Source organism: Desulfocastanea catecholica, assembly GCF_054657295.1.
Genome location: NZ_BAAHYZ010000007.1, coordinates 1 through 198,184 on the forward strand (window position 1 = coordinate 1; position 198,184 = coordinate 198,184).

Genomic DNA, 198,184 nt, shown 5'->3' on the forward strand with positions numbered 1-198,184 from the left:
GACACTTTCGTGTCCGAGGCTTTTGTCGTTTACGGCTTTGCTTTTATGGTTGTACTGTTTGATAAATTCCCATCAAATAGTCTACTCTCCGGCCGGTTTGACTGCTACTCTCCTTCAAATTCCATAATGGAGAAAATGGCACAATTTGCGATCTGCTCCCTGCCCTTCAAATCCGGCAACTCGATGAGGAAAGCACACTCAACGATTTCTCCACCAAGCTTTTCAACCAGTTTTACGGTCGCGCCAATCGTGCCGCCGGTGGCAATCAGATCATCGATAATAACGACCTTTTCACCGTGACTTATCGCATCACTGTGAATTTCCATTACTCCGGCGCCATATTCAAGACTATATATCTCTTCTATCGTGTCATGCGGCAGTTTACCTTTTTTTCGTACCGGTACGAAACCAAGACCCAATTTATAGGCCAACACAGCACCGAAGACAAACCCTCTGGCATCAATGCCGACAATCTTATCAATATGCTGGTCACGGTAACGTTCGTATAAAATATCACACGATTCCTTCAGTGCCAGCGGATTTTTCATCAACGTCGTCAAGTCTCGAAAAATTACCCCTTCTATAGGCCAGTCAACAATGCTGCGTACGCATTTTTTCAAATCCATGTCTGCCCTCTATTTGCTCTCTTTGTTAAATTTTTCTATTACTTTCACAAGCAGTAGTTTGACATTATCAGCATTTTTCTGAAAAACTTCGAGAATCTCATCCCAACTGACAGGTCCCTCATCAACTTTCCAACAATCGTAATCTGTGGACATTGCCACAGCGGCATAAGGGATCTTTAATTCGTTCGCAAGCATAGCCTCAGGTGCCGTCGACATGTTTATAACATCCGCCCCCCAAAGCCGAAACATTTTTGATTCGGCAACGGTTGAAAAGCGCGGGCCTTCAATAGTAACAACACATCCATCAGGATGCAGTGTCAAGCCAAGCTCCAGCCCAACCTCAACCAAAGTCCGACGCAGTACCTCGTCAAAAGGATACGCCATAGATACGTGGTGAATACCATTATCGAAGGAATCAAAGAAAGTATTTTTTCTAAAACGGGTAAAATCAAGAAACTGATCAATAATAACCAGATGCCCTCGTTCAATTTCCGTCCTGAGGCTGCCACAGGCGGTCGTCGCGATGATATGGCTTACCCCGAGCTGTTTCAGAGCCATAATATTCGCCCGGTTGTTCACCTGGGTCGGGCTATATTGATGCCTGTGTCCATGCCGTGCCAAAATCACCGTCTCCACCCCAGCAATCTTGCCGATCGTCAGTGTAGACGATGGTTTACCAAAAGTCGTATCGACATCGACAGTCTGTGGTTCCTGCAAAATATCAGGATCGTCAAGTCCCGATCCACCTATGATACCGATTTTCATTATGTAATTCTCCTGACTGCTACCCAAAAATATTCTAAAAAAACCTTTGCATAAAATTTCTGTAAATGTTTACTAGCGCATCACTCTAGCGAACTCTCTCTTCAGCTTCAACTTTTTTAACACACGCAGGTATGGATAAGAGGAAAGAGAGTTGACATTCAACTCATAACTGTCGATAGTTGGCCGACATGTACCTCTATCTTTTAAGAAAAAAATAAAAATCGACGGGATAAACAATCCTTTCTCTTTTCTTTTTTATGCAAAAAATGTCTTCCTTTCAATTGAAAAAACACTTTGAAAAAGGAGGTGTTTTTCGCTCTGTAACACTGCTTCTTATCATCATTGCTACCGACCAGTACACAAAGCTTCTTGCTGTAAAATATTTACCAACATCTGGTGAGATATCTTTTTGGAATAATTTTTTTCAAATGTCTCTTGTTGTAAACCACGGTGGTTTTCTGGGAATAGTGAGTAGTTTCCCAGAGAATGTCCGATTTTTTTTTCTTAATATCTGTGTATCCTTTCTTCTTATCAGTTGTCTTTTTTACCTTTTTTATTCTAGGAAAAGAACAATTCGTTACGATATGCCTCTGGTATTTGTTACCGGCGGTGGCTTAAGCAATCTTTTGGACAGAGTTCTGCATGGTGGCGGTGTTACCGATTTTTTGAGTCTTGGCATCGGCAATTTCCGGACGGGGATTTTCAATCTCGCCGATATATATATTCTTGTCGGGTCTTTTATTGTGGGTTCTTATCTTTTTTGCAGATCATCCAGATCAAAGTAATTGTTTTTAGCCCTTTCCCGTTCTTTTTTCCCGCGCATTTCTCATTTATTTTATGTATATTTATCTGCTCCAGATTTATTACCCTAATTTGAGGTACCTTTGTCAAAATTACTAAGAAATACATACAATTATACTCATGGAGTCTGCAATGCTTAAGGTAGGATTTATCGGTTGGCGAGGAATGGTCGGTTCTGTTCTCATGGACCGGATGTTGAAGGAGAACGATTTCCAGGGTTTTGAACCGGTATTTTTCACCACATCTCAGGTAGGTCAGGCCGGACCCGATGTCGGCAACGGCTCGACGACTCTAGAAGATGCCATGAATATCAGCCGACTGGCCGAAATGGATATCATCCTCTCTTGCCAGGGCGGAGGATACACCACCAAGGTCTATGAGTCACTCCGCGCCGGCTGGAACGGCTTTTGGATTGACGCTGCATCTACGCTGAGGATGCAGGACGATGCAATCATTGTCCTTGATCCGGTAAACCGGTCGGTCATTGATGCAGGTCTTGAGAAAGGTATCAAAAACTATATCGGAGGTAACTGCACTGTGTCCCTTATGATGATGGCACTTGGCGGTCTCTTCGAAAAAGATCTGGTTGAATGGATCAGCTCAATGACCTACCAGGCAGCAAGTGGCGCCGGTGCAAAAAACATGCGTGAACTCATCTCCCAGATGGGGCAACTGCACGGAGAGGTTAACGGTCTTCTGGCCGATCCCTCTTCGGCTATTTTGGATATCGACAAGAAAATCACCGCCAAATTGAACGACGGCTCCCTCTCAATGGACAACTGGGGCGTTCCTCTTGCCGCCAGTCTTATTCCATGGATCGATGTGCCGGTGGCCAGTGGCCAATCCAAGGAAGAGTGGAAAGGCATCGCAGAGACGAATAAAATCCTCGGTAACAGTGCTGACCGAATAATCCCGATTGATGGACTCTGTGTGCGAATCGGCGCCATGCGTTGCCATTCCCAGGGGCTGACCATCAAACTGAAAAGAGATGTCAGTGTCGAAGAAATCGAGACGATCATTGCTGACCATAATGAGTGGGTACGGGTCATCCCCAACGACAGACAGATCAGTTCCCGGGAATTGACTCCGGTAAAAGTTTCCGGAACACTTACCGTTCCAATCGGCCGAATTCATAAAATGAATATTGGCCCGGAATATTTGACAGCGTTTACAGTCGGCGATCAGCTGCTCTGGGGCGCTGCCGAACCAGTTCGGCGAGCCTTGAAAATTATCTGCAGCCACCTTAAATAATTTTCCGGCACTGCATTGGAAAACAATCGACTACCGGGACAATTTTTCTAAAAAAGATGCCCCGGTGGTCAAATCTCTCATCCCAGCAAACGAGAAAAAGGCTCACCTGGTCTGCAACGAAGCAATTATTGCCTTTGCTCTGTCAATATGCTTAATTACTTCAGCCACCTACCCCACTTTTCTGACAAACAGTGTATAATTTATTCCGTTTTCAAAGCATCTTTATTCCTTAGCTGCCTGTATAATGCAACCAAGCATAAACCAATCACCCTCTTTAGGTTTTTTCCTTTACCCTCGGACATCGAATATGACACACCCTAAAACACAGGCTCTTCTGAAAAAAATTAACTACATTGAAGCAGATCTTGATATCCAAAAACAGATCCTCTTTTCCATCCCCTCTGCCGAAAAAGAAGAAATAGAAAAAGCGATAGTCCGCATTGCTGCCAGAAAAAAGGAGATCGAAACGCTCCGACAGGAGTTACACGAACTTGATCCTGTGGAGTATGAGAGAATACTTGCGTTTGAAGTCGCGGTGGACAAATTTAAAAAGATTGCAGCGGAAAGCCCTTTCCAGTCAATTATCAATAGAAATATCAATGAAGAATGTACCCTGGCCTTAAAAAACGATGAAAAGTTGCAATGCCTGATCAAGGCATGTGATGAGAACAGCAACTGGACGGTCATCACCTTAAATGGAGAAATAAAACAATTCCCCGCGGCGGAAGTGACCGAAAAAGCTCCGCCAAAAACGACTGATTAATGGTATCTTTCCCTGCAGACGGCAGCGCAGTGCCGGAGAAATTTTCCTTTTCCGGTTCTGTTGCATTTCTCAGTGACTTTTGATCGGTCGACACTTACTTCCCCTGACATGCCGACCGTGATTCCAGCTTGCCGGGCCAGCGCCGTATTCAGCCGAACACCGGCGGAGAGGACGACAATATCAGTTGATCGGCGGAGAAACACCACCGCAATTTTATTTTCATGGCAAAGACGATCGACTGGATGTGTCAAGATTGCATGGATTACCCGGTGACAAGGTGGTAATAAAAATTGTCTCTGAATACATCCTGCACAAAAGCGATGTGGGTGGAGTGAGGATTACCGGCAAAAATGGTGAAGACGTACTCTCCACCATCCGGCGGGTGAGTTTTGAAATTCCGTAAGAACTTGAAGTTAACCCTTTTGCCTTCAGTAACTATCTGATGATGCCCCTTGATGGCTTGTGCAAATTCTCCACCGACAAACGGCTGCAGCCAACAAGACCGATTGAAAAAAATCGACAGGCTTCTCCACCCAGCGACGATCTGCGTTGTCGGGATTTCCACAAAAAAGATCAATATCGGCCGCATCATCCTGGATAACATCCTGGCAGCCGGCTTTTCAAGAGAAAACCTGCCCATTATCCATCCCGAGGCCGGTGCGATTGACGGCATCAGCACCATATCGCATCTGATCGCTCTGAAAGAAAAAGTCGATCTGATGATATTGGCGGTAAATGGTGCGCAGGTTCCAATCATGATAGAGGAAATCCTGCAAAATAGTCTTGCGGAAAGCGCCATCCTGATTTCCGGAGGGATCGGAGAACAGCAGGACCAGCAACATCTCGTAAGGCAGATCCAGGAAAATATTCTTGCAGCACGAAAAAAATCTTCCCAGGCACCGATATTTCTTGGAGCCAACAGCTTAGGTATCCTGTCACAGCCAGGCAGGTACCCCCAGTGTCAGGGAAATTGCCGCATGAACTAAAACCCGAGGAACCTATACGCGCACTATCGGACTGGGAGCCAGAGTGGCGCTTATATGATCACCCGGATGAGCACTCTCACCTTTCTCGATCCCGCCTACGCTATTTCCATCGGCAACCAGCTCGATTTGACCGCCGGAGATTTCATGCACTTTCTGTCGCCATTGTGCCCTTAACCCCTCTCCTCCATACGCTGCCGGAAGAATTGGCCAGAAACAATACCTTCAGTTCTGAAAATTCCATAGTCGAACGAATTTCTGTTCTGAATATGGCCTCATCCAAGCCACTGGTCGTCGTTGTCGACAGCGGCAGATTGTACGATCCCATGGCCGACGGCATTCAGAATCATGGCCTGCCGGTGTTTCGATCTGCTGACATCGCTGTTGGTGTTCTCGGAAAATACATACATAACCGCCTGCAAAACCAGAGGGCATAGGCTGAATAAACCTTGCGACGGATGCACTTCTTTCAGGGCAGCACACATTCCCACAAACCGCACAACCAAAAGATACAACATTCTCCTTGAACCTGCATGCTGCATCTCATCCATTATTTAAGTCTAAAAGTAAATACATCCTATATACAACAACATAAAAAAAATAGCTAGACCTAACCTAGAAAATAACTATTTGATCGAATATCTTTTTAACAAAAAAAGATGAACTTTACGTACATTTTGCACAACAATGTTAAGTATAATTGACGATTCAGATAGTCATGAATCTTCTCCAAAAGGGCCTAGCGAAAACAATCGTTAATACAAGCCCTAGTGGCTTGTATTAATAATGTATTTTTTCAGGCCGCTTTCAGCTAAAACCAATTGATAATCATCAAAATTTGTGGTACCAGTTTGCAATTGTTCGAATAGTTAAAGGAGTCGTCTATGACTCACCAGAGACTTGATTTTTCTACAGAGGAAAGATCTTATGACACAGTCAGTTTGTCTTATTTCTTCTCACCGCACTTATGATCGATTCCGGTCTTTAAATTTTTTCGCAGTACTTGTTGTTTCAAGACTTCACCGCACGTTATAATCGCGTTTTTTTAATCGCGTTTTTAAACTTGGCTCATATCGGGCCTCAATCTAACAAAGGAGTGAACAATGGTCTTAGATCCTACCAAACATGCAGATTGGGAGATTGCGCAGGACGCAGAAAAAACGATGTTGACGATCTATGAGATCGGCGAAAAACTTGGGCTGACCAAGGAAGAACTACTCCCTCAGGGTCACTACATTGCGAAAATCGATTTCCGCAAAGTCCTGGATCGTTTAAAAGACAAACCAGATGGCAAGTACATTGATGTTACGGCAATCACCCCGACCCCGCTAGGTGAAGGCAAATCAACCTCTTCCATGGGCCTCGTTCAAGGTCTCGGTAAGATAGGTAAAAGTGTCTGTGCGGCTATTCGTCAGCCATCCGGCGGCCCAACCATGAACATCAAAGGATCGGCGGCTGGTGGTGGACTTGCTCAATGTATTCCACTCACACCTTTTTCTCTGGGATTCACCGGCGACATCAACGCCATCATGAACGCCCACAACCTCGCCATGGTTGCCCTGACCTCACGCCTGCAGCATGAGAGAAACTACGACGATGAGCAGCTGGAAAGACTTTCCGGTATGAAGCGCCTCGATATCGACCCGACTAACGTTGAAATGGGTTGGATCATGGATTTCTGCTGCCAGTCACTGCGAAACATCATCATCGGTATTGATGGCGTCAATGGTAAATCCGATGGTTTCATGATGAAATCAAAGTTCGGTATTGCCGTCTCTTCCGAGGTCATGGCTATCCTTGCTATCGCCACGGATCTCAAGGATATGCGGGAAAGAATGGGCAAGATCGTTGTTGCCTACAACAAAAAAGGCAAACCGGTCACTACTGAAGACCTTCAGGTTGCCGGCGCCATGACCGCATGGATGGTTGATGCTTTGAACCCATCCCTCATGCAGACCCTCGAAGGACAGCCGGTTATCGTTCACGCCGGGCCTTTCGCCAATATCGCTATTGGTCAGAGTTCCATCATCGCCGACCGTATTGGTCTGAAACTGGCCGACTACCATGTCACCGAATCAGGTTTCGGCGCCGATATCGGTTTCGAAAAATTCTGGAACCTCAAATGCCGTTATTCCGGTCTTAAGCCGGACTGTGCGGTTGTCGTTGCGACCATCAGAGCTCTCAAGTGTCACGGCGGCGCACCTGTCCCGGTTCCCGGCAAACCAATGCCCGTCGAATATAGCACGGAAAACGTGGGCTGGGTTGCCGATGGCTGTGCCAACCTTATTCACCACATCAGAAACGTCAGAAAGGCAGGTATCGCCCCAGTTGTCTGTATCAACGCCTTCTACACGGATACTGATGCGGAAATTGCCAAGGTTCGCGAACTGTGCGAAGCCGAAGGTGCCCGGGTCGCCCTGTCCAGGCATTGGGAGAAAGGTGGCGAAGGTGCTATCGAGTTCGCCAAGACCGTTGTCGAGGCCTGCGAAGACAAGAATGATTTCAAATTCCTCTACGAACTGGATATGCCGATCAAAGAGAGAATCGAGCTTATCGCCAAGGAAGTGTACGGGGCAGACGGGGTTGACTATTCGGCAGATGCCAACAAAGCCATTTCCAGAATCCAGAAAGACCCGGTACTCTCCAAGATGGGTATGTGTATGGTGAAAACCCATCTGTCGCTGTCCGACAATCCTACCCTGAAGGGGGTGCCCGTTAACTGGCGCCTGACCATTCGTGAAGTTTTGACCTACGGAGGCGCAGGGTTTATCGTACCTGTTGCCGGAACTATCAGCCTTATGCCTGGCACCAGTTCAAACCCTGCCTTCAAGCGGGTTGATGTCGATGTTGAAACCGGTAAGGTTGAGGGTGTATTTTAGACTCCCCCTCTTAGAAGTCTGCGGGATTGGTAGAGATATGACTCTACCAATCCCGTACCATGTTACGCCTGGCAGCAAAAACTCGTCACTTTCAGCAACAAAATCGGTATGATGTTGTTTCCCTATTCTTCACAGCTCCACTCCCTTATGGCGACCAAGGGGTTGACAGGAAACACACTTTATCCGGAAGAACTACAGTCTCTTTTATATCTTTTGCATGACCGTCAGCAGTTATAAACTATGTTGACTTCTGGATAAATGAGAGCGATAGCCCATCAGAATCCAAAATGTTAAAAACAGCCAACCTGTTAGAAACAGTGGACTATCCTCTGTTTCCTGCCATCTATGGGCCCATTAATTTAATACCTTTTCGCCCGATCTCTTCGTCATACTGGGACTTCTTCAATACCCCTTGAGGAGTAAAAAGCAAATAAAATTATTCTGAATCACTAAAAGACAATAGAGCCCTTCTTTCTAGTCCTTGTTACCGATTGAAGTAACTTTAACAAACGGGTCAATTGTCATCAATTAATCACAGCAAAAAGGAGACCTTAAAAATGTCAATGCTTGACAAAACATGTAAAGATTTCAACGATGTTCTGGCCTCAAAAGCAGCTGTACCTGGTGGCGGAGGCGCTGCCGCAATGGGAGGTGCCATTGGCATGGCACTCTCCAACATGGTTGGAAATCTTACGCTCGGTAAGAAAAAATATGCTGACGTGGAAGAGGAAGTCAAAGAACTCCTTGCAAAAGGTTCAATAATTATCGCAAAACTGGAAAGTCTTGTTGATAAAGATGCTGAAGTTTTTGAACCATTGTCCAAGGCCTACGGACTGCCAAAAAACACTCCGGAAGAGATTGCCTACAAGCAAAAGACAATGGAAGATTGTTGCAAAACAGCCTGTTCAGTACCAATGGAAATCATGAGAAATGCATATGCAGGGATTAAAATCCATGAAAGAATGGGACAGATCGGAACTATGATCGCTATCTCTGACGTGGGCTGTGGTGTAGCATTCATGAAGGCAGCACTCGTCTCTGGAAGCCTCAATGTTATCATTAATTTGAATACCATAAAAGATCAGGAATTTGTGAATAAGACCAAAGAAGAGATGAATACACTGCTCAAAGACGGATCAAGGATTGCGGATGAAACCTTTGAACTTGTAGTTTCCAAATTAACAAAATAGGGAGCGTGAATAAAATGGCAGAAGTTCTAAAAGGAAAACCTGTAGCAGATGCAATAAAGGCAGAACTCACCCAAAAAGTTGAAACCCTCAAGGGCAAAGGAATCACCCCCAAACTTGGCATTATCCGGGTTGGCGCCAGACCTGACGACCTGTTTTATGAGGGCGGAGCAAAAAAAACATGCACAGCTGTAGGAATGGATTCAGAAGTTTTTGAATATCCAGAGGATATCGACCAGGTCTCGTTTGAAAAAGCTGTTGTTGAAGTTGGTGCCAAAAAAGATATCAACGGTATTCTGATGTTTTCTCCGCTTCCCAAAACGCTTGATGAACGTAAAATCAGATCTCTTATACCGGTCGAAAAAGATGTGGACTGCCTCACAATAGGGGGTGCAGCGAAAGTTTTTACAGACGACCCAACGGGATTTCCACCCTGTACTCCAAAAGCCTGCATGGAAATGCTGCATCATTACAATATCCCAATAAAAGGGAAAAAATGTGTGGTGGTGGGCAGGTCACTCGTCGTTGGTAAACCAATGGCAATGCTGCTGTTACGTGAACATGGTACGGTTACAATATGTCACTCAAGAACGGAGAATTTGCCGGAGGTCTGTAAAGATGCCCAGATTCTTATTGCCGCAGTGGGGCGCGCCAAAATGGTGACTGCTGACTTTGTCAAGCCTGGCCAAATTGTAATAGACGTTGGTATCAACGCCGACCCTGATAATCCGGGAAAATACTGTGGTGATGTTGATTTTGCTTCGGCCGAACCTATTGTTGAAAAAATTTCACCAGTTCCGGCAGGGGTTGGGTCAGTCACTACAACCGTGCTTTGCAAGCATACCATTTTGGCCTGTGAAATGCAGAATTCATAACCTTTTTTCTGCCATGAGCACCTAAACAAAGGCATTCGATCTGACCCACATTGAATGCTTTTGTAGATATCTTTTTACTAAGCGGTAAACACCGAGACGGAAGTAACGATACGTTCGTTACTTCCGTCTCGGTTCTTTTCAGTGCCCGGATTTATCTGTCAGAACTCAGCAGATAGCATTTGCCCACCACATGTTATTCATCATGGTGATGATGGGAGTGGCCATGATGATGACCATGGTCGTGTTCATGGTGACCTTGGGAGTTTGGTCCACCAATTTCATGGAGTGCTTTTCCCAGCTGGGCATTGAGGGTGGCCATCGTTTTAACCGCCTCGGTGATGTTCTCGGCCAGCGAGACCTGTCCTTCGTCGGCCATCAGCTTACGCCATTTCTCGAACTCTTCGACATGACCTTTATTATGGTCAATCCAGTGTTGCAGCATTACCCGCAATTTTTCAACATTATCCATTCTCTCTCCATTATATCCAGCTGCTACTGGATCGTTTCAACCTTTGTTGTATAAAAAAACCTTGCCGCCGGCAAAATCAATACGGCGTATGGCAACACCCATAAAATCCCTCGGTCCCTCAAAGAGGGAGGAAATTTTACATCCGTTGTCAAGGACCTCCAGAGTTGTCACGTTTTCCACCAATAATTCTTCTTCACCGTTTTTTTCCAAAAATACGCTTGTCTGACACATTATAAACCTCTTTTTTTCCTACTCCCGTACTGCTATTCTATTACCGGCCTTGGATAGAGTCCTGCTCTCTCAACTATCTCCGGTACTTTTTCTTCCCATTCGATAGCCATGATATGAAAACCACGCACCCCGGTACACTCTTTTAACCTCTCGATAGCCTCGACCGCAATAGTTATTCCCTCCTCGGCCTGTTTATCTTTTGGCACCCCGGATAAACGTTTGATCAGCTCCTGGGGGACATCCATACCGGGCACGGCCCGGGCCATATACTTGGCCATACCTACTGATCGCATGGGGGTAATACCCGCCATTATAAAAACTTTTTCGTGCAGTCCCCGTTCTACCACTCCCTTCATCCACAGTTCAAATTTATCAAGGTTATAGACACACTGGGTCTGAATAAATTCCGCACCGGCAGCTATTTTTTTAGCAAGCCTCGGCACGCGAATCTTAAAAGGATCGGCAAATGGATTGGCCGCAGCACCGACAAATATATTCGGCGGTTCCTTTATGACATCTCCGCCGAGAAACTTTCCTTCATCACGCATGTACCGCACCGTCTGCAGGAGCTGCATGGAATCCAGATCGAAAACATTCTGCGCCTTGGGATGATCACCGAAGCTTTGATGGTCACCGGACAGACAGAGCATACTATTGATACCAAATGACGCCGCGCCCAGGATGTCGCTCTGCAGGGCGATCCGGTTTCTGTCTCTGACCACCATCTGTAAAACCGGTTCGAGACCTTCATTCTTCAGATGTATACAGGAGGCCAGACTGCAGAGCCTGGTAACAGAGGTCTGGTTGTCGGTGATATTGATACAATCGACATGATTTTTAATAAGATGTCCCTTCTTGATAATGCCGGATGCATCACTGGAGCGTGGCGGCCCACATTCACTGGAGACAGCTATATGACCACCTTTCAATACCTTCTCAAGCCTGCTGTTAGTTTTAATTTCCACGATTAAAAGTCCTCCAATTTAAATGACCGAGGGCCACCTGCGCGATCTTTTGACCAATCTTTAATAGGAGCTAACTTCTCGTAATCATCCAACTTGCCAAGGGCTTCCAGGCGATCGACAACCAACTGCCAGGCACAATCTATATCTTTGGAAATTTCACATTTCCCATTCGACGAGCCACCGCACGGGCCGTTAAAGAGACGCTTGCAACAACGACTGACCGGACAAACCCCCCCGGTTACGCCAAGGACGCAATCACCACAGGCCTGGCATTTTTCAGTGAAGTATCCATCCTGTTTAACATCTCCCAAAAATGTCGTATTTAATGCTGGATAGACCGGAGTGCTGAGGTATTTTTCCGCAACGAACTGGACGCCGATACCACAGGCCATACTGAGAACCGCCTCGGATTGATCAAGCAATTCTTTGGCGGACTCAAAAAAGGGGTGTTCGCACTGCCGCTCAATCCCGCCGTTTTTTATTTCAATGTCAAGTCCTTCCTGTGTCGCCCGCATCCGCAGGAGGGAGGCAAGTATTTCCGCCTCTTTATTGCCGCCCTGATGACAGATGGCAACACAGGTATTACAACCAAAGACAGTCAGTTGTTTGTGGCCCTTGACCATCTCCCATATTTCATCAAACGGTTTCTGCTCTCCTACTATCATAGCTCTTCCACTCCTTCATCAGTAGACGGTAGTTCCGCCAAAAGTACTGTCAGGCAACCTGTTTTTCAGCTTGCGCGGATTCTTTTTTTTTCCGAAGTGCAAACCATATGGGTGATGGTCCCATCGCAACAATTTTTTCGGTGAATTTTGTGCAAATCTCCGCCCAGCGTGGCCCCTGGGCGGCCGAGAGATTAAAGAATTCCAGCCGCTCGGGATTTATCCCAAGCATATACAACATTTTTTTGACCCGCCTGACTCTTTTTACCGCATTCAGATTTCCTTCCAGGAAATGACACTGTCCTTCGAGTCAGCCAGCGGCAAAAACGCCGTCAATACCCCGTTCAAAGGCACGCAACAGATAGACATGATCAAGTTTTCCCGTACAGGGTAATCGCACCACCTTAACATTGGGGGGGTAGCGCAACCGCATAACTCCAGCAAGATCGGCTGCCGCAAAGGCACAGTAGTGACAGGCAAAGGCAATGATATTCGCCTGCCAGTCAGCGGGAACCTCCTGGGGCTTTTCCGGACTTTTCGGTTCTTCAATTTTTTCTGTGTCAATCACCATTATTCTTTCCTTCTTGTTGAATTGACCTGTTGAATAATTGCATGCACCAAACTCCGACTTCAGTATTTTACCCCGATTACCAGCAGACCAGTCGAGATTCTTGGCACTACCAGTCTTTCCTGCTATGTCATTTCCGTTACTGAATCGACCATGGCCAGGAGTTGGTCATCACGAAAGTAATTGACCTGGTACGCCTTGGCCGGGCAGACCCCGGCACAGATACCGCACCCCGTACACTTTACCTCATTATGGCTGACCCGTCCGTCTGTATCAATAAAAGGGGCGCCAAAAGGACACTTTTTCACACAGGCCAGGCAGGACATGCAGATATTGCGGTTGTGTTTGGAAATAACTCCGGAAACGGTCAATGTATCATTTGACAGCAACGCGCCGACGCGGCCGGCTGCGGCCAGGGACTGGCTGATGGTTTCCTCCAGATTTTTCGGGGCATGGGCAAGGCCGGCCAGAAAAAAGCCCTCACTCGGAAAATCGACAGGACGCAATTTGACATGCGCCTCAAGGAGAAAGCCGTCGATGTTACAGGTCAGCTTGAATTTCTTGGCAAACTCGTCGCCATCCGGCTGAGGCCTCAAGCCCGTTGACAGCACCAGATAGTCGGCGTCAATGGCCATTTCCATGCCGAGTACTTTTCCAGGCAGAGTGACCTTAACCTTGTCGCCGGCAACATCTACCTGCGGTTTTTCATCCGGGGTGTAGAGGAAAAACAGCACCCCAAGATCCCGTGCCCGACGGTAATAATCTTCTTTTAAACCATAGGCCCGCATATCGCGATAAATGACCACCACCTGGGCGTCGGGCGCCTGTTCTTTGATGGCAATACTGTTTTTCAGTGCATCCTGGCAACAGATACGCGAGCAGTAATTATTCGGCTCCTCGCGTGAACCGACACACTGGATCATGACATAGCACTTGTCATTTTCAGGGCCTTTATCGGCAAGCAATGTTTCCAGTTCGCGCTGGGTGATTATTTTGTCGGATTGCTCATAACCATATTCGATCGGCTGGTATTCCTCACCTCCCGAGGCAATAAGCAGTGCACCGTGACTGACGGTCTCCCGGTTGGTCAGGGTCGTTTGAAAATTGCCAACATAGCCATCAACCTTTTCCACTGTGGTCCCGAGATGCACGGTAATATCCGGATGGTTTTCCACCCGCTGCATCACATCCGCCAGGAAGGCCTGCACGTCATCTCCCTCCAGGTTGGTACGGACATTTCGCAGTAACCCGCCAAGCGTATCAGCTCTTTCAACCAGATGAACACCATAACCCTGTTCAACCAGCGAGAGAGACGCCCGCATCCCGGCAATACCGCCACCCACGACAAGGGCATTGTGCGTCACGCCAACGGAGGCGGAAGTCACCGGCACCAACAGCTTGGTTTTTGCTATGTTCATATTGACAATCTGGATCGCCTTATGGGTGGCGTTTTCATTGTCATGCATATGACACCAGGAACACTGCTCACGAATGTCTGCCAGCTCAAAGAGAAACCTGTTCAGACCGACTTCTCGAATGGTATCCTGAAAGAGAGCCGCATGGGTACGTGGCGTACAGGAGGCGACCACGACCCTGTTGAGATTTTTTTCTTTAATCAGATCTCTGATTTTCTGCTGTCCGTCAGGGGCACAGGCATAGATAATCGTCTCGGCATGGGCAACGCCAGGTTCTTTTGCCGCCATTTCCGCCACTTTTTTGACATCGACGGTTCCGGCAATATTTGTCCCGCAATGGCAGACGATGACACCTATTTTCGATTCTTCACCCTCGATGTCCCTTTCGTCAGGAAGAACAACCTCCTCAACTTCCGTACCCCGGCGATCCCCAAGCAGCGCCATGGCTTCCGCCGCCGCGCCACTGCCCTGAATAACTGTTTCAGGGATATCTTTTGGTCCCTGATAGGTACCGGCTACATAAATTCCTTTGCGTGACGTATCAACCGGCCGCAGTTTCGAGGTTTGGGCAAAACCGTATTCATCGGCGGCAATACCGAAGATTTTTGCAAACTCGGCTGCATCGTTATGCGGTTCGAAGCCGATGGAGAGAATGACCATATCAAACTCTTCTTTAACTAATCTGCCGTCCTCGCCGACCGAATGAATGAGCAGATTCTTCGTCTCGGGGTCTTCGACGATCTCGGCGATCATTGCCCGCTTATAAATAACACCTGCATCGTTTTTTGCTTTTTCGATGTACTTGTCAAAGTCTTTGCCAAAGGCCCGCAGTTCCATGTAAAACACCGTAGACTGCACTTCGTTGTCGTGTTCCTTGGCAATAATTGACTGTTTGGCTGCGTACATGCAGCAGACCGACGAGCACCAGGGATTACCGTTATGGGCGTTTCGGGAACCGACGCACTGCACCCAGGCCAATCGTTTAGGATGGCCACCGTCGGAAGGCCGTGCAATCGTGCCGCTGCATGGACCGGAAGCGGACAGCAACCGCTCGAACTGGAGCGCAGTCACGACATTTTTCAGCTTACCATAGCCCAGTTCCTGGCGAATCTCCGGCTGATAGGTCTTCAGGCCGGGAGTCAGAATGATGGAACCGACCTGAAGATCGATCAGTTTGTCTTCATCGGCAAAATTAATCGCTAAAGCGTCGCAGACTTTCTCGCATTTGCGACAGACATTTTTGGTCAAGTAGAGACAATGGGCCGGATCTATCGCCCGGGTATTGGGAACCGCTTGGGGAAAGAGTGAATAAATGGCTTTTCGCTTGTCTAAGCCGAGGTTAAAAATATTTATAACCTTTGTTGGACATTCGGGCTCACAGGCGCCGCAGCCGGTACAACGTTCAGGATCGACATACCGCGCTTTTTGCTCGATGGTGGCGGTAAAATTGCCTTCATGGCCGGAGACACTGACCACCTTGGCCAGGGTGTGCATTTTGATGTTGTGGTGTCGACTGGATTCGACCATACGTGGAGAAATCATACACATGGCGCAGTCACCGGTCGGGAAGGTTTTGTCCAGTCTGGACATTGTCCCGCCGATGGATGGTTCATCATTGATCAGGTGCACCATCAGACCGCTGTTGGCAAGGTCGAGGGCCGCCTGCATGCCTCCTATGCCTGAGCCAACCACTAAAACTGATCCTATACTGTCTTTATTCTCCTGCTTGGGGGTAATCCTGGTCACTAAAAGATCCTCCATGAGATTGCCCCGACAGATAAACTACTCGTCATATTGTTGCTTCCGGCAGTTTACAGCGGGTACGCACCATATATTCGGGTTAAACAATGTATCGGTAAAGGATTTGACCTATGGCATTATAATAAATAAATAGTCTTATGATAGCTTTTTTTTCTTCGTAACGACCTTTTACATATACAAATGATATTTTCCATAAATATTTCTTCGATTCCACAAGGGAGCTTTTACAATATCGGCCAACATATGGTTTTTTCGTATTTAATTTGATAAATTTCGTTTTTTTTGCACAAGCTGCGCCTCAACCATAAATGAGTGTTTCGGAATTCGCAGGCAATTTCGATGCATGGAGCGACGTATAAGGTATATTGACAATAAGTTGGAATTGCGTGGATCTTTATTTTTTATTACAACGATGCAAGCGAAGCGAGAATCTCTTCTCTGAACGTCGAAACGCAGTTTACCTCCCGTCAAAGGAAAAACAGAGGAACCTAAATGACCACCCCTTCATGTGAACCCAGTCTTCATACCCCAAGAATTCTCGTCATTGATGATGAACCACGAATTCGTGATGCCTGCATGCTTGTCCTTTCCGATAAAGGATTTGACGTGGCCGCAGCCCCGGATGGTGAGCAGGGACTGCAGATGATCAAAGAAAAGCATTACGATATCGTTCTTGTTGATCTGATGATGCCGACCATTTCCGGTTTCGATGTCCTCTCCGAGGTGCGCAACCATCATCCGGATACGGTGGTCATTGTTATTACCGGTTATGCAACCCTGGAACACTCAATCGAAGCCATGAAAAAAGGGGCTTTTGACTTTATTCCCAAGCCGTTCACGCCGGACCAGCTGAGAGCGGTAGTCGAAAAATCGCTGCGCTACACCAGTGCACTGCAGGATATAGCCGATTCGAAATCCCGCCTGGGTGTCATGGTCAACCGCCTTACCGACGGCGTCATGACCACCGATGCTCGAAAGCTTATCGTCCAGGTCAATCCCGCCTTCCTGCATATGATCGGACATCAGGGGGAAGAAGTCGTCGGCCACCATGTCAACGAGGTTATTCACGATGAAACGTTGCTGGAATCTATCGATCAGGCACTCAACATGTCTCCCGATACCTTCGTCGAAATAACCAAAGAGATCCAGCTGAATGACAATAGTGCGGAAAAATTTTTCGGCGCCCGCTGCGCTCCATTTCGTGGACGGACCAACGAAAATATTGGCACTATTACCGTGTTGCACGATATTACCGCACTGAAAAAAATGGACCAGATGAAATCGGATTTCGTCTCTATGGTTTCCCACGAGGTGAGGAGTCCGATGAATTCACTCCTCATGCAATTAAAAAACATCAGTGACGGCCTTGCCGGTCCGGTCACCGAAAAGCAACAGGAGATTCTGCATCGAGCGTCAGAGAAAATCCTTAATCTGAACAATCTGGTAACCGAGCTGCTTGATCTTTCCAGAATCGAATCGGGCCTTATTTCACACGAAAAAGAACAGGTCAACATGGCGCAACTGCTGGCCGAGCAAAAAGCCTTCCATACTGCCTATGCAGAGGAAAAACAGATAACCATTCACCTCAATTGTCCGGATGACCTGCCCTCTATCCTTGCTAATCGGCAGAATATCGAAGAAGTCCTGGCCAACCTCATTACCAATGGCATTAAATATTCGCCTGCCGGAGGCACCATCACCATTTCGGCAACAAAAGAACACGAATATTTGAAATTTCAAGTGGCTGATACAGGCTTTGGTATGACCAGTGAGGATCTGGAAAAGATTTTCACCCGTTTTTATCGGGTAAAAGACTCGAACACCAGACAGATACAGGGAACCGGGCTTGGACTCGCCATCGTCAAAAGTATAATTGAATCTCACCACGGCAAGATTACTGTTGCAAGCGAGGTCGGCAAAGGCACAACCTTTACTGTTCTTCTCCCCCTGGCCGGTAGCTGAAAAATATTTCAAGCTTGCGGCATCTTTTAAGACTTGCTGTGTCCTCCTGACAGCAAATCTTAAAAACCATGGTGTTCCGCAAGCTTTTCAAACATCTTCGCCATCCCGGTTCCGAGAAAAAATGCCGCATCAATTCCGAGATTATCGTCGACACTCTTATCAAAAAAAACATTCAGGCTTGACGCCAGGCCCTCTTCAGGTTTCCAGTAACAGATCATGATCGGCACCAGGGGAAAAGGATGGAGGACAACGGAGACATCGGATTCAAACCGTTCTTCCACTGATTTGCCGCTGAACATGTGGACAATGTCATTAAAGAAATCAGGGTATTTGTCGCCAAGTTGTTTCAGGACGTCTTCTCCCCTTTTCTTAAATAATGCATACTTTTCCTTGCCGCCGCCGATCTCTCGAAAAGAGATCCACTCACCTGTAACCGGCACTCCTTTGCACTTCAAGACATAATCGAGTAAAGGCGATACCACCCAGGGGTTGATATGGATATCGGTGACGAACGTGCCGTTCCGATGTATGCCGAAATTTTTTCCAAGGATCGGCACAATCAAAACGTCTCCATTTACCCGTGCGCCGATTCGTTCGGCAACATGTCGAAAATCCAGATTCACGACCTCCTGGAGCATCTCTGCTATATACTCATCCTGACTATCTTCCCGCCGATCAGCCTGACCAGTTTCTTTTAATACCTTGGCAATATCCTCCCTTCCCAGGTGGGGGCACTCCTCAATGCGCCGTTTCCCCAGATACACTGCACCGGCGAACGCCAGGCAGGTCTTTTCACCACATTCTCTGCAATTGCTTTTATCAAGTACGCTGAAAATCTCCATAGCGTTTTTACCAACTCCCATTTTGCGACCTCCCTGTACGTATTCTTGAGAACAAAAACTCGCTTTTGTATTATTACATTAGTATTACTATATAATCATCCACCAAGAATTTGAAAAGACGGGTAAAGTCCCTCTATATATCTTCAGGTTCCGTACACTGTTTTCAAGGCTTCATAGGAACTTGATTCATTTGTCGGTGGCAAGATTTGCCGGAGACGATTATCTTGTTGCCATACGGTCAGGCAATTGACATTATAGGTGTGCCCCCCGATACAGAGAACCACGTCGGGATTCTTTTTAATACCCCCGTGCGGGGATACGTATCCACAAGGAAAAAATGTGGATTTTCTGGAGCTGCCCCGAAACAACGGGGTCCGCTCCCACGACACTAAAGGAGGAAGCAATGAAGGCAATTATATCAAAAGTGTGCATGGGCGACCGAAACTGCAACAAATTGTGTCCCGAAGTTTTCGAATATGATGAAGACCAACTTCTATCTATCGTCAAGTATGACGTCATCCCAAAACACCTGGAAGCTATAGTTCGCCAGGCTGCTGCTGAGTGTGGGGCAAACGCAATTACCATAGAGGAATAGAGGAGGTTCTGCCAATGGCTGGCTTTCGTGAGAGCAAGACAGCGAAAAATCTTCTTCTTTCCTATTCCGCCGAGGCCCAGGCACGGACGCGCTACAATTTCTTTGCCACCCAGGCGCGTGAGGACGGGTATATTCAGATTGCTAACCTTTTTGACGAAACCGCCCAACAGGAATACGAACATGGCCTGCGTTTTTTTAAATTTTTCAATGGAGGGGAACTTGAGATAACCGGAAAATTTCCAGCCGGTGTCATAAAAGATACCCGTGCCAATCTGCTCAGTTCGGCAGAACTTGAGCTCTACGTGCATGACCACATGTACCAGGTTTTTGCTGAAGAAGCCGAAAAAGAGGGCTTTCAACGCGCAGCAGACACTTTTTATGCTATCAATGTCGCTGAAAAAAACCACGAACTGATGTTTCGCGATCTGGCCGAAAACATAGCTTCCGGTAAGATATTCAAACGAGAACAATTGGTTACCTGGAAATGTCTCAGCTGTGGGTATCTACATGAAGGCTACAGTCCGCCGGACAAATGCCCAGCGTGCGTCAAGCCACCGGGGTATTTTGAAATATTAAAAAAGAACTGGTAAGACCAAGGCCATCGCCGCAAAGCGATGGCCTGCTTTACACCAGGAGGGCGCTACAGAAGCTCGAGTACCTTTGTAATGGCCTTCAGGAGTTGTTTTTCATGGATCTTGCCGGCAAAATGCACCGGACTTTTACCATAAATGGGATCCCAGCCAGCAGGATCCGCATAACAGTAGAACTGCGTTTCAAGGCCGATTTTACGGGCCGCATCATCTGCGGGGTGACCGATCAGCCGTTGTGCCGCTTCCCATGAAGCGCCGCAAGGTGCTCCGCGCAGCACTTTGACAGCCGATATTTTCCCGTCTTCTATCTCAACCTCGAATTCCGGAGCACCGAAACACTCGCCATAGCTGCCGAGACCATCCTGTCGGGGAAGACCGCAGCAGGTCGGCGGCATAATAGCTTTTTTGCCGACTATTTTCTTTCCCGATGCAATCAGAGGAATGTCTTTTTTCATGCACCGTTCAGCTAAATCGGCCGACAGGTCACTGTGGCGAAGAAAATCGAGCACCAGATCACAGGAAATATCATCGGGCAGATAGGCACTGCTGTCATCGAGCACCAGTGGCAGCATTTCATCGATATTGATGACTTCCAGGTCAAAAAGATCCTTGCCGTATTTTCTTAGGCCACTGATTTTTTTTTCGCCGCTTCCATTCTGCTGGAAGACCATAATGTGTTGTCGAGATTTTGTCGTATCTTCTTTCACTCTCTTTTCCTCACTTCAACTGTATCAAATATCCAGACGCACCCAACGAGTACAGTACCGGTAGGCCGCTTCGAGCAGTTTTTTTCTCTTTTGAAAAGCATGCGCCAGTACATGAAAAGAACCGGCCGCATCACGATACAGGACCATACCGCCTGCCATTTCACATACCTCTTCCCCCGAATGTATCGTCAAGGGGGAATCGATCTCCATGATTTCCAGTTCATCATCCTGAAACTGAAAATAGGCCATTTGCGCCAAAGCATGGTATTCGTGCTTGGCGTGACCGCTGTCTTTTACCGTAAATGTTTTGATATACCCAGCTTCCTGCGCGGCAATCTCGGGAACGAGAATAACACTTTCGCAGTCGGTTATCACTGTTTCTGCAAATTGAATAGTTATTGATATACTCATTTTGTCTGGACACTCGAGGTCTGAATTGTAACTCCCCCACCGGTAACCGCGGAAAAAGCCTGCATAAACTACTCCTCAAACTACTCCTTGATCGTAGTGACAAAAACGGGAAGTCGAGCAAACCGCTGCTCAACTTCCCGTGATCAAGAATATTTTGTCGTATTTTATCGACAAGAGCCATTCATACGGCAATGACTACTTCTCAATTCGTACGGCACACACCTTTGCTTCCATAATCTTACAGATCGGATCCATGGCATCGCTGGTGAGCAGGTTTGCCGCGGCCTCACTGTAATGGAAGGGGATAAAGACCACGGTGGGCGGGACAATTTTACTGACCCGTGCCCTTAATTTAATCGATCCCCGACGGGAAGTTACGGTTAAAAATTCCCCCTGCGCTACTCCAAGAACATCGGCATCGGCAGGGTTGACTTCGACAAATGCTTCCGGGGCGATCATATTCAGACCTGATGATCGCCTGGTCATTGTTCCGGTATGATAGTGGAACAGTTCCCGACCGGTTGTCAAGACATAGGGATATTCTTTATCCGGCAACTCTTTTGACGCGACAAACGGTACGGGGGTAAAAAGCGCCTTGCCGCCTTCCCTTGGAAAGGTATCCTGAAACAGAAATTCAGTTCCAGGATGATCCGCACTAGGGCACGGCCACTGCAGACTTTGCTGTTCCAGTCGTTCATAGTTTATGCCGGCCATGGCTGGCCAGAGAGCAGCAGCTTCGTCGAAAATCGCCGCGGCTTTGGGCTTATTGGTTAAATCCCCGGCTACGGCCACGCGTTTAAAAATCTGGTCGATAATGTCCAGATCCGACTGTGCGACACCTGGTGAGGCAATAGCCTTTCTTATCCGCTGCACCCGCCTCTCGGAAGAGGTAAAAGTACCATCTTTCTCCGCAAAGGAGGCACCAGGCAGGACAACATCGGCCAGCCTCGCGGTCTCGGTCATGAAGATATCCTGGACCACCAGGAAATCAAGGGCTGAAAAAGCCTTGACCGAATGGGTCATGTTTGGATCAGAGAGAGCTGGATTCTCGCCAAAAATATACATCCCTTTGAGCGTTCCATCGAGCATGGCACCGGTCATCTCCGTTGCCGCCAACCCTACCTTATCGGATAAGGTCGTCCCCCAGGCCTTCTCAAATTTTTCCTTTATGGCCGGCACATCAACCTTCTGATAGCCGGGATATACATTCGGCAGCCCGCCCATATCACAGGCGCCCTGTACATTGTTCTGGCCCCGGAGCGGATTGACCCCGGCCGCCCGCTTACCGACATTACCGGTCAGCATGGCCAGGTTGCCTACGGCACAGACGTTATAGGTTCCCATGATATGCTGCGTAATACCCATGGCATAGTATATCCCGGCATTGCCCGCTTTTGCATAGATACGCGCCGCTTTTTTGATATCTTCCGCCGGCACACCGGTAATCTCTTCGCCGTATTCCGCAGTAAAGGGTTCGAGGGATTTGACGAAGGCATCATAGCCTTCCGTTCGTGCAGCTATGAAATCTTTATCCTCCAGGCCTTCGTCAAGAATGACATGCATGATCGAATTGAGCAGGGTGGAATCCGTGCCCGGACGATGACGCAGCCAGACAGTGGCAAATTTTACCAGAGGGATCTTTCTTGGATCGGCAACAATCAGCTGAGCCCCCTTGGCCACCGCTTCTTTCATGCGCAAGGCAATGATCGGATGATTTTCCGTAGTGTTTGATCCTATGACAAAAATTGCTTCATTATCGGCTATCTCGGCGACTGAGTTGGTCATTGCCCCGGAACCGAATTTTGTGGCCAGACCGGCCACTGTTGCGCTGTGTCAGTAACGGGCGCAGTGATCAATATTGTTGGTGCCCAATCCTGCCCGAAACATCTTTTGAAAAAGATAATTTTCTTCGTTGGTGCACCTGGCCGAACAAAGCCCGGCCAGAGCGTCCGGACCATTTTTTTCCTTGATATCCGTCAGTTTTTTGGCGACGTAATCAAGTGCCTCGTCCCAGCTGGCTTTCTCAAATTGGCCTCCTTTCTCCCTTCTGATGAGGGGATGGGTCAACCGGTCCGTGCTGTTGATAAACTCAAAGCCAAATCTTCCTTTAACACAGAGCCAGCCACGGTTATGGTTTTTGGCATCAGAATCAACCCGAATGACCTGATCGCCATGGGAGCGCAGGGTAATATTACAACCGCATCCACAGTAGGTACAGGTGGTATCGGTGAATTTAACACCTTCCATACGGGGCTTGCCTGACCAGATGGCACCGGAGAGAGCGCCAGTTGGGCAAACGGAAATACACTGACCGCAGAATACACAGTCCAGATCATGACCGAACGGCGGGATAACTTTTGCCTCAAAGCCCCTTTCAGAAAAACCGATTGCACCAATGCCTTGTACCTCTTCACATACTCGAACACAGAGCCCACACATAACGCATTTGTTCTGATCCCTGGTAACAAAGGGATTATGGTCGACACGTTTATGCTCACGCATTTCACCGGCAAAACGATTTTCACGAATGCCATACTGATAAGCAAGTTCCTGCAATACACATTCTCCGGTCCCAATACAGGTCATACAGTCATTTGGGTGATCGGAAAGCAGGAGTTCTACTGTGGTTTTCCGCAACCTGTAGAGTCTCGCACTTTGAGTCTGCACTGACATACCGGCAGTGGCTGGTGTGGTACAGGAAGTTACAGGTTTAGGCATTCCTTTAATTTCTACAATACAAAGCCGGCAGGCACCAAATGGCTTCAGCCTGTCATCATGACAGAGAGTCGGAATTCTAATCCCCAACTGTTTAGCTGCCTCTAAGACAGTAGTGCCTACAGCAACCTCAATCGACTTACCATCTATAGTTAGATTTATCATAGTTACTACTCCTTTAATACGGCGCTGAATTTACAGGCATCAAAACAAGATCCACATTGGATACACAGCTTATTGTCAACCTTATGCGGCAGTTTTTTCTCACCGGTGATGGCATTGACCGGACAAGCCCGTAAGCACATTCCGCAACCAACGCACATATCCTCACGAATAAAAAATGTCAGCAACTTATTACAGACTTTGGCTGGACATTTTTTGTTCTTGATATGGGCTTCATACTCATGACGAAAGTATTTAATAGTACTAATTACTGGATTCGGTGCCGACATACCAAGACCGCAGAGGCTGGAATCTCTTACGTCCTCGGCCAACTCCTGCAAAAGCTCAATATCGCCTTCTTTGCCCTCTCCTTCGGTAATCCGGGTGAGGATCTCAAGCAGGCGCTTGGTGCCGATCCGACAGGGAACACATTTACCGCAGGATTCTGACTGGGTGAATTCCAGGAAAAACTTGGAAATATTAACCATACAGTCGGTTTCATCGAGAACAACCATACCACCGGAACCCATCATCGAACCAACCGCTGCCAAACCCTCATAGTCAACCGGCAGATCGATATGTTGTTGTGGAATACAGCCCCCAGATGGACCACCTGTCTGCACTGCCTTAAAAAGTCTGTCGCCCTCTATTCCACCACCTATGTTAAATATGATATCTTTGAGGGGTATTCCCATGGGAACTTCAATGAGACCGGTGTTCCTGATCTTTCCTGTCAGAGCAATAACCTTGGTTCCTTTGCTTTTCTCCGAACCTATTGAAGCGAACCAGGCAGCTCCCTTATTGAGAATATGGGGTAAATTTGCAAAGGTCTCGACATTATTAATAATAGTTGGTTTACCCCAAAGACCTTTATTGGCTGGGAACGGTGGCTTAGCTCGCGGCATTCCTCGTTCGCCCTCAATGGAAGCGATAAGGGCAGTTTCCTCGCCGCAAACGAAGGCACCAGCGCCAAGTTTGACCTTAATTTTTAAACTAAAATCCGTTCCAAAAAGATTTTCGCCTAAATAGCCTTTTTCCTTGGCGGCCTTTAGAGCCATATGCAGCCTGTCTACGGCAAGCGGATATTCCGCGCGAATATAGACATAGCCGATACTGGCACCAATTGCGTAAGCGCCAATGATCATCCCTTCGATGACGGCATGGGGATTTCCCTCAACGACCGAACGATCCATGAAGGCACCAGGGTCGCCTTCATCGGCATTACAGATGATATAGTACTGATCCGAATCATTGGCTGCACAAAAACCCCATTTCACCCCTGTTGGGAATCCGCCGCCTCCTCGTCCGCGCAAGCCTGATTCCTTTACCATGGCGATGACTTCCGCAGGAGTCATAGTAGTCAGGGCCTTTTCGGCAGCCTTATAACCATCCACGCCCAAATAATCATCAATAGATTCCGGGTCGATCTTACCCAAATCACCCAGGACTACCTTCGTTTGATTATCATGGAAGGTATGGTAATCATCTCCGACCAGCCATTCCTTGACTGGCCTTCCTCCAACCACATGGTCCTGGATCAGTTTGCTGACCATATCGGGTTGAATATACTGATAGGTGGAGACTGTACCATCCATATTTATATCGACAAGGACGTCACGAGCACAAAAACCGCGACAACCTACCTTATGGACTTTGCATTTCTCTTTGACAGTAGCGTTTTCGATGCCGGCAGCCTCGAACTGCTTGGTGAACTCCTCCATCACCATATCAGCACCAGCAGCGATGCCACCAGTACCCATGCACACATTGACAATTATTTCGCTGCTCATGGTTTATCCCTTATAATCTTTGAGACTCTTAACTATTTTACTTGGAGTTACCTTTCCAAGCACCTTTTCATTAATCAGAACAACCGGGGCGATACTGCAGGCGCCCACACAGTTGACACGCTCAAGGGTGAATTGCATATCCTTGGTTGTATCCTGATCATCTTTTAGTTTAAGATCTTCGCGAACTTTGGCGATGACACGAGGTGCTCCCTTGACGTGACAAACCGTGCCACAGCAGACTGTGACAATATTTTTGCCGCGCGGGTTTTGATGAAACTGGGAATAAAAGGTAACGACTCCGTAATATTTGGAAGGCGGAATGTTTGTGCGTTCGGCAAACCAGTTAACAGCTTCTTCTTGTATGTAGCCTATTTTACTTTGTATTTCTTGCAATATTGTAATAATATTGTCTTCATTGGCGAGACACTTATCATATATCGCCTCCAACGTTTCCGTCATCTGCTTATCCATACACATACCCCTTAAATGATGATTATTCACTCCAGACGGGCAGTGTCGCAACTGGAGTGCGGAGAAACTTCGTTTCCCTTCTTCAAACGATCACTTCTTATCTGATACCTATCAGTATATTGGTTTTCCTCTTGATATTTCTACACTTCCCAGTTTTACACCAGTTAATGCGCCACTATCACTAGTCATCACAAAACGTTCTACTATAACGCAAAAGGGAAAATGTTTCCAACAAGTTTAGACTTTATCCGACCATAAAAATATTTCATTGTTTTTTCGCTGAAAAACCGTAATTTGACAAGAGTTGAACAATCCGGTAAGTAACACAACCGGAATATTTTTTTACAGCTTTCGTTTGTCATAAAGACTTGATACATTATACAAAACAGCATAAAGAGGAAAGCATCGGAAAACGAAATGAGTAACATCTATACATCTGATAAGCTCAAGATAACTCTCGGGAAAACTGGGAGCAGTGTCTACACCAAAATGAGTTTTCCTGTACATTGCGGCCTTTACAACGAAATTGAGACAGCAGATTTTATTTTTCAATTTAATCTCAACGGTGAAATATTTCGCGCAAAAGGCAAAGGAAGAGACTGGGCCCATCCCCACGAATGGCTGAAACGAACCCAGGGAGACGACTGGATCTACTATTCCACTGGTGGCTATACCGGGGTTTTTGAGGCGACAGGGGAATATTACCTGCCAAATTTCCAGTATCCAAGCAACAGTATCCTCGGAGGCCATCCCTTTGCACAGCATGAAATACGGCACATCTCCGAATCATGGTATCAGATACTCCAGGAACTGCTCGACCACACCGTTGGTCTGCCGAACGACTTCAACAGTTTTTTGTTCGACGTCCTCGGTAACAGTCCGGAAATATTAGCGCAAAAAGCACAACGACTGCACGAAACCGTCGGCGGACGAATTTCCGTCCTCCCGCCTGATGCCAGACATGTCGATTATAATTTCATTCCGCTGACAATTTCTCGAGGCTGCCTGTATAAGTGTGCATTCTGCAAGGTGAAGAACGGCACCGTGTTTACCGAAAAAACGGGTCCGGAGATTGATCGGCAGATCGACCGGCTCAAACAGCACTACGGTCAAGATCTTGTTAATTACAACAGCCTGTTTCTTGGCGAGCACGACGCCCTGCAGACCAATGCCGATCGTATTTTGTTGAGCATCGAAACGGCCTACAATGAATTTGGTTTTGCCAAATCATATATTGCAAACAACAGCACATTTCTTTTTGGCTCCGTCACGTCGTTTCTCAACGCACCGGAATATTTTTTCCAGCAATTGAATACATTTCCGGGTATGACCTACATCAACATCGGCCTTGAATCCGCCGACCAGGAAACCCTAGACAGAATCGGCAAGCCAATTACCGAAAAGCAGGTACAAGAATCTTTTAGCCGCAGTCAGGATATCAACGACCGCTATTCATCCATTGAAATAACGGCGAATTTCATCATGGACGACAAGCTCCCGGAAAACCATTATAAAAAAATTCTCGAGTTAATCAGGGAAAAACTGCCTCGTGTTAAACCAAAGGGATCGATTTATTTTTCCCCTTTGACCTTTAACCAACCCTCTCGCAGCCGTCTATTCGAGTTCAATCGAATAAAAATAATGAGCAGACTGCCGACCTACCTCTACATCATTCAACGATTATAACCAGAGAGAAACTTTATCGGAGACCAAACAATGCTTGATAGTGCACAACTGAGAAAAAAAATACTGACGGAACGCAACCGATTGACAGCTGAAGAAATCGACACGAAATCGCTTGCTATCCAGCAGAGACTTTTGGCCCTGGAACAGATTCGCAACCGTCAATCAATTTTTGTTTATGTCAGTTTCAGAAGTGAAGTTGCCACCCTTTCTCTTATTGACACCCTGATCGATATGGGCAAAACCGTTATCGTCCCTATCACCAGAGTTCGGGAGAAACGACTGGACGCCATTCATATCACCAATCGATTGACAGATCTCGAACCGGGATACTGCGACATTCCCGAACCAAAAGAGGAACTCTGTATAAGCAGAGAGATTGCCCCTGAAGAGATCGAAACAATTCTTTTACCCGGTTCTGTTTTTGATTTGCGTGGAGGTCGATTCGGCTATGGCGGCGGTTACTACGACCGCTTCCTGGATAAAGTGCCGACCGCGACTCGAATCGGCCTGGCCTTTGATCTGCAGATCATAGAAAAAGCGCCGCTGCAGGAGCATGACGAGCTCCTTGACTTTGTCGTCACCGAGAGCCGGGTGATTCGCAACCAGAGATAACTTTTTCAAAAAAAAAACTCTGTTGAAATAAAATTATTTCAACAGAGTTGACACAACAGCATGTAAACAGCAAAAATTACTTTACTGTACAGGTTTTTGGATCTACTGCAGCACCGCAAGCCGAACATTTTGCAACTTTAGTAATTTCATCCGAAAACACTTCCCATTCTTTGCCGCATTCAGGGCATTTGACCTTGATTTCTTTCAAAGTTTTATTGCTTTCAAATCCTGGACAATGTTGATCTGTCATGCATATCTCCTTTTTTACTGGTTAAGTAGTTCTCCGACTCCTACTGACACGAAAGATTATAAATCAATATATGCAAAGTGCCAGAAGTAGATGTCATCTCCTGGCTTTTTTTGCTGTCGCACCATAAAAGCCTTCTCGGCTCAGCAAAAACGTGCAGAGGCAATCAGTTTTCCGGTAAGGAGGGTTCCGGTCATGGCCAGACATTCCATATCGAGAAAATAGGCCGCCGAGGAATGATAGAGAACCGAACAGGTCGCGGAAAACAAGTCGTCACGATCGTTGAAATTGACAATGACCGGCACACGCGGAAAAGCAAAAAATTGCATCGACAAGTCATATATATCGGAGTCCAGAAGCTTGCCGCCGATATCCTGCCCCCTCCTTTTCAAGCCTTCGAGGTTGCCGCTAAATGTCGACTCGATGGTTTTATTGGTGTTCGTTGTGAAATAAGAGATAAGCGGTCCGGCATCTTTAAATTCTCTGTAGGTCATCAGGACAGTGTTCATTGCCGGGAGTTGCGGTGGACAGGTCAGAATATACTTGCAGATCATCACCTGCACGGCCGGGGTAAGAACCTCCTGCTCATCGCCGACAATCCCATCGGCCCCAAAACGATACATTTTATCGTAAAGCGGAATTTGCAGAGAATTGTTGTCGATTGTTACGCCGAGTGCCTCGGCTTTTGCCAGGAAATCAATTTTTTGAATCTCTTTGAGGTATCGCCTGTAGGTTTGGTCGAATACCTTTGCCCGCTCTCCACTCATTTCAGTTCACCCAGTTTTTTCACGAGCAGATCGCGCTCATCTTCCAGTTGCAACAGATCCATCATCACCGGCGGCTTTGCCGAATGTGCCGGTAGTCGCCGTAAGGTCTCGGCTATTTCCTCTTCGAGATACTTCAGTCGCTCTTTTATCCGGTCAATTTCAGCACTCATCTTTCCCTCTTCATCGGCAGAGCGAAACACTCACGACGTAAGCTATTATTCGACAGATGCCTCAACCGCTGATAATTCCTGCTCAATCATTTCTACTTCACTCTTGAAAGCCATACGCTTTTGGCTTCGATAAAAAACGGTGTTGCCGATCTTTCCTGATCGGGTAAACATGACAACCTCATATCTGTCCCCATCCTGGAGATTGTCCTCAACCCAAAGCACCCGTTCCATATCAAGCGAAAAATCGTTACAGAGCTGTTTGGCAAATTTCTCCGGGTTCGCGGAAATCGACTGGCCCTCTCCTGTCGAGGCGTACACACAAACGATGGGTTTCAGATACTCTACCTTCAAGGAAGAAGACGCACATCTGAAAATTTTCACATCATACGCACCTGGAGACCAGGCGATGGGATCCTGATTGTTTCGCTTTGTCCCGTCCCAGCGGTATCTTCCATTAAATATTGCCATAGTTCGAACTCCCGCTAATCTCATGTGCAGCAGATCAGGCCTGTACCAAAAAAACAGGAGACGGCAGAAATAATTCCTTCTACCGTCTCCTATATAATAAGGCGTGTTACGCCGTTACGTCAAGAGATCGTCTGTCAGCCATATCAGTCAACACTCTTTCCCTCGCCTTATCAATACCAAGCTGAACACGTTTCTTGTCAATATGGGCAATCATCAGCCTGGCCATTTCTTTCGGGTCATCGGCATGTGCCCATTTGCCGAAACCAAGATTTTCCAGATCCTCAAACAGATGCTTCTCAAATTTGGTCCCTTTGGTCATCGGGAAAGTATGACCAAACACCACATAGACCCCTGAAGCAACAAAATACTGGCCGATGGCAAGGGCTTTTTCGCTCATCCATTCAGGGGCGCAACCAGCGGCCGGCAGGTCGGCAATACAGTCGCCCAGACCGCCAACCTTCACCATTTCAGTGGCGGCAATAAGAATCCTGCTGTTGTCTACACAGGAACCCAAACCAAGAATCGGCGGCATGCCGACAGTCTCGCAAACCTCGGCAAGGCCAGGTCCAGCCAGTGCCGCAGCTCCAGGTCCGGTGAGTCCGGCCTTGGCGAGGGCCATTTGCGAGCAGCCGGTCTGCAGCACCAATACATCATTTCTAATCAACTCTTTGACCAGCTCGACGTGGGAGTAATCCTGCTTTGACCGCGGGTTGGTACAGCCGACAACTCCAGCTACGCCACGAATCCTGCCGTTGATGATATTTTCATTGAGCGGGGTATAACTGCCGCGAAATGATCCACCCAGCATATAATTAATGTATTCGAAGGAAAAACCATGCACTCCAGTTGCTTTATTGCGTGGAATCTGAACCGGCTTTTTACGGTTTTTAAACCTGGTGATTGCCTTAATGACAATCTCATCAGTACATTCCCGCGGCTCGTGCTCTTCCAGCTGAATATGCAGGGCGCCTTCGATTTTTGCTCGATAATTGGTGGTGATAAAAGGTGTGTCATAGAAATCGGCGACCTTCTTCAGATCTTGTTTGATACATTGGATATCGACCGTCATGGCATCAATAGCACCAGTTACCAACACCGCCTCGGTACTGGAAAAATTACCCGCATGAGGCAGCCCATGCCGCGACAGCGCCTCAAGACCGGAACAGCACATCCCGACAAGATTTATTCCTTTTGCTCCGGCATTCTTTGCCGCCTCGAGAAGAGTAGGATCGGCTACGGAAACAACCATGGATTCGAGAAGATTCGGCTCGTGACCATGAACAATAATATTTACCTGATCTTCCTTGAGCACTCCCATGTCAACTTCAACTTCGACCGGAGATGGCGTGCCAAATAAGATATCCGAGATATCCGTCGAGACCATGGATCCACCCCAGCCATCAGCGAGGGCTGTCCTGCTTATCTGCTTGGTGATGTTTTCATAATCCTGGTCGACACCCATGGCACTACGATGCATCATTTCCATAATTTCACGCATTGCACCACGCGGGACAACTCCGGCAGCTCGCCATTGTTCAAGTGTTTTCGGTGGTACCCTCTTCACCATCGGGATTTCCCCATCCACCTGCGTATAAGTTTTTTCCAGTTCATGATACAGATCCAGTGCCACATCTTTTAGCTCTCTGCCCTCGGTTGGAATATCGAGAGAGGTGGCAATTTCCAGCAGTTTAATTGGGTCTTTAATGGAATAATCCTTGATCTTACCATCAATAACGTCACGGAAGAGCTCGAGCATTGCCATTCCGTGATCGGTATGGGCCGCTGTTCCTGCAGCAACCATCCGCCCAAAATTCCTTGCGACAATGGTATCAATCGTTGCCCCGCAGACACCTACCCGATCATAAGGACTGTTGACATTCATCCGACAGGGCCCCATGGAACAGTGTTTACAGCAGGCAGATTTTTCTCCAATGGGACAGGCTTTCATCGCCTGGGCTCGGTCAAAAAAGAGTTCAACACCATCATTTCTTGCCTTGGTTATCATTTGTGCGGTTGATTCGCATATCGTCAGGTCGTTTACGTTGATGAGTTCTAGTGGTTTTGCCATGATGCCTCCGGGAAAAATGAATTACTGGAATATTCCATTTCGCTTGTCTGCAAATCCTCGCAGACCGTTTTAAGAAGAGAGAAGGTCCTGCCCTACAACAAATATGGACAATGATTTTTCAGACATAATCGAAGATTCATTGTCACATGAGAATTTCTAGCTGGTATTCTAGTCATACCACTTCGTGATAGAAGATTATACCACGTCGTGATATTGTCAAGATCAATTTAGGCCATGTGGCACATAATGTCGTTTAAATTTCCACGGTGTCTGTGCGGGCAAAAGGTTCAGGAAGACAAAAGGAGGAGAGATACAATTGTAAAAAATAAATCGGGCGGAATTGCATAAGATCTTATGCCATTCCGCCCGAGGCGTTACGTCCAATTTTCCAGGCCCAGCTTGTCACAGAAGAGGCGCCAGGCTTTGTCTCACCACACCGTCATCGTGGCTTGACAGCTCATGGTCCCAACGCAGAGGAAAGGAATTAATTTTTCTTCAATGCCGTCAGTTTCTCAATTATTTCATGCAGCTCTTTTGGCGCATCGCTAATGATATCAAATGGTCTTCGGCCATCCCTGTCAGCGGTGACAACCTCTTTATGCTCCGGCAGAAATCCCAGTATTTCGAAATCTGCAAGATTTTTACGGATCAATTCCTGGTCTTCGATACCCTGAACTCGATTGCCCAGGACAAAGATTTTCTTTATCCCTATGTCGGTGCCAAGTTTTCGGATCTTTGCTGCTGCAGCCTGGCTTCGTGCACCGGGATTGACAACGATAATCAGTGCATCGACCGACGCCGAGGTTGCACGACCAAGATGTTCCACCCCGGCCTCCATATCCATAATGACAATATCATCACGGACCAAAACCAGATGGTTCATCAATGCTTTCAGAATAGTCGCTTCGGGGCAAATACAGCCTGATCCGCCACTCTGAACCGTTCCCATCACCAGCAGTTTCACCCCATCTCTTGTTAACGAGAACCTCTCCGGGATATCGTCAACCTTGGGATTGAGGGTAAAAAATCCTCCCATCGTCCCAGGCGTAGCCCCTGTTCGTTCAGCAATGAGCTCAGTCAGTTGAGAAATCGGTGTAATCGGTTCATCTTCAGGAATACCGAGACCGGCAGCCAAATTTGCCACCGGATCGGCATCTATGGCAATAACTTTATTGTTTTCATCGGCGGCTAAACATCTTGCCAGGAGTGCGGTTATAGTGGTTTTTCCGACCCCACCTTTGCCACCAATTGCTATTTTCAGACTCACGTTGGGAAATCTCCTTTCACTCAATTGTTACGCTGTCTATCGGGTGCTGAAATTATCAAGGGCACGATTTCTGTGCCGAAACATGCAGCTTACTCTTTAATAACCTGACCATCACTATCGAACAAAGCTACCGTAAAATCATTTTTGCTCGCCGTTTCATGCAGTTCTTCGATATGAATTGCCTGAAGCTCATACTTTTTGCCTTTTTGCCGCGGCATAGTCAGAAAACAGTCATTTGCCTCTTCTTTCGTACGAAAGGCCGGGATAAAGTTGACCTCTTTCTCAGCGTTGTACAATCCGAGAAGACTCTCGTCCTTACCTGGATCGCAAACAAAAACATATACCCAGTTGCCAGCTTCTGCATTTTCTTCTTTCATTCGGTCTCTCTTTTAAAAAGTATCAATTACTACAGTCTCACCAGTACGTTTAGATTAATAACCACTCATTACACAAAAAAAAAGCTCCATCCCGTAAAGGATGGAGCTTTTTTTATCGAACACCATCTTCTCAGATATCCAGATAGGAATCTGAAAAAAGATTTTCACCGGTGATGACTTTGACGGTTTTTACATAGTCGGCCATCTCTTTTGACAAGGTAGAAAGATCAGGAGCGTTGCCGTCCATTGCCTGATGAACAATCTTGACAATCTCAGGACGCTGTCCTTTGGCCACGGCGATAAGTTCACTATCGAGTGGATCGGCGATAACCGATTTCATGCCATAGCGTTCCAGCATGATCATGAAGGTGTTATTCAGGATCGGACGCAGATGGACAGGAGGTCCATTGGAAATGTTGGACAGTCCGCAGGTAGACATTGCACCAGGTGCGATATCTTCAAGCATCATCTGGAAGTTCAACAGGGCGACACTCTGGGCCTGCTGAATGTTCACCGGTGTGACGATACCGTCAACCCAGATTTTCTCATTGGGAATGCCGGCTTCGTTTGCCGCATAAACGAGTTCGACGCAGAGGGCGGCTCGCTCGTTTTCATCACGCGGCAGACCATCCGGTCCCCACATCAAGGCAACGATATCGGCATCATATTTGGCGGCCATCGGCAGCATGACCGTATAGCGCTCGGGGCGGGCCATAATGGAGTTAACAATGTGTGGCTTGCTTGCCGGTTTGAGAACCTTAAGGCCTTCTTCGATAGCGGCAATGTTCGATGTGTCAAGGAGAAGAGGCATGTCGGGCACCACTTCCTGGACGACCTGGCACACCCATGGCATCAGTTCGTGACCGTCTTTTTTTGCCGGCCCGAGGTTGATGTCAATATAGTCCATGCCCAGTTTCTTCTGCTCCAGGCATTCTGCTTGAATTGGTTTTGGGTCACGCTCCCTGTATGCCTTTCCAATTACCTTGGAAATGACATTAAGGCTTTCACCAAAAAGAATCATATTTTCTCTCCTTTATCAAAAATAGGTGGTAAAAAACTTCGAAAATACCGCAATACAGCAATACTCTATAAAAATTTTGCCGGTGTTTCCGTAAAGAAACAACCGGCAATGTCTCTATGACATGTAATTATCTATTTTTCAGAAAGCCGGCAATATGCGCAGCCTCTCTTGGACCGACGACAATGTTCCAGCCCGGCAGTTCTTCTTCAACATCACCGGCAATGGCTGCCGCATACCCCGGAATAATCAATTCTTTGTGCTTCACTTTATCCATAATGCCGCACTTCTTGACGAACAGACCCACGTCATCCCCGCCAAATTTACCGGCAGCCCATGCAGTCAGTACCGAAAGGCCCTCGGAATCCTTGACAAGCAGCCAGGATGGTACTTTGCTTGCCTCGATCTCACCGGAGACAATAAAATATGTCAGGGCAAAGTTGGTGGTTACAAGTACCGGTGAATTCTCATCCGGTGTACCAATTTCAAAAATACCTTCAGTAACCGTCATCGGCCGCTGTGGATCAGTATAAATATTCAGACGTTCGAGCAACAACGGGAAGATAACTTCGGTGGTCAAATCGGACATAACCACGATACCGCCATATTTAGCGACAAACATACTGGCAATGAGGCCTTCCATGGCAATATTGGAGGCCATTTCACATGGAAAGCAAATGGTTGGGAAACCAAGCGAACGGTTGCCGTCTTTTAAGGCAGCCCGACGAATGGCAACCTGGTCTTCCAGAGCCTGCTTGACTTCTCGCGAACCTGGGTCAATGACCAGATCTTTGAGTCCCATACCAACCAGCTTGTCGGTAAGGGCAATAAGGCCCTCAACAGAACCGGCTTTAACCGCCAGTGGAAGCCCATTGTCGAGGGCGATTTTACCGAAGGCATCGACGTTGGCCTCGGTCGCGGCATAGATTAACGGCCGCTTGAAACCGGTAGTAGCAACTGCTCCGCTGATTATCTCGGCACTTTCACTCATAAGAATGAGGTTAAACTCTGAAGTCTCGGCGATAAGTTTTGCCAGAGAAGCAAAAGCGACTCCGTCACCGTTGACATCCTTGAGTGCGACAAGTTCTGGTCTCAAATTCAGACCTACACGCTCGTACTGCAGCGCATTCCAGGACTTCAGTTTTGCCTGGACCTCAGCTTCGGCACTATCCGAGGTGATAATTCCGGCAAACATGGTTGGATTAAAAAATGTCTTCTCATGTCGATAAAGAACTGTCTCCCCACCGGTCTTTGCCGCACGGACACCTTTACCAACAGCTACCGGACGGATTGGCGGAGCAGAAGCTTCGGCAAGCTGCGCCCTGGCCTCATCGGATACGTAGGGGCATTGATCTAGTTCAGCTTTGCTAGACGCGAGGTTCATAGCAAATGCGAGGCATGTTGGTACCCCACACTCCTTGCAGTTTGTTTTAGGCAGGAGTTTGAAGATTTGTATTCCTGTTAACGCCATTTGTGTTGTCTCCTTAAGTATATTTCACAACTGGATGTACCCGGTTTTATCCAAAGAATAAAACCGGGTCCCTCGCTCAAAAAATTATTCCATGATTGAAGGCATGCTCAGGGCAGGATGTCCCTTTTCCTTGAGCCATGGCAAAATCTCGTCTTCAGTGACACCGATGGTCTCATCGGCAATCATATCAGCAAAATTCTCAACGCCCATTTCCGCGCCTCTGGCGTTCAATCTATCACGGATCTCATCTTTGACAACTTTAGGCATCCATACCATTCGGAGTAATCCACCATCACCGAGGATGAACTTTTTCTGGGTGATATTGAATTTAGAATGACCAACAAATCCAGGGGAAGAAGCACCACCGCCCATAACACCGGCAAGCGTGGTAAATTTCATACCGGATGGAGTCTCACCGGTATAATCACGACCAACAGTCATGATACCGTTACAGCCGGGAAGCATGGCAGCAATACACTCGCAACAACCACAAGTGGTCATAGGAGCATGAACCATAGAATAGAAGTTGTAAGTGTCGACTGCGCCCTTAGATGCACCTTTAATGAACTCATCAACACCTTGGAAACGGCCTAGAACCGGATCAAGTACTTTCCCTTTCAGAACCGGCTGGTTGGGACCGGTCGGATTGATTTCATAGGAGGCTTTACAATCCATCCAGTTATAGGCGCCGCACAGTCCGGTTCTCTCAGGACTTACCGTACAGACGTGGCTCGGTGCAAATGACTGACAGAGACTACAGGAATAAAAAGTCTCAACGTCCTCATCGGTCATCTTGTCAACACGTTCATCGCGGACTTTATATTCAGCCCTGGCTCTGGTTGTCAGCTTGTCAACATCTTCCTTTTTGGTGTAGAGCGTTACCTGCACCTTGTCGACAATCTTCTGGAAGTCCTGATGGAATTTGGCATGCAGCACAACACCAATATGTTTCAGGGAGAACCCTTTTTCAACTGCAGATTTACTGACACGTATCCAAGCGATATCGCGTTGACCTATATGCATGATTCCCTGGATATAGTTGATCAGATGGTGCATCTGACGCTCCATGATCGGCTCGAAATCCGTCTGGAATTCACGCCCGGCAATCTGCACAAACATACCAAGCGGCAGCACATCGCCTTCCTTCATGTCCCCGATATCAGGTCCCACGATGGTAACCTTGCCATCTTCAATCTCACCCATATCAGCCATGTTGACCAATTCGGTACATTGAGTCTTACCACCACCCATCTGACCAAAAAGATCACCGCCACGAACACGCTCACCCTCAAAGGCTGGTCCAAAAGCCATGGGGATATCGATTTCAGTGACATTGATCTTCAAACCACGAACCTCAACGGACTTCTGACAGATCTCATCATGCGGTACATTGGCAACAACATGCTCATATGTACAGATACCTGTTGGCAGAATCTCAGGAATATCAGTATCGGCAAGCGTTGGAAAGCCCCAGTTAACACAACCGGCAGCAGCAACTGCCCACTCAGTTCCGACATCGCCCAGCGCGTTGACAAAGGCAAAGATACGGTTCTTGTTGTACATCAACATTTTACGATAGTCACCCGGCTGAACACCACCAAAGGCCATTGCCGCTCTATTGGCAAAGCCGAGGGCGAAGACCGCCGAAGAGATGTCCGGACCAAAAGGCACGATTCGGGTATTCCAACCGATCTGCATACCGGCCTCGAGGCACTGCTCGATCACTGTCTTACCGTTGTGGTTAGCTGCACAGAAGATATAAAGGTTTTTCCTCTGATAATCTTCGACGATCATTTTGGCAATCTCGGCATTGGGAGCGGCACCAACAATTGCCGCAAAACCGGGAGCCGAGCCGTCAACGAATTCGACACCACGCTTTCTAAGTATAATGTCACTGGCAGGACCAACCCAGATTTTTCCGGCATCGATATCCGGATCTTCCGCATCTAAGTAAAAATCAGGCTCTCTGAGGATGCGTAAAGCCTCTTTTATTTCATAGGCAAAGATACCGGCCATACCTGCATCGAGAAGCGGCCCGAGATACGGCAGGTTATTGCTTCCTTTGATATGGGGCGGCAAAAGTCCACGGGCAAATGCCATGGGTTTTTTCAGATCTTCCAGGGTCTCGCACTTCATTCCGGTGAGAGAATAGATAACCGGAAGATAGTATGCGGTGTTGGGAAATCCAATTTTCGTGCTGGCGTCATAGGTCTGAAGCGCTCTTTCAAGGTCACCTTCGACCTGGGACACGACCTTGTACCCGCCCTGTATAGCTGCAAATGCTACTAATTTCGACATGCTTTACTCCTTATATTAGATATAACGTAATTGTCCCTATTATATTATTCCATTCCAAGGGCTTGTCTGTCAGCCATGTCCATAAGAACTCTGTCACGAGCCTTATCGATGCCAAGTTCCTTACGTTTCTTGTCAATATGGGCGATCATCTTGCGGGCGTGCTTGATCGGATCGGGCTCACAATCCCACATACCGCCATACATTTTCTCCATCTCTTTATAGAGGTAATCCTTGAAGACCGGGGCGCCTTCCACAGGCATATGGTAACCAAAAACGGTGTAGACACCTGAAGCGACAAAATATTGCCCGATAGAGATGGCCTTCTCACTCATCCATTCAGGCGCACTACCGGCAGCCGGCAGGTCACAGATATCCTTGCCGAGTCCGCCCGCTTTGACAACTTCAGTTGCGGCCAGCAGGATACGGCTGTTATCAACACAGGAGCCAAGATGGAGCACCGGAGGAATACCAACGGTTTCACAAACCTCTTTGAGGCCAGGGCCACAATGTACAGCAGCCGACTCAGGCGTACAAAGACCGTGCATACCTGCAGCGATTGCGCTACAACCAGTAGTCAAGACGATGACATCGTTCTTGATCAACTCTTTGATGATGGTGATGTGCTCTTCATTATGCTTGGTTCGAGCATTATTGCAGCCAACAACCCCGGCGATGCCACGAATACGGCCATTAATGATATTGTCATTCAAGGTGAAATAATCCCCACGGAAACTCCCACCAAGATGATATTTAATCGATTCCACACCAAAACCGGCGATCTGGCTTGATTTATGGCGAGGGATCATCACCTCGGAACCACGGTTTTCGAAGTTGTCAATAGCAATCTTGACGATGCGAATGGCATCTTCCATAGCATGATGCTCATCAAACTCGATATGCAGCACATTCGGCTGCTCCATTCTGGCGATTGGATGAGTGGTTATCAGTTTTGTATGAAAGCATTTGGCAACATTGGCCAGATTCTGAAAAATACACTGGACGTCAACGACCATTGCATCACAGGCACCGGTAATGATAGCCAATTCCTGCTGCAAAAAGGTGCCAGCCGGTGGAACGCCATGGCGTTGCAGTACTTCATTGGCGGTACAGCAAATACCAGCCAATTGTATTCCTTTCGCTCCCTTTAATTTGGCATAATCGACCAATTCCTGCGATTGTGCCGCAGCAACGATCATCTCGGACAAAAGAGGCTCATGGCCATGAACGATGATGTTTACATGGTCTTCTTTCATAACTCCCAGATCAGCCTCAGCCTGCAGAGGAGAAGGAGTACCAAACATAACGTCCTGCAAGTCGGTTCCGATCATGGATCCACCCCATCCATCGGCCAGAGAGGCACGGGTTCCCTGCTTCATCAGATTTTTATAATCCTGATCAACGCCCATATGGGTCCGATGCATGATTTCAACGATCTCACGATCGACGTTACGAGGAATAACACCTTGTTCCGCCCACTTATCCTGCAGTGGTTGCGGTGCCCTTTTGATCATATGCAGATGACCAGTGGGTTTTCCCCATTCCGCTACAGCTATTTCGCCAACAGCGATGGCAATTTCTTTGATATCACGATCTTTTACCACTCCATCAACTTCTACTGTTGTGGCAACACCATAATACGGTGCAATCTGAACGAGTTTAATCGGATCTTTAATCTTGTAATCTTCAACTTCTCCTTTTGCAGCGGCCAGAAAAGTGATAGCGACATTACGACCATGATCAGAGTGAGCGGCTGCTCCACCGGCAATCATACGAATAAAGTTTCTGGCACAAATGGTGTTTGCCGTAGCACCACAAAGGCCTTTACGGGTGTCTTCACCCTGAATACCATCTTTAGGCAACGGCAGTCGGCAAGGACCCATCGCGCAGTTTTTACAGCAGATACCCTGCATACCGATAGCGCAGGGCTTCATGGTTACAGCACGATCAAAGACAGTTTCAACGCCGAGCTGTTGAGCTCGTCGGATCATTTCCTGAGTTGACGCATCAATAGACGCCGTACTTGCGTCAGCTAATTTAACAATTTTTTCTTTTACTTCTGCCATATCGAGGTTCCTCCTCAAAGAGTTTTTGAGATTATCAATTATCTCAAGAGCTTTACAACGCTTTTTTATGCTAATTGATATCCAAACCTATTTTCTTTTGTGGAATCTATCCAGCATATCAAGGATTTTATCCTGAGCAGTTTTCTGCTCCGCTGCGGCGGTCATAGTCACTTCCGCAGCTGGTTGACTGGCCGCAGCCTCATCATGCGCTTTTTTAGCCTGAGCTCTCAGTCGTTTCAGGGCCTTTTCATCTTCTTCTCTCTTTTGCGCTTCTGCCATCAAGGCATCGGCCTCGGCTTTGGCTTTGGCTTTAGCATCGGCTTCAGCCTTAGCTGCCGCATCTACCTTGGCTTTGGCTTCGGCATCCGCTTTGGCCTTGGCATCCGCTTCAGCTTTTGCTGCTGCCTGGGCTTTTGCTTCCGCCTCGGCTTTCGCCTGCGCTGCAGGATCTACCGCCGGAGCCGCTTTGGCCTCGGCTTTAGGCTGTTCTACTGCAGGGGCGGCGGCCGGTGCTGCCGCAGGTTTGGCTGCAGGAGCAGCCGGGGCTGCTTTAGCCGCAGGTGCCGCTGCCTTGGCCGGCGCTGCTTTCTTTTCTTCTTCAGCGATGGTCAGATCCGGTGCCGGAGCAAGCGCGGCAAAGTCAATGTTCGCCTCTGCCAAAATCTTCGTGATGCCGGCAGAGTCTTTCAGTGAACCACCATCAGCGAGGGCATTAATGAATTCCTTGGCCATTCTGATCGCTTCAGGATGACGCATGATCAGAATATTGGAACCACTGAGCAGATAGGTAACGGCCCCGACGGCTTCCATCATAATGCCGCGTTTTTCCGGATCACCTAAAAGCGGGGCGTCGGCAGCGATCTGCTTCGCCTCTTTACATTTCCAAATCTCATTACCGAGGTTGTTGATCATGGGAAACTGGAGTTTTTCATCACCCTGGACCATTGCTGCCGTGGTTAATCTCTCCATTACCGAATAGGTATACTCCAGACCATAGCCAAGCCCACCGGTAGTGGGATCAACCAGAACTCTTTCCATCGGCATGCCGAGATTTTCCAGGAGGATGTTGACCTGCTTGGCAAGGTTGACATCGATCGGCGAGGAGGCGATGACTCCATGCCCATAGCCCATGGCCGCAGCACCAATACCTTTGTAGTTTTTCTCTTCAACAGGGCCCATAACCAGTTTATAGTCCTGGCATTTTTCGGCAATAACTTTAAAAACTGCTTCATCTTTGGCAGGATTGGCACAACCCCAGACGATAAGGGGAACACTGATTGCTTCCAGTACTTTTTTAACTGTTTCCGCGGCGGACTCAGGACTGGCGTCTTTATCGTTGGGATCGATGCTTTTCAGCTGAATAACGATGGCATCGGCGTTAAATACTTCGACGCATTTTTTAGCCCAGGCAGCAGGGTCGGAGATGACATCTTTGAAATGCTCCATAACCGGTGCAGGCCAGTCTTCCGGCTCAGTATCCCAGATCTCCATTGCAATGATGGGTTTGTTCGGCATGTCGCCTTCAAATGTATAGAAGGGAAAACATGTCTCGCCTCCCACAGTGATAGCTGCATCGTCTTTACCTATGGAAATTGCTTTGATGCCGCCGCTATAGGATTCCTTCTTTAGTTTAAATCCCACTTTTGCCTCCTTACTGGTGAGTAATTTTTCTCCTGAAGGTTGTGTGTATCTTCAATACCAACCTCCCCTTTTAACACTAGCCAAACAACAAGAGGTACAAAATGTTTACTGAAACTGTATAAATCACTTGTGCAATGCTTTTCTCCGCCTAAAACCGAATAAAAACAATATCTTAATAAGATCGAAAAACTATTTTCCTCTTGCCTTCATTCGCGCATTGAGCCGAGGAAATTTTTCAATTTCCGTGTGCGGCAGGAACATCGCTGCAATATAATTGTCCATATATGAATGTGTCTCGGAGAGTTCAAAATTGGTCATTTTCTGCGTCACCGCTACGACATCTTTACGAATTCGGTTGGTGAGCGAGCTCATACGCGCACCCATAAGTGATCCGTTGCCAATGAAAGTCACCCGTTCGGGATCAACCTCGGGCAGCAGGCCAAGGACCATGGCCTTCTCCAGATCAATATAACTGCCGAAACCACCTGCCAGGATTATATGTTCCACCATATCCATGGACAGGCCTACTTCCTCGAGCAGGGTCATGCAGCCGCTGTAAATTGCCCCTTTCGCACGAATAAGGTTATCCAGATCCGGCTCGGTCAGGGCAATGTCGCGGTCAATCTGGGTTTCGTCTTTCCAGGCGACGACATACTCCCAGACATGATTGTTTTTTCTGACCCGCGGCGTACCTAAATCACGATTAAATTTTCCTCTATTGTTTATCAGGCCCATTTCAAACATGACTGCGGCCATGGTGATCAAGCCGGAACCGCAGATTCCTTTTGGCCGGACATCGCCGATGGTGAAAATCATCGGATCAAAGGTAACCGGATTCAAGGAAAAATCCTCGATGGCGCCTTTGGCGGCGCGCATGCCGAACTCGATACCGCCACCTTCAAAGGCCGGCCCGGCCGAACATGCCGTGCAGGCCAGCCAGTCTTTATTGCCGACCACCAGCTCGGCGTTGGTGCCGATATCTAGAAAAAGAGTCAGCTCTTCTTTGCGGTACAGCCCCGAACCCATTACGCCGGCAACAATATCACCACCGACAAAACTCGATACCTGAGGATAGAGGAGCGCGATGCAATGCTCGTTAATGGTCACGCCTATTGATGTCGCGGTAAACGGCGGATAAAGGGTGGCTGTCGGCACGTAGGGTGCCCTGCGGATATTCCGGGGATCAATTGCAAGAAACAGCTGGGTCATGGTGGTGTTGCCCGAGAAGGTAATGGTCGAGATATCCTCCCGGTCAACTTTCGACTTACGAATTATCTTTTCAAGAACACTGTTTATGGTACTGACCACGACTTGCTGGAGCTTTTCAAGTCCACCGGGCTTCTCCGCATACATGATACGGGTAATGACATCCTCACCGTAACTGATCTGCCCATTGAAATCACCCGCTTCCGACAGACACTCACCGGTCAACAGGTTAATGAGCTGGCCATAGATGGTTGTCGTGCCGATATCCATGGCCACGGCATAATTTTCTCCGGTCTTGTCACCGGCCTGAACGTTGGTAATGAGATTTTTTCCGTCACTTCTGACAGGACGGATAATCGTGACGGTTACCTGGAAATCACTTTCCCGCATTGTTCCGGGCAGTTTACGAATAACCGGCAGGGTGAGTTCGAGCTTGTGTTCATTCGCTTCGAGCTTGAGATATTCGATGAGCCTGGTAACATCAGGCATATTATTCTGGGCATCGGGGGGCGAAAGCGTAAGGAATATTTTTTCCACCGGAGGGATAAAGAGCCCTTCCTCCTTCAGACTCTCGAAGTCCATCTGCTGAATGGTGGCAGTCCTGCGCGGGGTGGCCTGCAGGTTCATGACACTTTTGTCTATGGACGATTCAATCGGGATGCGAACGGTGACGTCTTCGCTGACTTTGGCGAGACAGGCCAGTCGATATCCTTTTTCGATATCCTCCTTACTGAGCCGCTCGGAGATCCCTCCGGTAACAGTGCCTTTTTCAACAAGAACACGACATTTTCCACAGACCCCCTCACCACCGCAGGAAGCATTAATGTGCACACCGGCCTGAAGAGCGGCCCGGATAAGACTCTCCCCGGAAGAAATGGTTATTACTCTGTCATAGGGAAGAAATGTTATAGTGCATTCACTCATGCGGCCTTACCTTGTCTCCCGGGGAAACGACTGGATTTAACTATCTTCTTTAATTCACTGCTCAGCGATATTTGACGACGACAGGATTTACCGCCATTATTTCTCAATAACGTACCAATATTCCTCGTGTTAAAGCACTGCAGTGGAAAAAGATACCCTCCGCGACTGCCCTTCAGCCAGCGTATAAACAACGGACAAATATATCATATATTTTCACACTTACAACTTGTAATTGGGAATTTTTGTTCATAGGGCGCCTTTGCCATACCGACAAACAGTTAATCTTTTTTCCTGTTATATCACATCACTATTTCTGATACCTTCTTATCCCCTTCCCATCTCCTTAATATCAGGTCAGATGTTGCCGCTATGGTCATCCTGCATATTCGATAGCGTAGCAAAAACACATGCAAAAACCCATTTTCAATCGTTCTGTCTGGCGGAAAATTGCCCAGCTAAAAAGTGATAAAAATTGCTGAGCCGCTCATTTTTTGTGTTTTTCTCCTTCTTCAATGAATAGAGTAGACCGACAGATCAAAGGTTACACAACCTACAACAGTTACTGGAACATGCACTCTGGCAACAGGCCCGGTATCGCCGTCGGGCTCAACACAGAGGACACGACACAGAAACACTTATATTGGTACTACCAATTGCTATTCCATGGCTCTCATCCAGACTACTTCTCTCCTATTTTGCACGTTTTCAAAGGAATTTCTCCAACACATGCTCTGCAGGTTATTTCTTATTGACAAGGGAATTGGTATCTTTTAATATTGGTACTACCATTAAATGACCCGGAGAGATTCCGGTCAAACAAGGGATACGTACCTTCCAGCGGCAGCAGTATGGGGCACTCCAACCCGATACCACTCCGAATTCGTCATAACTACCATGGAGCTGCCTTGCTCCTCTGTTTCTCAGTCAACGGAGTCTACCATGACCAAAAACCAAATTCAGCAACTGCAGGCTATCTTCAGCAATCAGAACGTTCTCACGGAACTTGAAGATATGATTGCCTACAGCTATGACGCCTCACATGTCGAAATCCAGCCGGAGGCGGTTGTTTTTGCTACCACCACCGAACAGGTGAGCCAGCTCATGAAATTTGCCTACCGGGAAAAGATTCCGGTGACGCCTCGTGGTCAGGGAAGTGGTCTGTCGGGAGGTTCGGTTCCATTTAAAAAAGGCATTGTCCTGTGCATGGACAAAATGAAGCGGATCATCGATTTCGATCCGGCCAACCGTCTCATCACCGTTGAAGCCGGCTTGACCACCTCTGATATCGATCCGATCGCCGCCAAAGCCAATCTCTTCTACCCCCCTGATCCCGGCAGTGTAACCTTTTCTACCATCGGCGGCAATGTGGCGGAAAATGCCGGTGGTCTGCGTGGTCTGAAATACGGCGTTACCAAGGACTATGTGAAGATGATGAAGGTCGTTTTACCCCAGGGCGATATCGTCACCCTGGGCAATAAATGCGTCAAACACGTCGCCGGCTTCAACATGGAAGGTATCTTCGTCGGCAGCGAAGGATTGCTCGGTATCATGACCGAAGTGACCCTCGCCCTGCTGCCCATCCCCGAGCACCGTGAGTCCGCCCTGGCGATATTTAACAGCCTCGATGGCGCAGCCCAGGCGGTATCGGACATCATTGCCTCGGGAGTCACTCCATCGACCATGGAGTTCATGGACAACGCCACGATCAATGCCATCCAGAATTTTAAAGATTGCGGACTTCCCCGCGACGGTGCCGCCGTACTGCTGATAGAGACCGACGGTGAGAAGAATTCCGCCATCGCCGAAATGGCCAAGGTCGAAGCACAGGTAAAAAAGAACGACATCCGCGAATTTGTCCGAGCGAAAACCACCACCGAGCGAGATCGCCTCTTCGAGGGACGTCGCGTCGCCCTGAATGCCCTGGCCAGTGTCAAACCGAATCTCATCCTGGAAGACGCCACGGTAATGCGCTCCAAATTGCCGGATATGGTGCGCGGCATCACCCGGATCGCCGAAAAATATCAACTGCAGATCGGTATCTTCGGTCATGCCGGAGATGGCAACCTGCATCCTACCTTTTTACTGGATATGCGCGACAAAGATGAAATGGCCCGCACCGAAAAGGGTGTAGCGGAACTGTTCCAACTGGCCATCGACCTGGAAGGCACCATCTCCGGAGAGCACGGCATCGGGCTGGAAAAGAAACCATTTTTGCAGAATCAGATCGGCAGTGAAGGAATCAGACTGCTGCAGAACATCAAAAAGACCTTTGACCCGCTCAACCTGCTCAATCCAGGCAAGATGTTCGACATGCCGGCAGAGCAAGCAGCGTAAGTGGGGGTGGATGAAAAATGACCAAGCACGTGAGCGTTAAACAACAGGCTGAAACCCATCTGCTTGAAGCGGCCAAAGAATTCCAAAAATGCATGCAGTGCGGCAAATGCCGCTCGGTCTGCCCGGTGTTCAAGGAGATGGGCAATGAATTGTATGTCGCCCGCGGCAAGAATAAACTTGCCGAAAAACTGGTCTCGGGGGATATCCAGATCACCCAGAGGGTCAAAGACGCCGTCAACGAATGCCTCAACTGCAAGACCTGTTCGGCCAACTGCCCCGCCGGGGTCAGCCCGGAGCATGTGGTGCTCAGGCTTCGCTGGTATATCACCACCCAGGAAGGGCTCGGCTTTTTTAAGGCACTCCTTTTCCGCCAGATGGTCTGGCGCAAATGGCCGATCACCCTGGGGGCGCTGCTGATCGGTCTTGCCCAGCGAGCCCTGTTTGGCATCGGTCCGAAAAATCCGGTGCGCTACCTCTTTCCGCTTTTCGGGTTTTCCAAACGAAGGTTCTTCCCCCAGATGGCGCTGAGAAGCGCGCAGAGCCAATATCCAGAGGTCATCCCCGCGAAAAAAGGACCCACCAAAGGGCGCATCGGGTATTTCACCGGGTGTGCCGGCAATCTGATATACACCAACGTGGTGAAATCGGTTGTCGACATCCTCACCGGCTACGGCTATGATGTGGTCATTCCGAAAAAACAGAAGTGCAACGGTACTCCGGTACTCGCCAACGGCGATTACGACGGGGCAAAGATGCTCATGGAACACAATTTCAAGTTGTTCCAGCAATACGATCTCGACGCAATCGTCGTTGCCTGCTCCTCGTGCGGCATGGCCCTGAAAAAAGAGATCAAGCTCTTCATCGACGACAGCAGGGAACTGCAGGACTTTACCAAAAAAGTCTATGATATCAATGAATTTATCGAAAATAATCTTGATATCAAACAAGAGGATCTGGGCAGGCTGCCCTATAAAGTATCGTATCACGATCCCTGCCATATGGTTCGCGGCCAGGGCATCAGCGAACAGCCAAGAAAGCTGCTGAAGATGATCCCCGGTGTGGAATTCAAGGAGATGAAAGATGCGGCGGTCTGTTGCGGCAGTGCCGGAAGCTACTGCATCACCCATTACGATACGGCGATTAAAATCAACAATCACAAAGTGAAAAATATCCAGGATGCCGAGGTTGACTGCGTGGCAACCGGTTGCCCGACCTGCGTCATGCATATTCAGGATAACCTGCAGCAGCATGAATCCGGTGAAAAGGTGCGCTTTGTCGTGGAAATGCTGGCCGATTCGCTGCGTGCCGGCAAAACAATTTAGTACCTTACAGATTGTTTTCTTGTTTTTTTCCAAGAAACAATCTGTCCTAAGGTACTTATCCCGCTTATCGGGGCTAAGATGAACGAAAAAACTCTTCTACCCGGAAAAGATCTCTCTTTGGAAGAAACCATTGCCAGGGCCACCGCCTTACTGGATACTCTCGGTCTTCGCACCGAAGCGGTGAGCTGGCTCAACCCAGCGCCTCACTGCTGGTCCGTCCATATCCAGTCTGCCGCCTGCCCCCATCTCTACACCAACGGCAAAGGGACGTCCCGCCTTGCCGCACTGGCCAGTGGGCTGGGAGAGTTTCTTGAGCGACTGTCCACCAATTTTTTCTTTGCCGACTATTTTTTAGATGAAAATGTCGATGATGACGAAAAACCTTACCTTTTTTATCCCGGGGAGCGATGGTTTACCGCCGCCGCAAACGACGCCATTCCCCACCAGGATCAACACGGAACGGCGCTGTTGAATGAACATTTGCGCACTTTCTATGACCCGGACGGCGAGCTCACCTTTACCCACCTGTGTGATAACAACAGCAACTCTGCCGACCGCGGCCTCTGCGCCCTGCCCTTCCAAGCCCTTGCCGACGGCCGGACAATCTATTTTCCGGTAAGTCTGCTGAACAACCTGTATGTCAGTAACGGCATGGCTGCCGGCAATTCCCCGGCCGAATGCAGCTCCCAGGCACTGTCTGAGATCCTCGAACGGTACGTGAAAAATATCATCATCAGAGAAGGTATAAGCCTGCCCGATGTGCCGCTTTCCTGCCTGCAGATTTACCCCAGACTCTGTTCCATCCTCGACTCCCTGGCCGAACAAGGTTTGTCCGCCCAGGTAAAAGATGCCTCGCTTGGCGGACAATTCCCGGTTATCTGTGTGCTGCTCACCGACTACGACAGCGGCGGCGCCTTTGCCGCCTTTGGCGCCAACTGCCGGTTCGAAACGGCCATTGAACGGACATTGACCGAACTGCTGCAGGGACGGACCCTGGATCGACTGCGCCTGTTCCAGCCGCCCTGTCATGACCTCAACCTGGTCGCCGATCCCTTTAACCTCGAAAGTCATTTTATCGACTCCGACGGCCTGCTCTCCTGGCATATGTTTCAGGAGAGTGCCGACTATGAATTTTCGCCCTGGGACTTCACCGGCACCACCGAGGAGGAATTTGCCCGGCTGCAGCGTCTGGTAACCGACAAGGGTTTCCAGATATATCGCGCCGAATATCTGCACTGCGGTATGTACAGCTGTCGCATCCTGGTGCCCGGCATGTCGGAAATTTACCCCATCGACGATCTGCTCTGGAACAATAAAGGGACCGGCGCTTCTCTTCGCCCGCATCTGCTGCGGTTGCCGGCCATGGATCACCACGGGCTGCGCGCCTTGATCGAGCTGCTGGAAACCCTTGATCTCAGCGACGAGCTGCTCCTCTCGCAGACAATCGGTATCGTCTTTGACGAACATTCAACATGGGCGACGCTGCGCATCGGCGAATTGAAGGCAATGATCTATCTGGCATTGCAGCAGAAAGAAGAAGCACTCGAATGGTGCAGCTGGTGCCTGGACTACGGCGCCCTGCCGGCCACGAGAAAGCGCCTCTATCGATTACTGCAGACCCTGCTCAATTTTCATCTGAACGGAGAGACTGTTGCCGACTATGGCCGGAGCCTGCGACTGTTTTACGCCGAGAAGGAAATAATAGCCGCGGAATCGGTTGTGCAGGCGACGAGCAGCTTCCCCGGGCTCGATTTCGCCGGGAGCTGGCAGGAGATCTCTACGGAACAGAAGAAGCTGCTGCAGATCTATGAACGGGTCAACGCCTTTAAGATGACTGCAGCGTCTTGATAATTGCTGCGTGTCAGGTAATACCAGGTAATTTCTTTAAGAAATTCCGGGATGGGCCGTATCTGCCCATCCTGGAATGTTTTTTTACTTCTCGAGGACGGCTTGCGCCTCCCGGGCGATGGCCAGCTCTTCATTGGTAGGAATGCCCCAGATCTGCACCCGGCTTTCCCGGCTGCTGAGCAGCGTCGGTTTTTTAATCCGCTGGTTATTGGCCTCAAGATCCATAATAATGCCGAACGGCTCCAGCCCGCGCAGGGTCATTTCCCGCACCACCTCATCGTTTTCGCCAATACCGGCAGTGAATATGATGGCATCCACCCGGCCGAGAACCGCCATAAACGCCCCGACATATTTTTTGTTGCGATATGTCTGAACCTCGAGAGCCAGCTTGGCCCTTTTATCGCCGTTGGCGATTGCCTCATGGATATCGCGCATATCGTTGAGCCCGCACAGTCCTTTCAGGCCCGAATCCTTATTGAGCATCTCGTCGATGGCCTCAATATCCATATTGCAGTTTCTGGCGAGAAAGGAATGAATGGCCGGATCGACATCCCCGCTGCGGGTGCCCATGACCAGCCCTTCCAAAGGGGTCAGTCCAAGGGTGGTATCGACACTTTTGCCGTTTTTCACAGCGGTCATGGAACAGCCGTTGCCGAGGTGAATGGAAATCAGGTTCAGTTCTTCCAGCGGTCTGCCCATCAGGCGCGCGCATGCGCTGGCAACAAACTTATGCGAAGTGCCATGGAAACCATAGCGACGGATTCGCTGCTTTTCATACAACTCGTAGGGAAGCGCATAATGGTAGGCGTGCGGCGGAATTGTCTGGTGAAAAGCGGTATCAAATATCGCCACCTGGGGGACCCCGGCAAACAATTCCTGCGCCACCCGTATGCCGTCGAGATTTGCCGGATTATGCAGCGGGGCGAGAGGAATGTTTTTCTCGATGGCCGCCAGCACATCGGCGGTGAGCAGAGTCGGTTGATGAAAATCTTCCCCGCCATGGACAACACGGTGGCCGATCGCATCGATATCGCCCCGATCGGCGATCACGCCCTGGCCGGGATCGGAGAGTATGTCAACGGCCATGCGCATGCCGCTTTTATGATCGGCAACCACGGTCGTTTTTTTGACCGTCATCTCATCGGCGGCACCCGGCCTGAGGGTACACTTTATCAGTCCTTCGGTTTCGCCGATTCTTTCAACAAGCCCCGATGCCAGAACAGATTCATCAGCCATATCGAGCAACTGAAATTTTATCGACGAACTTCCCGAATTAATTACGAGTATTTTCATTATTTCTTCACAATCCTTTTTTGTTCTGCATTCTGCCCGGACAACTTCCCGTAAATAGGAGAGCCGGATTAAAATTGAGCATCAGCTAAGCACTACCACTCATTCCGATTATATCGTAAGCCTATGTTTTAAGATCTGTATTTTAACATTATATCCTCTGTAATTCCAGCATACCTCCTGTTTGTTCCCTTTGCATCACCATTTGTACATTGGTCCAACCTTTTAAAAATGTTTTACGACGCCATCATCCTTGACAAAGCACATGGTGAAAGTATAACCGTTCACCGAAAAAAACAGCGCGTATTCTCGGGCAGACTCCCAATCCGGAGTTGCGCGAAACAGGTTCTTAACTTTACGATTTCAGGTGACAGCTTGAGATATATAATTCTTCTTTCCGCCGTCCTGATGCAGATGTGTCTTGGTGCGACCTACTCATGGAGCGTCTATGTGCAGCCGCTCAAGACCTTGACCGGACTGCAGCAGGGCCCGGTGCAGATCCCCTTTACCGTCTTCTATTTCATGTTCCCCTTGACAATGATCGCCGCGGGAACATTTCTACCAAAGATCGGTCCCCGGCTCAGTGCCATGATCGGCGGCGTGCTTTTTGGCGGCGGGTGGGTACTGGCCGGCCTCGGTATACACAATTTTATCTTGACCATCCTCGGCATAGGCGTATTGAGCGGCATCGGTGCAGGGATGGCCTATATCGTGCCGATCGCCGTGTGCATACGCTGGTTTCCAAAAAATAAGGGGCTGGTCACCGGTATCGCCGTGGCCGGTTTTGGCGGGGGTGCGGCCCTGGTCAGCCAGATAGGCGGGTGGCTCATGGAGAGTCTTGGCAGAACGCCGTTCCAGACCTTTTTCATTTTTGGTGTTGTTTTCATCGTTATTGTCGCCCTCGCCGGGTCAACGATGTGCTTTCCAAAAGACATCACCCTGCCCAAGCCGCGTCCGGCGGTCAAACTCGCCGAGCTTCTCAGCCATCCCGGTTTTCGCCTTCTCTATGTCGCTATGTTTATTGGTCTTGCTACCGGTTTTGCCGTCAATGCCAACCTCAAGGAACTTTTTCAGGGGGGAGGAAAGAGCATGCAGATCGGTATAACCGGCGTTTCGCTTTTTGCGCTGGCCAATGCCGCCGGCCGTATCGCCTGGGGCATGGTGTTCGACCGGGTGCAATCGGCAACCGCCATACAGGCCAACCTCCTTTTTCAGGCCATGGTCCTGCTGGCCGCTCCGGCCATGCTGCAGTCAGTTGCCGGCTTCTGGTGTTTCGCTCTTTTTACCGGCTTCAACTACGGCGGGGTGCTGGTCCTCTATGTATCGTCCGCCTCGCGCTGCTGGGGAGCCGAAAGGGTCAGTCAAATGTATGGCTGGCTGTTTTCCAGCAACATCGCCGCATCTTTCTCGCCAATCATGGCAGGTTTGGTTTTCGACCGCTTGCACAGCTTTACCCCGGCCTTGTTCGGACTGGCCGGCTTACTGCTTGTCTGTACCGTCCTCGTGTATCGCCAGGGCCATCTGGTCAACCTTGACTTCCAGGAGTAAGGCACTAAAAGAGCAGCGGTTGTGTCTTTCTCAGTTCAGCGAGGGCATAGTGTTGGCCGCGCCAGAGAATGCCTTCGTTTTTGATGGTAACAACGACTGATTTCAAGATGATATAACAGGATATATAGGGTGTAATCAAAGCCCCCGGCAGATACCCCTTGGGCAAACCCTGGACCAGCAGGCCTTGGTAAAAAGTGGCAAGGCGAATCCCCAGCGTCAATAGACAAACTGCCTGGACAGTCGTATCCCCCCATACCAGTCCCCACAACGGCCAGATGGTTGGAATGATAATCGCCGCCAGAACAGCCGGGATGAGCAGGACACGGTAATGCACCAGGGCAAAGACATTTTTTTCCAAACCGTTACTCATCGCCCGGACGGAATCGTACCACGGCACGACGACAAAATCGTAGGCGAGCAGACAGTCCTGGAAAAAGCCATGCTGCTTTATGAGCTTACCGAGCATCAGGTCGTCAATGGGGTGCATTTTAATCCCTTCATGCCCGCCGATCTCCTGATACACCGATCTCTTCAGCATATTAAAGGCGCCGATCCCCATGAAACTGCGGCTGGTATTCTTTTTTACCGTCCAGGGCCGGAAGAGAAAGAGCAGCCCCATGCCCGCATCAAGGATCAGACTGTTGAGCAACCAGCCGCGCGTCACATTCTTGAAACCGAGAGTAAGGTGGTCCAGTCGCTTGCCCTGCATATAGGCAACCGCCCGGGTTATCGTGGTCTTTTCCAGAACAACATCCGCATCGGTAAAAACCAGATATTCACCGTTTGCCAGCGCCGCCCCTTTGGCCAGTGCGTGGCTCTTGCCCATCCAGCCCTCGGGCAGATCGACAATTTCAAGGATGGTCAGCCGGGGAAAGCGGTTCTTCAGTCGCTTTAATACTGCCGCGGTAGTATCGGTTGAACGATCATTGACGACAATTATCTCGAAGTTTGCATACTCTTGAGACAGCAGCGACACTAACGACTTCTCAATGTTTTTCTCCTCATTGCAGGCGGGCACGACGAGAGACACCAGCGGGCCGGCCGAGGCGCTGCCGATCTCCATGTCGCCAAGTCGCTGCATTTTCTTCATCCCTCTCGCCAGGGTGACGGAAGAAATTATTATGGAACAGCAGGCAATGAGTGATACCATTAACAAAATTGACATGCGCAGCACCTCCCTGATTTTTTTTCAGACGGTCATACGTTCAATCCCTGCCGATTCCCACAAAAATTTCGCGGCAAAAAAACTGGCAATAATCAACAGAGGTGGTAAATAAAAGTGCTCGGCAATCCTCTCTCTCCCTGCAGACAGCAGTGCCTTCAAACATTTGCGCCAACACGCGACAATGTCGCCCGATCAACAGGAAAAATGATCTGAAATATATTATAAGATAACATCTTTTCGTCCAACTAAGGCCCTGAAATAATGACTACAAAAGATTACCGCGAGATTCCCTACAACTTCACATCGGCTGATGACAAACTGATTATCAAGCTCCTTTTCGGCTCCGAGGTCTGGGACGATCTGGAAGAACTGAGAAGCCAGAGAATCACCGGCAGGTCGGCACGGCTGGTCATGCGTTTTATGGGCGATTTTTTTATCCTCAGGCGCAACCCGTTTCTCTACCAGGAGCTCATTGATTCGCCAATCAGACGGCAAAAGTTTTTCAGGACGGCAAAAGAAGATCTGACCATCATTGAAGAAGCGGCAAAAGTAGTCAGGGTCGGCTCGGAACGGCGTACCAAAGTACTGCATCTGGTCGGCCTTTGCCATGATCGCCTCCGGGAACTGAAAAAAGAGATCACCGAGGCCTCCAGCCGGCGCAGTTTGATGCTGAAAAAGCTGGGGCCGATCATCGGCCATGAAAATGTTCGCTTTGACCCCTTCACCCTCATCAGCCACGCAACGGACGCCACCGATTGGCGCCTTTTTCTTCCCCTTGCCGTCCTCAGACCATCCAGGGAGGATCAGCTGCCTGCGCTGATGTACACTGTCGGTGAACTCGGGCTGAAAATTATCCCCCGGGGCGGCGGCACCGGGCTGACCGGGGGAGCAGTCCCGCTCACTAATAACTGCGTCATTATCAACACCGAAAAAATGACCAGGATCCATGCGATACAGTACCAAAACGCGCCGCACCTGGGAGAAGGCGCCAAAATACCGGTCCTCAAGGTTGAGGCGGGGGTCGTCACCTCCAATGCCATGGCCCATGCTGCGAGCGAAAATCTTGTTTTTGCCACCGACCCGACCAGTGCCTGGGCGTCGACCATCGGCGGCAACATCGCCGAGAATGCCGGCGGTAAAACGGCGGTGCTCTGGGGCACGGCAATTGACAATATCCTCGCCTACACCATCGCCATGCCCGGGCAGCAGGACCTGCTCACCGTGCAGCGTATCAACCATCCGATGCGCAAGATTCTGCCCGACGACACCCTGCATTTTCAGGTGGTTGACAGCCATAAAAAGGTTCTTCGCCAGGTCACCCTCGCCGGCACCGACATCCGCAAGAAGGGCTTGTGGAAAGACATCACCAACAAAGCCCTGAAAGGGCTGCCCGGCTTCCAGAAGGAAGGAACTGACGGAGTGATCACCTCGGGCGAGTTTGTCCTGCACAAGGCCTATGAGAAAAAAATTACCTTCTGCCTCGAATTTTTCGGCGACGACATGGATGAGGCCAGCCGGGTAATCGTCAAAATCTCCGAGGAATTTTTCAATAATGGCCAGGAAGCCCTGATGGCTCTCGAGCATTTTGACGAGGAATACATCCGGGCAATCAATTATAAGTTCAAGGCGGCACGAAGCACGCATCCGAAGGCCGTTCTGCTCATTGATATGGTCGGCCATACCTCCGAGCAGGTGCTTAACGGCAAGAAACGGCTGGAGAGACTGCTTACCCCGTACAAGAATACCGAATTATTCACCGCCCAGGATGCCGACGAGGCGGCGCGCTTCTGGCGAGATCGCAAGCGGCTCGGGGCAATTTCCGCCAGAACCAACGCCTTCAAACTCAATGAAGATATTGTCCTGCCGCTCCCTGCCCTGGCCGAATTCGCCCGCTTTGTCGACGAATATAATATTGCCGAGGATCTCTTCAACAAAGAGCAGTGTATCCATTCGATCATGAAATACCTGGAGACCGCCGAACCCATTGAAGATCCGGACTGGCTTGAGGCGAAGATCCCTAAAGCCAATGAACTCTGCGGCGAGACGCTGACAAAACTTGGTCTGCGTACCGTGGAATCGGTTCGGCACGAGACCCTGATCAGGAGCCTGATGAGCGACCTGCTGGAACTGTTCAGCGGCTATAAAAAGGTCAGTGCCAACATCCTGAAGATTCACCAGGAAATCCGCGCGAAAAGAATCATCATCGCCACCCATATGCACGCCGGCGACGGCAATATCCATGTGAACATCCCGGTGTTCTCCAATGACCGCGAGATGATGAAGCGCGCGGAAAAGACCGCCGACGATGTCATGGCCAAGGCAGTCGAACTCGGCGGCGTGGTCAGCGGCGAGCATGGCATCGGCATCACCAAGATGAAGTTTTTGGACGACAGCCTGCTTGCCAAATTGCGGGCCTACAGAAAAGAGGTGGACCCGGAAGCCATAATGAATCCCGGCATGCTCAACGACCCGGCGATTATCAAGAAGGTCTTCACCCCGTCCTTCAACCTGCTCGAACTGGAAGCGAAGATTCTGCAGTACGGCTCCCTGGCCAAGCTGTCGTCGATGATTTCCAAGTGCATCCGTTGCGGTAAATGTATGCCGGATTGTTGTGTCTACCATCCGGGAAGCAACATCTTTTTTCACCCGAGAAATAAAAACATGGTCATCGGCTCCCTGATCGAGGCCCTGCTCTACGATATGCAGCGCTCTCACCTGCCGCGCTTCAACCAGTTGAAAAACCTCGAGGAGATCGCCGACCACTGCACCATGTGCCGCAAATGCCTCAGCCCCTGTCCGGTCGACATTGACACCGCCGAGGTCTCGCTGCTGGAACGGGAGATCCTCAGCGATCTCGGCTACAAACACACCGCGCCCGCCACCCGGCTGTCCCTTCTCTACCTGCAAAACAGGGAAAGTACAGTCAACACTGTCTTCAGGAAGGTGGTTCTGGAGTGGGGCAGCTCGCTACAGCGTCTTGGGGCTAAAGCGTTTGCCAAGGCCCCTCCGGCCATAACCGAGCATACATGGCGCCCTTTGAACATGCTGAAATCGCCAATGGCCGAGGCCTCACCCACGCCCCTCAGCGCCATGCTCCTGCAGTGTTCGGAGCGCGAGGCCCTGATGATTCGCCCGGAGGGGGAAATCAAGAAAACCGTGTTCTATTTTCCGGGCTGCGGCTCCGAACGTCTGTATGCCGATATCGGTATGGCGGCGATCTACCTGCTGCTGAAAAATAATATTCGGGTCGTTTTGCCGCCGCCCTCGCTCTGTTGCGGGTTTCCGGCCAAGGTCAATGCCAAGAAGAAAATGGCCGGCCAGATAGCCCTGCGCGATACGATCATCCTCAGCCAGATCAGGGAGATGCTTGGCCATATGGTCTTCGATGGTTTTCTCATCAGCTGCGGCACCTGTCGTGAGGCCCTGCAGGAGATGGGATGCGCGGAAATCTTTGCATGCGACATTGAAGATATTTCGCAATTCGTCCTGGAAAATTCCATTCGGGACTACGTTACGAAAAAATCAGAACCGGTGCTCTATCACACCCCTTGTCACGATTCCTTTGCCGGCGAAGGCGTCGGTCTGCTCAGCAGATTTTACACCAAGGTACACAAGGTGCCCAATTGCTGTTCCGAGGCAGGCACCCTGGCCATCTCCAGACCGGATATTTCCCATGCCATGCTCCAGCGCAAACGGGAATCGATAGAAAACGTCAGGGGTGGCGAGGAGACGAAAATCATCGCCACCAATTGTCCGTCCTGCCTCTCCGGCCTTGGCCGCAACAGGGATCTGGGCATTATCCCGCAGCATATGGCCGTCCTTCTGGCTGAAACCTTTGGCGGGCAAGACTGGAGAGAGGAATTTGCCGGGCTGATTGCCGCGGCCGAAAAGGTAACTTTTTAAAAACAAAAGGGCCGGAAAATGGATGCATCCCATTTGCCGGCCCTCACATTACAGAAAAAAAAGCAACTGTCAGGTTACTATTTTCTCATAATATCTTTTCAGATCATAATTCAAAAAGTTCTGAATTTTCGATAAGCCTCTGCCATAGCCGCTCCACAGGTCACTGACCTTCAAGCCCTGCAGATTCTCTTTGACCTTGGACTCCATTTTCCGCCAGAGATTTTTTCGGTAATCATTGTCGAGATGGACCAGATCCCTCCCATTGATCATGGCTTTTTTCAGCTGCTGCCTAAAGGCGATCCTGCTGAAACCAAGAAAACCGATAGCCAGAGTAACCGCCGCGAGGATGCCAGGGACGATGAGATTGGCCAGGGAGAACTCTCCATTCCTGATCGAGGTAATAAGGGTGTTTTCCGGAACAGAAAATATCGAGTTCAGCACAACATCGCCAAAGAGGAAAAGGACTATGGCAATACCGACGGTTATTCTGGTAAATTTCCAAAACACCGTATTCGCTCGATTGAGAAATTCGCTGACCGCCTCGGCGACGATCTGCAATTCATTCACCTGACGGTCGATATCCTCGAGGATATGATTGATGCGAAATCCCGGCGCCCTTTTGATCTTCTCGATCAGTTCGTCGCGTTCCTGGGGCCAGCCTTCCGCCACGGTTTTGGGATCGACGACGGACGGGGAGTAGGTGAGATAAATATGCGGAATATCTTTACGCCCGGTCATCTGGGACATGTTCCAGCACAGCGTTCCATAGGAGCGGGTGAAATCGCTCAAGTGGTCACATTCGTCTATTCTGCTCATGACGAAGACGATTCGATGCTCGCCCGATTTCTCCGGCAGGGTATTGCGAATGGTATCGTAGGATTCCTTAATGGTCCCGGCCTTGTGTGAATCAAACATAAGGACGATGAGATCGGCTATCTTGGCAAACTCGCCAAGCACCTTCATATAATCATAGCCACGATCATTTTCACTGGTGGCGTCAATCATGCCCGGGCTGTCGATGATGGCCATATTTTCCAGCATCGGGCAGGAGACCTGCTTCATGCAGATATGGGAGATCAGCTTCTCGCCGAATCCTTTAAAATGCTGGAAAGGAAGATTCTCGTCATTGACGAGCCGGGAACCCGGTGTTTCTACATTGTCACATCCGGGATCGCTGGTAATGATGGTAAAGGAGTCGTCCGTCGGCGCCTGGCCTGTGCGCTGAATGTGCTGCCCGACAAGCTCATTGATGAGTGTTGATTTCCCCGAAGAATAATTACCGATAATGAGCACAATCGGCTTCCATTTCAAGGCTGCGTCAATACCGCCAAAGTCCATTTTGTAGCGGGAAAACAACACTTCGAGTTTCTTCTTCACCTTTGTCTGTAGTTGCTTTTGCAGTTCTTTTTCGTTCATCGCATAACCCAGTTGTTATTTAATCTGACAAGCACAAATTATAGAGTGGTTTCACACTGTACCCGAACTGACAAAAACTCTCGAACATTTATTATCCTGCATACATGAGAAAATCACTGGAATAGCCGCAGCTTACTTCGATATATTGAAATTTCAAGTGGATAGATAAAAATATTTTAAAAGCCTAGGCCTTGACCAGCGGCAGCCACCACCCCTCATTCTGCAGATACCAGTGCAGCGACTTGGCAATGCCCGTCTCAAAGGATTCGGCAGGGGCATACTTTAACTCGAAATTGGTTTTGCCGGCATCGATGGCGTAACGGCGGTCATGGCCGAGGCGGTCTGTAACATAGGTGATGAGCTCCGACGAGTGGCCTGCATGGGCGGCTAGAGCCTTGGGGTACTGCTCGGCAAATTCCGAATGATCGGCAAAGGCCTGATCCATGCTCCGGCAGACCAGCTTGACGATATCAATATTCTTCCACTCATTATGACCGCCGATATTGTAGTTTTGCCCAACCACGCCTTTCTGGATGACAAGGTCGAGACCTCGACAATGATCTTCGACATAGAGCCAGTCGCGGATCTGCAGTCCATCGCCATAGACCGGCAGTGGTTTGTTGTGCAGGATATTGGTGACGATAAGCGGGATCAGCTTTTCCGGAAACTGGTAGGGGCCATAATTATTCGAGCAGTTGCTGATGGTTGTCTGCAGGCCATATGTTTCATGGTAGGCGCGGACAAAATGGTCCGACGATGCTTTGCTGGCGGCATACGGGGAATTGGGCGCGTAGGGCGTGGTTTCGGTGAATGGCGGATCGCCAGCCCCGAGTGTGCCATACACCTCATCGGTTGAGACATGATGAAACCGGTGCGGTACGATCGTCTCGCCATCGATCCAGACCTTTTTCGCCGCTTTCAGTAAGCAGTGGGTGCCGATTATATTGGTCTCCAGAAAGGCATCCGGGCCGGTGATGGATCGATCGACATGGGATTCGGCGGCCAAATGGACAATGGTGTTTATGCGGCAATCACGCAGGAGCTTTTCGACCAGAGCCCCATCGCCGATATTGCCATGCACAAAAGAGTAATTCGGCTGGTCTTTTACCGGATCGAGGCTGGCCAGATTGCCGGCATAGGTCAGGGCATCGAGCACGACAACCTTGTCGGCGGGATGGTGCTGGAGCCAGTAATGCACGAAATTGCAGCCGATAAACCCTGCCCCACCGGTGACCAGAATATTTCTTGTGTCGATCATGTGTGTTTCTCCTGCACCATCTCCCGCAGCATTTCTTTTAAACAGACCCGCCAGTGCACCGGCGAGATGGCAAAATCGTTCCAGGTGCTGCTGCAGTCCAGTACGGTAAAGGCCGGTCGTGTCGCCGGGGTCGGATACTGACTGGTTCTGATGGGCATGACCGGTATTGCCCTGTCCAGTAAACCAAGGGTCAGGGCTTCGCTCTGAATGGCCACGGCAAAGTCATACCAGCTGGCGACACCCGCATCGGTCCAGTGATACACACCTTTTGCCTGCGGCAAGGAAACAACAGCGGTCCAGATGGTGGTTGCCAGGGTTCTCGCCCAGGTGGGGCTGCCGACCTGATCGTAGATAACGATCAACCGCTCCCTGTTGCGCATCAGGCCAAGCATGGTCTTGACAAAATTGTTGCCGTGGGCGGAATAAACCCAGGCGGTACGAAGGATGAGGGCCTGGCCGTTCGTTTCCTCGACAACCCTTTTTTCCCCCTGATACTTGCTCTCGCCATAGACGTTGAGGGGATGGGGCGCGTCCTCCGGCAGATACGGCAGGGGCGAGGCGCCGTCGAAGACAAAATCCGTCGAGACATGGATACATCGGCAACCGGTACTCCTGCAGGCCCGGGCAATGTTGCCGGGACCGGAGGCATTGACCAGAAAGGCGGTATCACGGTCGGTCTCCGCCTTATCCACGGCAGTGTAGGCCGCGGCATTGATGACGACATCCGGCTGCAGATCACCAATGTTTCTCATCACCTGTGCAGCATCAGTAATGTCCAGGACATCGACACCCACGGCATGCAGATCAATCTCTGCTGGTTTGCTAAAGGACAACTCATGCCCCAGCTGGCCACGGGATCCGATGAGTAATACTTTCAAATTTTGTGCTCCACAAAGGTATTGTTGATAAAATATCCTGCCCGGTGAAAAGGCAGGGCGCTTCTGTCCTTTGGCGAGAGATGTGGTTCTGCGCCACCCACCAGTGGCCACTTGATGCCCAGGTCCGGGTCATTCCACACAATGGCACACTCATGTTCAGGGGCGTAATAATCCGTGCACTTGTAGACAAATTCCGCCAGGGTCGAGGTGACATAAAAACCATGGGCAAAGCCTTTCGGCACCCAGAGTATTTTTTTGTTGTGCGCGGACAGCGTAACGCCGACCCATTGAGCAAAGGTGGGAGAATCTTTTCTCAGATCAACCGCGACATCAAACACCTCGCCGAAGATAACGCGAACGAGTTTGCCCTGGGTCTGTTGTTTTTGAAAATGCAGCCCCCGGAGAATGCCCTGGCCTGAGCTGCTGTGATTGTCCTGCACGAAGGTGGCTGTGATACCGGCCGCGGCCATTTTTTTATCTTGAAAGGTCTCCATAAAGAAGCCCCGGTCATCGCCGAAGACCTTCGGTTCGATGATCTTCACATCCGCTATCGTGGTTTCGACAATCCTCATGCCGCAGGCCACTCCTTCAACAGGTTGAGCAGATAGGTGCCGTAGCCGCTCTTTAATAACGGCTGGGCTATTTTTTCCAGCTGGCGGGCATCGATAAAGCCCTTGCGGTAGGCAATCTCCTCGGGACAGGCTATTTTCAGGCCCTGGCGCAGCTCCAGGGTTTCAATAAACGAGCCGGCAGCCATTAAATCCCGGTGCGTTCCGGTATCCAGCCAGGCTGCGCCCCGGCCAAGCTGCTCGACATGGAGGCTTGCATCCTTGAGATACCATTCATTGACCGAAGAGATTTCCAGCTCACCCCGGGCCGATGGCGTGATCGATTTTGCCACCTCGCACACCCGGTCATCATAAAAATAGAGCCCGGTGACCGCATACGGCGATCTGGGTTGCGCGGGTTTTTCTTCGATCGACAACGCCTTGCCGTCCTGGTCCAGTTCAACAACGCCGTATGCGGAGGGATTATTGACATGATAGCCGAATATAGTTGCGCCGTATATTCGTTCATCGGCCCTTTTGAGCATCTGGCTGAAGTTCTGGCTGTAGAACAGGTTATCTCCCAGCACCAGGGCACTGTTTGCCCCACCGAGAAATTCCTCGCCGATGATGAACGCCTGGGCCAGGCCATCCGGTGACGGCTGCACCTGATAGCATAGGCTGATGCCCCAGTTGGAACCATCACCAAGCAGTTTTATAAACTGTCCCTGGTCCTGGGGAGTGGTGATAATGAGGATGTCGCGTATCCCTGCCAGCATCAGGGTTGACAGAGGATAGAAAATCATCGGCTTATCGTAGACCGGTAGGAGCTGTTTGCTGACGACCTGGGTCAAAGGATAGAGTCGTGAACCGGTTCCGCCCGCGAGGACGATTCCCTTTCGTGCGGAAGTACGCTTATACATGAAAAAAACTCTCTCGGGATAGATTCAGGATTTATTTATTTTCAGAAAATAAATTTTGTCCAATGTTTACCATATCCTGTTTCTTTCGCAACCTCTTTTAAAATGGCCGGAACCGGGAAAAAAAGCTGCAAAGGTCCCTACGTTTATGGTCTGTGCACGATCGAGGGCCGTTAATATTCTCATCGTCAGTACCGAAATTGCCCCTCTGGCTGCGGCAATCGACCGTGAGGACCATTTTCCGAGTGAGCTCTGGATGAAAATGGGCGACTGACGCCGTCTGGCTATTAATTACGCCTGACCATACCGGGTCTTCACCGCCTGCCGATCCGGCGAACCGTCTTTTTTCAGCGGCAATGCATCGACAAATTCGACATATTGCGGTTTTTTAAAGCGAGCGATACGTTCACCGACAAAAGCAATCAGCTCGGCAGCCGTCATAGTCTTCCCCTCATGCAGTTGACACACTGCCTTGATGCCCTCTTTCCATTTCGGATCGGGCACGCCGATGACCACCGTCCGGGCAACGGCTGGATGGAGCAGAATGACCTTTTCCACCTCGGCTGGATAGACATTTTCACCGCCGGGTTTGATGAGTTCCTTTTCCGCTTTTCGCCCGGCATAAAAGAGAAACCCGTCCGCATCAAAGCGGCCAAGATCACCGGTATGGTGCCACCCTCCACGAAAAGCATAACCATTGTCATCCGGCAGTCCCCAATATCCCTGGAAAACCATCGGGCCTTTGACGGTGATCTCGCCCACCTCACCGATGCCGACACACTGTTCGTCCTCGTCAACCAGCTGCACATCGCCCAGCATGATAACTTTGCCGGCTGATCCCGGCCGATCATCGTACTTACCTAAGGTGGCCAGGCAGGATGTCTCGGTCTGGCCGTACATGGCGTAATAACTGCCCCCGGTGGTAGACTGAAACTGCTCGATCACCTCCGAAGTGCCAAGGCCGACAACGGCTCTGATCGAGCTGAGGTCGTAACCGTCCTTGGCGCCTGCCTTGAGTATGGCGTCCAGAATCGGCGGGAAATCAAAAAATAGTGTCGCCGCATTATCCTGGATCAGCTGGGCGACCTCGGCGGCATCAAATTTACTGACATTCAGACTTTTCCCCCCGGCATGAAAGGTGCTCGTTACCATAAAGAGCCCGGCCACATGAAAAAGCGGCAACAGGTTTACATGTACGTCCTGCGGAGTAAAGGCCATGGTGCAGTTAAAGTGCATGTCGGCACAGAGTATATTGCCATGGCTGAGCAGAGCCCCCCGTGGATGTCCGGCCACCGCGGCGGTATGGATGATGACGAAACCGTCCGAGCCGGCCACTTCCGCCGGGACCGCTTGTTTAGCTCCCACTGACAGCGAGGCAAATCTCAAGGCATCGCCGATATCACCCTTCAAATTGTAACAGTTGCCGATGGTGGACAAATCGTCTTTTTTGTTTTCCAGGATGTGTTGAAATTCCGCATCGACAAAAGCGATTTTCGCCTGGCAATCGTTGAGATTATAACAGACCTCATCGGCTGAAAGTCGCCAGTTAATGGGCAACACGATGCTGCCCAAACAAGCGGCGGCACCATAAAGAAGAAAAAACTCGAGACTGTTTTTGCCGAGAACGCCGATACGATCGCCCTTGGCAATCCCGGCATCGGCTAGCCCTCCGGCCACAAGATCAACCTGCTGCTTATACTCGGCAAAAGTCAACTGTCTACCGTCATCAACCTCCCGCCAACAGACACGGCTGCCGAAGGCAAGGGCGTTCCTGTTAATCAGATCATAAAAAGTAAAGTCATAAAGCCCCATGAGACCTCTCCATTAAATTTTATAGAGTCGCTGGTAAGACTTCCGCCCAACCAGATCATTACTGGGTATTCTCGAAGGGAACGACCTCTGTTATTTGGAATACTTTTTTACAGTAACAACCGGACAGGGTGCTTTTAATATTATGTACTGGGCGTTCGATCCGACGATGATCTTCTGGGTGCGGGATACTTTTTCCACACCGATAAATATCTGATCGATATCATGCTCCACGGCAAAACGGACCAGATCTTCCCCCGGTGCCATGCCCCGGGCCAGCTGGTGACTTTCGCAGGCGACCCCTTTTTCCTTGAGAAATTTTTCGGCTATGGCCAGATCATGGGCGGCTTTCCCTATATTTTCGACTTTTTCACTACTCCCGCCCCCCATGGAAGCGACGACATAGACTCGAGCGCCAAAAGATTCCGCATAGGTTCTTGCCAGAGAGAGTGCCGCCTTGGACTCCTCCGATCCGTTGTACCCCACGAGATATTTCATTATTCTCCCCTATTCCAAAAATCTTTGACATTACATCCAACGCTTGCGCCGTTTATAGGATTTGACTTCCTTGAAGGACTTTCTGCCACCGCCACGGGTTATACCCATATAGAACTCTTTAACATCAGGGTTTTCCTGGAGTTCTTTTGAAGGACCTTCCAGAACAATTCTGCCGGACTCCATTATATAGGCATAATCGGAAATACCTAGCGCAATCTTGGCATTTTGCTCCACTACCAGGATAGTCGTGTTCATTTCTTTATTTATCAACTGGATATTCTCGAAGATCTCCTTGACCAGCAGGGGTGCCAGCCCGAGGGACGGTTCGTCGAGCATGAGCATCTTCGGCGCGGCCATCAACGCCCTGGCTATGGCGATCATCTGCTGTTCCCCGCCGGAACAATAGCCGGCCATGCGGTGGGTAATGTTCGCCAACCTTGGAAAATGGGTATACATCAGTCGATGATCATCACGGATCTTCTGCGCCCCGTCTTTTCGGGAAACAGAGCCGACCCGGATATTTTCATCGACGGAGAGATGTTTGAACACCCGGCGTCCTTCGGGGACCATCACCGCCCCAAGTTTGACCACATGGGTACCGAGCAGGTTGGTGATATCCTGATCTTTAAATTTAATATAGCCTTCCCGGATAAAGCCGTTTTCCGGTTTCAATAAGCCGCTGATCGCCCGTAAGGTCGTAGTCTTGCCGGCGCCGTTGGTGCCGAGCAAGGCGACGATGGAACCTTCCGGTACGCTCAGACTGACACCCCGCAAAACCTGGACAATATCATTGTAGACTACTTCTATGTTATTGACTTCCAGCTGATTATCCGGCTTTTTCATATTCATCAGAAATTGAAGTTTTTACGAGGTTATCATCACATGACCTGTCGTAATCCTGGGAGCCTGTCTCGATCCTCCGTGCCATGACACTTGCCTGGCTCATGGCACAAAAGGACTGAATAAGGACGAGTTTCTGCTTATTTTTTCCCTGTGTACTCCGGAATAAACGGTGCACCGGCGGACCAGAAAGCACCATCTTTCACGACATACAGCTGCAGCGAGTCAACGCCGGTATGATCGGTTTTTGAATAAGTCACCGGTCCGACGGTTGTTCCGGGCGAATAGGCATTGTCGCCATTCATTTCCTGCAGCTCTTCGTACAACGTCACATTGTTAATCTCTTTTCCTTTGGCCTTGGTCCGCCTGATGACCTCTGTTGCCACCTGTGCGACCATCATGCCATTTGCGTAGTTGTGCGAATTTGCAGCTTTTTCGTCACGATTATATCTTTTGGCCAGCTCAAGCTGCGCGGTTGCGCCGGGACTGGGTTCGTTGGTGACGATGTAGGAGGTCGTCCAGTAGAAATTTTCGGCCGCGGCACCAGCCAGGGCCACCAGATCATTGCCGCCGGTATAATGACAGCCGAGAAAGGTGAGTTTCCCCTCTTCGCCAAAAGATTTTGCCACCAGACCGAGGCTATCGGCATCCTTTAACATGGTTGCCACAGGAGACTGGACAGTCTGGCTGATGACATACTGCACCCCTTTACTCATCAGACGCTTGAGCATTGCCGTGTTATCCAGGTCTTTGCCGTGTTCGACCACTTCCACGACATCAATGGCCAGGCCGGCGCTCACCGCCTTTTGCAGATCCTCAACCGGGCCGCGGCCAAAGGCCGAGGGATGAATAAAAAGAGCGACCTTCGGCGTTCCTCCTTTGTGGTTTTTCACAATATATTCGGCCAGACCGATGGCCTGGTCGGAATAGGAGGCGATCGGCAGAAAGACGTAGTTTGAATCTTCCAGGTTTCCGGCATGAAAGGAAGCCGGGATAACCGGCATTTTCACTTCATCAAAATCCTTTTTCAAGGCCAACGTGCTGCCGGTGGAATAGTTCAAATAAAAGACAATTCCCTGATCAAGAAAATCTTCGAAATTCTGCTTTGTTATATCATTTTTGTACTGATCGTCGCGAATCGTGCAATCAATTGTGTCATCTCCCAGCATCTTGGTATCGTTGACATACTTGAAATAGTCTTCAACGCCTTTGGCATAGGGGTTGCCGGCATCGGAAGTCGGGCCGGTAATGGCCAGCGACAGACCGAGCTTATACACCTCTCCGGCAAGGGCCTGGGCGGGAAGAGTTGCCATGACAACAGCGCCCAACAACAACATCCACCTGGTCAAATTGTCCTTTTTCATCTTTCCTCCTTGGGTTGAGTAACTGTGCTAGGAGCTTGTCCGAAAATAGTCATTTTGTTCAAAATCGAGGCGTTTAGGGAAAATAAGCACAGGCATATAGTTAATATTCCGATCATTATTTTCCCTAAACAACGAAGAGTTTGGGCAAAAGGGCATATTCGGACAGGCTCCTAGTACCTGAATGGCCACAGCTTGACATAGGACCGTGCGATACGCCACCAGTTGGCAATGCCGCGCGGTTCAAACATCAGAAACAGTACGATAACGAGACCAAAGCTCAGCGGTTTGAGAGCCGTAGCAAGATTTGCGGCAAAGGCTAAATGGCTGCTCGCCCATTCGGACAGTTGTTCCACCTGCATATCGAGCATCTTGATCGCCAGTGGCCCCATAAAAGAACCGGGCAGCGTGCCAAGCCCGCCGACAATGGCCATGGCCAGATAGTTGATGGAGTGGTGCAGGGTAAAGGATTCGACCCCGACGCCACGATACAGATAGGCATGTAAAGCCCCCGCCACCCCGGCGAGAAACCCGGCCAAGGCAAAAGCATACACTTTGGTGAGGCCCGGGTGCATGCCCATGGCGTCAGCCGCACGGTCATTGTCCCGCACGGCGATAAGACAACGGCCATAGCGGGTACGCAGCAGATTACGCACCGAAAAACCGAGCAGAACAATCAACACCAGGATCGCATAATACCAGAAGATATAGTGCTGCTTGCGGGACACCTCGCCGCTTACCCAGAACACCCGACCAACGGATATGGTCTGCCCCTGGTTAAAAAAATCCATGAATTTCATGGTCCACTCAAATATCATCTGGAAGGAAAGCGTGGCAATGGCCAGATACAGATGTTTCAGACGAAGGGCGGGCAGGCCGACAATGGCGCCGAAAACAGCGCCCATCGCCCCGGCGACAAGAAGCATTACCGGCCAGGCGTGCGACAAAAGAAAGTGGTTTTCACCTAACACCCGGGCAAAAGAAGCAATGGTATAGGCACCTACCCCGACAAAGGCCGCATGGCCGATGGATATGAGACCGGCAAAACCGGTGACCAGATTCAATCCCATCACGGCAATGACGGCGATGAGGATGTTGTCGATCACCAGCATATACTTGTTGCCGACATCGATGAAGAACGGCCAGATGAAAAGGCCGAGGATGAAAAGTGCCATCGCCGTCCTGTCCAGGCTGGTGAAAAAAATCCGTTGTTCTTCCCGGTAGGAGGTAAAATAATTTCCTGTAGCCAACCAACGATTTGCTGACATAGTTTATACCCGTTCTATTTCGTGTATGCCGAATAGGCCATGGGGTTTAAAAAGCAGAATAACCAGGAGAATAATATACGGCATAACTTCCCCCGTACCGCTCAGTCCCCAGTGGCCGTCAAGATATCCGCTGGCAAATTGCTGTATCAGCCCCATGATTACCCCCGCGACAACCGCACCGAGAATGGAATCCAGCCCGCCGAGAATAACCACCGGAAAAACCACAATGCCGAAGGCGTGCAGGGTATCAAAATTCAAACCGGTGATATTACCGATAACGCCCCCGGCCGCCGCGGCACTCAGTCCGGCCATTGCCCAGGCCAGACCGAATACCCGGGGTACCGATATGCCGATGGACATTGCCGCCAGCTGATCGTCGGATACCGCCCGCATGGAGATACCGACCGTCGATTTTTTAAAGAACCAGGTAAAGCAGGCAATCAGGGTAAAGGTGGTGATCACCCCGACCAGCTGCGTCCAGGAAATCGACACCCCGCCAAAACCAATCGGTGTCGTCGGCAGGAATGGCGGAAAGGAGAAATTCTCCGTGCCAAAGGGGGTCAGATAGATCAGGCCGTCAAGAATGGACATCAGGCCGATGGTGACCATGATCACGGAAATAATCGGTTCCCCGATCAAGCGCCGCAGAAACACCCTTTCGACACTCATCGCCAGTAAAAAGGTCGCCAGCATACTGGCCGGAAAAGAAATATAGATAGGAATGCCCGCCCAGACGGTCAGGGCATAGGTGATAAAAGCCCCGGAAGCAATGAACTGCCCGTGGGCGATATTCAGCACCCGGCTCGACTTATAAATGAGTACAAAGCCAAGGGCGGACAGGGCGTAAATCGATCCGACAACAATTCCACTGACTACCAGTTGAAAAAAATAGCTCATCAGTCCCCTTCCATTGTGTAAAAGTGGATGGTTGTATCAACCGTTGTTGTTTGGCCGTCCTGATACTGATAAAAGGCCTCCACCCTTTTCTCTGTTATATCTTGGTCATACAGCGCTTCATAGAGATCATTGTATTTTTCACGGACAAATTTGCGGCGGATTTTCCCGGTCTTGGTCAATTCGCCATCATCCATATCCAGCAGCTTATAGAGGATGGCAAAGCGCCTGATCTTAAAATGCGGCTTTTCACTATTTGCATTAATAGACTCGACCGCACCCTTGATCAGCTCGGCAACCTCCGGCTGCAGGGAAAGATCCATATAGGTGCTAAAGGAAATCCCCCTGTCCTCGGCCCATTTGCCGACGACAATGGGGTCAACGTTGATCAGCGCCGCGACATAGTCTTTCTGGTCGCCGAAGATGACCGCTTCTTTAATGTAGGGACTGAACTTCAGGCGGTTTTCCAGGAACATCGGGCTGAACATCTCGCCGTTTTTATTATGCATGACGTCGGAAATACGGTCGATGACCACCAGATGGCCGTTGTCATCGATATAGCCGGCATCACCCGAATGGAGCCAGCCGCCTTCAAGCAATTCGGCGGTCTTCTCCGGCAGTTTATAGTACCCGGGCGTGACCGAGGCCGACCGCGACAGGATCTCCCCTTCTTCGGAAATTTTGCATTCCGTCCCCGGCAGAGGTTTACCTACCGTATCCGGTCGTACATCGCCGTCCCGGTGCATATAGGCGATGCCGACGATCTCTGTCTGGCCGTAGATCTGTTTCAGGTTGACGCCGATGGCCTGATAAAAGGTAAAGAGTTCCGGTCCGAGGGCAGCGCCGCCGGTATAGGCCCGGCGCAGTCGCAGCAGGCCGATCTGATTGACCAGCGGCCGAAAGATGATCTGCTTGCCAAGCCAGGCGAGAAAACGAAGTTTACCGGGCATCACCCTGCCTGACATGCGATAGCCCGCCGCCTCTTCGCCTATTTTCATGAAATAATGATAGAAGGTACGGTTCAGCCAATAGGATTCATTTATTTTCAGCCAGATCTGCGAGCGGATATTTTCATAGATGCGCGGCGCACCAAACATGAAATGCGGTCCAATTTCCTTGAGATCACTCATGCTGGTTTCCACCGACTCCGGAAAATTGACGGCGATGCCGGTGGCCATGGCCACGCCGAAAGAGTTCATCTGTTCGCCGATCCAGGCAAAGGGCAGAAACGACAGATACTCATCAGTCTCTTCCAGGGGATCGACCTTGGTGATCTGCAGGCCCATGTTGATATAATTTCGATGGGTGAGCATGGCGCCTTTCGGCAGTCCGGTGGTGCCGGAGGTCAGACACAGATGGCAGACATCGTCGGGTTTGCCTTCGTCGACCAGGTTGTTGAACAGTTCCGGGTCCTTGTCATGCGATTCTTCGCCAAGCGCATACAGCTCTTCAATGGACATGAACCAGTCATCAGCCTGGTAGCCGCGCATGCCTCGGGGGTCCTCATAGATAACTTTCTGTACGCCGGGAATTCTGTCGCGCACCTCGGCCACCTTATCGACCTGCTCCTGATCGCTGCAGAAGACAATGCTGACATTGAGGTATTCGAGAATCCCGCCGATCTCGTCGGGCAGGCTGGTTTGATAGATGGCTGCGGAAATACCGCCTACGGCCTGCGCGCCGATGGCCATGTACAGCGTTTCCGGAATATTATCGCTGATGATGACAAGTTTATCTCCTTTGGCAAAACCGATCTTGAGCAGACCAAGGCCGACCTTGCGCACAAAAGCATAGTACTCATCCCAGGTATAGCTGATCCAGCAGCCAAAATCCTTTTCCCGCAAAGCAACTTTCTTGCCAGTCGCCTTCACCCGCCATCGCAGAAGTTGCGGAATGGTGTGCTTTACCAGATGGTCTTGATTTTCCATACGCAATTATTCTTCTCCAATATAGGCTTCAATCACTCGCGGATCGGAGGCAACCTCCTGCGGTGTTCCCGAACCGATCAATTCGCCAAAATCGAGGACGTAGATCTGGTCGGAAATATCCATGACCACCCCCAGGTCATGCTCAACCAGCACCACCGTGACGCCCCACTCTTTCTTTAAATCAAGAATAAAACGTACAATGTCTTCTTTTTCCTCGATGTTCATTCCGGCCATGGGTTCATCGAGCAGCAGCAGTTGCGGCGCCAGCGTCAGGGCCCGGGCGACCTCGACTCTTTTTTGCACTCCATAGCTCAGGTTACCGACCATGCTTTTTCGGTAGGGTTCCAACTCCATGAAATTGATTATTTTTTCTACATAGGCGCGATTTTCCGCCTCCAGTCGTGATGCCTTGCCAAAGAAAATGACCGCATGCAGGATTGAGTAGCGCAGGTTTTGATGACGGGCGAGGAGCAGATTATCAAGCACCGACAGACCGCGAAACAGCTCAAGATTTTGAAAGGCTCTGGCTATGCCGATATTGGAAATCTGATGCGGCGAGGCATGGGTCAGGGTACGTTCCCCGTAGACAATCTGCCCTTTGGTAGGGTGATAGAAACCGGAAATACAGTTGAGAATACTTGTTTTACCGGCCCCGTTGGGACCGATGATCGAGGTGATAAGCCCGGGCTCGATAGTGATATCGACATTGGAGAGTGCGTTTAATCCGCCGAAGGTAAGCGTAACATCAGAAACAATCAGCTGCGTCATAGATTTCTCCAAATCGCGAGTTCTAGCTGGTGCATGCTCAATAATGAAACTGGACAATATTTTCGTCAAGGCGCGTATCCCCTCGGGATTTTTTTATATCAAATTTACTTATACATTACTTAATCCACAAAAAATCGCAAGTTTATTAAATAGCGGTAAAATAGTGGGTAAATACTACTATTTCACCATGGACAATAAATGAGATTGCAGGTTTATCTTCTTGTTCTTTATACCTAATTTACCCCTGATCTTGTGCCGGTGAAAGAGGATGGTATTTTTTGACACCAGCAGCACTTCGGCTATTTCTTTATTGGTTTTTCCTTCCTTGACCAGACTGGCCACCCTGATTTCGGTCGGCGTCAACTGCACCAGATCCGAGGTCAGCTTGTCGAGGAACGGGGAAACGATATTGTTTAAATTGGTTTCGAGGATCTGTACCAGGGTTTGTTGCTGGATACTCAGCCGTCCGTCGGCAACTCGCTGCAGATAGGGGCTGACCAGCTCCTGGACATTGCGCAAAACAACCTCCCCGAGTTCCTTTTTATCTACTTCCCGTTGTTTTAACAGGACCCGCAGAGCGGTATTGACTTCTTCGAGATGGTGGGACTGCGCCTGCAGCTCTTTCTCACGTTTTTTCAGGGCTTTTTCCGCCCGTTTTCGATCTTCTATTTCCTGCTCAAGTTTAAGATTGGTCTGCGCCAGTTCAGCTGTCCGCTCCGTCACCAGCTCTTCAAGATGCCCGCGATATCTATCCAGTTCCTGTTCATCACGCTTTCGATCGCTGATATCCCGCAGGATGACGATATTGCCGAGCGGTTGCCCGTCAACGCCCTGATACAGGGTGGAACTGAGCTGCACATCGAGAACTTTTCCCGCCCGGGTCAGGCGTCTGGTCTCAAAGAGATGGATCTTTTGACCACTGAGCATCTGTTTGATGGCCGTCCGTGTCTCCTCGACGCTCTCCGGCGGGACAAAATCGATCTGCTTGCCGAGAAGTTCATCCCGCGATAAGTCAAAGGTCTGCTCAAAGGCCGGATTGACATACGTGGCAATGCCCTTCATATCGTAGACGACAATCGGATCGGGCGACGATTCGAGGAAGGTTCGATAACGCATCTCGCTTTCCCGCAACACCGCCTCCGCCCGCTTCCTCTCTGCCAGTTCGTGGCGTACATCGGCGTATAAACGGGCCTTTTCCAGCGCGATGAGCGCCAGGGCGGCAAACCGCTCCAGGGTGGCGATATCCTCATTGCTGAAACGCTTGTCGCCGTCGACATGGGCAAGTCCGATCACCCCGAGGACTCGATTATCGTATTTGAGCGGTATCCCGACAATAGAACGCAACCCGTCGAGGACCTTATCGGCCAGACGATCGGACCAGGTCTGATAATCCTCGACCAGCAGCGGTACCTCGGCCTGCCACACCTGCCCGCCCATGCCCTGGCCCAGTCGAACCTGCCGCCCCAGCTGGCTCTTGAAAAAGCCCATCCCCACCCGCATCTGCATCAACTCTTCCCCCCGCTCGGGCAAATAGATGAAGCCGTGGGCCGTGCCGCTCAGCGAGGCGGCCCGCTCGAGGATATTTTCCAGCAGTTCTTCTTTATCAAGCTTATCAATTAAACCAAGAGAGGTTTCACTCAGCGCCTTCAAGGAGCTGTTTTGCCGATGACAGGTTTCTTCAGCCGCCTTCAGGCGCAGGGATTCGAGAATTAAGGTGCCGTTCTGCCGGACCAACTCGGCGTAGGTAGGTTTTTGCTCCATGCGGGATTACAGGAAAAAAGTTTATGGTACAAAAAATGACCGGTTAAACGTCGGATTTCATCATGGTTCGGTAACAAAAGAAACAGTTCTGCCAACGTAGCCTCTCACCGTACTTTTCAACCACGAAAATCTCACACAACTGCTCATTTTTCGCTTTTTTGCGGTCCCCTCTCGTCCATCGAGCCCGCGCTCCTGTGTGGGTACGGGAAGGTGGCTCGGACAAACGGCTTAAGACCTTGGCCAGGGTTCTCATATTTTCAATTGCAGAAGTCTTGTTATATTTTAGCCTGGTTCTCATGATCAATCGATCAGGTTCACAATTTTCCTGGATGTGTATTCCCCCACATCAGCAAGTCCATCTACTGGCATAAATTGATTTGCGTTATTTGAATAGAGGCATGTTACCGAAGCAGGAAATTCATCATCTGCTTCATAAAAAATATAGCATAGTGCAATTTTTGGAAATGGATAAACAATAAAGGAAAAATCACCCCCTGCGTCAGAAGGAGTTTTCTCCCCTTTGAGCTTTTGAATAATTCTTTGCTCCGTTTCTTTGATTCTGGTAACATGAGGGACAAGCAATTGTTCAGTATGTGTAGCAAAAGCCCCTACATAAGGCATACTGCCAGGAAACTCCTTGAATGATCTGAGGGGTGAAAGAATACAAATATCTGAGCAGGCATTTAAGACGTAAAGAGATATTAGAATTCCAAGTACTGAGGAGTGCGGTTCCTCACCAAGCGTAATTCTTTCCGGCTCAATCACACATCTTTCACCAAATGCATCAAAAACAAACCGCTCTCCATCCTGCTCGCCTGGCAGGTTCTTTGCTAGGTCTTGAGAAAGATTTCCGTAGAGTCGATTAAGATTGTCTTGAACAATTTTTGCATAATTGTCTGTCATTCCTTCCCTCCGGTATTTCATCGAAAAATAACGTCAAAATCAGGTTCATCCGGTAAACGAGTACCTGAGGGGGTTTATGCCTTTAACATTAAAAATTTGCAATATCACCTTCACGGATACCTTCGGTAATCAGTGTACCATTCTGAGTCCACAAAAAAAATAGGCATGGAATTTGACTAGGGCAGCACATGTTGATCCATTTTTTTCTCTGCGGCGCAGAAGAGCTGAAAGTAGCCCTGCAGCGTATTGGTACTAGAAAAAGTTGCGCGTTGAAAAAAGACAATTATGGTAGGGTATTATCATTAACGTATCAACTCATTTCACCTCTCAACCACGGAAATCTATCAATAATGGCTTATTTTTCGCTTTTGAATGGTGTGCTGCCGTTTCGCAGGGTGCCCGCAGTTTTGCCGGCTGTTCTTTTTGTTCTTTTGGTCGGAATATCATCACCACTCCTGGCGACGACGCATCCAATGCCTCCCGAAGGCGTTGACCTTATCGGCTTTACGACAAGTATTAAAGCCCTCAACCAGGATACCTTGCTCGATATTGCCCGCCAGTACGATCTGGGGCAGGAGGAGATCCTGCACGCCAATCCGAATATTGACCGCTGGATGCCCGGCAAGAGTACTAAGGTTGTTCTCCCTGGCCAGTTTATTCTTCCCCAGGCTGAACGGAAGGGCGTTGTGCTTAATCTGCCCGAGATGCGCCTCTACTATTTTTACGAAGACGACCTGGAGAAAAAGCCCATGGTGAAAACCTATCCGGTAAGTGTCGGCCGGATGGACTGGAAGACGCCTTTAGGCAAAGCCAGAATTGAAAGAAAGGACAAAGATCCATCCTGGAGGCCACCCGAATCTGTTAAATTAGAGGCAATCGCCGCAGGAAATCCATTGCCCGATGTCGTTCCCCCCGGCCCCGCCAATCCCCTTGGCCGTTATGCGCTGCGCCTGAGCATCCCCGGTTATCTGATCCATAGCACCAACAAGCCCTATGGCGTGGGTATGCGGGTGACCCATGGCTGCGTGCGCATGTATCCCGAAGACATCGAGGAACTTTTTCCAATTATACCGGTACATACAATGGTGCAGATTGTGAACCAGCCGATCAAGCTCGGCTGGCAGAATACTACCCTTTTTCTCGAGGTTCATCCAATGTTGGATGAAGACCAGGAGAAAAATCAGGATCTGCAAGAAATGGGCTTTGCAATGATCTTAAAGGAAATAGAAAACAAGGATACTCAACTCGATATACAAACCATCAAACGCGCGCTGCAGGAACAGACCGGCATGCCGGTTCCCATCTCCACTGTTGTCTCCGATGGTTTTGATTTTTAAAGGGGCTGAGCAAAGAGCAGAGCCCCACCGGGGAATGGCGGGACTCTGACAATAAATCATACCAGAGTAATTATTTGTACATAGCCTTTTTAAACATACGGTCCATTTTGCTTTCCGTAGTTTCAGCAGTCGCATTGGCCTGCTGGGCGGTAGCATTGGCATCCTCGGCAATAGCCTTGGCTTCCTGAGCAGTAGCTTTGGCCTCGTTGGCCGCCGTCAGGGCCGCATCAGCCGTGGCATTCGCCTGCACCACCTGGGTTCTCACCGAATCCAGATCGCCGTTCGTGGCACAGCCTGCAAGGCCAAGTACGATAAGCACAGCGAACAGTTTAGCAGTTTTTTTCATGTGAAGTTCTCCTTGTTATGGTTTGATAGGTTAGTCTTTCCGACAATTTCCGCCGCTCTCACATCAACAATAGCTGTTTTACTAACTTGTTATATTAATACGAGCGAACAAGACAGGCTATCCTTTTTTTCGTTAGAGAGTGAATAAAATCGACCTCAGCGTATTTCAACCGGGGTTCCCACCCTGATCCAGACCGTTAGCCGGTCAATCTGCTCATTGGTCAGAGCAACACAGCCATTTGTCCAGTTGTACCGCTTATGGATGTTTATATCACCCTTGCCGATACCGTGTATGCCCAGGTTGCCGCCAAGAATGGTATTCTGAGGGGGAAGACGCCCGGCGGCCAGGGCCTGGCGAATTTTGTCCCAGGTCTTTTTGTCCAGATGACCAGCCTTCAAGGCACGTTCGGCATAGTCTTTACTTGGATAATAAAAACCGAAAAATCGATGAAAGGAAGTATTATCGGTTATCCAGGCAATGCTGAAATGCCCCAGCGGGGTCTGGCTGTCACCCTTCCGCCTGTCGGGAGACGCGCCGTAACGGCCGATGGCAATATCTGAGAAAGTGAGCATTTCCTGGCCACCTTGCAGTACCTTCAGGGTGAGCGCCTTGGTGTCTATGACAATGCGAGTGTTGTCCAGGCTGGTATCCTCGGCAACACTAACCAGGGAGGTCAACAGAATCCACATGATCGCGACACAGAGGCCGGCCAACAGGGGAGTCAAAATTTGTTGTTTTGTATGCATGAGCGGGGCCCTTTTCAACGACATTGCCAAACACCTCCAGGAATATCTGTCGGCAATCGGGACGGTAGCCACATAAGCGTGGCATTCACCCTTTCCATTTCCGGAACAGAAAAATTATAATACCCATCTATCATTTATCCAGCAAATGCCGCAACAGATCGGCAAAATTACGCCGATCAAGCCGTGTCAGGCCATACTGTTCCGCCCGCTGCATGGCCTGCCGGTACTCGGCAGCTGAAATTCCCGCCGCAAGCTCGACAAACTCATCGGCCCTGCCGGCTGGTCGATACTGATCCATGATATTTACATAACAATTGATTGATATCTCTTCCACCAGGAAGCGGAGAATCGCCTCCGTCTCTGCAAAGCCCCCCGGCATCAACAGGTGTCGAACCAGCAGGCCGCGTTGCGCCTGCCCCTGGGCATTGATGTGCAGATCGCCGACCTGCCGCTGCATCTCTCGCAGGGCCTGCCGGGCTACTTCAGGATAATCGGCCGCCCCGGCATATCGCCTGGCGGAGTCAGCACTCCAGAACTTAAAATCGGGCATATAGATATCGATGATGCCATCGAGTAATTGCAGCGTGGCAACACGGTCATAGCCGCTGCTGTTATAGACCAGCGGCACCGTAAGACCATGGGCAATGGCCGTGGGAAGTGCCGCAAGAATCTGCGGCACAACATGGCTGGGGGTGACCAGATTAATGTTGCGGCAGCCCTGCTCCTGCAGCTCGACCATGATCTGGGCGAGGCGCTGGTCATCGACCGGAAGACAGCTGTGCTCTTCCGGATAACTGATATCGTAGTTCTGGCAAAAAACACAGAGCAGATTGCAGCCGCAGAAAAAAATAGTTCCGGAACCATGCTCCCCGACCAGCACCGCCTCTTCCCCAAAATGCGGTCCATAACTGGCAATCTCTGCCAAGGCGCCGGTGCGGCACAGGCCGGTTTTACCCGCCAGACGATCGACCTTGCACCGGCGCGGGCACAAGGTACATTTTTCCAGTAGCCGCCGGCTCTGGTCAATGCGCCGAGCGAGTAGACCTGAGCTTGCCGCCGCGAGATAGGCACTCTCCATCACCCACCACCCATAGATTTATCGCCGTTTATCACCATTCATCGCAAAAAGGTCAGAAATATTCTGCCTTCGTCCTGTTAACCCATCTTTTGCCAATTTTGTTTGAGATATTCCCATTGGCCGAAGAAGTATAATATAATTCATCACCTCACACATCAACGTCTTTCCCTGGGAGATTGTCGAATTGTGCTCTTTCCCCCATCTCTTGGTTATTTTCGAAAATGTTTGTGCTTGAGAAATAGAGCGCAGTGAGTAGTATTAATTCTTATATCAAGACAAAATCTGTTGGCACAAAACACGCACAGGGGGCACCGACAAAAACCCCTGGTGGAGCTAGCCATGATCAAGCTGCCACAAAAATGGGAGGCATGGAGACGACATAACCGGAAGCCCCTTATTTTTCTACTGTTTCTGGTTATTTTCGTCCTGGCCACCAAGACACACGCCCAGCCCGCGCAAGAGGTTCGGATCGGCCTGCTGGCAAAACGCGGTTCGGCAATCGATGTACAGCTGTGGACCGCCACCGCCGACTATCTGACGGCGCGCCTGCCCGGTTACCATTTTCATATAGTGCCGCTCGATTTTACAGAAATCCATGACGCCGTCCGAGTGGGACATATTGATTTCGTCCTGGCCAATTCGGCTTTTTACGTCGAGCTTGAGAAGCTGTACGGCGTGAACCGCATAGCCACCCTGATTAACCAGAATCTGCCGCATCAGCAGACGACCATCTTCGGCGGGGTTATCTTTAGCCTGGCCGACCGCAAGGATATAACCCAACTCAGCGATTTACGTGATCGCCGTTTCATGGCGGTCGACCCGCGCTCCTTTGGCGGCTGGATTGTCTGTTGGCGCGAACTGCATCACCTCGGCATCGATCCGCTGCGTTTTTTTGCCTCCCTGGAGTACGGCAACACCCATGATGCCGTGGTCTATGCCGTGAGAAACGGCATGGTCGATGCGGGCACGGTCCGCACCGACACCCTGGAGCGCATGGCCGAAGCCGGCAGTATCAGACTGGACGAATTCCGTATTCTCAACGAACAGCATGTCGCGGATTTTCCCTTCAAACTCAGCACCAGCCTGTATCCGGAATGGCCCATGGCGGCGCTCAAAACAACGCCCGTCGATCTCGCCCGGCGGGTCGCCTCCGCCCTGCTGGCCATGGACAGCAACGATCCCGCCGCCAAGGCAAGCAAAAGCGCGGGCTGGACCGTACCGTTCAACTATCAGCCGGTGCACAATTGTCTGCTTGACCTGCGCATCGGCCCCTATGCGGATTTCGGCCAGTTCACCTTTACCGATGTCCTCAGGCGCTATTGGCGACAACTTGCCATAATGCTGTTTATCGTCAGCACGGTTATCCTGACCTCCCTGTATATTTTACATTTAAACCAGCGCCTTCGACAGAAAACAACCCAGCTTGACGAACTGAACACGACCCTTGAGGCCAAGGTTGTCGAGCGGACAAGCAAGATCAACACCCTGCTCGATCAGGAGCTGTATCTTCGGGAAATAATGCAGACGGTTGCCGTAGTCAACGGTCTGCTGCTTTCGGCCTCCAATCTACAGACGCTGCTGAACGCCGCATGTGAGGCGATGGGCACCCACAGCCATTACGGCTACAGCTGGATCGGCCTGCTGCACGATGGCCTGATCGATGAAGTTTACACCACCGACGAGTCCATCCGTCTGCCCGACAGCCCCCCCTATAATCCCCACGATGCCGCAAGTTTATTCGCCTTATCCGCCACTGCCCAATGCATTGTGCACAATCAAACCGTGGTCCTGGTCAAAAAAGAGGAAAAGAGCACCGTCACCCCCTGGCTTGACCGAGCCAATGCCAACAAATTCCGTGCCGTCGTCGCCCTGCCGCTGCGTGCCGACAAATATACGCCTCCCCTTGGGGCACTCTGCGTCTATACCATGCGTAAGGAAGGATTTGAGCAGGAAGAGATCGCCATGCTCGAGGAACTGGCCGGTGACATCGGCTTTGCCGTCAATTCTTTTCGGCAGCGGGAACAGGTGGCGAACCTGGAGAAAGAGCGCGCGGAAAATTACGAAAAAACCATTTTATCCTTTGCCGCCATGATCGATCAGCGTGATACCTATACCGCCGGCCACACCCTTCGGGTAGCATGCTACAGCTGGATGCTCGCTGAAGAGATGGGCCTGGCCGATGAAGAAATCGATTTCCTGCATCAGGCGGCAATCCTTCATGATATCGGAAAAATAGCCACTCCTGATTCGGTGCTGCTCAAGCCGGGCAAGCTCTCCTCTCTTGATTATGAATTGATCAAACTCCATGCCTCCGCCGGTTCTGACATGCTCGCCGGCATCCCCATGTACAAAGAGCTGGCCGAAATCATCCGGCATCATCATGAGCGTCAGGACGGTATGGGCTACCCAGACCGGTTGCGCGGCAAGGACATACCTTTACTCTCGCGCATCATGACTGTCGCCGACTCCTTTGATGCCATGACCACCAACCGTATCTATAAGCCGAGAAAGACCGTTGATGAAGCCCTGCAGGAGATGAAAACACTCAGCGGCAGCCAATTCGACCCCGAGGTCGTCGCCGCCGGACTGAAGGTACTGCAAAATGTGGCAATCCCCGAGTCGATCAGCCAACTGCCGAAAAACGACATGGAACAGCGGCGCTTCTCGTATTTTTTCGGCGACAAGCTGACCGGTTTGTACAACGAGGATTATCTGCAGATCATGCTGCACAGCGATCAGACCCTGAATAAATATCACTGCCTGCACAGCCTTTATATCAACAACCTGGAACTATATAATAAACGACTGGGCTGGGAAAAGGGGAACCTGCTCATGACCAAATTCGCCGCGGAACTCCAGTCTCGCTTCCCCGAGGCGCTGCTGTTCCGCGCCTATGGGCGTGATTTCGTCATTATCACCGCGAACCATTTTGACCTTACCGCGGATTCGCTGGTTTTTGATTGCTTCAAGGGAACGGAAATTTCTCTCAAGATAAAACACATCGACCTGCGTGAGGATGCAACCTACTACATCGACAAACTGGAACACCTGGAAATAATGCGTGAACTGGAAGTGTTTTGACAACAAACAAGGTGATCGACATGAAAACAGACGCCGCGCATGCCGACAGTACCAACCTCTTGCTCACCTTTTACGGTGATACTGTTGAGCTGCTGCGCAGAACTCCCGACGATGCGCAGACAATCGTCTACCGGTTAGCCCGGCGGGCTTCGATCAAGGATATCCTTGAAGGTCTTGGGGTACCGCATACCGAAGTGGGCAGGATAGTCCTGGCCGGCCAGGAACAGACCTTCGAAAAAATTGCCGAAGTCGGCGAACATTTCCATATCCATCCGCTCTCCCCTGCCATGCCGCCGACCGTGACCACTGTCCTTCGTCCAGACCCGCTTGGAGACTGCATATTTCTCGTCGATATCAATGTCGCCAGACTGGCAGGACTGCTACGCATGGTCGGCTTCGACGCAGAGGCGGTCGACCGGGAGATGACCAATAGCGCCACCTTGGACAGAGCCATCGACGAAAAGCGCATTCTGCTCACCCGAAACCGCGACCTGCTCAAACAGCGCCGGCTTGTTTTCGGCCATCTTGTCCGCAGCCAGGACCCGGAAGAACAACTGAAGGAAATCATCAATCTCTACAACCTGCAGGAGCGGATCCGTCCCTTTTCCCGTTGCATTGCCTGCAACGGGCTCTTGGCCGAGGTGGACAAAAAGACCATCATCGACCGCCTCCTGCCGCTTACCAGAAAATATTTCAACCGTTTCCACCAGTGCATCGGCTGCGGCAAAATTTACTGGCAGGGCAGCCATCACCATAAAATGTCAGCGCAACTGGCGAGGATTCTCGATAAAACGCAGTGAAGATGACGCTTGTGGCAGGATCAGCCGATGCGGCATCCAGTCCGGAATGACGGTGGCGGCAGGGTATGGCGGCAAAAAAAAGAACAACGTTATCACTTAGCCAGTCGACCGTGCGGTTTCTGCCAGGATGGACGACTCAAAAAGATCTAGCAGGTAACTTCACAGCAGCCATGGCAGCCATGGCAGCCAGCAAAAAAATATTTTATAACTATTTATTCCAATAAATTAAACAACTCTCTTCACTTTTCTAGAACACCCGACTATTTTCCCCTTGATAATTCTCACCATATCCCTTAAAAGAAATGGTAACATTGTTCTGTTATTTACAGACCATTGGGTCGTTTCTTGTATTTATTACACCATTTCAGACAGATAAAATATACACAAAAGATAACGTGGTTATTTTTTATTGATTGCTGTTTTCTGATATTTCAATAGCTGTCTAGCAATAACAGCATATTTACAATAACATATGCAGTAAAAACAACTTCGAAAAAATGAGTAAATGTACTGGTAGTAACCATGTTGGAGGCATCAACCGTATTTTGGCTGTATAACGTGGATATCGACACCCGCATGGCAATTTTTACTTCCGCAGGGAATTGCTCCGGTTCCATCCCGTTATATTTCATTCTTCATTCAATCTAAGGGAAAAGATATGTGGCCCATCAAATTTATTTCATCATCGATTGGAAAAAAAATTATCATGGCGGTCTCGGGACTGCTGCTCATCCTTTTTCTGTGCACACATGCACTAGGCAATGCCGCTATCTTTGTCAGCAGTCACGCCTTTCAGACATATGCCAATGCACTGCACAGTCTACCGGTTGTTGTCCTTCTGTTCGGACTGGGACTCCTGGTCATTTTACTTTTTCACATCGGCTTCGGCATTAATCTCTTTCTACAAAACCGAGCGGCCGGCGGGAATCGATATGCCGTCAACACCAGAGTGGTAAAAAATTCCTTCGCCTCGAAAACAATGCCCTATACCGGACTATTAATCCTGCTCTTTATCATTGTTCATGTCTTTGGTTTCAACACTGGACCTGCCGATATGGAAGTTTCACAACTGGTGAAAGAATATCTCAGTAATTTCTTTTATTCTCTTTTTTACATTTTCTCCTTCTGTGCCCTTGCCCTGCATCTCAGCCATGGCTTCTGGAGCATGCTGCAGACATTTGGCATCAACCACCCGCGATACAACACCGGCATAGCCAAACATACCCTCATCGTACCGGCTTTCTTTCTCCTCTTTTTCGGTGCAATCGCCCTCTACTTCATGACCGGCCTTGGTGCATCGTATTGATAGCTGCCTGCATATCCCAGGGTAATATAATTTCAACTGTCAGGTAGCAAGCCTGCCGATAGACTTAGGAAAGGTACAGAAAATGGAACTCAACGCACACATCCCCGCAGGTCCCCTGAGTGAAAAGTGGGACAACCATAAATTCAACAGCAAACTGGTGAACCCGGCAAATCGGAGAAAGTTTAAAATAATTATCGTCGGTACCGGCCTTGCCGGGGCCTCGGCTTCCGCAACGCTTGCCGAACAGGGCTATCAGGTCCAGACCTTCTGTATTCAGGACAGCCCTCGCCGTGCGCACTCCATTGCCGCCCAGGGCGGTATCAACGCGGCAAAATGCTATCAAACCGATGGTGACTCGGTGCATCGTCTTTTTTATGACACCATCAAAGGCGGCGATTTCAGGTCCCGTGAAGCAAATGTGTACCGACTTGCCCAGGTCAGCAACAATATCATCGATCAATGTGTTGCCCAGGGCGTCCCCTTTGCTCGCGAATACGGCGGAACCATGGCGAACCGTTCCTTTGGCGGTGCTCAGGTATCCCGTACATTCTATGCACGGGGACAAACCGGACAGCAGCTGCTGCTTGGCGCCTACAGCGCTCTTTCCCGGCAGATTCATGCCGGTCGCGTCACCATGTACAACCGGCGGGAGATGATGGAAATTGTCCTGATCGACGGCAAGGCACGGGGAATCATTACCCGTAATATTATCACCGGAGAAATCGAAAAATATTCCGCCGACATGGTCTTGCTGGCGACCGGCGGCTACGGCAATGCCTATTTTCTCTCCACCAATGCCATGGCCTCGAATGTCACTGCTGCCTGGCGGGCCCATAAAAAAGGCGCCGGTTTTGCCAATCCAAGCTTTGTCCAGATCCACCCCACCTGCATTCCGGTCCATGGCGATTACCAGTCAAAACTTACCCTGATGAGTGAGAGCCTGAGAAATGACGGGAGGGTCTGGGTGCCAAAAGACGTCAACGACAAGCGGCACCCACGGGACATCCCGGATGGTGACAGAGACTATTACCTCGAAAACAAATACCCCAGCTTCGGCAATCTTGTTCCTCGCGATGTGGCGTCGAGAAATGCCAAGGAACAATGCGACCTCGGTAAAGGCGTCGGCAGCACAAAACTTGCCGTCTATCTCGATTTTGCCGATGCGATCAAGCGTGATGGCCAGGAAACGATCCTGAAAAAATATGGCAATCTATTCCAGATGTACGAGAAGATTACCGACAGCAGCCCGTTGCAGGAACCGATGATGATCTATCCAGCCGTCCACTACACCATGGGTGGTCTCTGGGTTGATTACAATCTCATGACGACAATCCCCGGCCTGTTTGCCCTGGGAGAATGTAATTTCTCCGACCATGGTGCCAACCGCCTCGGCGCCAGTGCGCTGATGCAGGGACTGGCCGACGGCTACTTTGTCATTTCTACCTCGGTGGCGAATTATCTGGGGACCAATAGCCTGAAAGCGGTATCGACCGAAGATGTCGCCTTTAAAGAAGCACAGCAGGAGGTGGAAAGTCGCATCAGCAAGCTGTTGAAAAACAGCAGCAACGGGCCGACAGGCAAAGTTACCGTCGACGAGATCCACAAGGAAGTCGGCAAACTGCTCTGGGACAACTGCGGTATGGCGCGAAACAAGGATGGACTCGAAGCCGCCCTAGCCAAATTGCCGGCAATAAAAGACAAGTTTTGGAACAGCGTCTACATCCCCGGCGATGCCAAAGATATCAATCAATCGCTGGAACGGGCAGGCCGTGTCGCTGATTTTCTCGAATTTGCCGAGATCATGGTTCGAGATGCGCTGGCTCGAGAAGAATCCTGCGGCTGTCATCTTCGAGAAGAAAGCCAGACGGAAGAAAACGAGGCAAAGCGCGATGACGCGAATTTCTCTCACGTCTCCGTCTGGGAACACAAAGGCGAAGGGGCGGAACCGGTCATGCACAAGGAACCACTTGTTTTTGAAAATGTCACTCCGAGCCAGAGAAGCTATAAGTGATCTGGTAAAAAAAATCCCGTCCGTCCGGATCAAACGACTAACGTAAACTTCTACCTTACCGACTACTATGAGTGATATAGATCTTAATTTACAAATTTGGCGACAGAAAAAAAGTGACTCTCCCGGAACATTTGAGACCTATGCTCTGGAGAAGATCTCCACCGAAATGTCTTTTCTGGAGATGCTTGACGTTCTCAATGAAAAATTAACCAAGCAGGGGCTTGACCCTGTTGCTTTTGACCACGACTGCCGGGAAGGCATCTGCGGCATGTGCGGCACGGTTGTCAATGGTGTTGCCCATGGTCCGGAAAAAGAGGTCACTCTCTGTCAACTGCATATGCGCAACTTTAAAAATGGCGATACCCTGGTCATCGAACCGTTCAGGTCCCGCGCATTTCCCATTAGAAAAGATCTCCTTGTTGACAGGTCCGCCTTCGACCGTATCATCCAGTCCGGCGGCTATGTTTCCGTCAACACCGGCGGAACCCCCGACGGCAACTCCATCCCCATCCCCGCCCAGACAGCTGAGCTGGCCATGGATGCCGCAGCCTGCATCGGATGCGGCGCCTGTGTCGCCAGCTGCCCCAATGGTGCGGCAATGCTTTTTACCAGTGCCAAGGTATCTCAGCTTTGTCTGTTGCCGCAGGGGCAGACTGAACGTAAGCAGCGGGCACTCGACATGGTTGCCGCCATGGATAAGGAGGGCTTTGGTAACTGCTCCAACGAAAGAGAATGTGAGGCGGTCTGTCCAAAGAGCATCTCCATTCGCAATATCGCCCGGCTCAATAGAGAATATCTCATGTCTGCCCTTACAGAAGGTTAGGAGTCGTTACGAAATAACCCGACCATTTTCACCCATTTCGTTACGGCTTCTTTTGCCGTTCCGGGTTTCACCTTGGTTATGTTATTTTTGACAACGGCTTAACCCCAGCCAACCTTCTGTTGTTTCCCTGCCCTCCCTCCTGGGGGCAGGGGATTTACACCACACCACTCACAAAAAAAGTGTCGATCTGTTCGGCTGAGTAGCCTGTTTCTTCGAGAATTTTTCGTGTCTGCTCGCCAAATCCTGCCGGTCTGGTCTTGATCGCACCGGGCGTTTCGCTCAGTTTCACCGGGATGCCGAAGCCGTGCTTTTCCTCGCCGTTGTCTCCCTGGTAGCTGTGCACCATTTCCCGTTGACGAAAAAGGGGATCTATCAGGATTTCCGCAAGGTTCTTCACCACGGAAAAACATACCTCCATTTCCGCCAACTGCGCATCCCATTCAGCCATGTTTTTTTGCAGGAACAGCCCCCGAAAATCCGCGATAATTTCTTCTCGTTGCTGATCGTCATACTGCAAAGAGATATACTGCGGGCGGTCGAGCTGTTGACAGAGTATTTTCCAGAACCTGTTTTCCACAGCGCCGATGGAGATAAATCTGCCGTCCGCTGTCTCATAGGTATTGTAGCAGGCGTAGCGATGGGACAGCATCGTATCCGCGGCCTGCTGCGTCTGCCCGGTCAACATGGAAAAATAATTGGGAAGCGACAGCAGGCCGACCACGCCATCGGTCATTGAGATATCGATATATTGCCCCGTGCCGGATTTCTCCCTGGCAAAGAGGGCGAGAAGGATGCCGACCGCCGCGTTCATGCTGCCGCCGGCGATGTCGGCTATCTGCACCCCCGGGATCACCGGTCTTCCGCCCTTCTCGCCGATAAGACTCAACACCCCTGCATTGCTGATATAATTGACATCATGTCCAACCCTGTCACGGAGTGGGCCGGTCTGCCCATAGCCGCTTATCGAGCAGTAGATTATTCGCGGATTACGTTGCCGGACTGCTGCATAGTCGACGCCAAGGCGCTGCACCACTCCCGGGCGGAATCCTTCGAGAATGACATCGGCCTTTTCCGCCAGCTTGAAAAAAATCTCCAGTCCCTCCGGAGTCTTCAGGTTGAGAGACATATGCTGCTTATTTCGATTGAGATCGTTAAAAAACAGCCCATCCCCCGCAAATTTTCGATCCTCGACAGCGATCACTTCTGCCCCGTGATCGGCAAGAATCATCGAACAATAGGGTCCGGGAAGCATACGGGAAAGGTCGAGAACGCGTATTCCTTGCAAAGCACCTTGCCTTGTCATCTTATCTACCTCCTAATACTCTATACCTTTCTGGGCCTTTCTTCCCTGCTCATAAGCATGTTTGATCGCTTCAATTCCCGAGACGGTATCGGCTATTTCCACAAGTCGTGGATCGGCGTCTCTGCCGGTGAGTATAATGGACAGCCGTTTCGGCTTGTTTACTATCAACTCAACAATTTTCTCCACATCGAGAAAGCCGTAATGCGGCAGATAGGTGATTTCATCGAGAATGATCAAATCGTAGCGGTCACTTGTCACCTTTTCTTTCGCCAGCTGAAACCCTTCGAGGGCGACCTGACGATCTTCTTCGATATTTTCCTTTTTAAATATGTAGCCCTTGCCGCAGATGAACCAATCTAGATTTTCCATCTTTTCCGCCATCCGCCGTTCGCCATATTCCCCCTTACCCTTGAGAAACTGTATGACGCAGACCTTCTTGCCATGACCGAGGGCCCGAAAAGCGGTCCCCAGCGCCGCCGTTGTTTTACCTTTGCCGTTGCCGGTATTGATAATAACTCTGCCGTGTTCCATCATATATATCTCCTCTTACGGATTTTCTCATCATCGTTTTATTCTCATGCTGTCAGTGCACCGATCAGTCACTATGGATCATACATGGCCGGACAGCGAGGGAACAGATTTATTTGGTGATATTTCATAAAAATCATCAAAACATTAATTTTTTAGCGCAAAGTTCTCTCTTTTAGAATAACTCGCTGATCAACATGCCATCATTTCTGCAATTTTACTGGCTTACCTGAAATAAATATCGGGTTGTTATTCGAGACGAATCGAAGTAATGATAAAGGCCACCTGTGGCTGGGAGGTCGACCAGACAGAGTTGCCTGACTCGACGTCCCCAAAGAATAAATACAGCTATCGGTTATAACCGTCAAACCAGGATATGAATTCCCCGGAAAATTACTATAAAGTTGCCATAAACGGCTATGGACGGATCGGCCAGTCCGTCCTCAGAGCGATCTATTCCACGCCATTCAGATCGAAATTCAGGATCGTCGCCATAAACGAACTGGCCGACATAGAAACGTTGACCTATCTCACCCGTTACGACACGACCCATGGCCGGTTTCCCTATCCGCTGCATTTTGAAAACGACTATCTCTATGTCGGAGACGACAAAATCAGGATCATTAACCAGCCCGATCCAATGAGGCTCCCCTGGCAAGAACTTGATATTGATCTGCTCTTTGAATGTTCCGGAACGTTTGACGATAGAAAGACAGCAGGAAAACACCTGCACAGCGGGGCCAGACGGATCCTCCTGTCGCACCCCGCCACCCCCGACGTTGACGCAACAATCGTCTATGGCTACAACCACACACTGTTACGACCGGAGTACCAGGTTGTCTCGAATGCATCTTGCACGACGAATTGCGTTGTGCCTGTCCTCAATCTCTTAGACCGGGAACTCGGTATCGAAAACGGCGTTACAACGACCATCCACTCGGCGATGAACGACCAGCCGGTGATTGACAGGTATCACCATACCAATCTTCGCCTCACCCGCAGCGCCCTCCATTCGATTATTCCGGTTGATACCGGACTCGCCAAAGGAATTGACCGCCTGATGCCGCAGCTCGCCCACCGTTTCGAATGTCTGCATGTCCGGGTACCGACAATCAACGTCTCCGTCATGGATCTGTCCATCAACGTGAAAACCGCAACGACTGCCGGGCAGGTAAACCAGATCGTGCGTGAAGAGGCCCAGGGTCCCCTGCATGGCCTTCTCGGCTATACCGAAGAGCCGCACGCCTCGGTTGATTTCAACACCGACCCGCGCTCATCGATTGTTGACGGCACCCAGACAAGGGTCTGCGGCGGCAAGCTGGTCAAAATGCTCTGCTGGTTCGACAATGAATGGGGTTTTGCCAATCGGATGCTCGATGTGGCAAACAGATGGCTCGATATCCAATGACTCCTCTTTTCGTCGGGCTGCCGCCGAAAAGACAACAGGAAAGAAGCCACAAAAACGACCAGCTACCACTCACTCTCACCAAGGTTTATCATGATTATCTACCAACGAGGCAAAAATATGCGATGGAAACTCGACAAAATACGTTTTCTTTATCCGCCCGATGACTTTATCGGCTCTTTTACCAATGAAAAAATGCAGGAACGCCATAAGGCCCTGCAGGATCAAAAGATCAAGGAGCTCCTTGATCAACTGGAAAAAGAGAAGGATCCTCTTCAGGCCATGGGTGTCCTAAATCCACTCGAGCATGTGCAGTTCTTGCGTAATAATCTTCAACACTTCAAACAGCAAAAATGTCTGGAAAAAGCCTTTTTAAAGCTCTTTTACCGTAAAAACACCCCCTTTGCCGCGGCCGGTGACTATGAGAGCTGGAAATTTCTCCTCGACAACTGCGACAGGGACCTTCTGTACCAGGAGGGCAGCCCTTTTCCCTATGAACGGGTCACTGCCTACAGGGGATCGGTGACCGGTGTCAGAAAAGGCTTGAGCTGGACTGTCAGCCGGGAAAAAACAGCCTGGATCCTTGAGCGCTGGGAAGATAAAGAGATGGGCGGCGGAACCGTTTTTGCCCTCGAAATAACCAGAAAGGATATCCTGGTGTATATCGAGGATCCCCTCCGCCAGGAGGTGATTCTCGACCCGGAAAGAGTGGAGACGGCGGAAATTCGTGAAATAACCAGTCTGCCGGCCATGTAACCCGTACCACTCGACCGGCAATACTTCCGGCGAGAGGCTTCATCGATCTGCCATCGACTGCACCCCTTGCCGGATATACCGTCCTGTTTGCTGGTCCGGTTATTCTACCGTGACACTTTTTGCCAGATTACGCGGCTGATCGACATCGCATCCCCGTCGTGAGGCTATTTCATAAGCCAGGAGCTGCGCCGGAATGGTATAGAGAATCGGGTTCATCGCATCGTGTACCTTCGGCATGTAGATCACATCATCGGTAATACTCTTCAAATGACTGTCCCCTTTTGTGCCGATAAGAATAATCCGCCCCTGGCGCGCCTTGATCTCTTCGACATTGGAAATGGATTTCTGGTAGACCTCATCCTGCGGTACCAGCGCCAGGACCGGCATATCCTTGTCGATCAAGGCAATAGGACCGTGCTTCAGTTCTCCGGAGGCATAGCCTTCGGCATGGATGTAGGAAATTTCCTTGAGTTTTAACGCCCCTTCCAGGGCAATGGGATAATTTACCCCTCTACCGACAAACAAGAAATCACGGCTGCTGTAATAGCTTTCAGTGAGCGTCTGCATCTCTTCCTGGATCCGCGGCAGCTCGCTGTCGATCACTCCGGCGACATTGATCAGTTCCCTGCCGAGTTCGATACTCTGCCCGGCACTGAGGGTCTTTTTCTTCTGGCCAAGATACAGGGTAAAGAGAAACAGCGCCGCCAGCTGCGAAATAAACGCCTTGGTCGAGGCAACACCTATTTCCGGTCCGGCATGGGTATAAATTGTCCCATCAGCCTCCCGGGTCATGGTCGAACCGACCACATTGCAGATGGTAATGATTTTTGCGCCCAGCTGTTTTGCCCGGCGTATTCCGGCCAGGGTATCGGCCGTTTCTCCGGATTGAGAAATAGCAATGGTCAGTACCCGTTCATTGAGCAGCAGGTGGCGATAGCGGAACTCCGAGGCGATATCCACTTCCAGCGGGATATGGGCGTATTTTTCAATCCAGTATTTCGCGACAAGGGCCGCGTGCCAGGATGTACCGCAGGCAACGAGAAAGATACGGTCAATGTTGTCCACATCGGCCTGGGACAGATTGATCTCCGAAAGATCGACCACCCCCGATTCTACATTAATCCTGCCGCTGACGGTATTGGTAATGGCCTGCGGCTGTTCGAATATCTCTTTCAGCATGAAATGGCGGTAGCCGGCCTTTTCGGCCATCGCCGCGTTCCAGTTGATGACTTTTATCTCTTTTTGTAACGGCTTGCCGGTGATGAGGGAAAAAATCCGGTGACTGTCGGCGGTCAGGATCGCCAGTTCCATGTCATCCATGAAGATGACCTTGTTGGTATAGGGCAACAGAGCGGGAACATCCGAGGCGAGAAAAGTACCATCCTGCTCACTGATACCGAGCACCAGCGGACTCTGGTTACGCACGGCAACGAGCGTATCCGGCATGCCGGTCCAGAGCACCCCGATGGCATAGGACCCTTCCACCAGGCTGATAGCCTTTTTTACGGCGACGACCAGATCATCCTCGAGGTTATCTTCAATCAGGTGGGCAAGGACCTCCGTATCGGTTTCCGAGGTAAAGACATGCCCTTTCTGCTTTAATTCTTCCCGGAGAGAGTGATAGTTCTCGATGATCCCATTATGCACGACAACCAGGTTTCCGGTGCAGTCGCTATGGGGATGGGCATTATTCGTCGTCGGCGCACCATGGGTTGCCCAGCGGGTGTGCCCGAGACCGATATTGGCGGGAGCGATTATTGCGTCGCCGATAATCGCTTCAAGACGCGACAGTTTACCTTCCGACCGGTGCTTGACCAGCTTGCCCTCCTGCAGGTAGACAATACCTGCCGAGTCGTAGCCCCGGTACTCAAGACGCCGCAACCCTTCCAGCACGATCGGCACCACTCGCCGTGGACCACAATATCCGACAATACCGCACATATTCTCCCCCTATTGAAGATCTCTCCGGTTTTCCACAAGAGAAACCGTTGAAGAAACCGTTGAAAATATTTTCTATTGCAGCTGAGACGAATAGCCGTTCAGCAGATTCATCTGAGCACCAGCAAAAATCGATCCGGCGGCATCACTGCGCCGAGAATAACACAAAAGAGACAGCCTAACATTGCTATTGAGACGTTTACCAGTTTTTTCTTTAAACATAGTTAAAAAAAAGGTAGTATCGGCTGCAAATCTTATTGCGACGACAATTTATCACAATTTCACCATTACTTACATTGAATACTCCCATGGACGACAGACAACGACTGAAACAAATTCTCCTCGAAAAATCATATCGGCAAGGCACCTTTACCCTTACTTCCGGCAAGACGTCAGACTTCTATATCGACGGCAAACAGACAACACTCTCGGCGGAAGGGGCATACCTTTGTGGTAAATTGCTCTTTGAACTGTTGCAAAAATCACCCACTCCGATCGAGGCGGTCGGCGGCATGACCCTGGGCGCCGATCCGCTGGTCACCGCAGTGTCCATTGCCAGCTTTCTCGCCCACCAACCGATTCCGGCCTTCATTGTCCGCAAAGAAGCGAAAGGACACGGAACCGGTAATTATATCGAGGGCTTGAAAAACATGCCCGCAGGCTGCACCGTGGCCCTGCTTGAGGATGTGGTCACCACCGGCGGAACACTTCTGAAAGTCATTGAACGTGTAGAAGCCGCCGGCTTTAAAGTAGGTCTGGTCGCGACCGTTGTTGAAAGGCAGGAAGGTGGTACGGCAGCACTGGCCAAGGCGGGTTATACCCTCGAATCAATTTTCACCCGTGAGCAAATGCTCGGATAAACAGCTAATGAAATGTAAAAAATGTGCCGAAAAGCTTGAAGTACATCGCGCCTGTCGAAAAATTCGCATGCGATGTACCGGCTGTGGACGGGAATACCAGATTCATGAGGTAGCTGGCGACCTTGACCGGGAGACGGAAGAAATTCTCGAAAAATACACGGCAATTATCTACGACTGAAGCACTAATAAATACACATCCATCGAGGATACGTTTACGCCAGCATGTCGAATGAAATCTCTCTCCTTAAATCTTTTGTAAAAGCTGACGATGAGGCAATGATCGTCTGCCCGGCATGCGACACGGCCAAGAAAATATCCGCAGCACAGTTTCGCCACCGCCAGCATCTGGTGAAGGTCAAATGTAAGTGCGGCCACCTCTTTAAGGTGCACCTGGAGTTCCGGCGTCACTTTCGTAAAACTACCGAGCTCGAGGGCACATATGACGTGCACCCGCCGGCCATCGGCGGCGGTCGGATGAAGGTTGTCAACCTGTCCTTGAGCGGTGCCTGTGTAGAGGTTTGGGGTGTCCACGATCTAAAAATCGGCCAGAAGGGCTCCCTGGTATTCACCCTCGACAACCGTAAAAAAACGGTTCTTTTTAAAAAAGCCATCATCAGATCCATCAACGGCAACCGTATTGGCTGTGAATTTGTCCAGGACCAGGCCTACGATAAAGACCTGGGTTTCTATCTGCTACCGTAACTCGGTATCCAAGACCTTGCCGATGAGTTTTTCCGCCTGAACGAGAAACTCTCGGAGCGTTTCCGGCTGGAGCGCACTGACAAGAATTCCCTCCTTCCCGACAATTTGCTCTATCAATTGTCGATCCTCAACCAGATCAATCTTATTAAAAAGAGTCAGGACAGGAATCTCACTGAGTTCAAGATCGCGAAGAAGTTGTTCAACAACCGCCATCTGCTGCCGAAAGCCGGGGTTTGATACATCGACGACATGGACGAGCAGGTCGGCTTCCTGTAATTCCTCCAAGGTGGCCATGAACGCCTGGAGAAGATCAGCCGGCAGATTTCTGATAAAGCCCACGGTATCCGTGATGATGACCTCGAGTTCGGTCGGAAAGCGCAGTCGCCTGCTGGTTGGGTCAAGGGTGGCAAAAAGCTTGTCTTCCGCGACAATATCGCTGCTGGTCAGGGTGTTGAGCAGGGTCGATTTGCCGGCATTGGTGTAGCCGACCAGGGAGAGAACCGGCAGCTCTTTTTTCCGTCGCTTGGCCCTGCGCCGATACCGCTCTTCACTGACCTTTTTCAGTTCCTTGGTCAAGCGGGCTAACCGGTCGTTAATCCGCCGGCGATCGATCTCCAGTTTTGTCTCGCCGGGACCGCGGGCACCTATCCCTCCGGTCAGCCGTGACAGGGCATCGTCTCGTGTCGAGAGCCGGGGCAGCATGTATTTCAACTGGGCCATCTCCACCTGCAGTTTGCCTTCCCGACTCATTGCCCGGTGGGCAAAAATATCCAGGATAAGCTGGGTCCTGTCGATGACCCGCAGATCGCTGAAATTGGTAATGGAGCGAATCTGCGAAGGATTCAGTTCCTGGTTGAAAATCAGCAGATTGGCATCGAGCTGCAGCGCCCGGATCATGATATCGGCCAGTTTACCCTTACCGAGAATAAGCCGTGGATTGACCCGGCTGCTCCGCTGCAGGACGGTATCCAGCACGACAATCTTGTCGGATACAGCCAGCTCAACAAGTTCGGCCAGAGAATCTTCCGCCTGGCGCTTCTGTTCGGTCGTCACACTGACGAGAATGGCCCGGTCCTGTCCGTGGTCGACAAGGCTGGTCTTGCGATACAGGCCAAATTCCCTTTCTATGGCTGCAATCAATTCATCGACCGATTCGACCTGGTTGGCCGGGTGAACCGGCTGCAGAAAGGCCCAGTTCTTGCCGTCATGCCCCCCGGGCAGCAGATGGGCGGAATAGATTTTTTCCGGCAGCCCTTCCGCGTCGACCTTGATGACGGACAGCAGATCCAGCCGTAAAAAGAGCAGATCCATCAGATCTTCATCACTGATATCTTCCCCGGCCAGATGGGTGTGTACCAGTCGCAGGCCGCGCAGTCTGCCGCCGGAGGCGCGCACGTTGCCGAGCTGCGGCAGCATGATCCGCGCGTAATCGCCGACGATGATCGATTCGATCTTGCCGGATCGATGCACCAGCAGACCCAGTTGCCTGTTCAGTTCAAAGGAGAGCTGACAGAGCGCCCGGGCCATTTCCGGATTGATGATTTTATCCGGCTGAACTCTCTTTTGCGCAATACGTTCAAGGGCCTTCAGCTGATGGGTTTTTAATCCAGCTGTATTTCCGCTTACTATTCCGATACCTTTTCTCCTTCTGTTGGTGGAAAATCTTCATCCGCCGCACCGACAGAGAGCTCCGGGCGACGGCAGACGGTTTGTCCATTATAATCCTTCCAAATCGAATCGTCATATTGATTATGACATCGCACACACAGGCCGACCCGCAGAATAGCCCGCAGTTCCCCCTCGTTAAATGGCCGCAGGGTCGATCGCGAACTGTGCTGCAGCGGTTCGCCGGCCAGAGTCACATAGGCATCAAACGGCACGGTCGTGCCGGCACTGGTCACTATGCCCCGGTCAATTGGTTCAAAGACCAGCTCGCCGTTCTGCATGAAGACTTTCCCTTCGCCTAACCCGACGGTCTTGGTCGAGGCATGGCAGTCTATGCAGTCGCGGCCTTTGGCCTGGGTGGTGTGCGGATTGATGGCCGCCATGGTAAACCTGTCAAAACTTTTTTCAATCTGGCCATTTTCATCAACTACGGTGACAATATCCTGGCATCCCGGCGTAACGATGACGATTTCATCCTGCCAGACGCCGAGCATCGGCCGTTCATAGCGGATATAGGATCGGCCTTCCTCCCACATTCCCGAGGTTTCTTCCAGGCTCAACTTATCCAGATGGGTCAAGGAGGCATCGCGTTTTACATGGCAGCCATAACACTGCGCCACCCATGTGGAATGGCAGGCCTCACAGCTTACCCGCTTATGCGAGGCAAAGTCGCATACTCCTTTTTTGGCGGTCTTGACCGGGTGGACCTTCTCATCGACCTTACCGATCAGCACCACCTGGCCCTCCTCCTTTTCCAGGTTAGTGAGACTGGCATTCTTTCGTGTTGTTCCCGGATTATCCGAGTGACAGACCTCACAGGAGATTTCCAGCTGCTCTTCATAGTGGGCATAACTTGTGCCATCGCCCATGATCTCATTACGGGTATGGCAGTCGATACATTCCATCCCTTTTTCATGGTGCACGTCATCGGCGATATCCAGATAGAATCTGGCACCCGGCAGCTGTTTGGTATTCAGTCCTCCCGCTTGGTAAGGCGTACCGTAGCCCTCGGATTCAAAGATCCCCATATAGGAGATGCCTATTCGGCCGGAACGGTTGTGACAACGGACGCAATTAACACTTCGAACTGCTTTGGTGATCAAAGGATGAATTTTTTTGTCCGAAGGTTTTTCTCCATACTCGTTGTCGGATATAAGTATTTCGTCGTTGACGTTTCTCCCGGGTATCTCATAATGACATGCCGAACAGCCGCCGCCTTTTTCGTTGAAAAATTGGGGCATTCCAGCGAGATCATTCTTTTGTTTCCAAAGGTGACAGGTGGCGCAGAGTTTTCGGTAATAATCGACGGCCAGAGAACTTTTATGTGATTGCAGGAGCTCTTCGACGGTCAGGTCCGTATCCTGGCTGTCACTTTCTCCCCAGTAATAGAGCAATGTTCCGAGGATCCCCCGGTTGGTGGCCATGAGGGAGTTCTTCACCTTATGCGCATCCGCCGGATGGCACCCTTCAACTGAACAAGTTTTTTCGACATGGCGCAGATCCCCAGGATTGAGAATCATCCCGGCATGCCCTTCTTCTTTCGTTACAGCCAGGGGGTTACCGAGATGGCAGGGAGCACAGCCGATGACCGCCGCATCATGGGCCGGGTCGAGTTTCTCGTCCTTATGGCAGCTCAGACACATATCGACACTGCCGGAACTGGTCACATAGAGTTTTTCCGGCCGCTGCAGCTGCTGTTCATGGACGATGAGCCAGCCGAACGTAACGAGAATGGTGCACAGGAGAAGGAGTTTCAGCAGGTTTTGTAAGGTAAATCGACTCTGTTTCAAACTGACAGTCCGTTAAAAGGATATTTTTGAGAAATCGTCAAAACCAGCCAAAGGGATGACTTGGTAAAGATGCAGAGCTGTGGGGCTTGGTGTCATTCCTGAAAATTCTGCACATTAGGGTATCTGCGTCCAAAGCCAAAGGCCTTGGTGGTCACCTTCAGGCCCATCGGCGCCTGTTTTCGTTTGTATTCATTGAGCCGCACCCGCCGCAGGATATCTCTGACCATCTGCTCGTCAAAACCACGGGCGACTATCTCATCCCGGCCCTCGCCTTGTTCCAGATACAATTCCAGCACCTGATCGAGAATATCGTATGGCGGCAGATCGTCCTGGTCCGTCTGATCCGGTTTCAGTTCGGCGGTCGGCGCCTTGGTGATGATTCGTGCCGGGATGATTTCCCTTGCTCTATTGACATATGCCGCCAGTTGATAGACCAGCTGCTTGGGTACGTCGGAGATCACCGCCAGGCCGCCGCTCATGTCTCCGTACAGGGTACAATAGCCGACGGCCATCTCACTCTTGTTGCCGGTAGTCAGGAGTAAATGGCCAAATTTGTTGGACAGGGCCATGAGCAGGTTGCCGCGAATGCGCGCCTGCAGATTCTGTTCGGTCAAGTCTTCGGCAAGCCCGGTGAAAAAAGGCGCGAGGCTGCGCTTAAAACAATCGAAAAGCTCCGAGATCGGCACAACTTCAAACCGGCAACCAAGATTTTCGGCCAGTTTTTTTGCGTCTTCCATCGAGTCCTCGGAACTGTAAGGTGATGGCAAGGCCACGCCGAGGACATTCTCCGCGCCAAGCGCATCAACGGCAATTGCCGCGGTAAGGGCCGAGTCAATTCCTCCGGACAAGCCGAGAACGGCCGAAGAAAAATGACACTTCCGCAGATAATCATGCACCCCCATGACCAACCCCTGATACACCGCCGCCTCCCCGGCAACCTGCGGCGCCTGGTGCATTTCACCCTGCCAGCTGGAGCTGTCGACAACAATCATATCTTCCTGAAAGCCCAGGGCCTGGGCAACAACGGTACCGGTTTTATCCATGACCAGACTGTGTCCGTCAAAGAGCAGGGAATCCTGACCACCAACCTGGTTACAGTAGAGAAAGGGAAGCCTATATCGCCGACTGATTTTTTGAAAGATACTCTGTCTGATTTGTTCTTTATGGCGTTGAAAAGGGGATGCGGAAATATTGATGATACCGTGCATCGTTTGCTTGTTTTTGGCAGCGCGAAACACCAGCTCGTCGACAGGATCCGTATCATATTCATTGACCTCTTCGTTCCAGACATCCTCACAGACGGTGACCCCGAAATGGACATCATGCAAGGTATAGAGCTCGGATGGGCCTCCCGGTTCAAAGTAACGGGTTTCATCAAAGACATCGTAGGATGGCAGCAGTCGTTTGTGAGCGCGAAAGACAATTCTGCCGCTTCGAGCGACAACGGCTGAATTGAACAGTGTTTTGCCATTGAGCCTTGCCCGTTTTTCGAAACAGCCGAACATGACATCAAGCGCAGGTAATTCACTGATTAATCTGCCGATTGCCGCGTCGTGGGCGGCAAGAAAAGCTTTTCTCTCCAGAAGATCCTGGGGCGGGTAGCCGGAGATGGCGAGTTCGGGAAAGATGACCAGCTCACAGCCGCGAGCCAGGGCCTTTTCTGACCATGATTTGATTTTCTCACAATTATTTGCGAAATCACCGATAACCGGGTTGATCTGCACCAAGGCTATTTTCACCATTTCCTCCCATCTGACTCATCGAAATATTCTTTCCGGCTCCGCTCAGCCTTTGCATCTATTTACCTTTATTATCAGAATTTTTCCTCTGATATTTATTTACCGCACGATTATGCTCAATCAAGGATTTCGAAAATTGATGCGTTCCATCATTCTTTGAAACAAAATAGAGATGATCGGTTGGTGTGGGATATAAAACGGCTCGAAGGGCCTCTTTGCCCGGATTGCTGATAGGGCCGACAGGAAGCCCGGAAAGGGTGTAGGTGTTGTAAGGCGTAGGCGTCAGCAGATCGTTTTTGGAAATCGGCGCGGCAAATTTTTTGCTGCCGTAGACGACGGTAGGATCGGACTGCAGCCGCATGCCTGTTTGCAGGCGGTTATGAAAGACTCCGGCAATCAGTGGTCTTTCCTCATGTGCTCCGGTCTCCTCTTCGACAATTGAAGCGAGAATTACCGTCCCTTGCTGATCCGGTTCCTCGTCCAGTCCGACGGTCAATTCATCCCAGACAGCAGTAAATCGCTGCACCATCAGGGGAATGATTTTTTCAGCTCCGCTGATGTCCCTGGTCAAAAGATAGGTATCCGGAAACAGGTAGCCCTCAAGGCTATCGAGGTGAGAAAAACCCAATTTTTCCAGCAGTGACCGGTCGGCAACAAGCTCGATAAAGTTTTCCGGATCGCACCAGCCCAAATCGCCGAGAAGTTTGGCGATTTCAGCGGCACGCAGTCCTTCCGGAATAGTTACCGCATAGTGAACAGATCTGGCGGAAGCCAGCTCTCGCAAGACCTCACCCGGTTGCATACCGGTACGGAGGCGAAATTCACCGGCTTGCAGCCTGCGGCCATAACCGGAAATTTTCGCCAGCAGCAGAAACCGGATATCATCATGGATGATGCCGTCCCGGGCAAGAATTTCACGGATACCGCGAACGGAGGTACCCTTGGGGATGGTGACGGCAACGGAATCAATCGTGAGGTGAGGACCAGGCCTGAAAACATAGGACGCATACCATGCCGCACCGACCATAAGGACAAAAACAATCGGGAGAAGAGTCCACAGGGCAATCCTCCCGAGAGGCTTCAGCGTCGTCACGCGGTTTATAGATTCAGGCTCAGTCACTGCTCCGGCTCAGCTTGACAGCAGCTTTTGCTGGTTTTACGGCTGCGGTTTTTGGAAAAGCGATCTTGACCACTTCATCCATATCCTTAACGGGAAAGAATTCCATTTTTTCTCTGATATCTTTGGGAATTTCTTCAAGATCTTTCTCGTTTTGTGCGGGAATAATAACCTTGGTAATATCGGCACGGAGCGCAGCCAGGGCCTTTTCCTTCAGGCCGCCGATGGGCAGCACGCGGCCGCGCAGAGTTACTTCACCGGTCATCGCCAGGTGGCTGATCACGGTTTTATTGGTTATCGCCGAGTACAGTGCCGTGGCCATGGTGATACCTGCCGAGGGACCATCTTTGGGGATAGCCCCGGCCGGAACGTGGATATGCAGATCGATCTTGTCAAAATAATCTTCCGCCACCTTCAATTCCTCCGAGCGGCTTCGGCAATAGGTGAGTGCGGCCTGGGCGGACTCCTTCATGACATCGCCGAGCTGGCCGGTCATGAGCAATTTTCCCTTGCCCGGCATGATGTTCACCTCAATCTGCAGAATCTCCCCGCCGACCTCGGTCCAGGCCAGTCCGGTCACCAGACCGGGCTGCTCGAGTTTTTCCAGCTCTGATTCGGGTATGTTCTTCGGCGGGCCAAGATAGCGACTCAGGTTGTTCTGAGAAACAGTGTACGGCCCCTTGCCGCCTTCCGCCACCTTGCGGGCAATCTTTCGACAGACCTTGCCTATTTCCCGCTCCAGGTTTCTCAGCCCGGCTTCATAGGTGTAATGGGTGACGATGTAACTCAAGGTTTCATCATCCATTCTCACCTGCCGCGCTTTCAGGCCGTTTTGCTTTAACTGTCTGGGAAACAGATAGCGTCGGGCAATGACCACCTTTTCTTCCTGGGTATAGCCGGACAGGCGAATCACCTCCATCCGGTCAAGAAGTGGTCCCGGAATGGTATCGCTCATATTGGCGGTGGTAATAAACATCACCTTCGACAGATCTATGGGCAGGTTCATGTAGTGATCGGAAAACTCGAAATTCTGTTCCGGATCAAGTACTTCAAGGAGCGCAGAAGAGGGATCGCCACGATAATCGGAGCCGAGCTTGTCTATTTCGTCCATCATGAACACCGGATTATTGGTGGCGACGGTTTTCAGCCCCTGGACAATGCGTCCCGGCATGGCGCCGATATAGGTGCGTCGATGGCCGCGGATTTCCGCTTCATCGCGCATGCCACCGAGAGAAATACGATGAAATTTCCTACCCATTGCCCGGGCGATGGATTTTCCAAGAGAGGTTTTTCCGACACCTGGAGGTCCGACAAAACAGAGGATTGGACCTTTGGTCGTCTGGTTCAGTTTACGCACCGCCAGGTATTCAAGAATACGCTCTTTCACTTTTTCCAGTCCGTGGTGATCCTCATCGAGGATGACCTTGGCCTGCACCAGATCAAGCATGTCCTTGGTACTTTTTTTCCAGGGTACATCAAGAATCCAATCAATGTATGTGCGTATAATCGTCGCCTCGGAGGAATCCGGATGCATCATATCCATCCGGCTCAACTGCTTGAGCGCCTCCTTGCGAATACTTTTCGGCATCTTGGTCTTCTTGATTTTCTTCTCGAGCTCGTCGATCTCCTGTGACCGCTCATCGGTGTCACCCAGTTCTTTCTGCAGCGCGTGCATCTGTTCCCGCAGAAAGTACTCGCGCTGCGACTTGCTCATTTCCTCTTTGGCATCATTCTGGATCTTCGCCTGGACCGTAGACACTTCAAGCTCTTTGGTCAGCAGCTGGCTGACCAGTCTGAGTCGCTCAACCGGATCACTTTCCTCGAGAATCTTCTGCGATTCGGAAATTTTCAGCCGCAGATTTGAACCAACCAGGTCGGCCAGCCGCCCCGGGTCCTCGATGTTGTTAATGATCATCATCAGATCGGCAGAGAGAATACCGCGCAGGGACATTATTTTCTCGGTCTGCTCACGTACCGCCCGCATCAGGGCTTCGACCTCGACGGTGACTTCTTCCGCCTCGACATCCTCAATGACTTCCACCGACACCTGATAGGATGGCTCGGTTCTGACAAATTCCTTTATTTTCGCCTTGGACATGGCCTGTACCAGAACCTTGAGACGACCATCCGGCAGCTTCAGGGTGCGCATGACGACACAGACCATCCCGACATCATAGAGGTCTTCGACCTTTGGATTGTCCTTTGTGGCATCTTTCTGGGTGACAAGCATCAGTAATTTATTCGTTCCAAGAGCCTCATTCACGGCTTCAACGGAACCAGGACGACCGACAAAAAGCGGGATAATCATATAATTAAAGACGACGACATCCCGTACCGCCATCATAGGCAGTACTTCAGGTATTTCCATTTCTTCGTTGTTTGAAAAATCGTCCATACCGATGCTCAATGAATCATTAAATTCCACTCAATCCTCCTGCAAAAAACGCTTGGCGAGGCTTGCACAATGAAGTCCCGGCCGCGCATAACGGTCTGTTAGCAGTACCATATTAGTACCTGAATATAACAAGATAGCACCAAAAATCCGATGCACCTTTAAAAGCCTCGGAAATACTAAACATCCGAATAACTTAAGTCAAGACGGGTTATACTCCCCCCTTCGGCAAATTTCCCCGATTTTTCTTGATCTCTTCCCCTATTTTTCGCATAGTGAGTGAAACATGCCAAACGGCAGATGGTATGCCTATATCCTGGAGAGGACAACATGCTCACCTCGCAATCTTTTTTTGATCTATCGGATTTCCCCAATCATGATCTTTTTACACCGGCCGAACAGGTATGGCAGCCGCTCAACGATCTGAAAACCTATATGGATACCTACAAATATCCGAAATATGATAATGTGTACATCAGAAACGGCGTCCCGCTGACGGAGCCTATTATTATTCACCGGGGTCAGGCCCTCTGTTTTAACGACCTGGAAATCATCTATGGCAATACCACCAAGGGAGAACTGCAGGTAAAACGAGCAGGTATGCGTCTGGAAGGGGCCTCGGTAATTATGGCCGGGGCCGTTCTATTGGGAGACAAGATTGCCCTTGGCCAGGGGGTGCTTGTTGAGGCAGGGGCAATGATCAAGTCCCCGGCCATAATCGGTGACATGAGTGAAGTCCGCCAGGGCGCCTACCTGCGCGGCTACTGTCTTGCCGGCAAACGATGTGTGCTGGGTCATGCCACGGAAATAAAGCATTCGATCCTGCTCAACGACGCCAAGGCCGGTCATTTTGCCTATCTCGGTGACTCAATCCTCGGCAACGATGTCAACCTCGGCGCAGGAACAAAACTCGCCAATCTCAGGTTTTTGCCGGGCAATATAATTGTCTCCTTCGAAGGCAAGCACCATAATACTGCCAGACGAAAATTGGGGGCGATTATGGCCGATGGCTGTCAAACCGGCTGTAATTCCGTTACCAGTCCCGGCACCCTTATGGCCAGAGGAGCAGTGCTTCTACCCAACGTCACTGCCAAAGGCGGCTACCATAAAGAAAGATCGATCCTTCGCTAGGAGGCTGCCCGAGAAATTCCTCTTACAATTTCAACTCTTTTCCCTGGCGCATGCTTCCTTTCTTACCACCATGGTGGAAAAGTAATGAATATCATGCCCCACTGCCTGACGGACATCAGTCCAGATGCGCTGATCAGGCAGACTGCATCGCTCGATAAGAACCGCATTGTCGACCAGATCAAGGTCTTCCAGGAGCCGTACCAACCGATCCATAACCTTATGTACCTTCATAAAGACAACGACATCACTCAATTCCAGTAACTGCCGAATACGATCATTCTCGAAGGTGGCAGGGATGACCACCAGCCGTTCGTCGCCAAGGCATAGCGGTAAGGCAGCGACTGCCGACGAGGCGCCGATGGCGGAGACGCCGGGGACAATTTCCACTGCAAAGGGCGAGCCGTACTCCTGGAGGGTTTCACAGACATAAAAGCCGGTGGAATAGATCGCCGGATCGCCGAGCGTTGGAAAAACAACATCCCGCCCGTCTCCGAGCGCGGCCATAATGGTTTTTGCCGCCTCCTGCCAGGCACTTTTTACTTCGGCATCGGGAGTTTCCCCCCTGGGTATCTGTTTCATCGGGAAACGATGACTCAGAATGGTCTTGCCTTCTCTGCTGACCGCACCCGAGGCGATTTTCAGGGCCATACTGCCGCCGTTTTCAAAGGCGGAGGGCACAAACCAGAAATCGCAATTTTCCAGAATCCTTGCCGCTTTCAAGGTCATCAGCTGCGGATCACCCGGCCCTACGCCAACAACATAAAACGTTCCTTGCATTGCCCACCTTCCCTTATTTAAGTAATCCAGCAATACCCGATGAGGTTATTGCAGGGTAATTCCTCTTTCTTTTGCCGCATCAGCTATATACTCGACAAAGATCGCTGCAAAAGCGTCGTTTGAGCCCAGCCCCTGCAGTACCGACCGCACCTCATATCCTTTTGCAGTCAAGATCGATTGCCAGGAATCGATCTCCGGCCCGGCCATATCATTTTTTGCATGGTCACCAGCGGTTATCATAAAAGGTCGAAGAATAATTTTCTTCTTTTTCGTCAGCTGCAACTGCGGCAGCAACCCTTCCAGGGACGGCAGCCCCTCGACTACGCCGACAAAGGTTGTCGTTCCCGGATATTCGTCACGCATTTTCTTCTCGGTTTCCCCATAGATGCCGGTAGACCAGTGTTCATTGCCGTGGCCCATGTAGAGCAAGATGGCCCCTTGCTCCTGGGCTTCTTTTGCATCATTTGCCAGGGTTTTCACCACCCGTGCCACGTCGTCATGATAATTGTATCGGTCACCGGGCATGCCCAGTGCCGGTCGGCCGAGAACAATATTATCAAACGGCCGCCATCGTTCCTTCAGGGTCCGGATCGAGCCAAGGCCATGGACATAACTGCTCAAATCATGAGATTGTTCCATAAAAAACATATGCATCGGCTGCACAATTATATTCCGGTAGCCGTCTTCCTGCAGATCACCCAGGGTCTGAATGATATTCTTGACATTGAGGATGTCCGCGGGAACACCTTGATCGAGCCACTCCTGGGGGTTAAGGCGTCGTTTTTTCCATACCGCCCGAACCATATTCGAGGTGAAGGTAAGGCGAACCTCAGTGTCGGGATAGGCTTTTTTGACCTTATCGCTGATATGGGTGATGGCCTGTACCGCCGACGGCTCGGTGGTGCCGAAAGCGGCAAGAAGGATCGCCGTTTTCCCGGGAGTCGATGGTTTTTCAAGGCCGACAACCAGAGAGGCGGTGAGCAGCAACAGGAACAGCGAGATGGCAATGGATTTTGTGACAGAGGTCAACATAAGACATTCTCCTTTGCATGAAATGTGGTGATCCGGAGAATAAAAAACCCCGAATCAAAAACCTTGATCCGGGGAGTCCCTGTTGTTCCTCGTCTCGATGTAGACATCCTTTTCCGCGGGATGCAATATACCGTCATTTCAGGCAGGTCTTCTGACTTCCGGATCATCCATCTTCCACACCTTCCCGGGAGATACTCCCAGTGGCACATCGTGAAATCTGTTCCCGGTTACAGCGGCGGGTCCGTCCTCGATTTACACGAGGTTCCCTCTTAAGCTTTTTTCAAAGCACCTGAAAATCCGTTACAATAAAGCAACAGCCCAGGAGAAAGTCAACTGTTTTCTCTCTCGCAAAATCCACCGTTTCGGCGACTTGGCACCTTGCCTGCCGAAAAATCCTCCGAAAAATTCTTTTCATAATAATTATTTTCTTTCTCGCCTCTGCGGTGTAGTATCGCCCGTTGACAAACGGACGTTGATTTTTGCCGCTCAGTGTTGATGAACGTGTAAAAAAAGAAATTCCCTCTGTAAGCTGACCATTCAATGGAACTGGATCTTATCACCGCGATATGGCCACAGGTTATTCTGCCGATTATCAGGATCACCTTTTTTATCACTCTTGGTCTTTTTATCGCCAATTTTATTGAAAGCCTTAACTGGACCCACCGTCTGGCGGTCCTTGCCCGTCCTCTTATCCGCCTAGGGAGATTATCGGCGGTCACCGGTGCCAGTTTTTCCGTGGCGTTTTTCTCGGGCGTCTCCGCCAACACCATGCTCGCCGAGGCCTTCGACCAGGGACAGATGACCAGAAAAGAGCTGATCCTGGCCAACCTGTTCAACTCCCTGCCGCGCTTTTTTCTCCATCTGCCGACGGTTTTTTTCCTCACCGCACCACTTATCAAGATGGGCGCCGTACTCTATGTCGGGCTTACCTTCAGTGCCGCGATTCTGCAGACCATCCTTGTCGTCCTGGCGGGAAGAATTCTTCTCCCGGCAAATAACGGCGTCAGTGCGGCGCTGCCGCCGCAACATGGCAAAACCGGGTGGAAAGAGGCCGTTCAAAAGAGTATCAGGCGACTGAAAAAACGTATCGTCAAGATCATGTCCTTCATGGTTCCGGTCTATCTACTCTTTTTTCTTTTCAACAGGTATGGTTTATTTACTGCGGTGGAAGGGTTCATTGCCGAAAAAGCATGGTTTCTGTCATGGCTCAACCCGCAGAGCCTTGGTATTGTCGTTCTGCATGTAACCGCGGAATTTTCCGCCGGGCTGGCCGCGGCAGGTGCGCTGCTCGCCGCGAACAGTCTCACCATAAAAGAGGTGGTGATGGCCCTGCTGGTCGGCAATATTCTCTCGACGCCGATCAGGGCAATTCGCCACCAGCTGCCCTATTATACTGGAATTTATTCTCCACAACTGGCCCTGCAGCTCGTTGGCGTCAGTCAGACGGCAAGGGCATTTTGTATTATCCTGGTGGCAGTTATGTATTACCATCTGGCCTGATTGCCATTCGAGAAAACAATGCGTCAACGTTCAGAAAAAAAATTTCTCCTTCTCACCTGCGCACTGCTGGTCGGCACAGTTCTGGTCATCATAGTCTCGACGGGCATGGGCTATATGGTCATATCGCCTGTCGATATCCTCCGGGTGATCGGTGCTGCCCTCACCGGCGATGCCTCCCTGCTCGACAGTATTGAAGCCACCGTCCCCTATGTGGTTATCGACGTCCGGCTGCCGCGTATCCTCACCGCCGCCCTGGTCGGCGCAGGGCTGGCCTTATCCGGGGTGATTTACCAGGGTATTCTCCTCAATCCTCTGGCCGATCCGTATACCCTTGGTATCTCCAGCGGCGCCGCCTTTGGCGCATCGCTGGCACTGCTTGCCAATGTCAGCATGCTCGGCCACTTTTCAACCCCGATATTCGCCTTTGTCGGGGCCATTCTCACCCTGATCCTGGTAATGCGGCTGTCCACTTTTAACGGGCAGATTTCCGCGCAGACCCTGATCCTGTCCGGCGTCATTGTCGGGGCGATCTTGTCGGCGGGGATCAGTTTTCTGAAATATCTCGCCGACGAACAGGTAGCGATCATCATTTTCTGGCTGATGGGCAGTTTTGCATCGAGCACCTGGAACGGGGTGTTGCTGGTCGGCGCCGCCCTCATTTTCGGTATGCTGGTGACCTTGTACTATGGCCGGGATCTGAACATCATGAGCCTTGGCCGGCGATCTTCCGATACCCTCGGCGTGGAAACCGCCAAGGTCAGAAAGATCCTTTTACTCACCGCTTCGCTGGTGACGGCGATCTGTGTGGCGGTTACCGGCATCATCGGCTTTATCGGCCTGATTGTGCCGCACCTGATGCGCTATCTGGTCGGACCGGACAACCGTAAACTGCTGCCGGTCTCCGCCCTGGCCGGGGCCATCCTGCTGCTCCTCGCCGATACCATGACCCGGGCGGTTCTCCCGGTCGAGGTACCCATCGGCGTGTTGACCGCTCTGATCGGCGGGCCTTTTTTCTGCATTATTTTCCGTCAGAAGCAAAAAGGCAAAAGCTATGAGTAACGAAGATCTCTTTACCCTTGGCAACGTTTCCTTTGCCTACGGCCCGACTCCGGTGCTGCAGGATGTCAACCTCAGCCTTGTGCCCGGTAAATTTTATGGCCTCATCGGCCCGAACGGTTGCGGCAAGACCACCTTTCTCGATCTCCTCACCGGCTGCAAAAAGCAGCTGACCGGAACGATCGACTATAAAGGCAAGGACCTGAGCCGCTACTCGAAAAAAAGCCTCGCCCAGCAGCTGGCCCTGGTTCCCCAGGAATTTGACACCGGTTTTGGTTTTACCGTGGAAGAGATTGTCCTGATGGGCAGGCATCCGCACATCGATCGTTTCTCAGCACCTTCACAACAAGACTGGTTCCTGGTCGATCAGGCGATGGAATGCATAGGCATCACCGCCCTCAGGGATCGCTACACCAACAGCCTGTCCGGCGGGCAGAAACAGCGGGCGGTGGTCGCCCGGGCCCTGGCGCAGAATGCCCCGGTACTGCTCTTTGACGAGGCGACTTCCAGTCTTGACGTCAAATACACCCTGCAGATTTTCAATATCGCCCGCAAACTGGTGCAGACCGAGAAAAGGACGGTGATCGCCGTCATCCATAACCTCAATCTGGCCGCCGCCTATTGCGATTATAGTATTTTTATGAAAGACGGCCGGATCGCCCGGCATGGTCCAACAGCCGATACCATGACTGCGGAGACCATTGCCGAGGTGTTCGATGTCCAGGCACAGGTCGGTTTTGATTCCTTCAACCAGACCCGACAGGTAAGCTTTCAATATTTTGACCAATAAACAATCATGTCTGTAATAAAAACAACACACAGCAGGGCTTTTACCCAGCAGATCAACCGCATCAAACCGATGACAGCGATACTGGTGATACTGGCCTTTTTGCTCCTGTCGGTGCCGGTCATGGCCGGCGAAGTGAAAACCATTGTGGACAGCTCCGGTCAAGTGAGAGCTGTGGCAAAACCGTTTACACGGATCATCTCGCTCTATTCGGCCCATACCGAAAACCTGTGCAGTCTCGGGGCCAAAGAGCAGCTGGTCGGGATCTCCAGATCCGATGACTATCCACCCTCGGTTATGAATATGCCGCGTTTTTCCTACCGCGAGGATCCGGAAAAATTCATCGCCCTGCAGCCCGACCTGGTCCTGGTCCGGCCGATGATCGAACGATCCTATCCGCAGTTTATCGATAAGCTGAAACAGGCGGGTATTGCCGTTATTTCCCTGCAGCCGAACAATGTCGAGGAGATGTTTGGCTACTGGCAAAGCCTGGGAATTCTCACCGGCCGTGAAGCACAGGCGCAAGAGATGATTACTGTTTTCCAGACACGGCTTAAGGTTATTCAGGACAGCTTGACCAATGTACCGGACGACCAGCGGCCGAAAGTGTATTTCCAGTCTATTCACAAGAAGATGAAGACCTTTGCCCCGGAAAGTATCGGCACATTTGTCCTGAAAGAGGCCGGCGGCATCAATATCGCCGCCGACGCCGAGCAGGTTCGGGCTACCAATATCGCCATGTTCGGCAAAGAGCAGCTGCTCAGCCGCGGCTCGGAGATCGATATTTTCCTTGCCCAGCACGGCAGAATGAATCCGGTCGATATCGACACCATCCAGAACGAACCGGGTTTTGCAGCAATCAAGGCGGTGCGGGAGGGACAGGTCTTTTTAATTGAAGAAGCGCTGGTGTCCCGGCCAACCCTTCGCATCCTTGACGGCATTGAACGGCTCAACGAACTTTTTCACCACCGACAAGCCCAAAACCTGCAAGGCAGCCTATGATGAACAGCACAACCCCGACATGTATTGTTTCAGGCACCTCGAGCGGATCGGGCAAGACCACCGTCGCCCTGGGACTGATGGCTGCTTTCAAAGAGAAGGGCTATGCGGTGCAGCCTTTCAAATGCGGCCCGGACTTTATCGACCCAGGTCTGCACAGGCTGGTCACCGGCAAGATATCGCGCAACCTCGATCTGTGGATGAGCGGCGAAGAGTTTTCCAGAAAAACACTGGCGCGTCATAGCCGTGGTGCCGACATCGCCATCATTGAAGGCGTTATGGGCATGTTTGACGGCGGCATTTCGTCAAGTGGCGCTCTGTCGGAGACCCTGAACATACCTGGCATTCTCGTTCTTGATGTGCGGTCCATGGCGGAAAGTGCCGCGGCCATTGTCAAGGGCTTTGAATGGTTGCGGCCCGAGGCGGCTCCGAAAGGCATCATCCTCAACCGCGTGGCCAGTACCAGGCACCTCCAGCTGGTCAGCGACGCCATCCGGGAACACTGCCAGGCGGAAATCCTCGGCTATCTGCCAAGAACAGTGGAATTTTCCATCCCCAGCCGGCATCTTGGCCTGCTCACCGGCGACGAATCTCCTCTTGGCCCCGAGGCGATACAGCTGCTGGCGAAAACCGTGGCCGAGCATGTCGATCTGGACCGGCTTCTCCAACTGTGCAGCACTGTGCCCGAACTTGCTGCCGACACGCCTTCGCAACCGAAAAAAACGCAATGCCGCATCGGTGTAGCCCGCGACAAAGCGTTCTGCTTTTATTATGAAGATAATTTTGATATTCTGCGCGACGCAGGATGTGCATTGACGTTTTTCAGTCCCCTTACCGACACCGGGCTGCCGGACGATGTCGACGCCCTCTATCTCGGCGGCGGCTACCCAGAACTCTATGCCAAAGAACTCAGCAATAACAAGAAGATGCTCGCCGCGATCCGGCAATGGATCGAAAACGATAGGCCTGTCTACGCCGAATGCGGCGGCTTCATGTATCTGACCGAAGGCATTGTCGATGAGGCGGAGGTGCTGCATACCATGGTCGGCGCCTTCCCTGTGCAGGCCCGCATGCAGAAGAGCAGAACCAGTCTTGGCTATCGAGAAGTACAAACGCAGACGACGTGCTGTTTTGGGCCGCCGGGTACCATCCTGCGCGGCCACGAGTTTCACTATTCGAATATTGACACCATGCCGGCGCATATTAGCCGTGTCTACGCCTTAAATAATGGCATGCACGAAGGCTATACCTACAAGAAGACCCTGGGCGGCTACCTGCATCTGCACTTTGGCTTTGCCCCGCAGATGGCCGACGAATTCATTAATTTTATCAACTTTTGCCGAGAGTAATACTATGGCTGTGACATTACAACAGGTTCTTCCTGGGGACATCGAAGGGGAGAGTTTTCGCATAATCCGTCAAGAGTTCGGTCCCACCGATCTGGACGAACAGACCTTCAAGATCATCCAGCGGGTCATCCATGCTACCGGGGATTTTTCCTTTAAAGACACGATGCGCTTTTCACCCGGGGCGATCGAGGCCGGAATAAAGGCCATCCGCGAGGGCAAGGATATCCTCACCGATGTCACCATGGTCGCCTCCGGCATCAGCAAGGCCATGCTGGCAAAATGGGGCGGCAAGGTAATCTGCCGCGTGGCCGACCCGGAGGTGGCCGCCCGTGCCACAGCCCAGAACAAGACGCGATCGGAGACGGCCATCGAGATGTCTCTTGCGCACAACATCGGTATTATCGCCCTCGGCAACGCGCCGACGGCCCTGGTCCAGGCGATCAGAAGCCTGGCCGACGTCCCCGCAACCGAGGCTCCGCTGATCGTCGGGGTCCCAGTCGGCTTCGTCAATGCCGCCGAATCGAAGGATCTGCTGGTGGAACAGAATAGTTGTTATATAACCAGCCTCGGGCGCAAGGGCGGCAGCCCGGTTGCCGCGGCGATCATCAATGCCCTGCTTCGTCTGGCGGCAAAATAATCATGGCGGCAAAAAAGCGTCTCCGAAGCGGCTTTACCACCGGGTCCTGTGCGGCGGCAGCGGCTAAGGCCGCGGTCCTGGCCCTGGTAAACGGGTCCTGTCCAAAAGATATCGAAATCCCCTTTCCCGACGCCAGCCGAAAGAGCTTTGCCGTGCACCGCTGTTGCATTACAGCGGGCCGGGATGGCGCAAATGGTTCGGCGACCGCATCGGTGATAAAAGATGCCGGGGATGATCCCGATGTGACCAATGGCGCCGAGATTGCGGCGACGGTCAGCGACGGTCATGCACGTTCTGCTGTCGAGGCTGCCGGGCAATGTGTCCTCCTTGGCAACGTCCTCCTCTGCCGGGGGCAAGGCATCGGCATGGTGACCAAACCGGGACTGGCCATCCAGGTCGGTGAACCGGCCATTAATCCGGTACCGCGGCAGATGATTGCCGCCGCCGTTGGCGAAGTTGCCCTCGATCAACCCTGCACGGTGACCATCTCGGTGGCCAGGGGGGAAGAGCTGGCCGAAAAGACCCTGAACAAACGGCTGGGTATCCTCGGCGGCCTGTCGATTCTCGGCACCACCGGCATTGTCCGGCCCATCTCGGCCGACGCCTGGACCGCCACCATCATCGCCTCGCTGGACGTGGCCAGGGAGGCCGGTCTGCACGATGTCGTCCTGTCCACCGGCAGGACTTCGGAAAAAGGTGCCCAGCAGCTGCTCGACCTGCCGGAGGAAGCCTATGCGATGATGGGTGATTATCTTGAGTTTTCTTTAAAAGAGGCGGCAAGGCGAAACTTCACCACCATCCACCTGTCGGGGATGTGGGCGAAAATTATCAAGGCCGCCCTGCGCATCCCGCAGACCCATGTGCGCAACGGTGCCCTGGAAACAGTGGACGGCGCCAGACTGCTCGCCGAACTCGGCGCGGCAGGACCACTACTGCACAAGATAGAAAATTCGAATACCGCACGGGAAATGTACAGTCATATAGAGGATGCCGGCAATAGTGAGCTGGTCCAGGCGGTCTGCCTGAAAGCCCGGGAATACTGCCGGGAGGTCACCGGCACCGAGGTAAAGGTGTATCTGGTCAATCACAAGGCGGAAATCATCACCTATGTATAAACTTTTCGTCCTTGGCTTGGCCGATGCCGAACTGACCAGAGAACAGCAGACCATTCTAGCCGAATGCTCTCTTCTGGTTGGGGCGACACGATTTGCTCCGCTCGTTGCCCACCTGCCCGGCCGATTCCTGGCAATCACCCCCCTTGCGGCTGCTTTTACGGCGATTCGCGCCGCCCTGCAGCAGAGCAATGTGGCGGTGCTTGTCGGCGGGGATCCGCTTTTTTATGGGATCGGCCGTCGGCTGCTTGCCGAATTCCCGCAGGATAGTGTGCGGATATACCCGGCGCTCTCGTCCATGCAGCGCGCCTGTGCCCTGTTTCAAATCCCCTGGGACGATGCCGCAATCATTAGCCTGCACGGCCGCACGAGAAGCCATATCCCCGGCGTAGTCCTTAACCACGAAAAAAATCTGCTCTTCACCGATGCAGCCAACAGCCCGGATAAAATTGCCGGGCAGCTGCTCGACTATCTCGAGCTGATCGGCGAAACGGTGCTGCCGGCAACCATCGAGATGCTCGTCGCCGAAGACATTGGTCTCTCAACGGAGAACCTCTTTTGCGGCACGCTGCTCGAAGGGTGCCGGCAGCGGTTTTCACCACTGAACATTCTCTGCCTGCTCATTCCCTCTGCGCCCGAAAGCAGTTCTTCTCGTTACCCATACCGTTTCGGCCTGTCGGAAGAGTCGATACAGCACAGCCGGGGGCTGATTACCAAAAATGAGGTCCGGGCGGCAAGCCTGCATCAGCTGCAGCTGCCGTCGACTGGCATCTTTTGGGATATTGGCGCCGGCAGCGGCTCCCTGTCCATCGAGGCGGCACGGGCAAACCCGGAGCTGACCGTCTATGCCATCGAGCATAAAGAGGAAGAGCTGAACAATATAAAAAATAATATTGTTAAATTTCGCTGTTACAATATAGTGCCGGTTTTCGGCAGGGCTCCGCAGGCACTTGCCAACCTGCCGCCCCCGGACCGCGTCTTCATCGGCGGCAGCAGCGGTTCCCTGGGGGAAATAATTGCCTTGCTCGACCGTCGTTTAGACCGTGCCGGCCGTCTGGTCATCAACGGCGTCATCGACAGGACGGTGCAGCTGGCGCCGCAACTGATGCACAGGCACGGTTTTTCCGTTGCCACCTCGGTGATAAAAGTGACCAGAACCGAGCCGGACGGCCGGACGCTGGATTTCAATCCGATAACCATTATGACAGGAACACGATGAATGCGCTAGATGATGAAATAGAGACAGCCGCTGCGGCAAGACACGAGGTGCATTTTGTCGGCGCCGGACCGGGTGACCCGGAACTGATTACGGTGAAAGGACAACGGCTGCTCCACGAGGCCGATGTGGTTATCTACACCGGCAGCCTGGTGCCTAAAGCGCTTATCACCGGTCTCAAGGCGGAAATCCACGATTCGGCCGGACTCAACCTTGATGAAGTGTTTACCATCACCCTCCAATCATGGCTGGCCGGCAAGAAAGTGGTCCGCCTGCATACCGGCGACCCGTCGATCTACGGGGCCATCAATGAGCAGATCGCCCTCCTGGACAAAAATAATATTCCCTTTCGGGTCATTCCCGGCGTCAGTTCAGGACTGGCTGCCGCCGCCGCTTTCAAGACGGAGCTGACCCTGCCGGAGGTGTCACAGACGGTCATTTTTACCCGCCGCGGCGGCCGAACGCCGGTTCCGGAAAAAGAAGATCTGGCCCTGCTCGCCGCCCATCAGGCAACGATGATGATTTTTCTCAGTGTCGGCATGATAGAAGGCGTCGTCGCCGACCTTCTTGCCGGCGGTTACCCGGAAGATACCCCGGTGGCTATCGTCGAAAAAGTCAGCTGGCCCGACGAAAGGCAGCTTCGCGGCACCTTGTCGACCATCGCGGCGCAGGTGAAAGAGGCGAATATCACCAAGACGGCACTTATTGCCGTCGGTCAGGTGCTTGCCGAGGGACCGCCCCCTGCCCTCTCCAAACTGTACGACGAAGCCTTCACCCACGGCTATCGACAAGGCAGCAGCCGTCCATGAAAATCGGCATTCTGGCCATAACCAGAGGCGGCAGAGAACTTGCGGCAAGGCTCTGTCCCTTACTTGAGACGGCCAGGGTCCTCATCCAGAAGCCGGGGGAGAAATTCGCCGAGACAATTGCGGCGAACTGGCGCCATTACGATGGCTTTATCTGCATCATGGCCACCGGCATTGTCGTGCGGGCCATCGCGCCGCTCCTTGGCGACAAAGGCAGCGACCCCTGTGTCGTGGTCCTTGACGAAAAAGGCCAGCATGCGATCAGTCTGCTCGCCGGACATATTGGCGGCGGCAATGATCTCGCTCGAAAGGTTGCCGGTCTCCTCGGCGGGACACCGGTCATTACCACCGCCTCCGACACCCTCGGGCTGGTCGCCCTTGACCTCTGGGCCAGGGAGCAGCAGCTTGTCGCCCCGAGCCGAAAGGAGTTAACGAAACTCTCCACCCTGTTTGTCAACCGGGGGCACCTCTTCCTCTATGCCGATGTGGTGGTGGCATCCTTGCCAAAAGGTCTGACACAGATCGATGACCCCGATCAAGCCGATTGCATCGTTTCCCATTTGACCGGGATTGCCCAGCGCTGTCCGGTCTTCAGGCCACAGAACCTGGTTGTCGGCATTGGTTGTAATCGCGGCACTCCGGCACATGAATTCGAGGAAGCCCTGGCCGAACTCTTCCATGACCTGCAGTACAGCAGGGCGAGTATCCGCAACCTGGCCTCCATCGATAAGAAAAACAATGAAATCGGCCTGCTGCAGTTCGCCGCAGACTATGGCCGGCGGATAGATTTTTTTGACAGCAATACCATTAATACACTGACGCATCTGGAAACTTCCTTTGCCGCAATGAAAGCGGTCGGGGCCATCGGCGTTGCCGAACCGGCCGCACTGCTCAGCGCGCAAAGTAATCACTTACTCAGCAGGAAAAGAAAATGGAAAAATGTAACCATGGCGGTGGCGCAGGTACCCTTTACGTTGTCGGCACAGGCCCCGGATCCATCAAGCACATGACCATGGCGGCAAGCGAGGTACTTGCCAAGGCCGAGGTTATTATCGGCTATAAAACCTATCTCGAGCTGATCCCCGAGTTCCTTACCGGCAAGGAAGTGATCTCCTCGGAGATGATGAAGGAAGTGGATCGTTGCCGCAAAGCGCTGGATATCGCCTCTGCGGGAAAACAGGTCGCCCTGGTCTCAGGGGGTGATCCCGGCATCTACGCCATGGCCGGTCTGGTTTTTGAAATGGCCAAGGAAGCTGCCTCTCCCTGCACCATAGAAATAATTCCCGGCCTGGCCGCTATCAACAGCTGCGCCGCTCGGCTTGGCGCGCCGCTTATGCACGACTTTGCCGCCATCAGCCTGTCGGATCTTCTCACCCCCTGGGAAGTCATTGAAAAACGGTTGGCGGCGGCCGCCGATGCCGATTTTGTCACCGCCATCTATAACCCCAGATCAAAACGACGCACCGAGCAGATTGTCCGGGCAAGGGAGATATTTCTGTTGCACCGTGACGGCAAAACCCCGGTGGGCATCGTCACGGCAGCAACCCGGGACAATGAAAGGATCGTTATTACCACACTGGAGGAAATGCTCGAGCAGGAGATCGGCATGCAATCGACCGTCATCATCGGCAACAGCCAGACATTCACCTGGAAGGATCTGATGATCACCCCAAGGGGATATGGGGATAAATATCAATTGTAAGGTACTTTATTGATGAAAGAATGGCTGGTGAAAAAACCGCAATGGAACGTTTGCCCTGTTTAAGTAAGAGTTGCCAGTGACGCAACGAGCCTTTGCCGCTGCGCTTCATTAGTCACTGCTGCCAACATCTTCTAATATCGGGGATGCTCCACACCTGAAAAGATATATTGCCAGCGATACGCTGTCAAAAATCCGCTTTGCAGCTGCCGGATTTCATCTTCCGTGAAAGAACGACCTGATATTTTGAGGAAATAGTCGACATCCACTGCACTCTGGCTCTGAAGAATACCATCTACATCCACGACAATTCCAATGAGTTCCTCCACCGCCCGATCGCGTGCGTCGTCAGAAATCTTGGCATTTTCCCTTGCCCATTCCAGTTCGTCCAGCATGGCATGGGTGGTTTCTTCTTTTCAATGAAATAAAAAGATCACGTGTACACTCGAGCACCTTTGCCGTGATAAACCTTTCCACAAATCCGAACATATTGGCATAGGTTCTCCCTTGAATCTGACTGACAAGTCGTTTGTCTTCGTCGGTCAAAAAGGTGAATTGATCGGTCTTCGAAATACCGTCGGGAAGAAATTTCTGTGAAAAGTCAAAGGATCGACCACGCAGCACGTCGTTATCGATATCCCATCGGACTCTTTTCGAAACTTCGATGCATTTGGCATTTGGCGTATTGATCAACATTGAGTTGTTGTGGAATTGTTTCCATGGCCATCCTCCTTTCATTGCTTCTGAAAAAATGGACATCGAATCGTTGTATTATCGGATATCGCCACTCTGCAAATATGAAATTGACAGAGGCAAACCGATGAGATGGTACGTAGGCTGGAGACTACGTTAAAAATAGTTTGATATTGAGGATGGTATCATTTCAACGTGCCGAACTACCTCAAAATTATAAAAACAGAATTCGCTACGAAGACAGTATCGTACTACAACGATACTGCCTGTGATCGACTACCAAGTGGAAGGGAGAAAAACCTGGGTCGATGAGAATGGAAGCCGATCAACAACGAAACAAAAGTTAATGCCTGTCAAATAAAAATCAACAAGAGTCGTTTGTCTGCATGAAGAAGAAATGTACAAATGGGGTAATCCGATACTACCAGCAGATGTATGCGGCTTCTTTTGCTTCCCCCGATTGTAAGGTTGTTATTCCAACATTCCCAGAGATCATCACTCGACAAGAAGGTTCTACCAAAAACGATTGTGAACGGAATGCCGCCAAGCGCTACTTTGAATCGTTTCGACGGGAACACCCGCATTTAAAAGAGCTGAAACCGCCAGCTTATCTGGTAATCGCAACGCGAAGAATTTGTTCGGCAGTCATCCCGTTTGCTCCACCATCGCTTTCATCCTAGCTTATACCTTGTATTGAAAAATGATGTATGTTATTATATACATTTGTAATTTTGAATGCGCAACAATATTCCAAAAGAATGGTCGTTCGTTGTCCTTGCCGGAAGAATCAGAAAATTGTGTTTTTTCAGTTTTTTCATAGTGCTTTGTGACTTGGCAAAAACATTAATTACCAAACTGCATGAGAGGTAATGCCGGAGGAATACCAAACTGATTGTGTAACCACTCCAGCAAATTTCTGTAGGTAAACAGATTTAGGCGTAGCCTTGTCACCAAATTCAACCTTGACCAACCGAATTTTGCCAAATGGTGAAGGTATTTCAGTAAGAGCAAGGCGATAAAAGTTGTCCACCTGTATACGCAAGCAACCAGTCCGTTCTACCTGAAAACGCCAAGAAGGCTCCTGCGCTGATCAATGGTATGGAACTGCAGGATCGCGATAAGGGTTATACCAATACTCTTAAACATAGATGTGCAACTCCGAGAACAAAGAGGTCTCCAATGATAACTTATGAATCTGTAACAAAAATATTCGGTAAGGGAATCAATACCGTTACCGCCCTTGATAATATAAGCTTCACCATTCCGAAGGGCGAAGTAGTGGTGTTTCTCGGCCCGTCGGGATGCGGCAAAACGACTACTCTGCGTCTTACCAACAGACTGGAGACACTCACACGAGGGATCATAACCATAGAAGATCAGAATATCATGGACATCGATGTCGTCCAGCTCAGGCAGCGCCTGGGATATGTCATTCAGGCCATCGGGCTCTTCCCAAACAAAACCATAGCCGAAAACATCGCCGTTGTGCCCAGACTTCTACGGTGGGACAAAGAACGTATCAGTAAGCGCATTGATGAACTGCTGCAAATGACTAACCTGGATCCTGAACTATACAGGGACCGTTACCCCGCAGAGCTCTCCGGGGGGCAGCAACAGCGGGTGGGGGTCGCTCGGGGACTTGCTGCAGACCCCAATATCCTTCTCATGGATGAGCCCTTCGGCGCGATAGACCCCATAAACAGAGAAGAGATTCAAGATGAGTTTCTTAAACTTCAGGCAAAGCTGAAAAAGACTGTGGCCTTTGTCTCTCATGATATACACGAAGCGATAAAGATGGGAGATCGCATTGCTATCTTCAACAAGGGACGCCTTGTACAGTACGACACACCCGAGATCATTCTGACCCAGCCCAAAAACAAATTTGTCTCTGACTTCGTGGGTGCCGACAGGGCACTGAAAGTCCTTGGACTCATGAAGGTAAGTGATATTATCAACCGAAAGCCAAAGAACATCATCCAGGGAGCCGACCGTTGTCAGGAAGCATTACATTTTTTGAGCACAAAGGAATCTCGCTACGGCATAGTGCTCGAAGGCAACAAACCGATAGGCTTCGTTACGCAGAAATCTCTCAAGTATGAAGAAGGGCCGGTACGAGATGTGGTGGAACCGTATCCCCATTTCCTGAGGGAAAAAACCCCACTACGGGATGTCCTCTCCTCAATGCTTATGTATGATACCCCAACCTTCTGCGTTGTAGACGAAGATAAAAACTTCGCCGGGACGGTAACCTACAACGACATACAGAAAGCTGTAAAAGCAAGTTACGCCGATGAAACAGAAAATGTGGAAACCGAGGTATCGTCATGAGTACACTGCGATTCATAATGGATAACTTTAACCAGGTTGTGTATCTCACCTGGGAGCATATCTGGATTGTTGGCATAGCGCTTCTTATAGCCACCCCAATTGGCGTGGTTCTGGGTATCGTCATCACCAAGCATGAGCAGTTTACATCCAGGGTCTTGAACGGTGCCAACATACTTATGACCATCCCCTCCCTCGCCCTGTTTGGACTGATGCTCCCCATTCTTGCGATAGTTAATATGGGCCTGGGAAAAGTTCCTGCTATTATAGCCCTGGTTCTTTACAGTCAGCTCCCTATTATCAGAAACACCTATACAGCCATAAAGAATGTTCCCCCTTCACTGGTGGACGCAGGCAGAGGCATGGGCATGAGTAAGTGGAAGCTTTTGCGAGAGCTGGAAATCCCGCTGGCCATACCAGTAATTATTGCTGGATTAAGGACGGCTGCCGTCATGAATATTGGAGTTGCAGCTATTGCCACCTACATCGGAGCAGGAGGGTTGGGGGTGTACATCCAGGAAGGTATTGCCCGCGTATATCCGGAGATGATAATGAGCGGCGCCATACTTGTTTCTCTTCTGGCCATAATCGTAGACGGTGGGATGGCTCTGCTGGAAAGGATAACGACGCCAGAAGGCATCAGGGTACAAAGGAAACTTTCGCGATGAAGAGACTATTTGCAAAATTATACAGGATTATCATTGCGGTTATCATACTGATTGCGGGTGTGACGTTTGAACGAACGGGTTTAGTAGAATTACTCTCTGATCCATACGAATATCCCGTTATCATGGAATTGTTCCTCCAGCATCTGTACATGGTGACCGTAAGTATGATTTTTGCCACGATCATAGGAGTAACGGCGGGAATTGTGCTTACCAGGCAGAGGTTTCGCAAATACGCTGGGGTCTGCATGTATATTATCGGACTGGGACAAACTATCCCCTCCCTTGCCGTTCTAGCACTGGCCATGAGTTTCCTGGGTATCGGCATGAAGCCGGCAGTATTCGCGCTGACCATCTATTCCATCCTTCCCATCGCTAGAAACACTCTTGCCGGGATTACCGCAGTACCCTCGGAACTCATAGATGCCGGGAAAGGCATGGGAATGCCCCCTATGAGGATTCTCATGGAGGTGGAGATGCCAAATGCCATGGAGGTAATTCTCACGGGATTCAGGGTAGCCCTGATAATCAACATCGGCACAGCCGCACTCGCTTATGTCATCGGGGCAGGAGGCTTGGGAGATCTCATATTCACAGGAATAAGTCTTATGCAGACGGACAAGCTGCTGGCCGGTGCTATTCCGGTAACACTACTGGCACTTTTTGCGGATTTTCTATCTGAACTACTGGGGCTGGCCCTGGTCTCAAAGGGTCTGCGTCTTTCCAAGTAGCAAAGGTGTGGAATTCTTTTTTTCTGCACAAAAAAAGAGCACTTAACCAGGGATTTGAGCAAAATATTCAACGTATTCCTTGTTCAAATCCTTGAAAACTAGAACTCTCTGGCATTCAGTCAAGAGCCTAACAGGAGGTATGACATGAAAACGATTTTTAAACTAGTTCTTCCGTCAATATTTATTTTGACGTTACTTTTACCAGGCAGTGTCCTGGCCAAGGACAAAAGCCTAATAGTGGGCGGTAAAAATTATACAGAACAACTCCTTCTTCCGGAACTCGCCGGCATCCTTCTCGAACAGGCAGGGTTCGATGTTACGCTGAAGACAGGGGTCGGGTCGGTGATCGCCAGAAAATCATTGGAGAATGCCCAGTTTGACCTCTATTACGAGTATACAGGCACGGCATACACTCTGTATTACAAGCAGAAAGACACAGAAACAATGACAGTTCCTGAAAAGGTTTATGACTGGGTCAAAAAAGCCGATTCCGAGAAGGATCTTGTCTGGCTCGATCCTGTCAAGTTCAACAATACCTATACCCTGATGATGAATAAGGCAGAAGCGGAGAAACTCGGCATCAAGAATATCTCCGATCTTGGAGTCTACGTCACTAAAAATCCGGACAAACTGATATTCGCTCTGGATTCTGAATTCTGGGAGCGCCCTGACGGATTTAAAGGTCTTATGAAAGTCTATAATTTTAAGCTTCCTGTCAAACAGGTCAAAAAAATGTCTGTGGGTCTAACCTACCAGGCATTGAAAGAAGGGCTGGTCAATTCTGCAATGGGTTTTGCCACAGATGGTAGAATCGCGGCCTTCGGCTTTGTCAACCTTGAAGACGACAAGTCTTTCTTCCCCGTTTACAATCCCGTACCAGTCGTCAGGAAGGAAATCCTTGATAAGTTTCCGGAGATTAAAACCATCCTAAAACCACTTGCGGATAACCTGACCACAGAAGAGATGCAGCAGCTCAACAAAGCCGTGGACGTAGACCATAAACCGGTTCACGATGTGGCCATGGATTGGCTTAAAAGTAAAAATCTGATCAAATAGGATTACCCCGCCGATCTCCGAATGGGGGAAGCCTCCTTCCCCCATTCCCGGGACAGTCAAAAAACAGCTTATCGTTCTCACATTTACAATCACTCATACCCGGTTGGCTGCAGATACAAATTGTCCGCAGTGCAACAATTACAGTATGTACAGTTTTTGTGAAAATGCCTATTCTCGGATAGGCCCCTAGCCTTCTCCTATCAGAACGCCTGTGTGTTTTTATTCTTTTTCGAAATCGTCCTTTGAAGCCCCGCAAAGCGGGCACACCCAATCACTAGGCACATCTTCCCATGCTGTACCCGGATCAACGCCATTATCGGGATCCCCTGCAGCCGGATCGTAAACATAACCGCAAATAGTGCATACCCATTTTTCCATGTAATTCTCCTTTGTTGAAATTTTCATATCGACTTACTTGGTTCACTACTGGAACATCTTTAATCCCATGCCGATAAGATAACAAGTTATCTAGCAATTGTATAGATCGACCTTTCATTGAGCAGCTGTCGTCTCATCCCGGCTCCTATTTGCACAAGCATCAAGCAAGAACTACGGCATCAGACAAGGCATACTCAACGCCGGTGATGCCGGGAGGGCTGTTTATTAAAAGCTGGTTTTTTGTTCAATCGCGGATACAATGAGGCTGGTTATTCCTCAATAATGGTCACAGCGTCAGGCGAGAATGAATTGATGCTCCCCGGCTGCACCAGTGGCGCAGGGTGGCAAGAATGACAGCAGGCAGTGGAGTGGTTCAAAAGTGTTTACGGTAAACTACGATGGACCAATATAGAGTATAGAGACGTCTGCTTTAAAAATATCTTTGTTGCCTGCATCTATGCCGGTTCGATCACCGTGAACATCTTTCTCGGTGCAACGAACCTTCTCGGGCTGAAACAAAAGCTCGTGCTGTCGAAATTGATAACCTTATTCCTGTTGCTTCTTCTCAGCTTTTTGCCTGGGTATCATACATTCTTCCTAGTCAGTTATCTGCTGGGATTTTCCCGGGCGATCCGCAATATGATTTATGCCCCGTCGGTGAAAAAATTTGCCGGTAAAGCCGATACCACCTCCTATTTTGCCCTAGCGCCGATTCTTACCATCCCGGTTGGTTGCGGTTTTCCTCTTCTCTTCGGCAAGGCCCTCGATCTGCTTTCCTTCATGCAGGCGGATGCGTATCGGGTTCTTTTCCTCGTTTCCATCGCATTCATTCTAGTAACGCTCTATTTTAGCATCAAAACTGATTATAATGATCCGGTATTATCATAACCATCCTGAGACGCTGTCTGTACATCAGGGCGCAGGTCCGGTGAGGGTACCGGTAAAGGAGTCAATATGGCTGAACTCGATTGGTCGACGGCAATTATCTTGATTATGTTTCTGGTCGGTTTGCTTGCTGGGTGGGTCGATACCCTGGCCGGCGGAGGCGGGCTCATCACCCTGCCGGCCTTGCTGCTGGCGGGGGTACCACCACTTGCCGCACTGGCAACCAACAAGGCCCAGGGGTTTGTCGGCACCATGACCGCGACACTCATGCTGATCATGAAAGGGCATCTCAAAGTCATGCGGCTTTTGCCCCTGGTCGGTACTGCGGCCATCGGTGCAATGCTCGGCACCTGGTTGATCCAAAGAGTTGATACCAGCTGGCTGCACTGGGGAATTCCTTTTCTTCTGCTCGGTGTCGCCGGGTATTTCTTTGCCGTCCCGCAGGTGGGTAAATTGGAAACTATCGCCCGACAATCAGAAAGGGCCTATGGCCTTACCGCCGTTCCACTCATCGGCTTTTATGATGGGGCGATCGGTCCAGGGGCCGGCTCTTTTTTTGCCGCCAGCGGGGTGCTTCTTCGCGGCCAGACACTGCTGCAGGCCACCATTCGGGCGAAACTCTTTAATTTCACCTCCAACATCTGCTCCATGGCCCTCTTTGCCGCCGCCGGCAAGTTTGTCTGGATACTCGCTCTGGCGATGATGGCTGGCCAGCTCTGCGGGGCAATGCTCGCCAGTCATACCATGCTGCACGGCGGCGAGAGGTTGATTCGGCCGCTGGTGATTCTGATGTGTGTACTGATGTCGTGCAGCCAGGTTTATAAGCTTTTGATTAATTAACAACCCTGATTTCCACTTTTACAATCCCTTTATCGATATTTTCAATTTTTGAAAATGCAGCCCTGGTGAGGTCAATAATTCTCCTTTTTACATATGGGCCTCTGTCGTTAATGGTGACCTTAACAGATTTGCCGTTATTGAGATTTGTCACAACCACATCGGTGCCAAAGGGTAAGGTCCTATGGGCCGCTGTCATTAAATTATCGTTATAGGTCTCGCCGCTGGCTGTTTTCCTGTATTGAAATTTCTTGGCGTAATATGAAGCTATTCCTGTTTTTTTATACTCAAATTCTTCCGGTGGAGTTGTATTTTTGACGATGGAACATCCATTAACGAATGATAGCAGTGCTATCAATAGAGCAAAAACAAAGATCGCTCTTAAGTAAGAATACAATGTTTCCAAATGAGTATTCAACAATTCCAAATAATTCTCCCTGCATATGATTTTCATATAAAATTTACTGAGTCACACGCTAACGCACCGATACGGTTTCGGGATGAGGTTGCCGGGCAGGTATAAGGGGTGACAGGGGGTTTTTCCGTCTATCGCCAATTTCAGACAGGAAAGCCCTGGATAATTCTTTAACAGTTCGACAACTTCTTGTCCCCGCTTTTGAAGTTTTTTTGGCGGTTGACCATAAGCAAGAACGATTGTTTTAGCCTGACTGGCCATGCGAAGGATCGATGTATCATTGTCCGGCCCGACCGGGTCATCGACATCCAGCAGTCTGTTTTTATCGGTAGCGCGATAGGCATAAAGGTTGCCGATCAGTTGACCTCCATAGCCCCATGCACGTGCGAATTTACCAGTCTTGCGCAGGGTAGGATCGCTGTAGTCCTCGCATGCAACGCTCGGATTCATAAGAATCCACAAGACCAGCGGCTTACCTTGATGCCAAATCTCTGCAAGCTCATAGCGATATTGCCCACACTCGGAAAAACACGACGTGATGGTGGAATCTGCAGGCCAGGCGGGGCAGGATTTTCCACCAGGAGTATGTTTCCTCTGTATGATGCTCGTCATACTGTTCCCTGTTCCTTGACAAATCATGTCTTACCAGTAAAAATACCAACAAAAAGAAATCTACCATGAAAATCGGCATAATGAACAACCCGTCCAAATCGGTCTACGACGAAGCAGCATTCTGCGGCAAGGCCGGATTTGATTTTTTGGATTTGACCATCGAAGGACCGCATGCCGCCACCGTTGATATTGACGGAATGCGGCCGCTGCTTGATGCCTATGGTCTCTCGATCACCGGCCATACCGACCCTTGCCTGCCCTATGCCTATCCGATCCAGGCCGTCCGCGACGCCTGCCTTGTGGAACTCGAGCGATGTGCCGAGATTTTTTCCGCCCTGGGGGCACAGGTAATGAACATCCATCCCTGCTATTTTTGTCCGCCGGCGATGAAAAAAGATCTGCTGGCATTGAATATCGAGGCATTGCAACCGATCGAGGCAATGGCCGCCTCCCATGGGCTGACGCTGGTATTTGAGAACTATACAGCCCCCTTTGACCGCGTTTCCACTTTTAAAACCTTGCTGGCGGCGGTACCCGGTTTACAACTGCATCTTGATGTCGGTCATGCGAATTTCGGCCTCGACAATCATGAGGTTTTTTGCGGCGAGCTGGGCGAACATATCCAGCATGTTCATTTTTCCGACAACCGATCCAGATCCGATGATCATATGCCTTTGGGCGTGGGAACGGTTGATTGGAAAAATGCGGTGCATTCGTTACAAGCAGCCGGTTACGACAGCACCATTACCCTGGAAATATTCTGCAATGCTCCGGAGATGCAAGACAAATATCTCGACCTGAGCCGGAACCTGGTTCTCGAGCTTTGGGGCTAGTTTTATAAACAGCTAACACACCGGGATCAAAATGACCAAAAGAACAGTTTATCCGCGTGAAAATGGCTGTTCATACTTGCTTCACCGCCATCTCCATTACCAATGGAAGATTTTCATCAAGTTTTATCCAAAATTCCTCTGTGGTAAGATAATTCTGATCATTTCATCTCCATCCAGCTCAACAATTGGGTTCTTTACTTGTATCCTGGTCATATCAGACTCCTTTGGGCAGACTGCTTTGGGTGTACGTACCTTCCCCTATTTTCTGGCGAGAAAGGCAAAATATTCTTTTGCACTCGGCAACCTGCCCAAAAGACCGCTTATTGCGGTGAGTTCTGTCGATGCCAGATAGACCTGGGCACCATCGCCCAGCCTATTGTCGAAATTGCGGGTCGAGGTGGAAATAACCGTGGCCCCTGGCCGCACCCGCGCCTGATTACCCATACACAGGCTGCAACCCGGAATTTCGACCCTACAACCGACCTGGCCGAAGATGCTCAAACCACCCTCCGCCCGGAGGGCGTCGCGATCCATGCGGGTGGAGGGGGCTATCCACATCCGACTTGCCGCATACTGCTCACCTTCGAGCAGGCGGACTGCAGTTTGCAGATGACCAAGATGGGTCATGCACGAGCCGATAAAGGCCTCGTCGATCCTGGTCCCGGCAACTGCGCTCAGCGGTCTGACATCGTCCGGGTCATTTGGGACGGCCAGGAGCGGCTCAGAAAGAGCATCGAGATCTATTTCCAGGACCGCAAGAAACTCAGCCTGGTCATCTCTTTTCAGCAGTACCGGTTTTGCCAGCCATTCCTCCAGAGCCATGATCCGTCGCAGGAGAGCCTCGGTATCGGCATAGCCGTCCTCAACCAGGTGTTTCAGCAGGGTGATATTCTTGTGCACATTCTCCGTCACCGCCTGCAGGGGAAGAGCGACGGTGCAGGCAGCAGCGTTTCGCTCAGCGGAGGCATCACTCAGTTCAAAAGCTTCCTCGACACTGAGATCATCAATGCCTTCTATCTCCAGGATCGCCCCGGCAAAGATATTTTTTTTGCCCTGTTTGCTGACGGTAAGAAAGCCATGCGCAACCGCCGCCAGGGGAATAGCGTTGACCATATCCCGCACGGTGATACCCGGCCGACGCCGGCCAATAAAGCGTACCAGTACCGACGCCGGCATCTCCAGGGGCATGAAACCGAGCGCCGCAGCGAAGGCGACCAGGCCGGAACCTGCGGGAAAAGAAATGCCTAAAGGAAAGCGGGTATGGGAATCGCCACCGGTGCCCACTGTATCGGGGATGAGCATTTTGTTCAGCCAGGGATGGATAACCCCGTCCCCTGGTTTCAGTGCCACCCCGCCGCAATTGATAGTGGTCTCGGTCATTGTCTGCCACCGTGGACCATCAGATTTCTTGGGATAGGCGGCGGTATGGCAGAATGACTGCATGAACAAATCGGTCTTGAATCGCAGACATGCCAGCTCCTCAATCTCCTGCATAGTCATCGGCCCGGTGGTGTCCTGGGAACCGACGGTGGTTATCTTCGGCTGGCAGACCGTACCGGGCAGGACGCCAGGTAGTCCACAGGCCCGGCCGACCATCTTTTGCGCCAGGGTATAGCTCTGGGATACCTTGGCTTGCGGATTCTCGGTGGCTGCAAAAAAGTCCGGCTCCGGAACACCGAGAAAACTGCAGGCCAGACGGGTCAGGTCTTTGCCGATAATGAGATTCAAGCGACCTCCAGCCCGATATTCGTCCTTCAAGGTAGGTGGCGGTGACGCTACGGCGATTTCCCTGTCACCGCAAATGATTTGCCAGCTCGTCAAATCGAGAACAATCTCATCGCCTGTCTTCAGCTGCTGAACATCGCATTGCAGAGCTAAGGTTCCGGCGTCTCGGGCGGTAGCATAGAAGATCGGGGCAATGGTCGCCCCAAGCACGACACCGCCCCGCCGCTTGTTCGGGGTATTGGGAATATCCTGGCCGATATGCCAGGCCAGCGAATTGATCGCCGACTTGCGGGACGAACCGGTGCCGACCACATCGCCGGCAAAGGCGACGATCTTTCCGGCCCGGCGCAATTCGCTGATCTTTTCGATCCCGCCGGGAAATCGCTTGGACCCGAAGAAGGTGGCATGGAGGGGGATATCAGCCCGGGACTGCGCCTGGTTGCCGGGTGAGAAGTCATCCGTATTGATCTCCCCATCCACTTTATAGACGGTCAGGGCCATCGTCTCGGACAGAGCAGAACTTGTGGTAAACCACTCCGCTTTCGCCCATGATTCAATAATTTCCCTCGCGTAAGGATTTCGTTCTGCCAGTTCCGCTATCTGGTCAAAGGCCTCATACACTTTGATCAACCCTTTCAACGCTGCTGCGGCCGATGCTGCGCTCCCTTCTCTCGCCAACAGCCGCACCAGTGCCCCGACATTATAGCCACCGCCCATCTGTCCCAGCATCGCGATGGCGGATTTCGGTGCCAGTAGAGGCACAGAAACCTGGCCGAGCGCCACTTTTTCCAGCCACTCTGCCTTTACCTGTGCCGCCTGACCAACGCCCGGCTCGACCCGGTCCTGCAGCAGTCCTAATAGAAATTCACTTTCCCGATGGCGCTGTTCAAGGAGGAGAGTGACTTGCAGGACCTGTTGCCGGGTCAGCGGCAATGGTTCAACCCCAAGCATCAGTCGTGCTTTTTCTGTCTGCCTGTATTGTGCGATCATATGTGTTTCCTAAATTTGGATGGGGATAAATGAAGTAAATTGAGCGTGTTCTTTACCCGTTAGAGGATGTTTTGGTTTCGGTTTTTCTGAACATTCTCAGAAGAACGGGCAGAATAAAAAGCAATAAAATGATTCGAAAAAGATGATGCGTGGCGACGAAGGCCGAGTCGTACCCGAGAGAAAGGGCCATTGCCGCCATTGCCTCTACTCCGCCGGGTGCGTAAGATACCCATAGCTGGCCAAAAGGTAAATGAAGAATTTTTGCTGCCAAAACCGCAAAAAACGCGGCAAGACCGCTGGAAACGACAACCACGGCCATGGCTCCGCCAACCAGTCGTCTAATATCGGCAAGCGGAATAGTGGTAAATCTGGCGCCGATGACCGCGCCGGTAATGACAAAACCGACCCATAAAAATCCGCTTTGCGGCCGGCCGGAAACAACCCCCAGATAATGCAGGACGCCACTCACCAGGACCCCGGCTATCAGATAAGCAGCCGGTAATCGTCTGTTGTTTAATAGATAGCCAAAGAGCAGCGTCAGCAGGAACAGACCGGCGGTAGCCGCAAGAGAGATACTGCTCTGCCCGTTACCGCCGCCGCTACCGTGCTGCAGATCCATCAAGTCGAGTATCAGGGGCAGACCGGTCGTAATTGACAATAATCTGATGCTCTGAATAACGATGATTGCCCTGGCGTCGCCTACGCCGGTGGCAGCAATGGCCAGGGAATAACTCAGAGCCCCCGGCGAAGCCGCCAGGATCGCGGTCACCTTCGATTGACCAAAAAAGGATGTAAGAACCCAGCTGCCGGCAAAGAGCACCGCACCCATGACCAGGACAAGGCCGCCCAGGCTAAGAGGCCATTTCACCGCCAGTTCGAGGAAATCAGTGTTCACCCCGGAACCAAGAGAACAGCCGATGGCGGCAAAGGCCATATTCCTCAGCCACGGCGGAACAGAAGTAGGCAGTCGGCAAAACGATACGACGGAAACGGCAAGGGTGGAACCGATCAGGGCAGCGGCCGGAAGCCCGGCCATATGCGCCAGCAGAGCCCCAGCAGTACCTGTTGCAAGTGTGACAATCACCCGCAGCAGTGAATTGCCCTGCAACCCTGCCGTTATTGATTTTCCAGTCATACCTTTATTCTGCAATCTTCCTGTTCAATCCGATGCGGCCGGAGACATCATTTCTCGATATCCGCCGTTTCTTTTGTTCTGTTTCTCTTTATCCTGCTGTAAAGAGGCGGCAGAACCAGGATCAGCACGGTAAGAATGTAGATAACTATACTCCGTCCGGACTGCAGAAGAACCATCCAGTCGCCGCCGGATATTGACAGCGCCCGGCGCAGATTGTCTTCAAACAGGTTACCCAAAACCACTCCAAGAATGACCGGGGCAAGAGAAAAACCCATCTTCCTGATCAGCCAGCCAAAAAGACCAAGGCCGATGATCATGTACAGATCGAAAGGATTACTCACCACCGAATACACGCCGATAAAGGCCAGGACGGCGATCAGCGGGGTCAGATATTTCTGCGGGATGGTCAACAGCCGGGCGAACAGACCGACCAGCGGCAGATTGATGACCAGGAGCGCAAGATTACCTATATACATGGAGGCGATCAAGCCCCAGGCAATCTCCGGGCGCTGCTGAAACATCAAGGGGCCGGGCGTGACATTGAAAAGCAGCAGCGCTCCAAGAAGAATAGCGGTGGTTCCGGAACCGGGAATTCCCAGGGTGAGCATGGGTACCATAGCTCCCCCGGCCGAGGCGTTATTGGCCGCCTCCGGTGCGGCAAGACCGCGAATATCTCCGGTGCCGAAACTTGCCCCACTTTTCCCGGCTATCCGTTTTTCCGTACCATAAGCCACGGCCGAAGCCACCGAGGCCCCGGTCCCCGGCAGAACACCGATAAAAAATCCAATCAACGAACAGCGAAGGATTATCCATTTGACCACGAGCAGATCCTTGAGGGAGACAAAGCTTTTGCCGACCGGAAGGACCATCAATTTGCCGGTTATCTGATGTTCCACCAGAGTTATCAGTTCACCCATGCCGAAAAGACCGATAACGATAACGAGGAAATCAATGCCGGCAAGGATATCAGGAATACCGAAGGTGAATCTGGCTACCCCGGTATTGGCATCGATGCCGATGGAGGCGATCATCAGGCCCATTATCGCCGCGAGCAGAGTTTTCACAGGATTCTTGCCGACAAGAGAGGCCAGGCAGGTAAAGGCGAAGACCATCAGGGCGACATAATCCGAGGGATTAAAGTGAATCGCAACCGAGGCCAGCATTGGCCCGAAAAGAGACATGAGGATGACGGCAATCGTCCCGCCGACAAAGGAAGCGATTGCCGACAGGGACAGAGCCCGTCCCGCCTCTCCTTTTTTGGCCATGGGATTGCCGTCAAGGGTGGTAAAGACCGCCCCGGCATCGCCCGGAACATTGAGCAGAATGGACGAGACACGACCCCCATATTCGGCGCCATAGTAGATCCCGGCGAGAAGAATGAGGGCCGACTCGGGTGGCAGGCCCAGACCGTAGGCAATGGGCAGAAGAATGGCCACCCCGTTGATGGGGCCAATTCCCGGCAGGGCACCGATAAGTGTCCCCGAGAAACAGCCGATAATCACGTAGAGGAGATTCATCGGGTCAAGGGCGACACCAAAACCTTGGTAGAGTCCGGAAAGTACTTCGTTCATGACAGTCCTCGCACTATGTGTAAAACCATGCCTTCCGGCAGGTTCAAGTCCAGCAAGACGGCGCAGATCAGATACCCGAAACTACCGGATGCGACACCAAACAGCACCGCCTGCCCGACAGTGGCACCGAGAATTTTCGAGAGAACCAGGCAAAACAGGGTGGTCGACAGGATAAAGCCCAGCGGCTCAAAGAGATAGGCGTAGCCCGACAACAAAATGATCAGGACGGCAACACGAACAAGGGTCGTCCCGAGAACCTTGAACCCACCGCCATCGGGCAGTAGGATTATATAAATACAGCAGAGACCGGCAAAGACCGCAAGTATCTGCGGCCAGCTCTCGGGCCCCAGCGGGTCATACTGGAATGGTGCTTCAATTATGGTGAAGGCAATAAAACCATAGCCGAGGACAATGGCCAGGGCGATACAGCCAAAAATTCTATCCGCCATTTCTCCCTCCGAAAGCCCCGGTCCACATGTCGGACCGGGGAAGTTTTCTCAACCGAAATCTTACTTGATCAAACCTGCTTCCCTGGCGATGCCACGCATCCGTTCAACGCGCCGTTTGACATCTGCATCGAACTCCTTACCGGCCATATTGAGCGGGAGGAGACCTTTTTCTTTCTGGATCTTGGCGAATTCCTCCGTTCCATACACACCATTGAAGGCGTCTACCCAGGCGTTATATGCCTCATCAGAGACGTTCTTGCCCATATAGTACCCCCGCATGATGGTCCATTCGACATCATAACCAAGTTCCTTGGCCGTGGGATATTCAGCAAATGGCGCCGGCAGACGATCGGCGGACATAACGGCGAGAACGCGCATGCTGCCGTCCATGTGCGAGGCCATCTCAGCAACATCCCCGGTATAGACTTCGATACTGCCGCCGAGAAGCCCGGCAATGGCGTCACCGCCGCCGTCATAGGCAACATAGCGCATCTTTTTCGGATCTTTGTCAACCGATTTGATGAGCAGTGCCGCCTTCATCCAGTCCTGCGAACCCACCGAGCCGCCTGCACCGACGACCACACTGTTCTCCGCCTTTTTTAATTCCGTCATCAAATCAGCCAGCGTCTTGAACCTGGAGTCGGCCCTGACGACTACTGCGCCGAAATCAGCCCCGGCGGAGGCGAGCCACCGAACATCGTTTTCCGTCCACTTGCCGTATTTTCCGGTGGCAATATTTAAAAGGGATCCGGAAGAAAAAGCCACGATGGCATTGGGATCATCGGTGCGGGTGGTATTGAACATATTGATGGCCACCGCACCGATTCCTCCCGGCATAAAGGTCACCTGCATGAGTGTCGGAAGCTGATCTTTCAGGCCCAGCATGGCAATACGACAGGTCAAGTCAAAGCCGCCGCCCGGTTTGGCCGGGGCGACACACTCAGGTTTTTGAATTGCGGCGCCAAAGGCCGGGCCGACGATAAGAGATGTACAAAATAGCGCTGCTGCAGCAAATTTCAGTAATTTCATAACGTGCTCCTTTTTTAATGCTTCCTGGATTGAGATCAACGCCGGGGGCAAGCCCCCGTTCCCCGCAGAACGATAAGGATTTTTTATCTGTCAGGGCTCACTATGAATATATTGCAACAATGCGTCAACATAAGGTTTCTTTAGGGTGCTTTTGTGTTTTCAAGGTACTTTTGTAACTTTTGTCGGCAGATAATTACCGGCAGCGAAATATTCCAATTTCTAAAAATGCATTTTCTCTTTATAGTTGCACTATGAAGACTGCCGTCATCAATCTCTATCAGCTTAGACGCCCCAAACGGTTGCTCGACTCGGTGACCATTATCATCATGATTCTGGTGGTGGTACTCTTGGCGGCCATTGGCACCATCTTTTCCCAGCTGACCTTCGACATCGTCGACAAACAAACGCAAAAAAGAGCCATTCAAACCGCTAAACAGCTCGCTGTGCTTCTTCTGCGACAGAACTTCATGACCACCCCGGGCGACCTGCGCTCGTTCGAGGCCCTCAGCGAGACAATTGAGATGCAGACCGACGTTGAATATATCATCGTCACCGACAGCAACGGTATCATTCTCGGTCACCCCGACCCTGCGTCAATCGGCACAAAAAACAGTGATCCTCTTATCAGCAGGGCCCTGAAGTACGGCACTGATTACTCGCAACGGACTATTGAAAATGGCCGTCCATTTATCCGTGGTTCAGTCCCTGTTCTGGACCGCAATTATACAATCATCGGTGTGGTTTCGGCAGGATATCCGGTTGAATTGATGCGCAGGGTTTCTGATGATTATATCGAAAAGATCATCTTCTTCATCTTTGTCTTTATAACCCTGGGACTGGTCTCGGCGATTTTTATCGCCAAGGGCGTCAAATGGATAATATTCGGCCTTGAACCAGCAGAAATCGCCTATATGTTCCAGGAAAGAACCGCACTTATCGAATCAATCCGTGAGGGTATTATTTCAACAGATGCCGACGGCAAGATAGCCCTGGTCAACGAAGCGGCATTGCAGACCCTTCATCTGCAGGACAAGAAGGAGCTTGAAGGCAAGCACCTGAACAGCTTTTTTCCCGACCTCGATGCCGCACATATTCTCACCACAGGCGAACCGGTTTCCGACAGAGAATTTATCCTCGGCGGCATACCGATTATCGTCAACGTCGAGCCGGTTGGAGAGCGGCACGGGCTGGTAGTAACTTTTCGAAAAAAGGAAGATATCGACATTATCGCCCGGGAACTCTCGCAGGTCCAGACCTTCTCCGACATGCTGCGTGCGCAGACCCATGAATATGCCAATTCCCTGCATACCATTGTCGGCCTGCTGCAGATAGGCGCATACGACGATGCCCTCGATTTTATTGCCGACGAAACTAAAGGACAGAGAAAACTGATTCGCTTTCTCACCGAAAATGTGCCAGACAGATTCCTCTCTTCAATGATCATCGGCAAGTGCATGTACGCCAGCGAACAGAAGGTCGAGCTGATTATTGATCCGGAAAGCCGAATGATCGATCTTCCCGACGAACTCGATCGCCATACCCTGACGACCGTGCTCGGCAATATAATCGACAACGGCATTGACGCCGCTGTTGCCGGCAACGACAAACCAGAAGTCCGTCTCTTTATGTCCGATTTCGGCACCGACCTCATTTTTGAGGTCGAGGATTCCGGCAACGGCATCGACGAACAGCTGCTGGACACTATTTTTGACAAAGGTGTCTCCACCAAAAGCGGCAGCCAGCGGGGATACGGGCTCTATCTGGCCCAAAAAGCCATCAACACACTCGGTGGAACAATCACGGTTGAACAGGGCGATGGGAATGGTACTCGCTTTGAAATCATCATAGCCAGAAAAAGGTACGGGTCATGAAGCTCCTCGAAGTGGTCATTGTCGAAGATAACCAGAAGATTTCCAGAACACACCAGGCCTTTGTCGAAAAGGTCAGCGGCTTTGAGGTGACCGGTATCGCCAACAGTATTGCCGATGCGCGATTACTGCTTGAGACCCTTGAGCCGGACCTTATTCTCCTCGATATCTACTTCCCGGAATCAAATGGCATCGAGTTTCTCCGGGAACTGCGCGCCGGCCACCACAGCACCGATGTCATCCTCATCACCGCCGCACGGGAGGTGGAAATGCTCCATAACGCCCTGCAGTGCGGCGCTTTCGATTACATGATCAAGCCGGTCTTTTTTGAGAGATTCCAGGAATCCCTTACGCATTACTCCTCCTACAAGAAGCAGATGGGCAGGGCGGGAACGCTGACCCAGGAGGAAGCCGACCGGCTGTTTAGAAAATCGGCGCCGGCGGTGGCCATGGGCAGTGACGACGTGCCCAAGGGCATTGATACGGTCACCCTCAAATCGATCCTGAGCATAATTTCAGAGGAGAGCAACAGGGTGGTGAGTGCCACGGAAATGGGGAAGGCTATTGGAGTCAGCAGGACAACGGCGAGAAAATACCTGGAATATCTTATTTCCGAAGGAATACTTACCATCCATCTCGATTATGGCACCAAAGGACGGCCCGAGCGAAAATACCGCCTGGCAGGTTAACCGAGAATAACCATTTCAAAAGGTATCAAGAGATTATGTCCGAGAACGGCTTCGTCTCTGCATCACCGCTTTCACCAGGACGACACAGAGCACACAGCTCCACAGGATGACCGCCACCGGGCTCTGCAGCAACCCGCCGACATCCCCGCCGGAGAGGGTAAGCGCCATGCGAAAATTATCTTCAAAGGGCTTGCCGAGGACATATCCGAGAATGAGTGGCGCCAGAGGATAGTCGAACTTCCTGAGACCATAGGCCAGAAAGCTGATCAGCACCATGATCAACAGGGAAACCATACTCTGACTGATGGCATAGACACTGACAAAACTGACCACGACAATCACCGGCATGAGCACCCAGCCGGGGACGGCCAGCAGCTTGGGGAAAAAGCGAATCATCTTCAGGTTAACCAGCAGCAGCAGGAAATTGCCGAGATACATGGAACCAATCATCGTCCAGATGATTTCAGGATGGGTCAGACACAGACCTGGACCCGGATCAATATTCATCTGCAGCAAGGCCCCATGCAGGACGGCTGTCGTGGCACTCCCGGGAATGCCGAGAGCCATGAGGGGAATAAAGGCGCCTAGAGCGCAGGCGCTGTTGGCTGCCTCCGGGGCTATGAGCCCATGGAGGTTACCCTGACCAAAGGGTATCGTATCCTTAGCCGCCAATTTTTTCTCCAACCGATAGGCAGCAAGGTTTGCCACATAGGTGCCGGCGCCAGGTAAAATGCCAATCAGCAGCCCAACAAGTGAAGCACGCAGGCAAGACCATTTCACCCGACCGAACTCGGGCAACAAACCACACACCTTATCGGTGATTGCCTGGATTTTTCTGTTACCAGACGGTTTTTCCATGAGTAAAAACGATTCACTGAGGGCAAAGACACCGAGTACGACAATGATAAAATCGATACCATCAAACAACTCAGGAATGGTCGAGGTATACCGAAACGCCCCGGTTCCCCAGTCGAGGCCGACAACGGACATCATCAGGCCAAGGCACAGTGACAGCAGGTTTTTGATAAAAAGGGTTGGGGACAAGATGAGAATGAGCACAAAGACAAAGGCAATGAGCGCGACATATTCAGCAGGTCCGAAGGAGTCGCCGATGTCGGCAAAAAGAGTGGCGGTAAAGGTCAACAGCAGTATGGCTGCCGTTCCGCCGACAAAGGAACTCGCCGCCGTCAATGCCAGCGCTTTTCCCCCATGCCCGGAGAGCGCCAGGGGGTAGCCTTCGTTTCTCGTGGAAAAGGAACTGATATCGCCGGGCACATCGTTCAGGATGGCCGAAATCCTGCCGGTGTATTTAGCCCCGTAGTAAATCGCCGCGTAGAGGATGAGAGCCGTTTCCGGGGCAAGGCCAAAGGTGTAACTGACCGGCAGCATGAGAGCAATGCCGTTGGCTGCGCTGATACCGGGGAGAGCCCCGACGAACATGCCGATCGTCATGCCCACGCCGAGCATTAATAGATTGACCGGCATTGCCGCATCGAGCAGTCCCTGCAGGAAGAAGTGGAGGGTTTCCATTTAACCGCCCATGTGAAAGAGTGCGCCAAGCGGCAGCGGCACCCCAAGCAGAAAATGAAAAATACCATAAAAAAATATGGCGATACACAAGCCGGTCAAGAGTCCCTGCATCCAGCTGCTGCCGACCAGACGAGCGATGACATACACCGAGATGGTGGTCGCCAGCATGAACCCGAGTAACTGGAAGGAAAGCAGATAGAACAAGACAGCAAGGGCATGTTTGCCAACACTCTTTTCGAGGTGCAAAATTGACATTCTATGAAAGAACAGGCTCAGCAGGCAGAGCGTCAGTAAACAGCAGGCGAGGAGCACGGGAAAGGCCCGGGGGCCAAGCGGTTCATAAGCAAAAGGGACCTCAATCTTCAGCCCGAAATAGAGGTAGACAGCTCCGCCAAGAAATAAAAACAGAATAAAAAAGCGCTCACTCACGGAACCAGCCCAAATTTTTGTCCAAACTCCCGCTGCTGCCGGACAGTATATTTGACATACCGGTTGAACTCTTCGCCGATGATCATCAGGGGAAACAGGTGCAGTTTTTCTCTTTCGCGGGCCAGGACTCCCGATGACTCGAGACGATAAAGAGTGTTGACCCACCAGTGATACTCGACACTTGAAATCTGCGGCGGCAGATAAAAACCACGCCAGACCGGCCACACCACATCATAACCCTGTTCTCTGATTGTGGGGATCACGCTATACTTTCCCGGCAGCCTGTCCCGCGAAAAAACGCCGAGGATTCTGATCCGCCCGCTCTCCAGGAACTCGACCACTTCGGTGAAGTCGCCGGGAAAAACCTGAATATGCCCTTTCAGTAAAGCCTGGGAGGCTTCACCTCCCCCTTCAAAGGCGATATAGCGTATTGCTTTGGGATTGATTGCCGCACTATCAAGAACCAGAGCGAGCTTCATCCAGTCCTGACTGCCGATGGAACCGCTGGCGCCTATGACAATGGTTTCGACTTTTTGCCGCAAGGTATCGAGTAACTCGTCCAGGGTCTGCCATGGTGCATCGTCTCGCACGGCGATTATGCCGTAATCGGTAGCCACGGCACCCAGCCAGCGGACATCCGCCTCGGTATATCTGCCGAATTTACGCAGGGCCAGGTTGAGTGCCGTGCCGGTACTGACGGCAACGACGGTGTTGGCGTCTTTTGCCCGGACGCTGACGGCATAGTTAAAAGCCAGGGCGCCGATACCTCCCGGCATATAGCGAATGGGCATGTCAAGCAAGAGCGATTCAGCGATGGATGCCGAGAGCAGCCGGCACATGATATCATGCCCCCCGCCGGGCTTGGCCGGGGCAATGCACTCCGGTTTTTCCAGCTCGAAGCAGTGCGCCGGCGGGCTGCCTGCCAGGTGAATCCCCAGCACAAAAACAAAGACAAGACACCACATAGGCAGTTCCTGATAATTTTCCTCAATTTTCACCAGGGGCCAACTCCCAGTTATGTCGCAATTCCCTGCGTTATTTTGCCTGTTCCGCTGACACGACAACGCCGTCAGCGTCGGCATACAGCCATTCACCCGGCCTGAAAGTAACCCCGGCAAAAATTACCGGAATCCCTGCGGTGCCTGCCCCTTTTTTGACGCTCTTGCGCGGGCTAGCGGCCAGGGCAAGAACGCCCAGCGGCATCTTGCCAATGTCCTCCAGGTCACGAATAGATCCGAACATCACAACACCCGCCCAGCCGTGGTCAACCGCCTTCTGGGCTAATTGATCCCCAAGCATGGCGCAACGGCGCGAGCCTCCGGCATCGACCACGAGAACCCGGCCCTCGCCCGGTTGCCCGAGTTGTTCACTGACCAGGGAATTGTCCTCAAAACATTTCAGGGTGGCTATCCGGCCGTGAAATGACCGAAGGCCGCCAAAATGGCGAAACACAGGATCACAAACCTGTAGCTTTTCTTCATATTTATCGTAAAGATCTGCAGTCTTCGTCATTGTGCTCATTTAAAATCCTCGCTCAAACCGACGTTGGTTGATAAAGAAACCATTCATCGAAACATCCTACAAGAATTTATTTCTTTGTCATATCTGTTTATTTTCAAGATGCAGCACTACCACCGGGCGAAGAGCTTCTTTCGTTTCCGGCGGTCATTTTTGACTCAGGTCAATGCCTTCATGAAAATATTTGTTATATAAACGATGAACAACAGCGGAACCTTGTCTTCCGGACTCAGTGCACTTGAATCCCTGCAACGCACGGCCAAAATATGAGCACAACGATCCTTACACTGCCCAGCGTCCTTTTTCTCGCCGCCCATGCCTTTCGAATGGGCAGCCCCGGCGGAGCCGTCTTCTGGCTGATCGCCGGTTTTCTGGCCATCGCGCCGGTACCCTGGAAGAACTGGGCGCTGGCCGGACTGCTGGCTTTCGGCGCCTGGCTCTGGACAGACATCACCCTGGCCCTGGTGCAGCAACGCATGGTCCTTGACCTGCCGTGGGTGCGTCTGGCGGGAATACTTGGCACGGTCACCCTGCTCTGTCTGACGGCAGCCGTGATCAACGGACGCAGGGCTTACTGCAACAAAACACCAGGCAGTCTCGTGCAGGGGCTGGCCTTCCTGCTGGCGGTCGCCGGTCTGGCCAGCGCCAGACAGAAAACATCGCTGGACATTATTCTTTTTGACCGCTTTTACCCGAGCGGCGGCTGGATTGTCGTCATCCTGCTCGGCTGCTACGCGGCCTGGATCGCCGGCAAGATGCTCCAGCCGGACAATTCGGCCAGATGGCGACGTACCATCTGGACAATCTTTTCGGCGGCGTTCTTTGTCCAGCTCCTGTTGGGACTAGTCGGCTTCGAACGGTTTTTAATGACCGGCAATCTGCATCTCCCCATACCGGCACTGATCGCCGCCGGTCCATTGTACCGCGGCGATGGCTTCTTCATGCTCATTCTCTTTGCCGTCACCCTGGTTCTGGTAGGCCCGGCCTGGTGCAGTCATCTCTGTTATATCGGCGCCTGGGACAACCTGGCAGCCACTGGCAAGCCCCGGGCCGGTACCCTGCCCGGATGGACAAAGACCCTGCGCTGGCTGCTCTGTCTTGCGGTGCTGGCCGTGGCACTCCTGCTTGGCAGAAGCGGCCTGCCGGTCTCTTTTGCCATCGCTGCTGCAGCGGTCTTCGGTCTTGCCGGTGTTGGGCTCATGCTCATCTGGTCACGACGCACCGGCATGATGACCCACTGCACTACCTATTGCCCGATGGGCTTGCTTGCCAATATCTTTGGAAAAATGAATCCGTGGCGTATCCGGATGCAGAGCGAATGCTGCGCATGCGGTATCTGCAGCCGTTCCTGCCGTTATGGAGCACTCTCCGCCCGAGATATCGAAGGCCGCCAAGCGGGGCTTAACTGCACCTTGTGCGGCGACTGCATTGCCGCCTGTCCGCACGGCCACCTGCACTATCATTTTCCCGGCCTGAGTGAGCATTCCGCCCGCTCCGCCTTTATCGTCGTCATTGTTGCCTTGCATGCCATTTTTCTTGGCGTTGCCCGGCTCTGATTTTTTCATACCGGTGAACGATTTCAGTCCATCCACTCTTTCTTAATCGCCAGAATTTCCGAGATATTGGCGAAAAACACATCAATTATCTCAGGATCAAAATGACTTCCCCGGCCTTCCAGGAGAATGTTCTGACAGACGTCCTCGGACAGAGATTTTTTATACGGTCGCTCACTGCCCAGGGCGTCATAGACATCAACGACGGCAACGATTCGGGCGATTAAAGGGGTCGTTGTGCCAGACAGGTTGCAGGGATACCCCTGGCCATCCCAGCGCTCGTGGTGGCAAAGGGCGATCACCATGGCCATCTCCAGCAAGGTGAGTTCTCGGATATCATCGGCCATGCTGATTATCTCGGCAAAATCGACTTTTTCATGCTCTTTTGCGGAAGAATAAGGACGGAGAATATCACAGCCGATCTCGCAGTGTTTCTTCATAAGGTGCCACTCTTCCGCACTCAGTTTTCCCGGTTTCAAAAGAATGGTGTCGGATATGCCGATTTTGCCTATGTCATGCAGCGGTGCCGCTTCAGCAAAGGTTTTCGCCAAAAAAGAATCCAGGCCCATGGCCTTGGCGAGAAGCAGGCATATCTTGCCGACGCGAATAACGTGCCGGCCGGTTTCGTTATCACGGTATTCGGCAGACTTACCAAGACTATACAGGAGCTGGTGCTTGATCTCCTCCAGTTCGATTGTCCGCTGTTCAACTTTTTTCTCGAGATTCTGCTGATAGTCGCGGTTTTGCCTGATGAGTTCGGCAGCCTCAAGCGCTCTTTCAATGGTGTTTTTTACCAGGGAAAAATTCTCAATCGGTTTGGTAATGAAATCACGGGCGCCTATGCGCAGGGCATCAACTGCCTGATCAACCGCACCGATGCCGGAGACCACGACAATAGGTATATCCGGCCACCGAACCACGGCTTTTTCGATAAAATCATGGCCATTCATGATCGGCATGTTCAAATCAACGGTCACCAGAGCAGCCGGCCATTGTTCCAGGAGAAAAAGGGCGTCTAAACCATTTTCCGCAGTCTTGGTCTCATAGCCAACAGTTTTCAGATACCTGGACAGCATACTCCGTATTTCAGGCTGATCTTCGATAATCAAAATACGCTTATTGGTTCCAGTGGATGAATCGCTTTGGCATCTCCCGTCGGACACGCTCATTCTCCTTCCTGCCCAAATTCAATGAATCCTGTTCACCCTTTGTTTAGTATACTTATAGGAAAATAAATTACAAAAAAAGATGCGCGTTCGGCACAAAGAGCTACGCGCATCAATCACCTAAACAGGTCCCGACATTACGGGCGGCACAAATCCATGGATGATCCGGCGGTACCAGTTTTTTCTTACCGACAACATCTTTTAAGGGAACGTTTTTTGTACCCTCTCCATGAACGGCAATCATCACACCGTATTGTTCTTTTTCAATGCAATCGACACAGGCACTGCCAAGCCGGGTTGCCAGCATTCTGTCCGCGGCAGACGGTGTTCCGCCCCGCTGGTAGTGGCCAAGAATGGTCAGTCGTGACTCGAGCCCGGTCATCAGTTCCAGTTCCTGGCTCAGTTTGAGGGCACTATTCCCCTGTATGCGGCTAAACTCCCGTAAGGCCTCTTCCGCTTTTTTCAGCGCCTTGCTGTCCCCTTTTTCCTTTGCCCTGGCTTTTTTATCTTTCAAGATTGTTAATTCGGCATGATCATCAACGCAGAGAGCCCCCTCGGCGACGGCGACAATGCTGAAGTTGGTGCCGCGCTGCTGGCGCTTGCGAATGGCGTTGGCAGTTGCGTGCAGGTCATAGGGAATTTCCGGAAGTAAAATGACATCCGCCCCTCCGGCAACTCCGGCACCCAGGGCCAGCCAGCCGGCGTTATGGCCCATAATCTCCACAACGATTATGCGATGGTGGCTATGGGCGGTGGAGTGGAGGCGGTCAATGGCCTCGGTGGCTATCTCCATTGCGGTATGAAAGCCGAAAGTTACATCGGTCATGGCCACGTCATTGTCGATGGTCTTTGGCAGAGTCAGGATATTCAGTCCTTTCTGGGCCAGACGATAGGCATTTTTCTGCGTCCCTCCACCGCCGATGCAGATCAGAGCGTCAAGGTTATGCCGTCTATAGTTATCACAGATAACCTCGGTCATATCCATTACCTCACTGCCGACGGGCATCTTGTGCGGTTTATCACGGCTTGTTCCAAGAATTGTTCCCCCTCTGGTCAAAATCGACGAAAGGGTCTCTCGATCCAGACGCATCGTCCTGTTTTCCATCAGCCCCCGGAAACCATCGCGAAAACCGACAATATGCATCTTGCCCGTAGCCAGAGCCGATTTACCGATTGCCCGAATGGCGGCATTCAGTCCAGGGCTGTCTCCACCCGCAGTTAATATACCGATATGTTTACTCATTTTTCCTCTTCATTAATTACTTGCGTTTTTAAAATGACAAATAATATTCTCTGCATTATGACTGCTCTACTCAATAACATCAAACTATTAGTTTGTTATTTACAACAAGAACAATGATCTTCTTCCTCTTTGTGTCCCTGGTGCACATTGCTTTTCAGTGGCCTGTCAACAGATGGAAACGGACTGATAAAAGTAGTCGGCACTGGCTTTTTCCTCAACTTTTTCCGAACTGTTGTCATCAACGGCTTAACAGAAAGGCCCAGCAGCAGGATAACCGCCGCCAGTTTGACCGTATCCGGAACCAGCTCCGAGGCTTCGCCGATAATGGCCCGGGGGGAGATGCCCGCCATGTGATATAACATGTCGATACCAAGACCAAAGAGTACTGCACATGCGGACAGAACAGTGAGATAGAGCAGCGTACTCCTTTTCCCAAGGATACCCATTAAAACGGAAAGGGATGTAATATTGGTGGCTGGACCGACCAGCAGAAAAACCAGCGCCGCGCCGGGACTGACCCCTTTCATGATCAGCGCCGCGGCCACAGGTGTTGAGGCGGTAGCGCAGATATAGAGCGGCACCCCGACCACAAGCATGACCAGCATGGAACTGAGTCCGCCGCCGAGCAGGGTTGCCATCAGATCGTCGGGGACGAGGGTGGTAATCAAGCCGGCCAGAAAGACGCCGATAAAAAACCAGCCAACGATATCTCCCCATACCTCCCGATAGCCAAAACGCACCCCGGCGACGAGTTTTTCGACCAGGCTATGATGGTGGGCATGGACCTCCTCGGGACAGTCAAGCCCATCGCAGCAGCCGTCTACCGGACAACTGCGATCCACCGCTATTTCCGCTTTGTTTTTCTGCCAGAAGAACAGGTTTTCCGCCAGCCCGGCAACCATTGCGGTCAGGAACGCGGCGACCGGACGAACAATCGTCATCACCGGATCGAGAAGCGCGTAGGTGATGGCGATCGAATCCACCCCGGACTCGGGGGTGGAGATAAGAAAAGCGCTGACGGCGCCCTTATTGGCGCCCTGCTTGCTCAGTGATGCTGCCGCCGGCAGCACACCACACGATCAGAGCGGCAGCGGCACGCCAAGCAGTGCCGCCTTGACGACAGAACTATATCGCCCTCGCCCCAGGTGATTCAGGACGGTATTGGGGTTAAGGATTACCCGCAATAAACCGGCTATGGTTATACCCATCAGGATGTAAAACGATGAGTCCAGCAGAATATGCCAGATTTCCAGGAGTAATTGTATTAATAATTGCAAAATAGTAGTCCTCTCTTTCAGATGAAACACATTTCCTGTGTGGTAAAAATGTAAAAATATACCTGGATTTTTTATCGATGACCTTGCAGCAGCGAACCGGCAAAGCTGATCAACTCGATCAATCGCCTGTCCGCGGGACGGTAGTACAGGACCGTACCCTCCCGTCTGTTGACGACCATGCCCATGGTGCGCAGCAGCCGCAGTTGATGGCTGACCGCCGACTCGGACACCTCGAGCAGCGCGGCCAGATCACAGACGCACATTTCCTGCTGCAGCAGGGCATGCAGAATTCGCAATCTGCCCGGCTCGGCAAAGGCCTTGAACAGCTGACATAATTGCTCAACCTGTGCAGGCTGGAGATCGTGAGACCTGGCCAGATCTACTTTTTCCTGATGGATAATGCGACTGCCGCACCGATCATTTTGCATGTTCTCTCCTTGTTAGTATATGATCACATATTCATATACATTTCTTCCGTATCCGTCAAGAAAAGCAGATGCAATTTTTCCGTTGATTGAGCATACTGTACGACATTCCTTTTTTGACCTTTTACCATAAGTGAGCCTCTATGCCCTCCGCTGGACACAAGAAATCCGGAACGCTGTATATCGTTCCCACCCCGATAGGTAACCTTGAAGATATTACCCTGCGCAGTCTTCGCACGCTCAGGGAGGTTGACCTCATTGCCGCGGAAGACACCCGGCATACCAGAATACTGCTCAACCATTTCGGCATCCATACCCCGCTGATCAGCTATTACCGCGAAAAAGAGCTGGAACGGAGTGAAGAGATCGTGCATCGCCTGCAGGAAGGGCAGAATATCGCCCTGGTCAGTGATGCCGGAACCCCCTGCATTTCCGATCCGGGGGCAATTGTCGTCAAGCTGGCCCACGAACATGGCTTGACCGTGGTGCCGCTGCCCGGGGCATCGGCCTTGACGACCGCCCTTTCCGCCTCCGGCATCACTGCAACCAGCTTTCTGTTTGTCGGTTTTCTGCCATCTAAAAAAGGGCAGCGACGCAAATTGCTCGCCTCCCTGGCGGCAAGTGAACACCCAATCGTCCTTTACGAATCGCCGCACCGGATCGAGTCACTCCTCGGTGACGCGCTGGAAACCCTCGGGGAACGACAATCGTTCTGGGCGCGAGAACTGACCAAAACCTTTGAAGATCTGCAGCATGGCACACTGAGCGAGCTGCTGGCCAAAAGCCGGGCAGGCCGAAACCGCGGGGAATTTGTCGTCATTATCTGGCCTGGCGTGCAGGAAGAAGTACAGGGGCAGACGGTGGAAGAGCTTCTTCTCTGGTACCGCGATAACTCCGATCTGTCCTTAAAAGATGTCAGCCGGCGCCTGGCAGCCGATCTTGGCCTGTCGCGGTCGCAGATCTACCAACAGGCCCTCACCCTCTGGAAGGAGGCAGACTGAAAAATATGCAACGATTAGAGACATGCGTCACCCCGCAAGGCAATTTTCAGTACGGCATTCACAAACCGGCCTATACCGTCACCAATCTCCGACCTGCCGCCGACATTAAAGTTCTCGGCCTGACCGAAAAAAATGAATCCGTCAACAATGACAGAAACTATCCCGCAGGGGATGTGCAGGTCAGCGGGGCGGACTGGATCTTTGAGATTCCCAACCCCTTTCCCTTCAAAGGGCGAACCTATATCGACAAGGAATGGGCGGACGCCAGTGCCGAGAATCCCCAGCGTATCCGCCTGCCGCAACCGGAACAGGTCTCTCTCAGTGAGACGCTGCAGCAAAATGACATTGACGGTAGTCTGCTGGAACAGCTGCCCACCCCTCTGCTGCTGGCGCTGGCCACCTGTTCGACCGATGCCCGCGATCTGACGCGACTTGCCGAATTGAGCTGCGACATCATCAGGGACGCCGGTGGCCCGACAGGTCTGCGTTATCGGCAGGATGGTTCCGGCCGCCTCCGGCCGGTCATCCACAACCACGCACTCTTTGAGGCGGTGGCCAATAATCCGCACCTGCCGGATGCGTATAAAATAGTCATGGTCATTCGTCCCGGTGCCCAGGGCGGCAGCGAGATCGTCGGCGAATGGCCGCGACAGACAAACAGCCATGTTTTTGAATACCTGCGCCGCAATTCCTATATTCCGGGCGGCCACTATGCGGCGAATATGGCCGATGACGCCATCCGCTACGCCATCGACACGCTGAGTGCCGACGATATCCAGGGGTTGCGCCATCTCTATTATCAGCGCAGTTACGTCCGGCTGGCCGAAGACCTTGGCCGCCGTCTTCCCCCGGCAAGCAAAAAAAGGGCTCTCACCGAGCAGGAACTGGAAGAGCTGCGCTTGATAGTACTCGCCGCCTCAGACACCAAAGAGATAGCTTTGGCGACCCTTTGGGGCTGGAATTTCGGTTTCGACTTTGCCCCCAGCCACTACCGCCTGCATGCCTCCCACCAGCAGATCCATCAACAGTACGCGCTGGTGCCGGATCAGGTGGACAGCTACCATCACGGCAGCCAGGAGCCTGTCGGACGGATGTCCGCCTACAGCTGCGGCGATCTCATCGCCGAGGTGATAGACAGCTATTACCTGCAGCACAAGAGTGATTTTTTTGGTGATTACCGGCAAGCGATTGGTGCCAACCGGCGCATGGACGATCGGACCGATCTGGCATCGAGCCTAGTGGTGTGGCGTGATGCGAGGGTTATGCTCTTTGTACCCAAGGCGCAAACCTCGCAATGGGAACTGCAGTTGATGACCCTGCCGGGCAAGGACGGCGACCTGGCGGGAAATATTTTCGAATGCGACAGCTCCATGCGCCGCTCTGTGGATACCGGTATCCTCATGGCCCAGAAGGCCCTGGCCGGGCTTGGCGCAAAGATGGTCACTTCCATTGAATATGCCAAGAGGCTGCACGAAAAGAGGAGCTCTCGTCAGCCTCTTCTCTACGCCTTTCTCCCCCGCCTGCCGGAATCCCCCGGGGCTTTCAGTGAGGCGCAGCTGCGGTTTATCAACGGCCACTATCCGGAGGATTTTTGTGCCGTGTGCCGCAATCAGTTAGGGTAAGGCGGAAAGACCATCTCCGCCTATTTTCCCGGCACCATGACCGGGCTGAGCAGGCAGCGGCAGATAACTTTCTGCAGGCCCAGCTGGCTGCGTGGAGTGATAATCAACATGAGTGCAGGTCACCTTCGGCTCGGCGAGGTTTCCGGCTAAACGGCAATGAGAGCATTTTCTTTCTTGTGAAATACGATAGAAGTAGTGTATTTTTCAAACCCTTGAATGCCGCATGGAAAGGTCAATATTTTGTCTGAATCGATTATCGGGTTGTTTACAACTTCGCCATATTTCGTCATACTGTTCTCCTTGGCCTGAAAGGTAATTACTATTATCAGTGTAGCAAAAATACCGACCGACATGCAAAGCGGCCGCATGTAAATGTCCCGCATAAAATACCTTACGGAGAAAGTAATGGAAAATAAAGGCTTTTTTGGGAAATGGGGTGGAGCGTATATCCCGGAAATCCTCCATGAGACGTTTGAACAGCTTAATCTCAACTTCCGACAAGCCAAGGAAGATCCCAAATTCTGGCAGGAATACCTCGATCTTATGTCGACCTACTCCTGTCGGCCGACCCCGCTGACCTTTGCCGAAAATCTCACTAACCATTTTGGCGGGGCGAAGATTTATATCAAACGCGAAGACCTCAACCATACCGGCGCCCATAAAGCCAATAACGTTATGGGCCAGGGGTTGCTGGTCAAAAGGATGGGCAAGAAGCGGGTGATCGCCGAAACCGGCGCCGGCCAGCACGGCGTGGCCACAGCGACCATGGCGGCCAAATTCGGCTTGGAGTGTACCGTCTATATGGGCGAGGTCGATGTGCAGCGGCAGCGGCCCAATGTTTTCTGGATGGAAAAGATGGGCACCACGGTGATCTCGGTCAAAGACGGCTCGAGGACCTTGAAAGATGCGATCAACGAGGCATTCCGGGACTGGGTCACCAACGTCGACACGACGCATTATGTCCTTGGCACGGCCTGCGGACCGGCACCTTTTCCGGAGATGGTCTCCTGGTTCCAGTCGATCATCGGCATCGAGGCAAAAAAACAGATCCTGACGCGGCACGGCAAACTGCCGGCCCGTGTCTACGCCTGTGTCGGCGGCGGTTCCAACGCCATGGGCATCTTCCAGGGTTTTCTTGACAACCCCGAGGTCGAACTCGTCGGCGTTGAGGCCGGGGGAAAAGGTATCGACACCGGCAGACACGCCTCAAGGCTGTGCGGCCACGACGCCAGTCCGGGCGTTGCCCAGGGTTACAAGACCATGTTCCTGCAAAATGACGACGGCCAGATGCTGGAAACCCATTCCGTGGCCGCCGGGCTTGACTATGTCGGGGTCAGCCCGATCCTGTCCCACCTGGCCGATGAAAAGCGTGTTCGCTTTGCCTCGGCCACCGATGACGAGGTCATCGAGGCCCTTGACCTGACCATGCGCCTGGAGGGGATTATTCCCGCCCTCGAATCGGCCCATGGATTTGTGCAGGCCTTCAAGGAAGCACCGCATCTCCACCGGGATGAAGCTCTCATTATTAACCAGTCGGGCCGGGGCGACAAAGATATCTTTACCATTGCCCATGCCTTTGATGATCCTTCCTGGAAAGAGTTTATCATTGCCCGCGGCAAGGAATATGCACAAGACAAAAAGGTGAAATCATAATGTTACTCGAAAAAATCCTCCGCAGCCGATTAGCAGAAAAAGACATTCTCCTCATGACCCATATCGTTCTCGGCTACCCGTCCCTGGCGACAAATCGCCAGGTTATCAGCCAGATGGTCGAAGGCGGTGTCGACTGCATCGAAATGCAGATACCGTTTTCCGAACCCATGGCCGACGGTCCGGTCATTTTAAAGGCGAATCAGGAGAGCCTGGCTCTGGGCACCAGGGTTGCCGACTGTATCGCCTTTGCCCGCGAAATGACCGGACAGTACGATATTCCTTTTCTCTTTATGACCTACTACAACATCGTCTTTAAATACGGCGAGGAGCGGTTCTTTAAGGATTGTCAAGATGCCGCCATTAAGGGGCTGATCATTGCCGATCTGCCACCGGAGATGGGCGGGAATTTCTTCCGGCTGGCGACACGCTATCAGATTGCCCCGATCCTTATTTTTGCCCCGACCTCAACGGACAGGCGGATGGCCGAACTGAACGCATCCGCCGCAGGTTTCATCTACTGCGCCGCCCGCCGCGGCGTAACCGGCAAGCAATCCGAGTTCAACGACGATTTTGACACCTATCTGGTCAGATGCCGGGCGGCGACCGCTCTTCCTCTTGCCGTGGGCTTTGGCATCCGCAACAAGAAAGATGTCGCGGCCATTACCGGTAAAGCGGACATAGCGGTTATCGGCTCGGAGACGATTCGGCTGGTCGACGAACAAGGCGCCGAAGCGGTCACACCATTTATCAAGGGGTTACGATAAATATCATGGAGGTGGCCATGTCCGATACAGAGAAATTGAACGATACCCTCGGCACCACGGAAGTCCTGTGGAACCTGACGGATTTATATTCCAGGACGGATGATCAGTATATTCAGTCCGATATCGACTGGTGCGAAGCCGAGGCGGCCGACATCAAGAAAACCTCGTACGGCCGGGTTGCCGAGCTGGACGCGGCGGCACTGCTGCTGCTGGTCAAACGATTGGAAAACCTTGATTGCGCCCTCACCAAACTGGGCACCTTCTCCTTTCTCAATTTCACTACCCGCATGGAGAATGCCGAGGCCGGAGCGCTTGATCAGCGGATCCATGAGTTATACAGCAAATGCGGCACGGAAACGGTGTTTTTTGAGCTGGAATGGAATCAGCTCGACGAACAGCGGGCCCGTGCACTGCTGGACAGCCCGCAGCTTGACGCCTACCACCATTATCTTCAGGCCCTGCGACGCTATCGGCCGCACCAGCTGAGCGAGGCCGAAGAGAAATTACTCCTGGAAAAAGAGGCGGTGGGGCGAAACTCCTGGACCACCCTTTTTGACAAGGTCCTCAGCAATCTGAAATTCGGTAAAAAAAAGCGCACGGAGGAAGAAGTCCTGACCGACCTCTATCACCGGGACCGGGCCATCAGGCAAACGGCAGCAACCGAGATGACCGAGGGGCTGCACGACAACAAGCATATCCTCACCCACATCTTCAACACCCTGGCCGCCGATAAAATGATCACCGACCGGCTGCGCAGACACTCCAGCTGGGTCAGCTCGATGAATCTGCACAATGAACTGCAGGATTCCACCGTCGAAACGCTGATAACCTCGGTTACCGCACGCTATGACCTGGTTAATCGCTACTACCATGTCAAGCGGCAACTGCTTGGCGTAGAGCGGCTGGAGGATTATGACCGCTATGCGCCCCTTCCCTCCTTGCCGACAAAACAGATCGACTGGCAATCGTGCCGGCAGACGGTGCTGTCCTCCTTTACCGCCTTTTCACCGCGAATGGCGGATATTGCCGAGAAATTTTTTTCCGAAAAATGGATCCATGCCCCGGTAGGCGCCGGAAAACGTGGCGGAGCCTTCGCCCATCCCTGCGTTCCCGAGGTGCATCCCTATGTAATGGTGAACTATACCGGCAACCTGCGCGACGTCTCGACGGTTGCCCATGAACTTGGCCACGGCGTCCATCAGGTCCTGGCGGCAAGCCAGGGGCATTTCAACAGTGACACCCCCTTACCGCTGGCGGAAACTGCCTCGGTCTTTGCCGAGCTGCTCGTTTTCAACAGCCAGCTGGAACTTCTTGAAAACAAAGAAGAACGGCGGGCATTTATCTGTCAGAAACTGGAATCCATCTTTGCCACCGTTTTCAGGCAGACAGCCATGAATCGCTTCGAGAAGCTGATGCACGAGGGGCGACGCACACACGGGGAATTAAGCAGCGAACAACTCAGTGAGTACTGGTTGTCCACCCAGCGGGCAATGTTTGGCGATTCGGTGCATCTTGGCGATAACTACGCCATCTGGTGGTCCTATATCCCCCACTTTCTGTCAACCCCGGGTTATGTCTACTCCTATGCCTTTGGCGAACTGCTCGTCCTGGCCCTGTATGGCCTCTACCGGAAGGAAGGGGAATCCTTTGTGGAAAAATATCTGCAGCTGCTGACGTTGGGCGGCTCGCATTCGCCCTATGACCTGCTGCAGCCCTTTGGTATCGATCTGGACAGTCCGGCCTTCTGGCAAAACGGCCTGACGGTGATTGAAGAGATGCTGGCCAAGGTTGAATAATTATCCGTCGACCTTCTTGTTGCGCCGCCAGTGCGGATGGGTAATTCCCAGCTTGTTGATCTTGTAGTTCAAAGCTCGTGGACTTATGCCGAGCTTGGCGGCGGCGTTTTTCTGCACCCAGAGACATTCTTCGAGAATCTTCAGGATGAGCTCTTTTTCCTGTCCCGCCAGGGATTCGATCATTTCCATTTTCCCGTGGGAATCTTCCTGAACATGGATCATCGGTCTTTCATCGGCCGGCTGCTTACCGGTTTTTTCCGGCAGGGCGAGGTTGTATGAGTGTATTACGTCGTGGTCCTCAAGAATGACCGCTCGCTCTATGGTATTGGCCAACTGCCGGATATTCCCCGGCCAGTCATATTCCTGGATCAATTTTTTGGAATTTTCAGAAAATCTGGTGATATCGCTATGCATCGAGCTTGAACATTTTTTCAAAAGCAGCTCGGCTAAGGGAAGAATACAATTCTGCCTTTGTTTCAGCGACGGCAGACGGACCGGCAAGACGTTGATCCGGTAATAGAGATCTTCCCGGAACAAGCCTATTTCCACTTGATGTACCAGATCCTTGTTGGTGGCGGCGATAATTCGCACATCACTGTAGATGGTCTTATTGCCGCCGACCCGTTCAAACGATTTTTCTTCGAGCACCCGGAGCAGCTTGGTCTGCAGGCGCATGTTCATCTCGCCTATCTCATCGAGAAAGATGGTGCCGCCGCTGGCCTGTTCAAAACGGCCGATGCGCTGTTTATCTGCCCCGGTAAAGGCGCCTTTTTCATGGCCGAACAGTTCCGACTCGAGGAGATCTTCGGGAATATTGGCGCAGTTGATCTTCACAAAGGGCTTTTTGCGCCTCGGCGAATTAAAATGGACCGTTCCGGATAGAAATGATTTCCCGGTGCCGGTATCCCCGGTGATGAGAATAGTCGAGTCGGTTTTGGCAAAGCGTTCGAGGCTCTTGAGGATCTGCCGCATCTTCGGGCTGACGGCGATGACGTCTTTGAAATCATAGACCACGTCCTGCTTCCGGCGATGGTAGGCGATCTCGAATTTCTGATCGCGAATCTCAATGGCCTTGTCAACGGCGATGTTGATCCGGGTCGAAGAAATCGGATGGACGAGAAAATCACTCGCCCCCCGGTTCATCGCCTGCACAATTATTTCCGCCTTTTCCGATTGACTGGTCATGATGACCGGCAGGAACGGATCCTTGGTATGAATCTGCTCCAGCTGCATCATCGACTTTCCCTCAAGAGATTCGGTATCGAGGAAAATCAGATCAAACTGGCGGGCCTTGATCTCCGCTTGAAATTCGGCTTCGTTGGATATACAAGTCAACTCACATCTGTCCTGCAGCGCAGATATCAAGCCTTTCTTGGTACTCTCATAGGAGTCGGAAATCAGAACTTTATACATGGTGGTAATTACCAAAAGGTAAAATAGATTTCGAAAACGTAACAGCCTCCCTTCTTTATATGATGAATAGGAGAAAAAAGCAAACAAATGGATTATCTTTCTACAATGAATTTTACAAGAAACAGCCTAAGCGGGTGGATTTGGTGACACAGCAGACCGCCAGCCGGGACCAGGATGAATACTGGATGCAGCAGGCACTGGTTCATGCCGAAATGGCGGCCGACCATGGGGAAATCCCCGTCGGCGCTGTACTTATCGACCAAAACGGCCTGCTTGCCGGGGCCGGCAATAGCCCGATCAGCCGGCAGGATCCAACGGCCCACGCCGAAATACTCGTCTTGCGGCACGCTGCGGAACAACTGCAAAACTACCGGTTGCCCGGCACAACCCTCTATGTAACCCTGGAACCATGTATAATGTGCATGGGCGCAATGATTCATGCCCGGATAGATCGCCTGGTCTACGGTGCCGCTGACCCGAAAACCGGTGCCGCCGCCTCGGTGTATGCCATCGGCACCGACGGCTGTCTCAATCACCGGATTGTAATCAGCAGAGGGATACTCGCCGAGCGGTGCAGCGCCCTGCTCAAGGCATTTTTCAAGGCCAGACGGGAAAAAAACAAATCAATCCGCCCATAGCAGCCTGTTGATGAAGTGACTCGTAAAAAACTAACTCTTCGGATGGCTACGTAAAAAACTTCATATGCTAGGCGCGCAAAATTTGTATCATTTCGGCGTACTAGAGGTACGTCGTAATGATACAAATTTTGTAGCAACGACGCAGATGAAGAATTTTTACGACGCCATCCTACTTTTTCATTGCTAAATGACCGGTGACGGTTTACATAGTACCACACATTTTTCAGAACCTTTTGAAAATGGAGAGGTGACCGAGTGGCTTAAGGTGCACGCCTGGAACGCGTGTGTACGCGAGTACCGTGAGTTCGAATCTCACCCTCTCCGCCAGATATGACTTCGATTTATGAGTTCGACTTTGATAGCCGGGCCCTGTGCAACAAAGAATCGCGAACCCCGCCAGGTCCGGAAGGAAGCAACGGTAGCGAACCTCTTTGTGTGTTGCAGGTAACCCGGCTATCATTTTTTACACCGCTCCAGCCGATACATATCCATCCCAGCCCCGGTGTTGCATGTCTTATCTCGTTCTCGCCAGAAAAGCCCGACCCCAGACGTTCAGCCAGGTCATCGGCCAGCGTCCGGTGGTGACGACTCTCAGAAACAGTATCATCCGCAACCGGGTTGCCCACGCGATCCTCTTTTCCGGCGTCAGGGGTGTGGGCAAAACAACCCTTGCCCGTATCATGGCCAAGGCGATAAACTGCCAGGCCGAGCCGACCGAGCGGCCCTGCGATCAGTGCCCCTCCTGTCGGCAAATCGCTGCGGGATCTTCCCTTGATCTGTACGAGATAGACGGCGCCTCCAATCGGGGTATCCAGGAAATACGCGAACTCAAGGAAAAAATCCGTTTTCTTCCCACCTCCTCACAGTACAAGATCATCATCATTGACGAGGTGCACATGCTGACCACCGAGGCGTTCAACGCCCTGTTGAAGACCCTGGAAGAACCACCAGCCCACGTCTATTTCATGTTTGCCACCACGGAAATTCATAAAATCCCCATCACCATCCTTTCTCGCTGTCAGCAATACGAACTAAAACGAATTTCCGCCAAAGAACTCTATGACCACTTCCTGCAGCTCGTCAACGCCGAAGGCTTTACCATAGATGCGCCGGCACTTTCTCTTATCGTCAGAGAGGCCGGGGGGTCGGTCCGCGACGGTCTGAGCCTGCTCGACCAGATGTTTTCCTATGGGGAAAAGAACATCAGCAACCAGGATGTAGTCGAGGTCCTCGGGCTGGTCAACCGCGAGGTCCTCATACGCCTGACCAAGGCGCTGCTCGACGGCAACAGAAGCGAAGCGTTTCTGACGTTGGAAGAAATCTTCGACTTCGGCATGGACCTGAAGCGTTTTGTCGAGGATATCATGGATCATTTCCGCACCCTTCTGCTCTGCAAGATCGAAGGATGCACCCAGCTGATCGATCTTCCCGGCGAAGAATTGACGGATTTTCAAAGCCTGGCCGCAGACTACACCAGCGAGACCCTGCATTTGAAACTTTCGCTGCTCATGACTATGGCCGAAGAGCTGAAATTTTCCCCGCAGCCCCGGCTGACCCTTGAGACATCTTTTTTGAAAATAATCGAAGCGGCAAACGTCGTACCGGTGGCGGCATTGCTTGGCCACCTTGATAAGATTCTTGCCGCACTTCCGACAGCACCGGTTCCCCTGCAGGATATCCTGCAGGCGGAACCAGAGGTGGAGATAAAAAAAAAGTTTGATTCCGAGGCGGTAAAGGTATCCGTCGAAGCGGAAACAAGAGCCCCCGAAAAACAGCAACAAGCGGACCTCCTGCCACCGTCACCGCCGCCTGCCCCCTCCCCGGCCACCAAGGCCGCCCCTGCCGCCGAGACGACCCCGCCGGTAACATCCCCCGAGGCAGCTGCCGGTCCCCAGCAGGCCAAGCCGGTTGAAATCCGTCCCCACGAAAAAGATGTCCGCAAAGACTGGCCGGACTTCATAAAATACGTCAAGGAGCGCAAGGTCTGGATGGCCCAGGATCTGCAACGCGCCGACTCGTTCAAACAGGACGTCACGGGAGAACTGCACCTCACCTACACCGATCCGGCCAACTGCATGGTTCTCCGCCAAAAGGAAAATCATCAACTGCTCACGGAATTGGTCTTGGATTTTTTTCAAAAACCATTAAAGGTACGCTTCATCGTGCCGAAAATTGACGACAGCCCGGACGCCAACGGCGACGAGTCGCCGCACCGGAAAAGACAGCAGCTGGCCAACGACCCGCTGGTCGTGATGACGGCAGAGATTTTTAACGGCCAGGTTGGAGATATTCGAATCGGACCGAAAAGCAGATAAATTTTACCTTCAGGAAAAAAGAGATGGATCTCAGTAATATTATGCAGCAGGCCAAAATTATGCAGGAAAAGATGGCCAAAATCCAGGAAGACCTTGCCAGAAAAACCATTACCGGCAGCGCCGGCGGCGGCATGGTTCTGGTCAGCGTCAACGGGCAGGGGGACGTTCTGTCGATCGCCATCGAAAAGGCGGTTATCAACCCCGAGGAAACCGAAATGCTCCAGGACCTCATTGTCGCCGCCACCAACGACGCCATCCGCAAGGCAAAAGAACTGAGCAAACAGGAACTGGGCCAGCTGACCGGCGGGCTGAACATTCCCGGCCTGACTCATTTCATGAAGCCCTGAACGTCCCATGCAGGTCATACCTCCAGCCCTAGAAAAGCTCATCGACCAGCTGGCCCGTCTGCCCGGCATCGGTAGGAAAACCGCCACCCGCCTGGCCCTGAACATCCTCCGCAAGCCGCCATTGCTCGCGCGGGATCTGGCCGAAGCGTTAAACAATCTGCATGACTCGATTCAACTTTGTTCATGCTGTTTCTCGTTTTCCGAAAAGGACCCCTGTGTTATCTGCGGCGATCCCCGCCGGAGGGCAGACATTATCTGTGTCGTCGAACAGGCAGCTGATCTGATGGCCATTGAAAAAACGGATAGCTTTCGCGGCCAATATCATATTCTCCACGGCGTCCTCTCGCCGATGGACGGCATAGGTCCCGACGAGATCAAAATTCAGGAACTGCTCGCCCGAGTACGCAGCGGCACGGTGCAGGAGGTCATTATCGCCACCAGCTCCACCGTGCCGGGCGAAGTCACCGCCTCCTACCTCGTCGATATCCTGCAAAAGGAACCGATCCGGCTGACCCGCCTTGCCTGCGGCATCCCGATGGGCATGGATATCAAATATGCCGACAAATACACTCTGGCAAAGGCCATTGAGACACGATCCTCCGCCCGGTAAGCTTCTTTTCTTTTCCCTGGAAATTGCTCCTTACAACGAGGAAGACCCTCAATAACAAAGTTTTCATCATGGGAGTGGCGAATCGAGAGCAATTTTTTAGGCGAGATTACTGAAAAAGGTATTGCGGAGAGATTTCAATCGTGTTAATAAATGGCTCTTGCCAAGCCTGGGAGGCATTCTGTAAAAGTTTCAAGAATTTTCGAGGCTAATATAGCAATCCAGGCGCGTAGCTCAGTGGGAGAGCGCCACCTTGACGTGGTGGATGTCGTGGGTTCAATCCCCTCCGCGCCTACCAAAGATAAAAGGCTAAAGTGGGAACACCTTATTTTTCGGGTGTTAATTCTTTAGCCTTTATTTTTATATAGAATAATCTCATGACGAACATAAATGTATCCCTTAATGGAGAAGATTTTGTCTCGGTCCCGCAAGGCACTACCGTCCAGGATGCCCTGGCCACCCTTCTCTCCAACAAACAGCGTAAGATAACTGTCGCCGCCAAGATAGGCGATGCGCTTGTCGATTTTACTACGCCGTTACATAGGGATACTGTTCTCAGCCCGGTTCAGATTGGTTCTGACGAGGCGCTCGATGTCCTGCGGCACAGCACGGCACATATCATGGCGCTGGCCGTCAGGGACGTTTTCGGCCAAGATGTCAAGGTCGCCATTGGTCCATCTATTGAAAATGGCTTCTATTATGACTTCTTACGAAGTGAACCGTTCAGCCCGGAAGATTTTGAAAAAATTGAAGCCAGAATGACTGAGCTGGTACGCCAGGGGCTGCCCTTTATACGTACGGAACTGCCCAGTGCGGAGGCCATAAAAAAATTCAGCGACGAACAGGAAAAATTCAAGGTTGAACTGATAGAAGACCTGCAGACCGACGTCGTTTCCCTCTACCACGTCGGCGAATTCACCGATCTGTGCCGTGGTCCACATCTGCCGAACACCTCCTTTATAAAAGCCTTCAAGCTGTTGCGTGTGGCCGGTGCCTACTGGCGCGGAGATGAAAAACGAGAGGTCCTGCAGCGCATCTACGGCACGGCGTTTTACGACAAGAAGGACCTGAACAAACACCTGATGGCCCTTGAAGAGGCGAAAAAACGCGATCATCGTAAACTCGGCAAGGAGCTTGAGCTTTTCACTATCCAGGATGCCATCGGTCCGGGACTGATACTCTGGCAGCCAAAGGGCGCGCAGCTTCGACGACTCATTGAAGATTTCTGGAAAGACGAACATTACCGCCATGATTATGAGCTGCTCTATACGCCGCACATAGCCAGACAGGACCTGTGGAAGACGTCCGGCCATCTCGATTTCTACAGCGAGAACATGTACTCGTCAATGTCCATTGACGAGGTACAGTATCAGCTGAAACCGATGAACTGCCCTTTCCATATCGGCATCTATAACAGCCTGAAAAGAAGTTATCGCGATCTGCCCATTCGCTGGTGTGAACTGGGCACGGTCTACCGTTACGAAAGAGCCGGAGCCCTGCACGGCCTGTTACGGGTGCGCGGCTTCACCCAGGACGATGCCCATATCTTCTGCCGCCCCGATCAACTGGAAGACGAAATATTCAATATCCTTGATCTCAACCTGCATATTCTCAAGTCTTTCGGCTTTGACGAGTATGATATATATCTGTCGACCCGTCCGGAAAAATATGTCGGCAGCGATGCCAACTGGGAGAGAGCCACCGAAGCCCTGAAACGTGCGCTTGAGAAAAAGGGCCTTGGTTACATGATCGATCCCGGCGAAGGCGTGTTCTACGGCCCGAAGATCGATATTAAGATCAAGGACCAGTTGGGACGTTCCTGGCAATGTTCGACTATCCAGGTTGACTTTAACCTTCCCGAACGGTTCGAAATGAGCTATACGGGAACGGACAACACCGAACACCAGCCGATAATGATTCATCGGGCTCTGATGGGCTCACTTGAACGTTTTATCGGCGTGCTGATCGAACATTACGCAGGGGCCTTTCCCATCTGGTTTGCCCCGGTCCAGGCGCGAATCCTGAACATCACCGATGATCAGGCGGCATACGGAGAAACCGTTTATAAAGAGCTGCGCAAGGCCGGCTTGAGGGTTGAGAAAGATTTACGCAACGAAAAGTTGAACTATAAAATCAGGGAAGCCCAAGTTGCCAAAATTCCATACATGCTTATCATCGGTGACAAAGAAATGGCCGACGGTACGGTAACTGTTCGGCTGCGCAGCGGCGAAAATCTCGCACCAATGCCCATCGCCGACTTTGCCGCGAAAATCGCCGACGAAGTCCGGGAAGGTCGCGGATACTGATCAATTTTGAAAGGGAAATTGCCCGGGACTGTTGCATATAAGTCGCTCAGTCAGGGTATAACACAATATTAAGCTCGTAGAATCGGGGAGGTAAAGTTATTAACAGAAGAGGAAAGACTGGACCGGTACAACGTGATGAGAAGGCATTGACTAACGAAGCGATCCGTTTTCCAAACGTTCGACTTATTGGTGACGACGGAAGCCAGCTGGGTGTTGTTTCAACAGAAGAAGCTCGAAACATCGCCTACGAAGCCGGGCTTGACTTGGTTGTCGTCTCGGAAAATGCCGACCCGCCGGTTTGTCGGGTGATGAATTACGATAAATTCCGCTACGAGCAAAAGAAGAAAACGCAGGAAGCAAAAAAGAAACAGACGACGGTGGAGACAAAAGAGATCAAGTTCCGTCCGAAAACCGATGAACATGATCTCAATTTTAAAATAAATCATATTAAAAAATTTCTCGCCGCGAAAAATAAAGTAAAACTGACCATGCGGTTTCGGGGACGGGAGATCGTCTACTGTGAGACTATTGGTGTTGATGCCATGAATAAGGTAGCCGAAGCCCTCGCCGATGAAGCCGTCATCCTGCAGGAGCCACGCATGGAAGGGCGCCAGCTGGTGATGTTTGTTGGTCCGAAAGGTTAAGCTGTACATTAGTTTACAGAAAGAGTCCAAATGAGTTCTAAAATATGTTCTTTAGGACTGAATTTTTTATACATAGCATTGCTGTTGAAGAGTCTTTTTTCATCAGCTGATAATTTGAAACTACCTTCAACAGCAGATTATATTGAGGTGTAAAGGAGTCACGTCATGCCGAAGATGAAAACCAATCGAGGCGCAGCCAAGCGCTTCAAACTGACTGGATCAGGCAAAATCAAACGTAACAAGGCTTTTTCCAGTCATATTCTCACCAAAAAATCTACCAAGCGTAAACGTGGTCTGCGTCAATCCGAGCTTGTCGATGCCACGAATTACAAAGGAATCAGGCGGATTTTACCTTACATGTAATTGCTAAGGTTGCTTGTTTCCCCCTTGAATTGAAAAAACGCTCTTGTATACAGTATAAAGAACCTGCTGCAGCAGAGCGGCAGGAATAGAAGGAGTTAAGAGATGCCACGCGTAACACGAGGTTTTAAAGCCCGTAGAAGAAGAAACAGGGTTCTGAAGCTAGCCAAAGGCTTCAGAGGAGGTCGTTCACGTCTTTATAAGACTGCGACCGAAGCAGTTGACCGCGCATTGGTCTATGCCTATCGCGACAGACGAACCAAGAAAAGAGATTTCCGTCGTCTCTGGATCGCCAGGATCAACGCAGGCGCCCGGATGAATGACATGAGTTACAGTAAATTGATGGGTGGCCTGAAAAAAGCCAATATCGATCTTGATCGTAAGGTGCTGTCCAACCTTGCCATCCTCGATGCAGACGCTTTCACCAAGGTTGTGCAGATAGCCAGAGAAGCAAACGCATAACCACGGCTCTGCCCGTCAATATTTTTTTTATGTGTGCCGGTTTTGGTTTGACGGCCCCGCTGAGTGGGGTAACGACCAAAAACCGGCATGTTGTTTCTTTGAGCATCTAACTTTCACATTCACCATGGAACAAGAGTTACAGAGCTTAGAAGCCGAAGCCAGGGAGAGTCTGCAAGGACTGAGCGACAAAAACCTGCTGGAAGATTTTCGCATCCGCTATCTTGGGCGTAAGGGAAAGTTCAGCACCATTATGCGCCAGCTTGGTACCGTCTCCCCAGAGGACCGACCGCGCGTTGGCCAGCTGGCGAACAGTATCAAGGCGGACATCGAGAAATTGTTCGAAGAGAAGCAGCAGGCCCTGGACGCCGCAGGCCGCAGGGTCTCCCAGGCCGGGCCGGATCTTACCTTGCCGGGACGCTACCCTGCCGCCGGCAGGCTGCATCCGGTAACCCAGGTGATGCGCGAAACCTGTGCAATTTTTGAAAATCTTGGTTTCTCCGTGGCCGAAGGGCCGGATGTCGAACTCGATTACTACAATTTCGAGGCCTTGAATATTCCCGCCCATCATCCTGCACGGGATATGCACGATACCTTCTATGTCAGTGATTCAGTACTGCTGAGGACGCATACCTCGCCGATGCAGGCCCGCATCATGGAAGTGCAGCAACCGCCCCTGCGCGTCATCGCCCCGGGAAAAGTCTATCGCTGTGATTCGGATATAACCCATACGCCGATGTTCCATCAGGTTGAAGGGTTTCTCGTCGACAAAAATGTTTCCTTTGCCGACCTCAAAGGTGTTTTGACCGTCTTTACGCAAAAGATGTTCAAAAAGGATCTCCCCTTACGCTTCCGACCTTCCTTTTTTCCGTTTACCGAGCCCAGCGCCGAGGTTGATATTGCCTGTGTGATGTGCGAGGGAGCCGGCTGCCGGGTGTGTAAAAAAACCGGCTGGCTGGAAATACTCGGATCCGGCATGATCGATCCCGAGGTATTCAAGATGGTCGGATATGATCCGGCGGTGTACAGCGGTTTTGCCTTTGGCCTTGGCATCGAAAGAATCGCCATGCTTAAATACGGCATCGACGACATACGACTTTTTTACGAAAACGACCAGCGTTTTCTGTCACAGTTTTAGTGCCCCCTTGAGGGGTACTAAAAAGAGTCCTGTTCTCCCGTTTACCGGGGTTAGTCAGTCTCACTACAACTTAGAATACTGCCATGAAGTTTACTCTTAACTGGTTGCAAAACTATATAGATATCCAGAGCCTCTCTCCGGATGCGCTTGCTGAACATCTTACCATGCTGGGTCTCGAAGTCGATGCAGTCACCCCTTTGTATCAAGAACTCGCTGCCCTCAAGACCGGCCTGGTGGTCTCCGCCGAGAAACATCCCGATGCCGACAAGCTGACTGTCTGCCAGGTACGCATCGGCGACGACCTGCACCAGATTGTCTGCGGTGCGCCGAATGTGCGCCAGCACCTGGCAGTAGTGGTCGCCCTGCCCGGCACCATCCTGCCCGGCAATTTCAAAATCGGCAAATCAAAAATCCGCGGTGTCGAATCCTTCGGTATGATTTGTTCGGAACGTGAGCTGGGCCTGAGCAACGAGCATGACGGCATCATGGAACTGCCCGAGGGTACGGTGCACGGCCAGTCCTTTATCAAAGCCATGGCGCTTGATGATATCTTTATCGAAGTCGATCTGACGCCCAACCGTCCCGACTGTGCCTCGGTCATCGGCATTGCCAGAGAAATTGCCGGAGTAGTCCGGAAACCACTCACCCTGCCGGTGCAGGATGCGGTTATCGATACAACCTCCACCGATTTTTCCGTGGAAGTTGTCGCCAGCGAACTCTGCCCCCGCTACGCTGCCCGGTTGATCAAAAATGTGCAGATCGGCCCCTCTCCCTGGTGGCTGAAAAAATGTCTGCTCAGCGTCGGGCTCAGGCCGATCAACAACATCGTCGATATAACCAATTTTGTCATGCTCGAATACGGCCAGCCCCTGCACGCATTCGACTTTGACACCCTGGCCGGCGGCAAGATTGTCGTGCGTACCCCGGCACCCGACGAGATGAGCTTTGCCACCCTTGATGACGCGGGACGGCAGCTTGATGCAGAAATGCTGATGATTTGTGATGGCGAAAAACCCATCGCCGTGGCCGGTGTTATGGGCGGTCTTAATTCAGAGGTGACCGGAGCTACCGTTAATATCCTGCTGGAAAGTGCCTGCTTTAACCCGGTTTCCATCCGCAAGACGGCGAGAAAGCTGAATATGGCAACCGATGCCTCGTACCGTTTTGAGCGCGGTGTCGACCCGGATGGCACGATCAATGCGCTTAACCGCGCCGTCGATCTGATGTGTACAATAGCAGGCGGCCAGGCCGCCGACGCGGGCATTGACCGCTATCCCGGCAAAAAAGAACTGCCGCCGATAGCCTTGAGCGTATCCAGAACCACTGCCCTGCTCGGTATCGAGCTCGCGGCAACAGAAATCAAGGATCTGCTTGAGTCGATCGGTATCTCTTGTCACATACACGACGCCGACCTGCTGAATGTTACCCCACCCTCCTTTCGCGTCGACATCGAACGAGAGGCCGACCTGGTGGAAGAGGTCGCCCGCCTGTATGGCTACAATAACATCCCGGCGACCCTGCCGGAAGTCAAGCTGAGTTATCCGGAACAGGACAGTGATCGGCTCAGACGATTGGCCATAGCCGAACGTCTGACCGCCATCGGTTATACCGAGGCAATCAACTACAGTTTCATGTCCGACAAGCATGTGGAGATGATGAACATCCCCGCCGGTGATGAGCGTTTCGAGGCGGTACGGCTGCTCAACCCCTTAAGTGAAGAGCAGTCGGTTATGCGGACCATGCTCCTGCCCGGCCTCCTCGACAACGTCAGAAGAAACATCAATCACCAGAAGACCGCGGTGAAGATGTTCGAGATCGGCAAGGTCTTTACGCCCCTCGGCATCAATGTCCAGCCAAAAGAGATAACCATGTTTTCCGGAGTACTCTCCGGCAACCGACACGGGGAAAGCTCACCCCTGCATTACAAACAGGAACCGGTTGACATCTTCGATGCCAAGGGCAGCGTCGAATTCATCATTAGAGAAATGGAACTCGGCCGTATCGGAGAAGACGAGACGGTCCATTTTGCTGTCCCGGAAAAAGACGGAAGGGAACCTTTTGCTGAAGACGGCTATTTCCTCGACATCCTCTTCGGCAAAGTGAAAATCGGCTCGCTCGGCAAGATCCAGACAGAGGTGCTTCGTCGTTTCTCCATCAAACATGATGTCTATTATTTTGATCTTTTGTATGATAGCATCTGTCAGCAGGACACCCTCAGCAAACATTTTACTCCCTTACCTGTCTACCCGGCGGTTAAAAGAGATATCGCCCTGGTTGTCACCGAACAGGTTTCCGCCGGCGAATTGCTGGCCAGAGTGAGAAAAAGCGGTGATAAGCTTATCGAAAGCTGCGAGATCTTCGATGTGTTTCAGGGGGCAAAGATACCCGCGGGGTATAAAAGTGTCGCACTGACTATTACCTATCGCTCACCAACCAAAACGCTGACGGAAAAAAATGTGGAAAAGTCCCACTCTAAAATAGTACGTTTGCTTACCGATGAATTTGGAGGAATTTTCCGTAATGCTTGATGCCAACATTAACAACCTTACCAGAAAAGAACTGACCGAAACTTTAGCGAACCAGCTGGGCTTCTCCCAGAGCAACTGTGCACTTATCGTCGACAGCTTTCTCGACAGCATGAAGGACTCGATGATGTCCGGGGAATCCATTAAACTCGTGCATTTCGGTACTTTTACTGTACGAGACAAATCGCCGAGGAAAGGCCGCAATCCACGAACTGGTGAGACCATCACCATCAAGAAGCGCCAGGCCATCAGTTTTCGGCCCAGCAAAAAGCTCAGGGAGCAGGTAAACGGCTAGTAAATTTTTTCTCTGATCCCTGGCGTAGAGATGAGGCTGGCACAATGAAAACAAGCATACCAGATAAGCTCTATTTTAAGATCGGTGAAGTAGCAAAAATGGCCGATGTGCCGACGCATGTTCTGCGTTACTGGGAGTCGGAATTTTCCGGAATCAATCCGAAAAGGGCCAATTCCAAGCAACGTCTCTACAGAAGACAGGATGTTGAACTGATTCTCAACATCAAAACGCTGTTGCACGAGCAGGGCTATACCATAGCCGGGGCGAGAAAGTTGCTGGAAAGCGGTGTGAACCCGGCCCAGGCAATTGCTGAAGTTCAACCGATGCCGGCCAAGATATCAACCACCCTGCAAACCATCAAGCAGGAACTGAAAGAGCTGCAGGATCTGCTTACCAGCAAAAAAGAGCCGTAAAACCTGTCTGATATTGTTGACAGCTTTTTCAACAAATGGTAGATACACAGCACGAGTCGGGATGTAGCGCAGTCTGGTTAGCGCACTTGTCTGGGGGACAAGGGGCCGGAGGTTCAAATCCTCTCATCCCGACCATTAATTTCAAGGACTTAGAGCTGTTATGCTCTAAGTCCTTTTTTGTTTTGAAACACACTTCTCTTCTGTATATGACGACTCCTCCACCACTTGAACAGCGATGGCAAACCTCATGACAAACATCATCGATGACAATTATTTCCGGGGTCCACACCTTATTCCTACCAAGTTGATCAGCGAACGGTTCGCAAACGACATGGTGGGATTCGAGAAATGCTGCCGGGATCTGGGTGGCGTTCCACTCAAGCTGGCCGATGCCGCCTTTCGGTTCATTGTTACCCCCGATATCCCCGTTGCGGTGCTCCTCTGGCAAGGAGATGAGGATTTCCCGGCCGAGGCCGGCATCCTCTATGACCGGTCGATGAGGACCTTTTTGCCGCTTGATATTCTTTTCGCCCTGGCGGTGGCGATCTGCTTTCGCATCGGCAATGCGGGTGAAGTGTGAGACTCTAACACCCCACAAGGCACTATTCACCCCGATCCGACGGCAGACAGCACCGTTGTATTTTTCCGCGCTATTGCCCAGCGCGGCTTTGTAGTGGATTTATTGGGGGGAAGGTACGGTCTGGTCAAGGAAAAAGCAGACGATAAGAAATTGCAAAATCCGATATGACAGGGTAACCTGGCAGCATTGGATCAAGTAATACACTGTTTGAGGCACGAATTTTTTCGAACCTTTATGGAACGAGACGACTTCTCTCTTCATAGGCTGAATCAGGGGACAAAACCCATGCTGAGCCTGGCATCGTCCAGGTCAAAATGGTGACTATTAAGACGAATGAAGCCTGGTCGAGATTGAAGTCAAAGGAAATCAACCCGATCCTCGATGCAATAAAACAAATGCATAACGAATGAGACCTTGAAATCAGCGTCTTGCGGCGCGAAGCTCCGTCTAAAAAAGGCAGGTGTTCATGTACCTCGATCACTACCACCTGAAGTTGATGCCCTTTGAAATCGGGCCGGATCCGAAGTTCCTCTGGTTGGGTCCAAAACACAAGGAGGCCTATGCCGCGCTTGTGTATGGTATCCTGGAAAGCAAGGGTTTCATCGTAATAATTGGTGATCCGGGCACCGGAAAAAGTACGCTTTTAAACGCTACAGCCGCCAATTTCGGGAGCAACATCCGATTTGCAAAAATCACCGATCCTGCAATGGATGAAATGGATTTTTTCAATTTCGCTGCCAATGCCTTTGAGATGGGCAAGACTTTCAGGAACAAAGCAGAATTTCTGTCCAAGTTCGAAGACTTCGTGAAGGAGGCCGGCGCTCAATCCAAGAAAGTGATACTTGTCATAGATGAGGCCCAGAGATTGACGGCGGATATGCTGGAGCAGATTCGCGTCTTTTCGAACGTCGAAACACCGGGACAAAAAGTCGTCAGCTGCATTTTTGCCGGACAGACCGAATTTCTGGATATGGTAAAGAAAAACCGGGCCCTGGCCCAACGGGTCTTTTTCAGCCACATTATTCAGCCGTTGACGCAGTCCGAGACGGCCGACTACATCACGCATCGCCTTAAGGTTGCCGGCACGGAGAAGCCGATATTTACCTCTGACGCTATGCAGGAGGTATTTCGACTAACCGATGGAATCCCTCGTTTGATAAATATCCTCTGTGATCAGGCGATGTTGAGCGGCTATGCCCTGGACAGAACAACGATTGGGCCTGAGTTGATCAGGGAAAGTACGGAAAACACCCTGATTCCGTTAAGAGACAATAAGGAAGCCGCAGCCGAAACGCAGAGGCAGGGACCTTCCAACCAATTGGTATCGAACGAACCAGTTGCCGAAAATACGATGGGGCTCACCCGAAATGCTTCGGCGATCAGCGAATTAAAAATTCCGAGACGGAAAAAGGCATACTGGGCACTCATTGTGCTCACTATCATCCTTGGGACAGCCATTTTTCTATATTTAAGCGATGGATTTCGTGGAGTTTCCACAAGCTCCAAACCTGATCCCAAAATCCTCCCCCAAAAAGACGATCAGACGGCTAAGCCGAAGCCGGCTACCGCTGAAATCCACCGGCTTCAGAGTCGGATCCTCGAATTGGCAGGCAAGAAAGACGATGCCGAGAAAAGACTTGGAGAACTCCAATTGCGTTTCGGTACACTTGAGAAAGGTAATCAGCAGCTGAAAGCCTCAATCGCCGAACTTCAAAACAAACTGGGAAGTGCCCGACCGGTGCAGGATCAACTCAAAGGAGAAGTGGAGACTCTCAAAAAAGAAAACACCAGGCTTCAAGCACAGCTGGTTCAAATCAACAATCAGAAGGGAGAGATTGAGACACAGCTCAACGAAGTTGATAAGAAGAACGCAGATCTATCGATACATACAAAAGAGTTGAAAAGCCTTAGAGATCGAGCTGTACAACTCGAAACCGCAGTGGCGGAGCGGGAAAAAACAATGAGCCGACTCAAGCAGAAAATCGACGAGTTGGAAAAATCACTGACCATGGAGAGAGCCACGAAAGATAAGATGGGTGCCGAGTTGATTTCCCGGCAGTCGGCAATCGCCGACCTCGAGAAACGAAATGAAACCAGCAGATCCACCCAGTTGAAGCTGGAATCCGATATCCAGAAAACCGCGAGTGAAAATGCACAGCTGCAATCCCAACTCCAGGAGTTGAAAGCCAAAAAAACCGTGTTGCCTTCGCCACCTCCTCCAGATCGAGCCTCACTGTCCGGCACCCCTTCGCCTGTTTCATCAGATGAGGTCGGCACCACCGCAGATGATCCTGCTGGTGTCATCGACTTCATTTTAAAGAAGAAATCACAATAACGAATGCTCCCTGTTATAAAAACCTGGCTCACACGTAATGCATAGATTGGTATCAAGACCGATCTTCTGTCTACGCAAACCGTCCCGTTGATCGACGGCCCTGGATGTGCAGCTTGACGGGAAGCTGGAGAATCTCAATCCCCTGCTCGGTGACGCCCTGAAGTTTTTAAAAAAGGTGATTGATTTATACAACCTCAAGTATTTGCTTTTCTGCCGTTTGCTGGTTTTACAGGTATGCAGCGTCCCCCTCTGCTGCCGAATAATTCCTGTTGTGCTGCATCAAGGGGCGGCGGAATAAGGACAAATTTGCCAACGTGTTTTTTTGCCGTAAATTCCTGCTGTGCCTCGGCGATTTGGTCAAGAGGAAATGTTTTTGCCAGCAGTGGTTTGATTTCACCTTTTTCGATATAGGAAATAAGGTTGGGAAACACCGGCTCATCCCAAGCAGTACAGCCGATAAGTAACAAATCTTTGAGATAAAAGGTTCGCATGTCAAGTGAGACCAGCGGTCCAGCAATGGCGCCGGAAGAAGCATAGCGTCCGCCCGTCTTCAAGACGCGCATCATCCCGTCGAATGCCGGGCCACCGACGTTGTCAATGACCACATTCACCGATTTCTCCCCGAGAGCTGCAACCACATCGTCACCGCGCGGAATCACCCGGTCAGCCCCTATTGCCAAAACAGCTTCCAGCTTGTCCTTGCCGGCGATGGCGGTAACCGTTGCCCCCCGACGTTTTGCCAGCTGCACAACAGCGGAACCGACCCCGCCGGATGCTCCGGCAACCAGCACATGGTCAGCCTCGTTTACTTTGGCACGATGGATCATGTTTTCCGCCGTGCCATAGGCACAGGGGATCGTACCGAGCTCAGCGTCGCTCCAATCGCAGTTTACCGGAAAGACTTCCTCCATGGCAATCCTGACGAATTGGGCAAAGGCACCGTCGAAATCCGAAGCCATCCAGATATTTTCCAGACTATCCCACCCTTTTGTGCGTATGCAGGAACGGATCAATATCCTCGAGCCGATGGCGCTCTCGTCTCCCCCCGGGCCGACGGCGACAATTTTTCCACAACAGTCGGTGCCTTGGATGAAGGGAAACGGCGTTGCTTCGTTCCAGCCTCCATCCGCCTTTTGCCTGGTTTTCTCTTCATCATCACTGCCGAGAGTATCCGTTCCGGTTTTCACCGAGGAGGAGTACCAGCCAAGACGGGTATTGATTTCGGTATTGTTGACGCCTGCAGCCAATACCTGGATAAGCACTTCCCCTTCTGCAGGTTGTGGTATGGGAACATCTCGATAATCGAGTTGTTCGTATCCACCATTGCCGATTGTCACCACAGCTTTCATCGTTTCGGTGCCTTCTATGATATTGAAGCGATCCTTGCTCTTGTTCAATGTGCTTTCATCAATCATATAATCTCTCTTAAGGTGGCAGGACATCGCTTTGTACAAATAGCCCTGACTTTTACGAAAATTCCTTCCAATCAAGATCACAGATATCTGTTTCGCTGAGATCTTTTTTGTCATTTGGGTGCAATCTCTGTCTCCAAACTCAGTTATCACACACGGCGTTTCTGGTATTTTTTACCGTTATTCTTTGAATAATCAAAATATTAAATCATGTTCTAAAACATACATTTGGATGGATGAGCTGTATTATACGGTAATTTTCGACAAAGGCAACTAAAAGGCAAGAGGCTGTAATCATATCATTTTATCTATTTACAGAAAAGCTACTGGTGTATTTCTTGCGACAGTGTGCTAAAATGGTTTTATGAAAATAGAGCAAATCATCAGCCCGGACGGGTACATCAGCGACATTCCCGGCAAGATTGACGGTACGGATATCCTGCAGGCACGGTTTTCCTTTCCCGATCTTTCGGACTATATCCGTGGGGCCATCCAGGAAGAGAAGCCTTTTATCTTTTCCGGCCGGAGCGGTAATGCCCAGATCGGTATCAAGACCGATCTGCTTTCGCCGCAAACCGTGCCGGTAATCGACGGCGTGGATGTGCATCTTGACGGCAAGCTGGAGAATCTCAATCCCCTGCTCGGCGACGCCCTGAAGTTTTTTAAAATCGGCGACGAGATCGGCAGGCTGGTTATCATGGATCCCGAGCTGAGGATCCACGATGTCCGCCATTATCTGCACAAAAGGCTCTTTGTCGGCAGGGAAAACGACCAAGGCCACTATGACGGCTTTGAAATACAGCAGGAGACCGATCCGCTCACCGGCAAGGACAGCGACTATATCCTGGTGGAGCTGGAGCCTTATCAGTATTGCTTTGAGCCGGGCGCACTCAACGACTCAAGCGTCAACAACGTCATCAACAAGGGCCGCCTCGGCCTGGCGAAAATCCGCTCCAGGACCTCCCTGGTGCTCGACCAGGCGATGCTCAAACCGGGTGATCTGTTTATCGGGGCTATCAAGATATCTCTTGGCGATATTTACGGCATTATCGATGCGGTAACCCTGCCGGAAGGCCAGGGCATCGTCCATCTGCCCGCCCGGGTACTCGATCCGTTCCGAACCTTCCGCGACCGCCAGGTGGAACTCTATCATTTTGGCAAGACAGCGGTGCCGCTCAGCCGTATTCAAATAAGAATTCGATTTTTCCGGGCGAAAAATCCCCTGACCGTCCCGCTCATTAAAAACAAGGTCAAGGACGGCTACCGGCTCTTTGATCTTTTGACCAATTCCGAGGTGAGCAACCTCTTTCAATTTGTTGACGATGCCTCGCTGGGCATGATTCTGAACAAGAATAATTTCATTCAGATCGCCCTGGCCATCGACCCCCATGGCCAGGCGCAGCTGGAAATCATCAAAAACGCCGTCCTGGAAAGCACGGTGCGCAAACCCAGACAAAGCCTGGTAAAAGCCGGTAATGGCGAATTTACCAAAACCCTGGAGAAACTCTCCGTTCTCGGGGGGATAAACAGCCGGGTGTTCATCAGCGACGCCTTTCCGTCCCCGGAAGTCATCGATGCCTTACGCATCAGCGGCGTGCGCACCTTCCTCATCAACACCGATAACCCGTCCTTTGCCGATGATTATGTGAAAAAGATGATCAGGCTGACCCACGCCGTTGCCTCGGATTGCGAATTCCTGCGCTACGATGCCGAGACCGACAAGCTCTACACCTTTTATCATGGCTGCTTCATTGAACCGGATGACCGGGAACGTTTCGATGTGGTGCGCTACTGGTTTGCCTTTTACGGCTCGCACACCAAGGAGGCGGACAACCAGCTGACCATTGATCTGATCAACAAGCTTGCTCTGAAATTCGGCAGTGAAATGGGCATCGTCCATGGCGGTGGACCGGGACTGATGAAGGAAGCCAATGATCTCGCAAGACAGCACAATATAATGAGTGTCGGCATTGCCATTGATCTCGAGGGGGAACGCCAGCTCTCTTTAACCACCTGCGACGGTTTGATCAAATACCAGGAGGGGTTGCGTCTCGCCCGCCAGGATCATCTCCAGAAGCTGAGCAACCTGCCCATCGTCAACACCGGCGGCTACGGCAGCGCCGAGGAGCTGTCGATCACCATCACCTCGATGAAACTTCATGAAAATCCCCTGGCACCGGTTATATTACTCGACCCAGACAACCTCTGGGCGGACATGCAGGCTCAAATTACCGCCATTGCCAACAACAGCTATGGCCCCCTGTTTATCCCCAACCTGGTGAAACCCTGCCGGAATGGTGATGATGCGCTCCTTGAGCTGCTGGAGTTTTCCCGGGACCCGGACGCCTGGTACCGGAAAAACCACATCCCGGAAAACAGTGTGCGGACGGCCAGGGAGAAATCAAGCCGTATCAGAAAGGAAACCCTGTACCTGAAAGATGTCGAAGTGTTTGACAAGCCCAACGCCCGCCTGTGCCGGTGATTCCGGCGCAGCGGGAGCCTCGCCTCACCTTACTCTGAATCAGGCTTACGCAGCAGATTTTTCAGCGCCGCAAAAGGCGTGTGCGTCACCGTGGCCGATTTCTCGTTGTCCGAATTTTCCGTCGGCAGCCATTCGGCGTCAATGAGGCGGGAGTGCTCGTTATCGTGGCAATAGATGCACAGCAGCTCCCAGTTGCTGCCATCGGGCGGATTGTTTCTGTAATTATGATCCTTGTGATGCACCGTCAACTCGCGTAATTTTTTCCCGGTGAAATCCCGGCCGCAATTGGCACAGACCCAAGGAAGGATCTTCAACGCCTGTTCTCTGTATTCTACTTTTTTCATTTTTCCCCCTTCTGCCTTGCATGTCGCTGTTGGAGATACCCTGAGTGCCGATTGTTAAATGCACATGGTTGCTCTTACTCTTGTTCAGAAATCCCCGGCGATATCAGAAGACCTTACTCTAGGTAATCCAGATCTGCTGCCTGCGCCTGCCGTGTCTGGTACTATTACAATTTTCTGGTTAAGCGTCTGACTTTTTCCGCACGTTCCAGTTCATCCAGTGCGTTTTTGTTCCATTGTTTTCAGTTGTCTTTCTGCATTGACATGAATTGTTACCCACCAGAACAATGCTGCAGCAAGCAACCCAATTAAAATAAGTGTATCAATATCCATTTGTAATTCCAATTCTTTTCCAGTTTTTCTCGAGGAAGTTTACAGCAACCGCTGTTGACGACTCAACGACAGGGAGATCATTATAATCACCGGTGTAATAATCCACCAAAAAAATTACAGAATTATCACGACAGCAAATATAATGTTGCATTATGCAATTCATACTGGTGCAAAAGGACACAATGTAGTACATTTTTACATAAATAACAGTACCCACCAATCATATCGGAGCATGACAATGTTCAAAATTAACGCAATATCCATCAGTGACCGCAAAGGTATACGCAAGAAAAACATTCCATCCACCAACCTCATCGCCGAGTTCGGCCTGGAAGGCGATGCGCATGGGGGCAAGTGGCACCGCCAGGTCAGTTTTCTCGCGCAGGAGAGTATCGAGACCATGCGCGCCAAGGGGCTTGACGTGGTCGCCGGCAATTTTGCCGAAAACATCACTACCGAAGGTCACGATTTGACCAGCCTCAGGGTCGGCAGCCATTTGACTATCGGCAAAACGAAGCTGATCATCTCTCAGCTTGGCAAAATCTGCCATACCCGTTGCGCCATTTACCATCAGGCCGGCGATTGCGTCATGCCGAGAGAAGGAATTTTTGGCGTGGTTATAGAAGGCGGCCCCATCGAGGTCGGCGAGAGTATCGACATAGAGGGGACGATTTCCGAGGCAGCGGCAATCATCTGCAGCAAGGAAACCGAGGCAGCCTGGGGGGAAGAACTCAAACGGCTGACCAGCGAGAAATTCAACCCGGCTTTTATTCGTCTGGATACAATCAGCAACAAGGAAGGTGGCAGTCTGGCGGATATCCTTGTCGATCTGACCACCACCCAGCGGATAAAAAATATCGTCATCTTTGATCCATCCGGAAGTCTCGGGCTGACACTGACCGGCTATGCCCGCCATGCGGATCGACCGAACCGGATGGAAAAGAACGGCTCGACCATCGATTATTGCAGAACGCTTGAGGAGCTGGAGAAAGTATGCTGACCACGGTAAACGGAAAATAGGCCGGGAAAAGTTCCTTGGGACAGATTGTTTCTTGTAAAAAAACAAGAAAACAATCTGTAAGGTACTCATCAATGCAGCAGGTCATTGATTATCTGATGATATTTTTTCTCAATGATGTGTCGTTTCTTTTTCAGGGTATTGGTCATTTCATCGCCTTATTTAATTTTTCTCCCCAATGTACCCCAATGGTACCAAGCATAAATTTTTCATAGCCGACATTGATAAACCCTGCGTCTCTAAACAGGTCAGCCAATTGCGGTGCAGTATAGAAATCCATCGTTGACCCGGTCAGGTACGCATACGCTGCTTCATCATCGGCAATAAACCTGCCCAGAAAAGGGATACCATAGCGGAAATACAGTCGCACAAAGGGATAGAAGAGGTTTTTGGTCGGGGGGGTTGTATCAAGACAGACCACCATGCCGCCGGGTCGGAGTACTCGGCGTACTTCCCGCAACACCCGCAGGGCGTCGTCGACATTTCTGAGCAGATAACCAAAGGTCACCGACTCGAACGTGTCATCAGCAAAAGGCAGCATGTTGGCGTCGCAGGCCTGCCAGTGGATCGGCTTTTCGGCAAAACGGTTTTTCGCCTCCTTCAGCATATTCAGCGAGAAATCCCCGCCGACAACCCTCGCCCGCGGGTGGGTGTCGATCATCAGGGCGCCGATATCTCCGGTTCCGGTGGCCAGATCAAGGGTCAAGCCATCACCTGGATCGCCGGCCATTTTGACGACAAACCTGCGCCACTTTTGATCCTGCCCCATGGTCATCACCCGGTTCATCAGATCATACCGACCGGCGATGGCATCAAACATTTTTTGTACCCCGGGACCCTTGCTCAACAGCCTTCCTCCGCTAAATAACCAATCATGACCAAGCCTATCAACAGGGCGCGGAGCCCGGTGTCCTCGGAAAGGCAATAACTTCGCGGATATTGGCCATACCGGTTACGAGCTGCACCAGCCGTTCAAAGCCAAGACCAAATCCCGAATGCGGTGCCGAGCCGTACCGGCGAAGATCGAGATACCAGGTGTAGTCGACCGGATCAATCCCCGCCTCAATCATCCGCGCCTCCAGGACGTCGTATCGTTCTTCACGCTGACTGCCGCCGATAATCTCGCCAATCCCCGGAACGAGGATATCCATCGCCGCCACCGTTTTCCGATCATCGTTGACCCGCATATAAAAGGGCTTGATCGACGCCGGATAGTCGGTGACGATTATCGGGCACTGAAAAACCTCTTCCGAAAGATACCGCTCATGCTCCGACTGCAGATCAAGGCCCCATTTGACCGGATAGTCGAATTTTTTCGGCGCATATTTAAGCCGCTCTACCGCTTCGGTGTAGCTGATGTGCACGAACTCTTTCTGCACGATGTTTTCAAGCTTCTGCACAAGCCCCTTTTCGATAAACTTGTCGAAAAGCTGCATATCCTCAGGGCAGTGAGTCAGGGCATCCTGTAACAGATATTTGATTATCTCCGTGCCAAGTGCCATATTGCCCTGCAGATCACAAAAGGCCATTTCCGGTTCGATCATCCAGAATTCCGACAGATGGCGGGAGGTGTTGGAATTTTCCGCCCTGAATGTCGGGCCAAAGGTATAGACATCACCAAGGGCAAGCGCATACACCTCGGCCTGCAGCTGACCGCTGACGGTAAGTCCCGCCGGTCGGCCAAAGAAGTGTTCCGCTTTGGTTTTTTCCTGGCCTGTTGTTACCTGAAACATTTCGCCGGCGCCTTCGCAGTCGCTGGTGGTGATGATCGGGGTATGAATCTGCACAAATCCTCGGTCCTGAAAAAACTGATGCACCGCATAGGACAGCCGCGAGCGGACTCGACCGACGGCGCCAAGGGCGTTGGTTCTTGGTCGCAGATGAGAGAGTTCCCGCAGGAACTCAAAGGAGTGGCGTTTTTTCTGCAGGGGATAGGTCTCGGGATCGGCCTTGCCGATCACTGTGAACCTGGTGGCATGTACTTCCACATCCTGCCCTATGGCCGGTGATGCCTGCAGAGTCCCTTCGACCATGACACTCGATCCGGTCGATAGCTGTTTGATATCCGAAAGATAGTTTTGCAACTTTTCATCGGCGATGATCTGCAGGTTGGCCAGACAGGAACCGTCATTTATCTCAACGAAGGAAAAGCTGCCGGTATCTCTCTTGGTGCGCACCCACCCGGCTATCGAAACCGGCTGTCCAACCGGCTTTTCCTGCAAAATGGTTTTAATACGTGTTTTCATCATATCCGCCTCTACAATTTTTTTCCCGAATAGTAGACCGCCATTTCTCCTTTGCCAGGCAACCGGTCGGCAGGCATGCCGCAGAGCGCAGCCATATACTGCGCCGCGGCTGCACACTTGATGGTCAGAAGAAAAAAAACATCCCGATCCACCTCGGACAAACTCTCAAAATTTCCCTGACCTTTGGCAATCACCAGATCCGCCGCATGAAAAAGCTGGACAAACTGCTCGGAACATTCCTCTAACTCCGTTCCCGGAGACCTGCCCCCGTTGGCGATAATCCGGCCATATTTGTCCAGGCCGGCGACCAGGGCATCATCGATCAGGGCATCGTTTATTATCGGGCCGCTTTTTACAGCGATGGTCAGAGCAAAACCGCGCCGGTGTAAATACTCAACGAGCAGCGAATCATAGACTATTTCCCCGCAGTTGTCTGTAAGATAGAGTATGGAACTCCCTTCCGGCAGCCGATGGATTGCGTCGTGGAGTTGCGGCAGGTGATCCACCGCCGGCCTCGACGTGCGGCTGCGCTCCAGAGCCGCGGCAACATCAAAAGTCTCCAGGGCGCCGTAGTCGATAATGTTCCCGGCGATGGCAAAACGTACCGCCGAGGACAACTCCTCATCGGTGCCCCGTATCTCCTGGCGCAGTCCGGGGACAACCTTCAGGGCCTGTACATTGCTGGCCGACTTTTTTTGGTAATAAGGATCTTCACAACCGCTTATTTCGGCAATTTTTTGGTAAATCGGACGGGCATTGGCCGGCGGGCTTTTTGTCACATCCATTTCGGCAATGACGGCGGAGACGGCCTGGAGGATGTCGAGCTGCTGCTGATCTGTGCAGTTGGTGATGCGGGCAACCTGGAGCGTCTGTCGCATGAGACAGGGCAGACAATCGGCATGGGTCTTCATAGTAAATAATCTTTTCGTACATTGGACAGGGCTGCAAACAGTGAGTTTTTCACAGCCGGTTCATCCTGGTAGAGTGTATGCAGCAGGCTGCGCACCTTTTCTCGTCTTGTGTCACTTGACAGTGGACAGAGATTTTTGACCGCTTCAAGCTGCAATCCTGCGGCAATTGCGCAGACCTCATCTTTTTCAAGATATGCCATCGGTCGTACAATGGAAAGGGTACCGGCAAATAAATTCTGCCTGGGCACCATGGTGGAGATGTTACCGCTGTAGAGAGCATTCAGCATAAAGGTCTCTATGAGATCGTCTTTATGGTGACCAAGGGCGATCTTATTGTACCCTCTCTCGCGGGCAAGATCGAAGAGCTGACTGCGTCTATTTCTTGCGCAGAGAAAACATGTTCTGTCCGCTTCGTCAATCGACCATTCTTCGGTGATCTCAAAATCCAGTGAAATTCCCTGCAGCTGTCTGCCGATGGATGCACCGGGATCAACAGCGCCCGTTAGTCTCCGCGAAAAGCCATGATCGATATATATTGCCGTAAGATCAAAATGTATCGGCGCCTTTTTTTGCCACATTGCCAGGATAAAAGCAAGAGTCAAACTATCGACCCCACCGGAAACACCAATCAGGACGCGGTCGCCCTCGGAAAACATGGAAAAATCATGCATCGCCTTGCCGATTTTTCGATTGAGCGCGGCAGGAAGTCTGTACTCATTCTTCATTAGAAACGTCAAGATGGAATGCTGTTAAAAAAGGGGAAGAAAAGCAGGTAAGACAACACCCGTGGCATCTGGGTTCATGATGCCACGGGGTAACTTTCTCGTTTACCGGGGATATACCACGATGTAAAACCGATCTACTCGTGCAGATAGGGGCATTCGTCCAGCCGCTGTTTCATTCCCTGTTCCATAAGCTGTTCGACACTGACCCATTTAAAGCCTCTGGTCTTCGCTTTACTAAAAGTGAAGAGATTACTGAGAAGGGATTGCTGCTCTTCCCGAAAATCAGTTGACCACAAAACATTACCGGTACCGGAATGCCGCAACACCATGGAAAAATCCACGACCGCCGGTGCATCGGCAGCATACTCCGTTCCCTGGCGCTGCTGATAACGGCGAACAGTTGTCAGTAACACGCCGTCACAGTTCAATTTTTTTCCGATCGCAGCAACCGTGCCTGTCATACCACCGGCAAGCTCCGGCACAAGGGTTGCAACCTGATTGGCGTTCAGCAGACGCACCCGTGGATTTTCTTTCAACTCCAGCCGCATAACATCGGTGGCGTAGGCGGCTCCTTCTTCAAGCGCTTGTGCCTCCGCATAATCAATGGTTTCATCATTACCGGCTGAAGCTGAAGTGCCCGCCGGCAATACGGCGATACAGGAGAGCGGCTCAATTGGTACTTGCACCTGATCAATTCCACTGCTGTCGGAAAGTTGCGAACACGATGAAAGCAGGACAACGGCACAACCATAAAAGAAACACAAACTGGATATTTTTCCCACGAAATCACCTATTGTTTTAAGAAAAGAGTTTATTGAAAAAAGTGGTTTTTAGCCCGTATTATTTCAGCCCGTGTTACAGACATCCTTTAGAAGACAGTGCGCCTTGAATTTCCAGACCTGTTGTCGCGATATGCATTGCCCGACCAAAACCCTTAAATATGGCCTCAATTATATGATGACCGTTTTCACCATGCAGAAGATCGATATGCAGGGTGAGGCCTCCATGTTGACACACGGCACGAAAGAATTCCTTGGCCAGGGCGGTATCGAAGGTTCCGAGTTTTTGTTCAGTGACCACGGCATCATAGTGGAGAAAGGGGCGATTGGAAATATCGACAACTACGCGCACGAGGCTTTCATCCATAGGCAGATAACTGCTGCCGTATCTGGCGATGCCGCCTTTATCCGCCAGGGCCGAGGTTATCGCCTGACCAAGACAGATACCAATGTCTTCAACCGTGTGATGATCGTCTACCTCGGTATCCCCTTCGGCCAGGACGGATAGATCAAAAAAGCCATGTACGCAAAAGAGCGTGAGCATATGATCTAAAAAAGGCACTCCGGTTTTAATTTGATTTTTGCCGCTGCCGTCGAGATTCAAGTACAGCTCAATATCCGTTTCCGCTGTTTTTCTGGCAACAGAACTCTTTCTTTCCATAGTGCTCTCTTTCGTGCTCTCTGTCATAATTATAAAGTGCAGAAGATAAATACCTCTTTCTATCCTATCCAAACAGAAGTTTATTTACAATAAATCCATAAACATAAGCTGTAATTAATGTAATGAGTATACTCTATCGCAAGAATTCGATCTCTATTTTTCGTGACTTTCGAGAAGAAAATTATTACAATGCACAGCTCAGCTCAATTGATTTTTTAATTGACACTCAGTTTCAAACCTTGTAAATACACCGCAGTTTTGACACGAAAAAACTAAACGAGCGGGAATAACTCAGTGGTAGAGTGCAACCTTGCCAAGGTTGACGTCGCGAGTTCGAATCTCGTTTCCCGCTCCACTATAATGTACAAAAGGTTCGACACTGTTCGGACCTTTTTTTATTAAATGATCGACCATTTGAGGGATATAATGAAAACCTATCTTGCCCCAGTCAACGAGATCGAGAAAAAATGGTACGTTGTCGACGCAGAGAACAAGGTTCTGGGTCGTCTGGCATCAGAAATCGCTACCCGGTTGCGAGGTAAAAATAAACCAACTTTTTCCTCTTTTATTGACAATGGTGATTTTGTAGTCGTTACCAACGCTGAGAAAGTCCACCTCACCGGCAATAAAATGGACGACAAGAAATACTATCGCCACACCGGGTACATGGGCGGAATCAAAGAGGCTTCTGCAAAAGAGCTTTTAGAAAAACATCCGACTGACCTTATCATTAAAGCTGTCAGAGGTATGTTGCCAAGGAATAAGCTTGGACGAGCACAACTGAAAAAGCTGAAGGTATACGCAGGTCAAAATCATCCCCATGCAGCTCAGCAACCTACTGCATTTGATATTTAATCTAGGAGAATAGACAGATGGCTCAGGATCGCTTTTATGCCACAGGAAAAAGAAAGACTGCTGTTGCCAGAGTATGGCTTACTCCTGGTACAGGTAAAATAATAGTCAATAAGCTGGAAGCGGATGCTTATTTTGGCCAGATTTTCAAAAGCCAGCGTATCATCAAACCTTTCAAAGTCACCGAAACCCTCGACCAGTATGATGTCATTGCCACCCTCCGCGGCGGCGGCAAATCTGCTCAGGTCGACGCCTTATCCCATGGCATCTCCAAAGCGCTGCTTGAGACCAACCCGGAGATCAGACTGCAATTAAAACAGTCGGGCCTGCTTACTCGTGATCCGCGTGAAAAAGAGCGGAAAAAATACGGCCAGAAAGGCGCCCGCGCCAAGTTCCAGTTTTCTAAACGTTAAGATTTATCTACAAACGTTTTTAAGCTTGAACAATCGTTGTGCGGCAGGAAACTGCGGCGACGGTGTTGTGAGTTTTTTGAAGGGGAATGACAGGTGGCTGTCGTTCCCCTTTTTTTGTCATGGTTATCACGCTGGAGCGTGCTAACGGCAGCAACAGAGACATAAACAAATCTTTCATCGGGGAGTTTACCTACCATGATTAGTGTTGGAATTATCGGTGCTTCGGGATATACCGGCGCCGAACTGGCCAGAATACTCTGTAACCACCCTGAAGTTCGGATTACTGCGGCAACCTCACGACAGCATGCCGGTCAACCGCTCTCTGAAGTCTTCCCCAGCCTGCGGGGAAGGGTCGATATTATCTGCGAAAACCTCTCGGTTGCCGAACTGTGTGACAAAGCTGACTTCTTTTTCACCGCCGTGCCGCATAAAACGGCGATGGATCTGGTGCCGCATCTGCTTGCTGCCGGCAAAAAGGTCGTCGATCTGTCGGCCGATTTTCGCCTTCGAGATGTTTCGATATATGAAGAGTGGTATCAGCCGCACTCCTCAAGCCAGTTCCTGGCCGAGGCTGTCTATGGCCTCCCCGAACTCTATCGCCATGATATATCCACCTGCCGGCTGGTGGCCAACCCGGGCTGCTATCCGACATCGATCATCCTTGGACTGGCGCCGCTGTTGAAGGCTGGGGCTATAGAAGCGCAAACGATAATCGCCGATTCTAAATCAGGCACCTCCGGCGCAGGACGAGGCGCCCAGGTCGGATCACTGTTCTGTGAGGTGCATGACGGATTCAGACCTTACAAGGTCGGCAGAGCCCATCGCCACACCCCGGAGATCGAACAGGAGTTGACTGTCCTTGCCGGGGCCAAGGTGCATATCTCTTTTACCCCGCACCTACTCCCGCTGTCCCGAGGCATCTTGAGCACCATCTACGCCTCACTCGTCCCTGGCTTTGATCGGCAAAAAATTGATGCTCTGTACCGCAATCAATACCAGAACGAGCCCTTTGTCCGTTTGCTGCAGGAAGATACATTCCCGGCCACGCAATATGTCCGAGGTTCCAACTTCTGCGATATCTCCTACAAAATTGACCAGACGACCAACAGAATAATCGTTATGTCGGCCATCGACAACATCGTCAAAGGTGCTTCGGGCCAGGCGGTACAGAACATGAACGTCATGCATGGATTTGCCGAAACCACAGGACTGACAAGCGTTCCACTCTTTCCATAAACAGCATAGAATCGTTGTTCATTTTTTGCATATGACTGTTGATCTTCGCAAAATCAAACTGCTTATCAGCTATGACGGCACATCATTCAGCGGGTGGCAGCGCCAGAGGAACGAATGTACCATTCAGGGTGAAATTGAGGATTGTCTCACCCTGATGACCAGGGAAAAGATAGATCTGCATGGTGCCGGCCGAACGGATGCCGGGGTCCATGCGGAAGGAATGGTTGCCCATTTTACCACCGGCTCGGCTATTACCTGTCATGATTTTATGCGTGGCATGAATTCAATGCTCCCGGGAGCCATTCGCATTTTCGCCGTCGATGAGGTGGACCTTGCCTTCCATGCCCGCTTTTCCGCCACCGGTAAATGTTACCACTACAACATATATACCGGCAAAATCCAGCCGCCGCATCTGCGGCTCTACAGCGTGCATGTCGTTCGCCAGCTGCATGTATCGGCGATAAAGGAGTGCCTGCAACTTCTTCAAGGCACCCATGATTTTTCTTCGTTTGAAAATAGTGGCTCGAGGGATAAAAGTAATCTTTCCGGGCGTGGTGCAGTGCGAACAATTTACCGTGCCGACCTCATCGAGGCAGCACCTTCCCAGCTTACCTTTCAATTTGTCGGCGATGGATTTTTACGCAATATGATCCGTAACTTTATCGGCACTCTTCTTGAAGTGGGGCAAAAACACCTGTCTACCGGCGAATTTAATGAAATCTTGCAGGCAAAGGATAGAACCAAGGCAGCGGCAACTGCCCCCGCCCATGGCTTATTTCTCAAAGAAGTGTTTTACGAACGACAGTAACCGACAGGGTAACAAATCTTCTTTTGCTCGAAAACAAAGAATCCATGTTTCTCTACGACAAGGTGAGTGCACACAGCGTTCACGCGCCTACTTTTTCATGGCGGAGTGCCTGGCAAGAAGTGACTGCAGTTTCCAGGGGGACGAGAGACAAATTCTCGAGTCGTCGCAGATGGTCATGACATCACAGAAAGAAAGGAATTCGGCAAGGGCGTCGCTGATCTCCGTATCTTTTCGCTGAATAATTTTCAGCTGTCTTTTCATATCGAGTCCTTCAACCTTCAACCCTTTCAACCATCCATTTTCCGCCTCACGGCAAATACTGAGAGCCGATAAACAGGTGATTCCCGCCCCGGATTCAACCGCCCGTTTCACTGCTTCAGGATGGCCCATCTCCATCACGATATGAACATCTTCCATATACTTACCGAAACGTTCTCTGATTGTTGCAGCGGTACCGGAGTCACTTTCACGCATGATCCATTTTTTACCCTTCAGATCATTGTCAATATCAAAAATTTCGTTATGCGCCAGCGGGTCAGTCGGCCCGCAGAGAACGACTAACTCATCTTCAAACCATGGACGCCACTGGATTTCTTCTCTTCCGGTGAGTGGCCCTTCGACAAATCCGACATCCATCTCTTTGTCAAAAACCAGCTTTTCAGCATATCTCGTATTGTACACCAGCAAATTGACATGTACATTGGGATGAACTTTCTTGAATGCCCCGATAAGATAAGGCAGGATATAATTACCAAGAGTCGTACTGGCTACGATATTTATCTTGCCGTCAAGCTTATCGTTTCGCTCCGACATGATAGTTTCAATATTGCTGACCTGACAGGTGATATCTTTTGACAGTGGGAGGAGAAACCTTCCCCGGGCATTAAGCAGAAGACTTCTGCCGTGCCTGTCGAACAGTGATCCGCCTAACTGGTTTTCCAGTTCCGCCAGGGCCATGCTGACGGCTGATTGCGTCACAAACAGCTTTTTGCTGGCCTTAGTGACCTGCGCCGTTTCCGCCACAGCTATAAATATTTCCAATTGTCTTAGGGTAATAGACATGATACCTCACTCAAGAACAGATCACTTTCACTGATACATATTATCGTAATTACTTAGGTCTCTTGGTTGCAATATAGCATTTCTGAAAAGTTTCACAAGTCTTTTTACATCAACGATTTCCAATGAATACCGGTATAACAAAGATCATTAAAGCACTGAGGCCGGATTCAGTTTCTTATTGACACGTGTATAACAATTATTTATGATACTCGCGAATTTGACCAGTGGAAAATGTTAGCCAACTTGATGTAACTTGGTGGCATTGTATTCATTTTATAAAATACAAGCGAACACAAGGAACGGTATGGAACAACAAATCACTGCATTTCTGTACCCGGAACAAGTTCTCTGGATCGCAGCCTTCACTATCGGGGGCTTGTCATTTGCGCTTGGTCCTATCGCCATTGTCTATCTTTTAATGCCACTTAAGACCAGGCAAATCAGCAACAAAGCCCTTCAATTCATTGAATGCGGCATGGACCCCATCGGTGACAGCTGGATTCGTTACGGGGTTGTCTTCTATCTTTATGCTCTCATCTTCTTAGCCTTTGACGTAGACGTTCTCTTCCTTTTCCCTGTCGCTCTTGCATACAACGATGCTGTTTTTGCATCTTCTATACGTGATTTTATCGAAATAGTTATTTTTGTCGGAATATTATCACTCGCAGTAGTTTATGCATGGATCAAGGGAGTATTTAAGTGGGAACGCAAAACGTACCTTCGTCGATAGTTCAATTCGCAGCCGTAGACAAACTGATCAATATCGGCAGGGCAAACTCCTTGTGGCCCCTGACCTTCGGTATCGCCTGTTGTGCCATTGAAATGATGGCCACCGGCTGCGCCAGATTTGACATGTCCCGCTTTGGAGCTGAAGTCTTTCGCCCTTCCGCCAGACAGAGCGATGTCATGATCGTGGCGGGCACCATTACCAAAAAAATGATGCCCGGCATCAAGACGCTCTACGACCAGATGCCGGAGCCGAAATGGGTTATGGCCCTTGGCAACTGTGCCATTTCCGGAGGGCCGTTCGCCTTCGAAGGACAGTATAGCATCGTTCTTGGCGCTGATGAATTTCTTCCTGTCGATGTCTACGTACCCGGCTGCCCCCCGCGTCCTGAAGCTCTTCTTCAGGGAATAATCGAACTTGAACACCTCGTTTCCGACTGGAAGCGGTGGAAAGACCCAGAGGCCGCCAAAGTGGTCAAGGTTTAAGCCTCGCGTTAAGCCGTCGTTCAGCGCCTTTCATTTCAGGTTTTTTGAAGTTTTTTGGAGCATTGCAAAATGATTCGTGAAAAGACAAAACTGGCCCTCCAAACGCTTTTCCCGGCACCGGAAGCAAAAGAAGTTCCGACTGAAGCCGCCGGCGAAGAGCAGGACAAAAAAGCTGTCAAAGAAGCCCGCCAAAACGGATTGCTTGAACGCGATTATGCCGTGCATGGGTACCACCTTGACGCCCAGGTGGCCCCTGATCAACTCCTTGAAGCAGTCACTCTCCTTGATAAGGCCGAATTTTTTATTGAAAGCATAACCGGTGTCGACTGGATTAAAGAAAAGCAGCTGGAAGTCATCTACGACTTTTCCAGATATGACTTTGACCTCTGCCGCGTCGTCATAAGAACGCGGGTTGATCGCACTAACCCGGTCGTTCCGACAATTACCGGAATTTACGCCGGAGCGAACTGGCATGAGCGGGAAACCCATGAGTTCTTCGGCATTACGTTTGAAGGACACCCCCACCTCGTTCCCCTCCTTCTTCCTGAAGATGCAGATTTTCATCCACTCTTAAAGGATTTCAAGGCATGAACTCTCCAATCGAACGTGCTCCAATTGAACTTCAACCGGACGAGACCTTCATCCTCAACGTAGGTCCGCAGCATCCTGCGACCCATGGCGTGCTCCGGGTTAAAATGGAAATGAGCGGAGAGTATATCGTCGAGGCCGAAACCGTCATCGGCTATATTCACCGGATGCATGAGAAGATGGGTGAGCTGAAAACCTATCCCCAGTTCCTGATGAATCTCAGCCGCATGGATTACCTTGGCGCCCTTGGCTATTCCCACGGCCATGTACTGCTGATCGAAAAGGCCTCGGGTATCGAAGTCCCCGAACGCGCCGAATATATCCGCGCCATCATGGTCGAACTCAACCGCGTCGCCTCGCATCTGTTCTGGTTTGGCGCATTCGTCATGGATCTGGGTGGCTTCAGCCCGCTTATGTACGCCCTTCAGGATCGGGAACATATTCTCGATATGCTCGAGGGCGTGACGGGTTCGCGCCTGACGTATTGTTACTTCCGCTTCGGTGGACTCTATAACGATGTCGATGACAACTTCATTTCGGCGGCCCGGCGCTTCATTCCCCGCATGCGCAAATCTCTTAAAAAATACCACAAGCTGGTCACCGGAAACATTATTTTTCGCAAAAGACTCGAGGGCATCGCCCCTCTCAGCCAGGAAATGTGCCGCAAATACGGCGCCTCCAGTGCCGTGGCCAGAGGCTCCGGCATTAACTTCGATGTCCGAAAAAATGAGCCCTATTCGGTGTACCCGGAATTTGATTTCGATGTCCCCGTCTTCCACGAATGCGATTCCCTCGCTAGATACAATGTGCGAATGGCAGAAATAGAGCAGTCGTTAAGAATAATCGAACAGGGACTTGATAAATTGCCGGACGGCCCGATCATGCCGGAAAAAAAACCGAAACTCATTAAACCTCCTGCTGGAGATTATTACCAGGCGGTGGAAACGGCGCGGGGAAGTTTCGGCATCAGGCTGGTCAGTGACGGCGGCAAGACACCCTATCGATTAAAACTTCGCTCGCCGACCTACTCGAACATGCATTTATTTGATGAGGCGTGCCGGGGCATGATGATCATGGACGCACTTGCATTTATGGGAAGCCTCGATCTGGTCATTCCCGAGATAGACAGGTAGGAGGATATGATTTTATGCGCTTAACACTACTCAATGTTATTATCGCTGTTGTCATTGCCATCGGCTTCGCAGCCCTCAATGCCGCTTATCTGGTTTGGGCAGAACGACGGGGCGCGGCACGCATACAGCGTCGGCCTGGTCCGAACATCAATGGCCCCTTTGGCCTGCTGCAGCCTCCTCTTGACGGCATCAAACTGATGGCCAAACAGCTGACGATTCCCGGAGGGGCCGACAAGGTGCTCTTTATTGCTGCGCCGGTCCTCGCCATGTTTCCGGCCATCATGAGTTTTGTCACCATTCCGTTCAGCGAGACCATTGTCGCCAAGAACATGAATGTCGGTGTCCTGATGATTTTCGCCTTTGCCTCGATGGGCGGCATGTCCCTGGTTTTCGCCGGCTGGAGCTCTCGTAACAAATATGCCATGATGTCGTCGGTTCGAGCCGTATCCCAGGCCGTCGCCTACGAGATTCCCATGCTTATTACCACCATTACCGTGGTCATGATTTCCGGATCAATGGATCTGATGGAGATTGTCCGGCAGCAGAGCGGATCCATTCTACATTGGAACATTTTTCCTCTGCTGGGTGATTCTCATAACATTTTGATGCCCATGAGTTTTCTCATCTTTTTCACCTGCACCCTGGCCGAGACCAACAGGGCGCCATTCGACCTCGGGGAGGCGGAGAGTGAGCTGGTCGCCGGCTTTCATACCGAATACGGTTCCATGGGCTTTGGTCTGTTCTTTATGGGTGAATATGCCAATATCGTTATCGGCTCCTGCATGACCACCATCCTGTTCCTGGGCGGCTGGAATGCACCACTGCCTTTTCTCGGGTTCATTCCCGGAGTTTTCTGGTTTCTGCTCAAGCTCTATCTGTTGATTGCTACTTTTATCTGGATACGTTGGACTTTTCCACGTACGACCATTTACGGACTGTTGAATCTCAGCTGGAAAATTCTCATTCCGCTGTCCCTGTTCAACCTGCTGTTTACCGCGGGATTAATAAAGGTGTTTTAAGATGGTCACCTATTTTTCAGAGATATATCATGGCCTGATCAGTCTTTTCATCGGCATGGGTATCACATTCAAAGAGTTTTTCAAACCCACGGTTACCGTCGCCTATCCCTACGAAACACTGACGATGTGCGATAAATATCGCGGCCATACCGAACTGATCGAAAACGAGGCAGGCAAACCGAACTGTGTAGTCTGCGGGCTCTGCGAAAAAGCCTGCCCGTCAAACTGTATTACCCTTGCCGGTGAGAAACCGGAGGGTGAGAAGAAGAAAGTGCTGACGAAATATATTCTTGACTTCACCAGATGCTCTCTTTGCGGCTCCTGTGTTGAATCGTGCAATTTCAATGCTCTTACGTTCTCGAAAGAATACAACCTGGCGAGCACCAGAAAAGAAGATTTTATCTTTGATCTTCTTAAACGTCTGGAGGAGAGGAACAAATGAACCCGTCAATGGTCACATCCCCAAACTTTTTCAGTGTCGACGGACTGGTCGGGGTAGTCTTCTTAATTATGGTGGCGATCACCCTCATCGGTGGCCTTATCGCCGCTAACTCGGAAAGACTGGTACGTTCCGTAGCTGGTTTGATAGTCTGCTTCGTCGGCGTCGCCGGGCTCTACTACTTTCTGAATTCGCCCTTTGTTGCGATGATGCAGATCCTTATCTATGTCGGGGCGGTAGCCGTGACAATATCTTTTGCTATCATGCTCGCCGCACCAGAGGAACAGAAAAAAGTCGGTCCTTCCGGGCCCCTTGTCGGACCCTTTGGTTTTGCGACCGCTGCGCTTCTCGCCGGGGGGTTCTCCATCCTTGCCATCCGGACTGATTGGAAGGTTATGGAAAAAATCAATGATGGCTCTGTCAAAACCATCGGCATTCATCTGTTAACCGAGTATTCAATGGTCTTTGAACTGATTTCCATCGTCCTGCTGATTGCAATTCTAGGTGCCCTGGTGATTGCCCGGGGCGGGAGGGAAGGCTGATGTCACTCCTGACATTGTACAATAACATCAATAGTTTTCTCGTTATTGGTGCCATACTTTTTGGCCTTGGAATTTACGGCATGGTCACCCGAAGAACACTTATCGGCATGCTCATCGCCGCTGAATTGATTCTCGCCGGTGCCTCGGTAAATTTTATGGCCTTTAACCGCTTCACTTCACCGGACCCGGTTGCCGGACAGGTATTCACGCTTTTTATCATGGCCATCGCCGCCGCTGAAGCTGCCATAGGACTCAGTATCATTATCGCTGTTTATCGCCAGTTTAAATCAATAGACGCCGAAGACACTGTTCAACTTAAAGGTTAGTCAAGGAGCCACCTGGAATGGATTATAAATTACTCATAGCCCTGCTCATTCCGCTTATCGGTACGCTGGGAGTGATGTTCAAGGGGGACAACGAAAACATCCGGGAAGGGATATCTTCCGTTTCTTCCATCCTCCTCCTGCTGGTTGTAGGCTCCATGATTCCGGCGGTCCTGCAGGATAAGACCCTCGTTTTCCACATGTTTACCATTCTGCCCGGCGTATCGGTCACCCTGCGGGCCGATGCCATGTCGATGATTTTCGCCATAGTGGCCTCCTCGCTGTGGACCATCGCCGTATTCTACTCCATGGGATATATGCGAGGGCTCAAGGAACATGCCCAGACTCGGTTCAATGCCTGCTTCGCCCTGTCCATCTTCGGGGCCATCGGCGTTGCCTTTTCGGACAACCTTTTTACCATGTATCTCTTTTACGAGATCGTCTCCGTGTGTACCTATCCGCTGGTTGCCCACCATCAGGACGAAGAGGGATACAATGGGGCGCGTAAGTACATCATCTACTTGACCACGACGGCCAAAGCCTTCCTGCTGCCGGCGATGATTCTCATCTATGTACTGACCGGCACCCTGGACTTTGCCTCGAATATCCACGATGGAGTTTTTCCAGAAGGTGTCAGCGGTGCGCTGGTTATCATGCTGTATATCTTCTGTATCTTCGGCTTTGCCAAAAATGGCGTCATGCCGTTTCACCACTGGCTGCCCGGTGCGATGGTTGCACCCACGCCCGTGTCGGCACTGCTCCATGCGGTAGCGGTGGTCAAAGTCGGGGTGTTCTGTACCACCAGGGTGATGCTGTATACCTTTGGTACCGACACCATGCACGCCTTGAATCTTGGCATCCCGACGGCCTACTTCGTCGGCTTTACCGTTGTTGTCGCGTCGATCATCGCACTTTCCAAAGACAACCTGAAAGCTCGACTGGCCTATTCCACCGTCAGCCAGCTTTCGTACATTATTATGGGTGTGGCCTTACTGACCGATCCCGGCATTCAGGGTGGGCTGATTCATATCGTCAACCATGCATTCTCGAAAATCACCCTGTTCTTTTGCGCCGGTGCTATCTACGTCGCCAGCCATAAAAAGTATATCTCGGAGCTGGACGGCCTCGGTAAAACCATGCCATTTACTTTTGGCGCCTTTGCCATAGCTTCTCTCAGTATGATTGGCGCCCCGCCGGTTGCCGGTTTTATAACCAAATGGAATCTGCTCATCGGCTCGGTTGAAGCACATCAGCTCGGTATTCTTCTTATTCTCATTGCCAGCACCTTGTTAAACGCTGCCTATTTTGCCCCCATTACCTACCGCGCGTTTTTTGGTAAGCGACCGGCCGGTGAACCATTTACCGGGATAAAGGAAGCCCCTTTATCCATGCTCATACCTATTCTGATAGCATGTACTATTTCAGTATTAATCGGTATTTTTCCTGATTTCATGTTGCAATTTGTCAAGGCGGTGACGGGATGATTATAAATCTCATCGATTTTTTGAAAGAACGACTGCAGGCCGTAAAAATTGGCTTTTATATCGCCGTTGCAGTTATGGTGGTCTGGACGATTGTCGGGGTTGACACCCATCACGCACATACTTGGATGGAGGCACACATTCCCGGCTTCTGGTCGATCTTCACCATCTTGTGCTGTGTGGTGTTCATTTACTTTGCGAGATGGTTTGGGAAAAGTGGAATCATGACCCGAGAGGATTATTATGACAACTAGTTTCATCCATCCAGCGCTTATCTTGCTCTGTGGTGCAGTTGTTCTGCCATTTATCAAAGAGCCGTTTCGGAAACTTTACCTCTGCGGTGTGCCGATTCTCACCTTTGTGGACGTGATATATCTCAGTTGGCACCCGGGCGTCCATGGCATTGTCACCTTTATGGGTGACTGGACACTGACCTTCGGCAGAGTTGACGGTCTATCGATGGTATTTGGTTTCATCATGGCGCTCATGGCCATTATCGGCACCGTTTACGGGCTGCATGTCAAAGACAATCTGCAGCACATTGCCTCCTGGTTTTATGTCTCCGGCAGTCTCGGGGTTATATATTGCGGCGACTATTTAGTCCTCTTTCTCTTCTGGGAAATGATGGCTTTTGCCTCTACTTTTCTCATCTGGTTCAATAAAGATGAAGGGGCACTTGCCGCGGGGTATCGCTACTTGTTGGTCCACACCTTTGGCGGTGTGGTGTTGCTCCTCGGCTTTGTCCTTCGCTATCAGGCCACCGGGGATCTCTCCTTCGTCCAACTCGACGAACAGAATACGCAGCTCTACACCTGGCTGATCATGGCCGGGCTGATGCTGAACGCCGCTGTTCCGCCACTGCATTCATGGCTCCCCGATGCGTACAGCAAGGCCACAGTCACCGGAGCGGTTTTCATGTGTGCTTTTACCACGAAGACAGCAATATACACCCTGGCCCGGGCCTTTGCCGGCTTTGACATACTCATCGTGCTGGGGGTGATCATGGCGATCTACGGTATTGTCTATGCCATGATGGAAAATGATATACGAAAACTGCTCGGCTGGGAGATTGTCAGCCAGGTGGGCTACATGGTCGCGGGTGTCGGCATCGGTACCGCTCTGGCCATCAACGGCACCTGTGCGCACGCCTTTGCCCATATTCTTTACAAAGGCCTGCTTTTCATGGCTGCGGGAGCCATCATTCATGCCACTGGAAAATCAAAATTCACCGAACTTGGCGGACTCTACAAAAAGATGCCGGCTACCCTCTTTTTTATGGTCATTGGCGGAATCTCCGTCTCCGCCTTCCCCTTCTTTTCCGGCTTCGTATCGAAATCCATGATCATATCGGCCGGCTTTGAAGCTCATTTACTTCTTGCCGGCTTCCTCCTTACCGCTGTGTCGGTGGGAACCTTTCTTGTCGCCGGTCTTCGTTTACCCTATCTGATTTTCTTTGGGGAAAATCGGTGCAGCGAAGAAACCTGGGCCAAGGCTGAAGATCCACCCTGGAACATGCACGCGGCGATGGCCGCAGCGGCCTTCCTGTGTCTGCTGCTTGGCTCCTACACACCGTTTCTCTATAATATGTTACCCTACACCGATGTAACCTACCATCCCTATGGGGGGTATCACCTGAGTGAAACTCTGCAGATCCTTGCTTTTACTGGGTTGGCCTTTATTTTTCTCAAGGACAAACTTGGACCCAAAGCATCAATCAGCCTTGACCTGGACTGGTTCTACCGAATGGGGGGCCGAGGTTTTCTCTGGCTGGCGAAAAACCCTATTCAATGGCTGGATACTGTCTGGGGTGTCGCCTATAGAGTTGTTGGTCTTTATTCACTGATGACAACTGCCAGATTCTGGTCATGGTTTGACTGGCATGCTATTGATGGCGTCGTCGATGGAAGTGCCCGATGCATTAGAGCAATCGGCCGGAGAGTCACCATCGTCTTGCAGAGAGGACAGATCCAACAGACGATATATATATCTGTCACCTTTGCCGCTCTTCTTCTCATCTCGTATGTCTGGCTATAATTTTTTGAAATCAAGGATCACTGGTAATGGATCAACTACTGATTAACTCCGGCTTCCCCATTTTGAGTGTACTCATCTTCCTGCCGTTGGCTGGAGCACTTGTTCTGCTGTTTGTGAAGAATGAGTCACTGTGTCGATACCTTGCTCTGGCTGCAACCAGCGTCGTCGGCTTGCTTTCGTTTCGCTTGGTGACCGGCTTCGACAGGACAACCGATAAATTTCAATTCGTCGAACATCACAGCTGGATCGAAACCTTTAACATCAATTACACAATCGGCGTCGATGGCATCTCTATCCTGCTTATTCTCCTGACAACAATCATAATGCCCTTTTGCGTGCTGGCATCCTGGTCATATATTAAAACGCGCATACAGGCTTTCATGGTGTGTCTCCTGATTATGGAAACCGCCATGATCGGCGTTTTTGTCGCTCTGGATTTTGTGTTATTTTACGTCCTCTGGGAAGCGATGCTTATCCCCATGTATCTTCTCATCGGCATATGGGGCGGACCAAGGAAAATATATGCTTCCATCAAATTTTTTCTCTACACGCTGGCCGGATCCATCCTGCTGCTTGTTGGCATAATCTGGTTATATACCACGAACAATTACAGTTTTTTCATTCCGGACATGATGTGGCAGGAGTATCCTCTGACCGCTCAGGTCTATTTGTTTTTGGCATTTTTTCTTGCCTTTGCCATCAAAGTACCCATGTTTCCTTTCCATACCTGGCTCCCGGCAGCGCATGTTGAAGCCCCTACCGCCGGATCGGTTATTCTTGCCAGTATCCTGTTAAAAATGGGTACCTATGGTTTTCTGCGATTTGCCCTGCCCATAACACCTGAAGCAACCCTGCTCCTCGGGCCGTATGTCCTCTGGCTATCAATTGCCGGGATTATTTATGGCGGATTTACTGCCCTTGCGCAGAGCGATATGAAAAAGCTTATTGCCTACTCCTCGGTGGGCCATATGGGCTTTGTCACACTTGGCATTTTTGTCCTCAATGTCGACGGCGTGGAAGGTGCGATTCTCCAGATGGTCAATCACGGCGTTACCACAGGAGCCCTGTTTCTCTGCGTTGGGATGATCTACGAGCGAACCCATAGCCGGGAGCTCCGTTCAGCAACCGGCGTCGGCAAATATATGCCCGTTTATATTACTTTTTTAGCCTTTTTCTGCCTGTCTTCTTTTGGCTTTCCCGGAACAAACAGTTTTGTCGGGGAATTCATGATTCTTGCTGGAGCCTTCCAATTCGGAATCGCTAACGGCGGCTTTCCTTATCTTGCCCTGGCAGCCATTCCCGGAGCAGTTCTCGCAGCCGCATATATGCTGCGCATGCTGCAAAAAATCGTCTGGGGGGGCACGGATAATCCAGATCAATCGTGGATCAGTGACCTGAATAGTCGGGAAATAGTGACGCTTGCGCCTTTTCTCTTTTTTGTATTCTGGATCGGCCTTGGGCCTCAACCATTTCTGGACCTGATACACACAAGTGTGACCCAGCTGCTGTACCAATTTGACGCTCACCAGGCCCAGCAGGCAGTTGCTGCAGCCGGTGCGATTGTACATTGAGATTCTAACCCCGGCAAACGGGACTATTTTCAGTCTCCCCTTGAGGGGGGTAAGTACCTTGAAGAAAAAAGGTTTATTGCAAAAAACCAAGAGACCGATTTTCTAGGCACTCAATAACTAAGACCTCGTAAAGGTAACATGATGCTATTTCTACCTGAATTAACACTGTTAGGGGCAGGACTGATTCTTTTCACTTTCAGTTTGGGCAAACCGAGTAGTGGAATGATCAAAAATGTAGCTACAGTTATGGCTGCTTTAACATTGATTGCATCACTCATTTGCATTAAAAGTGAGGGGAACCTTTTCTATGCAGCATATCAAGTCGACTTTTTCTCACAGATTTTCAAAGTCCTTATCGCCCTGGCTACGCTCATTATCCTCATATTCACTGACAGTAAAGGCGACCTCAAGAAAGAGACCCGGGCAGAATACTACCTCTTTCTCTTCATGTCGGTTTTGGGGTTAATGATGCTCGTATCGAGTGTAGAGCTCCTGTCAATTTTTGTTGCTCTGGAACTCTCCTCGTTTGCCGTCTATATCATGGTCCCGATGCGAAACAATGATACGCTTTCCGGTACTCAGAGTGAAGCAGGCATTAAATACCTTCTGTTCGGCGTCATGGCAACAGGGCTAATGCTCTTTGGCATGAGCTATATGTACGGTCTGACAGGATCTACTCAATTGCTGGTTATTGCAGAGAAGCTCTCTCTCATGTATAGCCAGCCGGCTGCTGTCGTGGCCATCGTTTTGGTCCTGGCTGGATTTTTTTACAAGCTGGCCCTCTTTCCCCTTCATTTCTGGGTACCTGATATCTACGAAGGTGCTTCCAATGAAACGACCGCTTTTATCGCAGCCGTTCCCAAACTGGCTGCCGTTGCACTCCTCATTCGATTCACGACTCTGGTCAGCTCGGAAGGTGAGGTGATCGTCAACGTCCTCATGGTCTGCGCCCTCCTGTCAATGTTCTATGGCAACCTTTCTGCGCTTATCCAGAAAGACGTCAAACGGCTCCTGGGCTTTTCCGGAATATCCCATGCAGGGTTTGTCCTCGTCGGTTTACTCACTTTTCAGGTTACCGGCTATGCAACGGCCATGTACTATATCATGGGATATGTCTTTATGAACCTCGCCTGTTTCCTGGTCATCTGTTCGGTAGCGGAAAAAGGCAAGAACGTTGTTGTGGAGGATTTTACCGGATTGCACAAAAGGGCCCCTCTTCTGGCTATCACTTTAACTGTCGGACTTTTTGCACTGGCCGGTATTCCCCCTTTTGTTGGATTTACCGGAAAATTCCTGCTGCTGCTTGGTGCTTTGAAACAGGGTCATCTCATTCTTGTCATTCTCGCTGCATTCAACACCGCCATTGCCATCTATTACTATTTGTCCATTGTCCGCGTTACCTTTTGCACAGATTCAGAAAATCGTGGTGCTGTCGTCAGCTCCGGTCTCAACAATACCCTTGCCGTACTGCTCATCGTGACAATGATTGTTATGGGAGTGTTGCCATCGCAATTCATTGCCATGACAACCTCCGCAATACAGACGATCATGTGATTATTGCTCAATTCGTTAAAAAAGGCCCTGTTGGTTTTAAGCCACAGGGCTTTTTTTTATTCTGTTTCTGCATGGTAAATCTCCAATGACTTTTTAAAATCTCATTTGCAGGCCACAACTCAATTCCTCCTACTCAAGACTCCAATCAAAATTATGAATCCCTGGTTGCTTGTTATTCTGTGCATTATTTTTACATCATATCTCCTGGAGCTTACTGTTGCTCTGCTTAATATCAGGGCACTCAATTCAAATCTCCCGAAAGAATTTGCAACGATCTATAATGCACAGGAGTACAAAAAATCCCAGGAATATACTCAGACCACCACGTTTTTTTCCCTTTTTGAAAACAGTTTTTCGACTATTGTCACGGTCATTTTTCTTCTTAATGGCGGATTCAACAGTGTCGATGTCTGGGCCAGAAGTTTTGGTTTCGGTGAGATATTTACGGGGCTCTTGTTTACCGGGGCCTTAGTTTTTCTTATGTTTTTAGTACACTTGCCGTTTTCAATTTATGCAACATTCGTCATAGAAGAGCGATTCGGCTTCAACCGTACTTCTGGCAAAACATTCCTCTTCGACCTACTTAAGGCTGGCCTGCTGACCATTCTGCTTGGTGCTCCTCTTCTGGCGCTTATCTTCTGGTTTTTCCTTAATAGCGGGGCCTACGGCTGGCTGTATTGTTGGCTTGGCGTGGTTACTTTTTCTGTAGCTTTACAGTTTCTCGCGCCCGTACTCATCATGCCTCTTTTCAACAAATTCTCGCCCCTGGAAGACGTTTCCCTGCGGCAGAAGATTCTTGACTATGCGACACAGGAACATTTCAGGATCCAGGGTATCTTTACGATGGATGGTTCGAAAAGGTCATCCAAACTCAATGCATTCTTTACCGGTTTTGGTAAATTCAGAAAAATTGTTTTCTATGACACTCTGCTGGCAAAACTCAATGAATCGGAGATAATTGCGGTACTCGCCCATGAAATGGGACACTACAAACTCAATCATCTTGTCAAAATTCTCTTTGCATCAATGATACAAACCGGGTGTATGTTTTACTTTCTATCAATTTTTCTCAACAGCAGCTCGCTCACAGATGCGTTTTTCATGACGGAAACTTCGATTTATTCCAGCTTGGTCTTTTTTGGTTTTCTTTATGCACCAATTAATCTTCTAGTTTCGATACTGTTCAATTTTTTCTCCCGCATGAATGAATTTGCGGCAGATAGATATGCTGCGGAAACGACGGGATCCCCGGAATGGTTAATAACCGGACTGAAAAAACTCAGTAAGGCCAATCTCAGCAATCTCAATCCACATCCGTTTATGGTTTTTGTCCATTACAGCCATCCGCCAGTATTGGCACGAATAGAGAAACTACGCCAATGCTGCTCATCCCGGCAAACGGGAAATAAGCTGGTATAAGTACCTTGGGACAGATTATTTTCTGGCAAAAAAACAAGAAAAATAATCTGTATGCTGCTAAAATGGAGGTTTGCTTGAAAATGCAACAAATTACTTGACAGTACTGATTATTTGATGGTTATTTCACCCTATCACTTCAGTTTTATTTCGTAATATGGATAGTCACGCATTATAATACACCTATCAGAGCTACCAACCTTATCTGATTAAGATAATTACTTATTTATACGTACTGGAGACAAAAAATGAAAAAAAATGAATTTCGGACCCCTCTTATTCAATCGGCTGCAGTACTTGGAGGCGTGCTGGTACTGTTCGCAATTGTCGCATCTTCAGGAGCCAACAGCACCGGAGGGGGTATTCTCGCCATTATCTTCGGTATCGGCAATCTCATTCTTTTTTTCATCGGGATGGCAATCGCAGTCATTTTCTCGATCGCTGTGCTCATCGCGATATTTTTGGCTGCTGTTGCCATGGTTGACTCCGAACAAGCTGCTGGAATGTACTCAGAATTAAAAAAAAAAATTTTCGTTAAGCGTTCTCTGGCTCAGTAATCGATGCTGTGACAATAGTTCGCCGGAAAGCATCGCTACCCAGGAGGAGTATAACTTGATGAAACAGGAGATTGTCCATCTGCAGGATCTGAACATGATTCTGCAGGGGGATATCAAGGTGCTGTCTGCCGACAACACACTTGTACGAGGCATTCTTGATACCTTGCATCAAGAAAACTCAGAACTTAACGAGAAAATCGATGCTCTGAATTTGTCGGTGACTCATCTGCAAAATTCAGAGAAAGAAATAAAAAGCCTAGTTGACAATCTCACTGATAAAATTCACGCAGGTGGTGATCTTGAACTAAAAAATCAGCTCAAAAAACTAGAACAACTGCATGCCGATACACACATTGATATCGAAGGTCTCAGCGAACGTTTGAAGACCCTGGAATCCAGTCTCAAACTGGCACCTGTATCAGGTATATTCACCTACATCGAAAAGAAGGAAGACCAGTCGCTTTTCATAGAAAAAGTTCAGGAGGCACTGGTACAAGAAATGACCTATGCGCAAATTGATGAGTACTTGACCAACACTCTCCCTGTGGAACTGGATACAATCATCAAAGACCATCCCGCACTGACCAGAAACTACATTCGTAATCTTCGAAGAGAGTAACTTCAGTCGAGCTGTTGCCTTCCCCTAGTGCCGTGCAGAAGTAACTTGCACGGCTTTTTTTTCATTCTATGCTATGTTCTCTCTTGCGGTTTACACACAACAACAAAAGACTACGTCCTCAAATAACACTTTTCTGCCTGTTAGTATCGACAATAATTCCCTCAATGAC

At 50.8% G+C, this 198,184-nt stretch carries 182 protein-coding genes, 4 tRNA genes, 1 other RNA gene, 1 pseudogene and 1 riboswitch; of the genes and pseudogenes, 101 read left to right on the plus strand and 87 right to left on the minus strand.

All coding sequences use genetic code 11. The annotated features are described in order from the left end of the window. Positions 1 to 104 precede the first annotated feature (104 nt). Positions 105 to 626 (minus strand): adenine phosphoribosyltransferase, encoded by a 522-nt coding sequence (locus ACYQ8U_RS08035; RefSeq protein ID WP_459945019.1) that lies wholly within the window; start codon positions 624 to 626, stop codon positions 105 to 107. A 9-nt stretch (positions 627 to 635) separates the two neighbouring features. Then, positions 636 to 1,394, minus strand: a complete 759-nt coding sequence (gene mtnP / locus ACYQ8U_RS08040) for an S-methyl-5'-thioadenosine phosphorylase (RefSeq protein WP_459945193.1) — start codon at positions 1,392 to 1,394, stop codon at positions 636 to 638. A 263-nt stretch (positions 1,395 to 1,657) separates the two neighbouring features. Here mtnP and lspA point away from each other — a divergent pair, with 263 nt between their 5' ends. The 3 genes from lspA to ACYQ8U_RS08055 all read left to right on the plus strand — a co-directional run bounded on the left by lspA (position 1,658) and on the right by ACYQ8U_RS08055 (position 4,206). Next, the gene (gene lspA, locus ACYQ8U_RS08045; protein WP_459945020.1) at positions 1,658 to 2,176 is read left to right on the plus strand and encodes a signal peptidase II; all 519 of its coding nucleotides are present in this window, start codon (positions 1,658 to 1,660) and stop codon (positions 2,174 to 2,176) included. Between the two features lie 148 nt (positions 2,177 to 2,324). Next, positions 2,325 to 3,443 carry an aspartate-semialdehyde dehydrogenase gene (gene asd, locus ACYQ8U_RS08050; protein WP_459945021.1) on the plus strand — a complete coding sequence of 373 codons (1,119 nt, stop codon included), beginning with the start codon at positions 2,325 to 2,327 and terminating at the stop codon, positions 3,441 to 3,443. A 307-nt stretch (positions 3,444 to 3,750) separates the two neighbouring features. Beyond that, positions 3,751 to 4,206: a hypothetical protein gene (locus tag ACYQ8U_RS08055; protein ID WP_459945022.1), complete on the plus strand. Its 456-nt coding sequence runs from the start codon at positions 3,751 to 3,753 to the stop codon at positions 4,204 to 4,206. On the opposite strand, the gene ACYQ8U_RS08060 is transcribed toward ACYQ8U_RS08055, so the two are convergent. Continuing rightward, positions 4,203 to 4,457: a hypothetical protein gene (locus ACYQ8U_RS08060; protein ID WP_459945023.1), complete on the minus strand. Its 255-nt coding sequence runs from the start codon at positions 4,455 to 4,457 to the stop codon at positions 4,203 to 4,205. The genes ACYQ8U_RS08055 and ACYQ8U_RS08060 overlap by 4 nt on opposite strands. A 2-nt stretch (positions 4,458 to 4,459) precedes the next feature. Here ACYQ8U_RS08060 and ACYQ8U_RS08065 point away from each other — a divergent pair, with 2 nt between their 5' ends. The 6 genes from ACYQ8U_RS08065 (at position 4,460) to ACYQ8U_RS08090 (ending at position 10,130) form a co-directional block, all read left to right on the plus strand. Continuing rightward, entirely contained in the window at positions 4,460 to 4,609 is a 150-nt protein-coding gene (locus ACYQ8U_RS08065) for an acetate--CoA ligase family protein (RefSeq protein ID WP_459945024.1), read from the plus strand. Between the two features lie 52 nt (positions 4,610 to 4,661). Continuing rightward, positions 4,662 to 5,192, plus strand: a complete 531-nt coding sequence (locus tag ACYQ8U_RS08070) for a CoA-binding protein (RefSeq protein ID WP_459945025.1) — start codon at positions 4,662 to 4,664, stop codon at positions 5,190 to 5,192. A 164-nt stretch (positions 5,193 to 5,356) separates the two neighbouring features. Then, positions 5,357 to 5,626: a hypothetical protein gene (locus ACYQ8U_RS08075; protein ID WP_459945026.1), complete on the plus strand. Its 270-nt coding sequence runs from the start codon at positions 5,357 to 5,359 to the stop codon at positions 5,624 to 5,626. Between the two features lie 666 nt (positions 5,627 to 6,292). Beyond that, on the plus strand, positions 6,293 to 8,068 hold the full coding sequence (locus ACYQ8U_RS08080) for a formate--tetrahydrofolate ligase (RefSeq protein WP_459945027.1): 1,776 nt from the start codon (positions 6,293 to 6,295) through the stop codon (positions 8,066 to 8,068). Between the two features lie 563 nt (positions 8,069 to 8,631). After that, the gene (locus ACYQ8U_RS08085) at positions 8,632 to 9,258 is read left to right on the plus strand and encodes a cyclodeaminase/cyclohydrolase family protein (protein WP_459945194.1); all 627 of its coding nucleotides are present in this window, start codon (positions 8,632 to 8,634) and stop codon (positions 9,256 to 9,258) included. Positions 9,259 to 9,272: 14 nt separating this feature from the next. Next, complete coding sequence (locus tag ACYQ8U_RS08090) at positions 9,273 to 10,130, plus strand: bifunctional 5,10-methylenetetrahydrofolate dehydrogenase/5,10-methenyltetrahydrofolate cyclohydrolase (protein WP_459945028.1); 858 nt, start codon at positions 9,273 to 9,275, stop codon at positions 10,128 to 10,130. A 193-nt stretch (positions 10,131 to 10,323) separates the two neighbouring features. Here ACYQ8U_RS08090 and ACYQ8U_RS08095 read toward each other — a convergent pair whose 3' ends face one another. From ACYQ8U_RS08095 to ACYQ8U_RS08120, 6 genes are all read right to left on the minus strand, one after another. Next, positions 10,324 to 10,599, minus strand: coding sequence for a DUF8180 domain-containing protein (locus tag ACYQ8U_RS08095; protein WP_459945029.1), 276 nt, complete (start codon positions 10,597 to 10,599; stop codon positions 10,324 to 10,326). A gap of 36 nt (positions 10,600 to 10,635) precedes the next feature. Beyond that, positions 10,636 to 10,830, minus strand: a complete 195-nt coding sequence (locus tag ACYQ8U_RS08100) for a CooT family nickel-binding protein (RefSeq protein ID WP_459945030.1) — start codon at positions 10,828 to 10,830, stop codon at positions 10,636 to 10,638. Positions 10,831 to 10,862: 32 nt separating this feature from the next. Continuing rightward, entirely contained in the window at positions 10,863 to 11,795 is a 933-nt protein-coding gene (locus ACYQ8U_RS08105; RefSeq protein ID WP_459945031.1) for a methylenetetrahydrofolate reductase, read from the minus strand. Between the two features lie 2 nt (positions 11,796 to 11,797). Continuing rightward, positions 11,798 to 12,460, minus strand: coding sequence for a methylenetetrahydrofolate reductase C-terminal domain-containing protein (locus ACYQ8U_RS08110; protein WP_459945032.1), 663 nt, complete (start codon positions 12,458 to 12,460; stop codon positions 11,798 to 11,800). A gap of 49 nt (positions 12,461 to 12,509) precedes the next feature. After that, positions 12,510 to 13,028, minus strand: a complete 519-nt coding sequence (locus ACYQ8U_RS08115) for a hydrogenase iron-sulfur subunit (protein WP_459945033.1) — start codon at positions 13,026 to 13,028, stop codon at positions 12,510 to 12,512. 122 nt (positions 13,029 to 13,150) lie between these two features. Continuing rightward, a complete protein-coding gene (locus tag ACYQ8U_RS08120) occupies positions 13,151 to 16,201 on the minus strand; it encodes an FAD-dependent oxidoreductase (protein WP_459945034.1) in 3,051 nt (1,016 codons plus the stop codon). Positions 16,202 to 16,693: 492 nt separating this feature from the next. Here ACYQ8U_RS08120 and ACYQ8U_RS08125 point away from each other — a divergent pair, with 492 nt between their 5' ends. After that, positions 16,694 to 18,163, plus strand: a complete 1,470-nt coding sequence (locus ACYQ8U_RS08125; protein WP_459945035.1) for a response regulator — start codon at positions 16,694 to 16,696, stop codon at positions 18,161 to 18,163. Between the two features lie 59 nt (positions 18,164 to 18,222). Here ACYQ8U_RS08125 and ACYQ8U_RS08130 read toward each other — a convergent pair whose 3' ends face one another. After that, a complete protein-coding gene (locus tag ACYQ8U_RS08130) occupies positions 18,223 to 19,026 on the minus strand; it encodes a DUF3786 domain-containing protein (RefSeq protein ID WP_459945036.1) in 804 nt (267 codons plus the stop codon). A 382-nt stretch (positions 19,027 to 19,408) separates the two neighbouring features. Here ACYQ8U_RS08130 and ACYQ8U_RS08135 point away from each other — a divergent pair, with 382 nt between their 5' ends. Both ACYQ8U_RS08135 and rbr read left to right on the plus strand, forming a co-directional pair. After that, positions 19,409 to 19,600, plus strand: coding sequence for a ferredoxin (locus ACYQ8U_RS08135; protein ID WP_459945037.1), 192 nt, complete (start codon positions 19,409 to 19,411; stop codon positions 19,598 to 19,600). Between the two features lie 14 nt (positions 19,601 to 19,614). After that, positions 19,615 to 20,190, plus strand: coding sequence for a rubrerythrin (rbr, locus tag ACYQ8U_RS08140; protein ID WP_459945038.1), 576 nt, complete (start codon positions 19,615 to 19,617; stop codon positions 20,188 to 20,190). Positions 20,191 to 20,240: 50 nt separating this feature from the next. Here rbr and dfsP read toward each other — a convergent pair whose 3' ends face one another. From dfsP to ACYQ8U_RS08165, 5 genes are all read right to left on the minus strand, one after another. After that, complete coding sequence (gene dfsP, locus ACYQ8U_RS08145) at positions 20,241 to 20,861, minus strand: DUF166 family (seleno)protein DfsP (RefSeq protein ID WP_459945195.1); 621 nt, start codon at positions 20,859 to 20,861, stop codon at positions 20,241 to 20,243. A 60-nt stretch (positions 20,862 to 20,921) separates the two neighbouring features. Then, a complete protein-coding gene (locus ACYQ8U_RS08150; RefSeq protein WP_459945039.1) occupies positions 20,922 to 21,308 on the minus strand; it encodes a hypothetical protein in 387 nt (128 codons plus the stop codon). Positions 21,309 to 21,503: 195 nt separating this feature from the next. Continuing rightward, complete coding sequence (fdhF, locus tag ACYQ8U_RS08155) at positions 21,504 to 24,188, minus strand: formate dehydrogenase subunit alpha (RefSeq protein ID WP_459945040.1); 2,685 nt, start codon at positions 24,186 to 24,188, stop codon at positions 21,504 to 21,506. Between the two features lie 5 nt (positions 24,189 to 24,193). Next, positions 24,194 to 25,975, minus strand: coding sequence for an NADH-quinone oxidoreductase subunit NuoF (gene nuoF / locus ACYQ8U_RS08160; RefSeq protein WP_459945041.1), 1,782 nt, complete (start codon positions 25,973 to 25,975; stop codon positions 24,194 to 24,196). Positions 25,976 to 25,978: 3 nt separating this feature from the next. Further along, entirely contained in the window at positions 25,979 to 26,446 is a 468-nt protein-coding gene (locus tag ACYQ8U_RS08165) for an NADH-quinone oxidoreductase subunit NuoE family protein (RefSeq protein WP_459945042.1), read from the minus strand. A gap of 417 nt (positions 26,447 to 26,863) precedes the next feature. Between ACYQ8U_RS08165 and ACYQ8U_RS08170 the strand changes: the two genes are divergently transcribed. Next, entirely contained in the window at positions 26,864 to 28,132 is a 1,269-nt protein-coding gene (locus ACYQ8U_RS08170; protein ID WP_459945043.1) for a radical SAM protein, read from the plus strand. A 30-nt stretch (positions 28,133 to 28,162) separates the two neighbouring features. Further along, positions 28,163 to 28,744: a 5-formyltetrahydrofolate cyclo-ligase gene (locus ACYQ8U_RS08175; RefSeq protein ID WP_459945044.1), complete on the plus strand. Its 582-nt coding sequence runs from the start codon at positions 28,163 to 28,165 to the stop codon at positions 28,742 to 28,744. A gap of 76 nt (positions 28,745 to 28,820) precedes the next feature. On the opposite strand, the gene ACYQ8U_RS08180 is transcribed toward ACYQ8U_RS08175, so the two are convergent. The 13 genes from ACYQ8U_RS08180 to ACYQ8U_RS08240 all read right to left on the minus strand — a co-directional run bounded on the left by ACYQ8U_RS08180 (position 28,821) and on the right by ACYQ8U_RS08240 (position 44,729). Then, positions 28,821 to 28,994, minus strand: a complete 174-nt coding sequence (locus tag ACYQ8U_RS08180; RefSeq protein ID WP_459945045.1) for a hypothetical protein — start codon at positions 28,992 to 28,994, stop codon at positions 28,821 to 28,823. A 140-nt stretch (positions 28,995 to 29,134) separates the two neighbouring features. Then, positions 29,135 to 29,758 (minus strand): DUF3786 domain-containing protein, encoded by a 624-nt coding sequence (locus ACYQ8U_RS08185; protein ID WP_459945046.1) that lies wholly within the window; start codon positions 29,756 to 29,758, stop codon positions 29,135 to 29,137. Then, complete coding sequence (locus ACYQ8U_RS08190; protein ID WP_459945047.1) at positions 29,755 to 29,928, minus strand: histidine kinase; 174 nt, start codon at positions 29,926 to 29,928, stop codon at positions 29,755 to 29,757. The genes ACYQ8U_RS08185 and ACYQ8U_RS08190 overlap by 4 nt, the downstream gene beginning before the upstream one ends. A gap of 45 nt (positions 29,929 to 29,973) precedes the next feature. Beyond that, on the minus strand, positions 29,974 to 30,396 hold the full coding sequence (locus ACYQ8U_RS08195) for a hypothetical protein (RefSeq protein WP_459945048.1): 423 nt from the start codon (positions 30,394 to 30,396) through the stop codon (positions 29,974 to 29,976). 106 nt (positions 30,397 to 30,502) lie between these two features. Beyond that, positions 30,503 to 32,464, minus strand: a complete 1,962-nt coding sequence (cooS, locus tag ACYQ8U_RS08200; protein ID WP_459945049.1) for an anaerobic carbon-monoxide dehydrogenase catalytic subunit — start codon at positions 32,462 to 32,464, stop codon at positions 30,503 to 30,505. A gap of 484 nt (positions 32,465 to 32,948) precedes the next feature. Continuing rightward, positions 32,949 to 33,731, minus strand: a complete 783-nt coding sequence (locus ACYQ8U_RS08205; protein ID WP_459945050.1) for an ATP-binding protein — start codon at positions 33,729 to 33,731, stop codon at positions 32,949 to 32,951. Between the two features lie 89 nt (positions 33,732 to 33,820). Further along, positions 33,821 to 34,108 carry a DUF3110 domain-containing protein gene (locus tag ACYQ8U_RS08210; protein WP_459945051.1) on the minus strand — a complete coding sequence of 96 codons (288 nt, stop codon included), beginning with the start codon at positions 34,106 to 34,108 and terminating at the stop codon, positions 33,821 to 33,823. A gap of 130 nt (positions 34,109 to 34,238) precedes the next feature. Beyond that, positions 34,239 to 35,129 carry a dihydropteroate synthase gene (locus tag ACYQ8U_RS08215; RefSeq protein WP_459945052.1) on the minus strand — a complete coding sequence of 297 codons (891 nt, stop codon included), beginning with the start codon at positions 35,127 to 35,129 and terminating at the stop codon, positions 34,239 to 34,241. A gap of 127 nt (positions 35,130 to 35,256) precedes the next feature. Next, positions 35,257 to 36,597: an acetyl-CoA decarbonylase/synthase complex subunit gamma gene (acsC, locus tag ACYQ8U_RS08220; protein ID WP_459945053.1), complete on the minus strand. Its 1,341-nt coding sequence runs from the start codon at positions 36,595 to 36,597 to the stop codon at positions 35,257 to 35,259. An 84-nt stretch (positions 36,598 to 36,681) separates the two neighbouring features. Continuing rightward, positions 36,682 to 38,895, minus strand: a complete 2,214-nt coding sequence (acsB, locus tag ACYQ8U_RS08225; protein WP_459945054.1) for an acetyl-CoA decarbonylase/synthase complex subunit alpha/beta — start codon at positions 38,893 to 38,895, stop codon at positions 36,682 to 36,684. A 44-nt stretch (positions 38,896 to 38,939) separates the two neighbouring features. Next, positions 38,940 to 40,958: an anaerobic carbon-monoxide dehydrogenase catalytic subunit gene (cooS, locus tag ACYQ8U_RS08230; protein WP_459945055.1), complete on the minus strand. Its 2,019-nt coding sequence runs from the start codon at positions 40,956 to 40,958 to the stop codon at positions 38,940 to 38,942. Between the two features lie 87 nt (positions 40,959 to 41,045). Then, a complete protein-coding gene (locus tag ACYQ8U_RS08235) occupies positions 41,046 to 42,599 on the minus strand; it encodes an acetyl-CoA decarbonylase/synthase complex subunit delta (RefSeq protein WP_459945056.1) in 1,554 nt (517 codons plus the stop codon). 189 nt (positions 42,600 to 42,788) lie between these two features. After that, a complete protein-coding gene (locus ACYQ8U_RS08240) occupies positions 42,789 to 44,729 on the minus strand; it encodes an ASKHA domain-containing protein (protein WP_459945057.1) in 1,941 nt (646 codons plus the stop codon). Positions 44,730 to 45,668: 939 nt separating this feature from the next. Between ACYQ8U_RS08240 and ACYQ8U_RS08245 the strand changes: the two genes are divergently transcribed. The 3 genes from ACYQ8U_RS08245 to ACYQ8U_RS08255 all read left to right on the plus strand — a co-directional run bounded on the left by ACYQ8U_RS08245 (position 45,669) and on the right by ACYQ8U_RS08255 (position 50,233). Further along, entirely contained in the window at positions 45,669 to 47,063 is a 1,395-nt protein-coding gene (locus ACYQ8U_RS08245; RefSeq protein WP_459945058.1) for an FAD-binding oxidoreductase, read from the plus strand. Positions 47,064 to 47,080: 17 nt separating this feature from the next. Beyond that, on the plus strand, positions 47,081 to 48,385 hold the full coding sequence (locus ACYQ8U_RS08250) for a (Fe-S)-binding protein (RefSeq protein ID WP_459945059.1): 1,305 nt from the start codon (positions 47,081 to 47,083) through the stop codon (positions 48,383 to 48,385). 78 nt (positions 48,386 to 48,463) lie between these two features. Further along, positions 48,464 to 50,233 (plus strand): YcaO-like family protein, encoded by a 1,770-nt coding sequence (locus tag ACYQ8U_RS08255; RefSeq protein WP_459945060.1) that lies wholly within the window; start codon positions 48,464 to 48,466, stop codon positions 50,231 to 50,233. Positions 50,234 to 50,317: 84 nt separating this feature from the next. Here ACYQ8U_RS08255 and ACYQ8U_RS08260 read toward each other — a convergent pair whose 3' ends face one another. Continuing rightward, entirely contained in the window at positions 50,318 to 51,526 is a 1,209-nt protein-coding gene (locus ACYQ8U_RS08260; protein WP_459945061.1) for an acetate kinase, read from the minus strand. Between the two features lie 372 nt (positions 51,527 to 51,898). Here ACYQ8U_RS08260 and ACYQ8U_RS08265 point away from each other — a divergent pair, with 372 nt between their 5' ends. Further along, complete coding sequence (locus ACYQ8U_RS08265) at positions 51,899 to 53,071, plus strand: MFS transporter (RefSeq protein ID WP_459945062.1); 1,173 nt, start codon at positions 51,899 to 51,901, stop codon at positions 53,069 to 53,071. 4 nt (positions 53,072 to 53,075) lie between these two features. Here the strand turns inward: ACYQ8U_RS08265 and ACYQ8U_RS08270 are convergent, their stop codons facing one another. Next, positions 53,076 to 54,236 carry a glycosyltransferase family 2 protein gene (locus tag ACYQ8U_RS08270; protein ID WP_459945063.1) on the minus strand — a complete coding sequence of 387 codons (1,161 nt, stop codon included), beginning with the start codon at positions 54,234 to 54,236 and terminating at the stop codon, positions 53,076 to 53,078. A gap of 261 nt (positions 54,237 to 54,497) precedes the next feature. Here ACYQ8U_RS08270 and ACYQ8U_RS08275 point away from each other — a divergent pair, with 261 nt between their 5' ends. Further along, positions 54,498 to 58,139 carry a DUF3683 domain-containing protein gene (locus ACYQ8U_RS08275; protein WP_459945064.1) on the plus strand — a complete coding sequence of 1,214 codons (3,642 nt, stop codon included), beginning with the start codon at positions 54,498 to 54,500 and terminating at the stop codon, positions 58,137 to 58,139. 69 nt (positions 58,140 to 58,208) lie between these two features. On the opposite strand, the gene ACYQ8U_RS08280 is transcribed toward ACYQ8U_RS08275, so the two are convergent. The 5 genes from ACYQ8U_RS08280 to rfbA form a co-directional block, all read right to left on the minus strand. Next, positions 58,209 to 59,555, minus strand: coding sequence for a dynamin family protein (locus ACYQ8U_RS08280; RefSeq protein WP_459945065.1), 1,347 nt, complete (start codon positions 59,553 to 59,555; stop codon positions 58,209 to 58,211). 184 nt (positions 59,556 to 59,739) lie between these two features. After that, positions 59,740 to 60,813 (minus strand): dTDP-glucose 4,6-dehydratase, encoded by a 1,074-nt coding sequence (gene rfbB / locus ACYQ8U_RS08285; RefSeq protein WP_459945066.1) that lies wholly within the window; start codon positions 60,811 to 60,813, stop codon positions 59,740 to 59,742. Continuing rightward, complete coding sequence (rfbD, locus tag ACYQ8U_RS08290) at positions 60,810 to 61,691, minus strand: dTDP-4-dehydrorhamnose reductase (RefSeq protein ID WP_459945067.1); 882 nt, start codon at positions 61,689 to 61,691, stop codon at positions 60,810 to 60,812. The genes rfbB and rfbD overlap by 4 nt, the downstream gene beginning before the upstream one ends. Next, positions 61,688 to 62,263, minus strand: coding sequence for a dTDP-4-dehydrorhamnose 3,5-epimerase (gene rfbC, locus ACYQ8U_RS08295; RefSeq protein WP_459945068.1), 576 nt, complete (start codon positions 62,261 to 62,263; stop codon positions 61,688 to 61,690). The genes rfbD and rfbC overlap by 4 nt, the downstream gene beginning before the upstream one ends. After that, positions 62,260 to 63,159 (minus strand): glucose-1-phosphate thymidylyltransferase RfbA, encoded by a 900-nt coding sequence (gene rfbA / locus ACYQ8U_RS08300; RefSeq protein WP_459945069.1) that lies wholly within the window; start codon positions 63,157 to 63,159, stop codon positions 62,260 to 62,262. Before rfbA ends, rfbC begins: the two co-directional genes overlap by 4 nt. Positions 63,160 to 63,214: 55 nt before the next feature. Here rfbA and ACYQ8U_RS08305 point away from each other — a divergent pair, with 55 nt between their 5' ends. Then, positions 63,215 to 63,430 carry a hypothetical protein gene (locus ACYQ8U_RS08305; RefSeq protein ID WP_459945070.1) on the plus strand — a complete coding sequence of 72 codons (216 nt, stop codon included), beginning with the start codon at positions 63,215 to 63,217 and terminating at the stop codon, positions 63,428 to 63,430. A 17-nt stretch (positions 63,431 to 63,447) separates the two neighbouring features. Here the strand turns inward: ACYQ8U_RS08305 and ACYQ8U_RS08310 are convergent, their stop codons facing one another. From ACYQ8U_RS08310 to ACYQ8U_RS08355, 10 genes are all read right to left on the minus strand, one after another. Further along, positions 63,448 to 64,968: an AMP-binding protein gene (locus tag ACYQ8U_RS08310; protein WP_459945071.1), complete on the minus strand. Its 1,521-nt coding sequence runs from the start codon at positions 64,966 to 64,968 to the stop codon at positions 63,448 to 63,450. Positions 64,969 to 65,058: 90 nt separating this feature from the next. Further along, positions 65,059 to 65,463, minus strand: coding sequence for a universal stress protein (locus ACYQ8U_RS08315; protein ID WP_459945072.1), 405 nt, complete (start codon positions 65,461 to 65,463; stop codon positions 65,059 to 65,061). A gap of 30 nt (positions 65,464 to 65,493) precedes the next feature. Further along, positions 65,494 to 66,312, minus strand: coding sequence for an ABC transporter ATP-binding protein (locus ACYQ8U_RS08320; protein ID WP_459945073.1), 819 nt, complete (start codon positions 66,310 to 66,312; stop codon positions 65,494 to 65,496). A 131-nt stretch (positions 66,313 to 66,443) separates the two neighbouring features. After that, entirely contained in the window at positions 66,444 to 67,667 is a 1,224-nt protein-coding gene (locus ACYQ8U_RS08325) for an ABC transporter substrate-binding protein (RefSeq protein ID WP_459945074.1), read from the minus strand. A gap of 170 nt (positions 67,668 to 67,837) precedes the next feature. Continuing rightward, entirely contained in the window at positions 67,838 to 68,932 is a 1,095-nt protein-coding gene (locus ACYQ8U_RS08330) for a branched-chain amino acid ABC transporter permease (RefSeq protein WP_459945075.1), read from the minus strand. Positions 68,933 to 68,935: 3 nt separating this feature from the next. Then, a complete protein-coding gene (locus ACYQ8U_RS08335) occupies positions 68,936 to 69,829 on the minus strand; it encodes a branched-chain amino acid ABC transporter permease (protein ID WP_459945076.1) in 894 nt (297 codons plus the stop codon). Then, a complete protein-coding gene (locus ACYQ8U_RS08340; protein ID WP_459945077.1) occupies positions 69,829 to 71,754 on the minus strand; it encodes an AMP-binding protein in 1,926 nt (641 codons plus the stop codon). The genes ACYQ8U_RS08335 and ACYQ8U_RS08340 overlap by 1 nt, the downstream gene beginning before the upstream one ends. 6 nt (positions 71,755 to 71,760) lie before the next feature. Then, a complete protein-coding gene (locus ACYQ8U_RS08345; protein WP_459945078.1) occupies positions 71,761 to 72,522 on the minus strand; it encodes an ABC transporter ATP-binding protein in 762 nt (253 codons plus the stop codon). A 177-nt stretch (positions 72,523 to 72,699) separates the two neighbouring features. After that, positions 72,700 to 74,283 (minus strand): PAS domain S-box protein, encoded by a 1,584-nt coding sequence (locus ACYQ8U_RS08350; protein ID WP_459945079.1) that lies wholly within the window; start codon positions 74,281 to 74,283, stop codon positions 72,700 to 72,702. Positions 74,284 to 74,583: 300 nt separating this feature from the next. Beyond that, positions 74,584 to 75,186, minus strand: coding sequence for a DUF3786 domain-containing protein (locus ACYQ8U_RS08355; RefSeq protein WP_459945080.1), 603 nt, complete (start codon positions 75,184 to 75,186; stop codon positions 74,584 to 74,586). Positions 75,187 to 75,536: 350 nt separating this feature from the next. Here ACYQ8U_RS08355 and ACYQ8U_RS08360 point away from each other — a divergent pair, with 350 nt between their 5' ends. Beyond that, positions 75,537 to 76,523 (plus strand): L,D-transpeptidase family protein, encoded by a 987-nt coding sequence (locus ACYQ8U_RS08360; RefSeq protein ID WP_459945081.1) that lies wholly within the window; start codon positions 75,537 to 75,539, stop codon positions 76,521 to 76,523. Between the two features lie 70 nt (positions 76,524 to 76,593). Here the strand turns inward: ACYQ8U_RS08360 and ACYQ8U_RS08365 are convergent, their stop codons facing one another. The 3 genes from ACYQ8U_RS08365 to ACYQ8U_RS08375 all read right to left on the minus strand — a co-directional run bounded on the left by ACYQ8U_RS08365 (position 76,594) and on the right by ACYQ8U_RS08375 (position 78,693). Continuing rightward, positions 76,594 to 76,869: an Lpp/OprI family alanine-zipper lipoprotein gene (locus tag ACYQ8U_RS08365; protein WP_459945082.1), complete on the minus strand. Its 276-nt coding sequence runs from the start codon at positions 76,867 to 76,869 to the stop codon at positions 76,594 to 76,596. A gap of 155 nt (positions 76,870 to 77,024) precedes the next feature. Further along, positions 77,025 to 77,639, minus strand: a complete 615-nt coding sequence (locus tag ACYQ8U_RS08370) for a L,D-transpeptidase family protein (protein WP_459945083.1) — start codon at positions 77,637 to 77,639, stop codon at positions 77,025 to 77,027. 106 nt (positions 77,640 to 77,745) lie between these two features. Further along, positions 77,746 to 78,693, minus strand: coding sequence for a radical SAM protein (locus ACYQ8U_RS08375; protein WP_459945084.1), 948 nt, complete (start codon positions 78,691 to 78,693; stop codon positions 77,746 to 77,748). A 339-nt stretch (positions 78,694 to 79,032) separates the two neighbouring features. Between ACYQ8U_RS08375 and ACYQ8U_RS08380 the strand changes: the two genes are divergently transcribed. The 6 genes from ACYQ8U_RS08380 to ACYQ8U_RS08405 all read left to right on the plus strand — a co-directional run bounded on the left by ACYQ8U_RS08380 (position 79,033) and on the right by ACYQ8U_RS08405 (position 86,714). Next, complete coding sequence (locus tag ACYQ8U_RS08380) at positions 79,033 to 81,774, plus strand: PhnD/SsuA/transferrin family substrate-binding protein (protein ID WP_459945085.1); 2,742 nt, start codon at positions 79,033 to 79,035, stop codon at positions 81,772 to 81,774. Between the two features lie 20 nt (positions 81,775 to 81,794). Next, entirely contained in the window at positions 81,795 to 82,574 is a 780-nt protein-coding gene (locus tag ACYQ8U_RS08385) for a Mut7-C RNAse domain-containing protein (protein WP_459945086.1), read from the plus strand. 65 nt (positions 82,575 to 82,639) lie between these two features. Beyond that, positions 82,640 to 82,798 carry a hypothetical protein gene (locus tag ACYQ8U_RS08390; protein WP_459945087.1) on the plus strand — a complete coding sequence of 53 codons (159 nt, stop codon included), beginning with the start codon at positions 82,640 to 82,642 and terminating at the stop codon, positions 82,796 to 82,798. 434 nt (positions 82,799 to 83,232) lie between these two features. Further along, positions 83,233 to 83,880 (plus strand): succinate dehydrogenase cytochrome b subunit, encoded by a 648-nt coding sequence (locus ACYQ8U_RS08395; protein ID WP_459945088.1) that lies wholly within the window; start codon positions 83,233 to 83,235, stop codon positions 83,878 to 83,880. A gap of 82 nt (positions 83,881 to 83,962) precedes the next feature. Next, complete coding sequence (locus ACYQ8U_RS08400; RefSeq protein WP_459945089.1) at positions 83,963 to 85,891, plus strand: fumarate reductase/succinate dehydrogenase flavoprotein subunit; 1,929 nt, start codon at positions 83,963 to 83,965, stop codon at positions 85,889 to 85,891. Between the two features lie 67 nt (positions 85,892 to 85,958). After that, positions 85,959 to 86,714, plus strand: coding sequence for a succinate dehydrogenase/fumarate reductase iron-sulfur subunit (locus ACYQ8U_RS08405; protein ID WP_459945090.1), 756 nt, complete (start codon positions 85,959 to 85,961; stop codon positions 86,712 to 86,714). Between the two features lie 154 nt (positions 86,715 to 86,868). Here the strand turns inward: ACYQ8U_RS08405 and ACYQ8U_RS08410 are convergent, their stop codons facing one another. Then, positions 86,869 to 88,017, minus strand: a complete 1,149-nt coding sequence (locus tag ACYQ8U_RS08410; RefSeq protein WP_459945091.1) for a CaiB/BaiF CoA transferase family protein — start codon at positions 88,015 to 88,017, stop codon at positions 86,869 to 86,871. A gap of 12 nt (positions 88,018 to 88,029) precedes the next feature. Then, positions 88,030 to 88,551 (minus strand): cob(I)yrinic acid a,c-diamide adenosyltransferase, encoded by a 522-nt coding sequence (gene cobO, locus ACYQ8U_RS08415; protein ID WP_459945092.1) that lies wholly within the window; start codon positions 88,549 to 88,551, stop codon positions 88,030 to 88,032. Between the two features lie 370 nt (positions 88,552 to 88,921). Here cobO and ACYQ8U_RS08420 point away from each other — a divergent pair, with 370 nt between their 5' ends. Together ACYQ8U_RS08420 and ACYQ8U_RS08425 are read left to right on the plus strand one after the other, a co-directional pair. Continuing rightward, positions 88,922 to 89,953 (plus strand): glyceraldehyde 3-phosphate dehydrogenase NAD-binding domain-containing protein, encoded by a 1,032-nt coding sequence (locus tag ACYQ8U_RS08420; RefSeq protein ID WP_459945093.1) that lies wholly within the window; start codon positions 88,922 to 88,924, stop codon positions 89,951 to 89,953. A gap of 117 nt (positions 89,954 to 90,070) precedes the next feature. After that, entirely contained in the window at positions 90,071 to 90,706 is a 636-nt protein-coding gene (locus tag ACYQ8U_RS08425) for a hypothetical protein (protein ID WP_459945094.1), read from the plus strand. Between the two features lie 99 nt (positions 90,707 to 90,805). Here the strand turns inward: ACYQ8U_RS08425 and glmS are convergent, their stop codons facing one another. Continuing rightward, positions 90,806 to 92,647, minus strand: a complete 1,842-nt coding sequence (gene glmS, locus ACYQ8U_RS08430) for a glutamine--fructose-6-phosphate transaminase (isomerizing) (protein ID WP_459945095.1) — start codon at positions 92,645 to 92,647, stop codon at positions 90,806 to 90,808. A 305-nt stretch (positions 92,648 to 92,952) separates the two neighbouring features. On the opposite strand from glmS, the gene pyrE reads away from it, so the two are divergent. From pyrE to ACYQ8U_RS08445, 3 genes are read left to right on the plus strand one after another with little or no spacing between them, the layout of a single operon-like run. Continuing rightward, positions 92,953 to 93,504, plus strand: coding sequence for an orotate phosphoribosyltransferase (pyrE, locus tag ACYQ8U_RS08435; protein WP_459945096.1), 552 nt, complete (start codon positions 92,953 to 92,955; stop codon positions 93,502 to 93,504). 7 nt (positions 93,505 to 93,511) lie between these two features. Then, the gene (locus ACYQ8U_RS08440) at positions 93,512 to 93,682 is read left to right on the plus strand and encodes a dual CXXC motif small (seleno)protein (protein WP_459945097.1); all 171 of its coding nucleotides are present in this window, start codon (positions 93,512 to 93,514) and stop codon (positions 93,680 to 93,682) included. A 44-nt stretch (positions 93,683 to 93,726) separates the two neighbouring features. Further along, entirely contained in the window at positions 93,727 to 94,206 is a 480-nt protein-coding gene (locus ACYQ8U_RS08445; protein WP_459945098.1) for a PilZ domain-containing protein, read from the plus strand. Here the strand turns inward: ACYQ8U_RS08445 and hflX are convergent. From hflX to lon, 5 genes are all read right to left on the minus strand, one after another. Beyond that, entirely contained in the window at positions 94,198 to 95,733 is a 1,536-nt protein-coding gene (hflX, locus tag ACYQ8U_RS08450) for a GTPase HflX (RefSeq protein ID WP_459945099.1), read from the minus strand. The genes ACYQ8U_RS08445 and hflX overlap by 9 nt on opposite strands. A gap of 98 nt (positions 95,734 to 95,831) precedes the next feature. Continuing rightward, a complete protein-coding gene (locus tag ACYQ8U_RS08455) occupies positions 95,832 to 97,661 on the minus strand; it encodes a hypothetical protein (protein WP_459945100.1) in 1,830 nt (609 codons plus the stop codon). A gap of 92 nt (positions 97,662 to 97,753) precedes the next feature. Next, the gene (locus ACYQ8U_RS08460; RefSeq protein ID WP_459945101.1) at positions 97,754 to 99,403 is read right to left on the minus strand and encodes an NAD+ synthase; all 1,650 of its coding nucleotides are present in this window, start codon (positions 99,401 to 99,403) and stop codon (positions 97,754 to 97,756) included. Between the two features lie 55 nt (positions 99,404 to 99,458). Continuing rightward, complete coding sequence (mltG, locus tag ACYQ8U_RS08465; RefSeq protein ID WP_459945102.1) at positions 99,459 to 100,520, minus strand: endolytic transglycosylase MltG; 1,062 nt, start codon at positions 100,518 to 100,520, stop codon at positions 99,459 to 99,461. Continuing rightward, positions 100,513 to 102,912 (minus strand): endopeptidase La, encoded by a 2,400-nt coding sequence (lon, locus tag ACYQ8U_RS08470; protein WP_459945196.1) that lies wholly within the window; start codon positions 102,910 to 102,912, stop codon positions 100,513 to 100,515. The genes mltG and lon overlap by 8 nt, the downstream gene beginning before the upstream one ends. 327 nt (positions 102,913 to 103,239) lie before the next feature. Here lon and ACYQ8U_RS08475 point away from each other — a divergent pair, with 327 nt between their 5' ends. Next, on the plus strand, positions 103,240 to 104,040 hold the full coding sequence (locus tag ACYQ8U_RS08475; RefSeq protein WP_459945103.1) for an LbetaH domain-containing protein: 801 nt from the start codon (positions 103,240 to 103,242) through the stop codon (positions 104,038 to 104,040). 30 nt (positions 104,041 to 104,070) lie between these two features. Here the strand turns inward: ACYQ8U_RS08475 and cobI are convergent, their stop codons facing one another. After that, complete coding sequence (cobI, locus tag ACYQ8U_RS08480; RefSeq protein WP_459945104.1) at positions 104,071 to 104,817, minus strand: precorrin-2 C(20)-methyltransferase; 747 nt, start codon at positions 104,815 to 104,817, stop codon at positions 104,071 to 104,073. Positions 104,818 to 104,862: 45 nt separating this feature from the next. Then, on the minus strand, positions 104,863 to 105,849 hold the full coding sequence (locus ACYQ8U_RS08485; RefSeq protein ID WP_459945105.1) for a sirohydrochlorin cobaltochelatase: 987 nt from the start codon (positions 105,847 to 105,849) through the stop codon (positions 104,863 to 104,865). Between the two features lie 124 nt (positions 105,850 to 105,973). Continuing rightward, a riboswitch (cobalamin riboswitch) is annotated at positions 105,974 to 106,157 on the minus strand. Positions 106,158 to 106,389: 232 nt separating this feature from the next. Here ACYQ8U_RS08485 and ACYQ8U_RS08490 point away from each other — a divergent pair. From ACYQ8U_RS08490 to cobJ, 11 genes are read left to right on the plus strand one after another with little or no spacing between them, the layout of a single operon-like run. Next, positions 106,390 to 107,349 (plus strand): hypothetical protein, encoded by a 960-nt coding sequence (locus tag ACYQ8U_RS08490; RefSeq protein WP_459945106.1) that lies wholly within the window; start codon positions 106,390 to 106,392, stop codon positions 107,347 to 107,349. An 18-nt stretch (positions 107,350 to 107,367) separates the two neighbouring features. Continuing rightward, a complete protein-coding gene (locus ACYQ8U_RS08495; RefSeq protein ID WP_459945107.1) occupies positions 107,368 to 108,408 on the plus strand; it encodes a FecCD family ABC transporter permease in 1,041 nt (346 codons plus the stop codon). Then, complete coding sequence (locus ACYQ8U_RS08500) at positions 108,401 to 109,195, plus strand: ABC transporter ATP-binding protein (protein ID WP_459945108.1); 795 nt, start codon at positions 108,401 to 108,403, stop codon at positions 109,193 to 109,195. The genes ACYQ8U_RS08495 and ACYQ8U_RS08500 overlap by 8 nt, the downstream gene beginning before the upstream one ends. Positions 109,196 to 109,201: 6 nt before the next feature. After that, positions 109,202 to 110,194, plus strand: coding sequence for an ABC transporter substrate-binding protein (locus ACYQ8U_RS08505; protein WP_459945109.1), 993 nt, complete (start codon positions 109,202 to 109,204; stop codon positions 110,192 to 110,194). Continuing rightward, positions 110,191 to 111,540 (plus strand): cobyrinic acid a,c-diamide synthase CobB, encoded by a 1,350-nt coding sequence (locus ACYQ8U_RS08510; RefSeq protein WP_459945110.1) that lies wholly within the window; start codon positions 110,191 to 110,193, stop codon positions 111,538 to 111,540. The genes ACYQ8U_RS08505 and ACYQ8U_RS08510 overlap by 4 nt, the downstream gene beginning before the upstream one ends. A 4-nt stretch (positions 111,541 to 111,544) precedes the next feature. After that, the gene (locus ACYQ8U_RS08515) at positions 111,545 to 112,177 is read left to right on the plus strand and encodes a precorrin-8X methylmutase (RefSeq protein ID WP_459945111.1); all 633 of its coding nucleotides are present in this window, start codon (positions 111,545 to 111,547) and stop codon (positions 112,175 to 112,177) included. 2 nt (positions 112,178 to 112,179) lie between these two features. Beyond that, the gene (locus tag ACYQ8U_RS08520) at positions 112,180 to 113,292 is read left to right on the plus strand and encodes a cobalt-precorrin-5B (C(1))-methyltransferase (protein WP_459945112.1); all 1,113 of its coding nucleotides are present in this window, start codon (positions 112,180 to 112,182) and stop codon (positions 113,290 to 113,292) included. Continuing rightward, positions 113,285 to 114,508 (plus strand): precorrin-6y C5,15-methyltransferase (decarboxylating) subunit CbiE, encoded by a 1,224-nt coding sequence (gene cbiE, locus ACYQ8U_RS08525; protein WP_459945113.1) that lies wholly within the window; start codon positions 113,285 to 113,287, stop codon positions 114,506 to 114,508. The genes ACYQ8U_RS08520 and cbiE overlap by 8 nt, the downstream gene beginning before the upstream one ends. Next, positions 114,505 to 115,314, plus strand: coding sequence for a precorrin-4 C(11)-methyltransferase (gene cobM, locus ACYQ8U_RS08530; RefSeq protein ID WP_459945114.1), 810 nt, complete (start codon positions 114,505 to 114,507; stop codon positions 115,312 to 115,314). The genes cbiE and cobM overlap by 4 nt, the downstream gene beginning before the upstream one ends. After that, positions 115,311 to 116,321, plus strand: a complete 1,011-nt coding sequence (locus tag ACYQ8U_RS08535) for a cobalt-precorrin 5A hydrolase (RefSeq protein WP_459945115.1) — start codon at positions 115,311 to 115,313, stop codon at positions 116,319 to 116,321. The genes cobM and ACYQ8U_RS08535 overlap by 4 nt, the downstream gene beginning before the upstream one ends. Further along, on the plus strand, positions 116,243 to 117,013 hold the full coding sequence (gene cobJ / locus ACYQ8U_RS08540; protein ID WP_459945116.1) for a precorrin-3B C(17)-methyltransferase: 771 nt from the start codon (positions 116,243 to 116,245) through the stop codon (positions 117,011 to 117,013). The genes ACYQ8U_RS08535 and cobJ overlap by 79 nt, the downstream gene beginning before the upstream one ends. Positions 117,014 to 117,072: 59 nt before the next feature. Here cobJ and ACYQ8U_RS08545 read toward each other — a convergent pair. After that, positions 117,073 to 117,706, minus strand: a pseudogene (locus ACYQ8U_RS08545) (hypothetical protein). A 383-nt stretch (positions 117,707 to 118,089) separates the two neighbouring features. Between ACYQ8U_RS08545 and ACYQ8U_RS08550 the strand changes: the two are divergent. From ACYQ8U_RS08550 to ACYQ8U_RS08570, 5 genes are all read left to right on the plus strand, one after another. Continuing rightward, positions 118,090 to 118,383: a hypothetical protein gene (locus tag ACYQ8U_RS08550; RefSeq protein WP_459945117.1), complete on the plus strand. Its 294-nt coding sequence runs from the start codon at positions 118,090 to 118,092 to the stop codon at positions 118,381 to 118,383. Positions 118,384 to 118,882: 499 nt separating this feature from the next. Continuing rightward, entirely contained in the window at positions 118,883 to 120,031 is a 1,149-nt protein-coding gene (locus ACYQ8U_RS08555; RefSeq protein ID WP_459945118.1) for an ABC transporter ATP-binding protein, read from the plus strand. Beyond that, entirely contained in the window at positions 120,028 to 120,696 is a 669-nt protein-coding gene (locus ACYQ8U_RS08560) for an ABC transporter permease (protein WP_459945119.1), read from the plus strand. Before ACYQ8U_RS08555 ends, ACYQ8U_RS08560 begins: the two co-directional genes overlap by 4 nt. Beyond that, positions 120,693 to 121,424 carry an ABC transporter permease gene (locus ACYQ8U_RS08565; protein ID WP_459945120.1) on the plus strand — a complete coding sequence of 244 codons (732 nt, stop codon included), beginning with the start codon at positions 120,693 to 120,695 and terminating at the stop codon, positions 121,422 to 121,424. The genes ACYQ8U_RS08560 and ACYQ8U_RS08565 overlap by 4 nt, the downstream gene beginning before the upstream one ends. A 144-nt stretch (positions 121,425 to 121,568) precedes the next feature. Continuing rightward, positions 121,569 to 122,480: an ABC transporter substrate-binding protein gene (locus ACYQ8U_RS08570; protein WP_459945121.1), complete on the plus strand. Its 912-nt coding sequence runs from the start codon at positions 121,569 to 121,571 to the stop codon at positions 122,478 to 122,480. A 219-nt stretch (positions 122,481 to 122,699) separates the two neighbouring features. On the opposite strand, the gene rd is transcribed toward ACYQ8U_RS08570, so the two are convergent. Beyond that, positions 122,700 to 122,858: a rubredoxin gene (gene rd, locus ACYQ8U_RS08575; protein WP_459945122.1), complete on the minus strand. Its 159-nt coding sequence runs from the start codon at positions 122,856 to 122,858 to the stop codon at positions 122,700 to 122,702. Between the two features lie 363 nt (positions 122,859 to 123,221). Between rd and ACYQ8U_RS08580 the strand changes: the two genes are divergently transcribed. Together ACYQ8U_RS08580 and ACYQ8U_RS08585 are read left to right on the plus strand one after the other, a co-directional pair. Next, positions 123,222 to 123,746, plus strand: coding sequence for a hypothetical protein (locus ACYQ8U_RS08580; protein ID WP_459945123.1), 525 nt, complete (start codon positions 123,222 to 123,224; stop codon positions 123,744 to 123,746). A 66-nt stretch (positions 123,747 to 123,812) separates the two neighbouring features. After that, entirely contained in the window at positions 123,813 to 124,583 is a 771-nt protein-coding gene (locus ACYQ8U_RS08585; protein WP_459945124.1) for a TSUP family transporter, read from the plus strand. Here the strand turns inward: ACYQ8U_RS08585 and ACYQ8U_RS08590 are convergent. Both ACYQ8U_RS08590 and ACYQ8U_RS08595 read right to left on the minus strand, forming a co-directional pair. After that, the gene (locus ACYQ8U_RS08590; protein ID WP_459945197.1) at positions 124,576 to 125,001 is read right to left on the minus strand and encodes a septal ring lytic transglycosylase RlpA family protein; all 426 of its coding nucleotides are present in this window, start codon (positions 124,999 to 125,001) and stop codon (positions 124,576 to 124,578) included. The genes ACYQ8U_RS08585 and ACYQ8U_RS08590 overlap by 8 nt on opposite strands. A 48-nt stretch (positions 125,002 to 125,049) precedes the next feature. Then, complete coding sequence (locus ACYQ8U_RS08595) at positions 125,050 to 125,634, minus strand: DUF1643 domain-containing protein (RefSeq protein ID WP_459945125.1); 585 nt, start codon at positions 125,632 to 125,634, stop codon at positions 125,050 to 125,052. Positions 125,635 to 125,672: 38 nt separating this feature from the next. Here ACYQ8U_RS08595 and ACYQ8U_RS08600 point away from each other — a divergent pair, with 38 nt between their 5' ends. Then, positions 125,673 to 126,440: a sugar phosphate isomerase/epimerase family protein gene (locus ACYQ8U_RS08600; RefSeq protein WP_459945126.1), complete on the plus strand. Its 768-nt coding sequence runs from the start codon at positions 125,673 to 125,675 to the stop codon at positions 126,438 to 126,440. Positions 126,441 to 126,698: 258 nt separating this feature from the next. On the opposite strand, the gene ACYQ8U_RS08605 is transcribed toward ACYQ8U_RS08600, so the two are convergent. The 5 genes from ACYQ8U_RS08605 to ACYQ8U_RS08625 are packed head-to-tail and all read right to left on the minus strand — an operon-like array spanning position 126,699 to position 133,339. Then, positions 126,699 to 129,155: a bifunctional aconitate hydratase 2/2-methylisocitrate dehydratase gene (locus tag ACYQ8U_RS08605; protein WP_459945127.1), complete on the minus strand. Its 2,457-nt coding sequence runs from the start codon at positions 129,153 to 129,155 to the stop codon at positions 126,699 to 126,701. Between the two features lie 52 nt (positions 129,156 to 129,207). Further along, entirely contained in the window at positions 129,208 to 130,290 is a 1,083-nt protein-coding gene (locus tag ACYQ8U_RS08610) for an AbrB family transcriptional regulator (protein WP_459945128.1), read from the minus strand. Between the two features lie 47 nt (positions 130,291 to 130,337). After that, positions 130,338 to 131,861: a tripartite tricarboxylate transporter permease gene (locus ACYQ8U_RS08615; protein WP_459945129.1), complete on the minus strand. Its 1,524-nt coding sequence runs from the start codon at positions 131,859 to 131,861 to the stop codon at positions 130,338 to 130,340. Next, entirely contained in the window at positions 131,858 to 132,310 is a 453-nt protein-coding gene (locus ACYQ8U_RS08620) for a tripartite tricarboxylate transporter TctB family protein (RefSeq protein WP_459945130.1), read from the minus strand. Before ACYQ8U_RS08620 ends, ACYQ8U_RS08615 begins: the two co-directional genes overlap by 4 nt. Positions 132,311 to 132,370: 60 nt before the next feature. Further along, positions 132,371 to 133,339, minus strand: a complete 969-nt coding sequence (locus tag ACYQ8U_RS08625; RefSeq protein ID WP_459945131.1) for a Bug family tripartite tricarboxylate transporter substrate binding protein — start codon at positions 133,337 to 133,339, stop codon at positions 132,371 to 132,373. A gap of 251 nt (positions 133,340 to 133,590) precedes the next feature. On the opposite strand from ACYQ8U_RS08625, the gene ACYQ8U_RS08630 reads away from it, so the two are divergent. Further along, entirely contained in the window at positions 133,591 to 135,210 is a 1,620-nt protein-coding gene (locus tag ACYQ8U_RS08630; RefSeq protein WP_459945132.1) for an ATP-binding protein, read from the plus strand. After that, positions 135,207 to 135,896 (plus strand): response regulator, encoded by a 690-nt coding sequence (locus tag ACYQ8U_RS08635; protein WP_459945133.1) that lies wholly within the window; start codon positions 135,207 to 135,209, stop codon positions 135,894 to 135,896. Before ACYQ8U_RS08630 ends, ACYQ8U_RS08635 begins: the two co-directional genes overlap by 4 nt. Positions 135,897 to 135,929: 33 nt before the next feature. Here ACYQ8U_RS08635 and ACYQ8U_RS08640 read toward each other — a convergent pair whose 3' ends face one another. Genes ACYQ8U_RS08640 through rraA form a run of 4 tightly spaced genes read right to left on the minus strand, consistent with a single transcriptional unit; the run spans position 135,930 to position 139,367 of the window. After that, on the minus strand, positions 135,930 to 137,426 hold the full coding sequence (locus ACYQ8U_RS08640) for a tripartite tricarboxylate transporter permease (protein WP_459945134.1): 1,497 nt from the start codon (positions 137,424 to 137,426) through the stop codon (positions 135,930 to 135,932). After that, a complete protein-coding gene (locus ACYQ8U_RS08645) occupies positions 137,427 to 137,855 on the minus strand; it encodes a tripartite tricarboxylate transporter TctB family protein (RefSeq protein WP_459945135.1) in 429 nt (142 codons plus the stop codon). Further along, complete coding sequence (locus ACYQ8U_RS08650) at positions 137,852 to 138,853, minus strand: tripartite tricarboxylate transporter substrate binding protein (protein WP_459945136.1); 1,002 nt, start codon at positions 138,851 to 138,853, stop codon at positions 137,852 to 137,854. The genes ACYQ8U_RS08645 and ACYQ8U_RS08650 overlap by 4 nt, the downstream gene beginning before the upstream one ends. Positions 138,854 to 138,890: 37 nt before the next feature. Continuing rightward, entirely contained in the window at positions 138,891 to 139,367 is a 477-nt protein-coding gene (rraA, locus tag ACYQ8U_RS08655) for a ribonuclease E activity regulator RraA (RefSeq protein WP_459945137.1), read from the minus strand. Positions 139,368 to 139,639: 272 nt separating this feature from the next. Here rraA and ACYQ8U_RS08660 point away from each other — a divergent pair, with 272 nt between their 5' ends. Next, on the plus strand, positions 139,640 to 140,929 hold the full coding sequence (locus tag ACYQ8U_RS08660; protein ID WP_459945138.1) for a 4Fe-4S binding protein: 1,290 nt from the start codon (positions 139,640 to 139,642) through the stop codon (positions 140,927 to 140,929). Positions 140,930 to 140,952: 23 nt separating this feature from the next. Here ACYQ8U_RS08660 and ACYQ8U_RS08665 read toward each other — a convergent pair whose 3' ends face one another. The 5 genes from ACYQ8U_RS08665 to ACYQ8U_RS08685 form a co-directional block, all read right to left on the minus strand. Continuing rightward, on the minus strand, positions 140,953 to 142,089 hold the full coding sequence (locus ACYQ8U_RS08665) for a response regulator (RefSeq protein ID WP_459945139.1): 1,137 nt from the start codon (positions 142,087 to 142,089) through the stop codon (positions 140,953 to 140,955). Between the two features lie 115 nt (positions 142,090 to 142,204). Beyond that, positions 142,205 to 143,335 (minus strand): 6-phosphofructokinase, encoded by a 1,131-nt coding sequence (locus ACYQ8U_RS08670; RefSeq protein ID WP_459945140.1) that lies wholly within the window; start codon positions 143,333 to 143,335, stop codon positions 142,205 to 142,207. Positions 143,336 to 143,430: 95 nt separating this feature from the next. Continuing rightward, entirely contained in the window at positions 143,431 to 144,405 is a 975-nt protein-coding gene (locus ACYQ8U_RS08675; RefSeq protein ID WP_459945141.1) for an SO_0444 family Cu/Zn efflux transporter, read from the minus strand. 9 nt (positions 144,406 to 144,414) lie between these two features. Beyond that, the gene (locus ACYQ8U_RS08680) at positions 144,415 to 144,612 is read right to left on the minus strand and encodes a hypothetical protein (protein ID WP_459945142.1); all 198 of its coding nucleotides are present in this window, start codon (positions 144,610 to 144,612) and stop codon (positions 144,415 to 144,417) included. Between the two features lie 71 nt (positions 144,613 to 144,683). Beyond that, a complete protein-coding gene (locus ACYQ8U_RS08685) occupies positions 144,684 to 145,040 on the minus strand; it encodes an ArsR/SmtB family transcription factor (protein WP_459945143.1) in 357 nt (118 codons plus the stop codon). A gap of 140 nt (positions 145,041 to 145,180) precedes the next feature. Here ACYQ8U_RS08685 and rsmI point away from each other — a divergent pair, with 140 nt between their 5' ends. Together rsmI and ACYQ8U_RS08695 are read left to right on the plus strand one after the other, a co-directional pair. Then, positions 145,181 to 146,038 carry a 16S rRNA (cytidine(1402)-2'-O)-methyltransferase gene (gene rsmI, locus ACYQ8U_RS08690; RefSeq protein ID WP_459945144.1) on the plus strand — a complete coding sequence of 286 codons (858 nt, stop codon included), beginning with the start codon at positions 145,181 to 145,183 and terminating at the stop codon, positions 146,036 to 146,038. Positions 146,039 to 146,043: 5 nt separating this feature from the next. Continuing rightward, on the plus strand, positions 146,044 to 147,660 hold the full coding sequence (locus ACYQ8U_RS08695) for a hypothetical protein (protein WP_459945145.1): 1,617 nt from the start codon (positions 146,044 to 146,046) through the stop codon (positions 147,658 to 147,660). 146 nt (positions 147,661 to 147,806) lie between these two features. On the opposite strand, the gene ACYQ8U_RS08700 is transcribed toward ACYQ8U_RS08695, so the two are convergent. After that, on the minus strand, positions 147,807 to 147,950 hold the full coding sequence (locus tag ACYQ8U_RS08700; RefSeq protein ID WP_459945146.1) for a hypothetical protein: 144 nt from the start codon (positions 147,948 to 147,950) through the stop codon (positions 147,807 to 147,809). A 115-nt stretch (positions 147,951 to 148,065) separates the two neighbouring features. On the opposite strand from ACYQ8U_RS08700, the gene trpB reads away from it, so the two are divergent. Genes trpB through ACYQ8U_RS08715 form a run of 3 tightly spaced genes read left to right on the plus strand, consistent with a single transcriptional unit; the run spans position 148,066 to position 151,873 of the window. After that, positions 148,066 to 149,313, plus strand: a complete 1,248-nt coding sequence (gene trpB, locus ACYQ8U_RS08705; RefSeq protein WP_459945147.1) for a tryptophan synthase subunit beta — start codon at positions 148,066 to 148,068, stop codon at positions 149,311 to 149,313. Continuing rightward, a complete protein-coding gene (gene trpA, locus ACYQ8U_RS08710) occupies positions 149,313 to 150,077 on the plus strand; it encodes a tryptophan synthase subunit alpha (protein WP_459945148.1) in 765 nt (254 codons plus the stop codon). The genes trpB and trpA overlap by 1 nt, the downstream gene beginning before the upstream one ends. A gap of 17 nt (positions 150,078 to 150,094) precedes the next feature. Beyond that, positions 150,095 to 151,873: a M3 family oligoendopeptidase gene (locus tag ACYQ8U_RS08715; RefSeq protein ID WP_459945149.1), complete on the plus strand. Its 1,779-nt coding sequence runs from the start codon at positions 150,095 to 150,097 to the stop codon at positions 151,871 to 151,873. Here the strand turns inward: ACYQ8U_RS08715 and ACYQ8U_RS08720 are convergent, their stop codons facing one another. After that, on the minus strand, positions 151,874 to 153,286 hold the full coding sequence (locus ACYQ8U_RS08720) for a sigma-54-dependent transcriptional regulator (protein WP_459945150.1): 1,413 nt from the start codon (positions 153,284 to 153,286) through the stop codon (positions 151,874 to 151,876). A gap of 143 nt (positions 153,287 to 153,429) precedes the next feature. Between ACYQ8U_RS08720 and tadA the strand changes: the two genes are divergently transcribed. The 18 genes from tadA (at position 153,430) to ACYQ8U_RS08810 (ending at position 168,248) form a co-directional block, all read left to right on the plus strand. Further along, positions 153,430 to 153,924, plus strand: a complete 495-nt coding sequence (gene tadA, locus ACYQ8U_RS08725; RefSeq protein WP_459945151.1) for a tRNA adenosine(34) deaminase TadA — start codon at positions 153,430 to 153,432, stop codon at positions 153,922 to 153,924. Between the two features lie 241 nt (positions 153,925 to 154,165). After that, positions 154,166 to 154,251, plus strand: a tRNA-Ser gene (locus ACYQ8U_RS08730). Between the two features lie 33 nt (positions 154,252 to 154,284). Continuing rightward, positions 154,285 to 154,382: signal recognition particle sRNA small type (gene ffs, locus ACYQ8U_RS08735), an RNA gene on the plus strand. Positions 154,383 to 154,433: 51 nt separating this feature from the next. Beyond that, a complete protein-coding gene (dnaX, locus tag ACYQ8U_RS08740; protein ID WP_459945152.1) occupies positions 154,434 to 156,239 on the plus strand; it encodes a DNA polymerase III subunit gamma/tau in 1,806 nt (601 codons plus the stop codon). After that, positions 156,236 to 156,586 carry a YbaB/EbfC family nucleoid-associated protein gene (locus tag ACYQ8U_RS08745; RefSeq protein WP_459945198.1) on the plus strand — a complete coding sequence of 117 codons (351 nt, stop codon included), beginning with the start codon at positions 156,236 to 156,238 and terminating at the stop codon, positions 156,584 to 156,586. The genes dnaX and ACYQ8U_RS08745 overlap by 4 nt, the downstream gene beginning before the upstream one ends. A gap of 7 nt (positions 156,587 to 156,593) precedes the next feature. Then, complete coding sequence (gene recR / locus ACYQ8U_RS08750; RefSeq protein ID WP_459945153.1) at positions 156,594 to 157,196, plus strand: recombination mediator RecR; 603 nt, start codon at positions 156,594 to 156,596, stop codon at positions 157,194 to 157,196. A gap of 220 nt (positions 157,197 to 157,416) precedes the next feature. Then, positions 157,417 to 157,491 (plus strand) — tRNA-Val (locus ACYQ8U_RS08755). Positions 157,492 to 157,570: 79 nt separating this feature from the next. Continuing rightward, positions 157,571 to 159,499, plus strand: coding sequence for a threonine--tRNA ligase (gene thrS, locus ACYQ8U_RS08760; RefSeq protein ID WP_459945154.1), 1,929 nt, complete (start codon positions 157,571 to 157,573; stop codon positions 159,497 to 159,499). Between the two features lie 146 nt (positions 159,500 to 159,645). After that, positions 159,646 to 160,143 carry a translation initiation factor IF-3 gene (gene infC / locus ACYQ8U_RS08765; RefSeq protein ID WP_459945155.1) on the plus strand — a complete coding sequence of 166 codons (498 nt, stop codon included), beginning with the start codon at positions 159,646 to 159,648 and terminating at the stop codon, positions 160,141 to 160,143. Between the two features lie 165 nt (positions 160,144 to 160,308). Beyond that, entirely contained in the window at positions 160,309 to 160,506 is a 198-nt protein-coding gene (gene rpmI, locus ACYQ8U_RS08770) for a 50S ribosomal protein L35 (RefSeq protein WP_459945156.1), read from the plus strand. A 102-nt stretch (positions 160,507 to 160,608) separates the two neighbouring features. Continuing rightward, the gene (rplT, locus tag ACYQ8U_RS08775) at positions 160,609 to 160,965 is read left to right on the plus strand and encodes a 50S ribosomal protein L20 (RefSeq protein ID WP_459945157.1); all 357 of its coding nucleotides are present in this window, start codon (positions 160,609 to 160,611) and stop codon (positions 160,963 to 160,965) included. Between the two features lie 124 nt (positions 160,966 to 161,089). Then, positions 161,090 to 162,100 (plus strand): phenylalanine--tRNA ligase subunit alpha, encoded by a 1,011-nt coding sequence (gene pheS, locus ACYQ8U_RS08780; protein WP_459945158.1) that lies wholly within the window; start codon positions 161,090 to 161,092, stop codon positions 162,098 to 162,100. Positions 162,101 to 162,183: 83 nt separating this feature from the next. After that, positions 162,184 to 164,628 carry a phenylalanine--tRNA ligase subunit beta gene (pheT, locus tag ACYQ8U_RS08785; RefSeq protein ID WP_459945159.1) on the plus strand — a complete coding sequence of 815 codons (2,445 nt, stop codon included), beginning with the start codon at positions 162,184 to 162,186 and terminating at the stop codon, positions 164,626 to 164,628. Further along, the gene (locus ACYQ8U_RS08790) at positions 164,621 to 164,920 is read left to right on the plus strand and encodes an integration host factor subunit alpha (RefSeq protein ID WP_459945160.1); all 300 of its coding nucleotides are present in this window, start codon (positions 164,621 to 164,623) and stop codon (positions 164,918 to 164,920) included. Before pheT ends, ACYQ8U_RS08790 begins: the two co-directional genes overlap by 8 nt. 44 nt (positions 164,921 to 164,964) lie before the next feature. Beyond that, entirely contained in the window at positions 164,965 to 165,333 is a 369-nt protein-coding gene (locus ACYQ8U_RS08795) for a MerR family transcriptional regulator (protein ID WP_459945161.1), read from the plus strand. A gap of 57 nt (positions 165,334 to 165,390) precedes the next feature. After that, a tRNA-Pro gene (locus ACYQ8U_RS08800) sits at positions 165,391 to 165,468 on the plus strand. Between the two features lie 112 nt (positions 165,469 to 165,580). Next, complete coding sequence (locus tag ACYQ8U_RS08805) at positions 165,581 to 165,913, plus strand: DUF3786 domain-containing protein (RefSeq protein ID WP_459945162.1); 333 nt, start codon at positions 165,581 to 165,583, stop codon at positions 165,911 to 165,913. A gap of 466 nt (positions 165,914 to 166,379) precedes the next feature. Next, positions 166,380 to 168,248, plus strand: a complete 1,869-nt coding sequence (locus ACYQ8U_RS08810) for an ExeA family protein (protein WP_459945163.1) — start codon at positions 166,380 to 166,382, stop codon at positions 168,246 to 168,248. Positions 168,249 to 168,442: 194 nt separating this feature from the next. On the opposite strand, the gene ACYQ8U_RS08815 is transcribed toward ACYQ8U_RS08810, so the two are convergent. After that, on the minus strand, positions 168,443 to 169,597 hold the full coding sequence (locus ACYQ8U_RS08815; protein ID WP_459945199.1) for an alcohol dehydrogenase family protein: 1,155 nt from the start codon (positions 169,595 to 169,597) through the stop codon (positions 168,443 to 168,445). Positions 169,598 to 170,024: 427 nt separating this feature from the next. Here ACYQ8U_RS08815 and ACYQ8U_RS08820 point away from each other — a divergent pair, with 427 nt between their 5' ends. After that, a complete protein-coding gene (locus ACYQ8U_RS08820; protein WP_459945164.1) occupies positions 170,025 to 172,142 on the plus strand; it encodes an LOG family protein in 2,118 nt (705 codons plus the stop codon). Positions 172,143 to 172,171: 29 nt separating this feature from the next. Here the strand turns inward: ACYQ8U_RS08820 and ACYQ8U_RS08825 are convergent, their stop codons facing one another. Further along, positions 172,172 to 172,486 carry a YajD family HNH nuclease gene (locus ACYQ8U_RS08825; protein WP_459945165.1) on the minus strand — a complete coding sequence of 105 codons (315 nt, stop codon included), beginning with the start codon at positions 172,484 to 172,486 and terminating at the stop codon, positions 172,172 to 172,174. Positions 172,487 to 173,054: 568 nt separating this feature from the next. Between ACYQ8U_RS08825 and ACYQ8U_RS08830 the strand changes: the two genes are divergently transcribed. Continuing rightward, positions 173,055 to 173,816: an MOSC domain-containing protein gene (locus ACYQ8U_RS08830; protein WP_459945166.1), complete on the plus strand. Its 762-nt coding sequence runs from the start codon at positions 173,055 to 173,057 to the stop codon at positions 173,814 to 173,816. A gap of 163 nt (positions 173,817 to 173,979) precedes the next feature. Here the strand turns inward: ACYQ8U_RS08830 and ACYQ8U_RS08835 are convergent, their stop codons facing one another. From ACYQ8U_RS08835 to hisB, 6 genes are all read right to left on the minus strand, one after another. Further along, positions 173,980 to 174,681 carry a ubiquinone/menaquinone biosynthesis methyltransferase gene (locus ACYQ8U_RS08835; protein WP_459945167.1) on the minus strand — a complete coding sequence of 234 codons (702 nt, stop codon included), beginning with the start codon at positions 174,679 to 174,681 and terminating at the stop codon, positions 173,980 to 173,982. A 40-nt stretch (positions 174,682 to 174,721) separates the two neighbouring features. Next, positions 174,722 to 176,083, minus strand: a complete 1,362-nt coding sequence (gene asnS / locus ACYQ8U_RS08840) for an asparagine--tRNA ligase (protein WP_459945168.1) — start codon at positions 176,081 to 176,083, stop codon at positions 174,722 to 174,724. 8 nt (positions 176,084 to 176,091) lie between these two features. Continuing rightward, entirely contained in the window at positions 176,092 to 176,991 is a 900-nt protein-coding gene (locus ACYQ8U_RS08845) for a damage-control phosphatase ARMT1 family protein (RefSeq protein WP_459945169.1), read from the minus strand. Continuing rightward, positions 176,988 to 177,716 carry a tRNA lysidine(34) synthetase gene (locus ACYQ8U_RS08850; RefSeq protein ID WP_459945170.1) on the minus strand — a complete coding sequence of 243 codons (729 nt, stop codon included), beginning with the start codon at positions 177,714 to 177,716 and terminating at the stop codon, positions 176,988 to 176,990. The genes ACYQ8U_RS08845 and ACYQ8U_RS08850 overlap by 4 nt, the downstream gene beginning before the upstream one ends. Positions 177,717 to 177,850: 134 nt before the next feature. Next, positions 177,851 to 178,402 carry a hypothetical protein gene (locus ACYQ8U_RS08855; protein ID WP_459945171.1) on the minus strand — a complete coding sequence of 184 codons (552 nt, stop codon included), beginning with the start codon at positions 178,400 to 178,402 and terminating at the stop codon, positions 177,851 to 177,853. A gap of 169 nt (positions 178,403 to 178,571) precedes the next feature. Then, positions 178,572 to 179,156 (minus strand): imidazoleglycerol-phosphate dehydratase HisB, encoded by a 585-nt coding sequence (hisB, locus tag ACYQ8U_RS08860; RefSeq protein ID WP_459945172.1) that lies wholly within the window; start codon positions 179,154 to 179,156, stop codon positions 178,572 to 178,574. A gap of 280 nt (positions 179,157 to 179,436) precedes the next feature. Between hisB and ACYQ8U_RS08865 the strand changes: the two genes are divergently transcribed. From ACYQ8U_RS08865 to truA, 5 genes are all read left to right on the plus strand, one after another. After that, a tRNA-Gly gene (locus tag ACYQ8U_RS08865) sits at positions 179,437 to 179,511 on the plus strand. A 71-nt stretch (positions 179,512 to 179,582) separates the two neighbouring features. Then, positions 179,583 to 180,011: a 50S ribosomal protein L13 gene (gene rplM, locus ACYQ8U_RS08870; protein WP_459945173.1), complete on the plus strand. Its 429-nt coding sequence runs from the start codon at positions 179,583 to 179,585 to the stop codon at positions 180,009 to 180,011. A 17-nt stretch (positions 180,012 to 180,028) separates the two neighbouring features. Further along, positions 180,029 to 180,421: a 30S ribosomal protein S9 gene (rpsI, locus tag ACYQ8U_RS08875; RefSeq protein WP_459945174.1), complete on the plus strand. Its 393-nt coding sequence runs from the start codon at positions 180,029 to 180,031 to the stop codon at positions 180,419 to 180,421. Between the two features lie 195 nt (positions 180,422 to 180,616). Then, positions 180,617 to 181,657: an N-acetyl-gamma-glutamyl-phosphate reductase gene (gene argC / locus ACYQ8U_RS08880; RefSeq protein WP_459945175.1), complete on the plus strand. Its 1,041-nt coding sequence runs from the start codon at positions 180,617 to 180,619 to the stop codon at positions 181,655 to 181,657. 31 nt (positions 181,658 to 181,688) lie between these two features. Next, on the plus strand, positions 181,689 to 182,465 hold the full coding sequence (gene truA / locus ACYQ8U_RS08885) for a tRNA pseudouridine(38-40) synthase TruA (protein ID WP_459945176.1): 777 nt from the start codon (positions 181,689 to 181,691) through the stop codon (positions 182,463 to 182,465). A gap of 87 nt (positions 182,466 to 182,552) precedes the next feature. On the opposite strand, the gene ACYQ8U_RS08890 is transcribed toward truA, so the two are convergent. Continuing rightward, positions 182,553 to 183,527, minus strand: coding sequence for a LysR substrate-binding domain-containing protein (locus ACYQ8U_RS08890; protein WP_459945177.1), 975 nt, complete (start codon positions 183,525 to 183,527; stop codon positions 182,553 to 182,555). 304 nt (positions 183,528 to 183,831) lie between these two features. Between ACYQ8U_RS08890 and ACYQ8U_RS08895 the strand changes: the two genes are divergently transcribed. The 16 genes from ACYQ8U_RS08895 to ACYQ8U_RS08970 all read left to right on the plus strand — a co-directional run bounded on the left by ACYQ8U_RS08895 (position 183,832) and on the right by ACYQ8U_RS08970 (position 198,015). Beyond that, positions 183,832 to 184,257 (plus strand): NADH-quinone oxidoreductase subunit A, encoded by a 426-nt coding sequence (locus ACYQ8U_RS08895; RefSeq protein ID WP_459945178.1) that lies wholly within the window; start codon positions 183,832 to 183,834, stop codon positions 184,255 to 184,257. Beyond that, complete coding sequence (locus ACYQ8U_RS08900; RefSeq protein WP_459945179.1) at positions 184,227 to 184,739, plus strand: NADH-quinone oxidoreductase subunit B; 513 nt, start codon at positions 184,227 to 184,229, stop codon at positions 184,737 to 184,739. Before ACYQ8U_RS08895 ends, ACYQ8U_RS08900 begins: the two co-directional genes overlap by 31 nt. A 69-nt stretch (positions 184,740 to 184,808) precedes the next feature. After that, complete coding sequence (locus ACYQ8U_RS08905; RefSeq protein ID WP_459945180.1) at positions 184,809 to 185,330, plus strand: NADH-quinone oxidoreductase subunit C; 522 nt, start codon at positions 184,809 to 184,811, stop codon at positions 185,328 to 185,330. Next, positions 185,327 to 186,460: an NADH-quinone oxidoreductase subunit D gene (locus tag ACYQ8U_RS08910; RefSeq protein ID WP_459945181.1), complete on the plus strand. Its 1,134-nt coding sequence runs from the start codon at positions 185,327 to 185,329 to the stop codon at positions 186,458 to 186,460. The genes ACYQ8U_RS08905 and ACYQ8U_RS08910 overlap by 4 nt, the downstream gene beginning before the upstream one ends. Before the next feature lie 14 nt (positions 186,461 to 186,474). Then, positions 186,475 to 187,479, plus strand: coding sequence for an NADH-quinone oxidoreductase subunit NuoH (nuoH, locus tag ACYQ8U_RS08915; RefSeq protein ID WP_459945182.1), 1,005 nt, complete (start codon positions 186,475 to 186,477; stop codon positions 187,477 to 187,479). 1 nt (position 187,480) lies between these two features. After that, a complete protein-coding gene (locus ACYQ8U_RS08920) occupies positions 187,481 to 187,921 on the plus strand; it encodes a NuoI/complex I 23 kDa subunit family protein (protein WP_459945183.1) in 441 nt (146 codons plus the stop codon). Beyond that, on the plus strand, positions 187,918 to 188,460 hold the full coding sequence (locus ACYQ8U_RS08925; RefSeq protein WP_459945184.1) for an NADH-quinone oxidoreductase subunit J family protein: 543 nt from the start codon (positions 187,918 to 187,920) through the stop codon (positions 188,458 to 188,460). The genes ACYQ8U_RS08920 and ACYQ8U_RS08925 overlap by 4 nt, the downstream gene beginning before the upstream one ends. Then, positions 188,460 to 188,786 carry an NADH-quinone oxidoreductase subunit NuoK gene (gene nuoK, locus ACYQ8U_RS08930; RefSeq protein WP_459945185.1) on the plus strand — a complete coding sequence of 109 codons (327 nt, stop codon included), beginning with the start codon at positions 188,460 to 188,462 and terminating at the stop codon, positions 188,784 to 188,786. The genes ACYQ8U_RS08925 and nuoK overlap by 1 nt, the downstream gene beginning before the upstream one ends. 17 nt (positions 188,787 to 188,803) lie before the next feature. Further along, positions 188,804 to 190,267 carry a monovalent cation/H+ antiporter subunit D family protein gene (locus tag ACYQ8U_RS08935; protein ID WP_459945186.1) on the plus strand — a complete coding sequence of 488 codons (1,464 nt, stop codon included), beginning with the start codon at positions 188,804 to 188,806 and terminating at the stop codon, positions 190,265 to 190,267. Continuing rightward, complete coding sequence (locus ACYQ8U_RS08940) at positions 190,264 to 190,518, plus strand: hypothetical protein (protein ID WP_459945187.1); 255 nt, start codon at positions 190,264 to 190,266, stop codon at positions 190,516 to 190,518. Before ACYQ8U_RS08935 ends, ACYQ8U_RS08940 begins: the two co-directional genes overlap by 4 nt. Continuing rightward, positions 190,508 to 192,298, plus strand: a complete 1,791-nt coding sequence (locus ACYQ8U_RS08945; protein WP_459945188.1) for a Na(+)/H(+) antiporter subunit D — start codon at positions 190,508 to 190,510, stop codon at positions 192,296 to 192,298. Before ACYQ8U_RS08940 ends, ACYQ8U_RS08945 begins: the two co-directional genes overlap by 11 nt. Before the next feature lie 26 nt (positions 192,299 to 192,324). Next, positions 192,325 to 193,869 (plus strand): NADH-quinone oxidoreductase subunit M, encoded by a 1,545-nt coding sequence (locus tag ACYQ8U_RS08950; protein WP_459945189.1) that lies wholly within the window; start codon positions 192,325 to 192,327, stop codon positions 193,867 to 193,869. 141 nt (positions 193,870 to 194,010) lie between these two features. Further along, on the plus strand, positions 194,011 to 195,423 hold the full coding sequence (locus ACYQ8U_RS08955) for an NADH-quinone oxidoreductase subunit N (RefSeq protein WP_459945200.1): 1,413 nt from the start codon (positions 194,011 to 194,013) through the stop codon (positions 195,421 to 195,423). A gap of 153 nt (positions 195,424 to 195,576) precedes the next feature. After that, entirely contained in the window at positions 195,577 to 196,842 is a 1,266-nt protein-coding gene (locus tag ACYQ8U_RS08960; protein WP_459945190.1) for a M48 family metallopeptidase, read from the plus strand. A 245-nt stretch (positions 196,843 to 197,087) separates the two neighbouring features. Next, on the plus strand, positions 197,088 to 197,396 hold the full coding sequence (locus tag ACYQ8U_RS08965) for a hypothetical protein (protein WP_459945191.1): 309 nt from the start codon (positions 197,088 to 197,090) through the stop codon (positions 197,394 to 197,396). A gap of 58 nt (positions 197,397 to 197,454) precedes the next feature. Next, the gene (locus ACYQ8U_RS08970; protein WP_459945192.1) at positions 197,455 to 198,015 is read left to right on the plus strand and encodes a hypothetical protein; all 561 of its coding nucleotides are present in this window, start codon (positions 197,455 to 197,457) and stop codon (positions 198,013 to 198,015) included. The last annotated feature ends 169 nt before the right edge of the window (positions 198,016 to 198,184 follow it).

What these genes read in the sequence shown, in the direction of transcription:
- ACYQ8U_RS08275 (WP_459945064.1), top strand. Translation starts at nt 54,498, where the DNA reads ATGACTACAAAAGATTACCGCGAGATTCCCTACAACTTCACATCGGCT.
- rfbB (WP_459945066.1), bottom strand. Translation starts at nt 60,813, where the DNA reads ATGATCGACACAAGAAATATTCTGGTCACCGGTGGGGCAGGGTTTATC.
- acsC (WP_459945053.1), bottom strand. Translation starts at nt 36,597, where the DNA reads ATGGCGTTAACAGGAATACAAATCTTCAAACTCCTGCCTAAAACAAAC.
- ACYQ8U_RS08350 (WP_459945079.1), bottom strand. Translation starts at nt 74,283, where the DNA reads ATGGAGCAAAAACCTACCTACGCCGAGTTGGTCCGGCAGAACGGCACC.
- ACYQ8U_RS08700 (WP_459945146.1), bottom strand. Translation starts at nt 147,950, where the DNA reads ATGACGAAATATGGCGAAGTTGTAAACAACCCGATAATCGATTCAGAC.
- ACYQ8U_RS08560 (WP_459945119.1), top strand. Translation starts at nt 120,028, where the DNA reads ATGAGTACACTGCGATTCATAATGGATAACTTTAACCAGGTTGTGTAT.
- ACYQ8U_RS08255 (WP_459945060.1), top strand. Translation starts at nt 48,464, where the DNA reads ATGAACGAAAAAACTCTTCTACCCGGAAAAGATCTCTCTTTGGAAGAA.
- ACYQ8U_RS08170 (WP_459945043.1), top strand. Translation starts at nt 26,864, where the DNA reads ATGAGTAACATCTATACATCTGATAAGCTCAAGATAACTCTCGGGAAA.
- ACYQ8U_RS08595 (WP_459945125.1), bottom strand. Translation starts at nt 125,634, where the DNA reads ATGATTTGTCAAGGAACAGGGAACAGTATGACGAGCATCATACAGAGG.
- ACYQ8U_RS08605 (WP_459945127.1), bottom strand. Translation starts at nt 129,155, where the DNA reads ATGATCGCACAATACAGGCAGACAGAAAAAGCACGACTGATGCTTGGG.
- cbiE (WP_459945113.1), top strand. Translation starts at nt 113,285, where the DNA reads ATGTATAAACTTTTCGTCCTTGGCTTGGCCGATGCCGAACTGACCAGA.
- ACYQ8U_RS08510 (WP_459945110.1), top strand. Translation starts at nt 110,191, where the DNA reads ATGATGAACAGCACAACCCCGACATGTATTGTTTCAGGCACCTCGAGC.
- asd (WP_459945021.1), top strand. Translation starts at nt 2,325, where the DNA reads ATGCTTAAGGTAGGATTTATCGGTTGGCGAGGAATGGTCGGTTCTGTT.
- ACYQ8U_RS08790 (WP_459945160.1), top strand. Translation starts at nt 164,621, where the DNA reads ATGCTTGATGCCAACATTAACAACCTTACCAGAAAAGAACTGACCGAA.
- ACYQ8U_RS08420 (WP_459945093.1), top strand. Translation starts at nt 88,922, where the DNA reads ATGAATTCCCCGGAAAATTACTATAAAGTTGCCATAAACGGCTATGGA.
- ACYQ8U_RS08085 (WP_459945194.1), top strand. Translation starts at nt 8,632, where the DNA reads ATGCTTGACAAAACATGTAAAGATTTCAACGATGTTCTGGCCTCAAAA.
- dnaX (WP_459945152.1), top strand. Translation starts at nt 154,434, where the DNA reads ATGTCTTATCTCGTTCTCGCCAGAAAAGCCCGACCCCAGACGTTCAGC.
- ACYQ8U_RS08390 (WP_459945087.1), top strand. Translation starts at nt 82,640, where the DNA reads ATGGCGGCAAAAAAAAGAACAACGTTATCACTTAGCCAGTCGACCGTG.
- lspA (WP_459945020.1), top strand. Translation starts at nt 1,658, where the DNA reads ATGTCTTCCTTTCAATTGAAAAAACACTTTGAAAAAGGAGGTGTTTTT.
- acsB (WP_459945054.1), bottom strand. Translation starts at nt 38,895, where the DNA reads ATGTCGAAATTAGTAGCATTTGCAGCTATACAGGGCGGGTACAAGGTC.
- ACYQ8U_RS08260 (WP_459945061.1), bottom strand. Translation starts at nt 51,526, where the DNA reads ATGAAAATACTCGTAATTAATTCGGGAAGTTCGTCGATAAAATTTCAG.
- rfbC (WP_459945068.1), bottom strand. Translation starts at nt 62,263, where the DNA reads ATGAGGATTGTCGAAACCACGATAGCGGATGTGAAGATCATCGAACCG.
- ACYQ8U_RS08100 (WP_459945030.1), bottom strand. Translation starts at nt 10,830, where the DNA reads ATGTGTCAGACAAGCGTATTTTTGGAAAAAAACGGTGAAGAAGAATTA.
- ACYQ8U_RS08715 (WP_459945149.1), top strand. Translation starts at nt 150,095, where the DNA reads ATGTCCGATACAGAGAAATTGAACGATACCCTCGGCACCACGGAAGTC.
- ACYQ8U_RS08165 (WP_459945042.1), bottom strand. Translation starts at nt 26,446, where the DNA reads ATGGATAAGCAGATGACGGAAACGTTGGAGGCGATATATGATAAGTGT.
- ACYQ8U_RS08625 (WP_459945131.1), bottom strand. Translation starts at nt 133,339, where the DNA reads ATGAAATTACTGAAATTTGCTGCAGCAGCGCTATTTTGTACATCTCTT.
- ACYQ8U_RS08695 (WP_459945145.1), top strand. Translation starts at nt 146,044, where the DNA reads ATGCAACGATTAGAGACATGCGTCACCCCGCAAGGCAATTTTCAGTAC.
- dfsP (WP_459945195.1), bottom strand. Translation starts at nt 20,861, where the DNA reads ATGGTCTTCCAGCAGAATGGAAGCGGCGAAAAAAAAATCAGTGGCCTA.
- argC (WP_459945175.1), top strand. Translation starts at nt 180,617, where the DNA reads ATGATTAGTGTTGGAATTATCGGTGCTTCGGGATATACCGGCGCCGAA.
- truA (WP_459945176.1), top strand. Translation starts at nt 181,689, where the DNA reads ATGACTGTTGATCTTCGCAAAATCAAACTGCTTATCAGCTATGACGGC.
- ACYQ8U_RS08135 (WP_459945037.1), top strand. Translation starts at nt 19,409, where the DNA reads ATGAAGGCAATTATATCAAAAGTGTGCATGGGCGACCGAAACTGCAAC.
- ACYQ8U_RS08425 (WP_459945094.1), top strand. Translation starts at nt 90,071, where the DNA reads ATGCGATGGAAACTCGACAAAATACGTTTTCTTTATCCGCCCGATGAC.
- ACYQ8U_RS08805 (WP_459945162.1), top strand. Translation starts at nt 165,581, where the DNA reads ATGACAAACATCATCGATGACAATTATTTCCGGGGTCCACACCTTATT.
- ACYQ8U_RS08035 (WP_459945019.1), bottom strand. Translation starts at nt 626, where the DNA reads ATGGATTTGAAAAAATGCGTACGCAGCATTGTTGACTGGCCTATAGAA.
- ACYQ8U_RS08175 (WP_459945044.1), top strand. Translation starts at nt 28,163, where the DNA reads ATGCTTGATAGTGCACAACTGAGAAAAAAAATACTGACGGAACGCAAC.
- ACYQ8U_RS08365 (WP_459945082.1), bottom strand. Translation starts at nt 76,869, where the DNA reads ATGAAAAAAACTGCTAAACTGTTCGCTGTGCTTATCGTACTTGGCCTT.
- ACYQ8U_RS08110 (WP_459945032.1), bottom strand. Translation starts at nt 12,460, where the DNA reads ATGATAGTAGGAGAGCAGAAACCGTTTGATGAAATATGGGAGATGGTC.
- ACYQ8U_RS08940 (WP_459945187.1), top strand. Translation starts at nt 190,264, where the DNA reads ATGATTATAAATCTCATCGATTTTTTGAAAGAACGACTGCAGGCCGTA.
- ACYQ8U_RS08320 (WP_459945073.1), bottom strand. Translation starts at nt 66,312, where the DNA reads ATGAATATGAAAAAGCCGGATAATCAGCTGGAAGTCAATAACATAGAA.
- ACYQ8U_RS08630 (WP_459945132.1), top strand. Translation starts at nt 133,591, where the DNA reads ATGAAGACTGCCGTCATCAATCTCTATCAGCTTAGACGCCCCAAACGG.
- ACYQ8U_RS08150 (WP_459945039.1), bottom strand. Translation starts at nt 21,308, where the DNA reads ATGAGTATATCAATAACTATTCAATTTGCAGAAACAGTGATAACCGAC.
- ACYQ8U_RS08385 (WP_459945086.1), top strand. Translation starts at nt 81,795, where the DNA reads ATGAAAACAGACGCCGCGCATGCCGACAGTACCAACCTCTTGCTCACC.
- rpsI (WP_459945174.1), top strand. Translation starts at nt 180,029, where the DNA reads ATGGCTCAGGATCGCTTTTATGCCACAGGAAAAAGAAAGACTGCTGTT.
- ACYQ8U_RS08635 (WP_459945133.1), top strand. Translation starts at nt 135,207, where the DNA reads ATGAAGCTCCTCGAAGTGGTCATTGTCGAAGATAACCAGAAGATTTCC.
- glmS (WP_459945095.1), bottom strand. Translation starts at nt 92,647, where the DNA reads ATGTGCGGTATTGTCGGATATTGTGGTCCACGGCGAGTGGTGCCGATC.
- ACYQ8U_RS08215 (WP_459945052.1), bottom strand. Translation starts at nt 35,129, where the DNA reads ATGATTCTTTTTGGTGAAAGCCTTAATGTCATTTCCAAGGTAATTGGA.
- ACYQ8U_RS08960 (WP_459945190.1), top strand. Translation starts at nt 195,577, where the DNA reads ATGAATCCCTGGTTGCTTGTTATTCTGTGCATTATTTTTACATCATAT.
- ACYQ8U_RS08620 (WP_459945130.1), bottom strand. Translation starts at nt 132,310, where the DNA reads ATGGCGGATAGAATTTTTGGCTGTATCGCCCTGGCCATTGTCCTCGGC.
- ACYQ8U_RS08195 (WP_459945048.1), bottom strand. Translation starts at nt 30,396, where the DNA reads ATGGCAATATTTAATGGAAGATACCGCTGGGACGGGACAAAGCGAAAC.
- ACYQ8U_RS08400 (WP_459945089.1), top strand. Translation starts at nt 83,963, where the DNA reads ATGGAACTCAACGCACACATCCCCGCAGGTCCCCTGAGTGAAAAGTGG.
- ACYQ8U_RS08955 (WP_459945200.1), top strand. Translation starts at nt 194,011, where the DNA reads ATGCTATTTCTACCTGAATTAACACTGTTAGGGGCAGGACTGATTCTT.
- ACYQ8U_RS08375 (WP_459945084.1), bottom strand. Translation starts at nt 78,693, where the DNA reads ATGGAGAGTGCCTATCTCGCGGCGGCAAGCTCAGGTCTACTCGCTCGG.
- thrS (WP_459945154.1), top strand. Translation starts at nt 157,571, where the DNA reads ATGACGAACATAAATGTATCCCTTAATGGAGAAGATTTTGTCTCGGTC.
- ACYQ8U_RS08600 (WP_459945126.1), top strand. Translation starts at nt 125,673, where the DNA reads ATGAAAATCGGCATAATGAACAACCCGTCCAAATCGGTCTACGACGAA.
- ACYQ8U_RS08845 (WP_459945169.1), bottom strand. Translation starts at nt 176,991, where the DNA reads ATGAAGACCCATGCCGATTGTCTGCCCTGTCTCATGCGACAGACGCTC.
- ACYQ8U_RS08495 (WP_459945107.1), top strand. Translation starts at nt 107,368, where the DNA reads ATGCGTCAACGTTCAGAAAAAAAATTTCTCCTTCTCACCTGCGCACTG.
- hisB (WP_459945172.1), bottom strand. Translation starts at nt 179,156, where the DNA reads ATGGAAAGAAAGAGTTCTGTTGCCAGAAAAACAGCGGAAACGGATATT.
- ACYQ8U_RS08660 (WP_459945138.1), top strand. Translation starts at nt 139,640, where the DNA reads ATGAGCACAACGATCCTTACACTGCCCAGCGTCCTTTTTCTCGCCGCC.
- ACYQ8U_RS08890 (WP_459945177.1), bottom strand. Translation starts at nt 183,527, where the DNA reads ATGTCTATTACCCTAAGACAATTGGAAATATTTATAGCTGTGGCGGAA.
- ACYQ8U_RS08405 (WP_459945090.1), top strand. Translation starts at nt 85,959, where the DNA reads ATGAGTGATATAGATCTTAATTTACAAATTTGGCGACAGAAAAAAAGT.
- ACYQ8U_RS08485 (WP_459945105.1), bottom strand. Translation starts at nt 105,849, where the DNA reads ATGTTGACCTCTGTCACAAAATCCATTGCCATCTCGCTGTTCCTGTTG.
- ACYQ8U_RS08270 (WP_459945063.1), bottom strand. Translation starts at nt 54,236, where the DNA reads ATGTCAATTTTGTTAATGGTATCACTCATTGCCTGCTGTTCCATAATA.
- ACYQ8U_RS08490 (WP_459945106.1), top strand. Translation starts at nt 106,390, where the DNA reads ATGGAACTGGATCTTATCACCGCGATATGGCCACAGGTTATTCTGCCG.
- ACYQ8U_RS08925 (WP_459945184.1), top strand. Translation starts at nt 187,918, where the DNA reads ATGAACCCGTCAATGGTCACATCCCCAAACTTTTTCAGTGTCGACGGA.
- ACYQ8U_RS08070 (WP_459945025.1), top strand. Translation starts at nt 4,662, where the DNA reads ATGGCTTGTGCAAATTCTCCACCGACAAACGGCTGCAGCCAACAAGAC.
- ACYQ8U_RS08535 (WP_459945115.1), top strand. Translation starts at nt 115,311, where the DNA reads ATGAAAATCGGCATTCTGGCCATAACCAGAGGCGGCAGAGAACTTGCG.
- ACYQ8U_RS08515 (WP_459945111.1), top strand. Translation starts at nt 111,545, where the DNA reads ATGGCTGTGACATTACAACAGGTTCTTCCTGGGGACATCGAAGGGGAG.
- rpmI (WP_459945156.1), top strand. Translation starts at nt 160,309, where the DNA reads ATGCCGAAGATGAAAACCAATCGAGGCGCAGCCAAGCGCTTCAAACTG.
- ACYQ8U_RS08330 (WP_459945075.1), bottom strand. Translation starts at nt 68,932, where the DNA reads ATGTCAGCAAATCGTTGGTTGGCTACAGGAAATTATTTTACCTCCTAC.
- rsmI (WP_459945144.1), top strand. Translation starts at nt 145,181, where the DNA reads ATGCCCTCCGCTGGACACAAGAAATCCGGAACGCTGTATATCGTTCCC.
- ACYQ8U_RS08335 (WP_459945076.1), bottom strand. Translation starts at nt 69,829, where the DNA reads ATGAGCTATTTTTTTCAACTGGTAGTCAGTGGAATTGTTGTCGGATCG.
- ACYQ8U_RS08815 (WP_459945199.1), bottom strand. Translation starts at nt 169,597, where the DNA reads ATGAAAGCTGTGGTGACAATCGGCAATGGTGGATACGAACAACTCGAT.
- ACYQ8U_RS08440 (WP_459945097.1), top strand. Translation starts at nt 93,512, where the DNA reads ATGAAATGTAAAAAATGTGCCGAAAAGCTTGAAGTACATCGCGCCTGT.
- pheT (WP_459945159.1), top strand. Translation starts at nt 162,184, where the DNA reads ATGAAGTTTACTCTTAACTGGTTGCAAAACTATATAGATATCCAGAGC.
- ACYQ8U_RS08130 (WP_459945036.1), bottom strand. Translation starts at nt 19,026, where the DNA reads ATGGGAGTTGGTAAAAACGCTATGGAGATTTTCAGCGTACTTGATAAA.
- rplM (WP_459945173.1), top strand. Translation starts at nt 179,583, where the DNA reads ATGAAAACCTATCTTGCCCCAGTCAACGAGATCGAGAAAAAATGGTAC.
- ACYQ8U_RS08325 (WP_459945074.1), bottom strand. Translation starts at nt 67,667, where the DNA reads ATGAAAAAGGACAATTTGACCAGGTGGATGTTGTTGTTGGGCGCTGTT.
- ACYQ8U_RS08555 (WP_459945118.1), top strand. Translation starts at nt 118,883, where the DNA reads ATGATAACTTATGAATCTGTAACAAAAATATTCGGTAAGGGAATCAAT.
- ACYQ8U_RS08920 (WP_459945183.1), top strand. Translation starts at nt 187,481, where the DNA reads ATGGTCACCTATTTTTCAGAGATATATCATGGCCTGATCAGTCTTTTC.
- ACYQ8U_RS08970 (WP_459945192.1), top strand. Translation starts at nt 197,455, where the DNA reads ATGAAACAGGAGATTGTCCATCTGCAGGATCTGAACATGATTCTGCAG.
- ACYQ8U_RS08345 (WP_459945078.1), bottom strand. Translation starts at nt 72,522, where the DNA reads ATGACGCAGCTGATTGTTTCTGATGTTACGCTTACCTTCGGCGGATTA.
- ACYQ8U_RS08505 (WP_459945109.1), top strand. Translation starts at nt 109,202, where the DNA reads ATGTCTGTAATAAAAACAACACACAGCAGGGCTTTTACCCAGCAGATC.
- cobJ (WP_459945116.1), top strand. Translation starts at nt 116,243, where the DNA reads ATGGAAAAATGTAACCATGGCGGTGGCGCAGGTACCCTTTACGTTGTC.
- ACYQ8U_RS08685 (WP_459945143.1), bottom strand. Translation starts at nt 145,040, where the DNA reads ATGCAAAATGATCGGTGCGGCAGTCGCATTATCCATCAGGAAAAAGTA.
- ACYQ8U_RS08610 (WP_459945128.1), bottom strand. Translation starts at nt 130,290, where the DNA reads ATGACTGGAAAATCAATAACGGCAGGGTTGCAGGGCAATTCACTGCTG.
- ACYQ8U_RS08360 (WP_459945081.1), top strand. Translation starts at nt 75,537, where the DNA reads ATGGCTTATTTTTCGCTTTTGAATGGTGTGCTGCCGTTTCGCAGGGTG.
- ACYQ8U_RS08395 (WP_459945088.1), top strand. Translation starts at nt 83,233, where the DNA reads ATGTGGCCCATCAAATTTATTTCATCATCGATTGGAAAAAAAATTATC.
- ACYQ8U_RS08410 (WP_459945091.1), bottom strand. Translation starts at nt 88,017, where the DNA reads ATGACAAGGCAAGGTGCTTTGCAAGGAATACGCGTTCTCGACCTTTCC.
- pyrE (WP_459945096.1), top strand. Translation starts at nt 92,953, where the DNA reads ATGGACGACAGACAACGACTGAAACAAATTCTCCTCGAAAAATCATAT.
- ACYQ8U_RS08850 (WP_459945170.1), bottom strand. Translation starts at nt 177,716, where the DNA reads ATGAAGAATGAGTACAGACTTCCTGCCGCGCTCAATCGAAAAATCGGC.
- ACYQ8U_RS08355 (WP_459945080.1), bottom strand. Translation starts at nt 75,186, where the DNA reads ATGACAGACAATTATGCAAAAATTGTTCAAGACAATCTTAATCGACTC.
- cobM (WP_459945114.1), top strand. Translation starts at nt 114,505, where the DNA reads ATGAATGCGCTAGATGATGAAATAGAGACAGCCGCTGCGGCAAGACAC.
- ACYQ8U_RS08055 (WP_459945022.1), top strand. Translation starts at nt 3,751, where the DNA reads ATGACACACCCTAAAACACAGGCTCTTCTGAAAAAAATTAACTACATT.
- ACYQ8U_RS08080 (WP_459945027.1), top strand. Translation starts at nt 6,293, where the DNA reads ATGGTCTTAGATCCTACCAAACATGCAGATTGGGAGATTGCGCAGGAC.
- rplT (WP_459945157.1), top strand. Translation starts at nt 160,609, where the DNA reads ATGCCACGCGTAACACGAGGTTTTAAAGCCCGTAGAAGAAGAAACAGG.
- ACYQ8U_RS08585 (WP_459945124.1), top strand. Translation starts at nt 123,813, where the DNA reads ATGGCTGAACTCGATTGGTCGACGGCAATTATCTTGATTATGTTTCTG.
- ACYQ8U_RS08180 (WP_459945045.1), bottom strand. Translation starts at nt 28,994, where the DNA reads ATGACAGATCAACATTGTCCAGGATTTGAAAGCAATAAAACTTTGAAA.
- ACYQ8U_RS08820 (WP_459945164.1), top strand. Translation starts at nt 170,025, where the DNA reads ATGAAAATAGAGCAAATCATCAGCCCGGACGGGTACATCAGCGACATT.
- trpA (WP_459945148.1), top strand. Translation starts at nt 149,313, where the DNA reads ATGTTACTCGAAAAAATCCTCCGCAGCCGATTAGCAGAAAAAGACATT.
- ACYQ8U_RS08810 (WP_459945163.1), top strand. Translation starts at nt 166,380, where the DNA reads ATGTACCTCGATCACTACCACCTGAAGTTGATGCCCTTTGAAATCGGG.
- nuoF (WP_459945041.1), bottom strand. Translation starts at nt 25,975, where the DNA reads ATGAGCAGCGAAATAATTGTCAATGTGTGCATGGGTACTGGTGGCATC.
- ACYQ8U_RS08550 (WP_459945117.1), top strand. Translation starts at nt 118,090, where the DNA reads ATGAAGAAGAAATGTACAAATGGGGTAATCCGATACTACCAGCAGATG.
- ACYQ8U_RS08905 (WP_459945180.1), top strand. Translation starts at nt 184,809, where the DNA reads ATGATTCGTGAAAAGACAAAACTGGCCCTCCAAACGCTTTTCCCGGCA.
- rd (WP_459945122.1), bottom strand. Translation starts at nt 122,858, where the DNA reads ATGGAAAAATGGGTATGCACTATTTGCGGTTATGTTTACGATCCGGCT.
- ACYQ8U_RS08615 (WP_459945129.1), bottom strand. Translation starts at nt 131,861, where the DNA reads ATGAACGAAGTACTTTCCGGACTCTACCAAGGTTTTGGTGTCGCCCTT.
- ACYQ8U_RS08210 (WP_459945051.1), bottom strand. Translation starts at nt 34,108, where the DNA reads ATGAAAGAAGAAAATGCAGAAGCTGGCAACTGGGTATATGTTTTTGTT.
- ACYQ8U_RS08310 (WP_459945071.1), bottom strand. Translation starts at nt 64,968, where the DNA reads ATGGGGCTTTATGACTTTACTTTTTATGATCTGATTAACAGGAACGCC.
- ACYQ8U_RS08935 (WP_459945186.1), top strand. Translation starts at nt 188,804, where the DNA reads ATGGATTATAAATTACTCATAGCCCTGCTCATTCCGCTTATCGGTACG.
- ACYQ8U_RS08380 (WP_459945085.1), top strand. Translation starts at nt 79,033, where the DNA reads ATGATCAAGCTGCCACAAAAATGGGAGGCATGGAGACGACATAACCGG.
- ACYQ8U_RS08565 (WP_459945120.1), top strand. Translation starts at nt 120,693, where the DNA reads ATGAAGAGACTATTTGCAAAATTATACAGGATTATCATTGCGGTTATC.
- ACYQ8U_RS08720 (WP_459945150.1), bottom strand. Translation starts at nt 153,286, where the DNA reads ATGTATAAAGTTCTGATTTCCGACTCCTATGAGAGTACCAAGAAAGGC.
- ACYQ8U_RS08370 (WP_459945083.1), bottom strand. Translation starts at nt 77,639, where the DNA reads ATGTCGTTGAAAAGGGCCCCGCTCATGCATACAAAACAACAAATTTTG.
- ACYQ8U_RS08795 (WP_459945161.1), top strand. Translation starts at nt 164,965, where the DNA reads ATGAAAACAAGCATACCAGATAAGCTCTATTTTAAGATCGGTGAAGTA.
- ACYQ8U_RS08240 (WP_459945057.1), bottom strand. Translation starts at nt 44,729, where the DNA reads ATGAGTGAATGCACTATAACATTTCTTCCCTATGACAGAGTAATAACC.
- ACYQ8U_RS08895 (WP_459945178.1), top strand. Translation starts at nt 183,832, where the DNA reads ATGGAACAACAAATCACTGCATTTCTGTACCCGGAACAAGTTCTCTGG.
- lon (WP_459945196.1), bottom strand. Translation starts at nt 102,912, where the DNA reads ATGGACGATTTTTCAAACAACGAAGAAATGGAAATACCTGAAGTACTG.
- pheS (WP_459945158.1), top strand. Translation starts at nt 161,090, where the DNA reads ATGGAACAAGAGTTACAGAGCTTAGAAGCCGAAGCCAGGGAGAGTCTG.
- ACYQ8U_RS08475 (WP_459945103.1), top strand. Translation starts at nt 103,240, where the DNA reads ATGCTCACCTCGCAATCTTTTTTTGATCTATCGGATTTCCCCAATCAT.
- ACYQ8U_RS08120 (WP_459945034.1), bottom strand. Translation starts at nt 16,201, where the DNA reads ATGGAGGATCTTTTAGTGACCAGGATTACCCCCAAGCAGGAGAATAAA.
- cooS (WP_459945055.1), bottom strand. Translation starts at nt 40,958, where the DNA reads ATGGCAGAAGTAAAAGAAAAAATTGTTAAATTAGCTGACGCAAGTACG.
- ACYQ8U_RS08830 (WP_459945166.1), top strand. Translation starts at nt 173,055, where the DNA reads ATGTTCAAAATTAACGCAATATCCATCAGTGACCGCAAAGGTATACGC.
- cobI (WP_459945104.1), bottom strand. Translation starts at nt 104,817, where the DNA reads ATGCAAGGAACGTTTTATGTTGTTGGCGTAGGGCCGGGTGATCCGCAG.
- ACYQ8U_RS08190 (WP_459945047.1), bottom strand. Translation starts at nt 29,928, where the DNA reads ATGAGTGCTGAAATTGACCGGATAAAAGAGCGACTGAAGTATCTCGAA.
- nuoH (WP_459945182.1), top strand. Translation starts at nt 186,475, where the DNA reads ATGCGCTTAACACTACTCAATGTTATTATCGCTGTTGTCATTGCCATC.
- ACYQ8U_RS08520 (WP_459945112.1), top strand. Translation starts at nt 112,180, where the DNA reads ATGGCGGCAAAAAAGCGTCTCCGAAGCGGCTTTACCACCGGGTCCTGT.
- asnS (WP_459945168.1), bottom strand. Translation starts at nt 176,083, where the DNA reads ATGATGAAAACACGTATTAAAACCATTTTGCAGGAAAAGCCGGTTGGA.
- ACYQ8U_RS08245 (WP_459945058.1), top strand. Translation starts at nt 45,669, where the DNA reads ATGACCAAAAACCAAATTCAGCAACTGCAGGCTATCTTCAGCAATCAG.
- ACYQ8U_RS08945 (WP_459945188.1), top strand. Translation starts at nt 190,508, where the DNA reads ATGACAACTAGTTTCATCCATCCAGCGCTTATCTTGCTCTGTGGTGCA.
- ACYQ8U_RS08570 (WP_459945121.1), top strand. Translation starts at nt 121,569, where the DNA reads ATGAAAACGATTTTTAAACTAGTTCTTCCGTCAATATTTATTTTGACG.
- ACYQ8U_RS08825 (WP_459945165.1), bottom strand. Translation starts at nt 172,486, where the DNA reads ATGAAAAAAGTAGAATACAGAGAACAGGCGTTGAAGATCCTTCCTTGG.
- ACYQ8U_RS08185 (WP_459945046.1), bottom strand. Translation starts at nt 29,758, where the DNA reads ATGAGTGGAGAGCGGGCAAAGGTATTCGACCAAACCTACAGGCGATAC.
- ACYQ8U_RS08950 (WP_459945189.1), top strand. Translation starts at nt 192,325, where the DNA reads ATGGATCAACTACTGATTAACTCCGGCTTCCCCATTTTGAGTGTACTC.
- ACYQ8U_RS08090 (WP_459945028.1), top strand. Translation starts at nt 9,273, where the DNA reads ATGGCAGAAGTTCTAAAAGGAAAACCTGTAGCAGATGCAATAAAGGCA.
- cooS (WP_459945049.1), bottom strand. Translation starts at nt 32,464, where the DNA reads ATGGCAAAACCACTAGAACTCATCAACGTAAACGACCTGACGATATGC.
- ACYQ8U_RS08500 (WP_459945108.1), top strand. Translation starts at nt 108,401, where the DNA reads ATGAGTAACGAAGATCTCTTTACCCTTGGCAACGTTTCCTTTGCCTAC.
- hflX (WP_459945099.1), bottom strand. Translation starts at nt 95,733, where the DNA reads ATGGCCCGGGCGCTCTGTCAGCTCTCCTTTGAACTGAACAGGCAACTG.
- trpB (WP_459945147.1), top strand. Translation starts at nt 148,066, where the DNA reads ATGGAAAATAAAGGCTTTTTTGGGAAATGGGGTGGAGCGTATATCCCG.
- ACYQ8U_RS08910 (WP_459945181.1), top strand. Translation starts at nt 185,327, where the DNA reads ATGAACTCTCCAATCGAACGTGCTCCAATTGAACTTCAACCGGACGAG.
- rbr (WP_459945038.1), top strand. Translation starts at nt 19,615, where the DNA reads ATGGCTGGCTTTCGTGAGAGCAAGACAGCGAAAAATCTTCTTCTTTCC.
- ACYQ8U_RS08445 (WP_459945098.1), top strand. Translation starts at nt 93,727, where the DNA reads ATGTCGAATGAAATCTCTCTCCTTAAATCTTTTGTAAAAGCTGACGAT.
- ACYQ8U_RS08640 (WP_459945134.1), bottom strand. Translation starts at nt 137,426, where the DNA reads ATGGAAACCCTCCACTTCTTCCTGCAGGGACTGCTCGATGCGGCAATG.
- ACYQ8U_RS08670 (WP_459945140.1), bottom strand. Translation starts at nt 143,335, where the DNA reads ATGAGTAAACATATCGGTATATTAACTGCGGGTGGAGACAGCCCTGGA.
- ACYQ8U_RS08460 (WP_459945101.1), bottom strand. Translation starts at nt 99,403, where the DNA reads ATGGTGAAAATAGCCTTGGTGCAGATCAACCCGGTTATCGGTGATTTC.
- cobO (WP_459945092.1), bottom strand. Translation starts at nt 88,551, where the DNA reads ATGATGGAACACGGCAGAGTTATTATCAATACCGGCAACGGCAAAGGT.
- rfbA (WP_459945069.1), bottom strand. Translation starts at nt 63,159, where the DNA reads ATGTATAAGCGTACTTCCGCACGAAAGGGAATCGTCCTCGCGGGCGGA.
- rraA (WP_459945137.1), bottom strand. Translation starts at nt 139,367, where the DNA reads ATGACGAAGACTGCAGATCTTTACGATAAATATGAAGAAAAGCTACAG.
- ACYQ8U_RS08315 (WP_459945072.1), bottom strand. Translation starts at nt 65,463, where the DNA reads ATGAAATATCTCGTGGGGTACAACGGATCGGAGGAGTCCAAGGCGGCA.
- ACYQ8U_RS08340 (WP_459945077.1), bottom strand. Translation starts at nt 71,754, where the DNA reads ATGGAAAATCAAGACCATCTGGTAAAGCACACCATTCCGCAACTTCTG.
- ACYQ8U_RS08250 (WP_459945059.1), top strand. Translation starts at nt 47,081, where the DNA reads ATGACCAAGCACGTGAGCGTTAAACAACAGGCTGAAACCCATCTGCTT.
- ACYQ8U_RS08095 (WP_459945029.1), bottom strand. Translation starts at nt 10,599, where the DNA reads ATGGATAATGTTGAAAAATTGCGGGTAATGCTGCAACACTGGATTGAC.
- nuoK (WP_459945185.1), top strand. Translation starts at nt 188,460, where the DNA reads ATGTCACTCCTGACATTGTACAATAACATCAATAGTTTTCTCGTTATT.
- ACYQ8U_RS08965 (WP_459945191.1), top strand. Translation starts at nt 197,088, where the DNA reads ATGAAAAAAAATGAATTTCGGACCCCTCTTATTCAATCGGCTGCAGTA.
- ACYQ8U_RS08280 (WP_459945065.1), bottom strand. Translation starts at nt 59,555, where the DNA reads ATGAACGAAAAAGAACTGCAAAAGCAACTACAGACAAAGGTGAAGAAG.
- recR (WP_459945153.1), top strand. Translation starts at nt 156,594, where the DNA reads ATGCAGGTCATACCTCCAGCCCTAGAAAAGCTCATCGACCAGCTGGCC.
- ACYQ8U_RS08125 (WP_459945035.1), top strand. Translation starts at nt 16,694, where the DNA reads ATGACCACCCCTTCATGTGAACCCAGTCTTCATACCCCAAGAATTCTC.